This window comes from Glaciihabitans sp. dw_435, from assembly GCF_018449675.1.
In the GTDB taxonomy this organism is placed as follows: domain Bacteria; phylum Actinomycetota; class Actinomycetes; order Actinomycetales; family Microbacteriaceae; genus Glaciihabitans.
In genome coordinates this window covers 55541-286226 of record NZ_JAAVUZ010000002.1, presented here as the reverse complement: position 1 = coordinate 286226, position 230686 = coordinate 55541, and the positions used below count along the sequence as shown (strand labels likewise).

The following is a 230686-nucleotide window of genomic DNA, read 5'->3' as shown; positions in this document are numbered from 1 at the left end:
CGCCTTGCCACGGGTGCCCTTGTTGCGCTCGCCCTCGTCGGGGCTCCGTCCCTGGCCGCCACTGCGGGTGCCGCCACCGCTGCCGCGCAGGGTCACGTTGCAGGGACGGCCGCGGCTAACGCCCAGGTGGAGGTTGCCGCGGCTGCCGCGACGCCCACCGGCAAGCTCACCGTCCAGGTCACCAACGCCAAGGGCGGGGTCTGGAAGATCGCGGGGGTCGTGGTGTCCCTTCGCTCCTCGGTTGCACCGTTCTACTCCACCGCGGTGACCAACAAGCTCGGACTGGCGTCGTTCCCGAAGGCTCCCGCCGGGGTCAAGATCTCCGTGCAGGCGGAGACGTGGCGCAATCTCACGACCTACACGCGACCGACCAAATCGAACATCGTGGTGCCCGTGGGCAAGCTTGTCGCTGTTGCGCTTCCCGTTGTGCTGGGCGGGACCGTGTCCGGCAAAGTGTCCACTCCCGATGGGGCGTTCCGCTACGGACAGGTCGTTGCGGTTGACCCGGCCGGCGCGACCTACTCCGCCACGACGGATGGCAAGGGTAACTACACGATCCGAGGCATCCCGACCGGCACGTACGTGGTGCAGTTCAACAACCACAACTGGGCTGACTCCCATGTGAGCAACAGCCTCAGCTATGCCTGGAGCTACTTCGGACCGGCGCACGCGACGTTCCAGACCGCGAAGCGCATCGTCGTGCACATGGCAGGTGCGACGACGAAGCAGTCGACGGTGACCAAGATCAACGGTGTGGTCGCCCGCGGCGCGCTGGTCACCTTCGCGCTCGCGACACCCGCGCGGGGCGGACAGCTCAACATCGAGAAGATCGTGTCGGGTGCCGCACTACCCGCGGAGACGATCTACTCGCCGATGTACCCGGCAGGAACAAGCAACCCGGTGCGGCTCACCGGCGGCACCTACCGCCTCGCGGTGCAGTACCGCGACAGCAGCGGAGCGACCGCGCAGTACTTCTACACCGGCTCCGGAAAACCGCTGACGACCGATCGGACGAAGGCCGTGCTGGTATCCGTCGGAGGGTCCAATGCGACGGTAAAGGTTGGCGTGCGTCCCTAAGCGGATTACCGTGGAATCTTCACAACGAAGTGAGGAAGTAATGAAAAATCGCGTTATTGCCATTGTCATCGCCTCCGTCGTGGCTTTGGGACTCGGAGTAGCTCCCGCCGCGGCATCCACGTCAAAGTCCAGCACTGCCACCGGAACCGTGGTGGTCCAGCTTCTGACGCCGGCAGGAAACAAGTTCCTGCCCACCGACGACACTCAGATCTCGCTCTGGAAAAAGCAGGGCGGTGGTTACGGTGCGTTCGCATTCGCCTCGGCCGAGAAGCATTCCAAGGCCGACAGCACGACCGCGGGTGGCGGGCACAGGGTGGTGTCCATCGTCAACGGTCGGGCGGTGTTCAAAGTCCCGGCGGGACTTGCCTTCTACCCGAAGGCGTGGTCGTCGGAGCTGTACCTGCACGCCAACGCCTTCACGAAGCGCACGGTCGCGGCGGGGAAGACGCTCACGATCAACATCGTCATCCCCCGGGGTGGCTCCATCTCGGGCAAGCTCATGAACACGAGCGGGCGCGCGTTGGCTGGCGTGAAGGTTGTCGCCTACGACAGCAAGGGCCGCGTGCAGGACACCACCAAGACGGACGGCGCCGGGCACTACCTGCTCGCGGCGCTGCCGACTGACAACAAGTACCGGGTGCAGTTCAACCCGCGGGTCGTGGCGCATTCGCCGAAGTTCAACAGCGGGTACGTGACCGGCTTCTACAAGAACGCCCCGTACTGGGCGAAGGCGAAGGTCATCGCGGTGCACCAGCAGAGTGCGAAGCGCTCGGCATCCGTCATTCAGGGAGCTAATTCGATGCTGGCGGCGCGGCCCAAGTAGGGAGTTGCGCCGTCCCCCGGGGATCATCGAGAGCCCGTCGACATTGCTCGGCGGGCTCTCGATGTGTCCATAGCCAATTCATCGGCGGCTCCGAAAGTGGGGCGCGAAGCGCTCTGGTCGTCAGACCTGTCTACCCCCTAGGCTGAGCAAAAAGTGGGTGATTCTCACTACGGCGTCGTAGGTCGAGTAGCCCCGCTACCAGGGAGAAAAATGCACAAACGAATTCTCGCGGTCGTTTCGGGCGCGGTGATTGCGCTCGGGTTGATCGCGCTTCCCGGGACTGCCGAGGCAAGCGGTGTGGCAGCCAGTGGCGCAGGTTCGCGCGCGACCACGGGCTCTGTCGCGGTGCAGTTGGTGACCCCGTGGGGTACCCCTCTCGCGCTGAAAGGCATCTACGTCGGCGTGGGGGCCACGACAGTGGTCACCGATGCTCGAGGCGTCGCCGTGTTCAGCAAGCTCCGCGCTGGAAACGTCACCGTTGTCCCTCACGCGCCGCATGGTTCGGCCTACGTGTTCCCGTCTACGAGATCGGTGAAGGTAGTCGCGGGCAAGAAGGCGTCGGTCAAGCTCACGGGCGCCGTCGGTGCCGCCATTTCGGGAACGGTGAGCGCAGACTCATCCGCTGGCCGCCTTGTTGACAACGCCGTGGTGGCGGCGATTCCGGTGGGGAAGACCCCCGGTGGTGCCGGCGTTTACGCCGAAACGGCGCGGGACGGGAAGTACACGTTGCAGGGGCTCGCCAACGGGACCTACAAGGTGCTGTTCGAGCCGCCGGCTGCTGCTCCGGCGCTGAAGAACTACATCTACAACTACTGGAAGGGTGCCGCGAATTACGCGAGTGCGCAGACCATCACGGTGCGCAGCCAGACGGCGACAACGCCGCCGATCAGCGCACGGAACTTCAACGACGTCCTCGTGGTGGGCAAGCGGCTGACGGTGAGCATGAACGCGAGCGTCTTGACCACGGTCGGTCACGACTTCACGGCGATCATCGCGGGCACCCACGGCACGAGTGACGTGGACAGCGTGTCGGTGACACCGCCCACGGACACCACCGAGTTCAGCACGAAGCTCGTTCCCGGGAAGTTCACGCTGAGCTTCGTGGGCCGAACTGCCAACTGGTGGTACACCGGGCAGGGTCTGCCGCTGAGCCGCGATGCGTCCAAGGCGGCCGTCATCACGTTCGACGCCACTGCCGATGAGTCGGTGAACATCGGGGCATTCGAGTAATCGTTTCGCACGACCCCGGACCTCAGTGCGAGGTTCGGGGTCGTTTGGCGTCTGCGGGACTGACTACTGGCGCGCTCGGCCCGCGGTTCAGCGGACGGTTCAGCACACGGTTGAGTGCGCGGACCAGCCCGTGACGGGCGCACGGACGAGCCCGTGACGGGTGCACGGACGAGCCCGTGACGGGTGCACGGACGAGCCCGTGACGGGTGCACGGACGAGCACGCGACGAGCGCACGGACAAGCCCGCGGATCGGGCGCCCCGCGCGTTCGACTCAACTGCGGAGCAGGGCCAGGATGCGGGCGGTCTCGGCGGCGATTGCCTCGCGCCCGGCGGTCACGTACGTGCGAGGGTCAACCAGATCGGGCTTCGCGTCGAGGACTTCGCGGACGGCACGGGTGAAGAGGCCGTTCAGGTGCGTGGAGATGTTGATCTTGGTCATCCCGCTGGCGACGGCGGCTCGCAGCTCTTCGTCGGAGAGTCCGGATGACCCGTGCAGCACCAGGGGGACCGGCACTGTCTCACGCAGCCGCGCGATGAGGGCGTGATCCACCGCGGCGACCCGGGTCTTCATCGCATGGGAGGTGCCGACTGCAACGGCAAGAGCGTCCACGCCGGTGGCGGCCACAAACGCTGCCGCTTCGTCGGGATCCGTGCGGGCGCCGGGAGCGTGTAGGCCATCCTTCCCGCCCACCTCTCCCAGTTCGGCTTCAACCGAGACGCCGTTGGCGTGACAGAACTCGACGATCTCCGCGGTTGCCGCGACGTTCTGCTCGTAGGGCAGCTTTGACGCGTCAAACATGACGCTGTTGACGCCGAGACGCACGCCCTCGCGGATGAGATCTGCGTCTTCGATGTGGTCGAGATGAACGATCACCTCGACGGATGCGGCCCTGGCGATTGCGAGGGATGCGACCGTGATCGGCTCGAGCCCTCCGTGGTACTTGATGCAGTTCTCGCTGATCTGCAGTACGACCGGGCTGCCGTCGCGCTCGGCGCCCGCGACGATGGCTTCCGCGTGCTCGAGGAGGACAACGTTGAAGGCTCCGACGCCGGTTCGGCTGGCGCGGGCTGACGCCAGTACGGTGGCGAGTCCGGGGCGGTCGGTCTGGGAGGTCATGCTGGTGCTCATTCCGTCAGTGGGAGGGGCGAAGTGGATGCCGCGGGGCGGGGTGGGATTCGGGCGTCGAGGGGGAGTCTGGGGCAGAGCTGGACTCGGGTGTGGCGTTGGAGCCCGGGGCAGCGTAGGAGTCGTGGGCAGAGCTGGAGTCGGGGGTCGACGAGTGGGAGTCGGGGGCCGAGTGCGAGTCGGGGCTCGAGGTGCCGGGGCTCGTCGCGATCGGGGTGGGGCGAAGGAACCGGTGGAACGCGTCGATGTCGACCTCGCCCGCCACGGGGCGAAGCACCGCCGCGGCGCCGAGCGCGGCGGCCCAGCGGAGGGCATCCTCCAGCGACAGCCCATCGAGCAGAGCGGCGGCCAGTCCGGCGGTCGCCGCATCGCCCGCACCGGTCGGGTTTCCGTGGACGCCGGAGATCGCGGGAACGGCAAACGAGTGGGTACCCGGCTCGATGGCAGTGGTCACGGCGGCGGCAGTGACGGCGGCAGTGGCGCTGAATGCGGTGGCGCGGGCTGGGACAGTGGTAGCGATAGCTGCGGCGGGAGTTGCGGTGGCGCTGGCTGGGGCGGCGGCGGTGGCGGTGGCTAGGGCAGTGGCGGCTGGGACGGCGGTGGCGACGGTGGTCGTGGCAATGAGTCCATCGACTCCCCGCGAAACGACGACGGTGCGGGCGCCGGAGTCCAACAGCTGCGTGATCGCCTCGTCGGGAGAGCCGGCGTGCGTTGCCTCGAGCAGCTCCTGCTGGTTGGGCTTGACGACGTCGGCTCCGGCTGCGGCTGCTGCCAGGAGAGCGTCGCCCGAGGCATCCACCAGTACGGGCACTCCTGCGTCTCGCGCGCGGGCGACCAGTGTCGAGACGATCGTGGTGTCCGCGGCGGGCGGGAGCGATCCGGAAATGATGAGCATGCGGGCGCCAGTGAGGAGGCGCGCTGTGTCCGCGATCAGGGCGTCCCACTCGGATGCGGCGACGATCGGACCGGCTTCGGTGAAGACCGTCGGGTGGGACGCGTCGTCCGTTACCGTGACGGTGGTGCGAGTGAGCCCGTCGATGGCAGTGATGCTGTGGGCGAGGCCGAGATCGGTGAGGGCGTCGGAGATCCAGGCGCCGGATGCCCCGCCGAGGGGCAGCACGGACATGGTCGAGTGGCCGAGCGCTTCGAGACCACGGGCGACGTTGATCCCCTTGCCGCCGGGGCGGCGGGAGATCTCGCGGACGCGGTGCGTCTCGCCCGGCGTCTGGTCATCGACGCGGTAGGTGACGTCGATCGCGGGGTTGGGGGTGACTATGACGACGTCAGCCATGCGCCTCTCCTCATGACTCGGGCCACGTCGGTGCCGTGGAGGTGGACGAGGTCGGCGGGGGATCCGACGGTGAGATCGGCGGGGTCGAGGCCGAGCGCTCGTGCGGGGGTAGCGCTGGACGCCGCGATTGCGGCGGTGAGGTCGGTCGATCCTGGGGACGGGGGACCGGCCGAGGGAGCGGCCGGGGGAGCGGCAGGGGCGGGGCGCGCGCCGCCGGCCGCCAGCAACCCGCGGAAGCCGTCGGCCAGGGTCGCGGTGCTTCCCGCGAGCGACGAGCCGTCGGCCAGCCAGGCGACACCGCCGGTGACGCGCACCGCGGAGCCCGCGATGTCGTAGTCGCCGTCGCCGAGGCCGGTGGCCGACATCGCGTCCGACACCAGCGCGAGGCGACCTGGTGCGGTGCGGCGGACGATCTCGGCGGTCTCGGTGCTGACGTGATGTCCATCGAGAATGAGCTCGACGGTCACCCGATCGTCCACGAGGGCGACGCCAGCCAGGCCGGGTTCGCGGTGGTGGAGCGGTTTCATCCCGTTGAAGAGGTGGGTCACCACGGTGGCGCCCCACCCGATCGCGGAACGGGTGGTCGTGGCATCCGCGTCCGAATGTCCAAGGGCGACCGTGACGCCGTTCGCGACGAGCCAGCGAATGACGGGTTCGGCCCCGGGCAGTTCTGGCGCGATAGTGAGCATGCGCACGGTGCCGCCACCGATGGCGATCAGGCGTTTAACCTCGGCGAGGTCGGGCGTGCGCAACAGTGCGGGATTGTGGGCGCCGCGGCGGGCCGGGGACAAGTACGGACCCTCGAGGTGGATGCCGGCGAGCGTGCCGTCCTCAACGAGGGGTCGGAGCGTGGCGATGGCGCGGTGAAGCGTCTCGAGCGGCGCGGTCGCGACGGACGCCACAATCCGGGTCGTGCCGCGGGCGGCGTGAAAGTCAATGATGCGGTGGATGTCCCGCGTCGCTGCGGTTCCGAAGTCCGCGCCCAGCGCGCCGTGCGAGTGAATGTCCACGAACCCTGGCACGACGGTCGCGGGGACGTGTTCGTCGGGGTCGCGCGGTGGCCGTCCCTCGCCGCGGGCAGCGATGCGGCCGGACCGGATCTCGATCCACGCGGGTGCCCAGTCGATGTCGGCGGTGACGAGCCGGTCGACGGTGAGGAGGGTGTGTGTGCGGGTGTCGGTGTGAGTGTGGGTGTCGGTATCGGTATCGGTATCGGTATCGGTGTGAGCGTGGGTGTCGGAGTGAGCAGTCTCGGGGGTCGGCGCAAGTGACGGAGTAGCCGACGTGGCGGGCAGGTCGGTCACGGGCGGGATCCGAGCATCCGCTGGGCGAGATACACCGCGCCGATGACGCCGGCCGCTTCGCCGTGGGTGGCAGCGACCAGGCGTGGACGGCGGGCCAGACCGAGGCGGGCGACCAGAGCTTTCTCCAGGGGGTCGAACAGCAGCGCGCCGGATTCGGCCAGGCCTCCGCCGATCACGATGGTGGTCGGCGCGATGGTGGAACAGATTCCGGCGAGGGAGTCCGCCAGGACGTTGATGGTGTCCTGCCACGCAGTGGTGGCACGGACGTCGCCGTCGCGAACCAACGTTGCGGCCTCAAGGGCCGACGCAACACCCGCACGGCGGGCGACGCCACTTGCGGAGGCGATCTCTTCGACGCGGTGTCCGGCGAACGGGCCTTCCGCGATGACGATCTGGCCGATCTCGCCTGCCCATCCGCCCGAAACGAGCGGTTCGCCGTCGACGATGAACGCCGCGGCCAGGCCGGTACCGACGGGGATGAAAGCGACGGTCCCGTCGATGCCGGATGCGGCGCCGGAGACGCTCTCGGCGAGGGCGCCCGCTCGGACATCCTGTCCGAACGCGACGGGGATGCCGAAGGCAGCCCGTGCCAGGGCGGCGATGGGAAGCTCGACCCAGCCGAGGTTGACGGCGGCGATGACGACGCCGAGGTCCTCGTCCACGATTCCCGGAACCACGAGACCGACGGCTCCCACGGCGGCGATTGCCGACGCGTCTTCGATCAGCCCCGCGATGGTGGCGATGGTGGCAAAGCCGCTGGGGTCATCGCGCGGCGTTGGCTCGCGCCATCCACCCAGCACTTCGCCATCGACGCCGACGAGACGAGCCTTGATGCTCGTCCCGCCGACGTCAACGCCGAGGACCGTGGACAGTGTCACTAGGCCAGAATGACGGAACGCGTGAGCGAACGGGGGTGGTCCGGGTCAAGACCGCGCTGCAGGGCGAGCGCGACCGCGAAACGCTGGGCGACGACGAGGCCGGCCTGCGGGTCGAGGTCGTGCTGCACGAACGTGGCGCCGGTGAGGGCGACCTCGTCGGAGAGGCCCTCGGGGGCGGCGCCGAGCGACCAGACAAGTCGCCCGGGCTGGGCAACCGCGATCGGTCCGTGGCGGTAGTCCATGGCGGGGTACGACTCGGCCCAGAACTGGGCGGCTTCCCGGGTCTTGAGGGCGGCCTCGAAGGTGAGGCCGATGGCGAACCCGCGGCCAACGAAGCTGACCTGGTCTGCACCGGTGAGGTCATCGATGGAGATCTCGAGGGCGCGCTCGCCGTCCTGCGCGAGTGCTTCGATGTCGTGGCCGATATTGGCGCGCAGCAGCGTCAGTGCGGTCGTGGCGAAGCGCGTCTGCACAACAGAACGCTCATCCGCGAACGGAAGGGCGACCACATATGTCGCCTCGGGAGCCGCGGGGGAGTCGGCGACCGCCGTGATGAGAACGGTCGGCGTGCTCTTGAGCTGCTGCAGGAGGGTGATGATCTCGGTCGTGGTGCCCGAACGGGAGATCGCAACGACGCGGTCGTACTCGCGGTCGGCGGGGTACTCGGAGCCGGCGAAGGCGTCGGTCACGCCGTGTCCGGCCTGCTCGCGGAGGACCGCGTAGCTCATCGCGATGAACCAGCTGGTTCCGCAGCCGACGACCGCGACGCGCTCGCCCTTCTGGGGCAGCATGGCAGCGAAGGTCGGTGCCAGTGCGGCGGCTTCACGCCAGGTGGAGGGTTGTGACGCCAACTCGGCGGCAACAAAAGTGTCAGTCATGGGGCCCTTTCGGTTTCCGTCGCACGAGCAACGATTACATCGCTGAAGTATAGGCGAGCAGTTATGACTGATGCTAGCCCAAAACGTCAAACTCGCTCATTCATTGCGCGCATCGTGCCCTCTAGGATGGGCATAATCCTGCACCACACCATAGAAAAGCGAGTCACATCCGCCATGACGCAGCAACAGCGATTGAACGCACTGCTCGAATTGATCAGTGAGCGCGGCAATGTGAGCATCGCGGAGATCAGTGACTCGCTGGACATTTCCGCCGCGACGGCCAGGCGGGATCTGACGACGCTCGCCGAGCAGCGCCTCGTGACACGGACCCACGGTGGAGCCGCCGCACTCGGCACCGGATACGAACTTCCCCTCCAGTACAAGATCGCCCGCCAGGCGGAGGCCAAGGTCGCCATCGCCCGCGCTGCTGCCGAGCTCGTCGCGGTCGGTGACTCCGTTGGGCTGAACGGGGGCACCACGACCAGTGAGGTGGCCCGCGCGCTCGGTCGCACCGACCGTCTCGCCCGCACGGATGGAGACTTCGGCGTAACCATCGTGACGAACGCGCTCAACATCGCCTACGAGCTCTCCGTCCGTTCGCACGTGAAGATCGTCGTCACTGGCGGAATCGCCCGGCGCCAGTCTTACGAGCTGGTCGGGTCCCTGGTCTCCAACACCCTGTCGGAACTGGCTCTCGACATCGCCATCCTCGGAGTCGACGGCCTCAGCAGCCAGTTCGGGGCCACCACCCTGCACGAGGGGGAGGCCGATGTCAGCCAGCAATTCGGCAAGGTCGCCAAGAAAGTGGTCGTCGTTGCCGACTCGACCAAGATGGGCAAGACCACCTTCGCGCGCATCTGCCGACTGGACCAGATCGATATTTTGGTGACGGATGCCCCGGTGCCGGCGCCCCTCGATGAAGCACTCGCCGCGGCCGGCGTCCGGGTCATCGTCGCGAAATAGCCTGCGGGAACGCCCTCGCTTCGCCGGGTGATGGCAGAGCGCGTGGCGGCAGGGTTGCTGCTGCTGGGGCCAGATGGCGGCCGGCCCGCTGTTGGTGGGGCCGCGTGGCGGCAGGGTTGCTGCTGGTAGGGCTGGGTGGCGGCAAGGATGCTGCTGGTAGGGCTGGGTGGCGGCAAGGTCGCTGCTGGTAGGGCTGCGTGGCGGCAAGATCGCTGCTGGTGAGGCTGAGTGGCAGGAAGGCCGCTACTGGCAAGGCCGGGTGGCGGCAAGTCCAGATGAGGGCCAGGCCGACCGGAACGCTCTTCGCGTGGACAGCTGATGGGCCGACCGGAAACGGAGCTCGTGGGTCATCCCGGCGTGATCAGGTGTGTGGAGCGTGTGGCCGGCGCGGGGCAGTCGGGTAAGTGGAGAGCATGGCTGGTGCGGGTCAGGTCGAGCGTACGGCCGCAGCGGGGCGGTTGGCGGCAGGGCAAAACAGATGACGGCTCCGGAGGATGGTGGGGACGGACGAGCTGGACGGGCCGGGTGCTGAACTGGGGTTTTCCGGCGGCCATGTTACGTCCGTGTAAAAGATCGCTCATTTGGTTGCTCTCACTTTCGCTCACGAGCGGCTAGCCCCTATTGTCAATTCATGATCGATTTGGCACTATATAAGTCAAGTTCACGCAAGGAAGCGTTGGAGAGTTGATGACCATTCAGACTGGGCAGCCCACGGAACGCGATGCGTTGCGGGTAGCTGTCATTGGGACGGGCCAGCGGGCGGCGATTGCGCTGCACGTGGGTTCCGCGAGCGTCGGCGCATCCGTGGTGGCTGCCGCCGACGTTTCCGCGGAAGGCCGTCTGCGGGCTGAAGCACTGTTCGGTGAATCGATCACGTTCTTCACCTCCCACACCGACCTGATCGCCGCCGGCGGCATCGACGCCGCGATCGTGTCCACTCCCGACTGGACTCACGCCGAGATCGCCATCGATCTTCTTCGCGCAGGGATTGCCGTATATCTCGAGAAGCCGCTGGCGACCAGCATCGAAGACGCCGATGCCGTCCTGACCGTGGCTTACGAGACGAAGACCCCCCTCTACGTCGGGCATAACTTCCGTCACGCCGCGGTGGTGCGCCTCATGAGCGAGATCATCGAACGCGGCGAGATCGGCGAGGTCAAGGCCGTCTGGTGCCGCCACTTCGTGGGGAACGGTGGCGACTACTACTTCAAGGACTGGCACGCCGACCGTCGCAAGGTGAATTCACTGTTGCTGCAAAAGGCGAGCCACGATATCGACGTCATCCACATGCTGTCCGGCGGGTACACCCGCCGGGTCGTTGGCATGGGTGACCTCATGGTTTATGGCGACAACGATGACCGCCGGGACCGCTCGGGCGAGACGATGGCCGACTGGTTCTCGCTGGACAACTGGCCGCCCGAGTCGCAGACCGGGCTGAACCCCGTCGTCGATGTGGAAGACGTGTCGATGATGATGATGACGCTCGACAACGGCGTCATGGCCAGCTACGAACAGTGCCACTTCACTCCGGACTACTGGCGCAACTACACGGTCATCGGAACGCATGGCCGCCTCGAGAACTTTGGCGACACCGCCGGTGGCGTGGTGAAGGTGTGGAACACCCGACGCGAATGGCAAGCGGCCGGCGACGCCGAGTACCCGATCGATGGTGTGACCAGCGGCCACGTGGACGCGGACATCACCACGATGCACGAATTCCTCAACCATGTCGCCCTGGGGACGCCGACACAGCTGTCGCCCCTCTCCGCCAGGGAATCGGTCGCAGCCGCCGTGCTCGCGACCGCCTCGCTTCGATCGGGCTCCGTCCCCTTCGATGTTCCAACGCTCCACCCGTCAATCACGCAGTACTTCGCTTCTTCCACAGACGCTGCCGACCGGCTGCGCACCTTGAAAGGACACAGCAATGCTTAACTCTTCCTCCGGCAGCGGCGCCTTCCGGCGTCGAGGCCTGCTCGGACTCGTTGGGGCGATTGGCCTCGCGGCACTCGTCGCGGGTTGCAGCACGTCACCGTCGGCCGACACCGCCAGCGCTGGGTACACGGCTCCGGCCAAGGACCTGTCCGCCGAGATCACCTACGGGCTCTGGGACCAGACCCAGGTTGCGGCCATCGACGCGAACATCAAGGAATTCAACAAGGTCTACCCGGACATCAAGGTGAACGTCAACGTCACCCCGTGGGACAGCTACTGGCCGAAACTCCAGACACAGGCATCCAGCAACACCCTTCCCGACCTGTTCTGGATGAACGGTCCGAACTTCCAGACCTATGGCGGCGCGGGCAAGATCGAGCCCATCACCTCCGAGGTATCGGCTGGCGCCATTGACCCGGCGAACTACCCGCAGGCGCTTGATGACCTGTACACGATCGACGGTACCCAGTACGGAGTCCCCAAGGACTTCGACACCATCGGCCTCTGGTACAACAAGGCGATCTTCGAGAAGGCTGGCGTTGACCTGCCGACCGCGTCGTGGACGTGGGATGACTTCGACTCCGCGGCATCCGCTATCTCAAAGGCCCTGAAGAAGGACGGCATCTACGGTGCCGGCGGCGGAATGGATGGCCAGACCACCTACTACGACACGATCTTCCAGGCCGGCGGTTCGGTGATTTCGGGCGACGGCAAGACGTCGGGTTACGACAGCGCCGCCTCGCAGAAGGGCATCTCGTTCTGGACCGACCTCATCGCCAGCGGCGGTTCACCCACGATCCAGCAGCTGACCGACACTCCCGCCATTCAGTGGTTCACCTCCGGCAAGCTCGGCATGCTGTGGTCGGGTAGCTGGTCGCGGACCGCCGTGGCCGAGTCATCCATCGCCAAGGACGCCAACGTCGCACCTCTCCCCACCGGAGAAAAGCAGGCAACGGTCATCCACGGTGTTTCGAACGTCGTGGCCGCCAGCAGCAAGAACAAGGCCGCTGCCCAGGCGCTGCAGGTCTTCCTCGCCAGCAAGGAAGCACAGCAGCAGCAGGGCGACATGGGCGCGGTCATCCCCGCGTTCAACGGAACCCAGCAGACGTTCGTCGACTCGCAGCCCGGTGTAGACCTGCAGGTCTTCATCGACGCGACGAAGTACGCTCAGCCGTACCCCGTATCGAAGAACACCGCAGCATGGGCTGCGCTGGAAACCACGATTCTGCCCGACGCCTTCTCCGGTGCAACTCCGGTCGCTGATGCGACGAAGGACCTGGCAGACCAGATGAATGGGCTACTGGCTAAAGAATGACAAACAGCACCACCCGCACTCGTCTCGTCCCGCCGAACGCAGCAGCACCGCGCGTTCGGCGGGGCGGGGCGGCTGCCCGCCGGGACGGGTTCTGGCCTTGGTTATTTGTACTGCCTCTGCTGAGTGGCATCGGAGTGTTCTACCTCTGGCCCATCGCGCAGACCGCGTACTTCTCCTTCACCGAATGGGGAGTGTTCGGTGGGGCGACCTGGACCGGTATCGCCAACTACACCCGGCTGTTCGCCGACCCCCAGCTCTACTCGGCGCTCGGTAACACCCTCCTCTATACGGCCATCGTGCTGCTGGGGATCCCGATCGCGGTCTACATCGCCAGCCTCCTGAACATGCCGGGGCTGCGGTTCGCCTCCTTCTACCGGGTTCTGTTCTTCCTGCCGTACGTCGCGATGCCGACCGCGGTCGCGATGGTCTGGCGCATCATCTTCAACGGTGACTTCGGCATCCTCAACTACGTGCTCTCGTTCGTCGGCATCGACGGACCGTACTGGACCAGCACACCCGGCTTCGCAATGTTCGCCGTTGCCATCGTCGGGCTGTGGTCGTCGTTCGGATTCTCGATGATCATCCTCGGCGCCGGGCTCAAGAACATTCCGCCGGAACTGTACGAAGCGGCCGAGCTCGATGGGGCGACCCCGTGGCGACGCTTCCGTTCGGTGACGGTGCCTCTGCTTACCCCGAGCATTTTCTTCGTGATGATCATCACGATCATCTCGAGCTTCCAGCTTTTCGACCTGCTCTACGCCCTGCTCGGCAGCACCAACCCGATCCTGCCCAAGAGCATGTCGCTGGTCTACTTCTTCTACAGCCAGGGCTTCGTCAGTAACGACAAGGGCTACGCCGCCGCCATCGCCATGGTGATCTTCGTGATCATCGGCATCGTGACGCTCCTGCAGTTCCGCCTCCAGAAGCGATGGGTAAACAATGACTGACACCATCACCGCGCCACGGGGCACGACGACCCGCGCGACAGATTCCCGCGTCACCGCCCGCACCACGACGGTAAAGAAGCGCAAGAGCCCCCGCCGCGGCGGATCACACACCATCGCCCACATCGTGCTCGGTGTCGGCGGTCTGCTCATGGCGTTCCCCTTTATCTGGCAGATCCTGATGTCGCTGTCCACCAATGCGGAGGTGCAGAGCGTCGTCCCGACGTTCTGGCCGGCCGAGCTGCAGTGGCAGAACTTCGCCGAGGTATTCAACCGCATGCCGTTCCTGGCTCAGTTGAAGACATCCGTTCTCATCACGGTCATCCGTGGCGCAGCCCAGATCGTGCTCTGCACCATGGCGGGCTACGCGTTCGCGCGCATGCGCTTCCGGGGACGCGCCTTCCTGCTGGCGATCACGCTGTCGATCCTCATGGTTCCGTCGCAGGTCTACCTAATCTCGCAGTACCAGGTCGTGCAGGGTTTCGGCTGGCTCAACACCCTCGCCGGAATCGTCGCGCCCGGTCTGTTCTCGGCGTTCGGCACGTTCCTCATGCGCACCGCCTTCCTCAACATGCCGCAGGAGCTCGAGGAGGCCGCTCGCATCGACGGCGCGAACCCCTGGCAGATCTTCTGGAAGATCATGCTGCCGCTCGCCCGTCCGAGCATCAACGTGCTCGCGATCACCACGGTGCTCTGGTCGTGGAACGAACTGCTCTGGCCGCTGGTCGTCTCCACCTACTCCGACACGATGCCGCTGTCGGCGGGGCTCGCGACCCTCGTCGGCGACAAGACCACGGACTACCCGGTCGTGATGGCGGCGAGCCTGATGGCCATGGCGCCCGTGTTGATTCTCTTCATTGTGTTGCAGCGCAAGGTGATCGACGGGCTGGCGTCTTCGGGCCTCAAGTAGCGAGACCCGTTCCGTCTGGAACATGCGGGCAGTGGATGACCCGGGCACACCGATAAGTCGGCGGCCCGGGTCATCCGTCGTCCGCCCCATGGTGTTTACGGGGCTTGGTGATCCATCGACGCTGACGCGGTCTGCACGCTGACGTGCGCCGGTGGATGTGCCCGTATCCTGTGTTGTCGGCGGCCCGAGGTGTCGGCCGCCGAGGTGCCGGGTGCCCGAGTTGCCAGGTGCCCGGGGTGCCGGGTGCCCGAGTTGCCAGGTGCCGAGGTGTCGGCGGCCGAGGGTTCGGTGGCCCCAGCGGTCGGTGGCCCACGCCGTCCCGGCGCCGCCCGCGCGCCCCCGCACGCTAGCCGTCGAGCCGCGGCTGTCCCACGACCCCCCCAGCACGCAGAAGCGCCGGACGAGATCGCGTCCGGCGCTTCCACGTGCGTTGGTGCGGGTTACCCGCGGGTACTACAGCTTGGCCGCCGTGATGATGGCGGTGGACGCCTCCACCGAGCTGCCCGATCCGTTGAAGATCACCTGCAGGCTGGTGGCCGAGCCGAGCGTGGACGACGGCACCTCCCACTGGTAGAGCCCACCGGTCGAGGAGACGAGTGGCCCCGTGGTCAGGGTGATCGGTGTCCAGTCCCAGCCGGTGGTGCCGGCGACGTGGGAGAAGTAGGAGCCGCCCTGGATGAGGAAGTCCGCACCGATCCCACCGAACGCATAGCCGGTGGCAGCGTTGGCGTCCGCGTCGATGAACACGTTCTGGAAGTTGTACGTGAGGTTGAACTGCGCCTGGAAATGCGCGGTCGTCGCACCGAACGTGACCGCGGGGCTCGCGATCGGCGTCGGTGACGGGGTGGTGAGGCTCACGGTGTTGGATGACGCGGAGGCGGAGTTTGACGTCACGCGCGCCTTGACGGAGAACGTGTACGCCGTGCCGGGGGCGAGGTACCCGATGTGCGCCGTGTGCACGGTACCCGCCAGCGTGAGGCGTCGGACCCCGTTGATGTACACGTCATACGCGGCGATGGTGTCGTTGGTCGAGGTCGATGTCGTCCAGCTGAGCTGCACACCGTTCGCAGTGAGGTTGCTGCTCGTCACTGTCGGTGTCGTGGGGACTGCTCCCCAGGTGGAATCCGTGGTGACAGTGCGCACAGGGCTTGCCGCCGACGTGATGCCATTGAGTGAGCGCGCCTTGATCGTGAAGCTGTAGCTCGTCGACGGGGCGAGGCCCGGCACGGTGAACTCCGTGACGGCCGGGTAGTAGTTCGCCACCGACCCGATCTTCACGCTGGTCGTTCCGACCGTGCGGTACACGTCATAGCCCACGACCGACGTCGAGGACGAACTCGTCCACGACAGATCGACACCCGTCGAGTACACGTCCGCCGCGGTGGGCGCTGCCGGGGTAGCCGGCACCGTCGTACCGGTGGCGGTCGTGGCTGCGAGCTCGTTCGTCCAGTAGCTGCCGGTCGGCGCCGTGTCGTACGGGTTCGCTCCGGTGTCCGGGGTGGCATACACGTAACCCGCGTTGTTGGTCTTCGAGCGGTTCATCACGGTGGTGAGGTTCGCGGCGGTCACGTCGTAGACGATCTCCCAGAACTTGTTGGGGTCACCGTCGAGCTGCCACTGCTTGGGTGCAAGGTCAGCGGAGGGGTTCAGGTAGTTCGTCGAGTTGCCCTCGTACGTCACGATGATGTCGGCGGTGTCCTCGTAGCACTGTGGAACAGAGATGCCGGGGTTCACGACCGTCAGCGCGCCGACGTGGTTGCTGTGGATGTAGTCGTTGAGCTCGCTGTAGAGATCCGCGTACGTGTTGGTCGTGCCCGGTCCGCAGGTGTTCATGCCGTCGTCGATGAAGATTCCGTCGATGGATGTTCCGTAGAAGTCGTACCAACGATTGACGTCCAGTTGCGCCTGCACGGTCCACGAACCCGCGTCGCTGTCGCCCAGCACCGTCTTGCGGGCCGGAGTCGACGCCCCGAAGTAGCCGCTGTCCACGTACCCGAGCACCTTGATGCCGTGGGAGTGGGCCAGATCGATCTTGGCCTTCCAGTCTGCGTTGACCGCGGTGTCGGGCCCGTTGGCCACGTTCACCACGATGAATCCGAGCTGCGCTGCCGCCGGAGTCAGGCTCGCCCACGAGGCGGTATCCGACGTCGGGATGTACGCCGGAACGGCGACGTGCTGCGCAAGGTTGGGCACTGCTGCCATCGCCGGTGCCGCGGTGAACGTCACTGCCGCGGCACACAGGGCCACGACGGTGGCGAGAGCCACGGATGGTCGAACGGTCGATTTCATTCTCATGGAACTTCCCCTCAGATGAACGAACGGCCGCGCAGATGCGCGCCGGTATACCGCCGATCGCTGCGTTGTCGGGCTCAACCAGAGACTGGAACGAGTAATGCTCCACAAGGTAGCGTGACTGATAATGCTTAAACAAGCTTTAAATCGAAGATAATCAATCAAATAAGCGGATGACCCGGGGCGCCGTTTCGCCAGCATCGAGCAGCCTGCACCCACCCACGCGCGTCGCGCCCGCGCCCCCCCCGGACGTCACGGGTAATAACGACGCTCGCGCACGGGTGGGCTCGGTTCGTGGGCAGGCGCTAACTCCGTGTGGATGGACGGACATTGCGTCCCGCGCTAGTGCCCCAGCCGTCGCGTCCGCGCGTTCGTACCCCAGCCGTCGCGGCCGGGCTCTCCCGGATCGGGTCTGGCTAGTCGACGATGTTGAGGAGCAGGTGACCCGAAGACACCGTCGCGCCGACCGAGACGTTCATGCCGCCGATGGTGCCGTCCTTGTGGGCGGTGATGGGCTGCTCCATCTTCATGGCCTCGAGCACCAGAATCAGGTCGCCCTTCACAACGCGATCGCCATCGGCGACCGCGAGCTTGACGATCGTCGCCTGCATGGGCGCCTTGACGGAGTCGCCGGTGACAGTGCTGACGGCACCGCCCGCATGACGCTTGGGCGCTGCCGAGCGGGCAACGGCCCCGGACGATGCCGGAAGCAGCGTGGTGGGAAGGGAAACGGCAACGCGCTTGCCATCCACCTCGACGACGACGCTGTGGCGCGTGGCGGTCGGTGCGGCGTCCTCCAGAGATCCGCTCCACGGCTCGATGTCGTTGACGAAGTCGGTCTCGATCCAGCGGGTGTAGATGCTGAACGGTTCGCTCGTGAAGGCGGGATCGCGAACGATCTTGCGGTGGAAGGGAAGAACGGTGGGAAGGCCGGTCACCTCGAACTCGTCGAGCGCGCGGCGGGCACGCGCGAGGGCGTCCTCGCGGCTCGATCCGGTCACGATGAGCTTCGCCAGCAGGGAGTCGAACGCTCCGCTGATGACATCTCCGGTGGTGACGCCGCTGTCGACGCGCACGCCGGGTCCTCCGGGCAGGCGCAGCGAGCGCACCGGGCCGGGGGAGGGCATAAAGTTCAGTCCGGCGTCCTCGCCGTTGATGCGGAACTCGAACGAGTGTCCGCGGGGCTTCGGGTCCTCGTAGTCAAGAACGCCGCCTTCGGCGATGCGGAACTGCTCGCGGACGAGGTCGATGCCCGTGACCTCTTCGGACACGGGGTGCTCCACCTGCAGGCGGGTGTTGACCTCGAGGAAGGAGATGGTGCCGTCCTTCGCGACGAGGAACTCGCAGGTGCCGGCGCCGACGTAGCCGACCTCGCGCAGGATCGCCTTCGACGACGAGTAGAGCTGCTCGTTCTGCTCGTCCGTGAGGAAGGGAGCGGGCGCTTCTTCCACCAGCTTCTGGTGGCGGCGCTGCAGCGAGCAGTCGCGGGTGGAGATAACGACGACGTTGCCGTGCTCGTCCGCGAGGCACTGGGTCTCGACGTGGCGCGGTTCGTCGAGGTACTTCTCGACGAAGCACTCGCCACGGCCGAAGGCCGCGATGGCCTCACGCGTGGCGGACTCGAACAGCTCGGGGATCTCTTCACGGGTACGCGCGACCTTGAGGCCGCGTCCCCCGCCACCGAAGGCGGCCTTGATGGCGACGGGCAGACCGTGGATGTCGACAAAGTCCAGGACTTCGGATGCCCCGGAGACCGGGTTCAGCGTGCCGGGAGCCAGGGGCGCCCCGACCTTTTCGGCGATGTGTCGCGCGGAGACCTTATCGCCGAGCTTCTCGATCGCATCCGGCGACGGACCGATCCAGATGATGCCCGCGTCGATGACGGCGCGTGCAAAGGAGGCGTTCTCGGCGAGGAAGCCGTAGCCGGGGTGGATGGCGTTGGCGCCGGAGCGGCGGGCCACCGAGAGGATCTTCTCGATCACGAGGTAGGTGTCGGCGCTGGTCGAGCCCTCGAGGGCGTAGGCCTCATCGGCGAGCTTGACGTGGCGGGCGTCGCGATCCTGGTCGGCGTAGACGGCGACGGAAGCGATTCCGGCGTCCCGGGCAGCCCGGATCACCCGTACCGCAATCTCTCCGCGATTGGCGATCAGAACCTTCGAGATGCGAGCCATAGTCCCCTAGCTTATGGTGCCTCGAGGGGTCTCATTTTGGTAGAACCGCACAGAAAGGTCTGAAGGACGCTGGAGCATCCCTACAAAGGCGACTGTCGTGGCGCGCGTCGAGCGAGGCGTCAGACCCTGTTCCACAGGCTCGGCCAGCTCACGTCGAACCCGACGAGCAGCTGCCGCAGCTGTGCGAGCGAGAGCCCGACGACGGCGTGCGGGTCGCCGCGCACCTCTGAGATAAAGGCGGCCCCGAGGCTGTCGATGGTGAAGGCACCCGCGACCTCGAGGGGCTCGCCGGTCGCGATGTAGGCGTCGATCTCATCATCGGAGATGTTCTCGGCGAACCGCACTGTCGTGCTGGACACCTCTCCGGATGACTCTGCCGCCACGCCACCACGGTGGTCGATCAGCCAGTGCCCCGAGTGCAGCGTGCCCTCGCGCCCACGCTGGTCGAGCCAGCGCTGCCGGGCTACCTCGGGAAGGTGGGGCTTTCCGTAGATCTCGCCGTCCAGCTCGAACGCCGAGTCCCCACCGAGGATGAACCCGTCGATGGGCTCGCCGCCCACCGTGCGTCCCACGACCGCCTCGGCCTTGAGGCGGGCGAGCAGCAGCACCATCTCCGGTCCGGTGAGCTCGCCGGCGGCGGCAACGGCGGCCTCCTCGTCGACGTTCGAGGCGAGCAAAACCGGCTCGATTCCGGCCGCGCGCAGCGTCGCCAGTCGTGCAGGCGAGGTCGAGGCGAGGTACAACCGCATTCAGACTCCTATGCTCGGGGGATGGGTGAAATGCAAGGAAAACAGGTCGAGCTCGAGGTTACCAACGTTGCCCACGGCGGCATATCGGTAGCGCGACTCGACGGCAGGGTCGTTTTCGTCAGCGACGCGATCCCCGGCGAGAAGGTTCTCGCGGAGATCACCGAAGACAATAAGAAGTCGTTCTGGCGCGCCGAAACGGTGCGCGTCATCGAGCCGAGCGAGCACCGCCAGACCCACATCTGGGATGCCGCCAGCGTCGACCGCGCTCCCGCCGACCGCGCGGGCGGTGCCGAGTTCGGCCACATCGAGATCGGGCACCAGCGCGAACTGAAGCGCCAGGTGCTCGCAGACGCCCTCAAGCGCATGGCCGGAATTGAGACGGATGCCTCGGTCGAGGCGATCCCCGGAGCCGAGAACGGCACCGGCTGGCGCACCCGTATCAGTCTTCACGTGGATGAGGACGGGCGACCCGGGCCGTACGCGGCCCGCTCGCACCGGGTCATCCCCGTCGATTCCCTCCCTCTCGCCACCGAGGAGGTGGCCGAGGCAGCGCCGCTCTGGGACCGCTTCGTCGGCGAGGAGCGCATCGACGTGCTCCAGCCCTCGACCGGTGGCGCCCGCCTGATCATCGGTCGGCAGAAACCCGTGACCATCCGTGAGGTCGTCGGCACGCGCGAATTCCAGCTGGACGACGGCGGATTCTGGCAGGTGCATTCGGCCGCGGCGACGACGCTGACCGAGGCCGTGCAGTCCGCCATTGACGGTGAGCTTTTCGACCCCAAGGCCGACAACCTCGACCTCTACGGCGGCGTCGGCCTGCTCGCGGCCGCGGTCGGCGACAGGTTTGGCAGCGGCGTGCGGATCACGACGGTGGAATCGGATGCCTCGGCCACCGAGCATGCCGGATACAACCTGTCCGACTGGGTGGGAGCGTCCGCGGTCACCGCGCGCGTGGAGCGCTGGATAGCCCGGATCGCGGCCACCGCGAGCGACACCGAACGCGCCCGGCTGCGCTCGGCGACGGTCGTTCTCGACCCGCCACGCGCGGGCGCCGGCAAGCAGGTTGTCGAGGCGCTGACGGCCCTTGAGCCGGTCCAACTCGTCTACGTGGCGTGTGATCCAGTGGCCTTCGCGCGCGACGTTGCACTGTTTGGCGAACGTGGATATCGTCTGTCGGGCCTGCGCGCGTTCGACCTCTTCCCCAACACTCACCACGTTGAGGCAGTCGGCACGCTCGTGCGCGCCTAGGCACCGATACGATAGGGGCAGAATCCGAGCGAGCATCGCTTGGAAAGGCGGGATGAACGTGGTTGAGACACCGGTAAACGGGAGTGAAATCACTCCACCATCTGCGGCGTTACGCGTCGCGGTGGTCGACGATCACGAATCAGTACGACTGGGACTCAAGGCAGCTTTCGTCGACGAGGGCTACCAGTTTGTTCTCGCGGCGGCGACCGTGCAAGAACTCGTTGACGGCCTCGCCGGACGCGAGGTCGACGTGGTCGTTCTCGACCTGTCCCTCGGTGATGGCTCGACCGTGACCGACAACGTCAAGCGCGTCCAGGCAACGGGATCAGCCGTGCTCGTCCACAGCATTGCCGACCGTGTCGCCAGTGTGCGGGAAGCCCTGGCGGCGGGCGCCGCCGGAGTCATCCCGAAGTCGTCCGCGACCAAGACCGTGATTGCCGCCGCGGCCTCCGTGGCCCGGGGCGAAGTGCTCAACAACCTCGAGTGGGCGAGCGCCATCGACGCCGACCGCGACTTCTCCAAGGCGCAGCTCGGTCGTCGCGAGCGCGAAATTCTTCACCTGTACGCCTCCGGCCTGCCGCTGAAGCTCGCCGCGCAGCAGCTGGGCATCGGCTACTCGACGGCCCGCGAGTACCTCGACCGTATCCGGGTCAAGTACGTCGAAGTGGGGCGCCCGGCGCCCACCAAGGTGGATCTGCTGCGCCGTGCGGTAGAGGACGGCATCCTGCCCGGCCTCGACCCGGATGGCGGCGATGGCCGCTAACGCGGCGGACATCCGCACGCCTGCACCCCTACCCGCGCCGGGGAAGCAGCCCCGCAACCCGATCAGTCGCCGACAGGTCGAGGCCGTCATCTCGCGCTCCGTCGCGGTGTTCGGACTCGTTTTCGGCGTCCAGGCGGTTCCCACGCTGCTCTCGCAGCTGGATCAGTCCGAGCCGGCCTGGCTGTACCCCACCCTGATTGTCTTTGTCGTCACGTTGGTGGCCGCATTCCTGGCATCCATTTTCCGGCGCGCGGTGCGATTCAGCCACGGCGTCGTGTCGGTGGTCTACCTGGTCGCGCTGCTGACGTGGCCGTTCTTCATCTCCGATCTGTCGAAGGTGCACAACGAGAACCACTGGCTCTACCTGATGCTCACCGTTGCCACGGCGACGGCGGCCATTGGATTCTCGACCCGCGCGGCGGGGATCTACCTCTTCTCGGTGCCGATCATTTACGGAATCATCCGCACGCAGCCCGCCGGTGGTGGCGCGACCGTCCCGGCGGCCATCCTCGACGTCGTGTACTCGATCATCCTCGGAGGGGCGGTCATGGTGATCGTCACGATGCTGCGGCAGGCGGCGGCGTCGGTCGACCGTGCGCAGGCGACGGCGATCGACAGGTATGGCCATGCCGTACGCCAGCACGCCACGGAAATCGAGCGGGTGCAGGTCGACTCGATCGTGCACGACTCCGTTTTGACCACTCTGCTGTCGGCGGCCCGGGCATTCACGCCGGAGGCGAAGACGCTCGCGGCGACCATGGCCGGCAATGCGATCGCACAGCTCCACGACGCGGCGCTGGTGTCCCCGGACGACGGGACGACGGTGCGGTTGCGCGACGTCGCGGGGCGGATTCGGGATGCCGCTGCGGGCATGTCACCCCCTCTGGGACTGCTTACCCGTGACATCGGGCCCAAGTCGCTTCCCGTGCAGGCGGGAGAGGCCGTCTACGCCGCGGCTGTCCAGGCCATGGTCAACAGCCTGCAGCACGCCGGACGGCCGGATACGGTGCAACGTTGGCTCAGCATCCACGGGGTGGGCACCGCGGGAATCCAGGTCGAAGTCGGCGACACCGGCGAGGGCTTTGTGCTCGAAAACGTTCCCACCGAGCGGCTGGGTGTGCGGGTGTCCATCATTGAGCGGGTCTGGAACGCCGGCGGCTACGTCGACATCGACTCGGTTCCGGGTGAGGGCACGATCGTCACGATCCGGTGGCCGTTCGCGGAGGCACCGGATGGCTCTCCCCTGAGCGGCACCACCGAGCCCTCGCCCTCCGCTCCCAGTGATGCAACCCCCGACGACGGGCGCGGACGATGAACATTGGTGTTCCCCGCTATGTGATCGTCGCGATGGCGGCGCTCTTCTCCGCGTACCACCTGGTGCTCGCGGTCTACTCGATGACGCAGGGGATCCCCGCGTCCGACGGTCCGATTATCGCCGCGATGGCGTTGTACCTCGTCGCCACCGTGCTGAGCCTCGGCCCGTGGGGACCGGCGCGGATGCCGCCGTGGCTCGCGGCATTCAACCTGGCCGTTGTCGTCGCCCTGCCGCTGCTCGTCACCCACGAGCTCGACCCGAACCGCGAGGGGGGCAACGGCTACGCCACCTGGTACGTCGCGGCCGTCGGAACGCTCATGACGATCACGTCGACCCGTCGTCGCTACGCCGTGGCGTGGACGGGCGTCTCGTTCCTCGTGCTGCAGACCGTCCTATGGGCCGGCGTCGGCGGGATTGTCTCCATTGGTGTCATCGGCAGTGTGTCGTGGGTGGCGGTGGCTCACATCCTGAGCTCCGGCATGGCCAAGGCCTCCCGGGACGCGCAGCGGTTCGCGCTCGCCGAACGGGAGGCGACCGATTGGCAGGCCGCCCAGGAAGCCCACATTTTCGAGCGGCAGTTCCGCCTCAACCAGACAAGCGCGATGGCCCTGGTGATGCTTCGTACCATCCAGCGCAGCAACGGCAACCTCACCGACGAGGAACGCCTCGAGTGCCTGCACCTCGAGGGAGCCATCCGCGACGAGATCCGTGGACGCAAACTCCTCAACGACGCCGTGCGCGCCCAGGTAATGGCCGCGCGACGCCGTGGCGCGACGGTGACGCTCCTCGACGAGGGAGGCATCGACGACCTCAGCGACGAAGAACTCGACCGTGTGCTCAACCGCCTGGCCTCTGCCCTCGAAAGCACGGATGCCGACAAGGTCATCGCGCGCACGGTTCCGGAAGGCTCGGACACGGCCATCACCGTCGTCGGGCTGCGCACCGTGGGAGATGGCAGCGCGAGCGCCCTCGGACAGGAGTCCCTCGAGGACGACGAGGTCGACCTGTGGCTGGAGATCAAACGCACGGTCGGCTGACCTCACGGGCGGCTGTTTCGCGTCTGCGAGCTCGGCGACTCGGGCGGGTGATCCGCCGCTGCCAGCTGACTCTCGCGGGAGGCTGTTCGGCCTCGGCCGGCTGTCCGAGTCGCACTACGAAGCCCGCGCGGGCGCAACGGCCGTTAACTAACAACAGGACCAGAGGAAACCTCTGGCCCTGTTGTCAAGATTCGAGTCAGGGCAATAACCCGAATATTGCCCTGACTCGCCCCCAAGTCATTGGCCCGCTTACCCTAGTCGGCCAATGATCTGGTGGTGTAACTCGATGAGAGACACCTAGCAAGATCAATATTGGTAAAAAACAGAGTACCGCACAGTCGTCATTTTGGGGGACACGTGGGGGACATTTCTTGGCCCCTACCGGTCCCTGGGCCGCGGAGAACGCCGAGCGGAACGTCGAAAGCGGGGTACACCGTGTATTCTAGTGACCATATCAACAGCGACCGCCGCGCGGAACCCTCTATTTCGTCATTCTTCACCACGGAATCCGCAATTGTCCCCGCTGTACCCGTACGCGCGACGCTGGAGAGAAAGAAGGCGGCGAAGCGGGGAAAAGTGGTGGCGAACGCAGGGCCGAGAGCAGCGGCGACCGCGGTGGGAAAGCGGCAGGGCAATCCCCGGGAAAGCGGTCGCTAACGCCGGGGCGAAGCGATCACGCGACGGCGGCGTTAGCCGGCGAAGCCGCGCCAGTTGCCCGCTCCGGGCACCAGCGGCTTGCGGATGTCCCGCTGGCTCTTGTTCCACGCGGAGGGGCCGGCAGGCGTCGCTCGCCCGAGCTCGCCGGCGAGTTCCTCCAGCACGCCGGAGAGCACAGCGGTGACCGCGGCGATCTCGATGTCCGTGGGGTTGCCCGAGACGACCCGAATGGCGGACTCGACGGCGGTCGGATCCTCGGGGGGCGCGTTGGTGTCGCCGGGCGTGCCGGTGACGGTGGACGGGGCATCCACGTCCGCACCGTTTGTTGCGTCCGCGTCATCCACGCTGGGCGCCGCGTGCTTGCCGGCCATCACAGGGGGATGTTTCCGTGCTTCTTGGGCGGCAGCGTTGCGCGCTTCGTCTTGAGCGCGCGCAGGGCCTTGACGACGGCAACGCGGGTGGCGGCCGGCTCGATGATGCCGTCCAGTTCGCCACGCTCCGCCGCGAGGAAGGGGGATGCCACGTTGTAGGTGTACTCGTTGGCGAGACGGGTGCGCACGGCCGCGACATCCTCGCCCGCAGCCTCCGCCGCCTTGATCTCGTTGCGGTAGAGAATGTTGACGGCGCCCTGTCCACCCATAACCGCGATCTCGGCGGTGGGCCAGGCGTAGTTGAGGTCGGCACCGAGCTGCTTGGAGCCCATCACGATGTAAGCCCCGCCGTACGCCTTGCGGGTGATGACGGTGACGAGCGGCACGGTGGCCTCGGCGTACGCGTAGAGGAGCTTGGCTCCGCGGCGGATGACGCCCGTCCACTCCTGGTCGGTGCCGGGCAGGTAGCCGGGCACGTCGACGAGGGTGAGGATCGGGATGGAGAACGCGTCGCAGAAGCGAACGAAGCGCGAGGCCTTCTCGCCGGCGTCGATGTTGAGGGTTCCCGCCATGGCGTTCGGCTGGTTGGCGACGATTCCGACCGAGCGTCCCTCGACGCGGCCGAAACCGACCACGATGTTGGGTGCAAACAGCGGCTGCGTCTCGAGGAAGTCGCCGTTGTCGACAATGTGCTCGATGATCGTCTTCATGTCGTAGGGCTGGTTCGGGGAGTCCGGGATGATCGTGTTGAGGCGACGGTCTTCGTCGGTGATCTCGAGGTCGACCTGGCTGTCGAAGGTCGGCAGCTCGGCGAGGTTGTTGTCCGGCAGGAAGCTGAGCAGCGTGCGCGCGTAGTCGAGGGCGTCGTCCTCGTCGCTGGCGAGGTAGTGGGCGACACCGGAAATCTTGTTGTGCGTCAGAGCTCCACCGAGCTCCTCCATGCCGACGTCCTCGCCGGTGACGGTCTTAATGACGTCGGGGCCGGTCACGAACATCTGGCTGGTCTTGTCGACCATGATGACGAAGTCGGTCAGCGCGGGGGAGTACACGGCGCCACCGGCGGCCGGTCCCATGATGATGGAGATCTGGGGGATGACCCCGGAGGCCTGGGTGTTGCGGCGGAAGATCTCGCCGTACTTGCCGAGGGCGACAACGCCCTCCTGGATGCGCGCTCCGCCGGAGTCGAGCATCCCGATGATGGGGACGCCGGTCTTCAGCGCGAGGTCCATGACCTTGATGATCTTCTCGCCGGCGACCTCGCCGAGCGATCCGCCGAAGATGGTGAAGTCCTGGCTGTAGATGGCGACCTGGCGACCGTGGATCGTTCCGGTACCCGTGACGACGGCGTCACCGTAGGGGCGCTTGTTCTCCATGCCGAAGGCGTGCGTGCGGTGACGGACGAACTCGTCCAGCTCGACGAACGACCCGTGGTCGAGCAGCTGCTCGATACGCTCGCGGGCTGTCTTCTTGCCCTTGGAATGCTGCTTCTCGATGGCGGCTTCACCACTGGCGGTGACCGCCTCGTGGTAGCGAACCTTCAGGTCGGCAAGCCTGCCCGCCGTCGTCGCCAGGTCGGCTTTGGCCTGGTCCGCAGCGGCAGAGTCTGTGGTGGAGAGATCGGGGCGTGCAATGTCGTCAGTCACGCCCCCACTTTACTGGGCAGCCCCCACGCGGACCCTGTGGAGGGTTCCTACAGAGAAATCGTCTGATCTGAGGTGAAATCACCGCACACCCGTTGTTAACCTTCCGTCAACCGGTGCAACACCCTCTCGACATAGCGTTTCAGGATGCCGGCACCACGATGTGGCCACCGTCATCCGAGAGTCGTCCGTCGGACCAGAAGAGGGAACATCATGAGGAGCTCGCGCCAGGCACGCGTCGCGGCCATCATCCCCGTCCGCGGCGGATCCAAGGGCATTCCCGGCAAGAACCTCCGCGAGGTCGGAGGCGTGTCGTTGGTTGAGCGCGCGGTGAACGCGGCGCTCGCGACATCCACCATCGATGTCGTCTACGTCACCACCGACGACGCCGCCATCGCGCAGACCGCCGTCGGGGCCGGTGCGATCGTCATCGACCGTCCGGCAGAGCTTGCACACGACACCGCCAGCTCCGAATCGGCGCTGCTGCACGCCCTCGATGAGATCGACCGCACGGTGGGTGCCCCGGAGGTCACGGTCTTCATTCAGGCCACGAGCCCTTTTATTCGAGCGGATGACCTGGATGCCGCTGTCACCCGGGTGCTGCGCGGCGACGACGACGTGGTGTTTTCGGCCCTTGAGACCTATGCCTTCCTCTGGAAGAAGACACCGGCCGGAGCCGTCGGGGTCAACCACGATCACTCCTTCCGTCCCCGCCGTCAGGACCGCGAACCGCACTACCAGGAGACCGGCGCGTTTTACGTGATGCGCACCACGGGATTCCGGGCCGCGCGCTTCCGCTTCTTCGGAACCGTCGGCATTGCCGAGGTGGACGAGCGGGACGCGATCGAGATCGACACGATGGACCAGCTCACGCTCGCATCGCTGATGTCGGGCCTCAGCGGCTCGTCACGCTGATTCGCCCCCACTTTTCTGCCGCCCACGATTTTTCGGCCCCACTCCATTCACCACCTGATCAGGAAGCGAACACCCCATGACCGTAACGATCGGCGTGAACGATATCGGCACCACCAACCCCGTCTATGTGATCGCGGAGATCGGGCTGAACCACAACGGATCCGTTGACCTCGCCAAGCAGCTCATCGATGTCGCCGCCGACGCGGGTGCTCAGGCCGTCAAGTTCCAGAAGCGCACCCCCGACATCTCGACGCCCGAGCACATGAAGGCAGTGCCGCGGTCCACACCGTGGGGCGAAATGACCTACCTGGACTACCGCTACCGCGTCGAGTTCAACCGCGAGCAGTACATCGAGATCGGTGACTACGCCACGCTCCGCGGTCTCGACTGGTTCGCCTCGCCGTGGGACGAGCCGGCTGCCGAGTTCCTCGAGGAGCTCAACGTCGTTGCCCACAAGGTCGCCTCCGCGTCGGTCACCGACTCCGGCCTGCTGCGCCTACTCGCGGCAACGGGAAAGCCGGTCATCCTGTCGACGGGTATGTCGACGCTCGAGCAGATCGATGCCGCTGTCGACATCCTCAACCCCGACAAGCTGATCATCCTGCACGCGACCTCCACCTACCCGCTGCCGCCCGAGGAGGCGAACCTGCGCATGATCACGACGCTGCAGGAGCGCTACGTGGGCATCCCCATCGGGTACTCGGGACACGAGCGTGGCCTGCAGATCTCGCTGGCCGCCGTCGCGTTGGGTGCGGTTGCCGTTGAGCGTCACATCACCCTGGATCGCGCCTCGTGGGGCTCGGACCACGAGGCATCCCTCGAACCGCAGGGGCTGACCGAGCTGGTGCAGGACATCCGCATCCTGGAGCAGGCCATGGGTGACGGCGTCAAGCGCGTCTTCCCGGGCGAGCTCGCTCCGCTGGCGAAGCTCCGCCGCGTCACCGCGTGAGGGTAATCGCGGTCGTCGACTCCGACTCCTATGTGAAATGGGGAGCCGCGGTGTTGGCTGCATTGCCGAGGGAGTGGCTCAAGTCGCTCGTGCTGGTCGCGACGCCGATCGCGCCCAGCGACGCCCAGTTGCAGACGGCGCTGGCCGGAAGCGGTTTCGCGGCGTCCGACGCCCTGCGACTGGAGCTGCCGGCGATCGTCGACCTCGTGCGGGAGCAGCAGCCCGATGTGGTGCTGCTCTCGCTGCGGGGACCGGTGGCGTCGGTGGTTGCCCGCGACATTTACGACGTGACTGCGAAGCGACCCGTGATCGTCAGTGGCCTTCCCGGTATCTCGGTGCCGGCGACTCGGCCGGCGATCCGGTATCGCACGCAGGCCGACCTGTTCCTGCTGCACAGCAAGCGTGAGGTGCGCGAGTTCCGGCAGCTCGCCGTCGAACTCGAGGCCGCGCAGACCTTCGCGCTGGCCGAGCTGCCCTTCCTGCAGCGCTCCGTGCCGCGCGAGGTGAGCGGGCGCAGGGATGTCATCTTCGCCGCGCAATCGATCGTCCCGGCGGACCGGGTGGACCGGGTGCGGTTGCTCGGATGGCTGAGTGAGCTTGCCACGAGGCATCCCGAACTGCGTGTCGTTATCAAGGTGCGTGCCGTCGCCGGGGAGGTACAGACGCACGAAGAGCACGACAGCTACCCCGACCTGCTCGCCTCTCTCGGCACGACACCCGACAACCTGGTGGTGGCCTCCGGTCCCATGGGCGGGTACCTCGACCAGGCCGTCGGCTTCGTGACCGTGAGCTCGACGGCGGCGATCGAAGCGCTCGCGGCGGGGGTGCCGGTGATCGCGGTCGACGACTTCGGGGTCGGGCCCGAACTCATCAACGAGGTGTTCGTCGGCAGCAACCTGCTCGCCGGATCCGACGACCTGGTGAACGCCCGCTTCCGTACCGTCAGTGACGTGTGGCTCGACGACAACTACTTCCACGATCCCGCCGACAGCGACTGGCTGCGCGTGCTCGACGAGTTGCTCGAGGCGCGGGCCGCGGGCCGGCTGCCCCGGCACGAGCCCTGGCTGCTCGGGCGCGGTGGGGAATTCCGGCGGGCGTGGGAACGCAAGCGCGCCCTCGGCAAATACGACAGAAGCGCGTCTGGCAGGTTGGCGGGAGTTGTCTGGCTTCCGGTGCGTACTGGCGTGCGTGCGGCGCGGGGCGTTCTACGCTGGAGCGGTGTTCTGGCAAAAAAGCAGGTCTGAGTCCGCAAAGTTCGTCGCGCTCGATGAGATCGGGTCGACCAACGACTTTCTGGCCGGATCTGCGAGAGAAGCGGATGCCTCGGGCGCCCGCGACACCGACGAGCCTCACTTCTCCGTGGTGGTCACCACCAGTCAGACCGCCGGGCGCGGTCGGCTCGGACGCGTCTGGGTTGCCCCACCCGGCAAGACCCTCGCCGCCTCGGTGCTGCTGCGACCGCGTCTGGCGGACGGTTCCCCGCTCCCGCTCGAGCACTTCGGCTGGCTGCCCCTGATCGCCGGCCTCGCGATGACCCGCGCCGTGCGTCGCGTGCTCGCCGAGGCCAGCGAGATTGACGTTGCCCTCCCGGTGGACGGCGAAGCGATCCCGGACGCCCCGGTCGTGGGTCTCAAGTGGCCGAACGACGTGCAGATCGACGGGTTCAAGGTGTCTGGCCTGCTCGCCGAGCTGCTGCCCTCCGGCGATTCCGTGATCATCGGGTCTGGCCTCAACCTCACGATGACCGCGGACGAGCTGCCGGTCCCGACCGCGACGTCGCTGTTGCTCGCGGGAGCGCGGGGCGCATCCAGCACGATGGGCGACGACGCCCTCGCCTACTACCTCACCGAGCTGCGCACCCTCACCACGCGCTTCGTCACCTTCGACGGGGACGCCGACGCCAGTGGCATCCGCACCGCCATCTCCGACGAGTGCACGACACTCGGCCAGCCGGTGCGCGTGGAACTGCCCGGGGGAGACTTCCTTGTCGGAACCGCGACGGGCCTCGACTCCACCGGACGCCTCGAAGTGAGGGAATCACAGGATGGTCCCGTTACGTCTGTCGCCGCTGGTGACGTGACCCATCTGCGGTATGAATAAGGCATGTCAGAGCCAGCCCAGACCCCAGAAGCCGTCGTGGTGCGTGTGCGCCCGCACGGCAGGGCCATGTTCTGGCCCAGTCTGGCGCTGATCGCCGTGGCCGGTGCGACCGGCTACTTCTACGGCTGGTTTGACGAGCAGTGGCAGAACCTCGCCGTGCTGGGCGCTGCGGCGCTCGCCGTGCTGTTGCTGTGGCTGCTGCCGTTGCTCGGATGGCTTGGCCGCAACTACACGATTACGACGCGGCGGGTCATCCTGCGCAGCGGTTTTTTCGTTCGGGTGCGCCAGGAGTTGCTGCACAGCCGCGGCTACGACGTAACGGTGCGCAAGACGGCGCTGCAGAGCATGTTCCGCAGCGGTGACGTGCAGATCAACGCGGGTCTCGACCACCCGATCGTGTTGCGGGATGTCTCGAGCGCCGACCTTGTGCTGGCCGTGCTGCACGACCTGATGGAGACCAGCCAGAACAGCGTGTCCGTCCAACGGCAGCAGACCGAGGCGCACGCGTCCGACGAGACGACGGCCTGGGGCGTTCGCTAGACCGCCGCCATTCCCGCGACCGCGTTTTCCGGGTGGCGGGAGTCAACGCAGGGTTTGGCGGGAGATCGTGGCACGCGGCGGGGGTTATAGCTCCCGCCAGTCGCCAGTTTCTCCCTCCGGGTTGTCAGGCGGTGGGGATCTCCCCGGTGAACTGCGTGGCTCCGTGCTGCAGGGCGAGCTCGTCGCGGCGCTCCGCAGCGCGGGCGGCAGCTGCCGCGGTGCGTCGCGGGCTGAAGACCCAACTGCGGTAGAGCGCGAAGCGGAAGACAGTGCTGACGCCGAGCCCCACGATGTTGGAGATGTTGTCGGCGACCACCGAGGTGAACCCGAGCGCGTAGTGGGTGAACCACAGGATCGCGAGGCTGATGCCGAGCCCGACGAGGCTGACGGCGGCGAATTCGACGCCCTCGCGCACGGCCTTCGTGCTGCGTTCCTGGCCGAAGGTCCAGTAGCGGTTACCGATCCAGTTAACGAGGATGGCGACGCACGTCGAGATGATCTTTGCCCAGATGACGCCGGAGTGCAGGTTCTCCGGAGAGAACACGGTGGCCCGCAGCAGGTTGAATACCGCTGTGTCGACGATGAAGCCGACGGCCCCAACTGCGCCGAAGCGGATGAGCTGAGGTATGAGAGAACGCATGCATCCACCTGGACGATAGGGAAAGATAGGGATGTGGCGGTTGGCAGTCTAACCGCCCTGCTCAGTGGCTTCCTTTGAGAATGCCGCGCAACGTTACGGAGAACCGATGCCCTCGATCGTTGGCGTGATCGGCGGCGGACAGCTCGCCCGAATGATGATTCCTGCCGCTGTGGCTCTCGGCATCGAGATCCGCGTGCTGGCCGAAACCGAGGGAAGCCCCGCCGCGCTGGCCGCGACCCAGGTGGGCGACTACACCGACGCGGAGACCGTGCTCGCGTTCGCCCGTGGCGTCGACGTGGTGACCTTCGATCACGAACACGTACCGCAGTCCGTGCTGGCAGTGCTCCTGGAAAACGGCATCGCGGTTCATCCGTCTCCCACAGCCCTTGCGGTCGCCCAGGACAAGATCGTCATGCGCGAGCGCCTCGCGGCCCTCGGCCTCCCGGTGCCGGACTGGGCGCGCGTCGAGAACTCCGACGAGCTCGCGGTCTTCCTCGAGGCGCACGGGGGAGCGGCCGTGCTGAAGACCCCCACCGGCGGATACGACGGCAAGGGTGTGCGCGTCGTGCGCTCCGCCGCCGAGGCCGCGGACTGGTTTGCCGCGGGAGGGCCGCTGCTGGTGGAGGAGCTCGTCGAATTCCGTCGCGAGCTCGCCCAGCTCATCGCGCGCACGCCCTCCGGTGAGATCGGTGTCTGGCCCGTGGTCGAATCCGTGCAGCGTGATGGCGTCTGCGCCGAGGTCATTGCTCCGGCGCCGGGTGCCGCTGGTCGCATCGCCGACGTCGCCGCCGACATCGCCGTGACCGTCGCCCGCGAACTCGGTGTCACCGGCGTGCTCGCCGTCGAACTCTTTGAGACAACGGATGACCGTCTGCTGATCAATGAGCTGGCGATGAGGCCGCACAACACCGGGCACTGGAGCATCGACGGGTCGCGTACAAGCCAGTTCGAGCAGCACCTGCGTGCAGTGCTGGACCTGCCCCTCGGGGCGACGGGGTGCCACCGTGAATGGTCAGTGATGGTCAACATCCTCGGCGGTCCCGGGGCGGCCGATGAGAACTCGGGGCTCACGATGGTGGACCGCTACCCCGCGGCGTTCGCCGACCAGCCCACCGTGAAGGTGCACAGCTACAACAAGACACCCCGCCCGGGCCGCAAGGTCGGACACGTCACCGCGATCGGCGACGACCTCGACGAGGTCGTGTACCAGGCGCGGGCGTCGGCGGCCTTCTTCGAGTAGGCAGCCTGCCTCCGGGCCACCCTCCTCTGCCGCCGGACCGCAGACACGCAGCCCCGTCCGTCAGGAACCTCCATGGTGCTCGCCTACGATGGGGTGCATGTCCATCCCCCGCGTTGCCGTTGTCATGGGCTCCGACTCCGATTGGCCCGTCATGAGTGACGCGGCCTCCGCGCTCGCCGAGTTCGGGATCGAGGTGGAGGTCGAGGTGCTCTCGGCCCACCGCACCCCCGACAAGATGATCGCGTTCGGTCGGGCCGCAGCCTCCCGCGGCATCGGCGTCATCATCGCGGGAGCGGGCGGCGCCGCCCACCTGCCCGGCATGCTCGCCTCCGTCACCACCCTGCCCGTCATCGGCGTGCCCGTGCCGCTGTCCCGGCTCGACGGCCTCGACTCCCTCCTGTCCATCGTGCAGATGCCCGCGGGCGTGCCGGTCGCGACCGTGTCCATCGGTGGCGCACGTAACGCCGGGATCCTTGCCGTCCGCATTCTTTCGGTGACGGATGCCACGCTTGCCGCCAAACTCGCGGACTTCGCCAGCTCGCTGGAGGCCCTCGTCGCCGAGAAGAACGCGGCTCTCAAGTCGAGCCTGTGAGCGCTACACGCAGCGGCGCCCCGAACGCCGTCCGTAACCCGGACGTCAGTTCCCCGCGCCTGATGACCAAGCGGGCCTGGTGGCTCGTGGGACTCAACGTCCTCGCGCCCGGCTCCGCCCAGGTGCTCGCGGGCAACCGCAAGCTCGGCCGGTTCGGGCTGCGCACCACCTTCCTGCTCTGGTTCCTCATCATCGCGCTCGTGGTCGCCGCGATCCTCGCCCGGGTCGCCGTGCTGGGAGTGCTCACCAACTCGATCGCCCTCATCGTGGTGCAGGTGCTGCTCGTGCTCTACGCAGTGCTGTGGATCTGCCTCACCCTCGACACACTGCGCCTCGCGCGCCTCGGCCGGGCCAAGCCCGCCGCCCGCACCGGTATCGCCCTGTTCGCGGTGGTGCTCATGGTCGTCACCTCGGGCGTCGTCGCCTCCGGCGCGTACTACGCCGGTGTCACCCGCACCGCCATCGACAAGGTCTTCTCGGGCGGCACCTACGCCGACCCGATCGACGGGCGCTACAACATCCTGCTGCTGGGCGGCGACGCCGGCCCCGACCGCATGGGACTGCGTCCCGACAGCATCTCGGTCATCAGCATTGATGCCAACACCGGTGCCACCACGATCATCGGCATCCCGCGCAACATGCAGAAGGCTCCGTTTGTCGACGGATCGCCCCTGTACGGTCCGTACCCCAACGGCTACAACTGCGGCAACAATTGCCTGATCAGCTACCTGTATACCTATGGGCAGGAGCATCCGGATCTATATCCCAACGCCACCAGCGCAAGCAGCGACTCCCAGCCGGGAATCGAAGCGATGCGGGATGCCGCGGAGGGCGTGCTTGGCATCACGTTGCAGTACTACGTGCTGATTGACATGAAGGGCTTCTCCGACCTGATCGATGCCCTGGGTGGCATCACCATCACGTCGACGGAACGCCTGCCCATCAACGGTGGCGAGGACTCCAACGGACAGCCCATCAACGTAGACGGCTGGATCGAAAAGGGCACCCAGAAGATGGATGGCTACACCGCCCTCTGGTACGCCCGCGCCCGGCACGGCACGAGCGACTACGACCGCATGCGCCGCCAGCGCGACGTGCAGAGCGCGATCCTCACGCAGTTCGACCCGACCAACGTGCTCACCAAGTTCGAGGCAGTGGCCAAGGCGGGATCCAAGGTCGTCAAGACCGACATCCCGCAGGTCATGCTTGGCAAGTTCGTCGACCTCGGCACGAAGGCCAAGAACCAGAAGCTCACCAAGCTCGAGCTGTCGCCGCCGACGGTCAACATGATCACGCCGGACTTCGCGAACATCAAGACACTCGTAGCCAAGGCGATCGCGCCGATCAAGACGGGCGGCTAGACCCGGCTCATCAGTGTGCGAGACCGCCGCGAGCTGGCTGCCCCCTCGGCGCCGGGCGAGCCCCGCCGCGAGCTGGCTGCACCCCTGTCAGCGTCGGGCGAGTCCCGCCGCGAGCTGCAGCGCACCCACGAGCTCGGCCCGGATGCCCAGGCTCGCCGGCAGGATCTGCAGCGCCCGCGCCGTCGCCGGCTGCGAGTAGCGCTCGATCGACGCGGCGATGCCGCCGAGGAACTGAGGGCCCGTCGCCCCCAGCTCGCCGCCGATGATCACGGCCTCCGGGTTCAGCAGGTCGCACATGCTGGAGAGCACGCGTCCGACGATGCGGCCCGCCTCGATGAGAATGCGTGCCGTCACCTCGTCCGGTTCGCTCGCCAAATCGACATCACCGGGGTGGGCGTTCGGGTGGGTGTGCAGGACCTGGTCACGCACCGCCTGAATGGAAACGACGGCCTCGAGGCATCCACGATTCCCGCACCGGCAGGCCTCGGTGTGGCCCGACAGGTGGGTGTGACCGATCTCGCCCGCGATGCCCGACGTGCCGCGATAGGGGTGACCGCCGATGATGATCGCGGCGCCGATGCCGTGCGATGCCTTGACGTAGAGGAAGTTCGGGATGTCCCGGCCGGCTCCTGCCCGCAGCTCACCCACAGCCCCCAGAATCGCATCGTTCTCGATCTGTACCGGAACGCCGAGGCGGCGCTCAAGCTCGACGGCCGGTGCCAGGCCCACCCAGCTGGAGAGAATCGTCGAGGACTGCACAAGTCCCGAGCCGCGGTCGAGCGGGCCAGGGATTCCCGCGACGACGGAGGCGGGGCGGCCAAGCGAATGCTCGGCGATCAGGGTGATGGCGAGGTCCGCCGCGAGGTCCATCGCTTCGGACGCGAGAAGGTCCACGTCGACCTCCACATACCTCTCACCGAGGGGGCGCCCCAGCGCGTCGGCCACGGCGACCTGAATGTGGTTGTGCCCGAAGTCGATGCCGACGACGGGGTCACCGTTGGCCACCGCGATGAGGCTCGTCGCCGGACGTCCGCTTCCGGACCCTGGGCCCTTGTGCTTCTGCTCGGATTCCGCGACGCGGCCCTCGGCGACGAGACGACCGACGGCCTGGTTGACGGTGGTGCGGGACATCCCGGTGAGCACCACCAGCTCGGGGCGGGTGAGTTCGTTGCCCTCGGCGATGAGCTCGTAGAGATCATCGCGCGTGCGATCCCGCAAGGATACGCGGTCGAATGGGGCCTTCATGGGAAAACTATAGGTGTTTGCCTGATTGCGGCACATCCCGTCTCCGTTTTTTGCACCTAAAAAAGGCCGAAAGTGCCCCCCATTTGGGTGTGTATGGCCGTTGACAGTCCAATAGATGTGCAAATACGGTGAAGAGGCCTGCAGAGGCACGCATACTCGCGACAGTGACGTCCAGAGTGGGACGTTTTCGTGATCGCCCGTGTGCGTTGATCGTTGTCAGAGAGGACAACTCAATGCATGAAAATCCGCAACGCGGCAAACATGTCGTGTTCCGCTCCGCGGTAGCCCTGGGGGTCTCCGTGGCCCTCGCGGTATCCGGAGTCGCTGCCGCCCAGGCCGCAACCACCAATCCCAACCCCGGAGCTCTCGAGCTCGAGAACGGACAACTGTCGCGCACCGCGGCGACGCAGGGGATGGTGCTGCTCGAGAACCACGGGAGCGTGCTTCCGCTGGCCAAGACCGGCAACGTTGCCGTTTTCGGCGTTGGTTCCTACCAGACCGTCAAGGGCGGAACCGGGTCCGGCGCCGTCAACAACAGGTACGCGATCAACGTGCGCCAGGGCCTGACGAACGCTGGATATTCCATCACCACGAGTCCCGCGTATTACGACGCCATGAAGGCCGCGTACGACACGAAGTACCCGCCGACAACGGGTGGCAGCGGATTCGGGCCGACCGTCGACTACGCGTCGGTGGAGCAGGCACTCACCAGCACGACAGCCCAGCCCACGCAGCCCACGGACACGGCAGTCTTCGTGATCGCCCGTAACTCCGGTGAGGGCGCGGACCGCAGTTCCGGAAAGGGCGACTACCTCCTGACCGACATCGAGAAGGGTGACCTGCAAACCCTTGGCCAGACCTACAAGAAGGTCGTCGTTGTTCTCAACGTCGGCGGTGTTGTCGACACCGCGTTCTTTGACCAGATTAACGGTGCCGTCACCGACCCGGCCGGCGGGCAGGCGCTCGACTCGATGCTGCTCATGAGCCAGGCGGGTCAGGAGTCCGGCAACGCCGTCACCGACGTCCTCAATGGTTCTGTCACGCCGTCGGGAAAGCTCACGGACACGTGGGCATCGTCGTACAACTACTACCCGGCATCGGCCTCCTTCGCCACAAACGACGGATCCGCTCTGGAGGAGCAGTACAGCGAGGGCATTTATGTCGGCTACCGCTACTTCGACTCGCTCTACAAGAAGCTCAACCCGGCTGACCCGGCCAGTGTTGTCGACTACCCGTTCGGATACGGTCTCTCCTACACCGACTTCAAGCTCGACACCCAGAGCGTCACAGCGGACATGACGTCGGTCACCGCCAAGGTGAAGGTGACAAACGTCGGCACCACCTACAGCGGCAAGGACGTCGTTGAGGCGTACTTCTCTGCACCGCAGACCGGCCTGGACAAGCCGTACCAGGAGCTCGCGGGTTATGCGAAGACCGACGAACTCGCTCCCGGGGCGTCACAGACGGTGACCATCCGGTACAACACCGCGGACATGGCGTCGTACGACCAGTCCAAGGCGGCGTACACGCTGGAGGCGGGCGACTACCGCATCCGGATCGGGGAATCCTCGCGCAACACGCACGTGGAGTCGGTGCTGCACCTGGCGGCGACCACGATCACCGAACAGCTGGCCAACGAGGAGAACGACACCACCGTCGACACCGAGCTGACCAGTGACCCGGCCGATTTCTACGCCTACGACACCGAAAGTGCGGAGATCGCCGCTGCACCGGTCGTGACGCTGAACACCGCGGGCTACACCCCGGCGAACAACGCATCGGAGTTCGAACAGAACGTGTCCGTCGACTCGACGTCGCCGTACTACGCGCTGGACAAGGACAAGATCGGTTCGACGACGGCCTACGTGCCGGCGACGGGTGCCGACAACTGGGAGAACACCGGAGCGCCGTACGCGGCGAAGACCGGTGAGACCCTGAAGACGGTCACCACCGATCCGACGAAGACCCTGTTCGACGTGGCGAAGGGCACGACGACGCTGCAGCAGTTTGTTGCGGGTCTGAATGTCACGCAGCTGGCGAACATCGTCGAAGGCGCATCCGCTGCCGGTACGACGCTCACCGCAGTCGGCGCCGCCGGATACACCACCGCGAAGTACGAGTCGCTCGGCCTGCCGGGAATGACGCTCTCGGACGGTCCGGCCGGTCTGCGCATCACGCAGAAGATCGCAACCACCCCCGCCACGTACCAGTTCGGCACCGCGTGGCCGATCGGCACACTGCTCGCGCAGACGTGGGACCCGTCCCTCGTCAAGCAGGTGGCAACGGCCGTCGGTAAGGAAATGGCGGAGTACGGCGTTTCCCTCTGGCTCGCTCCGGGCATGAACATCCACCGCGACCCGCTCAACGGACGCAACTTCGAGTACTACTCGGAAGACCCGCTCATCGCGGGACTCACGGCAGCGGCCACCACCGCCGGCGTGCAGAGCGTTCCCGGCGAAGGCGTCACGATCAAGCACTTCTTCGCGAACAACCAGGAGACCCTGCGCACGACCACCAACGCGGTGATCAGTGAGCGGGCCGAACGGGAGATCTACCTGAAGGGCTTCGAGATCGCCGTCAAGAGCGCCCAGCCGATGGCGATCATGACCTCGTACAACAAGGTCAACGACACCTACACCTCGGGTTCCTACGACCTCAACACGGATATTCTCCGCGGTGAGTGGGGCTTCAAGGGTCTCGTGATGACGGACTGGGGCGCAGGCCCCCGCACCGGCGCCACCGGCGTGTACTACTCGGGTAACGACCTGATCGAGCCCGGCAACAACACGGCCGAGGTGATCAACGCGATCCGCAAGGTCGTACCGGCAATCGATTCCTCCGGTCTGCCCGTCTACAACAAGCTGACGACGCTGTCGAACAACCGCACGAGCTACACGTGGAGCTTCAACGGCCTCATCCCGTCGGCAACCGGCGCGGAGACCATCAGCACGCCGGTCACCGCGAGTACCGTCACTGCCGCGCCGAAGTCGGGTGCGACAATCCGCGACACCATCAACAACGAGACGTTCACGCCGAACGCCCCGTATGCCACGGTGGCGGATGCCTTTGCGGACGTGCAGTCCCTGCTCGCAGGAACCGCACTGAACGCCACCCAGAAGCCGGCGATCACGGTGACGGATGTCGTGCACCAGACCTCGGACCCCGGGTCGCCGGTCGTGTCGTACACCGTGAACGTTCGCGGCGACTACTCGGCAACCGGCTACAACCTGCGTCTCGGTGACCTGCAGCGCAGCGCGATGAACATCATGAACGTCGCGACGCAGACCGCCGGATTCGGACAGCTCGCCACCAACCAGGGCGTCTCGGGCATTACGGTTCGCCCGTACACCGGGCAGTTCACCAACCTGACGAGCTACCTGGATGTCACCAAGGGCAAGGTCATTCGCAACCAGACCGGCAACGGACCGACGGTAACCATTTCCGCCTCGGCTCCGGTTCCGGCCAGCGGCTGGTACAAGGCTCCTGTCACGATCACGGTGACGTCGAACGATGGCGACGCCCAGTCGTACATCGACGTCGACACCGGGGTGCTCACGAACTACACGGCTCCCGTCACCATCTCCACCGATGGGGAACACAAGGTTCGTGCGCTCGCCGTGAACGACGATGGTGCCTTCTCGGCCATCGCGTCCCTGAAGGTGAAGATCGACAGCATGGCTCCCGTCGCCACGGTGGTGTCGGCCGCCAATGGCAAGCTGTCGCTCGCCGCGACCGACGCCGGTTCCGGTGTCGCGTCGATCGAGTACTCGGTCGACGGCTTCACCTGGGCCACGTACACGGACCCGGTCACGATTCCCGGAACACCGCGTCTGGTGTCCTACCGGGCAACGGACGTGGCCGGCAATGTCAGCGCGGCGAACACCGTTGCCGTTGCCGCGGGTACGCCCACGGCGACAGCCCCGGTGATCACCACGCAGCCGAAGGCCGCAACCGTGGTCAACGCCGGTTCGAAGGTGACGCTCAGCGCGGCCGCCAAGGGCACGCCCAAGCCGACCGTCCAGTGGCAGGTCAGTGCCAACGGTGGCAAGACGTGGCTGAACCTCTCGAAGGCGACCAGCACGACGTTCACCATGACTGCCAACAGCAAGCTGTCCGGATACCTCTACCACGCGGTATTCACCAACAGCGCAGGCACGACGGTCTCGTCGAGCGCCAAGGTTACGGTCAAGGCCCTCACCAACGTCAGCATCGCGCTGACGAAGCCGAAGGTGAAGACTACGCAGCATGAGGTTGTGCGTGTGGTCGTTGCCCCGACGCTGTCGCGTCCCACCGGAACCGTCACCGTGCACTACGGTTCCAAGACCGCGACGATCGCCCTGACCTCGGCAAAGAAGGGGTACGTCTCCGTCACCCTTCCCACGCTGAAGAAGGGAACCTACAAGGTGTACGCGACGTACAACGGGAGCGCGACGTTCGCGCCGGACTCCTCGCGGACCGTCACACTCACCGTGGTGAAGTAACGCTTCACTAGAGCTGGCCCAGGGGGTGTTCCGCGAGAGCGGGGCACCCCCTGCGTCATGCGCGGGAGAGTGGATGCCCCGGGCGGCGCGCATCCCGTCCGCAACACCACACCCGCACCGACCTACAGGTCAGCGTGCAGCTGCCACACTTTTTCGGCGGAGGACCGCCAGCTGAACGCACCGGCGCGATCGATACCCAGGTACTTCAGTCGCTCCGCACGCTCCGGATCGCCCAGCACCGTCGCGATTCCCGCGGCGAGGCGTTCGGAATAGCCGGCGGTGTCGCCGGTGTCGCCGATCTGCACCGTGACGCCGGCATCCGCCGCCACTTCCATGACCGCGGGCACGTCGGAGTGCACGACCGGGGTTCCGAGGCTCATGGCCTCGAGCACCGGGAGACCGAAACCCTCGGCGAGGCTCGGGAAAACAAACACGGTGGCGCGGCTCAGGACGACGGCGAGGTCTTCGTCGGTGAGACGACCGAGTGGACGCACGCGGCCCTCGGCCAGACCGGCGGCCGCGGCCACGGACGCGACGTTCACGTCACCCCAGCCGGACGGACCGACCACGAGCAGCGGCAGCCCGTCGGTGTCCTCCGATGCCAACGCGCGGATGAGCGGGTCGAGGCCCTTGCGGGGTTCGAGCGTCCCGACGGTGAGAAGGTACCGCTCGGGCAGGTTCATGGCCGAGGCACGTTCGTCCGAGTCATCCGGCACCACAAGCTGTGTACTGACGGCCCCGCCGATCACGCGCACGCGCGAGCCCAGGTCGAGGATCTCGCCCAGCTCCGCGGCAACCGCGTGAGTCGGGACAACGATGGCGTCGGCGTACTTCGCGGCACGGGCGGCCATGGCGCGATGCCAGCTGACGCCACGCGGGGTGAGGGTTTCGGGATGCGTCCACGGCACGGCGTCGTGAATGGTGACCGCCGTCTGGTTGCCGGCGGCATTGCCCTTTTCGTGACGGTAGAGGGGAGCGAGCAGGCTCATGGCGTGCACCATGCCCTTGCCGGGAAGGAGAGTGAGGCCGAACTGCCAGGCGAGCGAGAGCTCGCGACGGCCGAGGGGAGACCGGTACACGCGCGAAAGTCCCGGGAGCACGGCATCGATGTGTGCGTACTCCGCCTCGGTGGCCGAGGAGACGATGCCTTCGACCGCGACGCCGGGGGGAGCCGTCAGGATGATCTGCCGGGTCAACTCTTCTGCGTAGCGACCCACACCACCGGGCACGGGAGCGATGATCTGATCGATGACCACGCGCAGGGTTGTCATTAAACTCCTACGGATTTACGTGACGATGAACCTCTGTGCACTCTAACAGGTACGACAATTCGTCTTCTTTGTGCGCGCTGGGCGTCCCACAACGGGGGCGCCGGCGCCCGCAATGCGGGCCACATCCCGCTCAGGCCCTAGGCTCGCTGTCATGAAGGGCATTATTCTCGCCGGCGGCTCAGGCACGCGGCTGCACCCCATTACCAAAGGCATTTCGAAGCAGCTCGTGCCCGTGTACGACAAGCCGATGATCTACTACCCCCTGTCCACGCTCATGGCGGCGGGCATCCGGGAGATCCTGATCATCACCACGCCCGACGACGCCTTCGGCTTCCGCCGGCTCCTCGGCGACGGCAGCGACATCGGAATCTCGATCTCGTACGCCACACAGGACACCCCGAACGGCCTCGCCCAGGCGTTCGTGATCGGTGCGGACTTCATCGGTGATGACCGCGTTGCTCTCGTGCTCGGCGACAACATCTTCCACGGCACAGAGCTGGGCACCAGTCTCGCCGCCCATAAGGAAATCGACGGAGCACTCGTCTTCGCCTACCAGGTGGCAAACCCGACCGCGTATGGCGTTGTCGACTTCGCCCCCGACGGTCGTGTGCTCAGCATCGAGGAGAAGCCGACCCACCCGAAGAGCAGCTTCGCGGTGCCCGGCCTCTACTTCTACGACAACTCCGTGGTCGAGATCGCCCGCAACATCAAGATGAGTGCGCGCGGCGAATACGAGATCAGCGACGTTAACGCCGCGTACCTCGAGCAGGGCAAGCTCCGCGTCGAGGTTCTCAGTCGCGGAACCGCGTGGCTCGACACCGGCACGATCGACTCGATGGCGCAGGCGACCGAGTACGTGCGTGTGATCGAAGCCCGCCAGGGCTACAAGATCGGCTGCATCGAGGAAGCCGCCTACGAGCAGGGCTGGATCAGCGACGACCAGCTGCGCGCGCTCGCCGACTCCCTCGCCAAGAGTGGGTACGGCGAATACCTGCGCGCCCTGCTCCCATAACGCGGACGGCGACCGAGGTATTGGGCCGATGAAGATCCCCTTCACCCACAAAGAAGTCAGTGTCGGGCAGCTGTTCAGCAAGTACCTGTTCCCGATGGTGGCGTCCACCTTCGTCGAGTTCACGGCGCTGACGCCGTGGCGCCGTGACAACGGCGCCATCGTGCTGTTCGGGCACGACCTCAACGGCAATCTTGCGGCCTTCGACACCTACCTTCGCGGGCTTCCGGATGCCCCGCGGGTGCTGTTTATGACTGACAGCGCGCAGACCTACCGCCGTGAGCGTGCCGCGGGCCGTGGCATCCTCTATTCCGCCCGCGTCGGCGACCTCTACCGGGCCGCGCGTGCCGACGTCATCGTCACCTCGCACGGGCCCATCAACCTGTTCCGCTGGCCGAAGCGTCGCCATCGCCCGCTGTTCGTCGACGTGTGGCACGGCGTCGGGTACAAGACCGATCCGAAGACTCTCGCCTCGATGACCGCGTACGACGGGCACTTCGTCGCCTCGCCCCTGCTGCGCGACCTGCACATCGGATTCGGGCTGCCCGCTGAGCTCAACACGATCACCGGCTACGCCCGTACCGACGAGCTGGCGACACTCGAGCTGACGCCGGCGCTGCGGTCGGGGATCCTCCGCGATTACGGCCTCGACCCGGCAGAGAAGCGCACCCTCGTGCTGTATGCCCCCACCTGGAATCACCTGGCCGCGCGGGATATTTTTCCATTCGGGATGACCCCCGAGCAGTTTCTTGCCCCGCTCGACGCCCTCGCGGCGGAGATCGGAGTGCTGTTCCTCGTGCGGCTGCACCTGAACACCGTGCTCGAGCTGGACGAGAGCGCGTACGCGAACGTGCGGTTTGTGTCGGCCCGGCTGTATCCGGCGACGGAGCCGCTGCTGAAGGTCGCGGACGTGCTGTTCACCGACTGGTCATCGATTGTCTCGGAGTACCTCGCGGTGCACCGCCCCATCATCTTCATCGACAAGCCCACCCCGTTCGACGGAGAGGTGCAGCCGCTGTCCCGGGAGGACCGACCCGGCGCGATCGTCGCGTCCTTCGAGGATCTGACGACTGCTCTGACGCTGGCGGCCACCGACCCTGCCGGGTATCTCGAGCAGTACGGCGACCTCATCGACGCCACCACGGAGCGCGCCTGGGGCGGAACGCTCGACGGCCACAGCGCAGAACGATACCTCCGACAGATCGAGACGCTGCGAGCCGCGAAATAGCGGTCGTCTCCCGCCCGCCGAAACACACTCGTAACGATTTGTTTACGGCGGTCGCCGAAAACACGTCTTTTTGCAAACGTTTGCACGACACAGTGGAGCCGTTCGTTCGACACCGCCTCCCTGTCCGTTCCACCATCCGATTGGAACCAAGTGCATTCTCTTGATTGGGTCGTCATCGGCCTCTACTTCCTCGTCATGGTCGCGATTGGATGGTGGGCAAAGCGCCGCGTCCACACCGCCGCCGACTTCTTCACCGCCGGCGGAAAGATGCCGTGGTGGCTTGCCGGTATCTCGCACCACATGTCCGGATACTCCGCAGCGGTGTTCGTCGGCTATGCCGCAATCGCCTACACGACGGGCTTCGCCGTGTATATCTGGTGGGCCATCAGCATCACCATCGCGTGCGTCATCGGCTCGTTCGTGTTCGCCCCGCGCTGGCCACGCCTGCGCCAGCGACTCGGCATCATCTCGCCGCTGGAATTCCTCAGCACGCGCTACAACGTGCCGACCCAGCAGGTGCTTGCGTGGTCGGGAACGGTCCTCAAGATCTTTGACGTCGCCGCTAAGTGGGCTGCCTCGGCGATTCTGCTGCAGGTGTTCGCGGGAGTGCCTCTCAGCGTCGGCATCCTGCTGGTCGGTGGCGTCACCCTGATCTACTCCACGATCGGTGGACTGTGGGCCGACGCCCTGACCGACATGGGACAGTTCATCATCCAGTTCGTCGCGGCGATCGCGCTGGTAATTGCGACGATGGCGAGCCTCGGTGGGGTCTCGTCCATCTCCACGATCTGGGAGCGCCTGCCTGCCTCGCACTCCAGCCCGTTCGCCGGCGACTACACGGTCTGGTTCTTCCTCGCGTACATCCTGATCAACACCGTCTCGTACAACGGTGGAACGTGGAACCTCGCACAGCGGTTCATCGCGGCTCCCACCGGGTCATCCGCCCGTAAATCCCTGCTCCTGTCGGCCGGCCTGTTCCTCGTCTGGCCGCTCGTGCTGTTCTTCCCGATGTGGGCGGCGCCGCTGATCTTGCCGGACCTCGCGGATCCCAGCCAGTCGTACGCGCTCCTGGCGAAGACCCTGCTGCCGGCCGGGCTGATCGGTCTCGTGCTCGCGGGAATGTTCTCGCACACCATGGCGATGACGTCCTCCGACGCCAACGCGATCTCGTCGGTTGTCGTGCGCGACATCATCCCCGCGCTGCGGGGATCGCGGGCGCCGCTGACCTCCCGTCGCGAGCTCTTCATCGGACGTCTCGCGACGTTCCTGTTTATCGGACTGTCGATGGCACTCGCCCTGAACGCGAGTTCGTTTGGCGGGGTGCTCGGGCTGCTCATTCTGTGGTTCGGTGCTCTCGTGGGCCCCATCGCCATCCCGATGCTGCTGGGAATGCTCAAGCCGTTCCGGCGCTCGGGTCCGTCGGCCGCGCTGTCGTCGTGGGTCGTCGGGCTGCTGGTGTTCGCCACCATCAAGTACGTCATCCCGACGCAGATCGCCGATCTCGGCACCGCGACGGCGCAGACCGTCAGCGTGGTCTCACCCATCCTCGCGTCGATCGTGGTGTACGTGGTCGTCGGGTGGGTCCACCCGTGGCGCAACGAGACATCCGATGCTCTCGTCGCTTCGCTGGATTCCGATCTTGTCGAACAGATCGCCGCACCCACGGCCTCGAAGCTCGCCTCAGAGCCGGTCGCGTGACCGTCACAACAGTGACCGCCAGGGGTGCGCTCTATCGGGAGGAACTTCTCGATCGGGTGCTCCCCTGGTGGGAGGCAAACGCGGTGGACCCGTCGGGTGGAGTGTTCACCTGCTTCTCCAACGATGGGCGCCTGGTGTCGAGGGACAAGTACACCTGGTCGCAGGGCCGGTGGGCATGGTTGTGCGCACAGCTGGGGGAGGGCGCCGACGCGGGCGTGCTCGCGCTCGACGCTCCGCTTTGGCGGGCTCGGGCGCGGGCCACGGCACGCCATCTCGGGCTCAGCCTGACCACTGACGGAACCGAGGTCGCCTTCCTCACTGACCAGTCGGGCGGGCATCTCGCGGCAAACGAGGAGGGCGAGGTCGCTGTCAGCGTGTACGCCGACCTGTTCGCCGCGCTGGGATTCGTTGCCGCGGCCGAGACGGCGGACGACGAGGACCGCGCCGCCTGGAGGGCCGCAGCCCATCGCTTGCTCGATTCGGCCGCCGTGCGGGTGCGGGACGGTTCGGCGCGATCGGAGCCCTATCCCGTGCCGACCGGATTTACCGACCTCGGCCGCACCATGCTGCTCATGAGTGTGGCAACGGAGGTCCACCGCTACACCGGTTCGGCGGAGAGCCTCGCAGTCGTCGAGGAAACGATGACGCGCATCGTCGCACCGGGCGGACAGTGGAGCGCGGAGCGTCGGTGGGAATTCAAACCGGATGACCCGGCAGGCGCCACTGCCGACAGCATGCTCGCCAACCACATCAATCCGGGGCACATCCTCGAACTCGCCTGGATGCTCCTCGACGCCGCAGACGTCAGTGCCACGACGGCGAACCTCCTTCCGGACTGGCTTCCCGCAGTGGTTCTCGAGACGCTCGACCGCGGCTGGGATCATGAGCGGGGCGGACTGTTCCGTTTCGTCGACCATCGTGGGGGTGCGCCGTCCGGGCGTCGCCTCGGCGGGAGCGCCTACGAACTGCTCGTGGACGAGACGTGGGACACCAAGCTGTGGTGGGTCCACATTGAGGCGCTGCTTGCCTGCGAGATCTTCGCTGCCCGCAGCGACGATCCCGCGTTCGCCGTCTGGGCCGACCGGCTCGCCACGTACACCTTCTCCACCTTTCCCGACCCGGCGGGCACCGAGTGGATCCAGATTCGCGATCGCGCGGGAGCCCCGCTCGACCGTGTGGTCGCCCTCCCGGTCAAAGACCCCTTCCATATTCCGCGTGCGCTGATCCGCATGATCGGGCTCCTCGAAAGGACCCCAGCACTATGACGACCACCACGTTCGCACCCGACCTTCTCGTCCACGCCGATGCCGAAGCGCTCGGCAGGGCCGCCGCCGCGGAAGCGGGAGCCGTCCTCCGCTCCGCGCTCGCCCGCGCACACGTGGTGCGGCTGATGCTGGCCGCGGCACCCAGCCAGGAACCCACCCTGCGCTGGCTGGCCGCCGAAGACGGGATCGACTGGAGCCGGATCGAGTCCTTCCACATGGACGACTACATTGGGCTGAACGCCGACGCTCCGCAGGGCTTCGGCAACTGGCTGCTGCGCAACTTCTTCCGGCGGCTGCCCGCCACCACCTTCCACCGCATCGACACAGCAAACGAACCCGAAAACGAGGCCACCCGATATGGACAGGTCATGGGTGACGCGCCATTTGATCTCGTTCTGCTCGGGCTCGGCGTCAACGGGCACCTCGCCTTCAACGATCCTCCCGCCGAGTTCGCCAGCATCGACAGAGCCCGGGTCGTGGAACTCGACATGGTGAGTCGCCAGCAGCAGGTCGACGAAGGCCACTTCCCGAGCGCGGCCGCCGTCCCGTCCACGGCGATCACTGTCACCATCAGTCGGCTGCTCAACGCACAGCGGATCATCGGATCGATTCCCGGCACCGCCAAGAAGCAGGCAGTGTGGAACACCCTCCACGAACCCATCGGCGCGATTCATCCCGGCACCGCACTGCGCACCCATCCCGCGGTCTCCCTCCACGTCGACCTCGCCTCCGCCCCGGAGAACGCGTGATGACTCCCGATGGCAAGACGACGCTGGAGGGAATGGATGCCTCGGGCGAGAGTCTTCTGGCGGTGACCTACCGTGACGGGGCGATCCTGTCGGTCACTTCGCGCGAGCGTCCGCCCGGATCCGCGGCATTCCCGGTGATTTCCGCTGGATTCATCGATGCCCAGGTCAACGGATTCGACGGCCTGGACGTCAACGCGTCCGAGCCCACCGCAGACACCATCATCCGCCTCACCCACCGTCTTGCGGGGATCGGGGTGACGACCTGGACACCGACGATCGTGACCGCGGACGAGGGTGCGATCATCGCCCGTCTTGTGGCCATCGCCGAGGCACGCCGACAGGATCCGGCAACCGCGCGAGCGATCCCGGATGTGCACCTCGAGGGGCCGTTCCTGTCCGACCAGGAAGGTGCGCGCGGCGTGCACGACGCGACCGTGATGCGGCCCATCGATGCAGCCGAGGTGGACCGATGGCTGGCCACCGGGGCGCCGGTCGGCATCATTACCGTCTCACCGCACACCGATGATGCGCCCGGCCAGATCGCCGGCATCGTCGCTCTCGGCGTTCGGGTCGCCATCGGACACACGCACGCGACGCCCGATCAGATCACGGCGGCCGTCGACGCGGGTGCCACCCTCTCCACGCATCTCGGGAACGGCATCGCGGGGGTGCTGCCGCGTCATCCGAACGCGCTGTGGACCCAGCTGGCGGATGACCGGCTGACCGCGGGTTTCATCGGAGATGGCCACCACCTCCCTCTTGACACCATCGAAGTGTTTTTACGGGCCAAGACCACCGCGCGGGCCTACCTCGTCTCCGACAGCACCGACATCGCCGGCCGGGCGGCCGGACGCTATGCCTCTAGCGTTGGCGGACACGTCGAGTTGAGCGCGGACGGTCGCCTCGCCTACCCCGGCACGGGGTATCTCGCCGGATCGGGGGTGGATCTGCCACGTGCCCTTCGCACCGTGCTCGGCGGCACCTCGCTGTCCCTTGCTGACGCGCTGACCCTGGTCACCACCACACCCGCCGGTGTGCTTCCCCACGCGCGTACCGGCCTCGGCTCCCTCGATGTCGGAGCTCCCGCTGATCTGGTGCTGCTTGACCCCGAGAGCGCTGCCGTGATCCGGGTCATCCAGGGAGGCCAGGTCGTGGGTCCGGCCGGATGAGGCGTCCCGACCCGTCCGGCCGCCCGACGATCGTCAAGATCGCCGCCGCGCTGGACATCTCCCCGTCGACGGTGTCGCGCGCGTTCACCCGGCCAGAGCTGCTTCACCCCGACACGGTAGCGGCGGTCAAAGCCCATGCCCTCGAGGTCGGCTATGTTCCCAACCAGCTGGCGCGCGGGCTGGTGTCCGGGCGGGCGAATGCCATTGGGATCGTCCTGCCCGACATCGCGAACCCGTTTTTCCCACCCCTGATCCGATCCATTCAGCACACCGCGCACGAGTCGGGGCTTTCGGTGTTTATCGCAGACTCCGCGGATGATGCGGGGCGCGAGCAGGAGTTGATCCATGATCTCGGGCCCCAGGTACACGGCATCATCAACATCTCATCGCGAATGGCCAGCCGCGATCTGCAGCGGCTCGCCGAATCCCACAACATCGTGCTGATCAACCGAGACATCGCCGACATGAGTCGTGTTCTCGTCGACACCGCGCCGGCGATCGCCCAGGCCGTCGAGCAGCTGACGGCCCTCGGGCACCATCATCTCGCGTATGTTGGCGGGCCGAAGGCGTCGTGGTCGAACGCGTCGCGCTCCAAGGCGGTGATCGACGCGGGTCGCCGTCACGGCGTCATCGTGGACACCTATGACACCCGTCTCGGAAGCTATGACGAAGCGTGGGAAGCAACCCACGCGTTGGTGGCGACCGGTGCGACAGCGGCAATCGCGTTCGACGATGTCATGGCGCACGGTCTGCTGAACGGCTTCGCGGCACGGGGCGTTCGCACGCCGGAGGACATCAGCATCGTCGGCTGCGACGACACCCTCGCGACCAAGACCCAGCCCGAGCTGACCACCATCGCGGCGAACCTCGACGAAACTGCCCGGACGGCGACCAACATCCTTCTCGCACACCGCGGCCGCAGCCGGGTTGCCGCTACTCGCGGAGTGCAGACTGCCCAGCTGCTGCCCGGCGGCAGCGTCGGACCCGCGACGGCAGTGGCGAGGTAGTTCCTCTCCGCGGCTGCGGCTGCGCGAGGGCGCCGGCTCAGGCCGGGCGCGACCGCTCGATCATGTCGGCAATGAAGACCGATTCGGCGGCGGTCAGTTTGTAGGTCTCGGTGTCGCCGCCAGCGATCATGGTGCTGAACTCGGCGATCTCGTAGCGCAGGCCGTCGCCGTCGAAGCGGTAGAAGTACTTCTTGTTGTCCGCGGGGTTCTCGTACCGCACCTCGAAGTACTCGGTCTTCCACCAGGGAGACGGCACGTAGATGTACCCGGACGTGCCCCCGATCACGAGGTCGCCCTCGGACTTCACGCCGAGTCCCACCCGCACGGACGCGAGGGCGTGTTCGAAGCGGAGGTTGATCTTGGTGAAGACGTCGACGTCGTAGCCGTCGGCGAACAGGGATTGGGCGGATACCTCGAGCGGGGCGGTGCCGAGGAGCTTGGCAACCGCGAGCAGCGGGTAGCTGGCGAGCTCGGTGACGCTGCCACCGTCGGAAGCGGCGTCCAGCTCGCGCAGCTCGCCACTGGACAGCTTGGTGAACGTCGCCTCGACGTTGCGGATGTTGCCGATGAGGCCGCTGCGCGCGATGGCCACGAGCCGAATGAATCCGGGGGAGTAGGCGGTCTTGATCGCCTCGAGCAGAACGAGGCCGTTGTCGCTGGCCAGCGCAGTCAGCTCGCGCACCTCGGCGGCGGTGAGTGACAGCGGCTTCTCCGCGAGAACGTGCTTGCCTGCCGTCAGCGCGCGGCGCACCTGGTCGGCATGGAACTGGTGCGGGCTGGCGATGTAGACCGCGTCGACGCGGGAGAGAAACTCGTCGTAGTCGGTGGTGGAGAACGACAACTCGTGACGCGCCGCGAAGGCCTCGACGGAGGCGGGGGTCACGCCGTATACGCCGGGGATGTCCACCCCGCTGACGAACTTCGACTCCGGAACGAACCGGTTGGCGATCCGCCCGGTGCCGACGACGCCGAGCCCGAGGATGCCCGCGCTCCTGGCGCGCAGCTCCGTGCTGGACACGCCGGTGGTGCGCTCGAGGTAGACGACCTCGCAGTAATCCTTAAGGAAGTCGAACTTGCCCAGCCAGTCGGACCCGATGGCGAAGATGTCGGCGCCATATTTCTGGATGTCCGTGACCTTTTGGCCCTCGTACTCCTCGATGATGATCTCGTCGACCAGGCCGCTGCCCCGCACGTTCTCGATGCGCTCCATCAGACTCTGGTGGATGTTGAGCTTGCCGCGGGAGTCGTCGTAGTTCTCCGTGGTGACACCGACGATCAACCTGTCACCGAGCTCCCGAGCCCGCTCGAGCAGGCGGCGGTGCCCCTCATGGAACAAATCGAAGGTGCCATACGTGATGACTGTCGCGTGGGTTGCCATAGGCAGCCCAGTGTACTTCGCACGGGGGTTTAGGGTTGAATCTGGTCTGCCCGCTCCCGGACGACCTGCAAGCAAGAGGATGCGCTACGTGAAACGGGTACTGAAGACTGGCGTGCCCATCGCCTTTTACGTATTGCTCATCGCATTCCTGGTCTACTACGTCAGCCAGATCGAGTGGAGCACGCTCGCGAACATCCAGTTCGACTGGTGGTTCTTCATCGTGGCCTGCGTGCTCGGCCTGACCTCGCGCTACTGGAGCGCATACATCTGGATCGTCATCCTCCGCAGCCTCGGCGCGAAGCAGGCCGTCTACCAACCCGTGCTGATCTACGTCTATGCCAAGTCCTGGCTCGGCCGGTACATCCCGGGCACCGCTCCCTGGATCCTCGGCAAGATCTTCTTCGCCTCGAAGCAGGGCATCTCCAAGAACAAGCTCGCCGTCAGCTCCCTGCTGGAGGCGGCACTGCAGATCGTGGTGCAGCTGGCGCTGTCCATCGCGTTGCTGCTCTTCGATCCCCGCATCGACCTGATTCCCGAGCAATACCGGTTCATAAAATGGTTGATGGTGTTGGTATTGATCGGATGCATCGTGGCGATCATTCCTCCCGTCTTCAACCGTCTCATGGGGCTCGCCTACAAGCTCCTGCGCCGTGGCACCTTTGAGCGCGAGCACCACGCCACCTGGCGCACGATCTCGTCCGGGGCGGGGCTGTACCTGGTCGGATCGATCATCAACGGGCTGTCACTGTTCTTCATCGCGAAGACCGTCGTGCCCGATCTGCCCTACTCCACCGTCTTCTACGTCATGGGCGTTGGCACCCTCGCCGGTGTCGCGGGCATGCTCATCGTGTTCGCACCGGGTGGACTCGGCGTGCGGGAGATCGTGCAGGCACCGCTGCTCGGAGCACTGATGCCCGCGGCAGTTGCGGCAGTGGTCGTCGTCATCTCGCGCCTCTGGAGCGTGCTGATGGACCTCCTGTTCTTCGCCGCCGCGTGGTCCGCCCTGCGAATCCGTGGCGAGAAGGAGCCCGAGCTCGTCGGCCCACCTGAGCCCCAGGCCGAGTAACCCGCGCGCCGACGGCCAGCCCGACGACGGTCGCCCGCCTCGCGCCCCGACGGCCAGCCCGACCGGAGCCCGCAACCTCCACTGGCATAATTGGCGCGTGCCTCGACCGACTCAAGTTTCTCCGCGCCCGTTTTCGGCACGCGGCTTTCTCGCGTCGACGCGAACCCAGTTCTGGATCCTCGTGGTTCTGTGGCTGGGTAGCTCCGCGGCGCTGATCTACGGCGCCTTCAAGCTGCGCTACTCGATGACCAACATCGACGGCATTTCCTACATGCGCATCGCCGAGCACTGGGCCGCCGGCCGCTTCGATGAGGCCGTCAACGCCTACTGGTCGCCCATGATCAGCTGGACGATGCTGCCCTTCATGGGACTCGGGGCAGACACCCAGCTCGCCTTCATGCTCGCCAGCGCGTCCTGGGCGAGCGTCGGGGTCGCCGCGGGCACCTACTTCGTCTTCCGGCAGACCAACCGCAACTTCTTCTCTGCCCTCGTCGTCGGCGTCACCGTCTGGGTGCTCTGTGCCGGCAACCTGATGAACCTCACGCCCGACCTGCTCGTCATCGCGTGGACCATGATCTTCGCCTGGGTGCTTACCGAGGTCAACGATCGCCTCGCGGTGGGCACCCGTCGCTCCCGCATCCTCGCCGGAGTGCTGCTGGGCCTCACCTGCGTGCTCGGCTACCTCATCAAGCAGTTCCTCATCCCCGTGTTCGTGGTCGTGCTCATCGGATGGCTCGCCGTCCGTTTCCTCGCCCTGCGTCGTTCGAAGCGTAGCGTTGGTACCGGACATGGCAGGCGGACGGCGGATGACCCGGGCTCCGGGACATCCGCCTCCGGCACCTATCGCCAGCGGGCGAAGCCGCTGCTCATCCTGCCCGCCGTCGCGCTGCTGACCATGATCGTGGTGGCCGCTCCCTGGGTGACGGCGCTTACGGTGAAGTACGGGTATCCGACGATCGGGTCATCGTTCTCGGTGAACACCGCCACCAAGCTCGACCCGACGGCCGGCACGACGACCGTGACGAATTCGCTCGAGCTGGCGCCCGCCGCGTCGAAGAACGCCATCTCCTACGGCGAGGACCGCACGTACCAGGTGCCGACCCCGACCAGTACGGGGACGACCGGGTCCAACGGCGCTACGACGTCCGACGCCGCCACCAAGAAGACGAGTCTCGTCGCCGGGCTCAAGTATTACGCCGGCCAGCGCGTGAAGGCCCTGCCGTTCTACCTCGACAAGATCCAGGCGATCGCGCCGTTTGCCGTGCCGATCATCGCGGCCTTCGTGATTCTGCTGGCGTTCGGCCTCATCTCACCGCGGCGCCACCGCGCGGCCGTCATCACTGCCACGATCTTCGTCGTCTACTTCACCGGCTACCTCGGGCTCACGTCCGCGGCGGGCAAGGGTGGCAACCTGCGGTACTACTGGCCGCTGCTCGCCCTGTCGACCGTGACGGCCGCCCTGCTCTGGCCGGCGCTGTGGCAGCGCGTGCGCGCGCAGGGCGGATGGTGGCGCAAGCTCGCCGCCATCGCGCTCATCGTGATCATTCCGGTGGCCGCCGTCAGCCAGCACGGCTACAACCGCGCCTATCCCTTCGCCACCGGGCAGACCTACGGCAGCTACGAGTACCTGCGGTCGACCGCGGTCAAGCCGGCCGATCAGGTCTTCGCCGAGAAGCTCGTGGCAGATGGCGTGATCAAGGAAGGCGACCGGATTGTCAGCAACCGGGTCATCCGCACCCTGATCTATTCCTGGTACATGCGCGCGCAGATCTGGGGCCGCGACATCCCGCACGACTTCACGGACCCCGCGTTCCAGAAGATCATCAAGGACGACAAGATCCAGTACTTCTTCCTCTACGAGCCGGAGTCCAGTACGACGATGGATGTCTCGGGCCTCGGTGTCGTCGAGCACACCTACACAATGCCGTACACCTGTGGAACCGAAGCGGGTAAGCCCGCCGAGGCCTGCCGCCTGTCGATCGTCAGGATCGATTACTAGACAGCTCGCCGGGTCAGCGGGTGGCGCGGTCGTCCATGATGCCGCGAATGACATCGCGGTACTGCGCGCCGATGTGGGACACCGAGTAGTCCTTGGCGCGTTGCGCGGCGGCGGCGCCGAGGCGTCCCCGCAGCGGGGCGCTCTGCAGCAGCGAATCGATCGCGGCGGCGAGGGCCTCGGCATCACCCTGCGGCACGAGCAGTGCGGTCTCACCGTGGCGCATCGCCTCGTTGATCCCCGGGATGTCGCTGGCGACGATTGCCGCTCCCATGGCGGCGGCCTCGAGAAGCACCACGGGCAGGCCCTCCTTGTCGCCCGAAGCCGCGGCAATGGACGGCACGACGAAGACCGAGCTTCTGCCCATCTCGCGCAGCACGTCGGGGCGGCCGAGCTGGCCGAGGAACGATACCCGCCACCCGCGTGACTGGCGCTCGAGCTGCTCGCGCAGCGGTCCGTCACCGATGATCGAGACCGTGCAGTCCTTCGTTGTCATGTGGCGGCGAAGGGCGTCGATCATGACGCCCATGCCCTTCTTCTCCACGAGGCGTCCCACCATCACGACGTGGTCGATCTGCGGTTCGGTCTCGGCGCGGGCGATCAGCACGTCGTCGAGCTGCACGCCCATGGGGAGCAGGTGGAGGTTCTTCGCCGGGACGCCCCAGCGGGTCAGCGTGCCGGCCATTTCGGCGTTGACGGTGGAAACACTGGCGGCGCGGCGCAGCACCCACTTCTTGACAAGGTTGATCAGCGGGTTGTTGAGCGCGTAGATGTCGCCGCCGTGCGTGGTGATGAGGGTCGGTACGCGCGGAGCCGCCACGGCGGCCACGATGCCCTGGGGGATCACCCAGTGGGCGTGGAGTGCGTCGGGGCGGGTGGAGCGCACCAGCGACCGCAGGGCGAGGCCCTGGGCAACAAGGAGGGGGAGCACCTGAAGCCAGCGCGACCGCCGGGCCTTGAGGTTGTCGAGAATGGCTCCGTCGGCCAGGTCTTCCCAGCGGGAGGGGAAGTAACGGAAACGCACGACGCGAACACCGTCGATTTCCTGGTGGAGGGGCGCCCCCGGCACACTGGGGGTGAGCACCGTGACGTCGAACTCCTCGGCTTCCTCCCGGGCGATATCCAGAACGAAGGCCGGAACACCGTCGGTCTGGGTGACCGGGAACGTGGAAGCCAGGACGATCAGGCGCTTGCGACGCTGGGGCGAATCGTTCACGATCTCGATCCGATTGACATAAGGGGAAGGCTATTTCCGCGGGAACCCACCGGGTTCCTAGTTGGGCTGCTGTTCACCTCGAGTACACCAAGACTTCTCTGCTCCTGTCGGACGTCCGGCAAGATATAGGGGAAAGAGAGAAATCACCCACATGCGCGTTTTGATTCACAATAGCGACTCTCCCGCCAACCGCGGAGATCGTGCCATCCTCGTCGGCGTCATCGAGCTCGTTCGTCGTACCTGGCCCGACGCCGAGATCTGGTCGCTGTCGCAGTACCCCGAGCGGGACGCCGAGTGGTTTGGCATTAAGTTCCTTCCGCAGTCGCCGTACAGCACCAACCCCGCGCAGTGGGTTGCCTTGTTCCGTCTCGCCCGCTCCAGCGACATCGTGCTCTGGGGCGGAGGAGAAATCCTGAAGGACTACACCAACAAACTAGGCCTGTTCTACTGGCTTATTAAGATGACACTCCTGTCAATTGCGAACCGCAACCTGGTGGGCGTCTTTCAGGGCATCGGGCCGACGACGGCCCGCATCAGCAAGTACGTCATCCGGCTCACGGTGAACCGCACGCGCGTCTTCCTGGTGCGCGACGACGAGTCCCGGCGCAAGCTCAAGGCGTGGCACGTGCGCACGCCGATCATCGCGTCCTTCGATCCCGCCGTGCTGGGTGTCCCGGTTCCCATGAACGAGTCCGTCGAGGCGCGCCTCGTAGAGTCCGGCGTCGACCCGGCGATGTTGCCCGGCGCGATCGGCTTCGGGCTGCGTCCCTGGTTCCACTACCGCCAGAGCGGCTGGCTGCCCCACCGTTTCCGTCGTGGTCGCAAGGGCGGCGTGGAACTGGATGACTCGAACGTGTCGCTCTACCGCGAACGCGCCGCGCAGCTCGCCGACGAGCTCATCGACCGCTACGACGCTCCCGTGGTCTTCTTCCCCATGCACCTCGACGAGACCGAGGGCGACGCCGCCTTCGCCGAGAGCGTCGTCCGGCTCATGCGGCATTCCGACCGCACCGCCATCGTGGCGAAGGACATCTTCTCGCCCACCGAGTACGCGGGGCTGCTCGCCGAGCTCCGCGTCTTCGTTGCCGCCCGCCTGCACTCGGCCATCGTGGCGACAACCGCCGCCGTTCCCTCCTTCGTCCTGTATTACGTGGACAAGGGGCGTCTCTACTTCGAGCAGATCGGGATGCAGCGGTACAGCGCCCCCATCGCGATGATCCTCGAGGATGGCGCGGTGGACCGGCTCGTGGCATCCGTCGACGACCTCGTGGACAACGCCGACGAGGTGCGTGCGCAGCTGAAGTCGAAGCTGGATGATATGTCACGGGGGCTGGAGAAGAACTTCGCCGAGGCCCTTGCCATACTTGGGAGACAATGACATGGCGACATCAACAATTCACTGACGCTTCTCTGAAGCGTCATGTACTTGTTGTCGCCTCCACCTTCCCATCGAGCCCGACCGATCCGGTTCCGGCGTTCGTCAAAGAATTGGTCGTCGCCACCCGTCTCGCCGACCCGGCCACGCGGATCTCGGTGCTCGCGCCGCACGACCCGCGCTCGGACACGCAGGACTTCACCCGCCACGAGTATTACGACGAGTACCGCTTTCGCTACATGTGGCCGCGCCGCTGGCAGGTGCTCGCCGGGCAGGGCGGAATTGGTCCGTCGCTGCGGCGCAACCGGTTTCTCTACCTCGTGGTGCCCTTCTTTCTCTTCTTCGAGTTCTTCGCGGTGCTGCGCCTCAACCGCATGCTGCGCCCCGATGTGATCAACGCGCACTGGATCATTCCGCAGGGGGTCGTCTGCGCGCTCGCCAACCTGTTCGCTCGCCGGAAGCTCGTGCTCACGGTGCACGGCGGCGACGTGTTCACGTTCAATCACCCGTTCGCCATCTGGCTGAAGCGCTGGGCCATGCGCCGCAGCGCCCGCATCGTCGTTAACAGCACTGTCACCCGTGACAAGGCCCGCAGCATCTATCCCGACGGCGACTACGAGGTCATCCCCATGGGCGTCGACCTCGCCGAGTTCGAGGGACGACAGACCACGGGAGACGCGCCTCTCCGGGTGCTTTTCGTCGGACGCCTCAGCGAGGAAAAGGGCGTCATCGATCTGCTCGACGCCCTCGCGATTCTGCAGGAGCGGGGCATCCCCTTCCAGGCCCGTATCGCCGGGACCGGACCCCAGGCGGCCGAGCTCGTGGCCATGGGCGACGCGACGGGTCTCGGCGACAGCGCGCAGTTCCTCGGCTGGGTGGCGCACGACCAGTTGGCAGACCATTACCACTGGGCTGACGTCTTCGTCGGACCATCCATCGCCTCCAGCACCGGATGGATCGAGGCGCTCGGTGTCGTCTTCATCGAGGCATCCGCGTCCGGTCTTCCCATTGTGACGACGGACACCGGCGGAATGCGCGACGTCGTGCTCGACCGGGAAACCGGGTTCATTGTGGAGGAGAAGTCGCCCGAGCAAATCGCCGACAGGCTCGCCCAGCTGTCCGAGGACCGTCAGTTGGGGCTGCGCCTCGGTGCCGCCGGGGTGCGGCGCGTGACGACCAACTTCTCGTGGCCGTCGATCGCCAGCCGCTACGCGGAGCTGTTCCGCGCGTAGGGAATGCGGGCTCTAGCGTCGGAAGAAGTCGCGGCGCACGAACAACGCAAACCGCAGGCCCACGCGCAGGGGAGCGAGGTACCACGCCGAGTACTTGCGCGACAGGTAACGCTCGGCGCTGCGGTGGTGCACTGCGCGCATCGCGGTTGCCTGGCGCTTGGTCGATTGACCACCGCTGTGCACGATCCGCGCGGCGGGAACGTAGATCGACTGCCACCCGCGCTTGGACAAGCGCCACCCGAGGTCGACGTCCTCGAAGTACATGAAGTAGCCCTCGTCGAAACCCGACACTTCGGCAAACGCCGCGGGACGCACGAGCACGCACGCGCCCGACAACCAGTCGACCTCGGTGTCGGTCGTCGCCGTCGCGTTGCCCTGGCGGTGGTACCGCAGCGTCCACGGATTGGTCGGCCAGATGTTGGCGAGCAGAGCGTGGCCGACGCCCGTGCGAATCGAGGGGAACGAGCGCGCCGAGGGGTAGAAAATACCGTCCTCGCCGACAATCTGGGGTCCAAACAGAGCGCCGAGCGGATGCCTCGCGGGCGCCGCCATCAGTTCGTCGAGGCTTCCCGGAGTGAACCGCACATCAGGGTTACAGATCAGGAGCCAGTCGTACTCGCGGGTCAGCGACGCGGCGAGGGCGTTCATGCCGGCGCCGTAGCCGAGATTTTCGGTGCTCGGGATGAAGGAAGCGAGTTCGGTCATCGCCGACAGGCGTTCGATCTCGCCCGCATCACGGCTGTTGTCGATGACGTGGATGTCCACGGTGTTGTCGAGGCTCGCGGCGGTCACCAGACTCTCGACGAGACCCGCGATCTCGGACGACGAGTGGTACGCGACCACCAGAATCGCCACGCTGGCCACTAGCTCACCGCACTTTCAGAGAAAACGGTCAGGTGAGCTGCGGCGGACGCGTCCCAGGTGAAGAGCCGGGCCCGCTCGATGCCGCGCTGTCCACGCTCGGCACGCTGCGGGGCATCGGCGAGAAGCGACTGAATGGCGACGGCAATGGACGGGGCGTCCGGCTCGGTGTAGACGGCGACGTCGCCTCCCACCTCGGGGAGCGCGAGCAACGCGGTGGTGATCACGGGTACCCCGCACGCCATCGCTTCGAGCACGGGGAGGCCGAATCCCTCGCCGAGGCTCGGGTAGGCGACAAGGTCGGCTCCGCCGAGGACACCCGCCAGCAGCGAGTCATCCACAAATCCCAGCATGCGCACCCGGTCGGCGACGGTCGATTCCTCGATGACCCGCGCGAGGTCGGCGTCCCATCCACGCCCACCGGCGAGGAGGAGGGAGAGGCCCGCCGTGCCCGCGGTATCCGCGGTGACGACGGTCTGGAAGGCACGCACCAGGTTGCTGACGTTTTTGCGCGGCTCGAGGGTGCCGAGGAACGCAATCCAGCGGGGGACGCCGGCGAGATACTCGTTCGCCTCCCGTGTTTCTGCGGCCGTCGGCGGGTGGAAGCGCTCGGAGTCGACGCCGTGATACGCGACGTGCATGGTGTCACGGGCGGGCTTTACCCACCGGAGGAGTTCGCTTTTCGTTGCCTCGCTCGGCACGATGCAAGCGGCTGCGCGCCTGAGCGACGTTGCACTCCACCAGCGGAAGAACAGGCGCTTCGCGCGGCTGTGCAGCTCCGGGTGGGAGAAGAAGGTTGCGTCGTGGAGGGTGACGACGGTGGGGATACTGCTGAGCAGCGGCATCGTATAGTGCGGCGAGAATACGACGTCCGCCTTCATGCGCCGGGCGGCACGCGGCAGACCGACCTGCTCCCAGAGCAGGCGGAGGGGACGCGAGCGGCCGGCTGCCGGTGACGGCACGACGCGGATCTCCGCCGATGACGCGCTCAGCCACCGCACGTCGCGGGGTTGACTGATGACGGTGATCCGTGCGTCCAGCCGGGCGAGCGCGGGGATCAGATGCTCGAGATACCGCCCGACACCGCCGCGATTGCCGGGAATGGCCGTGGCATCCACGAGGATGTGCGGCTGAGTTTTCACGGCTGAACTTTCGCTGTGGGAGGGTACGGGCGGGGCGACTTATAGAGGGTACCGTGTGCCGGTAAGCTATGTCCGACCCAAGTCGAGAGTTACGGGAGCAGATGACACGCGCTTTTATCACCGGTGTAACCGGCCAGGATGGCTACTACCTCAGCAAGCTGCTGTTGGAGAAGGGGTACGAGGTCTACGGACTCGTGCGCGGCCAGAACAACCCCAAGATCGAATTCCTCAAGGCGGAGCTGCCTGAGGTGAAGATCCTGACGGGTGACCTCATGGACACCTCGAGCCTTATCCGTGCTCTCAACGCGAGCCAGCCGGACGAGTTCTACAACCTGGGAGCTATCTCCTTCGTTGCATACTCGTGGGAGAACGCATCCCTCACCGCCGACGTCACGGGCAAGGGTGTTCTGAACGCCCTCGAGGCCACGCGTATCTACGCGGGTGACGACGCCGCCAAGGTGAAGTTCTACCAGGCATCCAGCTCGGAGATGTTCGGCAAGGTGCAGCACGTACCTCAGTCCGAGTCGACGCTGCTGTGGCCGCGCTCGCCCTACGGCGTTGCGAAGGTCTTCGGTCACTACATGACCATCAACTACCGCGAGTCCTACGGTATGCACGCATCCAGTGGTGTGCTCTTCAACCACGAGTCCCCGATGCGTGGACCGGAGTTCGTTACCCGCAAGATCTCCATGGCTGTCGCGCGCATCGCGCTCGGCCTCCAGGACAAGCTGGTGCTCGGCAACATCGACGCCAAGCGTGACTGGGGCTTCGCCGGAGACTACGTCGAGGCAATGTGGCGGATGCTCCAGCAGGAGGAAGCTGACGACTACGTCATCTCCACCGGCGAGACGCACCCCGTTCGCGAGTTCCTCGATGTCGCGTTCAACCACGCCGGAATCTCCGACTGGGAGAAGTACGTCGTTCAGGACCCCGAGTTCTACCGCCCGGCCGAGGTCGACCTTCTGGTCGGCGACGCCACCAAGGCGAAGGAGCAGCTCGGCTGGGTTCCGAAGGTCAGCTTCCCCGAGCTCGTGCGCATGATGGTTGACGCAGACCTCAAGCGCCAGCGCGACGCACAGAACTGAGTTACAACACCCTCATGAAGACCGCCTTAATCACAGGGATCACCGGCCAAACGGGCGGTTACCTCTGTGAGCAACTCGTGGATGCCGGCTGGGAAGTGCACGGCCTCGTCCGCGACGCCGACGACCTCGAGTCGGACTTCCGTGGACGCTTTCCCGGCGTGACGTTGCACAGTGGGGACCTCACCTCCGAGGCCTCACTGCGCAACGCCGTCATGGGCGTGCGACCGGGAGCGATCTTCAACCTCGGCGGCCTCAGCTCGGTCTCTAGTTCGTGGAAGGCACCCGTTCTCACGGGCCAGGTCAACGGCATGGCCGTCGGCATGCTTCTCGAGCTCGCCGCGGAACTGCGCCGCGAGACCGGGGAGCGTCTGTCGTTCGTGCAGGCCTCCAGCGCTGAGATCTTCGGTGTCGCCTCTCAGGTGCCGCAGAACGAAGACACCCCGGTGCGCCCGGTCAACCCGTACGGGGCGTCCAAGGCGTACGCGCACCACCTCGTGGGTGTCTACCGTCGCGCGGGCCTGTCGGCGTCGAGCTGCATTCTGTACAACCACGAGTCGCCCCGCCGTCCGGAGTCGTTCGTCACCCGCAAGATCACGCGTGGTGTCGCCCGTATCTCCGCCGGCCTCGACTCGACGCTGACGCTCGGAAGTCTCGACGTTAAGCGTGACTGGGGCTGGGCACCCGACTACGCGCGGGCCCTCGCCCTCGCCGCCGAGGCCGAGGCGGGCGACTACGTCATCGCCACCGGCACGGCACACACGGTCCGTGACTTCGTGAGCGCCGCGTTCGGCGCCGTCGGCATCACCGACTGGGAGCCCTTCGTCGAGCAGGATCCCGCCTTCATGCGCGCACAGGATGCGCCCAACCAGGTGGGGGATGCCTCGCGAGCACGCGAGGTTCTCGGCTGGGAGCCGAGTGTTGAGTTCGATGAACTCGTCCGCCGCATGGTGGACCACGACCTCGAACTCGTGCGCGCGGCGTCGTCCAACTAGCGACCGACGTGACTGACGTTCTGTACGCGGTCGTTGTCTACGCCGCGATCTTCCTCGTAGCCGGGGTTCCGCTGGCCCTGTGCCTGCGGAACACCGGTGGCGTGGACGACGCCCGTGTCATCGTTCGTGGTGCCTGGTCGACGCTGCTGATCGACGCCCTGCTGTACGGGTTGGTGCTGACCACTCTCGGCGTTGTCTTCTCCACCTGGATCGGGCCGATCGGTGTCGCGGCCGTCGTGGCGCTGTGGGTGGGCGCCCTCGTCGCCGCGATCCTCCGCGTCCGTCGCGCGGGCCTGCCGCCACTGTGGCGCCCGCGTGCACGCCAGTGGTGGCTGACGGCCGCGTGGGCCGTCGTGCTGATCGGTTCGCTGCTGTTGCGCCTGCGCCAGTCGAACTTCCTGCCCTGGGTGGGCGACATGGGTGCCTACGTCAACTGGGCGAACGAGTTCGTGCGCACCGGAACGCTGCAGGCGACCTGGCCGCCGTTCTTCTCCTCCTACCTCGCGATCGGTTCGTCACTGTTCGGGCCCGGACTCACTGCCGCCGCAGTTCCGCTCGGTGGAATCCTGCTGGTCCTGGTCATCGCTCGCGTGCTGCGCCAGATGGATGTCGGGCCGTGGGCGACCCTGACGACCGCCGCGTTGGTCGGTCTCTCGGTACACGCCATCTGGTACTCGTCGTTCCCCGCCAGCGAGGCGCTGAACGCACCCCTCTACATTGGCTGGGTCAGCACCATCATCGGCGTGCTGCGCAGCGACCGCGCGCGCCTGCCCTGGTGGCTTGCCGTCAACGGCATCCTCATGATGTCGCTCGGCCTGCTGCGCGGAACCGGCCCGCTGCTGTTGGTGCCGCTCATCATCGTCGGCGTCATCGTCGTGATCTTCCGGGACTGGCGCACGGTCTCCGTTCGCATCTGGCTCGCCATCTCCGCGTCCCTTTTCGGCGCGCTGGTCTCGTACTGGTACGGCATCCAGCGGATTCCGCACTACTACGTGCAGACGCAGATCGCCGACCTGCTGCCGGGCAGTGTCTTCCGGGTACTGGACAAGATCGGCCTGTTTGCGCCGTCGGTGCTCACGGCCCTCATCGTGCTGGTCGCCTCCGCCGTGCTCTGCGGTGCGGGGCTGTGGCTGGCCCGTCGGGGTGAGCGCGGCGCAGGGGCATCCCGCGCTCCATTCATTCTTGGCCTGGTGCTCGGTGGCGGCCTGATCGTGGGGATGGGCGTCACCCTCGTGCTCAACCTCGAGGTGCTGCACGTGCTGTTGCGAGCCGGCGCATGGCTGACGATCATCGCATTCCTGCTGGTGCTGCTCGTTGGCTGGCTGAAGCTGCCGCCGTACCTGTCGGCGCTCGTGCTGACGTTTGGCGTGACGGCCGTGATCTTCCTTACCCTGCAGACGTTCCGTCTCAAGGGTGCGCGCGGGCATTCGTTCTTCCTGTACTGGGATCGCTACATCTTCAGCGAGCTGATCCCGCTGTTCTTCGTGATGTTCGGGCTCGCGATTGGCGTCGCGTGGACACTGTGGCTCGGCCGTCGCGCCTCCGCGCTGCGGACGTCGCAGAGGCCGCTGTTCCGCGCCGTCCCGGCGGTTCTCGTTGTGGTGTTGCTGGCGGTGGCGATCGTGCCCTCGATCGGGCAGGTTCGACTGGCGACCAAGCACGCGTACTTTGATGGCGCATACGAGTTTGAGCAGTCGTTGATTGCGATGGTTCCGGATGACTCGACCCCCGTTCTCTGGGCGGCAACGAAGAACGGCCAGGTGCCCGGGTTCTTCTTCCCCAATACCTGGATGGCGTTCGCCAAGCCCATGGCACGCTCGTTCGGCTACAACGTGCTGAACATTGCGACGCGGGTCAACGACTTCGCGCCCGACGAGGTGATGACGTCGGCCCAGCTGTTGAGCGAGGCCGCGTGTGCGTCGACCGACGAGCTCGTCGTCTTCGAGACCGACCTCGGGGGACCGGCGCTCGACGCGCGTGTCTCTGCACCGGGGCTCACCATCACGCCGCTCGGGGAGTCCACGAGTGCACTGCAGTTGTTGAGCCAGCCGCCGACGAACGGCGACTGGGTCACCCTGGCCATCACGGTCCGCGGGTACTCCGTGCAGGTCGACCCCGCGGTGCGCGCGGCGACCGCCTGCACCCCGACGCCCGTCCAGTAGCCCGCCGCCCCTCCCGCGACTTGCACGAAAGTGCTCTATTTTCGCGCCGGGAACAGCAGTTTTATGCAAGTCGCGGATTGGGCGCGGACTCACGACAGCGGAGCGCGAGTCGCGGGAACGGGACCGGACGCACGAATGCCCGCACGGCGGACCGTGCGGGCATTCGTCGGGGGTGAGTACCGTGGGTGCTAGCTGATCACCGGGTATCGCACCTGCGCGCGGTGCACGTACTCGGTCGACCCGATGATCTGGGCGACGGCCGCGAAGTAGCCGGTGCTGACGATGCGGTTGGCCCAGGTGTTCTGCTGGGCCGGTGTCGCGCCGTGTCCGAGGTAGGTCACGAACGCCTCACTGGTGCGGTGCTTCGCGTTTTCCTTGCTGCGCCAGATGGACAGCGTGACGCCCTGACGGCCGCCGACCTGGATCTTGTAGACCCAGTTACGCAGGCCCGTGATCTCCGGCGTGCGGTTGAGAACGCGCTTGTACAGCTCCGTCACGTAGGCGGCGTTGGTGTTGCCGCTCTTGCGGAAGAACTCGTTCGAGCTCATGAACAGGCCCGGCAGGTCGTCCTGTTTGACGATGCCCTTCTGGAGCTTGTAGACCCAGTTCGCCAGACCCTGTTTGTCGGCGGGACGTCCGACGATGTCGAGGTACACGCTCTTGACGTACGCGGTGCGGTACTCGGTAGAGGTCAGGAACCCGGTGGCCAGCTTCGCGTTGGTCATCTTCTGCAGGGTGCGCGACTGGCTGTAGATCTCCGACTCGCGGGCGGGGCGTCCGAGAACGTCCTGGTAGAGCGCCTGAACGAAGGCCTGAGTAGCGTGCGGGATGACCGTGGAACCGAACCAGTCCGTGAAGTAGCGCCAGAAGTTGCGGTTGCCGTAGGAGGAGCACGCGTCGCCGGTGCCGTAGAGGTTGGCCAGCGCCGCCTTGTTGGGCGTGTACGGCGTGTAGTAGTACAGAGCCGCGGTTGCCTTGTTGGAGATGGTGACCGACTTGTAACCACACGTCGCCGCGGTGCTGGCGGCGGGATTGGCGGTCGACGTTGCCGTCGGCGTGGGTGTCGCGGTCGACAGGGTCGGCTCGCTGATGTCCGATCCTTCCGGCACCTCCTGGCCCGGAGTGACCGTGACGGGCGCGCTCGCGGAGACCGAACTCGGGTGGAGCTTGATCGCGGTCGTCTTGCCGACCGGGAACCAGTTGTAGATCGTGTTGTACGGCGTTCCCTTACCGGTGCCCGCGGGCATCGTGTAGCGCTGGTACGCCCAGGCTGCCTTGTAGACCTGGTTGAAGAACCCGTAGTAGTCGGAGTCGCAGACGGAGGTGTCGGGGCATCCGTATCCCATCGCCTTGCGGTAGATGAGGGCGCTCGGCGACGTGGCGGTCACCAGGCCCTGCTCCTTCTGGAGCGTCACGATCAGCACCTGCGGGTTGACGCCACAGGCCTGAGCGACCTTGTAGATGATCGTTGCGGCCGACTCGTTCTTGGCACCGGTGTACTTGCCGCACATCGGGTCCGCGGCCTTGGTCGTGGTGTTCATCCGGTAGCTCGCGAGACAGGTGAACCCTGCGGCGCACTTGCCACCCTTGTTCGAGATGAACGTCTGAATGGATGACGCGCTCATCGAGTCTTCGTAGTACATGACCTCATCGCTGATGATCTGACCCGATTTGAACGTGCTGCTGTCGAGCGCCTGTGCCGGCGCCGCGGAGAACGGGCTGACCAACGCGATCGAGCCGATTAGTGCACCCAGGGTGAGCGCGGCAACGGTCAGACTGCCCAGTTTGCGGAGCATGCGCCCCGTGTCATCCCGAATGGTGGAGTATTTCGCGGCCATAAATCGTCTCACTCATCGTGTCTGGTGGAGTCAGGAGGCGGACTGCTTCCCCCCCGGAAGTTGTCTCGCTCCAGCGAGAGCCCACAGTCAGACTAAGTGGTCTGCCCCGATCCGACCAGCATTTCGGGACCGGGGCGGTGAACATTCGGTGGTGCTGGTGTTGTTCGACTTCTCTGGATTACTGCGCCTGCGGGTAGGCCTTGACCGCCTTGTTCAGGTACTCGTCGGAGGCGATGATGCCGGCGACTGCCTTGTAGTAGCCGGTCTTGGCGATCTTCGTCGCCCACGCCTGCTGTTCGCTGTCCCGCGCGACGCGGTTCGCGCCGAGGTACTGCTGGTACACCAGATTGGTGCGGATCTTGCTGCTGGCGTTGCTGCGCCAGATGCCGAGCGCGACGTTAGCGCGTCCATTCGGAGCCTGCAGCTTTTCGATCCAGCGCTGGAGGCCGCCGGCGTCGGGCTTCTGGCCGTTGAGGATCGTGGCGTAGAGGGCGGTGACGTAGCCCTTGTCGGTTCCCCCGCCGACCTTCTTGTAGTACTCGTCCGCTGCCATGAATGTGGCGGGCAGGTCATCCTGGTTGGCGGTTCCGGCGGCCATGCGGGCCACCCAATTCTTCGCTTCCGTGGTCGACGCCGAGCGCCCGATGTACTTGATGTATGTCGCCTTCACAAATGACGTGCGGTACTCGGTGGACGACAGGAAGCTGAAGGCCAGGGTGTCGCGGGATGTCCCGTTCATGATCGAGCGCGTCTGGCGCGCTTCCTCCGACGTCGAGACCGTGCGACCCAGAACATCCTTGTATGCGGAGATTACGTAGGACTTGACGCTCGGCGTCAGGACAGGGTTGCCGAACCAACTCGTGAAGGTCTTCACGAAGTTGACGTTTCCGGCGATGGAACATCCGTCGGCCTTGCCGGCCAGGAGCGCGGGGTTGGCGGCGTACGGCGTGTAGGAGTACAGCGCGGCGGTCGAGGCGTTCTTCAGGGTCAGAGTGGCCCCGCCGCAGGATGTGTTGGGGTTATAGGCAATGGTCGTGGCGGTTCCAACGGGGTAGTTGGGGGTGAGGTGCAGCTGGCGCGCGGCTGCGTATACCTGCATGAAGAATCCCGCGTAGTGCGGGTCACAGGCCGATCGGTCGGGGCATCCATATCCGGTCGCAACGCTCAGCGCGGCAGCGGTGGGTGCGGTCGTGGTGACGAGTGACTGTTCCTTCTGCAGGATGGTGAGGAGCACCTGCGGGTTTGTCTTGCAGGCCTGCGACACCTTGTAGATGATCGCAGCAGCGCTCTCGTTGGCGACGGCCGTGTAGGGAGTGCACAGGGAGTCCAGCGGCTTTGACGGCGTGGTGACCTTGTAGTTCTTCAGGCAGAGTGCGCCCGAGCAGTTTGCGCCCTTGGCATTCAGGAGGCTTTGGATCGACGCCTGCGTCATCGTCGTCGTGTCGAAGATGACTTCGTCGCTGATGAGTTCGCTGGGGTTGTACCCGGTGACCGCGGCGGCGGTGACCGACGCCGTCGTGGCGACCGGGGTTGCTGCCTCCGCGGGAGTAGCGGTGACGGGAGCGACGAGCGAGAGCCCGGCGATGAGGGCGCCCGTTCCGACGGCGGCCGCGAGGAGCCGCACTGCGCCCCGCAACTTAGTGGTGGGGGAGGAGCTGAGATTCTGGTGGTGCACGCGCATCGGTTGTCGCCAATCGTTGTGTGGTCGCTTGGATGTCCCGCACAGAACGCGCGACGTCGGGGTCTACCCCTGTTCAGGGTATGTCGCGAACATGACAATCGTCAGCAACTGACGCCACATTTTATGATTAACGCTCGAATTGTAATCTTTGATGCACCCGCGAGACGGAACGCACAACGCCCCGGTCCGGGTGTCCGGATCGGGGCGTTGGGGTGTGGATGACTCGGTGCGGGGCCTCTACTGCGCCTGCGGGTACTTCTTCACCGCGTTGTTCAGGTACTCGGCGGAGGCGATGATGCCGGCGACTGCCTTGTAGTAGCCGGTCTTGGCAATCTTTGTTGCCCAGGCCTGCTGCTCGCTGTCGCGCGCGACGCGACCGGCGCCGAGGAACTGCGTGTACGCGGCAGCCGTGCGGATCTTGCTGCTCTCGTTGCTCCGCCAGATGCCGAGTGCGACCGAAGCGCGCCCGTCTTCGGTGGCCTGCACCTTGGCGACCCAGCGGCCGAGGCCACCGGCGTCCGGCGCGCGGTGCAGGATCGTGGAGTACAGCGCGGTGACGTATCCGACGTCCGTGCCGTGTCCCTCGTTCTTGTAGTACTCCGGTGTCGCGATGAACGTCGCCGTCAGGTCATCCTGGTTCGCGGTTCCCGCCGCCATCCTGGCGACCCAGTTGATGACACCCTGGGGCTCGGCCTCGCGTCCGAGGACGCTGCGGTAGGTCGCCTTGACGAACGCCGTGCGGAACTCGGTGGACGACAGAAAACTGAACGACAGGGTGTCGCGGGATGTACCGTTCATGATCGAGCGGGTCTGGCGCACGACCTCGGGGCTGGAGACAGTGCGGCCGAGAACATCGTTGTACGCCGCGTTCACGTACGACTTGATGCTCGGCGAGAGCACGGGGTTTCCGAACCAGCTGGTGAACGTCGAGACGAGGTTGACGTTGCCGGCAACGGAGCAGGTGTCGGCATTACCCGCCAGGAGCGCGGGGTTCGCGGCGTACGGCGTGTAGGAGTACAGCGCCGCGGTCGCCTTGTTCTTCAGCGTCAGGGTGATGCCGCCACAGGCGGGGCTGGGGTTGTAGGCGATGGTGGTCGCGGTCCCCACCGGGAAGGTGAAGGGCGAGGCGGTGGTGCTGTACATCGCCCGCGCCGCGGAGATGACCTGCATGAAGAATCCCGAGTAGTACGGGTCGCACACCGCGGTGTCCGAGCATGCGTAGCCGGTGGCCTTCGCATAGGTCGCGGCGGTCGGTGCCGTGGTCGTGACGAGCGACTGCTCCTTCTGCAGCACGGTCAGCAGCAGCTGCGGGTTGACGCCGCAGGCCTGGGCGACCTTGTAGATGATCGCCGATGCCTTCTCGTCCGTCACGCCGGTGTACTGCGCGCACAGGTCGTTCTTCACCTTGGTCGGCGTCGTCACCGTGAAGTTCTTCAGGCACAGGGCGCCGGTGCAGCTCGGGTTCTTGTCCTGCAGGAACTGCTGGATCGCGGCCTGCGTCATCGTGCCGGGGTAGAACATCACCTCGGCGCTCATCAGCTCGCTGGCGTCGTAGCCGGTAACCGCCGCGGCGGTGGTCGAGGCAACGGGAGTGGATGCCACTGCCGCCGGGGTGATCGCTGCGTCCGCGGGTGCGGCCGGGCTCACCAGGGACAGCCCGGCGACGAGGGCGCCGGCACCAATAGCCGTGGCGAGGAGCCGCAGTGCTCCCCGCATCGGGGTGGTGGGGTCGGAGCTGAAGGTCAGGGATTTCTCGCGCATCGGTTGTCGCCAATCGTTGTGTGGTGCCGGAGGTGTCCCGCACGGATCGTGCGACGCCGGGGAGCTACCCCTGCCGAGCGTAGGTGGTCAGGGTGTCCACGGTCATTGATCTCAGATGAAGTCTTGAAAAACTCTCGATTTACGCTCCCATATACTTTCCCAGTGACTGACAGAACCCGGAACGACGAAGCTCTCGACCAGTGGCTCACGGTCATCAACCGTCGCAACCGCCGCCGCCGCCTCGTGGAGAGCACCATCAAGGGTGACGCCGCCGGGTTCGCCAACGTTCCCCTGAGGTTTGTGCTGAAAATCGCCGAGGTCGGGCCCATGCGTGCCGGCAAGATGGCCGCCACCGTCGTCAGCCAGCGTCTGCGCGCGCGATGAGCGAGGCGACCACGAGTTCATCGGGCGCGTCCACGACGTTGCCGGATGCCACGCACCCCGCGTATCGCGCCCTGCTGCTGCAGCGCCTCCGCGCGGTTGCCCCCGTTCTTCGCACGGACGGCACGCCGCTGACCAACGACCCCGCCGTCAGCCCGCTGCTGCAGGATCTCTCCGAGCGGGTGGCCGCGCACCCGGGCGACGGCAGGCTGTGGCTGCTCTTCGTGGCAGTCGCCGGCGCGTACCCCACCACCGGCGAGCTCGAGTTCCTTCGCCGCCGCCTCGCGGTGACAGACCCCGCGGACGCGATGCGTGTCGTGCTCGAGGAGACCCAGGCCGCGGCGACCAAGTCCGGCGACTGGGACCGACCACTGCGCCTCGTGCAGGGCGGCATCGTCGTCGACGTCAACTTCTGCGCCAAGTACGTACACAACACCGGGATCCAGCGCGTGGTGCGTGAGCTGATGCCGCACCTCATCGCCCGGGCCGGCGACGCGAACGCCACCCTCGACCTGGTCGCGTGGACCCGCCAGTCCGGTATCACCCGCTCCCTGAGCGCGGTGGAGCGCCAGCGCGTCACCGACTGGAGGGCGCTCGCGGCCGGGACATCCGCTCTCCCCGACGAACAGCCCGACGAACTCGTCGTTCCCTGGAACTCGCAGCTGCTGCTGCCCGAGGTTCCCGAGCCCGAGCTGTGCGACCGGCTGGCCGCGCTCGCCGAACACTCGGGCAACACGATCTCGCTGGTCGGGTACGACACCATCCCGATCAGCAGTGCCGACCTCGTCACCCCGCGGGAGTCCGAGCGCTTCGCGCACTACCTCACCGTGGTCAAGCATTCGGCCCGCGTGCTCGCGATCAGCGAGTCGGTCGCCGAGGAGTTCCGCGGGTTCACCGCCACGCTGCCGTCGCAGGGCCTGGTCGGCCCGGCCGTCCACACCGTGTCGCTCGCGGCGGACGTGCCGAGTGCGGCGAACGAGGATGCGGCGGCCGAGCCATCCGCTCTCCCGCTGATTATCTGCGTCGGCAGCCACGAACCTCGCAAGAACCAGGACGCCGTGTTGTTTGCCGTCGAGACCCTGCTGGCCGAGGGGCTGAAGTTTCGGGCCGTGTTCATTGGTGGCGGCAGCAGGTCGGTGACCCTCTCGTTCGACAGGCACCTGATGAAGCTGCGCAACACTCGCGGCTGGGACATCGAGTCCGCCCGCGGGCTCAAGGACCGCGAGCTGTGGTCGCTCTACCGCCAGGCACGGTTCTCGGTGCTGACCTCGCTGCACGAGGGCTACGGCCTGCCCGTCGTCGAGTCCCTCGCACTCGGTACCCCCGTACTGACCAGCAATTACGGAAGCCTCGCCGAGATCGGCGTCCACGGTGGCTGCGTGCTGGTGAATCCCCGGGACGATGGCGAGATCATTGCCGCCATGCGCACAATGCTGACGGATGACTCTGAGCTGGCGACACTGCTGGCACAGATCGAAACCCTGCCCCCGAGAACGTGGCGGGACTACGCCGTCGATCTCTGGGATGCCGCCGAGCTGGAGGTCGCCCAGTGATCTCCTCCGCAACACTCGCCACGCGCCTGGGACAGGTGGCGGCCGCCCTGGATATTCCGGGCGCCGGCGACAGCACCCCACTCAGCCTCGAGGCGGCCACCGCGCTCCTCGTGCGCGCGAACCCGGCGGCCTCGGACGCCGCCACCTACCTCCTGCTCTCGGTGACGGCCGGGGCGATCCCGACCCCCGCCGAAATCGTGCGCCAGCGACGGTTGTGGCAACTGAACGGCCTGCCCGCCACCATCGCCGACGCCCTCGCCCGGGCGCGCAAGCTCAACCGCTGGGCTCGTACGGCCCCGCCTGCCGTGCTGATCGCCGGCGGCACCGTTGTCGACGTGCACGACACCGCGTCCACGCCCTTCACGACCGGAATCCAGCGCGTGGTGCGCTCGACCCTGCAACTGTGGGCCGAACGGCACGAGCTCCTGCTGGTCGGATGGGACGACGTCTTCGGTGCGCCCCGCACCCTGACCCCGGCGCAGCACGCGCTGGCGCTCGGTCGCCCGGCCGGGTCGGCACCCGAGGGCGCGCACGCGGCGGGGGAGCCGTCCGGCACCGCGCCGTCGCCGGCCTCGCCCACCACTCCGCAGATCGTCATCCCGTTCCGGGCGACCCTGGTGCTGCCCGAGATCGCGGTCGACGACCGCCGCTCGACCCGCCTGCAGGCGATCGCGCTGCACTCCGGGTCGCGCGCCGTGGCCATCGGCTACGACTGCATCCCCATCACCACGGCCGAGACCGCCGGCGCCGGCATGCCCGGCGGATTCGCCCGCTACCTCTCCGCGCTGTCCGCCTTCGACGTGGTCGCCCCGATCTCGCAGGCCTCCGGCACCGAGTTCTCCGGCTGGAAGCGGATGCTCGCTGGCTCCGGCGTCACCGGCCCGCGCGTCGACGTGGTCGACCTGCCCGGCATCCCCAGCGGCCACATCGTCGCCACGGGCGAGGCGGAGTTGCGCGCGACGCTCGAGCTCGCCCCGGACGAGACGGTGCTGCTCGCGGTCGGCAGTCACGAGCCGCGCAAGAACCACCTCGCGCTGCTGCAGGCCGCCGAAATCGCGTGGGAGGGCGGCGCCACCTTCACTCTCGTCATGGTCGGCGGCAACTCCTGGGACACGGCGTCCTTTGACCGCGCCCTCGCGTCGGCGCGCGCGCGGGGCCGTCGCATCCTCACGCTGACCGCGGCCAGCGACGAAACCGTGTGGGGCCTCTACTCCCTCGCCCGGTTCTCCCTCTTCCCCTCGCTCAACGAGGGCTTCGGCCTCCCGGTCGTGGAATCGCTCTCGTTCGGCACGCCCGTCATCACCTCGGACTTCGGCAGCATGCGCGAGCTCGCCGCCGGCCACGGTGGTGTGCTCGTCGACCCGCGTGACGAGCGCAGCATCGCCGAGGCGATGAATACACTGCTGCGGGATGACTCGCGCCTGGCGGAACTCGTCGCCGAGACATCCACTCTCCCGCAGCGCCACTGGAGTGACTACGCCGACGACCTCTGGAGCACGTTGCAGAGGGAAACATCGTAGGGTTATTACTCGTCGTGCCTCGTGCACGTTCGACAGGAGTGTTATGAAGGTTTTCGTTCAGGTCCCCTGCCTCAACGAGGAGCAGACGCTGCCCGATGTGCTCGCGGGCATCCCCACCCAGATTCCCGGGGTGGATGAGATCGTCATCCTCATCATCGACGACGGTTCGACGGACCGCACGCTCGAGGTCGCCCGGGAGTTCGGCGTCACCCACTTCGTGCACCACACCCGCAACATGGGCCTCGCCCGTTCGTTCCGCGACGGTGTGCACTACGCGCTCAGCCAGGGTGCCGACATCGTCGTCAACACCGATGGCGACAACCAGTACCCGCAGAACCGCATCGCCGACCTGGTGCAGCCGATCCTCAACGGTGAAGCCGACATCGTTATCGGTGACCGCCAGACCCACAAGATCGCCCACTTCTCGCGGGGCAAGAAGTTCCTGCAGAAGGTCGGAAGCCAGGTCGTCAACCTCGCGGCCAACACCGACCTGCCGGACGCGGCCAGCGGTTTCCGCGCGTACTCGCGCAAGTCGCTCATTCAGCTCAATGTCGTCACGCAGTTCAGCTACTGCATGGAGACGATCATCCAGGCGGGCAACAAGCGCCTGAAGATCGCCAGCGTCGAAATCGACACCAACCCGAAGACGCGGGAGTCACGGCTCTTTTCCTCCACCGGCCAGCACGTGTCGAAGTCGGCGCAGGCGATCCTGCGCAGCTACATCATGTTCAAGCCGTTCGTGTTGTTCGCGGGGCTCGGCCTGGTGTTCCTCGTCGCCGGGCTCATCCCGTTTGTGCGGTACGCGATACTCATCACGATGGCGGACCCCGGCAACCACATCCAGTCGCTCATCCTCGGTGTTGTGCTCATTGCCGGAGCGCTGATCTCGTTCACGCTCGGTGTGCTGGCGGACCTGCTGCGCACCAACCGCGTGCTGCTGGAGGAGACGCTCGAACGCCTCAAGGAAATGCAGTACACGCAGGCAACCAAGCCCACGAGCTTTACGGGATTCGACCGGTGATTCCGGGCCTGGACCCCGCGGTTGCCGAACGACTTCGAGCGACACGTGTCTGGGCGCGGGCAGGAAAGCAACGTCTCTACCGCCGCGAGGCAGGGCTGTCACGCGATGACGTCTTCTTCGCCGCGAAGCGGGTGTACCGCCGTGCGCAACGGGTGCCGGGTGTGGGCACCGTCATCACGACGGGCAGCGCGGTTCTGCGCCGCGTGATCTCCCGGGGTCGTGCCCGCTGATGCCCGCATCCACCGGGGTGGCCGTGCGCCGCACCCTCAACATCGACATTTCCGACCTGTACCGCACGCGCGGGCGCACGGGAATCCAGCGGGTGGTGCGCGAGATCGCATCGCGGGCCATCCGCGCGGCGACCGGGAAGTCCGCCGCCTCCGGCGCTGCGGCGTCCGACTCCGCGGCCGCCGACTCCGCGGGACTGCCCGCCGAATCGCCCTACGACGTACGGGTGCTCCGGTTTGACGCGGCGATCGACCGATACCTGGTGCTCGAGACATCCGCTTCCCTCTCCTTCCTCGTCGGCGACGGCGAGGAGCCCGCGATCGTGGGGCACCAGGAACTGACGGGCTTCGGTCCGGCCGACATCTTCTACGACATCGACTCGGCGTGGAACTCGCCGCTGAAGCGGCCGCGGCTGTACCCGCTGCTGAAGGCCGGCGGCGCCACCATCATCTCGACGGTCTATGACCTCGTGCCGCTCACCCACGCGCAGCTTGTGCACCCGGAGACGCTCGCCAACTGGGTGCCGTTCATCGCCGCGGTGTACGAGAACGCCGACCTGGTGCTGCTCGACTCGCGGTCGGCGGAGAACGACTTCCTCCGGTTCCTGCCGCAGTTCGCGGGGGAGCGGCACATCCCCACGGTGGTCACCCGCCTCGGCGCCGACTTTGCCGCGCCCGAACCTCCCACCCCCGACGAGCGTGTGGCCACCGAGCCGTTCCGCGACAGCGACTACCTGCTGTTCGTCGGCACGATCGAGCCGCGCAAGCTGCACCGGCTCGCGCTGACGGCCATGGACGACATCCACGCCGTGCGCCCCGACGTCCACCTCGTCTTCGCCGGCAAGGAGGGGTGGAATTCGGATGCCACGATGCAGGCGTTGCGCGAGCACCCCCTGTTTGGCGGCCGCATCCACTGGGTCAACACGCCCTCGGACGGACTCCTCGACGAGCTGTACGCGGGCGCCGCGCTCTCGCTCTACCTGTCGCACTCGGAGGGCTTCGGCCTGCCCGTCGCGGAGGCACTGTCGCGGGGCTTGATCACTATCGCCTCGAGCACCAGCTCGATCTACGAGGTCGGCGAGGGCTTTGCCGACTACGTGCACTACGCGACAGCAACGGAAGTCGCCGAGACGGCGCTGGCCTACCTCGGATCCGCGCAGCTCGCCGATCGCCGCCGTGCGCAGATCCGGGAGGGGTTCGTCGCCACCAGCTGGGACGCCGTCTTCGGCACCATCGACCGGATCGTCGCGAACCTCGGTGCCGCGGATGCTATCCGCGCCCTGCCGCAGCCCGCCGGGCTGCAGTGGGTTTTCATCAGCAACGTGATCTCGTCGCTGCGGCGCACCATCGCGCTGCTCGACGAGCGGGTCGCCTGGGCCCGCGAATACGTGATCGTGGCGCCCGACCGCCTCCGCGAGGAGGTGCTCTCGATTCCGTCACGCCGCCCCGTGCGCTTTATCGCCGAGGAGGGCATGCTCGGCGACGACATGGAGGCCTTCCGCGCCGCCGACCACCAGCGCAAGAACTGGATGCTGCGGTCGTCGCTCGTGCACCTCGATGAGCTCGACGCCGAGTTCATCATGCTCGACGACGACAACCAGCCGCTGGTGGATGTCCCGCTCGAAACCTTCATCGGACCCGACCGCACCTATCGCGGCTACTACTTCTACGAGAACCCGCGGTGGCCGCACCGCGCGACCGAGTACGACTTCGGCCAGCACGTCACCCACCAGGTGTTGCTGGCGGCGGGGCTCGAGATGCTCGCATACTCATCCCACCAGCCCCAGGTGATCAACAAGGCGCTGTTTGCCGAGGTCATCGCCTGGGTCACCGAGGTGGCTCCGGAGGCGAGTGTCGACGAGTGGAGTGTGTACTTCAATTTCGTGGCATCCCGGTATCCGACGCTGCTGACCAAGCGCGTCTTCCGTACGCTGCACTGGCCGTCGTCGCCGAGCGACTGGCAGCACCAGGTCAGCCCCGTCGACTACCTGTTCGAGAACTTCTACGAGCCACTGGACGACGACCCGAACCACCAGCCCACGGGACCGACGTCGCTGGAGCACCGCGCCGCCGTTGCCCTCCAGAACCGTGCTCCGTACGTGCGCAGCGCCGAGTTGTTTGCGGCCAGCGGGCCCGTGCTGACGGAGTTCGAACTCGCGCATGGCGCCATGGTATTTGCTGCCGGTGACACTCAGCTCGTCGTGTCGGGGGTGCCACACGTGATCACCGCGGGGGACAACGCTCCACTCCGGATGTCTCTGACGTTCGCGCGCTTGGGCGTCGGAACCTCCGACGACGAAGTGCAGCTCTGCTACCGCATCCTCGGCGAGTCCATCAGCTACGGTGTGTCGGTCGAGCACCGCGCGATGCCGACGGGGATCCCCGCCAACGGCACGCTCGAGCTGCCGGTACCCAGCGAGCCGCTGAAGCCCGGGGTCTACGACATCGAGTTCTTCGCCAAGATCGACGGAGCCTACGTCTTCACGGAGCGGGTCAGCTATCGGTCCAAGTTGGTCGTGTGCGCAGCGGATGAATCGGTGCCCGGGGTCTTCGCTACGCTCTGACGTTCCTCACCGCCGACCCTACGGCGGCGCGTGCCAGGTGATGTTTACGGCGCGGGAGTGGTCGGGTGCGCGGCGATGATCTTCTTCATCTCCGAGACGAGGTACGGCGCGATCGTCTTCGCATAGGTCGCGGTGAGGTGATTGTTGTCGCGGTACACGATGACGTTCCCGATAACGGTGGGGCACCAGGTTGCTGTGCAGTAGAACTTCCCGAGGTCGAGCAGCGCCGAACCCGGAGTGGTCTTGACGGCATCGACCAGCGGGTCGTTCCACTGGTATGCGACGTCACGGCTGACTCCACACGGTGCCGCGTCCTGCGGCGTCGTTGCGCGCACCGTGCACTCGATCGCTTCATCGGTCACGCGGGGGTTGTCGGCAACGGCGATGACGAGCGAGCCGCGGTCGATGGCCGGCTTCCACACCTTTTGGATGTCCGCGAGGCGAGAGTCGACGCCACCGGTGGGAACGCTGTTGCCGCGGTCGTAGCTGACGAGAATCACGTCGTAGGCGGGCCCGTCGAGGATGTGCTGCTGCACCTCGGGGAACTTCGTCGCGTCGGACCAGCGGGAGATGCCATCGCGACCGATGAAGGTGTCGACGGACCAGTTGTTCTCCTTGAGCGGAGTGCTCGCGAGCGCCTCAAGCATGACCTCGGCGTGCGAGTTGCCGACGAGCGCGATGCGCATGGCGTCGGGCGCGCGGGAACCGAGCTCGCAGATGGGTGTCGTCTCGCCCAACTTGCCCGCGCACTGGATGCGGGTAGGTACGTCGGTCAAGGCCTGTCCCGGTGCCGGGTACAGGGTGCCGGTGTCGTCGATGCCGTCGCAGCTGGGTGTGACCATGGCGGGGGCACCGAAGCACGCAGCGAGGGCCTTCGCGCCCTGCGACTGCTGAGTCTCGATCGACGGCTGGGCGACGGCGACGGTGAAGCCGGTACCGGCGATCGCCGTGATCACGAGCATCCCAACCGCCGAGAGCACGAGGCTGCGGCGAGGGCCGCGGCCGGCCAGGCGCGGCGCCTTCCGGGCAGGGTCCTCGACGTAACGCTTGGTTGCCCAGCCGAGGATGGGCGTGGCGACGAGGATTGCGACCTTGATGGTGGTGGTGAGGGGCGCCAGGGTGATGAAGGGAATGATGACGATGAGCGGCCAGTGCCACAGGTACATCGAGTACGACACATCTCCCGCGAACTGGATGGGGCGCCAGCTACTGAGTGCGGTGGGAGCCCAGGCCGTTCGCGGGTTTGCCGACCAGATGACGGCGGCGGTTCCGAGAACGGGGAGGACCGCGGTGTAACCCGGGAAGAACGTCGTGTCGTTAAACGTGACGAGAGTGACGGCGAGGGCCGCCCATCCCAGCCACGCCACGATGGTGCGGAGCTGTTCCGACCCGATGCGCGTGGCCTTCGATGCCGCGATGGAGAGCAGGGCGCCCGCGCCGAATTCCCAGACCCGGGCGGGGGTGACGAAGTAGGCAGCTTCGCGGGCGGTCGCTGTCTCATAGACGCAATACGCGAAACTGAGAACGCTGACAACGGTGAGGACGATGGCCAGCATGCGCGTGCGGCCCGCCCGGAAACGCCAGGCAAGCAGGATCAGAAGAGGCCAGACGATATAGAATTGTTCCTCCACCGACAGCGACCAGTAGTGCTGCACCGGCGAGGCGGCCGCGCCGATGGACCAGTAATCCGTTGAGCTGCCGTACAGGGCCCAGTTCTCCACGTAGAACGCGCTCGCGGCGATCTCGCTGAAGAACCGCGTCCAGTGCGCCATGGGAACGAAGGCGAAAATGCCGACGGCGGTGACGGCGAGCACCAACAGGGACGCGGGCAGCAGGCGCCGGGCGCGACGTGACCAGAAGGAGCCGAGGCGGATGGAGTTGGTGGTCGCCACCTCGCGCAGCAGATGCGCGGTGATGAGGAAACCGCTGATGACGAAGAAGACGTCGACACCGACGTAGCCGCCCGTGAGGCGCAGGGGCCACAGGTGGTAAATGACGATGGACAGGCAGGCCAGGGCGCGAAGGGCCTGGATGTCTGGGCGCAGCTCGCGTACGCGTGCTGGAGCCGTCACAGGCTCAGTAGTCACGACTCTCCGACCGAATATCAGTGCGCCCGGGGTGGCGCGCGCAACAGGCAATAGTAGCCGCAGGCATCCGATTGTAACTCCGGCGTCTGAACGGGGAAAATCGCTCAGGTATTCCCCTGCACACAACAAACGCCCGTGCCGACCGGACGAATCGGGCGGGCACGGGCGTAGGTGTGATGGTGTGCGTTACAGCTCCTGCGCGAAGTTTCCTTCGAGGCGGGCGAAGATGCGCTGCGCGACCCAGACCAACAGCAAACTCACCACGGCGCAGACGAGGAGTCGAAGCTCCAGGTTGGCGGGCCAGAACTGCTCGATCTTGGGATCGCCAGAGCCGGCTCGCCACATGCCCTTCTGGAACGAAATTACGGCAACCGTCATCGGGTTCCACAGGTAGATCTGCTCGAGGATATTTCCCTTCAGCGCGGTGTGAACCTGCGTGAAGGAGTAGATGATCGGTGAACCCCAGAACAACACGAGCAGTGCGACGTCGATGAGGTGCTTGATGTCGCGCAGGAAGACGTTGGCCGCGGAGAGCATCAGCCCAAGGGCGAGCGAAATCAGGAGCATATTGATGATCGCCATCGGGATGAGCCACCACTCGGGCCCAAAGAACGGTGCCGGCACAAGCGCGAAGATCGCGATCAGCAAGATCCCGAGCTGGATCAGGAAGTTGAAGATCGACGATCCCATGGCCGCGAGAGGGAAGAGTTCTCGGGGTATGTAGACCTTCTTAACAAGACCAGCGTTGGACACGATCGAGGACGTCGTAGTCCCAATCGTCTCGGAGAAGAGGGTCCAGATCGTCAGCCCGGAAAAGATGTAGATCGCATAGTCGGGAATGCGGTCGCTCGCACCGAGGAACTTACCGACGGCGATGAAGTAGATCAGCAGCTGCGTGAGCGGCCGGATCAGGCTCCATACGAAACCGAGGCTGCTGTCCTTGTAGCGGGACTTGAGCTCGCGCTTAACAAGGAGGTTCAGCAGTTCCCGGTGGGCCCATACGGCGCGGATGCTGAAACTCGTTCCGGCAATGAGTCCACGGGGAGGCCCTGCGGTCGTGAGAACTTCATCGGAAATTGCCATTCGGCATTCACCTGCACGCTTCTGGGGTTATTGGACAACGGAGTCAGCCTACGGCCAACGAATGATCCTAACTAATCTAGAATGATGCGAGCCCTAAACCTTGGGCCTTTCCTCAGTATCAGGAGACCCGATTAGTTCGTGAGCGAGTCAACGACAGTCATCCGCGTCCAGGACGTCTCCAAGCGTTTCATCATTCGCAAAGAGAAGTCAGTAAAAGAACGCCTGGTCAACTTCGGTCGATCCAACCACCACAAGCAAGACTTCTGGGCACTGCGCGACGTCAACATCGATGTTGAGTCCGGCACGACCATCGGTCTCATCGGAGCCAACGGCTCCGGCAAGAGCACCCTCCTCAAGGCGATCGGCGGAATCATCCAGCCGACCTCTGGCACGGTTCAGCGCCGGGGTCGTCTGGCCGCGTTGCTGGAACTCGGCGCCGGATTCCACCCCGACCTGACCGGTCGCGAAAACGTCTACCTGAACGCCTCGATCCTTGGACTGACGCGGAAGCAGACGGACAAGCACTTCGAAGCAATTGTTGATTTCTCGGGTATTGAGCCGTTCATCGACACCCAGGTGAAGTTCTACTCGTCGGGTATGTACGTGCGTCTGGCCTTCGCCGTTGCGGTGCACGTCGACCCCGAAATCCTCCTTGTCGACGAGGTTCTCGCCGTCGGTGATGAGCCGTTCCAGCGCAAGTGCATGGACCGCATCCGCTCGTTCCAGGCCGAGGGCCGCACCATCGTTCTCGTCAGCCACTCCCTCTCTACTGTCGGTGAGATCTGCGACCGTGGCGTCGTTCTGCGCGCGGGACAGGTGCAGTTCGATGGCGACACCGCCGAGGCTCTTCGCGTCCTGCGCGAGGGTTTCGAGCAGGATCGCGAGAAGGAAGAAGAGGCTCGCGCCGCCAAGGCAGTGCGCGCGGCCGAGGCCGCCCGCGCGGCCCGGGAAGCGCAGAAGGCCGAGGAAACCGAAGCTCAGAAAGCCGCAGAAGCAGCCGCGGCAGAGGCGGCGCGGCTGGATGCAGAAAACCCGAAGCATTTTGCCAGAGTCGACTCAGTTCGCCTGATCGACCCCTCCACCAACGACGACGCACACCTCATTCACGCCGGCGACCCCCTGCGTCTCGAGGTCTCAGTGAGCGCCGACCAGCCCCTCGACGAGTGGGTCGTTGGCATGGGCATCGAGACGCCGCTCGGACAGTCCGTCTTCGGTACGAACAGTGACCGCCTCGGATTCGTCAGCGAACCCTTCACCGGCACCCGCCGTTTCACCTTCGACCTGCCCCAGCTTCACCTCGGCGCCGGTCGCTACTTCGTTCACGCTTCACTTGGCACCATGGCCATGGGCTCGTTCACGCGCATCGAGCAGGCCGCAGCATTCGACGTCGAGGACGGCACCAACAATGTCGGCCTCTTGTCGGTCAAGGCAACGCTGGAGGAATCGGAGCCTGTTCTTCAGGAATCCGAACCTGCCGGCAGCGCCTCCTAACCGACCACCTACCGGAGGCACACCCATGCGCGTAGCCGTATTGAGCCATACCTTTTTTCCCATCGTGGGAGGCGCCGAAATCGGCATCCACGAGATCTACCGTCGCTTCGACGGCGACGACGTCACCATCGTTACCCCGATCTCGGCGACCTACAACGACGCGTTCTCCAGCAAGTCGTGGGAAGAACTGCCGTACTCGGTGCTGCGCTACAAGCGCCACGCGCCGAAGGCGAAGAACCGCACGCTGCACCGCCTGATCGCCATGTCGGGATGGCAGGAGTTCAAGATCCTGCGCGGCCTTCACCGCGAGAAGCGTCTCGACGCCATCAACATTCACTTCGTGCACCCCTTCGGCCTCGTCGCGCTGTGGAGCAAGATCTTCCTGCGCGTGCCCGTCACGATCTCGATGATCGGCCGCACCGACGTGTGGAACGACATGGGCGTCAACGAGCGCCGCTACGCCACTCTCGCCCTCAAGGCCGCCACGAACTACACCGAGATCACCGAGTACTGCCTTGCGGGGAGCCCGCTGGCAAAGAACGCCAAGCCGCTGCCCTACGGCGTTGACGGAAACGACTACAACCCGGTCAACCGCTCGGAGCCGCTCCGCGTCGAGCTTGGTATTGCCCCTGACAAGACCATGCTGCTCACCGCTTCGAGGCTCAGCCCCGTCAAGCGCGTGGATGTGCTGATGGATGTCGCGAAGGTGCTCGAAGCTCGTGCGCCCGGCCAGTTCCAGCTTGTGGTCGTCGGCCAGGGCAACCAGAAGCCCCTGCTGCTCGAGCGGATCGAGTCCGAGGGCATCACCAACGTCACGATGGCCGGATACGTGGAAGAGGCTGACCTTCCGTCGTACTACGCCTCCGCCGACGTGTTCGTCTCGCACTCCACCTCGGAGACCTTCGGCGTGATGTTCGCTGAGGCGATGGCCAGCGGACTGCCGATCGTTGCCGCCAACACCTCCAGCGTGCCCATGGTTGTCACTGACGGTGACAACGGATTCCTGGTGAAGCCCTTCGACGTCGAGGCGTTCGCCGACCGCATCATCGCGCTGCGGGAGAACCCGCCGCTGACCGCCGCCATCGTCGAGCGCAACATCACGAAGGCGAACACCGTGTACGACTGGGCCACCATCTCCCGCCGTATGCGCGAAATCCTCCGAGCAAAGGCCTAGAGCTTCCGTGCGCATTCTCGTTATCTCCAACTTCCTCCCCCCACGCATGATGGGTGGGTTCGAGCTGGCCTGCTACAACATTTCCAAGGGCCTGCGCGCCCGCGGCCACGAGGTGCTGATCCTCACGACGCCGACGGAAAAGGAACTCCCTGAACCCCAGCCGTTCGTCGACCGCTCGCTCGCCATGAGCTGGTTCCCGACCGTGCCGATCAAGAGCCCGACGATCCGCCGCTTCTTCCGCCACGAGGCCCTCGTTTCGCAGCAGTCGAACTCGCAGATCGTTCTGTCGCGCATCCGCTCGTTCCGCCCGGACCACATCCTCATGTTCAACCTCGTCGGTATCGGCGGGCTCGGAATCGTCGACCTCATCGAGTCCACCGGCATTCCGTGGACCATGAACCTGGGCGACCGCGTTCCCACCGCACTGGTCGAGGACGTGCCGGCCCCCATCCGCGCGATTTATGGGGCGGATGACTCGGGCAACCTGTTCGGACGTGGCCGCTACGCCGCCGTCAGCCAGACCCTCGTCGACGAGATCGAGCGCGAGGGAATCTCCATCGGCGACGACGTGACGATCATCCCGCGCGGAGTGGTCATCGCGGACGTGCCGCGCACCCGCCCGTACCAGGAGAACGGCGTGACCCGGTTTGTCTCCGCCGGCATCCTTCGCCCGCACAAGGGCATCGACCTCATCCTCGAGGCGGTCAAGGTCGTCGACGACCGTGACGAATTCGACTTCTTCGTCGACATCTACGGCGGTGGCCCGCGCGAGAAGTACGAGGCCGTGGCCGAGCAGCTCGGCATCATGCACCGTGTGACGTTCCACGGCCCGGTCACCCAGCGCGAGGTCATCGAGGCCAACGCCGGGGCGGACGCGTTCCTGTTCCCGACGTGGAACCGTGAGCCCGGGGCATCCGCTCCCGTCGAAGCGGGCGTTGCCGGTGCCGTGCCGATCATGACCGGCGACTGCGGTCCGGCCGAGCGCATGGTCGACGGTGTGCACTGCATTAAGATTGAGCGGTCGGTTTCGTCGCTGGCCTCCGCCATGTCGGCGGTGGGCCGTGGCGAGGTCGATCTCGAAGCGATCGGCCGTGCCGGGCGACGCCTCGCGGCGGGGGACCTGTCGTTCCCCGTATCGATCCGCAGGCTCGAGGGTGTTCTCGAGCGCGGCGGCGTTGCCGACTACACCAACATCGAAGACCGTCAGCTCGACCGAGACCTGGTCGCCAAAGACGAGCAGGCCACCGGCCTGCTCTACAACGAACTTGGAAGAAGATAGAACCCATGGCCGAGAGAATCTTTCACGAACCCGCGCCGGTCGGTAGCCGCTTCGGAAAACTCGTCACGATCCCGCGTCGCATCGTGTGGAAGCTCGTACGTCCGTACCTGACCGCGTTCTTCGCTGACCAGCAGGCACAGCTCGACGAGCAGCAGGCAGCTCTTGACTCCAAGGTCGCTTCGGTGAAGAAGGACCTCATGGCCACCAACCGTCGCATCGACTGGAACGAAGAGTCGGGCAAGGACGCCCTGTGAGGATTCTCGTCACGGGTGCTGCCGGATTTGTCGGCAGTAACCTCAGCAAGCGCCTGCTCTCCGAGGGTCACACCGTTGTCGGTGTCGACCTGATGACCGACTACTACGAGGTAGCGATCAAGCGTCGCAACCTCGCGGGGATCGAGTCCCCGAACTTCGAGTTCGTCGAGGGTGACCTCAATGAGCTCGACCTCGCCGAGCTGCTCGCCGGCGTCGAGATCATCTTCCACGAGGCAGGCCAGCCCGGCGTGCGCAAGTCGTGGGGCAAGAGCTTCAGCGAGTACACGCGTCAAAACATCGAGGCGACCCAGCGCCTGCTCGAGGCCGCCACGGTACTCGACACGCTGCAGCGCTTCGTGTACGCGTCGTCGTCGTCGATCTACGGCAATGCCGAACGCTACCCCACCATGGAGAGCGACCTCCCGAAGCCGGTGAGCCCATACGGCGTCACCAAGCTGGCGGGCGAGCACCTGGTCGGCCTGTACGCGAGCAACTTCGGACTGCCGACCGTCGCCCTGCGCTACTTCACGGTCTACGGCCCGGGACAGCGCACCGACATGGCCTTCACCCGCTTCATCAAGGCCGCCATCCACGGCGAGACCATCGGCATCTTCGGCGACGGAACCCAGATCCGCGACTTCACCTTCATCGATGACGTCGTCGGGGCCAACCTGGCCGTCGCATTCGGCGAGAACGTTCCCGCGGGCTCGGTCTTTAACGTCGCGGGCGGCAGCAACGTCTCCGTCAACGATGTGCTGGCTCTCCTCACCGAGATCCACGGGGCACCGCTGAACGTCGACTACCAGGAGCGCGTGAACGGCGACGTCTTCCGCACCGGTGGCGACACCACCGCCATCCACGCCGCAACCGGCTGGGTCGCGGGCGTGCCGCTGGCCGAGGGCCTGCGCCGCCAGTACGAGTGGGGCGTCGGAGTCCTCTAGAACCCCGTTCCGCCGGTCCCATTTGGGCCGGCGGGAGAAAAAAGCACGCGGCGGGAGTTGTTACTCCCGCCGCGTGCTTTTTTCTCTGTCCAAACCCTGCGCGTTCTCCCGCCGCCCGAACCAGCGGTAGGCGCGGGGGAGCGAAGACCGTGAGCGCGGGGCGGATGCCCCGGGGCGAAGGGCCCAGGGCGGATGCCCGAGGCGAAGGGCCGAGGAGCGGATGCCCCGGGCCGAGCTCTAGAGCTCGGCGAGACGCTCCTCGAGCGAGTCATCCGGACCGCACACGACCAGCTTGGCCAGGTACTTCGCCTTCGCGGGGACCACCTCATCCGCGCCGAGCTTCATGAAGAACTCGATGTCGTAGGTGCCGGCGCCCAGGTCGCCGTCGTAGATCGGGATCTCGAAGACACCGCTCTTGTCGCGCACGCTCGCCTCGTAGGGGAACTCGAGGCTGACGCCGGAGGCGAAGTTCTTGCCCGTGATGCGGTACCAGAACCCGACCTGCGCGTCGGTGGTCTTCGCCAGGATGTTGAACGTGGGGCGCAACCGGGCGGGAGCGCCGGCGCGGGTCGCGATGATCTGCGGAACACCGGCAACGAGCAGCTCGACGCCGGGTGCGCTGAACGTCAGGGTTCCGTGCGCGAGCCCGAGCTCGCCGATTACGTCGTGCAGCTCGGCGTTGAGGGACGCGGAGGCCGACGTGCGGAGCGCCGCGGGTTCCTTGCGTGCTGCCTTCTCGTCCAGGCCGTTCGCGGGCAGCAGCCCGGCGAACTCGCCACCATCCGCGTAGAGCTCCGGCTGGTAGTACTCGAAGGAGTGCGCGGGCGGCGCATACTGCAGCTCCCAGGAGGCGGCCGTTGCGGGCCATCCCATCGTCTCGTAGGCACGCTTGGTGAACAGCGTCGGGTAGCGGGTGGCGACGTAGTTGAAGTACAGGGCCCACTCGTCGACGTCGGACGCAACCGCACGACCGGCGAAGAACTCGACGGCCTCCTGCAGCAGAGCCTTGTTGACGACCTGCGGCTGGTGGGACGCGTACGAGAGCAGTTCGAGGCCGGAGCGGTCGAGCAGCTCACGCGTGAGGTGCTGGCGGCGGTCGAAGTCGTCGACGCGGTGCGGCCACTCGGTGAGCTCGTAGAAGAAGTACGCGTTGTAGCGGTGGTCCGGGCCAATGAACTTCGTGATGTTGATGTCCACCAGCGGGCGGTGCCGGTCGTTCATCGCGATGAACTCGGCGTCGACGATGTCGAGGCGGGAGACGGCCTTCCAGATGTCCCAGCCGACGTGCTGCCCGGGAGTCGACGCGACATCCGCGAGGCCGTGCAGCGCGTCGTCGCGGTCGATGATGGTGAGGGGACGGGATGACACGATCGAGGCCATCGCTTCGAGCTCGCTGCTCGGGGCGAGCACAACGTACTCACGCGCGAACGGCATGTGCGCGTCGAGCGACTCGATGGTCTGCCGCAGCATCTCGGCGTTCTCGCTGTTGATGACGACCTGCAGGGACTCGCTGCGCTCGCGCTTCGTGACGGCCTTGGCCCCGGCGAGGTTATCGAAGATCGCGCGGATGGTCGTGTAGACGAGGTCCCACGAGTACGGGTGGAATTCGCGCTGGATCTGCTTCGTGCGCGCGGTGAACGCGGTCTCGGAGTTGAGGTAGGCCAGCGCGGTCTCGGCGACCTCGGTCGCGGAGTTGAAGTGCACGTAATCGGCGTAGGCGTGCCCGACCTCGTAGATCGAGCTGTTGCGCGACGTGATGGTGATCTTGCCGTGGGAGAGCGACTCCGCGACGGGAAGCCCGAAGCCTTCGTAGTGGGAGTGGTAGACGGCGATCGTGCACCGGTCGTACAGCTCCTTGAGGAGCTCGTCGCTGGGGGTGTTGACCCAGTGGATCCGGCGCCCGTGCAGCGGGTCGGTGACGATGCGGTGGTTGACGGCGCCGCTGTTCCAGCCCATCTTTCCCGCGATGACGAGGTGCACGTCGGGTCGAACCTTGGAGATCAGCTTCATGGCGTCGAGGGCGAGCATCTGCATCTTGCGGGGCTCGATGCTGCCGACGAACAGGAGGTAGGGCTCGTTGATGAACTTGTCGACGATGACACGGTCGATCACGGCGGACCGCGTGGTCACCGGCGTGAAGTCGCCGCCGAGCTTGGTGACAACGGTCGGGATCTCGCGCGTGATGCCGAACTGCCTGCGGTAGTCGGCGAAGTCACGCTCGGTCGCGCGGGAGTCGACAAACACCAGGTCGGCGTACGCGAAGACGGCGGCGATGTAGGCGGGCCAGACACGCACGGTGTTGCGGAAGGCGAAGGCCGGGAACTTGATCGGCACGAAGTCGTAGACCGTCGCGAAGATCGTGACGCCCTGCGACTTGAGGCGCTTATAGAGGTATGCGCGCTTGAGCGGCGATCCCCACACGGCATCGATGTCGTAGAAGATGTCCTGCGGCCCGAAGTCCTCGATGCGGATGACCGCGGAGGCGGGAACAGAGTCGCTGTCGAAGAGGATGCGGAGCGCGTCATCCCGCGCAATCTCTTCGAAGTAGTGGAAGGCGTAGTTGAACCGCACGATGCGCACGGTGTATCCGGCCGGGGTGTCCGTCAGCAAGCGGGAGGCTACCTCGCGCAGGACGCGTTGGATGCCGGTCTTTCCCCGGGTGCGAACGAGATCGGAAACGTCAACGTTGATGGTGGGAGTCGTCATAGCGAGCCGAGCACCACGGCGCTCTGCAGCGCATTCTCGGTCATGCGGGCCATCAGCTGTTCGCGGCTGACGCCGGACTGCAGGTCTTCCAAGAGCACCAGTTTCTGAGGTTCGCCCATCAGGCGATCCCAAATCTTCGAGCCGCAGGCGATGACGAAGTTCTCGTCGCCCTCGATCGTGAGCAGTTCTTCGTACGGGACATCCATAAAGCAGTGGGCGGCGACGTTGGTCGGCTCGATCGTGACCGACTCGGGGAGGGCGCCCTGGCGTTCGACGTTGAACATGACCTCGGCGATCACGGCGTCGTAGATGCTGGCGAAATCGTCGCTGGAGTGGCTCACGGCGCTCACCGGATTCCCGCGCGGGCGTTGCGGAGACGGCTGACTGACTTCGTCATCATGCGTCCGATGATGGGCGTGCGCTGTAGGCGTGCGTACGCCTGCTTGAGCATGGCGATGATGCGAATGCGGGAGATGCCGATGCCCTTGGCGCGGTACAGGCTTCGCTTACCGTTGTGGGCCCATCGACCGGTCTTGACCAGCCGTCGGCGTGTCGCTGTATCCAGAACAACCATCATGATCCGTGGGCTGCAGCTTCCTTGTGTGAACGTGTAGCGCCGCTCCGCGGTGGGTGCGGACGCGTTTATGGCTCTTCAACCCTATCGCTGCCGCGTTATCACTGAGTCCACCGCTCGTTCTAGTCGGGAAGCGAGCGCCGCCAGCTAAGATTCTCCGCCGCCTTCACGGCGCAGATCACCAGGGTGAGCCAGCCGAAGTCGACGAGCAGCGAACTTTCGGCAAGGCCTGTGATGAGCAGGGTCACCAGCATGAGTGCCGGCCAGACGAAGACTCGGCTTCGCTGCTGGGAGGCGAGGATCCACGAGCGGCCGAGCGCGAGCAGCACCAACACCAGGAACGCGAGGAGCCCGACGACGCCCAGCTGGAACCACACGTCGATGTAGGCGTTGAGGGCGGAGGAATGGGCGTTGCCGCCGCGGGCATCGATGGCGAAGAACGGGGTGAGCTCTGTGCGCCACTCACCGATCCAGCCCCAGCCTTCGAGGGGGTTCAGGCGCACGAGCTCGCCGACCGCGCGCCACAGGCGCACCCGCACGGCGAAATCGTTGGAGGCGTCGAGCAGCGTGAGGATGGCGCCGCGGAAGACATAGGCGCAGCCGATTGCCACGGCGCCGGCGACCGCGAACGCCGTCTGCCAGATGCGTCGGCTGTCGGGGGTGAGGCGGCGAAGGCCAAGGAGGGCCACCGAGGCGAGCCCGAGCGCGACGGTGACGCCGAAGCTCACGGGGGACTGGGTGAGCATGAGCGTGAAGACCGCCGCTGTGACCGAACCAATGCCCACGCCCCGCCGCACGGACCGGGTCAGCAGTTCGGTGCCGAACGTGACGAGCGCGAGGAGCGCGACGAGCCCCAGCTGGTTGCGGGTTCCCATCAGCCCCTGGATGGGACCGAGAAACGCGATATTGCCGGCGACACCGATGAATCGGATGGGCACATCGATCAGGAGCCCGGACAGCACCTCGATCGCGAGGGAGAGGCCAAGGATCATCCGCAGCACATCGCCGAAGGCGCGCACGATCTGAATCGTGTCGCGCACGAGGGCCACGTAGATCGCGAGGGCGGCGAAGGCGTACTGGTAGGCGACTGAGCCGAGGGTGGCCCACTGGTAGTTGCTCCAGAAAACGGAGAGTGCAGACCATCCGAGAAAGGTCAGAAGCGAGATGGGCAGGACGCCTCGCCACTCGAGCGTCTCGCGGCGGCCGATCAGGGAGAGTGCCCCGAGGATGGCGAGGCCGATAAGGATGGCCACCACGCCGGGCGAGCCGATCAGGCTGTTGATCGTGTGGGTGAGAAACGCGACGGCGATGATGCAGAGGGTGAGCGCCCGCGTGAACCGGGCGTGCCCGGCGAACGCGAAGGTTGCGCCGAGTACGCGCTGCAGTTGTGGCTTCATCCTGCGCCCCAAGCTACGGCATGGGCTCGGGAGCGCGTCGGAACGAGAACCACTTGTGGCCGAAGTAGCTGATCAGGGTCGTGATGACGACGACTATTGCCTGGCCAACGAGAGGCGATAGGTGACCGAACTCCACCAGCAGCGGCAGCGCGAACGAATTGATAACGAGGGACACGACGTACACGCTCGCGAATCGCGCGAAGTCAAGGAAGACGTTGCCGGTGCCGGCCACCTTGAAGGTGAAGCGGCGGTGCAGGATGAACGCCACGGCGATGGCGATCACGTACGAGAGGTACAGGCTGCAGAGGTAGCCGACGGTGTCACCAAACGCGTCGGCGATGTTCTTGCCGAACGTGAGCTCGAACAGCACAAAGAGTCCGTACCCGAGAACGGTGTTGATCCCGCCGACGATGAGGAAGCGGACACGTTCGTCACCGAGCAAACGGGTGATCGTGGTGCGAATCATGAGCCTTCATCCGGTTGGACCGTGTGCATGTGCGGTCGCTGATAGTGTTTGACGATCATGGGCGACCAACAAAACAGTGCCATCCACTCGCTATCGGTGGTCATCCCGGTCTATCAGGGCGAGCGTACACTCGGCTCGATCTTGGCCGAAATCGCGGCGTTCACGACGGAGTCTCTGACCCCCGGCCTCGTGCCCTACCGCGTTACCGAAGCCATTCTCGTCTATGACAACGGCGGCGACGCATCCGACGTCGTGATCCGGGAGCTGGAAGAACAGTACGACTTCGTGCGCGCCGTGTGGCTCAGCCGCAACTTCGGCCAGCACGCGGCGACCCTCGCGGGCATCGCCTCGACCTCCGGCGACTGGGTGGTGACCCTCGACGAAGATGGTCAGCACAACCCGTTCGAAATGGCGGCCCTCCTCGACGCTGCGATCGCCGCGCGCGCCCAGGTCGTCTACGGCAAGCCGACCAACCCGCCGCCCCACGGTTCGCTGCGCAACGCGGCATCCAAGGGCGCCAAGTCGATCATCGACCGACTGTTCGTGGGTTCCAACGCGAGTGACTACAACAGCTACCGGCTCATTCTCGGGTCCGTGGCACGCGGTGTCGCTGCCTACTCGGGATCCGGTGTGTACCTCGATGTCGCACTCGGCTGGGTCGCGGGCAAGTACACGACGGCTCCCGTGACGCTGCGCTCGGAGTCGCGTGACTCCGGTTACTCGCTGCGCCGCCTCCTCAGCCACTTCTGGCGCCTGGTGATCTCCAGCGGAACGCGTGGCCTGCGCGTCGTGAGCGTGCTCGGCGGAATCTTCGGCCTCATCGGTGTGCTGCTGGCGATCTGGATCCTCATCGTGAAGCTCACCACCGGCATTGATGCCGAAGGCTGGGCCTCGACGGTCATCATCCTGCTCATCAGCTCCGGCTCGATCCTCTTCTCGCTCGGCGTCGTCGCTGAGTATGTCGGCGTCAACGTCAACATGGCGATGGGCAAGCCCGCGTACGTGATCACGAGCGATCCGGAAGACGGCCCGCTCGGATACCGGAAAACGCCGCGACGATGACCCGTCTCGCCTGGGTGGTCGGCTCACGCGGGCTTCTGGGCGCCGCGGTCGTGCGCTCCGTCACCCGGCGCTCCGATTGGCGTCTGTGGCCGGGGGAGTCGCTTCCCTGGACCGACGCCGACGGTTTCGCTACGGCGGTGCGCGACAACGCGCGGACATTGATTCGGGATGCCTCGGAGTCCGGTGAACCCTGGAGCGTTGTCTGGGCGGCCGGAGCCGCGTTCACCTCCAGCACCCAGGAGGCGCTGGACGCCGAGCTCGAGCAGTTCACGCTCTTCCTCGGGATCCTCGCGGAGGAAGCCGCCGGAGCGGCCCAGCCGGGAACCTTCTTCCTCGCCTCGTCGGGCGGCGGCATCTACGCCGGTGCCTCCAACCCGCCGTTTACCGAGCTCACCCCGCCTGCCCCGTTGGCGCCGTATGGCCACTTCAAGGTGCGGATGGAAGAGGCGGTCACGAGCTTTGCCGCGTCCTCCGGCATCCGCGTCCTTATCGGTCGCATCACCAACCTGTATGGCCCCGGCCAGCGTCTCGACAAGATGCAGGGTCTCATCACCCATCTCGCCCTCGCCCGGTACGGCACGAAGCCGGCGTTCATCTTCGTTCCGCTGGAGACCGTGCGGGACTACATCTACGTGGACGATTGCGCCATGCTGATCCTCGACGGGCTCGACCGACTGAGCACCGAGGCCCTGCCGGCGGACGCCGCGCCGGCCATCACCAAGATCCTCGGGTCGGGGCAGGGCGTGAGCATCAGCACGTTGCTCGGCTACTACCGGGGAATCACGAAGGCCGGCCCGCGCGTGGTGCACGGAACCTCGCCCTCGACGAAACACCAGGCCATCGACCTGCGCATGAAGTCGGTCGTCTGGCCCGAGCTCGACGCCCGGGACCAGATGCCCGTTGCCGCCGGGTTCAGTGCCGTCATGCAGGACGTCCTGCGGATGCTGCAGAAGTAGCACCCGAGGGCGGCCCGCAGGCCACCGGTGTTACTTGGTGGTGGTCTGCTCGGCCACCGGCACCGTCACCCGGGCGAGAAGCTCGCTCAGGCGGGTGTCCAGGGCCGTGACCGAGGTCACCTTCAGCGTTCCGCGGATCCCGTCGATGCGCTCGATGGGCTTGCCCGACGCGAGGGTGATCGGCAGGTACGTCTTGCCGGGACCCACCGTGACCGGGGTCGTCATCGTCGTGCCGTGGGCCACCGCCGTTCCGGCGAGGGCCGACCCGTCGGGGAAATTGAGTGTGAAGTTCGTCGGACCCTCACCGTCGGCGATCCTGAACGTCAGGTCGAGCGTGACGGACTTGTCGGTCGGGTTGTCCAGCTCGATGCCGACCTTGTACCCCGCGTTGATCGTCGACAGGAAGTTGTACCCGTCGCGGTCGAAGTTGGGCTCCGAGTAGGCGTAGACGGCCTGGGTCGTGCGGTTCTTTATCTCGGTCTGCTCGGCGGCCGAGTACAGCTTGGCGATGCCGGTGGTTGCTCGCTCGGTGCTGAAGAAGACACGGCGACCGTCATCGCTCACGACGAGGGGCTTGCCGAGCGAACGGGTCAGCTGCGCGACGATGAGGTCACCGTCGTCGGCGTACGGCTTGCGGTCGACGAGGATGCCCGAGAAGCCCGAGGCGGCGGTGGCCGCCACGAGGCGGGTCGTCGGCAGCGTTCCGAGGGTGCCCTGCCACTCGACGAGCGGGCGACCCTTGATGCCGCCGCCGGACCAGTGGGTGGTCGCCGAGTGGAGGTACGGCATCAGCTGGTCGGAGTCGCTGACGTCATTGACTCGGGTGGTCTCCGGGAAGCGCCGGTACGGCAACTGCAGCACGGATGCCCCGGTGGGGATGGTCTTGTCGATCTTCGCGATAAACGCCGCGTCTTCCTTGAATGAGGCGGCAGTGCCGGCGTAATCCTGCACCGCGATGCCCGGGGGAGTCTGGTCGTAGTATCCGATCGAGAAGATCACGACCGCCACCACGAAGGCGAGCACCGGCGCCAGCTTGCGACGGATGCCGGCCACGGCGAATCGCCGCAGCGTCGCGTCGACGAGCAGACCAACGATCGAGATGCAGAACAGCGCGAGCAGGATGCTCATCCGGTTCCATCCGCGCACATCGCTCGTGAACAGCGCGATCAGCACCGAGAAGCCACCCGCGGTGGAGATCAGCAAGCCCAGCAGCGTCAGCGCCGTCAGGTGTCCGACGGCCTGCTGCGTCGGACCAAGGGCGGGGCGGATGCCACGGGGCCGGGCGACCGCCGAGATCCGGTAGATCGCGAAGCCGATCGCCAGCAGCAGTCCCAGCCCGGCGACGACGCCGAGGACGGGCCGTTCGGAGGGACCGAATACGGTCTCGTACGCGGCACGGAGTTCAGCGAGCTCGGGGATGCGGTGGAACGGCACCGGAAGCAGCAGGTCCGACAGGCGCAGCGAGAACACATAGGAGCTGCCGGGAGTTCGGGCGACGGCCTGGGTGTTCGCGCCGTTCTCGTGCGCGTAGAGGATGTCCGGCAGCATGTTGAGCACCATCACCGCGAGCAGGAACAGACCGGCCAGAGCCGCGCCGATGAACCGTGTCCAGCGGCGGTAACGGACGAGGGCAATAAGTCCCGCGGCGGCGAAGAACATCAGCGTGTAGAACGAGTAATAGGTGCTCGCAGTGCCGGAGATGGCCAGGCACAGCAGGGTGGCGACGCCGCGGCCCGTGAGCACTCCCCAGACCACGTTGACGTTGGGTCGCCGGGACCACAGGGGCTGGCCCGAGATGATCCAGTACACGACCACCAGGGCCAGCGGCACTGAGTAGTAGGAAGCGAACCACATGTGGTTCTCGTTGCGGATGAAGTGGAATGGGGCGATGGCGTAGAGAGTGGCCATCACGATTGTCATCAGCCGGGACATCCCGACCGTCCTCATAAACCACGCCGCTGTCAGGCCCGCGAAGATGTAGCCGATGAAGTAGTAGACGTTCTCGGCGAGGAAGGGGTTTCCCAGCAGGTGTCCGAGCAGCCAGGCCCACATGAAGTGCAGGTTGTCGGCGACTTTCCAGTCGTAGTAAATCTGGCTGCTGGGTGCGCCGAGCAGGGGCTGCACCTCGTACCAGCCCGTCTCCAGGACAGTCTTGAAGTGCGCGGCGATCAGGCCGCCGTCGCCGCCGATGTAGGCGAAGGGCACCTTCCAGTTGGCTTTCCACGCCTCGAGCGCGACCCACGACGAGACCGCCGTCACCACTGCTACCGCCGCATACATCAGGAAGTCGGAACGGTAGAAGCGCAGAGCGGATCTCAGCACAGGGGAGGTCATATCGAAATACTCTCAGCTTTATCGGGCGAAATTGCCTCGTTCACAGTAACCCGCCGTGGAGGTTGCTTGCGGGAGGTCTCTGCTAGCGTCGCCGGGCAGGTTTGTTCGATTAGAATCCTGCGCGACACAAGCTGAGGATTTTCATGACTGCGCGGCACCACGGTAACGAACGCTCCGTAGTGCGACCCGAAATTCAGGCGCTGAGAGCTCTCGCGGTCATTCTGGTCGTGCTGTACCACCTCTGGCCCAAGCGCCTCACGGGTGGGTATATCGGTGTCGACGTGTTCTTCGTTATCTCCGGATTCCTCATTACCTCGCACCTGCTGCGTGAGGTGGTGCGCACTGGCACCATCACCCTGGCCGCCTTCTGGGCGCGCCGGGTGCGCCGTCTGCTGCCGGCGGCGATGCTCGTGCTTGTCGTCGTCGCGATCGCCACCATCCTCCTTGTGCCGGACGTCAACTGGCGGCAGTACATGACAGAAATCGGCGCGTCCAGCATCTATCTGCAGAACTGGCAGCTCGCGGGTGACTCGGTCAGCTACCTGGCGCAGAACAACTCCGGCTCGCCGGTGCAGCACTTCTGGTCGCTGTCTCTCGAGGAGCAGTTCTATCTGGTGTGGCCCGTGCTGCTTCTCATCGGACTGCTGGCGACCCGCTCCCGCTCCGCTCAGGCGCGGCACCGCGTGCTGCTGGGGATCGTCATCGGTCTCACCATCGTCTCGTTTGTTGTGTCCATCGTCTGGACCCAGCAGACCGCCGCCAGCGCCTACTTCGTCACGCCCACACGCATGTGGGAGTTCGGGGCGGGCGGGCTTCTCGCGTTCCTTCCCGCGCTCGCTGGGGGAGCCCGCGTGCGGTCCGCCCTCTCGTGGTTGGGTCTCGCGGCCATGGTCGTGAGTGCCATCGTGCTGAACGGCGCCACCGCGTTCCCGGGATACATCGCCGTGGTCCCGGTCCTGGGAGCGGTGGCCGTAATCCTGGCCGGCAACCCCGGCACGGCATGGAGTCCGCTGCGCATCGGCGGGCTGCGTCCCGTGCAGTTCGTCGGCGACATCTCCTACTCCCTGTACCTCTGGCACTGGCCGTTCATCGTGATCATCCCGTTCATCGTGGGCGGGCCACTCACGGCGGTCGGCAAGATTGGCGTCATCGCCGGCTCGGTGCTGATCGCCTACCTCACCAAGAAATTCGTTGAGGACCGATTCCGCACGGCACCGACCCGGGTCATCCGTCGCAATCGCTCGGCCTTCCTCTCGGCGGCGACGGCGATGCTCGTGCTCGTCGCGACCTGCGGTGTGACCCTGGGTGTCCTGGACGGTCGGGACGCGGCCGAGGCTCAGCGACTCGAGGTCGTTGACTCGAGCAAGTGCTTTGGCGCGGCCGCCATGGAACCCGCCAACAAGTGTGCCGACCCGTTCGCCACGACCGGCGTCATGACGCCCACCTTCGCGAAGACGGATCTCAACGAAATACCGGATTCGCGCGGGGGAACGACCTGCGAGGCGATTGCCGAATCGACCGACATCCGCACCTGCGAAATCGGGAGCTCGACCCAGCCCACGCGGACCATCGCCATGCTCGGCGACTCCCATGTCATGCACTACATGGAGGCAATGCGCGCAATCACCGAGCACCAGGACTGGAAGGTTCTCACCTTCGTCAAGAGCTCGTGTGGAGCCACCGGTGCGTCCGACGTTGTGCTCAACGACCTCGCCGCCGACCAGAGCGCGTGCGCCGAGTGGGGCACCGCCGTCGTGGACGAGATCATCGCCAATCCCGCCATCGACACGGTGATGTTCTCCAACTCGGCAAATCGGTACAGCCAGGACGACGGCGCGAACCCCATCACCGTCGCCCGCTACCAGGCCGTGTGGAACAAGCTGATCGCCGCGGGCAAGAAGGTGCTCGTCATCGCCGATGTCCCGCGTACCCAGGGCGTCAACATCCCCGATTGCCTCGTCGAAAACTCGGCGGACCCAACGCTGTGTGACACCACGTCAGACGTAGCCCTGACCCCGGACGTCATGGCACAGGCCGCAGCGACATACACGAGCGGCACGTCCCTAACCCTGCTGGACATGACGGACAAATATTGTGTGGATGCCACGTGCCACGTGCGCATCGGAGGCGTGATCGTGTACGCGGACCTCAGCCACATCACCAACACGTGGGCGCGCACCCTCGCGCCGTACATCGAGGCCGCGCTCGTCAGCCCGTAGCTGTCTCGTCGCCACCGGGCGGGCCGCCGTGACGCGCCACTGTGTCTGCTAGCGTCGGCGGGCGGGTCACAATCCCGCGTGAACTGAGTTGGGGGATTGATTGACTGCGCACCGGCCCGGTAACGAACGTGCCGGAGTGCGCATCGAGATTCAGGCGCTCCGCGCTCTCGCAGTCATCCTCGTGATCCTGTACCACCTGTGGCCCAAGCGACTCACCGGCGGCTACATCGGTGTCGATGTGTTCTTCGTCATTTCCGGGTTTCTGATCACCTCCCACCTCCTGCGGGAGGTTGCCCGCACTGGCCGCATCTCCCTCGCCGCCTTCTGGGCCCGTCGCGTTCGTCGCCTGCTTCCGGCGGCGATGCTCGTTCTCCTCGTCGTGGCCGTGGCGACAATCCTGCTGGTACCGGACGTCTACTGGCGTCAGTACATGACAGAGATCGGTGCCTCGAGCGTCTATCTGCAGAACTGGCAGCTCGCGAGTGACTCGGTGAGCTATCTGGCGCAGAATAACTCTGCCTCCCCGGTGCAGCACTTCTGGTCGCTGTCCCTCGAGGAGCAGTTCTACGTGGTGTGGCCTGTGCTGCTCGTCATCGGCCTATTTGCGACCCGCGCGCGCGCCGCCCGCATTCACACGCGAGTCCTGCTGGGCATTGTCGCGGTTGTGACCATCGCGTCGTTCGCCGTCTCGGTCATCTGGACGAGGGACGTCGCCGCAAGCGCGTACTTCGTCACCCCCACGCGTATGTGGGAATTCGGGGCGGGAGCCCTTCTTGCCTTCGCGCCGGTGATCGCTCGCGGTGCGCAGCTGCGCACTGCACTGTCCTGGGCCGGGTTGGTCACCATCGCGCTGTCGGCGATCACCCTCAGCGGCGCTACACCCTTCCCCGGGTCGCTCGCCCTTCTTCCCGTCCTCGGAACGGTGGCCGTGATCGCTGCCGGCAATCCCAGCACGGTATGGAGCCCGACACGACTTGGCGGGCTGCGACCCGTGCAATTTGTGGGGGACATTTCCTACTCGCTCTACCTCTGGCACTGGCCCTTCATCGTGATCGTTCCGTTCGTGCTCGGGAGCCCTCTGACAGCCGCGGGCAAGGTCTGCATCATTGTCGCGTCGCTGGTGATCGCTTTCCTCACCAAGAAGTTCGTAGAGGATCGCTTCCGCACCCGCCCAACTCCGGTTGTTCGACGCAGTCGCCGGGCGTTCGTATCCGCGGCAGCGGCGATGCTCGTGCTCGTCGCCCTGTGCGGCACGACGATCACCGTGCTCGACGGTCGTAATGCCGCCGAGGCCAAGCAGATCCTGGCCGCCGACAGTGGGTCGTGTTTCGGCGCCGCGGCGATGGAGCCCGCGAATCACTGTGCCGATCCGTTCGCCACGACGGGCGACATGACGCCGACCTTCGCTAAGACGGACCTGAACGAAATCCCGGATCCCCGCGGCGGAACCACCTGCGAGGCCATCCCCGGGTCCACGGAGATTCGCAGCTGCGACATCGGAACGTCCGCGCACCCCTCCCGCACCATCGCGATGCTCGGAGATTCCCATGTCATGCACTACATGGAAGCCATGCGCGCGATCACGTCGCACCAGAACTGGAACGTGGTGACCTACGTGAAGAGCGCGTGCGGTGCGACGGGAGCGCCGGATGTTCTTCTCCTCGAGCTCGCCCGCGACCAGAACGAGTGCGCTGCCTGGGGCACGGCCGTCGTCAACGAAATTATTGCCAATCCCGCCATCGACACGGTCATTTTCTCCAACTATGCCAACCGGTACAGTCAGGACAATGGCGCCAGACGCATCACGGAGGCCCGGTACCAGGCGGTGTGGAACAAGCTCATCGCCGGGGGAAAGCGGGTGCTCGTGATCGCCGACGTTCCCCGCACCCACGGCGACAGCGTCCCCGATTGCCTCGTCGCCAACGCGGCCGACCCGACCGCCTGCGATATCCCCACGGCGCAGGCTCTGACCCCGGACATCATGGCCAAGGCGGCAGCCACCTACAACGGAAAGTCCGTGACGCTGCTCGACATGACCGACAAATACTGCCGGGATGCCACGTGCCACGTGCGTATCGGAGGCGTCATCGTCTACGCCGACACGGGCCACATCACCAACACGTGGTCACGCACTCTCGCGCCGTACATCGAGGCCGCGCTCGTCGGCAAGTAGCGCGCGCCGGGAGAGTACCCCGGGGTTAGCGGCGGGGCAATGCCGTCGCTGGTGCGTCCGTCGCAACGGCGGTTCGCGTCGGCAGCTTTGTCGAGACGGCACAGACCGTGAGCAGCAGCAACCCGTACTCGACGAGCAGCCTGCTCTCTGCAAGGCTCTGCATGATCAGGGCGACCATGAGCAGCAGAGGCAGCAACGAGATCGCCGTGTAGCGTCCCGGCTGATTTACGGCGAACTGGGGGCGGTCGACCGCGAGCGACCAGCTGCGCACGAGCGTCGTGAGAACGAGAAGCCCGAATACGATCAGCCCAATGATGCCCAGCTGGAACCACACGTCGATCCACGCGTTGTGGGCGTGAAGCTGGCGGACTCCGCCCTTCACGACCAGGTTGTCGAACGGCGCGAGCCACGGAACCCAGTAGCTGATCCATCCCCATCCGAAGATGGGACGTTCCTGCGCGAGGTGGATCACCTTCTGCCAGATGTCGAGGCGCCCCGTGAGGTCATCGCTCTTGCCCATCAACGACAGCAGGTGATCGCGGAACGTGATGCCGGCGGCAATCGCCACGAGGGCGACGGCGACCAGTCCCCAGTACACCCCGGTGCGGGCGCGCGCGGTGGGCGCACGCCGCACCAGCAGCACGGCGGCCAGAACGAGGATCAGTGCCGCGATCGCGAGAGTGATCGTTGCTGAGCGGGTCATGAAGACAGTGGCCACCGCGACGAGGAACCAGAAGATGCCCCAGCCGCGCCGCACGCTGCCCGCGCCCAGCTGCACACCGAAGACAACGAGTCCGAGCAGTGCGACCATGGCGAGAAGACTCGAGTTACCCACGATGCCCTGGATCTTGCCGCCCTCGAGCAGCAGATCCCGCGACCAGTACAGCAGCTGCGGAACCTTGCCCGCGGGTGCGGCCGTCCAGAACGGCATCAGTGGCGCGCGCACGAAAAGGGACACGCAGAGTTCGAAGACGATCGACAGGCCCAGGATGATCCGGAGCGCGGTCCCGAGTGCACGCAGCAGTTCTTCGCGCGTGAAGCACACGGCTATCGCGACTCCCGACAACACCGTGAGAAGGGTTGCCGCCAGTCCGAGCGCGGTTCCGGAGGGGTAGTACGACCAGATCAGGGACACCGTGCACAGCACAAGGAAGGCGAGAAGCGGGTACGGCAGGCGTCCGATGCTCCAATAGTCACGGTTCCTGACGAGCAAGATGACGGAGACGGTACTGACGGCGACGACGATTGCGCTGAACCCCCACCAGGTAATGGAGTATCGCCAGGCGTCGCCAGCCAGCACCGTGAAGAGCGCCAGAACGGGGAACGCCGTGCGGAAGGCGCGGCTGTCAATCATGCAGTCAGCCTATCCGCGCGCGCTTTGCGTTTGTCCCGGGGGCTATGGCGGTGAAACGCGATTCTGAAGCGGTGTTATATGTCAGAATTCGGCAATGGGGAAACAGGACGCCGCCGTCGCGCCGCAAAGTGAACGATTCCGGGCATTAGACGGGCTGCGAGGGGTAGCGGCGGTCATGGTGGTCGCACATCACATAGCTTTGACGTCGCCAAAGTTCGAAGGCGTGTACATCGCAGGCTTCGACTCTCCCGCCCGTGGATTTACGTGGCTGATGACTTTCACCCCTCTCCACTTCTTTTGGGCTGGGACCGAAGCGGTGTTTCTGTTCTTCGTCCTCTCGGGGTTCGTGCTGGCACTGCCATTCCTCCGTCCTAATCGTCCGCGGTGGCTGTCGTATTATCCGAAGCGTCTAATCCGCTTGTATCTCCCCGTGTGGGCGTCTCTCGCTCTCGCCCTGCTTCTTGCCGGCCTGTGGCCGCGCGAGAGTGTCGCCGGCTTTACCTTTTGGGTGAACGACCATGCAGCGCCTCAGACTCTATGGCAGGACGCGTACCTTCTGGATGGCGCCAAATGGCTGAACTCGCCACTGTGGTCGCTCCGCTGGGAAGTGATGTTCTCGCTCCTCTTGCCTGCGTATGTCCTGCTTGCGGCAGAATTCAAGCGCTACTGGATCTTCGGGGTCGTCGGATCGCTCCTAATCATTCGCATGGGCCTCCAGACCGGCGACCTGTTCATGCAGTACCTTCCGATGTTCGGCATTGGCGTGTGTCTGGCGGCGGGCAAAGACACGCTGAAGGCGCTTGCCACGAAAATACCGACGGTGCTGTGGTCGATCTTGGTGCTCATCGGGATCGCTATCTTCCCGGCTTCCTGGTACATGCCGGGGTTTATCTACGCACCAATCATCGAGTTGCTGGGCTGCATCATCTTGATCTTTGCCTGCCTCTACTTCCGACCGGTGGTGGCGGTCGGGTCATCGCCGATATTTCATTGGCTAGGCACACGGTCCTTCAGCCTGTACCTGGTGCATGAGCCAATCATCCTGTCGATCGTCAACGGCACCCATTTGACCAACCCCCTGCAGGTCGCCGCTATCGCCATACCTACGAGTGGCATCGCGGCGGAGCTTTTCTATCGGTTTGTGGAGAAGCCCAGCCACCGGCTGGCGAATTTCGTCGGAAAACGCCTACAGCGGAGTCCTCGTCGTCGACTCGAACCGTCCCCCACCCCAGAGACGGTTAACTAGCGCGTGACTGGCCAGTTGCCACCGACAGCATCACGGATGAAGGAATCTCGTATGAACCGTTTCGCCTCACTGTTCCACGCGCGTGCGGCGGATGACGTGGTTGCCACTGACGCTGGGAGACTCTCGCGTTTACGCGTCGATCATGCCTGGCAGCAATGGCTGCTCCTCGCGGTTGGTTTCGCGACAGCCCTCGTGATGAGAAAAGTCCTCATCCCTGACTTCACTGGCGACTTCACGTACTACATGCTTCCGTGGTTTGAATTTCTGAAGTCGCACGGTTTCGCAGGCCTGGGCCAGGAATTTGCCAACTACAACCCGCCGTACCTCTACCTGTTGTACATCGGCACGCTTACCGGGTTCGATGCCTTGCACACGGTGAAAATCATTTCTGGATTCTTCGATGTCGTTCTCGCCGTCGGCGTGGCAGCAATCATTCATCACTTTCGCCGCAGCTGGATCGTTGCCGGTCTCATTGGCGTGCTGGTCCTGTTTGTCCCAGAGGTGTTCCTTAACTCGGGCATGTGGGGCCAGGTGGACTCCATCTATACGTCGTTCCTTGTGTGGACCGCATACTTCCTCGTCACCCGCCGAGAAGGTCTGGCTTGGATATTCTTTGCCCTGGCTTTCGCCTTCAAACTGCAGGCTTTGTTCTTTTTACCGTGGCTGCTTGTCGCCTTCATCGTGTATCGACAGCGCTGGATGGCAGTCGTCCTCGGTGTGGCCGCATTCCTCCTCGCCTATGTCCCATCGCTAATCGCGGGACGGTCGATCCAATCGCTGGCCAGCGTATATTTCAAGCAAGTGGAGTCGAACCACGAGCTGACAATGTTTTCGCCGAACCTGTACCAATGGGTTCCCAATCAGTTCTTTGACACCGTCCAGCCCGCTGGAATCTGCCTCGCCCTCGGAACCGTAGCGCTGCTCTCCCTGTTGTTCCTGCGCCGTTCAGCAATCGTGGCTCGATCGACACTGTGGCTGCTTCAGGTGGGGGCAGCGTACGCCGCCGTGGTGCCGTTCGTGCTTCCTCAAATGCACGATCGCTACTTCTACACCGCAGGCGTCCTGGCGGTCGTGTGTGCATTCCTTGATCGCAGATATATCGTGCCCGCTGTGATTCTTCAATTCACCGCGGTGATGGCATACACCTGGGTGCTGTTCCAAACGCAACCTGCCTTGGCTCTGCCGATTGCCGCCATTCTCCAGTTGGGTGCTGTCGGCTGGATCGTCTGGCTGGCGCTCACCGGGCCGCGAGCGACAGGGCAAACGTTTTTTCCGGCCGAACGTGGCATTGGTCGCCGCGCCGCTTAGACGAAGGCAGCCTTGCCGGTGATGGCACGCCCGACGATGAGGGTGTTCATCTCGCGGGTTCCCTCGTAGCTGTAGATGGCCTCGGCGTCGGCAAAGTGACGGATGACGTCGTTGTCGAGCACGATGCCGTTGCCTCCAAACAACTCCCGGCACCACGCGACGGTCTCGCGCATCCGGCTGGTGGTGAATGCCTTCGCCAGGGACGCGTGCTCGTCGCGCTGGGTGCCCTCGTCGAGCATCTGTGACACGCGCGTCACTACCCCGATCGACGAGGTGATGTTGCCGAGGCTCTTGACGAGGAGGTCCTGCACAAGCTGGTGGCTGCCGATCGACTTGCCAAACTGAATGCGCTCACCGGCGTAGGTGACCGCGGCGTCATAAGCACCGATGGAGTTTCCGACAGCTGCCCACGCGACTTCGGCCCGTGTCAGCCGGAGCACAGCAGCGGTCTCGCGGAACGAGTTCACGTTCTGCAGCCGGTTGGCCTCGGGCACCACGACGTTCTCCAACACGATGTCGGCGTTCTGCACGATGCGCAGTGCCTGCTTGTTCTCGATCTTGGTCGCGGTGAACCCGGGCGTGGTCGTCGGGACGATGAACCCCTTGACCTGGCCGTCTTCGGCGCTCTTCGCCCAGATGATGGCGATGTCGGCGATCGTTCCGTTGCCAATCCACCGCTTGGCGCCGTTGAGCACCCAGTTGTCGCCGTCGCGCGTTGCGACAGTGCGCAAACCCTGCGCCGAGTCGGAGCCCGACAGCGGCTCGGTGAGTCCAAAGCAGCCAAGCAGCTCGCCGGACGCCAGCTTCGGCAGCCACTCCTCGCGCTGCTGCTTGGAACCTCCGACACCAATCGACCCCATCACGAGGCCGTTCTGCATACCCACGAGGGTGGCGACACTGGCGTCGACGCGAGCCAGTTCAAGGGCGACCCACCCGCGGAAAACGGCGGAGTTCTCGAACGCGCGGGTCTCCTCCCACGGCATGCCATACAGGCCGAGGTCGGCGAGTCCCTTGACGATCTGACGAGGGAATTCCGCGCGCGCCCAATGATCGTTCACGATGGGACGGACTTCGGCTTCGAGGTACTCGCGCAGTCGGACGATGACGTCCTTCTCGCGGTCGGACAGGGAATTTTCGAAACCGTAGAAGTCGGCGGCGAGGGGCTCGAATGACATATAAACGCTCCATTGCAGTTGTCGTAAAAGCATGGCCAGCCTATGTAGTCGGTCGGGCGCGTCCTAAGCGATTGGTACTTTGGTCTAACCGACGCAGAAGGACAGGCTCGATGTTTGTAGGCATCACCAACACACCCCGCGACTACGCGTGGGGATCGACCACGGCGATTGCCGGGCTGCTGGGCTACCCGCCCACGGGGCATCCCGAAGCCGAACTCTGGTTGGGCACGCACCCCGGTTCGCCCAGCGTCGTGCTGGAGCCCGACAAGCTTGGCGGTGCCACGACCCTCGATAAAGCCACCACTCTGCCGTTCCTGCTGAAGATCCTTGCCGCCGCATCACCGTTGTCCTTACAGGCCCACCCGACTCTCGCCCAAGCAATTGAGGGTTTTGCGCGCGAGAATGCGGAAGGCATCCCGCTAGACGCTCCATTCCGGAACTACAAGGACGCGTTGCACAAGCCAGAGCTGATTTATGCGTTGAGCGACGAATATCACGCTCTGTGCGGGTTCCGAGAGGTCAGTGCGACGCGCCAGCTACTCGAGGCTCTGGGAGACGATTCGCTTGTGAGCGACCTGCTGTCGCGATTGGCGGACAACTCATCTCTGCCTGCCGTCTTTGACTGGCTTATTTCCCGGGGGTCCGGTGTCGATGCGCTCGTGGCGCGTATCGTCCAACTCTCGGCGGGCCGGCTAGAGCTGGAATTCCAAACGGTTGCAGACCTTTCCGCCGCGTACCCGGGCGACCCCGGAATCGTCATCTCCCTCCTTCTCAATCGCGTGGTGCTGGCGCCGGGGGAGGTGCTGTATCTGCCGGCCGGAAATATTCACGCGTATCTCGCGGGCCTCGGCATTGAGTTAATGGCGGCATCAGACAACGTGCTGCGAGGTGGGCTCACCCCCAAGTACATCGACATTCCCGAGTTGCTTCATGTACTCGACTTCACTCCGGTAGCGGTTCCGTACCTTGTGCCCGAGCGTCCCGCGCAGGGTGTTGAAATCTTCCGACCGGACGTCCCGGACTTCGTTCTGACGGTCGTCGACATCGGGCACGAGGAAATCGTTATCGACGTTACGGGGGAGTGCATCTTGCTGAGCCTCTCGTCTGGGGCCACGGTCGCCGGATCGGATAGCACCGCGACGATGGCAATGGGAACGAGCATGTATGTCAGGGACGAATCCCGACTGACGTTCTCGGGGTCCGGAACTGTCTTCATGGCTACCGCCGGTAACCGCAACTGAGGTCGCCCGTGGAGCCAGTAGTCTGGTCCAGCCCGAGCCAGGGTTCATTGAGACGTACCTAGACGGAAGGCGGTCGTGAAGATCCGCGAGCAATCACTCAGGACCCGCACGGCAACGCTCCTGTCCTCCGATGGCGCGCGCAGTCGCATGCGTGAGATTGCGATCGTTGCGGGCCTGCTCGTGCTGCTGGAGTCTCTGGTGTTCGGCTCGTACTTCACCGGGGCAGTGATTCCCCAATTCGACTTCATCGGCGGGTACAACGAAGAAGCATTTGCCTGGTGGCGGGATGGTGGGTTCTTTAACCCACCGCAGTGGATGTCGTACATGTGGGGTGGTTACCCGGCCGTGTCCAACCTCCAGAACAGCTCGTACTACCTTCCCGTTGGTCTCATGACCCTCTTCGGACCTTTCACGCTCCACGCATCGGCCATCTTGTCTGCACTTCATGTGGGGTTCGGTGCGGTAGGGGTGTACGTGTTCGCCCGCCGATGGAATGTGGGAATCGGTCCGGCGCTCGTGGGCCTTGCTGGCTGGTTCTTCGTCACGGGCTTCTATTCGAATGCCACGTATCTTGACATCACGCGAGGGTATGCGTGGATTCCCTGGGTGATGCTCCTAACAAGCGTGAAGTGGCCCTGGCGCAGTCTGTGGGCGCCAGCCATCGGCGCCCTCATCGCATGGCAAGCGATTCTTGCGATCTATCCGGGCATGCTCGTCGCGCTGGCCTACACGCTCCCCGTCTGGGTCATTGCAAATCAGATCGCGTTCCGACCGAGGATCACGCGGTACCTATTGCCCTTGGCCATCGTCGGTGTCGCGGCAATCTTGATGAGTCTGCTGCGGTTCCTGCCGGCGTTGCTCGCGCGAGGCCATTACCCGGCCGTTGCTCCTGACACATCCGCATTCACCATCGGCATCATTGGCACACTGTTGTTTCCCTACGACAATCCTGTGTTGCCGTCATATTCGACCATGCGGTCTTTTTTCATACCCGCCGTGTCCGTCGCCCTGCTTGCCTTCCTCCCGTGGAAGGACCGCTTGGTCAGGTCACTCATCGCGGTGTCACTTGTGGCCGTGCTCATCGGCTTGCCATTCTGGCCATGGCACGAATTCATTGGCGCCCACCTCCCAGGGCTCGACGCAAGTCGATTCCGGATGTCCGACTTCAAATTTGTTATCTTGTTCGGCTTCGTTGCCGCAGGCGTTGTTGCCCTGCAGTCGTTGCTGACTCTCCACTCGGAGCGGTCCGTCGCGTCCTCGCTCACGCAGGCGGACGGCGTAGACGAGGGTCGGGCGTCTAAGCGGCGGGAGTGGACAATTGGCCTGCTCGTCGCCTCGATGTTGGTGGGCTTCGCCCTGATCGGCTCGCGTTACGCCTTCGACCCCCGCTCAACTATTCCGCAGTGGGTGTTGCTGGCCGCCGCAGCCGCGCTGCTGTTCCTCGTGCTGCGGGGAACAGCTGTGCGCCAGCAAGTAGTTGTTGCGGGGCTGGTCGCAATCATCGTCGTGTCAGGGACCTTGTCTGCGTTCTCGGTTCCGGCGGACTGGAGAGCCGATCGTCAAGCCGTTGAGACGTCTTATCTGGGACAGAGCGTTGATTCGCTCATCGAGGAGCGGGCGGACAACCCCAGTGTCGAGAAGCAACGACCCGCCCGTGATCCGGCGCCGGCAAATATCACCGGTGTGGACGCGATAGCCAGCAAATATGGTGACGCCTTCTACACGGGGGATCCCAGTGTGTTCGGTTACGTGAACCTTCGCGGAACTGAGACGTACGAACTTGTCAAGCAACAGCTGTTCGCGCCAGAGGCTGTCGGTGTAGACACGCGGGCCTTCTGGACGGCTCCAGGAGTGGTGATCCAGACGCTGCCCGACGCGATCCCGTCGGCGGCCGCTACTGCCGTGTGTGCGACGCAGGGGGAGTGTGGGGAGTCCCTTAACGTTTCCCCGGTGTCGTATGACACCGAAGGTCACTTCGTATACAAACTCGATGCCGCAACTGACGTACCAGTCGCCCTCAACGAGGCCGACTACGAAGGGTGGAACGCGACTCTGTGCTCAACCGCCGGGTCCGATTGTTCTGCAGTGCCCACAGCTCGAGGAACTTCCGGGCAGATCACCCTGATGGTGCCGGCCGGACAATGGAACCTGACTCTTGATTACTCCCTCCCGGCGGAGGCGTTGTCATGGAGATTGTTCGGTGGCGGGGTCTTTATAGTGGCCCTGCTTACTGCCGGTATGGCCCTGGGTCGCCGGAGGCGGGACGCTCAGACGCGCGCGGGTCAGCGCAGATATCTAACCTGCCAAGAGCGAGCCGAAGGCGCGGCGGTAGGCGGTTGGAGTTGTCTGCAGCACCTTCACGAAGTGGTGACGCATCACCGCGGCCGTGCCGAATCCTGTTTCCTGGGCGACGGCCTCCAGGTCGCGGTCCGTCTTTTCGAGGATCTGCTGCGCACGGATGATCCGCTGCCGGTTGAGCCACGCCGCGGGGGTGGTACCGGTGTCCGCGCGGAAACGGCGGGCGAACGTGCGGGATGACATGAGTGCCTTGCGCGCGAGCTGGTCGACGGTGAGGTCCTGGCTCAGGTTGTCGAGCATCCACTGTGTCACCGACGCGAAGGAGTCGCTCTTGTAGGCGGGGATGGGGGTGTCGATGTACTGCGACTGGCCGCCGTCCCGCTGGGGTGGCACGACCATGCGGCGGGCGATGACGTTGGCGACGGACGCACCGAGTTCCTTGCGCACGAGGTGGAGGGCCGCGTCGATGCCGGAGGCGGTGCCGGCGCTGGTGATGACACGGCGGTCCTCCACGAACAGCACATCGGGATCGACAGTGGTGCCGGGGTACTCGGCGGCAAGCCGGTCGGCGTGCATCCAGTGGGTGGCGGCCCTGCGCCCCTCGAGAATGCCGGCCTGCGCGAGCACGAAAGCGCCGCTGCAGACACTGAGCACCCAGGCGCCGCGGGCCTCGGCATCGCGGATGACCTGCAGGAAGCGCTCGTCGACACCCGAGATGTTGTGCGCGGGAACCGCGATGAGGTCGGCATCGGCGGCGACCTCGAGGCCGTACGGAATCGTGATGTCGTAGCCGAGGCTGGTCGGCACGGGGCCGGGTTCGGCCGTGGCGATGGTGAAGTCAAAGGCTGCGCCACCCATGTCTGTGCGATCGATGCCGAAGACCTCGCAGATCACGCCGAACTCGAAGGGCGCGACCCCGGGAATGGCTAGCAGGACAACCTTTTTCAGCACGTGGACCTCCGTGGCAGGAAAGAAACGATTGATGGCAATGCTGCCACTGTCGGCAGGAATTGCCAAGTCATAGATTTTCTGCCATGACAACATTCCTCGTATTCATGGCCCTTCTGGGCGTCTGGGCAATCGTCTCCACGATCGTGGTGATCGGGCGAGACGGACACCGGCGCATCCCCACGGACCCCCGGCTCGTGGCATCCGCCCCCGCATCTTCCACCGACAATGATCGAGAAAAACTCGCGCGATCCGGTGCGCACAACCGCGGCGCTGCGCCGAAGCACACCATCCGCATAAGCCATCCCTAGATTCGGGCACTAGCGTTAGCTCCATGACGTGGTTGGTAACGGGTGGTGCGGGGTATATCGGAGCTCATGTAGTGCGGGCATTGACCTATGCCGGGCTGACGCCCGTCGTGGTGGATGACCTCTCGAGCGGGTTCGCGGCCTTCGTGGCGGAGGGCGTACCGTTCGTGCAGGGCTCGATCCTCGACAAGGACCTTCTCGTGGCGACGATGACCGAGCACAACGTGACGGGCGTCATCCACGTGGCTGGTTACAAGTACGCGGGAGTCTCCGTCACGCGGCCACTGCACACGTACGAGCAGAACGTCACGGGTACCGCGGTTCTGCTCGAAGCGATGCAGCTCTGCGGAGTCGACCGCATCGTGTTCTCGTCGAGTGCCGCCGTCTACGGAACTCCTCCCGGCGAGCTCGTCACCGAAGACACCCCCAAGAACCCCCAGTCGCCCTACGGCGAATCCAAGCTCATCGGCGAGTGGCTGCTGCGCGACCAGGCGATCGCCACCGGCTTGCGGCACACGAGTCTGCGCTACTTCAACGTGGTCGGCAGCGGAGACCCCAGCGTGTATGACACGAGCCCGCACAACCTCTTCCCGTTGGTGTTTGAAGCGCTGGTCGCCGGACGCACGCCCCGCATCAATGGAGATGACTACGAGACGCCGGACGGCACGAACGTGCGCGACTACATCCACGTAGCGGATCTCGCCGTCTCCCACGTCGAGGCAGCGCGCAAGCTTGACGCCCACGAAGACCTTGAGCCTGCCTACAACCTCGGTAGCGGAGAGGGAGTTTCGGTCGGCGAGATCATGGCGGCGATAGCGGATGTCACGGGCATCGCTTTCATCCCCGAGATTGCACCCCGCCGCCCCGGCGACCCCGCCCGCATCGTGGCGGAGGGAGAGCTCGCCGCGCGCGATCTCGACTGGCGCATGCGGCACACGCTCCGTGAGATGGTCGATTCCGCGTGGACAGCCAGAACGGCCGCGCTCTCCGCCTGACCCTGCCACGTTGCATCCGCCTCGCACGCCGTCTACCGTTTAACGGTGCGACGCGCCCGGTCGTACTCCGAGGGCGGAAACTCTCAGGACGCGTGATCGTCCCTGGCGAGCCGGCGCGACACGCCGAGGCATTCTGCCGGGGGAGGCGACGCAACCCCCAGAACACGGGGATTGCGGCCCGGAAGAACAGGGAAACTCAATTTTGTCTTCGAGCTAACCCTCGGATGTCGGTTGAAGGTTTTATGATTCGCGACTTGACTCTTGCGAACTACACCGGTGTAATTATCACTAACGCGCAAGCGTGACCGATAAGAAGCAACACTGAGGGGAGACATCGTCATGGTCAATAACGAATACCGCCCCTCCGTTCCCGACAACTGGTTTGTCGATCCGGTACGCCTCGGCGTTCCGGGAGTTCGTCAGGACGAAGAGGAAAACCCTCTCGCCTGGCAGTCGGATTCACTCTGTGCGCAGACCGATCCCGAGGCCTTCTTCCCCGAAAAGGGTGGGTCGACACGCGATGCCAAGAAAATTTGTGGTTCGTGTGAAGTTCGCAACCAATGCCTCGAATACGCGCTCGAAAACGACGAGCGATTCGGTATTTGGGGCGGACTGTCGGAGCGGGAGCGTCGCAAACTTCGTAAGCGCGCCTAGTCTCTTCTAGATGCAGCCGAGAGTTACCGCGATCCTGGTCGCCCGCGATGGGGCCGAGTTTCTGGATCGAACACTGGCCGCCGTCGCGTCTCAACTGAGATTGCCCGATGCGGTCGTCTATGTCGACGCCGGTTCATCGGATGCGACATCCGCTCTTCTGGCAGCGGCGGGTCCCACCCAGCTCGTCAGCACCACCCGTCGCAGTTTCGGCGGCGGCGTAACCGACGGCCTGCACGCCGCGAGCCCCGCCGAGTCGGAGGACGACTGGCTGTGGCTCCTCTCGCACGACAGCGCACCTCACCCCCGCGCCCTCTCCAATCTGCTGAGCGCCGTCGAGATCGCACCGTCGGTCGCGATCGCCGGCCCCAAGCTCATGCGCTGGGACCGCCCCGACACGATCGCCGAGTACGGCGAAACGATGACCCGCTTCGGTGCATCGATCGCCCTCGTCGAGAATGAACTCGACCAGGCACAACACGACCTGCAGAGCGACTTCCTCGCCGTGGGAAGTGCCGGCATGCTCGTGCGCCGCTCGGTGTGGCAGGCGCTCGGCGGATTCGACCCCGCCCTGCCGTCGGTAGACGCGGCCCTCGATTTCTCCGTGCGGGTGCGCCTGGCCGGCCACCGCGTGATCGGCGTTCCCACGGCCCGCGTTGCCACTGTCGGTGGCCCCGAGCTGTTCGACCGCCGCACCATCTCCTATGGCACCCGCGCACGCCTCGGCCGCGCCGCCCAGCTGCATCGCCGGCTCGTGTACTCCCGCGCCATCATGTTGCCGCTGCACTGGCTGTCGCTCGTGCCGCTGGCGATCGTGCGCGCCATCATTCACCTCATCCGCAAGGAGCCCGGCGCCGTCGGCGGGGAGTTCTCGACCGCGCTGCGAGCGGCGTTCAGTCGCGGAGTAGGCCCCGCCCGTCGCAATCTGCGGCGCAACCGAAAGCTCGGCTGGAAGGCGATCCGCCCCCTGCGGATGTCCACGGCAGAGGCCCGCGAACACCACGCGCAACAGCGCGAGACCGCGGCAGCGGCCGCCTCTCCGGCCGTGCCGCGCACCCGGGTCGGTTTCCTCTCCGGCGGTGGTGCCTGGACCGTGCTGCTGACGGCCATCATCGGCATCATCTCGTTCGGCCCCCTGCTGGGCGCATCCGCCGTCTCGGGTGGAGCGCTCGCCCCGCTGTCCGCGACCATCGGAACCCTCTGGTCGAGCGTCGGCTACGGCTGGCATCAGATCAACGTCGGATTTACCGGCCCGTCCGACCCCTTCACCGCGGTGCTCGCCGTCCTCGGATCCTTCACCTTCTGGTCTCCGTCACTCAGCATCGTCGTGCTGTACCTCGCCGCGCTGCCGCTTGCCGCGCTCGGGGCGTGGTGGTGCGCCGTGCGCTTCACCGAGCGCGCCTGGCCCGCGGCGGTCGCCGCAATCCTGTGGTCCCTCGCGCCGCCCTTCCTCAGCTCCCTCAACGGCGGACACCTCGGTGCCGTCATCGCGCACCTCCTGCTGCCGTGGCTCGTCATCGCCGTGCTGGCGGCGGCCCGTAACTGGTCGGCTTCGGCCGGAGCCGCACTGCTGTTTGCGGCGGTCGTGGCATCCGCCCCCAGCCTCATTCCTGCACTGCTCGTCGCACTCATCGCCTGGATGGTCACCCACCCGCGCCGCATCCACCGCCTGATCATGGTCGTGATTCCGGCCGCGGTGCTGTTCGCGCCCGTCGTCGTCGCGCAGGCGATGCGTGGCCACTGGCTCGCCATCCTCACCGACCCCGGCATCGCGGTCGTGCAGGACGCCCCCTCCGGCTGGCACCTTGTACTCGGCTCCCCGGCCGCAAGCTTCACCGGCTGGGAGAGCGTCGGCAGCATGCTCGGGATCGCGGATGCCACGGCGCCGGTCGTTGCCGCCGTGCTGTTCCTTCCCCTCGCCGTCGTCGCCCTCGCCGCGCTGTTCCTGCCGGGCTCCCGCCGCGCCGTTCCCGCGCTGGTGCTCGCGCTGCTGGGATTCCTCACGGCGGTCTTCTCCTCCCACCTGCAGCTGTCGCTGGTCGGATCGCAGGCCGCCGGTATCTGGCCGGCCGCGGGCCTCAGCCTCTACTGGCTCGGCCTCGTGGGAGCCGTGGTGATCGCGCTGGACGTCTTCAAGCGCGGAGTCATCGTTCCCGCGCTCGTTGTAGGCATCGCCTCGACCCTCGTCGTCATCCCGTTGCTCGCCGCACCCCTCGCGGGAACCTCCGCGATTCAGGCGAGCAGCCAGGCCCAGCTGCCGGCATTTGTCACGGCCGAGGCATCCACCAAACCCGGCCTCGGCACCCTCGAGCTCACCGCGCAGCCCGACGGCGGTCTCGCCGCCACCCTGCATCGCGGCACCGGTACGACTCTGGATGAGTACTCGACTCTCGTCACGACCTCCACCACCCTCACCGCAGCGCAAAAGGAACTCGCGACCCTCGCGGGCAACATCGCGTCGCGCAGCGGCCTCGATATCGCCGCGGAGCTCGATAAGCAGCACATTGGATTTGTGTTGTTGGCGGATGCCCCGGCGGGAGCAGCCCGCGAGACCCGCCAGCGCGCGGCCGATGCCCTCGACGGCAACGCGATTCTCGCTCCCATCGGCGACACCTCACAGGGCCTTCTGTGGCACTACGACAACCTGGCGCCCGGCACGGCGCCCACGGGGGACTCGACCCTTGGCACCCCGCTGGGGATCCTCATCCTTGGCGTGACAGCCCTCGTGTTCTTTGTAACGCTGCTTTTGGCGGTGCCGACCTCCCGTGGACGCCGCCGCTCGACCGTGGCCGAAACCACGGACGAGGGCCCGAGCTTTGACGAGGACGACAGTGTCTGATCCCACGAATGACAAGAACGTGCCCGACGAGGCCGTGACGAACGACGCCCCCGGCACGGACGTCGCCCGCGTGGACGCGATTCCGATCGAGGTCACGCCCGTTGAGCACGAGCGCGAGCCCGTGCCGACGACCACCGGCAGCGTCTACGCCGACTTCCCCGAGCAGAACGAGAACCTGACCGCCGAGCCCGAGGCTGCGGCCCCCAAGCGTCAGCCCACCCTGCGGGGAGCGGCCGTCGTCGGTGCCCGCGTCGCCGTCGGTATCGTCGGCGCCGTAGTCGCAGTCGTGGTTGTCGCCGGTGCGGGATTGATCTCGCTTCCCGATATCACCGCCAAGGCCGCGGGCGTCGTCGTCACCCCCGTCGCCACCGCGCAGCAGCTCGTCTGTCCGGGTGGCCTGCTGCGCCTCTCGAACGATTCCGGCCAGGGAGCGACCACCGCGTCCGCCCTCGGGGCGCCTGCCCTGAGCTTCGGTGCCTCCGCCGGCACTGTCAACATCGCCGCCTTCAGCGGGTCGGATGCCGCGACCGGCGGCACCCCCAGCGCACCGCAACTCATCAGCACCCCTCCCGTCACCGACGGCTCCACGGCACCCGTGCTCATCGGCGCCGCCCAGCAGCAGACCGTGGCGACGGGGGAGTTCGTGGGGCTCGCCTCCGCGAGCTGCACCGCGTCCTCCGGCGACATCTGGCTGTCCGGGGGATCCACGGCGACCGGCCGCACCACCCTCCTGACCATCAGCAACCCCAGCGAGGTCACCGCCACGGTGAACCTCGAGATCCTCACCGAGAAGGGTCCGGTCACCGCCCCCGGCATGACCGGCATCCTCATCGCCCCGCAGGGCCAGCGTGTTCTCTCCCTTGCCGGCTTCGCCCCCGGTGCTGAATCGCCCGTTGTGCACATCACCAGCCGCGGAGGCAAGGTCGTCGCGAACCTCCAGCAGTCCATCGTGCGCGGCCTCGAGGCCGGAGGCGTGGACATCGTCGGCCAGACGCAGGGTGCCAGCCTCACCAACGTCATCCCCGGCGTTGTCGTCGCCGGAGCCGGAACGATCGGCCAGCGGTCCGGGCGCGAGGGGTACGAAGACCTCGAGACGGTATTGCGCCTCTACGTTCCCGGCACCGTAGCCGCTAAGGCGGAGGTCACCGTGGTGCCCGAGAGCGGCACCACCACCGGCACGTCCTTCGAACTTGACGTCGAGGCCGGCAAGGTCACGGACTTCCCGATCGACGAGCTCGCCGACGGTGACTACTCCATCAGCGTCACCACCACCGTGCCCGCCGTCGCGTCCGCCCGGGTCTCGAACGCCGGATCGGTCGCCCACGGCAGCAAGACCGACTTCGCCTGGCTGGCGGCTGCTCCGCTCCTCACCTCCGACGCGATGGTCACGACGGTGGCGGCGCTCGTGGATGACCTCCACTTCACGAACCCGACGTCCGCCGATCAGACCGTGGTGATCAACACCCCGAGCGGCAAGACGCGCCCGGTGCCGGTGCCCGCCGGGGCATCCGTCACCATTGCTGTTCCCGCCAACGCCAGCTATCGCATCAACGGCTACACGGGCATCTACGCGTCCGTGACGGCACGCAACGATGGGGGAGCGTCCGGATACACGATTTCGGCGCCGGGACGCGAGTCCACCCCGATCCGCGTTTACCCCTAGTAGTTACGGAAGCGGTCGGGAGCTAAGTCCCACGGGTCCTTGCCCAGCAGCTCGGCAACGGCGCGGAACACGCAGCTCTCGATCATCATGCGCTTGTGCAGGTCGTCGTAGCGGTGCAGCCGTGACAGGCGTTCGATGGGGAGCCGGAAGAGGATGACCCGGTGCTCGGCAGACATCACCTGCCACCGGTCGAGTCCCGTGGTTCCGGTGATGGCGGCGGGCAGTACGGCGACCTCGAAGGACACCCGCGCCAGCTCGTCCGGCCACATGTCCCGCAGGTACTCGGCCGTCGACGCGACGGTCATGTCGAACAGATCGGCGCGCGACCGCAGCAGCGGAAGGTGCGGACCCGTGACGGCGGCGCGGATGCCACGACCGTGGCGATCCCGGGACGCGAGACGCGACGGGGCGGCTGCCGCGCGGCGGCGGGATGAAGGCATACCCCATTCTACGGCGGCGTGCCCGTGCGGGAGCGGACGTGGGGGTGATTAGACTGGGGCGACAATGACTGGCCGTCCATGTAGCAAAGTCGCTTGCAGCGAGGTAGCTGTATCGACACTCACCTACGTGTACGCGGATTCCATGGCGGTTCTCGGTCCGCTCAGCCAGAAGGCCGAGCCGCACAGCTACGACCTGTGTTCGCGGCATGCCGACCGATTGTCGGCCCCTCAGGGCTGGCAGATCGTCCGTCACGTGGTGCTTGGATGACGCCACCGATCTCTGGCACTGTATTACAGTGCCGTTACATGAGAACTACTCGCAAGGCGTTCGACGTCGAATCGCTCCCAGTGCGTTCTAAGGTAACATCGGTGAAGCAAGTTCAGTTGGCGTCCCAAAATTACATCGGGATCGGTGTCATGGGATGGGAGTCACGGCTCGTATGAAGGTTCTGGTTACAGGCGCGACAGGCGTCATTGGGATGGCAGTTCAGGAGAACCTGACTCGCAATGGCTACGAAGTCGTGGGGCTGCGCTCCACCGACTGCGACCTAAGAAACCAGGCTGACACGGTCGCTCTTCTCGAGCACATCAAGCCGGACTACGTGATTCACCTCGCTGCCCGTGTGCACGGCCTCATGGGCAATCTGCGGAGCCAGGGCTCGATGTACTTCGACAACGTGCAGATCAACACGAACCTCGTCGAGGCCGCGCGGTTGTCCGGTGTCAAGAAGATCGTGGCGATGGGATCCGTCGCCATGTACTCCGACACCGTGAGCCTGCCGATGCGCGAGACCGACATCTGGAACGGCCCGCCGCACGGATCCGAGTTCGGATACGCCAGCGCCAAGCGCGCAATGCTTGCGCAGCTCGAGTCCTACCGCGACCAGTACGAGCTTGAGTACGCGCTCGCGCTGTCGACAAACCTCTTCGGTCCGAACGACCGATTCGATGAGAAGAACGGGCACGTGCTGCCCAGCCTCATCTCCAAGACCTACCGCGGCAAGACCGAGGGCACAGGTCTCGTTGTCTGGGGCAGCGGACTCGCCACGCGCGACTTCCTCTACAGCCTCGACGCCGCCGAGGCGCTGCGCACGCTCCTCGAGAGCGGCAGCGGTACCTACAACATGGCATCCGGCAGCCACGTCTCCATTCGCGAGACCGTCGACGCGCTGGTCAAGATCAGCGGATTCACCGGCGACATCGAGTGGGACCGCTCGAAGCCCGACGGCCAGGTCGAGCGCTCCTACGACATCTCGCGCCTTACCGACCTGGGCTGGAGCCCGAAGGTAAAGTTCGAGGACGCACTGCACAAGACGTACGACTGGTACGCCGCGCACAGCGAGGATGCGAGAAGGTAGTCCGCATGCGGTTCACTTCGTACGCACAAAACTTCGAGGACGTGTTGCTCCACCGAGCACTCGGGCACGTCGAGCGAGGCCAGTACATCGACGTGGGCGCTGCTGACCCCGAGCTGGGGTCGATCACCAAGGCCTTTTACGACCGCGGATGGCACGGAACGAACGTCGAACCCGTCGCCGCGGCCCACAACCGACTCGTCGAGACGCGCCTGCGCGATATCTCGCTGCAGCTGGCGCTCGGAGAAGACGACCGTCCCGTCACCCTCTACTCCGTCGCGGAGTTCGCCGAGATGTCGACGGTCGACTCCCGCCTGCGCAGCCGCTACGCCGAGGCAGGCCGCACCATCGTGCAGGCAGTGGTCGCCGGTGACACCCTCGAAAACGTCTGGAACTCACACATCGACGAGGACGTGCACTTCCTCTCGGTCAACGTCGAGGGCGCCGAGCTCGCGGTTCTTCGCGGCGCCAACTTCGCCACCCAACGTCCCTGGGTCATCGTGCTGCGCGTTGTCGCCGACACGACCATGAACGAGACGGCGGAAGCCTCCGATCAGCTGCTGGTGGATGCCCGGTACACCCGGGTCTTCTTCGATGGGCTGAGCCGCTTCTACGTTGCCAACGAAAAGCTCGCGGAACTTGCCCCGGCCTTCGACCGCCCGGTGAACGTGAGCGACGACTTCCGCCTTCCGACGGAGTCGGTTGCCGAATCAACGCTTGCCCGAGTTGCCTCTGCCCTCGGGATGAGTGGCGATGAGCCTCCGCGCGCGGTCATCGAACGTGCGATTGCCCTGACCACGGATCATCCCGAAGTCGGCAGCAGCGCCGCCGTCGATGATCTCGCCACCGCGCTTGAGGTTGCGGAACGCCGTCACTCGGCCCTGCAGGTCGAGGTCGAGGCAGTGCGCCAGCAGAGTTTCGAGCGCGAACGCTATATTGCCGCGATGGTCAGCGACGTGGACCGCGCCCGTCGCGAAGTCGTTGCCGTGCGCGCCGCTGCCGCCCGATCTGCCGCAGAGGCCCGCGAGGTCGCCCGCGAATCGGCATCCGCCGCCGTCGAACGCAATATCGCCGGCATGCGTGCGAACGCCGAGGTCACCGCGCACGCCCTGCGCGCCGCGGAGGCCGAACTCGCCGCCGTCTACCGCAGTACGTCGTGGAAGTTCTCGATGCCCCTCCGGGCGCTGCGGCAGCCGGGGCTGTACCTGCGGAAACTCTTCCGTCGATGACCGCAACGGAGGCGAACAGCCCCCGTGCCGGCATCTGCGTGATGGGTCGCTCCGACCTCACCACGGATCTGGGGCGGGCAACGCTCGCGGCGCTGGACATCTTCTCCCGGTACTTTGACGTCTCCTACTACCCGGTGCGGGACACGACTCCGCACCCCGGCGCCGAGATCGCTCTGCCGAGCGGGCGGGTGGTTACCGTCGCCGACAGCCTCGCCGGGTTCGCGGTGTACTTCTACGCCGACGCTGTGCGCGAGGGGTTTGCCGACCTGTCCTTCCAGAACATCCCCACGGACGGCGGCTTCCGCGTCGCCCATGTCTCCTTCGACTCGACCGAGCTGCCGCAGGAGCGAGTCGCAATCCTCAACGACAGGTTCGACCTGGTGCTGGTGACCAGCAGTCACCTGGAAGCTGTGGCCGTGGCATCCGGTGTCCGCACCCCTATCGTGACGCTGCCCATCGGTCTCGATATCGAGGAACTCATCGCCCGGCGATACACGCCCCCCATGCCGCCGGTCACGCGCTTCGGAACGGTTGCGACGTTCCACGAACGCAAGCAGCTGGACGTGCTGATCGAGGCCTTCCGCGCGACCTACCCGGGGCGGGACGACGTCGAACTCGTCATCCACGCGGCCGACGTCGGCGGGGGATCCCACCAGCGCCTCGCCGCACTGATCGCCCGCGCCAACGACCCGCGCATCACCCTGAGCTACGGCGTCTTGTTGCCGCACGAGAACTCGGACCTGCTCGACTCGTTCGATGTGTTCGTGTCCGCGTCCAGTGGCGAGGGGTACGCTGTTGCGCCGCGCGAGGCTCTCGCTCTCGGCAAGCCTGTCGTGCTTTCGAACATCCCCGACCACGCGGGCCTCGCCCGTGCCGTCGGAGTTTTTCTGGTGGATGGCGCGGGGTTCATCCCCGCCCGCTACCCCGAGATCGACAACCGGGTCATCGGCTCCGGTGTCGCCATCGAGGCATCCGATCTGGGTGTGGCGATGGAGAAGGCCCGCGCCTATGTGCTCGCCGCTCCGCGGACCGACGCCCACGAGCGAAAGATGCTCGCGGCGGAATACTCGATCGTCGCGCTGGCTCCGTCGTACGCCCGCGTGGTGGATGCCGACTTCCCGAGTGAACTGCGCTCCGGGGCATCCCGGCCCCTCATCCAACTCCCGCCGGAGACCGACGACCTGATCCGCGCGACGGTGGGGCGCAACGCCCGCAAGCTGGGTGCCCGACCGCTGGTCGTGCCCGTGCGTGACGCCGGGTTCTTCTCGATCTTCAACGTCTTCATGCAGCACCTCACCTGGTCGCTGCAGGATGACCGCGTCTCGATGGTGTTGCCCGACTGGGACGCCGGACGGCTGATCGAACGGTCGACCGAACCGATCGTGAGCTACTGCTACAGCCAGCCCAACCAGGGCAACATGTGGCTGCAGCTGTTCCAGCCGCTGTACGGCCTGTCGGCGGACGACCTCAATGACACCGAGTTTCTCTACGCCGACTCGCTCGACCCCAACGATCCGCGCGCCGCTCGTCGGGAGCCGCTGCTCACCTACGTGAACGCGTTCCACCTGTACCGGGCGCCGTGGTTCGGGCGCTTCCGCAAGCAGTACAACGGGGCGATGAAGGAGTTCGTGCACCTGCGGCCCGAACTGCAGGCGGAGATCGACGGCATGCTCGACACCGGCTTCGGCGGGCGCTTCACCATCGCCGTGCACGTCAAGCACCCCAGCCACGCGGTCGAGCAGCCCGGCATGGTCATCGCCGGGCTCGAGCAATACCTCGGCGCCGTGCGCCGCGAGCTCGCGACCCGCGGCATCGCCGAGTCGTCCGACGACTGGCGCGTGTTCGTCGCGACCGACCAGGAGCGCGTGGTGCGGGCCTTCATCGAGCAGTTCGGCGACCACGTCGTGCGCTTCGACGACGTCAGCCGGGTGAGCCTCGAGGAGCAGGAGCGGTACGACCTGCTCGAGACCGAGGACCAGCTGCGCGACGGGCACCAGCTGCAGCACCTGATGTCGGCGGATGTGTCCCGATGGTCCTCGCGGCTGGCCTGGGAAGTCTGGCGCGACGCGGAGAGCATGGCGTCCAGCGACGTGCTCATCCACGGCGTCAGCAACGTCGCCACGGCGGCCTCCTACATGGGCCCGGACGTCAGCATGGTCTACCTCGACCCGTTCGCCACCGACTGACACCCGTTTCCCGCTCGGCGGGAGTTGTAGCTCCCGCCGCGAGCCAGTTTCTCCCGCCGACCCGCGAATCAGGCGCCGTAACGCCGGTCGGCCGCGGCGGCCCGCGCCCTCGCGGCGAAGAAATCGCGCGCCTCGGGGTTACGCGCACGGCGCGCGGCCCGCACACGGGTCATCCGCCCCTCGAATGACAACTCCACCGTAAATTCCTCACCCACCTCGTCTGCGATGCGCTGGGCGAGAACCCGTCCCGCCTCGAACAAAGCGAAGGGCATCCCGGGTGGGCTCTGATACGACGCCTGTTCGGCAGTGCCGTCAACACGCGCCCGCCACCAGCGGAGGTGGTCGATCAGCTCGGCGCTCAGGCCGCTGCCCTCGTCCTCAACGGGCGACTGGATGCGGTCGTCTTCGGGAGACCAGACCACGCCCGATCCCCAGTACTCCCGGAGGCCGATGACCCACGCGTCGTACTCGTCGTCGTCGCGCGTCTCGGCCATGGGGTGACTCTAGCGCCGTGATCGCGGAATACCGCGGTCGGGGTGCGTCGCGACCACGTCGTACCCCAGCAGCGGGTCATCCGCCACCCTGAGAGCCTTCGAAGGCGAACACTGGGATAATCGACACCATGCCTACCGCAACGTCCCTCCAGTACAAGGTCGCCGACCTCTCGCTCGCCGAGTCCGGCCGCCACCAGCTTCGCCTCGCGGAGCAGGAAATGCCCGGCCTCATGGCCCTCCGCGCGGAGTTCGGTGAGTCGAAGCCGCTCGCGGGCGCCCGCATCGCGGGCAGCCTGCACATGACGGTGCAGACCGCAGTGCTCATCGAAACTCTCACGGCCCTCGGCGCGCAGGTGCGCTGGGCGAGCTGCAACATCTTCTCCACCCAGAACGAGGCCGCCGCGGCCATCGTCGTCGGCCCCACGGGCACCGTCGACGAGCCTGCCGGCGTTCCCGTCTTCGCCTGGAAGGGCGAGACCCTTGAGGAGTACTGGTGGTGCACCGAGCAGATCTTCGACTGGTCGGCCGAGGACGCTGCCGGACCCAACCTCATCCTCGACGACGGCGGCGACGCCACCCTGCTCGTTCACCGCGGCCGCGAGTTCGAGCTCGCCGGTGTTGTGCCCGAGACGGCGGATGACGCGAGCCACGAGTACTCCGTCATCCTCAACGTGCTCCGCCGCTCCCTCGCGGCCAGCCCGGACCGGTGGACCAACATTGCCGCGGGCCTTCTCGGGGTGACCGAGGAGACCACGACCGGCGTCCACCGTCTGTACGAACTGGCCAAGGCCGGCGAGCTGCTGTTCCCCGCGATCAACGTCAACGACTCGGTGACCAAGTCCAAGTTCGACAACAAGTACGGCATCCGTCACTCGCTGCCCGACGGACTGAACCGCGCTACCGATGTGCTCATCGGCGGCAAGGTCGTCTTCGTTGCCGGCTACGGCGACGTGGGCAAGGGTGCGGCCGAGGCGCTGCGCGGCCAGGGCGCCCGCGTCATCGTGTCCGAGGTGGACCCGATCTGCGCGCTGCAGGCCGCGATGGACGGCTTCCAGGTCACCACGCTCGAGAGCGTCGTCGACCAGGTCGACATCTTCGTCTCCGGAACCGGCAACGAGAACGTCATCACCGTCGACCACATGCTCGGCATGAAGCACCTCGCGATCGTCTCGAACGTCGGCCACTTCGACAACGAGATCGACATCGCGGGCCTCGAGAGCCTTCCCGGCGCCGAGCGCATCGAGATCAAGCCGCAGGTGCACGAGTGGCGCCTGCCCACCGGACGCAGCATCCTGGTGCTGTCCGAGGGACGCCTGATGAACCTCGGCAATGCCACGGGTCATCCGTCGTTCGTCATGAGCAACTCCTTCACCAATCAGGTGCTCGCCCAGATCGAGCTGTACGTCTCGCCCGAGAAGTACCCGGTCGGCGTCTACGTGCTGCCGAAGTACCTCGACGAAAAGGTCGCGCGCCTGCACCTGGATGCCCTCGGCGTTGTGCTCACCGAGCTGTCGCCGCGCCAGGCCGACTACATCGGCGTGCCGGTCGAGGGTCCCTACAAGCCCGACCACTACCGCTACTAAACCCCCACGCTGGTCGGCCGCGCACCTCCGGGGGCGCGAGCCGATCAGCCGCGGTCGGGGAAGCCGTGCGGCAGCCCGCGCAGTGCCGGCTCGAGGTGCGTCAGCCGCTCCCGCTCGAGCGTCAGCGCGGTGAATTCGCGCTCGCGACGAATCGCCGCGAGGGCCGCGAGCATCAGCTCCGGTTCCGTGCGCGGTACGGGATAGACCGAGATGGATGCCTCGGCCGCCAGTTCCCCCGCGAGACGCCGCCGGGTCGCGGGCGTGAACTTGTCGGCCTGACGCAGGAACTGGGAAACCCGCCGCGCGAGCCGGTCGGGCATCCGCGCGACATCCGCCGTCTGCGCCCAGGGGACAAGTGACTGCGGCACCCCGTATACGGGCACGACTTCCTTCGACACCCGCTCGTACTGGCTGTAGGTGCCGGCGAGCAGGTCGCCCATCCGCTTGGATTTGCCGTTGAGCAGCGCGACCAGCACCGCGAGCCCGCCGAGCGTCAGGTAGATCTCGAGAATTCCGGTGAGGGAGCGCACGAAGGTGTGCCGGAATCCGACGGCCCCGCCGTCATCCCGCACAATCCGGGCGCCCACCGCCAGCCGGCCGAGCGACTTGCCGTGCGTGGCGAGCTCGACCGCGGTGGGCAGTACGACCGTGACCACGACCAGCAGCGCGACGGTCCATGCGGCCTGTGTCGCCTCGTCGGGACGCAGCCAGTCGGCCAGCAGCGGCAGAACGAACAGCAGCAGGAGAATGCCACCGCCGAGGTAGGTGACGAAGTCGATCGCGGCGCCGGCAACCCGCAGCGCGAAACCGGTCGGCCGCAGGTCGAGGGCGACAGCTTCCCCGGTGATCAGCTCATGCTCGTGACCGTCGCCGGTCTGCGGGAGAGCGGATGCCTGGGCCGCCGCCAGCGCGGACTGCAACGATGCCGCCCGGCGTGCCGCACGCTCCCCGGAGCGGGCTTTGCCGGTGCGCGGGCTCGTCATGACATCATTTAAGCAGATGGACCTCGACGCCTACTCTGCCGCCCACCGCGAAGAATGGGATCGCCTTGCCCGGTTGGGCAAGAAGGGCCGCTTCACCGGGGCAGAAGCGGACGAGCTGATCGAGCTGTACCAGTCGGGGGCGACGCAGCTGTCGGCCATCAAGACGACGGCGGGCCAGTCCATTCAGGGTGACAGGTTGTCGTTATCGCTGAGCCGCGCGCGATTGCGGTTCACCGGGGCATCCACCAATATTCTCAGCCAGATCCCGCGATTCTTTGCCCTCCAGCTGCCGGCCGCGCTGTACCGGGTGCGGTGGTTCACGCTCGGCGCTGTGGTCGCGTTCTTCATCGTTGCCACCGCCTACGGATTCTGGCTCAGTGCCAACCCCGAGCTGCTGCTCAACTTCGGAAGTCCCGACGACCTCAAGAAGTACGCGAACGAACAGTTTGTGGGGTACTACTCCAACTTCGCGGAGGGCAGCTTTGCCGGTCAGGTGTGGACGAACAACGCCTGGATCGCCGCGCAGTGTGTCGCGTTTGGCATCACCGCCGTGTGGGCGCCGTACATGGTCGTGCAGAACGCGGTGGGCATCGGGCAGGCCGGCGCCATCATGCACGAGTATGGTCGCCTCGACCACTTCTTCCTCTACCTGGCGCCGCACGGACAGCTGGAGCTCTACAGCATCTTCGTCGCGGCAGGCGCGGGCATGATGATCTCCTGGTCGTGGATCGCTCCGGGCGCCCGCACCCGCGGGCAGGCGCTCGCCGAGGACGGACGCGCGCTCTTCTCCATCGTGGTGGGACTGATCCTGTCGCTCCTCGTCTCGGGCATCATCGAGGGGTTCGTCACCCGGCAGGACTGGCCGTGGGTGGTGAAGATCGGTATTGGCACGGTTGCCCTTGCCGCGTTCGTCGTCTACCAGTGGGTCGTTGGCGGTCGCGCATTCCGCGCCGGCCAGACCGGGGACATCGACGAATTCGAGGCGGGAGCCCGTCAGGTCGTCGCGGGCTGAGTTCGTCCCTCGCTGCCCAAAGTTAGGGCACCCTTGTTTTGAGTCATTCACGATAAGGGCTAGCGTGAGGGCATGACCTCGACACCGGAAACGCAGTTGCGTGAGGCGGGTTTGCGGGTTACCGCGGGCCGCGTGGTGATCCTCGAGGCCCTCGACAGGTTGCCCCACGCCGATGCGGAGTCGTTGTTCCGCGCCGCGCAGGAGCAGCTGCCCGGGACATCCATTCAATCCGTGCACAACGTTCTCGCGAGCCTCACCGAATCCGGCCTTCTGCGGCGCATCGAGCCAGCCGGATCTCCCGCCCGCTACGAGCGTCGCATCGGCGATAACCACCACCACATCGTCTGCACGAACTGCGGCGCCATTGGCGACGTGGATTGCGTACATGGGGATGCCCCGTGCCTGACTCCCAGCAACACCAACGGGTTCACGGTCTCAACAGCGGAGATCACGTTCTGGGGTCTCTGCGCGGAGTGCTCGGCGCTCGCCTAAGTCTTTTCTGTCACCACTCTCATCACCACAACTAGGAGCAACTTGTCCGACTTGAATGCCACACCCCTTCCCGTCACTCCCGCCAACGTCACCACGACCAACAGCGGCGCCCCCGTCGCCAGTGACGAGCACTCGCAGAGCGTCGGCGCCAACGGCTCCATCGCGCTGACCGACCACTACCTCGTCGAGAAGCTCGCCCAGTTCAACCGCGAGCGTGTGCCGGAGCGTGTAGTTCACGCAAAGGGTGGCGGAGCGTTCGGAACGTTCGAGACCACGCACGATGTCAGCGCGTACACCCGCGCATCGCTGTTCCAGCCCGGCGCGAAGGTGGAGATGCTCGCGCGTTTCTCGTCCGTCGCCGGCGAGCAGGGAAGCCCCGACACCTGGCGCGACCCGCGTGGCTTCGCGCTGAAGTTCTACACCGAAGAGGGCAACTACGACCTCGTCGGCAACAACACCCCGGTGTTCTTCATCCGCGACGGCATCAAGTTCCCCGACTTCATCCACTCGCAGAAGCGCCTTCCGGGCAGCCACCTGCGCGACCACAACATGCAGTGGGACTTCTGGTCGCTCTCCCCGGAGAGCGCACACCAGGTCACCTGGCTCATGGGAGACCGCGGACTGCCGACATCCTGGCGCCACATGGACGGCTTCGGTTCGCACACCTACCAGTGGATCAACGCCGCCGGTGAGCGCTTCTGGGTGAAGTACCACTTCCGCACCCAGCAGGGCCACGAGACGTTCACGCAGGAGCAGGCCGACTCTGTTGCCGGGCAGGACGCCGACCTTCACATCCGCGACCTGTACGAGGCCATCGAGGCCGAGAACTTCCCGAAGTGGGACCTCTCGGTGCAGATCATGCCCTACGCGGATGCCGCCACGTACCGCTTCAACCCGTTCGACCTCACCAAGGTGTGGCCGAAGGGCGACTACCCGCTGATCCCGGTCGGCGTAATGACGCTGAACCGCAACCCCGCGAACTACTTCGCCGAGATCGAACAGGCGACGTTCGCGCCGTCCAACTTCGTTCCCGGAATTGCGGCCAGCCCCGACAAGATGCTGCAGGCCCGCATCTTCAGCTACGCGGACGCCCACCGCTACCGCGTCGGCACGAACCACGCGCAGCTTCCGGTGAACGCGCCGCACGCCGCCGAGGTGCACACGTACTCGAAGGACGGCGCCATGCGCCAGGACTTCAACGACCCGCACGTGCCTGTCTACGCCCCGAACTCGTTCGGTGGAGCAGCCGCGTCGCCCGAGGCCGTCGGCAACGACCGCGGCTGGGAAAGCGACGGAGACCTTGTGCGCTCGGCCGTCACCCTGCACGCCGAGGACGACGACTTCGGCCAGGCCGGGACCCTCGTCCGCGAGGTTCTTGACGACGCCGCACGCGACCGCCTGGTGTCGAACATCATCGGCCACGTGTCCGCCGTGACGATCGAGTCGCTGCGAGCCCGGGTCATCCAGTACTGGACGAACGTGGATGCCACGCTCGGCGCGCGTGTCGCCGCCGGACTCGCCCCGATCGAGACCCCGGTCGACGAGCTGGTACCGGCTCCGGTCTCCCGCTAGTCACCATCGCTGCCCGGCGGGACCCGCATCCGCGGTAACTCCCGCCGGGCGAATACGGGGCGCGGCCACTTCGGTGGCCGTGCCCTTTTTCGCGCCCGCGCCCCATCTCCGCGCCCGCACCTCTCTCCGCGCCCGCACCCCTTTCGCGCCGGCGCCCTTTTCGCCCATGCCCCCTTTCGCCTCTGCACTCCTCGCGTGCCGCACCCCGCTTTCGTGCCCCGTCCGCACCCGTGCCCACGCCTCGTCCGTCGAAAGGGTAAAAACATGAGCTGATTGGGCGAAAACCGTCCGTTTTTACCCTTTCGATGCCGTGCGAGCCGAGAGACCTCGTGTCTGGTCGCGTCGGAGTCATCGAAGGAGCAGAGATGGTCGTTTGCGGCCACGAATGGCGACAAAGTCTGCTCCTTCGATGGGGAAAAGCGCCCCGAGCGCGCTCGACGCCCCGCCGAGTGCGGCGAGGAACCCGCGCTACAGCTGCCCGGCGGCCTTCAGCGCGATGTAGGCGTCGGCGAGGGCGGGCGGCAGGTCTGCGGGCGTCCCGGTGACCACAACGCCACCGAGCTGGCGGATGGCCGCGGACACCCGCTCCCGGTCGAGCAGCGCGCGCTCGGCGGCGGCGGCCCGGTAAACCTCGGTGCGGTCGCCGCGGGCGAGGGTGGCGTCCACGACGCTGGGATCGGTGACGGATGACACGATCACCGTGTGACGCCGGGTCAGCTGCGGCAGCACGGCCAGCAGTCCCTCGGCGGCACCCGGCGCATCGACGGACGTGGCGAGCACCACGAGCGCGTGCTGCGACGTGACCGAGCGGACGAGCCCGGGAACGGCAGCCCAGTCCATCTCCAGCAGCTCGGGCTCGACGGGTGCCATGGTGTTGACGAGGCTGGCGAGCAAGTCGGCACCGGTGGCGCCCTGCACCCGACCACGCACCCGGCGATCGTAAATGACAAGATCCACGCGGTCCCCGGCGCGACTTGCCAACGCCGCCAGCAGCAGGGCGGACTCAAAGGCCGTGTCGATACGCGGCTCGTTGTCGATGCGCGCGGCCGACGTGCGCCCGCTGTCGACGACGATCACGACCCGGCGGTCGCGCTCCGGACGCCACGTGCGCACGACGAGGCTCGGCGCTCCGCTCGACGGGTCGCGCCGCCGCGCGGTGGCCCGCCAGTCGATCGACCGCACGTCGTCGCCGCGCACGTACTCGCGAAGGCTGTCGAACTCGGTGCCCTGCCCGCGGATCATCACGCTCGTGCGCCCGTCCAGCTCCCGCAGCCGGGCAAGCCTCGACGGCAGGTGCTTGCGTGAGGTGAACGGCGGCAGCACGCGAATGGACCCGGGCACCTCGATGGTCGCCTGGCGCGCGGCCAGCCGCAGCGGACCGAACGACCGCACGGTGACGTGAGCCGACCGCCGCTCGCCCCGCCGGAACGGCACGAGCGTGGTCGTGATCGTGCGGCGTTCGCCGGCGGGAATGGAGAGTGGATGCCTCGTGGCGACCGCTCCCGCGGACGGCTGCCACGCGTCCCGCACGATCCCGCTGACGCGGCGGCTCCCCGCATTGCTGATGAGCAGGCGGGACGCGACGCTTTCACCGAGACGGACGCGCGCCGGGAGCTCCCGGGTGAAGCGCAGTCCGCGCGGAGTTCCGGCGAGGACCAGGTCGAGCGTGGTCAACAGAATGACAAGAATGAGCCACGCGACGAGCACCACCGGCTGATCGAGCACGATCAACGGCACAACGCCGAGTGCGACCAGCGCGACGAACCACCCTGAGACAGCCATCGTTAGATCGGCACCTGCACCTGGCTGAGGATCGACCGCAGGATCGTGTCGGGGGAGACTCCCTCGAGCTCGGCCTCGGGCCGCAGCTGCAGTCGGTGCCGCAGCACGGGGAGCACCATCGCCTGCACGTGGTCGGGGGTGATCGCGTCGAAGCCGTTGAGCCACGCCCACGCCTTGGCGGCCGAGAGCAGCGCCGTCGTGCCGCGGGGGCTGACGCCGAGCTTCACCGAGGGGCTCTGGCGGGTGGCGCGCGCGAGGTCGACGGCGTATCCGATGACATCCTCGGACGCGCGCACCTGGCGCACCGCCTCCTGCGCCTCCGCGAGCTGCGTCGCATCGAGCACCGCGGTGACGCCGGCGGCGGCCAGATCCCGCGGGTTGAAGCCGGCAGAGTGACGGGTCAGCACCTGCACCTCGTCCTCCCGTCCGGGCAGATCGAGCACGAGCTTCATGAGGAACCGGTCCAGCTGCGCTTCCGGCAGTGTGTACGTGCCCTCGTACTCGACCGGGTTCATGGTGGCGGCAACCATGAAGGGGACGGGCAGCTGGCGGGACGTGCCATCCACCGACACCTGTCGTTCTTCCATGGCTTCGAGCAGCGCTGACTGCGTCTTCGGGGGTGTGCGGTTGATCTCATCGGCGAGCATGATGTTGGTGAAGACCGGTCCCTCACGGAACTCGAACTCGCCCGTCTTCGCGTCGTAGACCAGCGAACCGGTGACGTCGCCCGGCATGAGATCCGGCGTGAACTGCACCCGCTTCGTGTCGAGGTTGAGCGTCGCGCTGAGGGTGCGCACGAGCAGCGTCTTCGCGACTCCGGGCACGCCCTCGAGCAGCACGTGGCCGCCCGACAGCAGCGTGATCATCAGTCCGGTGACGGCGGCGTCCTGGCCGACAACGGCCTTCGCCACCTCGGCGCGCACACGGGAAAAGGCATCGCGCAGCTGGGGGTTCGTCATGGGCCAATTCTCCTGCATGGTGAGTGTCTCTCGGTGATGATCGATGGTGGCGGGTGGCGGGTGGCGGGTGGCGGGTGGCAGTGGCAGTGGGTCAGCGCTGGGCGGCGACGGCGGTCTCAAGCTCCAGCAGCGCGTCCGACAGTCGGATCAGTTCGCGGTCGCTGGTGGGGCGCGCATCCAGCAACAGCGTGCGCACCTGGTCGAGGGGACGACCGGAGATGGATGCCACGGCCTGCACGATCTCCTCGACTGACGCAGTCCGGGGCAGACCGCAGGCGGTGGCGAGCCTTCCGATGGCGCCGACCCGGAGCGCATCGAGCGCACGGGACCGGGCCGAGCTTCGCTGGTAAAGCCGCGCTCGCCCCTCCATGGTCTCGCTTGCCCGCACCACGACCGGCAGGTTTTCGATCACGAGCGGGCCGAAGCGCCGCCCGCGCCAGAACGCCGCGGCAATCGCGACGATAAACACGAGCAGCGCGGTCGGTACCACCCAGTCCGGGGACAGCTCCGCCAGCGTCGGGGGCGACACCGCCGCGACATCCGCCAGCGACGGTACGTACCAAATCAGCGAGGCGCGCTCACCCAGCACGCCGAGGGCCAGCGCCGCATTGCCCCGGGTCACGATCGTTTCGTTGGTGAGGGCGTCGGATGCCCCGAGCACAGTGACCGCGGATTCCCCGGTCACCACCCGCACGAGCGAGTACACGTCCCCGGTGCCGGCGGTTGCCCCGCCGGACTCCGACCCGGAGTCGCTGCCGGTGTCAGTGCCGCCGTCGGAACCGTCCCCGCTGGACAGGCACGCCGTAGTGATGGAGGTGGGCGTTTCCGACCCGGTGTCGGCACTGGCGGGAACCAGCCGGTAGCCGTGTCCGCCGCCCGAGACGGTGCCGGCGCGCTGCACCACGGGGAGTGCGCAGTCGGCGGACAGCACGACATCGGAGTCGAGCGACCCGGCCTGGGCGACGCCCGGAGCGAGGGTGTTCAGCTGGCGGAATCCCGGCTCAAGCAGGATCACGTTACTGCTGAGCCCGCCGAGGCTGCGCAACTGCGCACCGTCGAGAAGGGACTCGGTGTCGCGCACCAGGATGGTGGTGGATTCCGGCCCCGAGATTGCGGCGGCCGTTCGCGTCTCGGCGAGCGAGGACGTCACGGCCACCGTCACGCCCTGGCTCCGGAGCACCTGGACGACACCGCGCGCACCGGCGGGAGCGGGGCTGTCGGGGGAGAGCCGCACGGCGTCCTGGGACGTACCGGTCAGCCCGATCGTGATGAGCGCAATCGCGAGCGCGAACAGCGCGATGACCGCCCAGAAGACGAGACCGCGGGCACGCTTTCGCAGGGTCGGGGTGAGAACAGTCTGCTCCGGTGCGAGCGTCTCGGTCACGCGGGCACCGCGGTGTGCAGGTCGGGCTGCGTCGGGTCGTGCTGGGGCCGGGCGGCGCGCAGGCGCGCGTCGAGTTCCACAAGGTCGGTGTACTCCGCCTCGCGGCCGGGAAGACCGAGATAGCGCACCCCGTCGAAGGACTGGGCGGCACGGCCGAGGGAATCCGCCTCGGCGGGGAACTCGGCGGCCGCCTGTTGCGAGAAGCCGTGGGCGGTGGTGCCGGGAGTGGTCACGACCAGTCCCCGTTCCGACAGGCTCCGCGCAATCGCCCGGAAGCCCTCCGAGATGGCAAGGGCATAGTCGCCGGACGAGGCGGCGCTCGACGCGGCGAGACGCAGCGCCGAGGCATCCCGCGCATCGTCCTCACCGAAGAGCGACCCGGCCGCGCCACTGCGCTTGTTCAGCCTCGGCAGGCCGAAGATGAGGAAGGCCGCGATCACCGCCGCCGCGAGTATCGCGAGCAGGATGAACGGACCGATGACGTCGCCACCCCCGACGTTCGGCACGCTGAGGCCCGACAGCCAGTCGCCGATCGCACCGGAGATGCGGTCGAGCCAGGTCGGCTGGGCCGCCACGTACTCGGGCTTCGTGACCTCATCAAGCAGCAGGCGCCGCGCTTCGTCCGCGTCGGGGTCGACGGGAACGCTGGCGAGCACACCAGCGAGAGCGGCGACGAGCGTCATACCCAGGGAGAGTCCGACGGGGGAGTCGCGCCCTGGTCGGGGACACCGGTGGGCCCACCCGCGGTGGGGGACTGCATCCCCGCGGCCGCGCGGTCCACGTGGGCGAGGTAGGGATCCGGCTGCGTGCCGACGCCGCTCTGGCGTGCCTCGACGAATCGCGCGAGGTCGAGGTCGAGCCCCTCCTTGCGCATGCGCAGGTCGATATAGAGGAGCGCGGACGTTGCGGAGGTGATGATGGATGTCACGGCGCCGATCAACGTCGAGAAGACCGTCGTGATCACCAGCAGCACGAAGAACGATGAGTCCGATGCCGTCGGGTCGCCGTTGGGGTTGGACAGGTAGACCACGATGCCGCCGATCAGGGCGACCGGCGTCAGCACGATCTGGGACGCGACGGAGACCATCACGCTGACGAGCGCCTGGATGCCAAAGGTGCGCCAGAAGTATCCGGTGGTGAGGGTCCACGAGCGGATGACGGCCGCGCGCAGCGGGAGGCGCTCCAGCACCAGGATGCTCGGAACGAGGGAGACGCGCGTTCCAATCCACACGGCGACGACGGCGAGCCCGAGCAGGCCGCCGATGCCCAGCAGTACACCGACAGCGATCGACGTCGAGGAGCCGCCGGCGACAGCGATGGCAACGGAGACGAATACGAGCACAACGAGGGCGATCAGGGCGATGACGAAGAGCAGCAGCGACCATCCGATAAGCACACCGACGCGGCCGCGCGCGAGGCGCCACAGGCCGGGGAAGTTGAGCTTCTCGCCCAGGGTTCCGCGCGCCACCTCGAGGCTGATGATTCCCTGCAGCACTGCGGCCGCGATGAGACCGAGGACGAGTTCGATGCCCGACGCAAGCGTGTTCATTGAGACGGTGCCCGCGGTGATGTCGGGCACGTCTTCTGCAGCCGCGTTCAGTAACCGATCGAACGATCCCGCGAGCAGGATGCCGACGAGTGCGAGGCTCAGGACGCCGACGATTCCGTTGATGAGGAGGGATACCCCAAAGGTGGGGCGGGGGTTACGGCGCATGACCTGAAACGACGCCCCGAGGATCGTGCCGAGCGTCATCGGACGCAGCGGGATGAGTCCCGGCTTGGGCGGCGGGGTCCAGCCTGCCTGCGGCCCCGGGTACTGCTGGCCGTACTGGGGCGCCCCGTACTGGGGTGCTCCGTACTGCGGTGCGGCGGTTGGTGGCGGCGCAATTCCGCCCGCCGGGGCGCCCGTGGGCGGGGCAAACGGGGGAGAGGTCGGAGGGGCGGGCGGGGGCGTTACCGGGGGAACAGACCCTCCGGGAGCCTCCCACTGGTTGCTATCTGTCACCGGACGCCCCTCAATGGTCTGCTGGCAGCACACCTCATGGGATTATGCTTTCACACTCGACTACTGTTATGCGAAAGCTCCTCACGAGGAGCCAATGCACAGATGAGGCCCATGAACGCGCGCATTCTCGTAGTCGATGACGACACCGCTCTGGCGGAGATGATCGGCATCGTCCTACGCACCGAGGGGTTCGACCCGATTTTCAGCTCCGACGGGGCCGACGCCATCGACGCATTCCGTCGATCCAAACCGGACCTCGTGCTTCTCGACCTCATGCTTCCGGGCATGGACGGCATCGAGGTGTGCGCCCGCATCCGTGAGGAGTCAGGCGTCCCCATCATCATGCTGACGGCCAAGAGCGACACGGCAGACGTCGTCAAGGGCCTCGAGAGCGGTGCCGACGACTACGTCGTCAAGCCGTTCAACCCGAAAGAGCTTGTCGCGCGCATCAAGACCCGCCTGCGTCCCAGCCCCGAGACGTCCACGGAGACGCTGCAGGTCGGCGATCTGGTTCTGGATGTCGCGGGCCACGAGGTTCGTCGTGCCGACACCAAGATCAACCTCACGCCCCTCGAGTTCGAGCTGCTGCTCGCCCTCGCGCTCAAGCCCGCGCAGGTCTTCACACGCGAGATGCTGTTGGAACAGGTATGGGGTTACCACTACAAGGCCGACACGCGCCTGGTCAATGTGCACGTCCAGCGCCTGCGCGCCAAGGTGGAGCACGACCCGGACAACCCGCGCATCGTCATGACGGTTCGCGGCGTTGGCTACCGCGCCGGCACCATCTCCTAACGAAACATGCGTGATTTCTCCTGGCGGAGAATCGTCTCCCAGGTCACCCGCCTGTGGCGCGTCTCGCTGCAGCTGCGCACGGTGGCCATCACCGTGGCGCTCTCGGCCGTCGCGGTTGGCATCATCGCTGCATACATGTCGGTGAGCGTCGGGACGAACCTGTTTGAGTCCCGCAGGTCACAACTGCTCGAGGCATCCGAACGCGCAAATGTCACGGTACAGAGGTTCTTCGACACCACCGCGGAGCAGGGGTCGAGTGCCGACCTCGAGAGTTCGACCATTGATGCGTTCGACCTGGTCTCCCGCTCCAACGCCAGCACGAGCGGCACCCTGATCGCGATCCTGCGCACGCCCGGGCAAGCAGGCCCGCGGGTTCCGCAGGACGTGACGAGCCTCCCGGCGGCGGACACCGTCGCGCTGATCAGCCCAGCATTGCGCCAGCAGGTGGAGAACTCGTCGAACAACGCCCGCCGCGTCTATTGGCAATCGGTGTCGATGACGAACACGGACGGCTCGGTCAGCCCGGGCATCGTCATCGGGTCGAGCATCGAGATTCCCAACTCGGGGTCGTACGAGCTGTACCTGATCTACAACCTCTCTGACGCGCAGCAAACCCTCGACTCCGTGCAGCGCACGCTCTCGCTCGGTGGCGTTGCCCTGATCGTGCTCATCGGGGCCGTCACATACCTGGTGGTGCGGCTTGTCGTCGGCCCGGTGCGGCTCGCGGCCGAGACCGCCGAGAAGCTCGCCGCCGGACAGCTCGAGCAGCGCATTCCCGAACGGGGCGAAGACGTCATCGCGACGCTTGCCCGGTCGTTCAACGGCATGGCCGACAGCCTGCAAAAGCAGATCGTGCGGCTGGCCGCGCTCTCCCAGGTGCAACAGCGCTTTGTGTCGGATGTCTCGCACGAACTGCGCACGCCGCTGACGACCATCCGCCTGGCCGGCGACGTGCTGTACGACCAGCGTGATGGCTTCGACCCGGCGACAGCCCGCACCGCCGAGCTGTTGCACGCGCAGGTGCAGCGCTTCGAGATCCTGCTCGCCGACCTGCTCGAGATGAGCCGCTACGACGCCGGAGCCGTTGAGCTCGCCACCGAGCCCACGAACCTGGTGCGGCTCGTGGGGGATGCCATCGAGTCGGTGTCATCCCTGGCCGATTCCAAGGGATCGGAACTGCGGCTCGTCGCCCCGGGAGGCTATTTCGAAGCGGAGGTGGAGGGTCGGCGCATCCGCCGCATCCTGCAAAACCTGCTCTCGAACGCCATCGATCACGGCGAGGGCCGCCCCATCGTCGTCTACGTCGACAGCGACAAGACGGCGGTCGCCATCGCGGTGCGCGATTACGGCATCGGAATGGACGCCGTCGCACAGTCCCGGGTCTTCGACCGGTTCTGGCGCGCGGACCCGTCCCGGCAACGCGTCACCGGCGGCACGGGCCTCGGCCTCGCGATCGCCCTTGAGGATGCGGTGCTGCACGATGGATGGCTCGAGGTGTGGAGCGAGCCCGGGCTGGGATCTTGCTTCAGACTCACGCTTCCCCGACAACGGGGTGCGACACTGAAGTCGTCCCCGATCGCGCTGCCACCGGAGGACGACAGCGAGCGGGAGGATGACGGTGATTAACGCAGCACGCGCGCGGCGCGCGGTCTCCCGTCGCGGCACCCGCAGGCCCGGCGCTCGCCGGATCGCCACCGCGGCACTGGCCCTCATCACCGCGGTCATCCTCGCCGGGTGCGTCGGCATCCCGTCGTCCGGTCAGGTCAACGGTGGTGGCGTCATCACCGAGATCGATGACTTCCCGTTCGCCGTGCTCCCGTCGGGACCGCAGCAGGATGCCACGCAGCAGGAGATCCTCACCGACTTCATGCAGGCCGCCACCTCACCCGAGGGCAACTACGAAATCGCGAAGCAGTTCCTCACCGCGGACGCCGCAGAGAAGTGGAACCCCAACGCCCACCTCCTCATCCGTGAGGGCAGCGCGACCCTGGTGAGCCGCGGCGACGCCGTCGTGGACTACTCGGTGTCCACGCGTGCCCAGGTCGACTCGTTCGGCCAGTACACGGAGTTGCGCACAGCCGGGTCGACCCGGCTGTCGTTCCGGTTCGTCAAGGTCGCCGGCCAGTGGCGCATCAGTGAGCTCGCGCCCGGCACCGTGCTGTCCCGTGACAACTTCAACGCCGTGTTCGCCTCGCACGCCCTCTACTTCTTCGACCCGAGCTACCGCTACCTGATCCCGGACGTGCGCTGGTTCCCCGCGCGCTCGAGCATCGCCACGCGCATCGTCAGCGCCCTGCTTGGTGGGCAGGCGTCCTGGCTGCAGGGCGGTGGAACCCTCACCGCGTTCCCGCAGGGCACCGAGCTTGCCACCGTGCCCGTCGACGTACGGTCGGGCTTGGCCACCGTGGACCTCAGTAAAGAAGCCGGGGCTGCCTCCGCGGTCGAACGCGCCCGCATGCAGCAACAGCTGCTGGCGAGCCTCGGCACCGTCAGTGTCAGCACGCTCACCATGACCGTGCGCGGCGCACCCCTCACCGTCGCCAACCCGGGACTGAGCAACGCTGCGGTCACCCCCGACGTGGATTCGGCGCCCCTCGTGCGCAAGGACGACAAGTTTGGCTTCGCCACCGTCGACGGCATCGACTCGGTCAGCAAGCTGAGCTCCCAGATTGTGGCCGTCGGCGCCCGCGCCGTGACCATGGCCCGCGGCCAGACCACCGCGGCCGTGCTCGGCGCCGCCGGCGTCTACATCGTCAAGGTCGACATGGTCGATCCAAAGCTCCTTGACCCCCGTAAGGACCTGATCGCCCCGTCCCTCGATGTGTCCGGGTACGTGTGGTCGGTTCCCGCGGACAACCCTGCCGCCATCCACGCCACCGGCGCCGACGGCGTCGTGCACGAGATCACCTCGGGCCTGCCCGCGGCCGGCAAGATCGTATCGCTCGACGTCTCCAGCGACGGCGCGCGCCTGCTCGCCTACCTCCAGACGGACGCGGGCCCGCGCCTCCAGGTCGCTGCCATCCTGCGGCGTGACGGTGTGCCGACGGCACTGGGTGCGACATCGGTGGACCTGCCCGTCTCGGCCGAGACGCCGGTGGATGCCACGTGGGTCGACGATCGCACGGTCGCGACCCTGTCGACCTCGGCCAACGGACAGTCCGTCACCTCGTTCGCGATCGGCGGCCCGAGCGAATCCCTCGGGCGTGCCGACGGCGCCGTCTCCATCGTGGGCGGTGGCGGAACAGACCAGATCCGCGTGCTCACCAGCACCGGCACGGTCCTCCAGTCCCGCGCGAGCGGTTGGCAGAACACCTTCATCGCCGCCGACTTCCTCGCCACCCAGCAATAGGCGCCGGCGGGCCGGGCTTGCCCTCAAGCCGTCCCGCACTCAGGCCGTCCCGCCCTGAGGTCGTCCCACCCCTCACAGCCCGACGTTCTCCACCGATCGCGTCCGAGAGTCCCGCTGCGGGTGCGCGCCGATCACGCTGGGAGGGTGACGCCACAGCTGCTCCATCTCGCACGAGACGCCCTGCTCGACGCGCTCGCGGTGATCTCTCCCGTGGAGTGCGCCGGGTGCGGCGAGCCGGATCGCTCTCTCTGCGCCGCCTGCCGCCGGCAGCTCGTGCTGCGCCCGACGGAGTCCACCCTGCCGGGCGGACTGCTGGTGACGTCAGCCCTGCGGTACGAGGGCGCCGTGCGTCGCGTGATTCTCGCGTTCAAGGAGTCGAATCGAACGGATGTCGCGGGCGCGCTTGCCCGGACCCTTGAGGGCGTCGTGCGCGAGGCATCCGCTGGTCCCATCGACATCGTTCCCGTGCCCACGAGCCGGTCCGCGTGGCGCCGCCGGGGGTACGACCCCGTCGCCCTCATCTGCGACTGCGCGGGATTACGCCCGCTGCGCGCCCTCGTGCAGACCCGGTCCACCCGCAGCCAAAAGACCCTCGGGGCGACGGAGCGGGCGAGCAACCTCGCGGGCAGCATGGCGGCCCGGCGTCGCCTCACCGGCAGAAAAATTCTTCTCGTCGATGACGTGCTGACGACGGGCGCGACCCTCGCCGAGGCGGAGCGGGCCGCTCGCCAGGCGGGTGCTGAGATCGCCGGTGCCGTGACGCTGGCGTTTACTCCGCGGTATTACGGAGGTGAGAGAAAGTCCCCCGTAACTTCTGATGAACATTGAGTGACTTTGCCAGACAACGGGTCTACGGTTGGGCCAACAAGGCGCGTAAGGTCACCGCCTGATACTCAGGCGGCGCGCAAGTGAGCTGGAGGTCAGCGTGGAAATTTCCATCACAGGTCGCAACCTGGGAGTCACCGACAGGTTCCGCGAGTACGCAACAGAAAAGGCCGAAAAGGTCGCTCATCTCGCGGACAAGGCAATCGCATTTGAAGTTAAAGTGTGCCGCCATCACGAAAAATCAACCGGTTCTTCCGGCGATGATCGAGTGGAACTCACCCTCATCGGACCGGGACCGATTGTTCGTGCGGAATCCGCGGGAAGCGATAAGTACGTCGCCTTTGATCTGGCAATCGACAAACTCATCGAGCGGATACGCCAGGCAAAGGATCGGCGAAAAGTGCATCGTGGCCAGCACCGCCCGGTCTCGTTGCACGAGGCATCGGCGGGCGGATTCAGCGGCATCGATATCACGCCGGCGAGCCCTGCGGTGATCGCGAATGTCAGCACCGGCGCGGTGCCCATTCAGAACACGGAAGCATCGGAACTCGAGGACGAGATCTACAGCCCCGTCGTGATTCGCACCAAGGTGTTCCCGGCCGAACACATGACCACGGAGGAGGCGGTCGATCGCATGGAACTGGTCGGACACGACTTCTTCCTGTTCATCGACAGTGACACCGAGCGCGCGAGTGTCGTGTACCGCCGCAAGGGCTGGGACTACGGAGTGATCGGGCTTGATGACCAGCTCGACCGTGTTCCCGAGTCGATGTTGGCGGGCAGGTCTGCCGGCCGCTAACCGGCGGGCTCACCCCGCGTAGTGCCCGTACCGGCGCTGGAGAAGACCCATCGGGTCCGACTCAGCGCCGGTACACCTACGCTTGGTACGATAACGAGCCTGTAACGGGCGACCGCTCTAGCGGCAGTAGCCTGATCGTGAGTTCGCGACCGAAGGGCCGCGATTTTTGCACGATGGACGCCGCAGTGGCGCAGCACATTAACCCATGGGAGTAACCGGTGGCAAACCTTCTCGAACGCGCACTTCGCGTAGGAGAGGGACGACTTCTTCGTCGTCTCAAGCACTATGCAGAGGCAGTAAACCAGCTGGAAGCTGACTTCACGGACCTCACTGACGAGGAGCTGCGTAACGAGACCGTCGAGTTGCGCGAGCGCTACTCCAATGGTGAGTCGCTGGATGACCTGCTGCCCGAGGCCTTCGCCGCGGTGCGCGAGGCAGCCAAGCGCACGCTCGGCATGCGTCATTTCGACGTGCAGCTGATGGGTGGCGCCAACCTGCACCTTGGCAACATCTCCGAGATGAAGACCGGTGAGGGAAAGACGCTCGTCGCCACGCTCCCGGCCTACCTCAACGCGATCGCCTCGCGCGGTGTGCACATCGTCACTGTCAACGACTACCTGGCCAGCTACCAGTCCGAGCTGATGGGGCGCATCTTCCGCACCCTCGGCATGACGACCGGCGTGATCCTGTCGGGCCAGACCCCCGAGGAACGCCGCGTGCAGTACGCGGCCGACATCACCTACGGCACGAACAACGAGTTCGGCTTCGACTACCTCCGCGACAACATGGCGTGGCAGGCAAGCGACATGGTGCAGCGCGGTCACTTCTACGCGATCGTCGACGAGGTCGACTCGATCCTCATCGACGAGGCCCGCACCCCGCTCATCATCTCCGGTCCTGCGTCGGGCGAGGCGAACCGCTGGTTCACCGAATTCGCGAACCTTGCCAACAAGCTCGTTCCCGAGGTCGACTTCGAGGTCGACGAGAAGAAGCGCACGGTCGGCGTGCTCGAGCCCGGCATCGAAAAGGTCGAGGACTACCTCGGCATCGACAACCTGTACGAATCCGCGAACACCCCGCTGATCTCGTTCCTCAACAACTCCATCAAGGCCAAGGCCCTGTTCAAGAAGGACAAGGACTACGTCGTCATGAACGGCGAGGTGCTCATCGTCGATGAGCACACCGGCCGTATCCTCGTCGGACGCCGCTACAACGAGGGCATCCACCAGGCGATCGAGGCCAAGGAAGGCGTCTCCGTCAAGGCGGAGAACCAGACCCTCGCCACCGTCACGCTGCAGAACTACTTCCGCCTGTACGGCAAGCTCTCCGGCATGACCGGTACTGCTGAGACCGAAGCCGCGGAGTTCATGTCCACCTACAAGCTGGGCGTTGTGTCGATCCCGACCAACAAGCCCATGCTGCGCAAGGACCAGTCCGACCTCGTGTACAAGAACGAGGAGGCCAAGTTCGGCCAGGTCGTCGAGGACATCGTTGAACGCCACGCGACCGGCCAGCCCGTGCTGGTGGGAACCACGAGCGTCGAGAAGAGCGAGTACCTCTCGAAGATGCTCGCCAAGCGCGGCGTGAAGCACGAGGTGCTCAACGCGAAGAACCACGCACGCGAGGCATCCATCATTGCCCAGGCGGGCCGACTCGGAGCCGTCACCGTCGCGACCAACATGGCCGGACGTGGAACCGACGTCATGCTCGGGGGAAACACCGAGTTCCTCGCCGTCGCGCAGATGAACGCGAAGGGCCTCAGCCCCGCCGAGACGCCCGACGAGTACGAAGCCGAGTGGGACAAGGTCTACGGCGAGGTGAAGAAGGGCGTCAGCGAAGAGGCGGCGAAGGTCGTCGAGGCCGGCGGACTGTATGTGCTGGGAACCGAACGCCACGAGTCCCGCCGCATCGACAACCAGCTGCGCGGACGATCCGGACGACAGGGTGACCCCGGCGAGAGCCGCTTCTACCTGTCCCTCCAGGACGACCTGATGCGCCTGTTCAACAGCGGTGCTGCAGAAGCTGCGATGAGCCGGGGCAACGTTCCGGACGATATCGCGATCGAGTCGACGTGGGTCAGCCGAGCCATCCGCTCCGCACAGTCCCAGGTCGAAGGCCGCAACGCCGAGATCCGCAAGAACGTGCTGAAGTACGACGACGTTCTCAATCGCCAGCGCGAGGCCATCTACAGCGACCGCCGTCACATCCTTGAGGGCGACGACCTGCAGGACCGCACGCAGAAGTTCCTCGAAGACGTCATCACCGAGGTCATTGAGGCACACACCTCCGAGGGCCAGAGCGACGACTGGGATTACAACGCCCTGTGGTCCGAGCTGAAGACGCTGTACCCGATCTCGATCACCATCGACGAGGTCATGGCCGAGGCCGGCAGCCGCGGACGCCTCACGGACACCATGCTCAAGCAGGAGATCATCTCTGACGCGAAGCTGGCGTACGAGCGTCGCACCGAGCTGCTCGGTGAGCCCGCCATGCGCGAGCTCGAGCGTCGCGTCGTGCTCAGCGTGATCGACCGCCGCTGGCGCGATCACCTCTACGAGATGGACTACCTCAAGGACGGCATCGGCCTGCGCGCGATGGCCCAGCGCGACCCGCTGGTCGAGTACCAGCGCGAGGGCTTCGCCCTGTACCAGAACATGATGCAGCAGATTCGTGAAGAGTCCGTCGGCTTCCTGTTCAACCTCGAGGTCGAGGTCACCGGTGGCACGGCGAGCAACGAGCTCCCGACCGTCGCTGCCCGTGGACTCGAGGAAGCATCCGCTCCGGTCGAGCGCCTCAGCTACTCAGCTCCCAGCGAGGATGTCAGCGGCGAGGTTGAGGTTCGCAACGAGCGCGGACAGGTCGAGCGTGCCGCAACGGCGCTCGCCCAGCGCGCGCAGGCGAAGCAGGCTGCCGCTCTGACCCCAGATGCTCCGCAGGCCCCGGCCAAGACCGGTGCCTTCGGACAGAAGACGACGGCGGATGCCCCGGCTCCCGTCAACCGTGCGGACCGTCGCGCCCAGGGCAAGAAGAAGTAGCACCGACACTTTTCGCAACGGAGGGAGGGCGTCGAGACAGGAATGTCCCGGCGCCCTCCCGTCGTTTCACCGTTCCACCCGCACGACCCGAACTGCCCGCACCACCCGGCGACCCTCTACAGAACCGTAAGGAATCCCGTGACCACTGACCTGGCGACACAGCCACAGGTGACAACCGTCCTCACGGGATGTCACGTCTTCGACGGGATCAGCGGCGACATCGCGCGCGATCGGGCCATCGAGATCGGGGTGGACGGGCGCATCGTGGCGATCGGCGACGAGGCATCCATTCTGTCTGCGGCGCAGGCACGCGGCGACGGCAACGCGGAGGTGGCCGCGGTCAGCGTGCGCGTCATCGACCTTGGCGGTGCCTACCTCAGCCCGGGCCTCATCAACATGCACGTGCACTTTGGCCTTGCCCTGCCGGGCACGGCCGGTGACTTGGTGAACTCGGGAGCCGACGCCGACCTGCTGATGGTGATGGCCGACTCCGCGCGCAAGACGCTGCTGGCCGGAATCACCACCGCGCGGCTCGTGGGGGAGAGCAGGTACCTCGACTTCGCCCTGCGCCGCGGCATCGTCGCCGGTGCGATTGACGGGCCGCGCGTGTTCACGGCGGGCCACGCGCTGAGCTGCACGGGCGGTCACGGCTGGGACTCGGACGCGCTCGAGGGCGACGGCGCCGATGATTTCCGCCGGCTGACGCGGCTGCAGATCCGCGAGGGCGCCGACCTCATCAAGATGTGCATCTCGGGCGGTATTGCGGGCGAGCACGAGCAGATCCAGACGCCGCAGCTGCGGGATGACGAGATGGAAGCGATCATTCAGGTCGCGCACGACTGGGGTCGCATGGTCACGGCTCACGTCGGGCCCTCCGAAACGCTGGCACGTGCCATCCACCTCGGCCTCGACTGCGTCGAGCACGGGTATGAGCTCACCGACGAGGTCACCCGCCTGATGGCGAGCAAGGGCGTCTGGTACGTCCCGACGATCACCGTGAGCCGTTGCCGCGACTTCTTCATCGAGCAGGGCGTTCCGCAGTGGATGATGGAGCGCGCACTCGGCGCCGGCCCCCGCCACTGGGAGAGCCTGCAGCATGCGATCCGCAATGGCGTGAAGATCGCCATGGGAACCGACATGCCCCCGGCCGCCGGCTACGACGGCACGACCGCGACCGTGCGCGAGATGGAATTCATGGTCGAGGCGGGCATGAGCGACCTGGATGTGCTGCGCTCGGCAACCTCGGGCGCCGCCGAACTGCTCGGCGATCCCACCGTGGGCACCATCGCGGTCGGGCAGCACGCCGACTTCATTGCGATGGGGGATGACCCAACGACAGACATCTCGGCACTGCGCAGTATCGCGTGGGTGATGAAAGGTGGACGCGTGTATCGCGACGAACTCCCCGGATCGACCTCACCCGCCACGGGTGGACCGCGTTCCCTCGCGGAGGCGCGGGCATGAGCGGCGCGCACTCCTCGGACTCGCGCCGCAGCGAGGCATCCGCTTTCCTGACCGGCGCGGAGGCCGACGTCGCCGAGGCCATTGCGGACATGTATGGAAACCTCGGCAACCGTCCCGGGTTCGACGCTCACCTGCACGCGGACGTCACCGTGTGGGAGTCGGCGGATCCGCGACTGTTGCGCGGGCTCGGCCAGCTCGACGAGCTGCGCGGACCCGCTCCGGCGCCGGACGCCGCCCGGCACAAGGGTCCCGCTCCGTTTGTCGCGCCGACCGAGGTCGTGGTTGACGTCTGGGACGACACGGCCGTGGCACGATACGTGCTGGTGGTGGACTATGCGGATGACCCGGAGGCGCGTGAGCACGTGCGGGTGACCGATGTACTCCGGCTGATCGATGAGCAGTGGATCATCGTGCATCACCACGCCCAGGATCTCGCGGCCTGACTGTCGGTGGCGGACCATCCGTTCGCTACAGGACGTTGATCGCGGTCGCGCGCCAGCGGGAGTCGAGGCCCTCGAGACGGATGGCGACCGCGCGGGTGCGGGCGCGGCCGTTGACGATGATGACGGCCTCGACCACGCCGTCGCGGGGTTCGTAGACCGTGGTCGAACCGATGGTGAAGGTCGGGCGGCTGACCGGGTGGTTGCGGGCACGGCGTGCGCGGTTGGAGATGACGACGCGCTTGAGCAGGTGCTTGTAGACGTCGTCGGTGACCCACCGGGCGAGCTGCTCGAGGTCGCGGGCACCGGCGAGAATCTCGATCACGCAGCGGGTGAGATTCTCGAGAAGCGGCCGCGGATCGGGCAGGGCCTTGCGAGAGGCGGGCTGTTGGCCGAAAAAGTCATCGGAGTCGAATCGGGCCCGCGCGACACGGGGCACACCGTCGTCGTCGGGAATCGGCTGTGTCGCCGCAAGTGCAGCCATGCTGTGCACTCCAAACGCTCGAGGTCCGGGAGAATCTGAGGTCTACCCCCGTACAGGGGGCGTTTCAACACCTAAGCATTTCTCTGGTCGACGGGACAACGGGTAATCGTCAAATGTGGATAACTCCTGCTGCTGCGTGTGCCTGTGGATAGCGTTCCCACCATGCGCTGGGACAACTTGTTTGACGATCTCGAGAGTCAGCTCGAGAACGAGCTGACGGCAGAAGAGATCGATCTGCGCGCCGAGGAGGAACGGCTGAGGCTTGCCCGGCTCGGCATGCGCGACCGCCTGCTGTCCCTCCATCGCGGTGACGATGCGCTGCGAACCGTCCACCTCGTGCTGCGCGACGGGTCCCGCGCCACCGTGACCCCGTCAACCTTCGGGCGGGACTGGTTCGCGGGGGAGCTGAGCGAGGGCGGCAGACGACCCCCGGGATGCGTGGTGCCACTGGATGCGGTGGCGGGAGTCATCCTGAATCGCACGCAGGTGGAGGCGAGCCTGGACGGGCCGGCGCCCGAGGACCCCTCGCGCTCGCTGTCTGCCCGACTGAGTCTCAACTTCGTGCTGCGCGACCTGTGCCGGCGGCGCCAGCCCGTCGAACTGCGGACGGACGACGGACGGCTCTTCGGCACGCTCGATCGGGTGGGACGCGACCACGTCGATGTGGCCGTGCACGAGGCCGGTGGCCCGCGGAGGGAATCCGAGGTGACCGAGTACCGGATCGTGCGGCTCTCTCAGGTGTTGCTCGTGCGCTTGTGATGCAGTTCGTCCGGCAGCTCTACGTCGCCGAACGAGAGCTCGGCAATGTTGCCGTAATCGGCCTGATTCCACAGGCCCGCGCGACGCGAGACTTCGTAGGAGTCCTCGATGAACATCTCGAGCATGATGCGCTCGATTCGCCACTGGGAACCGATCTTCAGCGCCATGATCTCGCCGGATCGCACCAGTCCGTACGCCTGCCTCGCCGAAATGTTCAGCGTTTCGGCGAGGTCGGCGAGGGTGAGAAAGCGCCCGAGGCCGTCCGCGGCACCTGTCTGGTTCATCTTCCGATTATCGGTGCGGGGCCGTGGCCCAAACGGGGGTGTGGATAACTTTCGCGGACAAGTTCGACGCGGCGAACGATGGGTACAGCGGCGCGGATGGGAGCGGGATGACACAGCAGGGCACAGCCCGGATCGGCGATCGAGCCCGGCGCGGGTTCTGGTTTGACCCCCGGTTCGCGATAGGAATTGGACTGGTTGTGCTCTCCGTGGCGGGGGTCATTACACTCGTGGGCACCGCGGATTCGTCCGTCGAGGTAATGGCGGCCCGGGAGGATCTGGCACCGGGACAGCGGGTGTCGGCGGCGGACCTGCAGGTAACCCGGGCCCGGGTGTCCGACGCGGATTCCCTGTATCTGTCGCGGTCCGAGGTGCCGGCCGCCGGTCTCGTCGTCACCCGGCCGGTATCGCGGGGCGAGCTGCTGCCGCAGTCGGCAGTGGGCAGTGCCGACGGGCTCGAGCTCACCAGTGTCGTCGTGTCGACCACGTCACAGCTTCCCGAGTCGGTGGGGTCCGGGTCCCGCATCGATGTCTGGTCGGCGGCCCAGGAGCAAACGGGAACCTTTGCCGCTCCCACGGTGATCGTCTCCTCGGCGACTGTTGTGCGCTTGGTGCAGCAGGACGGCCTTGTCGTCGACAGTGCGGGCCCATCGGTCGAACTGCTCGTGCCCCGTTCGGCGGTCGCCCGTGTGCTGGAGGCGGTCGCGAATGGCGCGGCCATCTCCGTGGTTCCCGTCGACCTGCCGGTGAAGGGCTGAGCTGTGCGGATCGCGCTGGCACTGCCCTACGAGTTGGAGGACCGGATCGTCCCGGAGGCCGCCCACCACGGGCACGAGATCGTGTCGCGCAGCTCGTCGGCGGGCGAGCTTGCCTCGCGCATCGAGTCCGTCGGGGCCGACGTCGCGCTCGTCGAAGCCACCGAGCGCCATCTCACCGAGAACCTGCTGCGGGTCTGTGATGACGCCGCGGTGCGGGTGCTCGCGGTGGTGGCCGGCGAGATTGAGCGGCGGCACGCGGCATCCGTCGGCCTTCTCGAAACGGTGGACGCGACGGCGTCGTGGAGCGAGATCGAAGGGGCGCTCGTCGCCCTCGGCCGCGTGAGCGAGGTGGTCGACATCGCGCGGGAGCCGAGACACGGGCTGGTGATCGCGGTGTGGGGGCCGGCCGGGGCGCCCGGTCGCACGACGCTGGCGATCAACGTCGCGGCGGAGATCGCGGCCGCGGGATACGCCGTCGCACTCGGGGATGTTGATACCCACAGCGGATCGATCGCGCCGTCCCTCGGGTTGCTCGATGAAGCTCCGGGATTTGCCGCGGCCTGCCGGCTCGCCGGCGCAGAGAGCCTCACCCGCGCCGAGCTCGAGCGGATCGGGCAGCGGTACAGCTCCGGTCACTCAGGCTTCTGGGTGCTCACCGGTATCGGGCGGCCGAGCCGCTGGCCCGAACTGTCCGCATCGCGCGTGGAAGCAACCATCACCGAATGCCGCACCTGGGTCGATTACACGGTGCTCGATACCGGCTTCAGCCTCGAGCACGACGAGGAAATCAGCACGGACCTGTTCGCACCCCGGCGCAATGCGGCGACCCTTGCCGCGCTGCAGGAGGCCGACACCGTGATCGCGGTGGGGTCGGCGGACCCGGTGGGGATGTCCCGCTTCCTGCGGTCGCACGTCGACCTGATCGAGACAGTTGCCGCCGAGCGCGTGCTCGTCGCTATGAACAAGGTGCGGGCAAGCGCCGTGGGCGCGAATCCGGCCGGGCAGGTGCGGCAGACGCTCGCACGGTTCGGCGGCATCGACCACGCGACGCTGATTCCCTACGATCGCGCCGGCACCGATGCCGCGCAGCTCTCCGGCAAGACGTTGGCCGACGCGGCCCCGAAGTCATCCGCGCGCGCAGCGATCCGTGAGCTCGTGACCGATCGGCTGCTGCCGGCACCGGTGACCTCGCTGCGGCCACGGCGGCGGGGAATGCGGCGGTGGGCGGGGTGAGCCGCGGCCCGGGGCATCCACCGTCCGCATCCTGCCGGTCACCCCCACGTCGGCAATCACGACGGAAACAGCTAGCCTTGGAAACATGTCGACGCTCAGTGACCTGGTACTAGCGCAGGGGCGCTCGAATGAAGCGGATGTCGAGTGGTTGCACCTGCTCGTCGGTGACTGGCAGCTGCTGGCCGACCTCGCCTTTGCCGACATCGTGCTGTGGGTTCCGAGCAAGGACGACAGTTTTGTTGCTGTGGCGCACGCCCGCCCGTCGAGCTCCGCGACGCTGTTTTACCGCGACTTTGTCGGACAGGAGATCAAGCCCGAGTGGCGCGATCAGGTAACCGATGCGTTCAGGTCGGCGAAGATCATCGACTCGTCGGCGCCCGACTGGTACGAAGAGACGCCCACGCGCGTGCGTGCCGTTCCCGTGCTGCGGCGTCTGTCGCCGAGCGGCAACCAGACGACCGAGTTCCCCATCGCGGTGATTACCCGGCACACCAACCTCAGCGAGGCGCGCACGCCCAGCCGCCAGGAACTGACCTTCAACGAGTGTGCAAATGACCTGTTCGGCATGATCGCCTCCGGTGACTTCCCCGACCTCGCCGCCCCAACCGGCCCGCGTCGCGGAGCGCCTCGCGCCTCGGATGGCCTCATCCGCCTCGACGTGGACGGCACCGTCACCTTCGCCAGCCCGAACGGGTTGTCGGCGTTCAACCGCATGGGCTTCGTCGGCGAACTCGAGGGGGAGTCCCTCGCGGAGGTCACCACCGGCCTGCTCACCGGCAAGCAGCTCACGGTCGACGAGTCGCTTCCGCTCGTCGTCACCGGTCGCGCGCCGTGGCGAACGGACATCGAGGCGCGCGGCGTCACCGTCTCGCTGCGCGCGATCCCGATGCGCACCCGCGGCGAACGCGTCGGCGCCATCGTGCTCTGCCGCGACGTGACCGAGGTGCGTCACCAGGAGCGGGAATTGATAACGAAGGATGCCACGATCCGGGAGATTCACCACCGGGTGAAGAACAACCTGCAGACGGTGGCATCCCTGCTGCGCATCCAGGCCCGTCGCACGCACAACGACAGCGCCAAGGAAGCCCTGCAGCAGGCGATGCGTCGCGTCGCCGCCATCGCGGTGGTGCACGACACCCTCAGCGAGGGCCTCAGTCAGACCGTCGACTTCGACGCCGTGTTCGACCGGGTGCTGCTGCTGGTCGCGGAGGTGGCGTCCAGTCACAACACCACGGTGCATCCGAAGTCCAGCGGAAGCTTCGGCACGCTGCCGAGCGAGTACGCCACCCCGCTGGCGCTGGCCCTGACCGAGCTCGTCACCAACGCGGTCGAGCACGGACTCGCCGGTCGCGACGGCGAGGTCGAGATCATTGCCAAGCGCACCGACGATTACCTCAGCGTAAAGGTCCGCGACAACGGCGTTGGACTGCCCGAGGGAAAGGTCGGCTCCGGTCTCGGAACCCAGATCGTGCGCACCCTGATCCAGGGCGAGCTGGGTGGCACCATTGACTGGCACACCCTGATGGGCAGTGGCACCGAGGTCACCATCGACATTCCGCTGACCTGGCTCAATCCGCGCTAACGGTCGCCGGGGAGCTCGCGCCCCAGCCCCCGTGGCGTGCGATCGGTGGTGACGCCGGTCGGGGCATCCGCCTGTCCGTACCAACTATCGAAGGAATCACCATGCAGGTCGCCTACTGGATCGTCGCCGGACTACTCGCGTTCTTCTACCTCTACTCGGGCGGGACGAAGATCGTGCAGAGCAAGGAGAAGCTGCAACCAATGATGAAGTGGCTCGACGTCACTCCCATGGCCGCGGTGCGGGCGATCGGTATCGTCGAGGTTCTCGGTGCGATCGGTCTGATTTTGCCCCCGCTGACGAACATCGCGCCGGTGCTCGCCCTGGTCTCCGCCATCGGGTTCGTTCTCGTGCAGATCGGCGCGATCATCGTGCACCTCGCCCGCGGGGAGGCACGTCAGCTTGGCCTCAACATCGGGCTGCTGGTTCTTGCCGGTGTCGCGATCTGGCTCGCGACTATCTGGCTCTAGCTAGTCCGAGGGGCCGGATCTGCCGGCCTCGGCCCGCAGCTGAATGCTCATCTGCTCTTCGTACGACCCCGGCAGAGGCTCGGGTGTGTGCAGCACGTACTCGATCGCCTGGTCACGGTCGAGGTTGCTCGGCCGCTTCATCCAGTCGTAGCGTCCGGTCGTGTCGTAGCGATCGTGGGCAACCTCGGGCAATTGCACGCTGGACTCACGGAGAATCTGCGCGACGAGCTCACGATCTGCGTGCCCGAGTACCGGCAGCAATGGCGAGCGAAGACAGACCCTGGCGAGACGGCTGCCGGATGACCCGAACTCGAGAAATACGTCGAGACGCCCGCCGTCTCGCCACCCCTCGACAAGCGCGGTATCGATCTCGGAGAAGTCGGTAACCTGCCGGCCGACGCGCATTCGTTGCGCTGCCATCTTCACGAGGGGGTGACGGCCGGTACCTCCGCCCGACAGCCACACCGCTGCCGCGACTACGAGGGCACCAGCCAGCCCGAGCCCCAGGGCCGGGAGCACTCCGAGCGAGTCCGGCCCGGCGAACTCCGACAGCGTGGTGAAGACGATCCAGCTCAGCGCGGGTGCTCCGTATTGATAGGAGCGGGCGCGAAGGCGTTGCTCCCGGGTTATCTTCCCCAGGGGCATCCACTTGTCACTACCTTCGTGCACAAGCGGAGTCAACGCGAGGGATGCGGCGATGTCAATTCGCGGCGCTAGTAATGTCCTGGCGGCGCACCCCGAGAGTGCCGTTAGGCAGGCGTCGGTACCTGAGCTGCGGTGGGGCGCTCAAAACGTTCGCCGGGTGCGGGTGTGTGCAGCACGTACGCGATGGCCTCGTCGCGATCGAGGTAGTGGGATCGGTTGACCCAGTTCACGCGGTCCCAGTCGGTGGAATCGGGTCCCGGGCGCTCGGGAAGCCTTACGTTGGACTGGCGAAGGATCTCGGCGATGATGTTCCGGTCGTCGTCGCCGATCACCCGGCGCGAAGGCGATCGAAGCCTGACCTTCGCCAACTCTTTCCCGATCTTTCCGAACTGCATATAAACGTGCGCGGCACCGCCGTCGCGCCAGCCCTCCACCATGACCGTGTCAATGTCAGAAAATCTGGTGCGGAGACCCCTCACGCGGATGCGTCGCGTCGCCATTTTCACGAAGGGTGTTCGGCGCTGTTGAAAGAGAAATCCCGGGGTCAGCAACATCCAAACGATGGGCAATACCGTCCAAACCCACGACGTGTGTTGAGGACCGTGACCGTCGCTCCTGATGTCGAGTGTCAGAGGCCACACGAGGGATAGGAGAAGAGCCCAGGCGACTGCGGGAGCCCAATAGACGAAAACGCGTCGGGCAAGAGACATCCCACCGATCAGGATCCATCGGTCTTGCCGTTCCCCCATATGCAGAGCTAACTGCGTGAGCCAGCCTCATGTCAACTGAGCGCCGGATTGTGGGAGTCGGATCCATTGAGAGGTCCACCTCTCGTGCGCTTAACTCATCCCATGACCGACAAGCGGATCGCGCCCGGCACCGACTTCACCGTCAGGCCGCTCGACACGACGACATGGCCCGCGTTCGCGAACCTCGCCGAGAAGAACCATGGAGTGTGGGGCGGATGCTGGTGCATGGGGTTCCACGTCAAGGTCGGGCCAGGCCGAACCGCTGCACAGAATAAATCCGACAAGGAGAAGCTCGTTCACGAAGGTCGCACCCACAACGCACTGGTCTTTGACGGCGACGAGTGTGTGGGATGGTGCCAGTTCGGATCTCCGGCGGAGCTGCCCGAGATAAAGAGCAAGCGACTCTATATAAAGGAGTTGCGTGCACTGCCGGCCTGGCGCATCACCTGTTTCTTCACCGGCACGGGGCATCGCGGAAGGGGAGTGGCAAACGCAGCACTCGGAGGAGCGATCATCGAGATCGCCCGTCGCGGCGGGGGAGTGGTCGAGGGGTACCCCGAAGAGACGGATGACCGCAGGGTGTCCGGGTCATTCCTTCACACAGGCCCGATGGCGGCGTTCGAGAGCCACGGCTTCGCGCGCACACGCCAGATCTCACCGCATCGCTGGGTGGTCACCCGGGTCGTGCACCCTGCCTGAGGTCACAACCTGGGGCAGTAGTAACGCAGCAGATACGACAGAGGCCGTACACGCAACAAACCCGCCCGGACCTAAGTCCGGACGGGCTTGAGGGCGAAAGAATTAGGAAGCGCGGCGGGCGCGAGCAGCTCGACGCTTGAGTGCGCGGCGCTCGTCTTCGCTGAGGCCGCCCCAGACGCCTGAGTCCTGGCTGGTTTCGAGTGCGTACTGGAGGCACATCTCGGTGACGGAGCAACGTGCGCACACCGCTTTTGCCTTGTCGATCTGGTCGACGGCCGGTCCAGTGTTGCCAACCGGGAAGAAAAGCTCGGGATCTGCGGTGAGGCAGGCTGCTTTATCGCGCCAATCCATAGGGGGTACTCCTTTAAATGATGCATTTATTGCATAGGTCATCGACCTGAAAGTGGGGTAAGGAAAGAGTTCGGGACTCGCCACAACCTTGTGGACGTCAAATCAACCTCACCTAGGCTCTCATATTGGATAGTTCAAATCAATAGTTTTGTATGGGATGTAGCTGTGAGCGATGTACGCAAGCCACCACTGATCTACGCGCTTGCCGCGATTCTCTTCGCCGAGTGCGCCCTGCTGGTGATCGCGACGGTGTACCTCATCATCGAATTACTGGTCGCCACGCCGGCCTCCTACGCGAGCGCGTTCTTCCTCACCCTGCTCACCGCGATCGCTGCCGTATGGCTCGGCTTCATCGCCGTGCACACCCTGCGCGGCAGCTCCTGGATCCGCGGCGCAGCCATCACCTGGCAGATTTTGCAGATCGCAATCGGCTTCGCAGCCTTCCAGGGAATCTTTGGAACAGCGGATGTCGGGTGGCTGTTGGTCATCCCCTCCGTCATTGTCATCGTCCTGCTGTTCACCAAACCCGTGCTGAAGGCCACCACGCGCCCGGAGCGCTAACAGAAACGCCCCGCCACCCGTGAGGGCGGCGGGGCGTTTCTACGCGCTGTAGAGGATGACTACGCGTCGATCCCCAACTTCTTGCGCAGGCTCGCCACGTGGCCGGTTGCCTTCACGTTATACAGCGGAAGCGAGACCTTGCCGGTCTCGTCCACCGCAAACGTCGAGCGCAGCACGCCCGTGACGGTCTTGCCGTAGAGCGACTTTTCGCCCCACGCACCGTACGCGTCGTGAATGGCGTGCTCGGGGTCGCTCAGCAGGGGGAAGTTCAGCCCCTGCTCGCTCTGGAACTTCTTCAGCGCGGGTGCCTCATCCCGCGAAATCCCCAGCACCTGGTAACCGGCCGACTTCAGCGAATTAATGTTGTCGCGGAAATCGCAGGCTTCCGTGGTGCAACCTGGCGTCGAGGCGGCCGGGTAGAAGTACACAACTACCTTCTGGCCTGCATAATCAGCGAGCGAAACGGATGCACCGTCCTGATCGTTCAGCGTGAATGCCGGGGCGACATCTCCCGCTTCGAGTCGTGCATTAGTCAAGATTCGCTCCTTGCGTCGTTCGGGTGTCCTCAGTCATGCTAATGTTTCATCTCGGTCCTGCAGTTACGGATCACGCACCTCTAGCTCAATTGGCAGAGCAACTGACTCTTAATCAGTGGGTTCCCGGTTCAAGTCCGGGGGGGTGCACCACAAAGAAGCCCCTCATCAGCAGTCCTGCTGGCGACGGGCTTCTTTCTTTTCCGCTTACTCGCCCAATTGCTCGCAGGTCACGGCTCAAGCGCTTTCTTGCGTCGCGCACCTCACGCCGGACGGTGTGGGCGGATGCGAGCACAGGGTCTTGACACCGCACTTCCATTTTGGAAGTGTGATTCGCATGAGCCTATTCATCACTTGCCCGGTCGACAGCGTTGAGCGCGCGACCGCTTTCTACACGGCTCTCGGTTGGACCCTCAACGCCGAGATGTCGGATCACAACGTGTCGTGCTTCGCGATCGCGTCTGAGCAGTACGTCATGCTCGGCAGCCGGGAGATGTACGCGAGCGTCGGCGGCACCGAGGAGTTGATCGGAGGCCCCGACACCCCCTCGAAGGTCACAGTCTCGTTCGACCTCGGCAGCCGCGAAGCGGTCGACGAACTCGTCGAGCGCGCTGGGGTCGCCGGCGGTCGGATCGGCGACACCGACGACTATCCCTTTATGTACCAGCGTCAGTTCGACGACCTCGACGGCTACCACTATTCGCCGTTCTGGATGAAACCGGACGCTGATCCGGCCACGTGAGTGACCTGGCTGCGGCCCTCGACATCGTCGGCGCACGGTGGGCCCTCCTCATAGTGGAGCAGCTGCTTGACGGGCCGCAACGATACGGCGATCTGCAACGAAACCTCGGAATGGGTACGAACATGCTCGCGACCCGCTTGAGAGAACTCGAAGCGGCTGGCGTCCTCTACCGCTTACCCCTGCGCCACAACACTCGGGCCTATGCGTTGACGCCGCGCGGGCTAGCCCTACGTGCGACGATCGACGCCCTGGGACGCTGGGGTGAGAATGGTTCGGAGCATGAAGCCAGCGATGAGCCGTAGCTCGTGGTCAGCGCGGAAGTACCGCGAAGAGCGAGTGAATGTTGCCCTCCGGGTCGGCGAAAAAAACCGTGAAATGACCCCAGCCCGTCTCGGCGGGTGAGGCGATCGGCGCGCCACCGTGGTCCACGACCCTGCGGAATGCCAGCTCGACATCCGACCGGTTGGCGCACTCGAAGTTGAGCTCAAACGCCTGGTTTCCGCGGGGCGCCCTGAACGACGGGTGATCCGACGTGTTCCCGCTCATGAGACTGCGGCGGAATATGGCCAGCCGAATCCCGGGTGCGTCGAAGGCGACGTAGTATCGGACGAATTACACGAGGCTCGCCCAGGTGAAAGCGAAGTATGACCTCGACAACTTCTTCCACGTGGACCAGAACATCGCGCCCGACTCGAGCCGTCGGCAGCCGACAGGGTAGCTTTCTGCCGAACCCGTGGTCGTGGCCGTTATACGTCGCTGCGGGACCACCCCAACAGCGGTCCAAGAACGCCCGCGATATCGGTGAGGATTTGCGTGTAGTCGTCCGCTTCGAACGAGAACGGCAGCGCGAACACCACCTCGTCGACGGCCTGATATCCAGCGTGAGCGCGGAGGGCGTCGGCGATGTGTTCGGACGTGCCGACCAGGTCGGGAGCGAACAGCATGCCGGCCGGTCCCTGTGGCGATGTGGTCCGGGGAAAGCGCGCCTCGGCGTACGCCTGGTACTTCGCGATCTGCTCGGGTGTTGCGCTGTCGGTGGGAATGACAACAAGTCCCTGTGATGCTCGAGCGGCTTCGCCGAGGGGATGGCTCTGGCGGAACAGATCAATCTGTCCACGCTGGATGCGGGCGAAGTCAAAGTCAACGTCGTCTTCGGCGCGTACGACGCTGCTGCTGAGCAGGTTGAGGCCCTGCTCACCGGCCCACTTCGCCGAGGACAGACCGGCTGCGCCGTACCAGACACGGTCGATGAGCCCGGGGGAGCGCGGCTGAATTCGCGTGGAAAAGACCTCGATGCCCTCCTTGCCTTCAAACGTGCTGACGGGCTTGCCGCGCAGGTTGTCCAAGAGGCGGATGACACGGTCGTAGCCGAAGTCCTCGGTCTCCCAGGAGTTCGGGTACAGAGCTTCCTTGATGTCGTCGAAATGCGTCGGCTTCCCAACACTGAAGCCGGGGTTCAGCCGGCCGTGGCTCAACACGTCGACCGTCGCGAGATCCTCCGCTAGGCGGAACGGGTTCTCCAAGCCGAGCGGGATCACGGCCGTGCCGAGTTCGATGCGCGTCGTTCGCTGGCTCGCGGCGGCGAGCACCGCCACCGGGGAAGAAATGCCGTGCTGCAGGTGTCGATCGCGCAGCCAGGCGCTGTCGAAGCCGAGCTGCTCACCGAGCTCGATGACGCGCAGCGTGGTGTCATGGCCGCCGAACGGATCACTCTCGTCGAAGGACCCGATCGTTAGGAATCCAAGCTTTGCGAGGGGGCGATCGGCGTAGTCCATGGTGTCCATTATTGTGCCAACAACAATTCGTGCGTCGCGGTGTGACGCCGTGAGGCAAAGCGATGAGCGGTCACATCGGTTCGACGACGGATCCCTCGCCTGGGATGCCTGATTCTTTGATGAGTGGATGCCTCGCGCCGGCGGGCCACTCGCGATAGCTGCGGAACTGCAGCGGGAGTCCCCGCGCGATCGAGATGTCTGCGGAGTCCATGGCCTGCACGTGCACGTGGGGCTGCGTCGGGCAGGGCCAGCACCACGTAGTTGCCCGCGACGACCGTGGCATCCGCTGGGGAAGGAATGGGGTGGACGAGAGCTCGTCTGAGTGCCCGGAACCGGGCGGCTACTCGGAGCGGGGGAGGATGATCCAGACTTCGGCACCACCGAGGGGTGAGTCGCCGATGCCGATGGTGCCGCCGTGTGCCTCGACGATGCGGCGGCAGGTCGAGGGGCCGATGCCCAGGCCCGGGGCGTCCTCTTCGTCGCCGCGCTCCATCAGGCCGAAGACCCGCTCGCGCTGGGCGACGGGTACCCCCGGGCCGTTGTCATCGACCGTGATGCGCCAGGTTGCGTCCAGCGGGACGGCGTGAATGTCGACCTGGGGCGTCACTCCGGCAGCATGGCCGAACTTCACCGCGTTGGCGATGAGGTTCTGGAACAGCGCCCGCAGAAGTGTGGGATCGCCGGTGAGCTGGATGTCGGCGTCAACGGTCACGGTCGCCCCGGTTAACGTGAGTCCCGGGGTGAGGTCGTCGGTCACCGTGTCAATGATGTCGGCGAGCACCAACGCCTGGCGGCGGGGGTGTGCGCCGCCGATGCGGGCGAAGCTGAGGAGGTCACCGATCATGGTGTCCATACGGGTTGCGGCGGCGTCTGCGCGAGCAAGGGCGTCAGCGACATCCGGTGCCGCAACAACTTCAGGGCTGTCGGCGGCGATCTCGATGAATCCTGCGACAGCCGTCAGCGGGTTACGCAGGTCGTGGCTGATCTGGCCGGCGAATCGCTCGAGCTGGTGGTTGGACTCCTCGAGCTCACGGCTGGTGCGGCGCAGCTCGAGCACGTCAACGATCTGATGGGCGATGAGGTCCAGGCCGTGCCGGAGCTCGTCGGTCAGGTCACGCACGTGGGTGTCGAAGATGCAGATGGTTCCGATGGGGATACCTGCGGGCGTGATCAGCGGGCTCGACGCGTAAAACCGCACGTTTCCGATGACACCGGTGACGAAGGGGTTACTGGCGAATCGAGGGTCCTGCGAGGCATCGGGAACGACAAGAAGACCGGGCGAGCGAAGAGCCACCGCACACATGGAATCCTCGATGGCGCAAATTTCGGCGTTAACGCCGGTCGCGGCGATTTGGTACTGCTTCTCATCGTCGATGATGTTGATCACCGCGGTGCTGACACCGCTGAGGGTCGCAGCCAATTCAACAAGGCCCTGGAGATCCTCCTGCTGCGGAGCGTCGATCACCCGGTACGAAGCAATCGCGTCGCGCCGTGTCTCGGCCTGTAGAGCTGTCACTGGTTCCCCCTTGTGCACTCCCTATTGTGACAGTCCGTCCTGTACGGCGGTTGTCTCTGGCGATGTGGGGTCCGAAATCCGACTAGGGTCGTTCTCCGCCCACGCCACGAAAGCAGGAGAGACGATGCGCCCGAACGCTGTGATCTTCGACGTCGACGGCACCCTGTGTGACGTGCGGAGCGTTCTGCACCACGTCGTTGCGCCCGTGGGGGAGACGCGGTTCACGAAGAACTTCCACAAGTTCCACGCCGACTCGATCGACTGCCCGCCGAACGCGGCCGTCGTTCAGGCATTGCGACGCGCGGCCGCGGCCGGGTTCACGATCCTGATCGTCACGGCGCGGGAAGACAAGTGGTCGTTCCTGACCACCCTGTGGCTTGCGGACAACGGCATCGAGTTCGACGAGCTGTTCATGCGGAGAAAGGGCGACTTTCGCCCCGATGCCGAGATCAAGCGGGAGATCGAACGCACCATCCGGAAGCGCTTCAGCGTTCGCCTGGCCGTCGACGATCGCGCGGACATCATCGAGGTCTGGCATGCGGCAGGCATACCGACGGCGAGGGTCACGGTGCGGGGAACGGTTCGCCCCACTGAATGGCCAGCGGATGCCCCGGCCGACCGATCCCTCGAGCAGACCCTCTCCGGTCTGATCAACGCCTGACGAAGCTCGCCGGATGCGGAGCGCTAGCGATCGCGCGGGGAAAGGCAAACACCGACTGTGGTTGCACGCAATAAAAACTAAATAGACGTGAGCTGTTCGACGCCGCAAGCTTCGAGCATGACTTCTTCACGGGTGCTGGCCGCGGGACTCGGCGTCGTCGTCCTCTGGGCGAGCGCCTTTCCCGCGATCAGCGTGGCCGCGCCTGACATGGGCGTCATCGGACTGTCGTTTGTGCGGCTGGTCGTTGCGTCGGCGGTACTGGTGTTTGCGGCGCCGTTCCTCGGGGTGCGGTTCCCGGCGCGCCGTGACCTCGCCCTGGTCGTGGCATGCGGCTTCTTCGGGATGACCGCGTACCAGTTGCTGCTCAACTCGGGCGAGCTGTACGTTCCGGCCGGGACATCCAGCATCATCGTCGCGGCAGCGCCGCTCGTGTCGGTGGGAATCGCCGCCATCGCGTTCAAAGAACGACTCAGTGTCATCCGCATCCTCGGCAGTCTGGTTGCCATCGCCGGCGTGCTTCTTGTCTGCCTTGCCCGCGCCGGTATCAGCCTGAGCGGCGCGGTCTGGATCATCGTCGCGGCCATGGTGGTGCAGGGCGTGTACCACCCACTGTCGCGCCTGCTGCTGCGCACGTACAGCGCCATCGAAGTCGCGACCTACGCAATGGTCGCCGGGACGATCATGACTCTGCCGGTGGTCCCGTCCGGCTGGACCGAGATTGTGTCGTCCGGTCCCGAGGCATGGGTCGCGGGAATCTATCTGGGGTTGCTGCCGTCCGCCCTCGGTTTCGTGTTGTGGGGCTATGCCGTCGCGAGACTTCCGGTCGTGGCATCCACCTCTCTGCTCTATCTCGTGCCTGCCGTCGCGGTACTCATCTCGTTCCTGTGGCTCGGAGAGATTCCCGTGCCCAGCGAATTACTGGGCGGCGCCGTGATCATCGCGGGTGTCGTGTTCATCAGTCAGGGTGATCGGTTGATCGGGCGGCTTCGACGGCGGCCCACTCCCGCATCCCCCACCCCTATCTCCGAAAGGTTGCACTCGTGAGCACGTTCTTGATTCTTGGAGGCACCGGCAAGGTCGGAAGCCGCACTGTTCGGCAGCTTCGGGCCGGTGGGCACACCGCGCGCGTGGCGAGCAGGACGGCGGGCGACGTTGTCTTCGACTGGCGAGATGAGTCCACGTACGAACCTGCGGTCCGCGGAATCGACGGCATCTTCATCGTCGGGCCGGGCTCCGCAAAGGACTGGTCGGCATCGCTGACGCTGCTGCTGCAGATCGCGTCGGCGGCGGGTGTCTCGAAGGTCGTTTTCCTGTCGGCCCGGGGCGTCGAGTTCCTTCCCGATGGCGCCGTCGCCCGCGCCGAGCGTGCCCTCACGGCGGGAGCTGTGCCGTGGGTGATTCTGCGGCCGACCCACTTCGCCCAGAACTTCACCGAGGCAATGTTCGTTCCGGTCGGCGGTGTTATCGCCGCTCCGGTGGCGGACGGTGCCGAGCCGTTCATTGATGTCGAGGACATTGCCCAGGTTGCTGCGCGCCTCCTGACGGTCGATGAGTGGATGAACCGGACGGTCGAGATCTCGGGTCCGGCCGCGATCACTTTTGCCGAGGCTGCGCGGGTGCTCAGTGCCCGGTCGGGAGCGAACGTTTCGTTCGTTGACGAGGAGCCTGAGAGGCACGCGGATCGCCTTCGCGCGGCGGGCACACCGGAGGGATACGTCGAGTGGCGGATGGCCATGCTCCGGGGCATCCGCTCGGGAAATGATTCCTACCTCAGCGACGGAGTGCAGGACGTGCTCGGCCGGCCGGCCGGGTCGTTTGACGAGTGGGCAGTGCGGGAAGCGAGCGCCTTGTCGGACGGAAGCCTGGGCTAACGGGTCATGCAGTCCTCTCGGGCCTGGGTAGCGCTGCCGCTGCTGCCGTGGCGATGGCGTTCGAGATGATGCGGAGTCCGGCGTCGGATTCCGATGCGCGACGCGACACCAGCATGATGTTGCGGTAGATCGGTACCGCGAGATCGAACAGGGCAACGCCGGCGGGAAGGTCGATGGTGCCGAGCTGCGGAATCAGGGCGACGCCCATCCCTGCGGCGACGAGTTCGAGCTGGACCCGATAGTTGGTGGCCTCCGCGACGGTGCGTGGTTCGAAGCCCGCGAGGTCGGTGGCGCGGTGAACCATGTCGAAACAGGTCCACTCGCGGCTGGGGACGATCCAGTTGTGCTCGGCAAAATCGGAGAGATTGACGACGGTGCCGGAGGTGCGGGACCAGTCTGTTTCGTTGACCGCGAGCCGGACCGTCTCCGTGGCGATCTGCTCCACCACAAGGCCGGCACCCCCGATCGGCGGCATGTTGGAGTACGAGTGCGCGACGGCCAGCTCGATCTCGCCCGCGACGAGCGCCGGAATGCAATTGCTGGGCTCGAGTTCGATCAGCCGCAGTTCGATTCCGGCGGTGTCGGACGCGGTGATGGCTTTCCAGGCGGCGGGGATAATTGCCCGGGCAGCGGTGGGGAATGCTCCCACCCGATAGGTGCCGACGGCCCCCTCGCGAAGCGTGGCTGCTTCCATCTCGGCGACGGAGAGCATGTCGACGATGCTGCTGCCGTGTCGGGCAAGAACGTGGCCGGCGGGGGTGACCACCACGCGGCGCCCCTGCTTTTCGGTGAGCTTGACGCCGATTTCGCGCTCGAGGGTGGCCAGCTGCATCGAGATTCCAGGTGCTGTGAGGTTCAGCGATCGGGCGACGGCGGCGATTGTCCCGAGACGGTCGAGTTCGGACAGCATGTTGAGCTTGCGGATGTCTAACACAAAGTTCTGTTTAGCGTGGATGGGATGAGAAGTAAACCGAGATCGTTGTTATCGGTAGAACAAGGAGATGACGCCGTAGATGCCGAGGGCGAGGGGAGCGGCGATCGAGAGGATGCTGCCGGCAGTGAGCCGCACGCGCAGGCGGCGACCTTCTTCAGCGAGCTGGGCTCCGGGAAGCGCCCTGTCGTCGCTGTAGCGCCGGGTCTGGCGGGTGGCCTTGGCGCCGAGCGCATCCGTGAGCGTGAGCATCGCGGCGAACCGGCGCGGTTTCCAGAGGCGCCACGGGTGACCGACGTACAGGATCAGGGAGCCGTCGACGAGTTCGATCTCGCAGTCGGCAGCAACGTCGATCATCAGGGCCATGAGGTCGGGCGTGAAGATGTACAGCGCGTCACGCTCGTATCCTTCGGGGCAATACAGGGTGAAGTGCCGGTCGAAGTCGCCCTCGAGACTCAGGCGTTGGTTGTGACGGAATCGCGATCCGCTTGAGCGGAGTACCCGCGACCGGCGGTTCTCCAGAACGATGTGCGGCGTTGTACGTTCCAGCCGAATCTGGACAAATCCGGCGCGGCGGGGAGTGAGCCCGGCGCTCAGCGCGAATGTAGCCGCGGCGAAATCCAGGTCGGAGCCGACGTCAGTGGTGACAACGTCGGTGGCGAACTGGCGCCCGGGCCGCTGGAGCACGGTGCCAGCGAAGCGAGACACGGCTTCGCGCTCGGAATAGAGGAGTCCGCTGGCGGACGCGAGACGGTCAACCCGCACCTGCCTGGCGATATTGCGCCAGATGAGCCATCCGAGAAATCCCGTGTACAGGGCAGTTGCCACGCAGAACCACGCGAACACCTGGCGTTGGGTCGCCGCGTCTAGGCCAGAGGCGGGAAGAATCACGCGGATAAAGATGACCTGTGCCACGAGGTAGACGAGAACGATCAGCGTCGTCGCCGACCAGCGGCGGGAAGGCGTGGTGGAGTGGCGGCGGTAGTAGGCGGCTACGTCCCGCAGCGAGACGGCTGGGCTCGAGGCATCCGCAATGCTCCCGTGTGCGGGGGCCGGGTGACGGGCGGTCGTCATGCGTCGAGCCTAGAACCCCGAGCCCCGAGCGTCCTCCCGCCGGGTGGGAAAGTTCAGCTCCGGCGGGAGGTGGGCGGTCAGACGGCGGCGGGCGTCGACTCGGTCGCGATCGCGTCGAGCTCGGCCACGATCTCGGCGGAAAGCTCGAGGCTTGCACCGGCGATGTTGTCGCGCAGGTGCGCGGCCGACGAAGTACCCGGGATCAGCAGGATGTTGGGTGAGTGCTGCAGCAACCACGCGAGGGCCACGGCCATCGGGGTCGCGTTCAGTCGGGACGCGACGGCTCCGAGAGTCGTGGACTGCAGTGGGGAGAAGCCACCGAGTGGAAAGTAGGGCACGTACGCGATGCCCTGCGCGGCGAGGGACTCGATGAGCGAGTCATCCGCCCTGTTGGCAATGTTGTAGAAGTTCTGCACGGACACGATCGGGGCAATCGCCTGGGCCTCGGCGATCTGCTCGGCGTTGGCGGTGCTGATTCCGAGGTGGCGGATGAGTCCCTCCTTCTGCAGGCCGGCGAGCACCGCAAACGGTTCGCCGATGGACCCGGGAATGGGACTGTCGAATCCGCCGACCCGCAGGTTGACGAGGTCAAGGGCATCCACGCCGAGGTGGGTGATGTTGCCGAGCACCTGCTCGCGCAGCGAGGTGGCCTCGACGTTGTGCACCCAGGCGCCAGCGTCGTCCCGAACGGAACCGACCTTGGTCACGATGCGCAGGTCGGACGGGTACGGGTGCAGCGCCTCCTTGATCAGCTGGTTCGTGACGAACGGGCCGTAAAAGTCGGCGGTATCGATGTGGGTGATGCCGGCATTGATCACGGCGCGCAGCACGTCGAGCGCTCCGTCGTGGTCAGCGGGCGGGCCGAAAACGTTGGGACCTGCCAGCTGCATGGCGCCGTAGCCCATGCGGGTGACGGTCAGGTCATCGGCGAGGGTGAAGGTGCCGCCGGGAAGTGTGGGGGAAGTCATGTGAATCCTTTCGTTGCGTGACTCCACTCTGCGCTCGCCGCCGGAATCTAGCGAGTGCCCCGGTGTTCCTGTGAGTGCGAGGGACACGCACGGGCGGTGGGCGAGTGGATGTCGCGGCGAGGGGTGCCCTGACAGGCACTGTTTCCCGGGCCCACGCGGACCTACCGTTGATAACGACGGCGGACCGATCCGGGTTCCGCACATCGACCGCGCACGACCCGTCCGGTCCGCGCGCGGGGACGAATGACAGAAGGAAGCAACAGATGGATTACCGCCTCTTGGGACGCACGGGCGTGAAGGTCAGCCCGCTTGCGCTCGGCACCATGATGTTCGGCGAGTGGGGCAATAAGGACGTGGATGACTCGGTCCGGGTCATCCATCACGCACTGGATGCCGGCATCAACTTCGTCGACACGGCCGACGTGTATTCGGGCGGCGGGTCCGAAGAAATCGTTGGCAGGGCGCTCAAGGGCCGCCGCGACGGTGTCGTGCTCGCCACCAAGTTCTTCATGCCGATGGACGACCAGCCAAACCACGGCGGCGGCTCGCGCCGGTGGATCATGCAGGAGGTCGAAAACTCACTGCGCCGCCTGGGCACCGACTACATCGACCTGTACCAGGTGCATCGTCCGAGCGACACGATGGATGTCGAGGAGACCCTCGGCGCGCTCACCGACCTCGTGCATCAGGGCAAGGTTCGCTACATCGGATCATCGTCGTACGCCGGCAGTCAGATCGTCGAGGCGCAGGTCGTCTCCCGTGACCGCAACCTCTCGCGGTTCGTCACCGAACAGCCGCCATACTCGATCCTGGTGCGCGGGATCGAGCAGGACGTGCTGCCCACGACCCAGCGCTACGGCATGGGAACCCTCACCTACAGTCCGCTCGCTGGCGGCTGGCTCTCGGGCAAGTGGCGCAAAGACACCCCGCCCGTCCCCGTCTCGGGCGCGCGCCCGAACGCGCGGTTCGACATGTCGACGGTCGCCAACCAGCAGAAGCTCGAGATCGTCGACGCGCTCGCCCAGGTGGCGGACGAGGCCGGAATCACCATGATCGAGCTCGCCATCGCGTTCGTGATCAATCACCCGGGCGTGACCTCGGCAATCATCGGTCCGCGCACGATGGAGCAACTGGAGTCGCAGCTCACCGCCGCCGATGTCACGCTGTCCACCGAGATCCTCGACCGCATCGACGAGCTCGTCGCTCCCGGCGTCACGCTCAACCCGGATGACAACAGCTACGGCGCGACCGAGCTGGCCCCGGAGGCCCGGCGCCGTTAAACAGCAGGGGGTGGATGCCTCGGCGCCGCGGTTACCCGCGCCCCGGGGCATCCACCCTCCCGCATTAATTCGTGGTTAGCGCTGCCAGTCCGGACGGTTGGCCGCCACGAAGTCGTAGTACTCGCGCAGGGTGAGCTCGGAGGCCGCCTCCTCGTCGAGGAGCAGGATCGCATCGGGGTGCAGCTGCAGCGCCGAGCCGGGGCACATGCTGCTGACCGGGCCCTCGACCGAACGCGCGATGGCGTTCGCCTTCTGCGTGCCCTGCGCCACGAGCACAACCTTGCGGGCGTCGAGGATCGTGCCGAGCCCCTGCGTCATGCAGTGCATGGGCACGTCGTCGATGCTCGGGAAGAAGCGGGCGTTGTCCTCGCGGGTCGCGGGGGTCAGCGTCTTGATGCGGGTGCGCGATGCCAGCGACGACGTCGGCTCGTTGAAGCCGATGTGGCCGGAGCCACCGATCCCCAGGATCTGCAGGTCGACGCCTCCCGCCGCGGTGATCTGCTTTTCGTAGTCGAGCGCAGCCTGCTCGAGATCGGCCGCGTTGCCATCGGGCACGTGGACGTTCGCCGGGTCGAGGCGCAGGCGTTCGGTGACCTCGCGGTGGATAACTGCGTGGTAGCTCTCGGGGTGCTCGTAGGGCAGGCCGACGTACTCGTCGAGCGCGAACGCCGACAGGCCCGACAGCGCGGGAACCCAGCGGCGCTCGAGGGCCGCGTACACGGGAAGGGGGGAGGATCCCGTCGCGACACCGAGCACGTTGAGGGATCCGCGTGCGACGTCGCGCAGGATGATGTCCGCCGCGTAGTCGCCGATCTCCTCCGCCGACTTCAGGATGATGACCTGCATGATCAGTCCTCCACGATCGTGACGGTGCCGCCGGTGGACGCCGACTCCTGGGCGGCCAGGACGATCCGCAGGGTGCGAAGCCCGACGGCTCCATCGGGCTGCGGCGGGATGCCACTGCGCACGCCATCGAGGAAGGTGCCGACCAACGACGCGTCGAAGTTCGGACCGTAGGGCAGCTCGATGGGACGACCGGACGCCGTGTCTAGGCCGCGGGCGCGGGGGCCGAAGAAGTCGAGATCGACGGTGCCGTTGGTGCCGGCGACGGTCATCTTCACCCCTCCCCAGGTGGGCGCGCTCTCGGGGCGGCTCCACGAACAATCGATCGCGGCGATTACGCCGTTGTCGTAGGTGATCGTGACGAGGCCCGCGGTCTCGGCCTGTGCGCGGTCGGCGTGCAGCTTCTGGTTGGTGATCGCCGTCACGGAGACGGGTGCGGCACCCATGAGGCCCTCAAGCAGGTCCGCGATGTGCACGACGTGGTCGACGAGCGCTCCGCCGCCGGACAGCGCCGGGTCGGTGAACCATGACCGTGCGACCGGAAGCTTGCCGTTGTTGCTGCCGCGCACGGTGATGACCTGGCCGAGCAGCCCGTTGTCGTAGTCGGCCTTGAGCTTGAGGAACGTGCTCGCGAACCGCACGGGGAACGCGACCATCAGCATCACGCCGGCGGCCTCCGTCGCCGCGAGCATGGCCTTGCCGTCCTCGAGCGTGGTCGCAAGCGGCTTCTCGCACAGCACGTGCGCGCCGGCAGCGGCGGCGAGCTCGACGTGTTCGCGGTGGTGGGCATTCTCGCTGGTGACGATCACCGCGTCCGGCTTCCAGGCCAGGAGCTCCTCGTAGCTGTCGACGTACCCGACGCCGAGGGCGTCCGCGAAGGCGCGGCCGCGCAGCTCCCCCTCGGGGTGGGTTCCGGGGTCGGATGCCAGCAGGGTCACCGTGGGGTCCGCGAGCAGAAGCTCGACGTAGCCGCCCGCATGCGTGTGGGCGAAGGACATGATGGCTACCTTCATCGGATTCACTTTCCCGTCTCGGTCAGGTCGACCGGCTGGCCGGTTTCGAGGGAGGTCAACGCCGCGTTGGCGAGGCGAACGGCTTCCGCGCCATCGCGATCGGTCACCCGTGGCGCCGGTCCACCGGCGAAGGCAGCGGTGAACTCGCGGATTTCGACGAAGTAGGGATTCTCGGCCGGGTCGACATCGGGCAGCAGCCCGCCCTGCGCGGTCGTCGCCGCGAGGTTGGCGACGTAGTTCTTCTCCGCGGCGGAGGAGTGCTCGAGGCTGCCGAGCGTGCCGGTCACCGAGTACTCGGTGGTGAACACGACGTGCGCCGGACCCCAGAGCCCGGCGATGTGGCTGATCGCGCCGGAGGCGTGGGTCAGCAGCACGTGGGCGGCCTCGACGGGAGCCTCGGGAGTTCCGGCCCGGGTGGAGATGGCGGAGACCCGCGTGACCTCACCGGCGACCCAGCGGGCGATGTCGATGTCGTGGATCATCTGGTCCATGATGATGCCGCCGGACAGCGCGCGATCGGCGAACCACGGCGTGCGGGTCGGGAACGCACCCGACCGCGAGAAGCGCAGCACCGCGAGGTCGCCGAGCACGCCGGATTTCACTGCCTCGTACAGGCGCACGTACTCGGGGAAGAACCGCACGACGTGTGCGGGGTACAGGCTGCGACCAGTGGATGCCGCGAGGGCGACGAGCTCCGACGCCTCCGCGTCCGTGCGGGCAAGCGGCTTCTCGGAGATGACGTCCTTGCCCGCTTCCAGGGCGCGCTTGACGAGCCCGAAGTGGGTGAAGGTCGGGGTGGCAACATCGACGTAGTCGACGAGGTCGAGCAGCTCTTCGAGCGTGTCGACGACGGTGCCGCCGTAGCGCGCAACGAGATCGGGCGCGCCTTCTTCGGAGTAGACGTACACCTCTGCCCCGAGGGCCAGGAGGTGGGGGAGATGGGAATTGCTGATGCCACCGGCGCCGATGAGGCCGATCTTGAGCGGGGAGGTTGTCATGGTGTGTCTTTCCATCACTGGGTGGTTAGCGGACAGTGGTCTGTCGACGTTCGGAGAGAACGTCGCGGATTCGGGGAACATGAACACCGAGGGTCTTCATGTGGGCACGGGTGCGGCCGCGCTCGCGCAGCAGGCCGATGATGCCGATCGCCCAGATGGGGAACTGCACCAGGAACGCGAGCTTGAACGCGTCCAGCGTGTAGGTCGCGGGGGTTCCCGCTCCCTGCAGGTCCATCGCCAGACCGATGAGGAAGATCGCGATGACACCGGCAAGAAAACCGCCGCCGTTCACGATTCCCGTGGCGGTGCCGAGGCGACTCGCCGGGTTATGCGCTCGGGTGAAGTCGAAGGCGATCATCGACCCAGGGCCGCCTGCGCAGAGCGCGAGCCCCAGTAGCACGAGCACGGCGAACGGTGCCCGTCCCGGCCACAGGATGACGAGCAACCACGCCGCCGCCTGCCCTCCGACGACGAGCAGCACGAGCCATGAACGACGCAGCGGATGGCGGGCCGAGAGGGTGCCGATGATGGGACCGGCGATCGCGCCGAACACGACGTACAGCGTGAAGATGGTCGAGGCAGCGGCGGCGGACAGCCCCTCGCCCTGCATGAGGAACGGATAGCCCCAGAGAATCGCGAACGCGGTGCCGGCGAACGGTGTTGAGAAGTGCGACCAGAAGGCGAGGCGGGTGCCGGGATGCCTCCAGGCCTCGGTGAACCCGCGGCGAAGGTCGTGTCTTGCCGTCACGACCGTGATGGCCCCGGTGACCGCAGGAGCATTGCGGATGACGGCAAACGCGAGGATGGCGGCGAGCACGCCGAGCGCACTGAGTGAGGCGAACGCGGTCGGCCACGTGGTCGCATGCAGCAGGGCGGCGAGCGGGATGACGCTGATGATCTGCCCGAATTGCCCGAGCAACCCGGTGATCTGGGTGATGATCGGGGTTCTGCGCGGGGTGAACCAGGCGCCGATCACCCGGAGGATCGCCGGGAAGATCGCGGCGTCTCCCGCGCCGAGCAGCACGCGGGCCCCGATAGCGAGATTGACGTCGAGCGTGAACGCCATCAACAGCTGGCCGGCAGCCATGACGACGAGACCGACGGCCATGACCTTGCGGGAGCCCCACCGGTCGAGCAGCAGCCCCACGGGGATCTGCAGGGCGCCGTAGACGAGGAGCTGGAGCACTGCGAACAGCGCGAGCGTCGAGGCATCCGCATGGAACCGCGCAGCGGCATCGGTGCCCACCGCGGAGAGCGAGGTGCGGTTGGTGATGGAGATGACGTAGGCGAGTACTCCGGCGATCCAGACCAGGAGGGCGCGGTTGCGGCTAGCCACCGATGACTCCGATCGCCCGGTCGGCACGGGAGTCCGAACCGATCAGCTCGCGGTGAAGGCTCAGGGCGAAGTCATTGTCGAGGGGTGTACCGCTCCACCCGAGCACCGCGGCGCCCACCAGCCCTGCCTCGGAGTCCAGGGCGGACTGCAGGATGCGGGGCACGGTGCGCCAGGTGAGACGTCGCCCGACGAGGCTCCGCAGGGGATCGAGCAGGAGGTCCCCGGCGCGGGACAGCCCGCCACCCACGACCACGGCGGAGGGATCGAGCACCGCCGACAGCGACACGATGCCGATCGCGAGGGCGTCGACCGCGTCCGCCCACACCCGCGCGGCGATGGGATCCGTCGCGATGGAGGCCGCGATATCGGGCGTCGAGGTTGCGCTGGTTCCGCCCAGCTTTCCGTACCGGGCGAGGATGTTGCTCGCCGAGGCATACACCTCGATGCAGCCGTGCTGTCCACAGGTACACAGTTCGCCGCCGGGAATCACCGGCATGTGGCCAAATTCGCCTGCCGCGCCAGTCGCGCCGACGACCAGCATGCCGGAGGTGACGACCGCGGCCGAGACACCCGTGCCGATGGGGATGAAGATGAAGTCGCGGAATGCTGCGTGATCGTCGGCATGGGCGGCGCGTTCCGCGATGGCGCCGGCGCGGGCGTCGTGCTCGACGTGCACGGGGACGCCGAACTCCTGCTCGAGCAGGCTCTTCAGCGGCAGCGTATTCCACCCGAGGTTCGCGGCAAAGACGATGGTGCCGGTGGCCGCGTCCACGAGACCCGGTGAGGCGATTCCGATGCCGGCGGGGGCGTGTCCGAGGTCTTCCGCTTCCGTGTGGAGCAACCGGAGAAGCGCGCGAACCCCGGCGAACGCGTTGTCGCCCACCGCAAACGTCCCGACAGTGCTCTCGGTCACGACCCGGCCATCCCGATCAACGGCGGCGCCCTTGAGGGTGGTGCCGCCGATGTCGATCGCCAGCGCAACGGGCAGTCGCTCTGGCTGGTGCGGGTGGGTCACAAAAAGCTCGCAGTTCTCTTGGCCGGTGGTGAGGGGCGGATGGCAGTCAGGCAGTGCGCCGTCAGGCGCTCTGTCTCGTCGTCGCATCGTCGAGGTCGCGCGCACGTCTCTCGATTCGGGCGGGCGCGAGCACCTCTTCGAGGATGAGCTGAGATGCACCCCGCACACCGGCGTCTCCCGGACGTCGTGCCGCGCGAACCTCGAGGTCATTGGCAACGAGAGGGAGGCAGCGCTGGAAGAGTTCCGCCCGGATGGCCGCAACGAGGGGAGCAGACGCAGACATCGCACCTCCCAGTACGACATCACGGGGATTGAAGAAGTTGACGATCGAGGACAGCACGCCGCCGATCGACGTGCCCGCGCTGCGGAGGATGTCGAGCACACGGGCATCCCCGTTCCTGCCCAGCTCCACTACCTCGCTGGCGGTGCGCACGTCGTACCCGAGCAGGCGCAGGCGTGCCACGATGGCGCCACCACTGGCGACGGATTCGAGGCAGTTGGCTGTTCCGCACACGCAGGGGATCGTGGATTCGCCGATGACCGCCGTGTGGCTGATCTCTCCGGCGGCTCCCCCGACACCGCGGTGCAGGCGTCCGGCCGAGACGATGCCGCAGCCGATGCGGGTTCCGAGCTTGATCGCGAGCAGCTGGTCGAGTTCCGGGTGGTCCTCGGAGCGTTCGGCCAGCGCGATGAGGTTTGCGTCGTTCTCCACGAGAACGGGGATGTCGGTGTGCGCGGCGAACAGGGTGGGCAGGTCGGCGTTGTGCCAGCTGGGCATAAAGGACGGCAGGATGACCCGTCCGCTCGGGTACTCGATGGGCGCGGGCAATCCGATGGCCACACCGAGAAGCAGGTCGGCATCCAGGTCGTTGCGCTCGATGAGGGAGGTGAGTCCCTGCCAGAGAGTTTCGACCGCGGCATCCGGTCCCTCATCAATGGCAACGGGGAGGTCCTCGACCACGATCAGGTTCCCGGCGAGATCGGCGAGGGCCACCTGCACGTGGTTGGCGCCGACGTCCATGGCGCCCACGTATCCCGAGGAGGCACCGATTTCGAGGGAGCGTGCCCGGCGTCCGCCGCGCGACTGCTCGTCGCCGCCCTCTGACACGAGACCGAGACGCACGAGGGCGTCCACGCGCAACGACACGGTGGACGGAGCAAGTCCCGACAACCGGGCGAGCGCCGATCGCGATGTTGCCTCACCGGCACGGATCAGGCGGAAGATGTCGCCGACCGAACCCGGTGCGTAGTCGAGGTCCCGAAAGAGGGTGGTACTGGTCATGGCTCCACACTAGATGCATAAATCGAACGAAGATGCCCGATTCATGAATTACTTCAGCTTGCAATCAAACGGTAACTCGTCTGAAACATACGAACCATAGCTTTTATGACACACAGAACTTTCCCGCACCACAAAGGAGTCAGCATGAGCAGGAAGATCAAGACTTGGACGGGCACCCTCGCGGTGACCGTCGCCGTAGCGCTCTCGTTGAGCGCGTGCGCGCCGGGCGGAAGCACCTCCCCGACGGCCTCCGCCGGACCCGTCTCCGATGACGTCGCGGGTGCAGGCAACGTCACACTGACGGTCTGGGACCAGAACACCGACCCCGGAATCAACGAGGCGCAGGAAGCGCTGAACGCGGGCTTCTCGAAGAAGTACCCGAACGTGAAGATCAACCGGGTGACCCAGTCGTTCGCCGATCTGAAGACGACGCTGAAGCTTGCTCTCTCCGGCGACAACCCCCCGGACGTCATCCAGGCCAACCAGGGATACCCCGACATGGGCGCGTTCGTCGAGGCCGGCCTCATCCGCCCGCTCAACGCGTACGACGAGCTCTACAAGTGGAGCAGCTACTACCCGGAATCGCTGCTGAAGATCAACTCTTTCAGCGCGGATGGCTCGACCTGGCAGGGCGATAACCTCTACGGTGTCTCGCAGACCGGTGAAGTTGTGGGCATCTACTACAACAAGAAGATCCTGTCGCAGCTCGGTGTTGAGGCGCCGACCTCCCTCGCCGACTTCGACGCCGACATGGCAAAGGCAAAGACCGCGGGCATCCAGCCCATGTCCTACGGCGACATCGAGAAGAGCCCCGGAATCCACCTCTTTGGTGTGGTGCAGGCGGCTCTCGCCGGTGCAGACACCGTCAACTCCCTCGTGACGGGCGCTTCGGGCGCCTGGACCGACGACGTGTCGGTCAAGGCTGCGGAGACCATCCAGGGATGGTCTGACAAGGGTTACATCGCCAAGGGCGCCAACGGCGTCTCCCGCGATGACGCTCTCGCCGACTTCACCGCCGGCAAGTCGGCCTTCTACATCGTCGGAACGTGGAAGCAGGCGGCGATCTCCGAGGCACTCGGTGCCGACGCCGGCTTCACCACGCTCAACCCCGAAGGCTCGGACACCCCGGTCACTACCGGTGGAGAGGGCCTTGCCTGGGCAGTCACCACGGGAACGAAGAACCCCGACGTCGCCGCTGCATACCTCGACTACATCAACGACGCCGCGTCCGCGCAGACGTTCATCGATGAGAAGAGCCTGCCGTCGGTCATCCCTGCGGACTTCACGCCCGCAGCGGGACTCGAGTCGGATGTCTTCAACACCTACAAGACGGTGACGGAGTCGGGTGGATTGGTTCCGTACCTCGACTACGCGACGCCGACGTTCTACGACACCCTCACGGCCGCCGTGCAGCAGCTGACGGATGACCAGGTCACCCCGAAGGCGTTCACGGAAATCCTCCAGAAGGACTACTCGGCCTTCCTGGCAAGCAAGTAAGTAAGGCGGCATTCTTCGAATGACAGTCACCACTCGGGTTCGATCGAGTGAGACACGCAAGACGGGTGCGGTCAAGAGCCGCACCCGTCGGCGTCGTCTCGAATCGTGGAAGGCGTTCCTCTACGTCGTCCCAGCGCTCGCTTTCTCCCTCACCTTCCTGATCGTTCCCACCCTGCAAACGGCGTGGTACTCGCTCTACGACTGGAATGGGCTGAGCGCTGCCACCTGGGTGGGATTCCAGAACTACCTCGACATCGTGCAAGACGAGCAGTTGCGTGATTCGTTCCTGCACGTGGGCGTTCTCGTGGTCTTCTACTCGTTCATCCCGATCGCGATCGCCCTGTTGCTGACCATGGTCATCTCCCGGGCTCACTCGCTGCGGGGAATGTCGTTCTTCCGCACGGTGCTCTTCCTCCCGCAGGTCATCGCCTCGGTGGTGGTTGCCACCACCTGGCTCTCCATCTACTCACCGAACGGTCTGCTCAATACCGCGTTGCGCGCGGTCGGCCTCGACTCGGTCACCCGCGTCTGGCTCGGTGACTTCAACACCGCGCTCGTCTCGGTGGGCTTCGTCGGCACCTGGCTGAACGTGGGCCTCTGCCTCGTTCTGTTCCTCAGCGGCGTCGGCAATGTGCAGCCCGAGCTCTTCGAGGCGGCGCGCCTCGATGGTGCGAGCAGCTTCCAGGAGTTCTTCGGCATCACGTTCCCCGCCCTGCGCGGCCAGATCGTGGTGGCGCTGACTCTCACCGTCGTGTCGTCGCTCAAGACCTTCGACCTCGTGTACATCACCACCCGAGGCGGTCCCGGCAACAGCACCTCGGTGCCGGCTTACGAGGCATACAGCAGGGCGTTCAACTCCGGACAGGTTGGATCGGCGGCGAGTGTTGCCGTCGTGCTGACCCTCGGGATCCTGATCATCACGGCCCTCATCGGTCGGCTGCAACCGAAAGAAACAGAATGAAGATCTCGATCGGCGAGAAGCTCGTCAGCTACGTGGTGCTTGGTCTGTTCGCGGCCATCGCGCTCATCCCACTGCTCGGTGTCATCATCACCGCCATCACGCCCTCCGGGGGAAGCGGTGGATTCCACATTCCGAACACCATTGACCTGGGCAATTTTGTCGAGGCATGGAACCGTGGGCACTTCGCGAACTACCTGTTCTCCAGTTTTCTCGTGACGGTCTCCGTGGTCATCGTCACCACGGTGCTGAGTGTGCTCGCCGGATTCGCCTTCGCCCGGCTCAAGTTCTTCGGATCGAACATCGTGTTCTTCGTGATCCTCGCGGGGCTGTTGCTTCCCGCAGAGGCCTTCATCATTCCGCTGTACTACAACCTTCGGTCGGCGCACATCACCGACACCTACTGGGCGCTGATCCTGCCGCAGATTGCGCAGTCGCTCGCCTTTGGCATCTTCTGGATGCGCAACCAGTTCATGTCGTTCCCCGGCGAGGTCATCGAGGCAGCCCGCCTGGATGGCGCCAGTGACATGCGCACGTTGTGGGGAATCGTGGTTCCTCCGTCGACGCCGTCGATCATGACCATGTGCCTGCTCGTCTCGATGTGGACGTGGAACGAGTTCCTCATTCCGCTCGTCATGGTCAGCAGGGACGAGCTGCGCACCGCGCCCCTCGGACTCGCGTTCTTCCAGGGCCAGCACGCGACGGACTACTCGTTGCTCGCGTCCGCGGGCATCATCATCGCGGCGCCCATCGTTATCCTGTACTTCTTCCTGCAGCGCCGTTTCATCAGCGGAATGCTTGGCGGAATCTCCAGCCGATGATCCCGGCGTAATCGAAGGACACCATGACGAGTCTGGACACAATGAGCACGGAGGATGTCCTCGACATCCTGGGCATCGACGCGGCTGACCGCGACGGCTGCCGCACGCTCCTGGCAGAGCGATCGGACGACCCGGCAGTGCTGGAGGCCATCGCCAGCATCCAGCGCAGCTTCGGCAGCTTCAACGAGATTCCCGTGCGGGAGACCACGCAGGAGGAGCTGGTGTGGCTGACTGCCTACCTCCTGCTCACGCCCACCGTCGTCGCGTGGCATCGCGAGAATGACATCCCCGAGCGGGTGATGCGCGACACGCTCGCCGACGTTGGCCGCCACGTCGCGATCAGCCGCAGGGTCACCGGCGAGTTCAGCCTGCAGACCTGGCGCTGGCTGCTGCACCACTTCACGGTGCGCATCTTCGCCCTCGGACGGCTGCAGTTCGCACTCCAGCGGGCGACGCTGTCGGTGCCCGATGTGTTCGCCGCCGGTGACTGGGTGCTCGCCGTCCACATCCCTGAGTCCGGACCGCTCACGCCGGCCGTCGTCGACGCGAGCCTCGCCGAAGCGAAGCGATTCTTCCCCGAGCACTTCCCGGAACGACCCGTGCGCGTGGTCACCTGCGACTCGTGGATGCTCGACCCGTTCCTGCTCGAGCGCACGACCCCGACGAGCAACATCGGTGCGTTCATCCGCCGCTTCACTCCCATCGGCCACTTCTCCGTCGGCCACACCGACGCGCTCTACTTCGTGTTCCGTACGCGCGACCTCGACCTCGTTCCCTCGCTGCCCCGCGAGACGTCGCTGCAGCGCGCCGTCATCGAGCGCCTCGAGCTCGGCCAGTCGTGGGAAGTGCACTGGGGATACCTGGTTCTCTGAGCCGCCTTCCTGTGAGTAGCGGGGACAGCCACTCCGGTGCGTCGCGGGGTTATCGTTCAGGCATGGACGATCTCAACGACCTCGGCGACTACCTCAAGGCCCGCCGCGAACGGGTGCAGCCCGAAGACGTCGGAATCCGCGTCGGGGGACTGCGCCGCGTGGCCGGCCTGCGCCGCGAAGAAGTGGCGATGCTCGCGGGCATTAGTTCCGACTACTACCTGCGCCTCGAGCAGGGACGCGACCGCAACCCGTCGCTGCAGGTGCTGGAGGCGCTCGCGCGCGTTTTACAGTTGGATGCCCCGGCCGCCGCCTACCTCGTCTCGCTTGCCGCTCCGCGCACGCCCCGGGCGCAGCCTTCCGCGCGTCACGAGGTCGTGCCGGACGGAATTCTGCAGCTGCTGGAAACCCTCGACCTGCCGGCGTTCGTGGAGGGGCGATACTTCGACGTGCTGGCCTCGAACGCGCTCGCCGTGGCGATCTCGCCGAACCTGCGGGTGGGCAAGAACCGCATCCGCGCCGTGTTTCTCGACCCCGACGAGCAGGCCCTGTATCCCGACCTGGAGACCGCGATGGCGGGAGTCGTCGCGGGATTCCGGGCATCGGTCGGAACCGACACGAAGGACCCGGGCTTCATTCAGTTGGTGGGGGAGCTGTCGCTGGAGAGCGAGGACTTCCGCGAGATCTGGGCACGGCACGACGTGCAGATGCTGGAGGGTGCCGCGACCCTCATCCGGCACCCCGCGGTCGGCGACCTCACGCTGCGCCGGGAGAAGCTGCGGCTCACCGACGGGCAGATCCTGGTGATCTATCACGCCGAGAAGGGGTCGGAAACGGCGGGCCTCCTGGCGCTGCTTGCCACCTCGGCGACATCCGAGGACGCGGAGCTCACCGATCGCCCCATTGGCGGGAGTTAACGCTCGCAACCGGGTAGGTTCGTGGGCACCATGACTCTTCGCCGCGCTGTCCACCGCCCCCTCCGCCTCGGAGCGATCGCCTTCGCCGTGGCTCTCGCGGGCACCGTTCTCGTTCCGACCACGGCGATGGCCGCGCCGGGGACTACGGGTGCCTCGGTGCAGGCGAGCACGACCGCCGCAGCGGTCCCCGCACCAATCGTGAAGAAGCTGTCAATCACGACCGGGTCGACAGCAGGCACCCGGCGTATCACGCTGACCGGAACCAACCTCGGCTCCGTGCGGGCCATCAGCTTCGGCAAGGTCGTGCCCACCGAGATCCGCATCGTCAATTCCATGACTATCACGCTATTGCTGGGGCCGGCGAAATTCTTTCAGCCCGCGAAGGTCTTCGTCTCGGTGGCACAGCGTGGCGTCGCAAAGCCGGTCACGACCAAGGTGGCCTTCACCTACAAGGTGCTCACCGCCGTCGACCGCGAGATGAACTACGCGTTCGACAACTGGAACGCCCACGGCACCAAGAAGTACGTCTACATCTCTGCGAACGACTGCGTGAACTTCGCCAGTCAGGTGCTGCGTGCCCGCGGGTGGACTGACACTGCCAACTGGTTCAACCACGGCGGGTGGGATGTCGGGACCGCCTGGGTGTCCTCGACGGCGCTGAAGAACTTCATCGCGGCACGTCCGGCCCGGGCGACGGCCCTGACCGATGCACAACGCGCGAGCGTGAAGATCGGCGACGTGGTGCAGTTCGACTGGGACAAGTCCGGCGACCGCGACCACACCGCGATCATCTCGAAGAAGACCGTGGACGCCGACGGCCACGTCAACCTCTACTACGTTGCCCACACTGACCACGTGCAGTTCCGCAGCGTCGACTGGGCGATCACCACCCAGCACCCGGGCGCAAAGGTCTACTACTGGAGCGTCAAGTAGTCTGATCGCTGACCGGGTGGCCCGCACGGTACCCGCGCGAGAGGACCGCAATGAGCCTGATCAGGCTGCACGACGTCAGTGTCTACTTCGAGAAGACGCAGGTTCTGCGCGAGGCGTTTTTCCGCCTCGAACCGCGTGACCGGGTGGGTCTGATCGGAAAGAACGGGTCGGGAAAATCCACGATCCTCAAGCTCGTGCTCGATCAGGTCACGCCAGACTCCGGCACCGTCACCCTCGAGCCCGGCATGAAGATCGGGTACTTCTCCCAGTTCTCGGAGCTCAACGGGACATCCACCATTCTCGAAGTCCTCGACGAGCTGTTCGGCGAGATCAAGGCGATCGAGGCGGAGCTCGCGTCCATCGACGCGGCGATCGCGGCCGACACCTCCGGCGATCTCGATGCGTTGATTACCCGCCAGTCCGAGCTGTTTGAAGACATGGACCGACTGGATGGCTGGGACTACGGTCGCCGCATCGACAAGGCGCTCACGACCCTCGGGTTCAACGACGTGCACCGGGTGACCCCGATCGACGCGCTGTCCGGTGGGTGGCGCAACCGTGCGGCGCTCGCCAAGATCCTGCTCGAAAACCCCGATGTGCTGCTGCTGGACGAGCCGACCAACTACCTCGACGTCGCCGGTGTCGAGTGGCTCGAGTCGTGGTTCCGCGACTTCCGCGGCGCGGCGATGATCGTGTCGCACGATCGCAAGTTCCTCGATTCCGTCGTGACGCGCATCATCGAGGTGGAGAACTTCCACCTGCACGAGTACCCCGGCAACTTCGGCGAGTACATCGTGCAGAAGCAGTTCCGCTTGAAGACGCTCGAAGCCCAGTACGTGCACGAGTCGGAGCTTCTCGCGTTCGAGGCAGAAGGCATTTCCGACCGGCGTGAGGCGGCCAAGGCGGCGAGCGGCAAGCTCGGCAGTCAACTCGCCGGCATCAAGAAGTCGCGTACCCCGCGCCCGGTCGACCAGATCATCACCGAGATCTACGGTGGCCTGCACGTCAAGGACGTGCTGTGCCGGGTCGAGGGCCTCAGCAAGTCCTACGGCGACAAGCTGCTCTTCGACGACCTGACCTTCGAGATCCGTCGCGGCAACCGCATCGTTGTGCTTGGTTCCAACGGCAGCGGCAAGAGCACCCTGCTGCGCGTGCTCACCGGCGAGGAGAAGGCCGACCACGGGGAAGCCGCCTGGGCCAGCGGCACGCAGGTGATCTCGTACAACACGGTGCTCGACGAGCTCGACCTGGACGACACCGTCAGCCACGCGGTCAATGCCATGCAGGGGAGTCTCGCGCTCACCGCCACGAAGAAATCCGTCAACCGCTTCCTGACCATGTTCCAGTTCTCCGAGGCCGACCTCAAGCAGAAGATCGGCAACCTGTCGGGCGGGCAGCGAGCTCGCGTTGCGATGGCGCAGTGCCTACTCTCCGGTGCATCCGTTCTCCTGCTGGATGAGCCGACGAACCACCTGGACATGTCCAGCACCCAGGTGATGGAGCGCGCGCTCATTCACTTCCCGGGTGCTGTGGTGGTCGTCAGCCACGACAGGTTCTTCAGCGAGAAGATCGCCAACCGTCTGCTGATTTTTGGGGCGGATGCCTCGCAGCCGGGTGAGATCGAGGTCCGCGCGGCGTAGCCCGATCCACCGTCGTCGCGAGACGTAGCACGACGCGGCGGCCACGGTAGCCGGGCTGTGGCGCGCCGTAGGCTGAGGTCATGGCCTCCGAAGATGACAGCACCACAACAACCGTCGAGTTTTGGTTTGACCCGTCCTGCCCGTGGGCATGGATGACGTCCCGTTGGGTGGACGAGGTGGCCAGGTACCGCGACCTCGACATCACATGGAACATCATGAGCCTCGCCGTTCTCAACGAGGACAAGGATGTCTCGGACGACTACAAGGCGTTCTTCCCGCGCGCGCTGCGCTACACCCGCCTCGTCGCTGCCGTGAAGGAGCTGCACGGGCAGGACAAGGTCAAGCCGCTCTATGACGCGCTGGGCACTCGCATCCACCCCGGGGCATCCACCGATCCCGACCAGGTCATCGCCGAGGCGCTACAGGAGGTCGACCTGCCGGCCGACCTCATCGCCTACAGCCTCAGTGACGAGTACGACGAACAGATGCGCGCGAGTCACTTCGATGGCATCACCCGTGCGGGACAGGATGTCGGAACCCCCGTCATCGCCGTCGACGGTGTCGCGTTCTTCGGCCCTGTCATCTCCCCGGCGCCGAAGGGTGTGCAGGCGGTATCGCTGTGGGATGGCGTCGTCGCCGTCGCGTCCTATCCTGGCTTCTTCGAGATCAAGCGAAGCCGCACCGTTGGCCCCATCTTCGATTAAGGGCTACGGCCGCCAGCTCTGTCAGCAGCGCCGTTCTATCGCGCCCCACGGGCGCCCGGCGGTACGCTTCCAGCAAGACGAGCGACCGCACGGAATGCCTCGGCACCGGTCGCGGCTCGGTTGCTCGGGGCTGGAAGCGAACCGATGAATGACACCACCACGAAGATGATGGACATGCGCTCGCAGGAGATGCAGCAGATGCCCGAGACGTCCGGTATGGACACGATGATGATGCAGGAATGCATCGAGGCGTGTTCCGCCATGGAGCAGGCCTGCACCATGTGTGCCGACTCGATGATGGGTGCGGACATGTCGATGTGCCGCAGCATGTGCGCAAACGCGGCGGACGTGGCATCCGCCATGATGCGCATGATGATGCGCCCGAACGGCATGACCCGCGACACAATGATGGCGATGCTGCAGGCGACAACGATGATGGCGACCATGTGCGCGGACGAGTGCATGTCGATGGCCGACATGAGCGAAGAATGTCGCATGTGCGCGGAGGTCTGCCGTCAGTGCGCGATGGCCTGCCAGAAGATGATGGACTCGATGTCGATGGCCTGAGTCGGGCCGATAGTGCGGGCCAGCGTCAGAGCTGGGCCGCAACCAGAACGTTGACGCGCTCGGATCCGAGCGCGAGCACATGGTACAGCGCGTGCAGGGCCACCGGCTGGCCAACGGTCAGTGATCCCGTGCGGTCGGCGTGGTTCCAGACCCACTCCGTGTCGCCGGACTCGATGAGGTCAATGGCGATCCATCCGCCGGCCGACACGTCGCGCACGATTCCGTCGCGCCACTTGGTCGGCGTCGCCGCGGTGACCCGCTCCTGAATGGCGAGGATGGCGTGGCCTGCACCGCCGTGGGTGCAGGACGTGCAGTCGGACGAGGTCTCGCACAGCATCACGTTGCGCACTCCTGGCGTGAGATGGGTCATCCCGTCCTCCTGTTCCTCACTTGATGGGTCTCGTGCTTGTCTGGCGAGTTTAGATTTGGATGCCTCGGGCGTCACCTGTGACCGTCACAGAGCGAAACATTCGGCCGCTCTTGACGGTTTCACGGGTCGGGTCTTTACTGGATGGAATGCCCTGAGGGCTACGACAAGGACCAGACGCAGGTCCCGCGAGCGGGTGTCCCCGCCGCCACACGATGCGACGCCAGACGATCGCATTCATACAATCACGCATCCGCACCAGCAATGACGCTGAGGAGGAACACCCGTGTCATCATCACTAACGCCCACCAACGCCAGGCCCGCACCGCGGTTCCGGCGCCTCATTGCCGCCACGATCGCCCTCGCGGTCGGCATCGCCATCGCCGTCACCTCCGGCGCACCCGCATCCGCCGCCTGGGAAGACTCGGGAACGGCACAAGCCCGTGCCCAGGCGCTCCTCGCCCGCATGACGCTCGACGAAAAGATCGACATGCTGCACGGCGAGATCAACGGTCTCTACGGGTTCTACAACGCGCCGATTCCGCGACTCGGGATCCCGGCGCTGACCATGGCCGACGGCCCGGCCGGCACCCGCGTGGCCAACCAGGACGTCAACGACGGTGAATCGACGGCGCTCCCGGCCCCGATCGCCCTCGCCGCGACCTGGAACGGTTCGCTCGCCAAGCGATTCGGCAGCCTCGCCGGGTCGGAGGCGTTCCGCACCGGGCACAACGTGCTGTTGTCTCCCGCGGCGGACATCTTCCGTGACCCGCGCGCAGGGCGTGGATTCGAGGCCTTCGGCGAAGACCCGCTGCTGTCGGGAACCATGGCGGCCCAGCAGATCCTGGGTATCCAGTCCAACCCGGTGCTCGCGGACATCAAACACCTCGCCGCGTACAACCAGGAGACCAATCGCCTCCTCGGCGGCAACGCGGTGGTGTCGGAGCGGGCCTACCAGGAGGTGTATCTGCGTCCGATCGGGCAGGCGGTGGCGCAGGGTCATCCCGCCTCCGCCATGTGCGCGTTCAACAAGATCAACGGTGTCTGGGCCTGCGAGAACAAGGAGCTGCTCACCACGATCCTGCGCGACCAGATGCACTTCGCGGGATTCGTGATGAGTGACTACAACGCGACCCACACGACGCAGCTGGCCTTCGATGCCGGACTCGACCAGGAGCAGCCGGAGAACTTCCACTTCGGCCAGGCCCTGCTCGACCTCGTGAATGACGGAACCATTCCGGTGAGCGAGATCGGCGCCCGCGTGCTGCGCATCCTGACTCCGATGTACGCGCTTGGGCTCTTCGACAAGCCGGTCGTCACGACGGGCTTCAATGAAGCTGCCAACGCCCGGGTCGCCCAATCGATCGCCGAGCAGTCAATGGTGCTGCTCAAGAACGATGGTGCCCTCCCGCTGTCGGTGCGGAACATCGACGATATCGCGGTGATCGGAGCGGACGCGGACACGGATGTCGCGGGCGGCGGTTCATCGCTGGTCAAGGGCACCCGGGTGGTGTCGCCCCTCGAGGGCATCCAGGCCCGTGTTGGCCCCTCCGTCGACGTCGACTACAGCCAGGGCACCGACCCGATCGGCAATGGAGGAGCCCTGCTTCCCGGGCCAGAGCCGGTTCCGTCGGACGTTCTGACGACGGCGGACGGCAGCGAGTCCGGCCTCACCGCCCAGTACTGGACCAACAACACCCGGACGGGCGACCCGGGCATCACGCGGGTGGAGCCGTTCGCGGCGCAGTTCCTCGGCTTCGTCGGGTTCGAAGCGTTCAACGCCTCGTCCCCGAAACTGCCGGAGACCCCACGGGACTACTTCGGCAGCATGTCGGCCACGTGGAACGGAACGCTGACGGTGCCCACCACCGGAAAGTACACGTTCTCGATCGGGGCAGAGGGGAGCGGAACGCTCTACTTCGACGACCAGCCGGTCGCCACGGTCGACAAGGCAACGAGTTACTCGACAAAGACCTGGGACGTCAACCTCACGGCCGGAGACACCCACACCGTGCGGATCGAGTACGCGCACGACATCCCCACCCAGCAGGACGCCGGCCCGCAGGTCAAGTTTGGCTGGATCCCTCCCCGCGGATTCGTCGCGGAGAAGGCGCGGGCAGCCGCGACGCTCGCGGCGCAGTCCGACGTGGCGGTCGTGTTTGTTCGTGATCTCTCCAGCGAGGGCCCCGACAAGCCATCGTTGAACCTGCCGCAGGGCCAGGCAGCCCTGGTGCGTGCAGTTACCCGGGCCAACCCCAACACCATCGTCGTAGCGACGACGGGTGGGGCCATGGAAATGGATTCGTGGGACAACGATGTGGCCGGCGTGCTGCAGGCCTGGTACGGCGGTCAACGCCAGGGTTCCGCGATCGCGCGCATCCTGTTCGGTGACGTGAACCCGTCCGGCCACCTTCCGGTGACCTTCCCGTTCAGTGAGGACGAGACGCCCACCTCGACGGAGGCGCAGTTCCCGGGCATTGGGCTGGACGCGCAGTACTCCGAGGGCATCAACGTTGGGTACAAGGGATACATCGATCAGGACATCGATGTGAAGTATCCCTTCGGCTACGGCCTGTCGTACACGAAGTTCCGTACGACTGTCACCGGCCTGCCGACGTCACCGCGGGTGACGTCATCCGGTCAGATCGATCCGGGGCAGCTTGAGGTCAAGGTGCGGGTGGCAAACACCGGCAAGCGCGCCGGGGCCGAAGTCGTGCAGGTGTACGCGGGCAAGCTCCCGGGAGCCGTCGAGACGCCGCAACGCGAGCTCGCCGGCTGGGCGAAGGTCTCGGTCGCCCGGGGTGACACCGAAACTGCCACCATCACGCTCGATCCGAAGTCCCTCGCCTACTGGAACACGGCGACGAACAAGTGGACAACGCCGAAGGGTGTGGTCAAGCTCTACGTCGGCAACTCGGTCGAGTCGGCAAAGGAGGCGGGCAGCATCACGGTCCGCTAGGAGGGCCGCCACAGAACGGGGGAGAGGTAAGAGGGGTGGATGTCCCGGAGTTCGGGTCTCCGGGACATCCGCCCCTCATCCCTGTCCGCCGTTACTCGGGGATCTTCGCCGAGAGGTCGCTCAGCTGGATGAGCTCCTCGGGGGTGAGGGTGAGCTCGGCAGACGCGAGGAGGTCGCCGAGCTGCTCCACGACGCGGGCGCTCGCGATCGGCGCAACGACGGTGGGCTGCTCGCGGAGCCAGGCCAGGGCGACGGTGGAGATCGCGGTGTTGTGTGCCTGGGCGATGGCGTCGAGCCCGTCGATGACGGCGAGTGCCTCGGTGTTGAGGTTGCCGGCGAGGCCCTGGCCGCGAACCGAGACGCTGAGGTCGGCCTGCGTGCGGTACTTGCCGGTGAGGAATCCGCTGGCGAGCGCGTAGTACGGCATCACCGAGAGGTTGAACTCCGCGGCGACCGGTGCGAGCTCGCGCTCGAAGGGCTGGCGCTTGACGAGGTTGTAGTGCGGCTGCAGGGCTACGGGGAGAGCGAACCCCTTCTCGCTGGCGATGCCGACCCACTCGCGAATGCGGTCGGCGCTGTAGTTGGAGATGCCGACGTAGCGGATCTTTCCCGCGATGACGAGGTCGTTGAACGCGGTCACGGTCTCCTCGAGCGGAACGGATGCGTCGTCGAAGTGCGCGTAGTACAGGTCGATGTGATCGGTACCGAGGCGGGCAAGCGAGGCATCCGCGGCCGCGGCGACGTTTGCGGCGGCGAGGCCAGTGAAGTCGGGGTGCTGGCTGACCTTTGTCGCGATGACGAGCGAGTCGCGATTGGCGCGCTGGGACATCCACGACCCGATGATCGTCTCGGATTCGCCGCCGGAGTTGCCGGGTACCCATGCCGAATAGCCGTCGGCGGTGTCGATGAAGTTACCGCCACCGGCGGCGAACGCATCGAGCACCGTGTGCGAGGTGGCCTCGTCAGAGGTCCACCCGAAGGTGTTTCCGCCGAGCGCGAGGGGGAATACGGAGAGGTCGGATGATCCGATAGTAGGCAGGTTCATGGGGAAGGAAACCGACACCTGTCGTTGAATATTTCCCGAACGGGAAGGTGTGGAGGCAGTTAACGGCTGGGGATCGCCGCGGCGAGTACGGCAGCGAGGGAGTCCACGACATCCTGCTCGGTCATCGCATCGGGATCGGCGGCCAGCTCGACCGAGAGTCCGTTGATCGTGGCAAGCAGTACCGTCGCGAAGACCAGGTAGGTGGCCGGATCATCCGATCCGCCGAAGCTCGAGACGCGCGAGGCGATGCCGGCGGCAAGGATGGCGCGGCGATTGACCCGCTCGGTGCGATAGGTCTCGCCGACCTCGGCATCGCGCGCGGCCTGGAGGGTGAACTCGACCACGAGGGCGTGCCAGGCGCGCTCGGTGATGATGTCGTTGGCGAGACGGCGGGCGGTGTACTGCACGAGGTCGTCGACCGAGGTGAATGCGGCCGACCCCGCGAGCACATCCGTCGAGATGTCGGCGAGGCGGTCGGCGAGGAGGGTGGCGAACAGCTCCTGCTTGGACCCGAAGTTGGAGTAGACGGCGCCCTTGGTAAACCCGGCGCGGTCGGCGATCACATCCAGCCGGGCTGCGACGTATCCCACATCCTCGAACACGGACAGGGCAGACTCGAGGAGCGCGGCGCGAACGTCTTCTCGGCGGGGTCGCCGACGGGCACCCGTGGGTGCTGACGGGGGCATCGTCGCGGAAGTCATGGCTTCGACGATAGTCGAAATCACTCCATTTCGGTACCGTCGGTATTCAGTACCGAAGGTATTCAAACTGTGACATGATTAGTGGTCGTCAATTCGAAGGAGTCCTTCCGTGGTCACTCAGCCTGATGGGCAGGGCACACAGCTCGCGATTCGCGCGCGGTCGCTGAAACTGGTCGACCGCCGCACAACTGTCTTCGACGGCATCGACATCGCCCTGCCGGTCGGCGAGATGCTCGTACTCACCGGCGTGGGCGGCGCGGGCAAGACCTCGCTGTTGCTCGCGCTCGCCGGACGCCTGAAGCCCACCGCCGGTCAGCTCACGGTTCTCGGCCTCGATCTTCCCGCCAAGGCCGGCGCGGTACGCCGCCGCGTGGCCTTCACCGGCAACGCCACGGTCGCGGCCCTCGACGACAATCTCACCGTCCGCCAGCACATCGCCGAGGCGATCGTGCTGAGCGGCCCGTGGTGGAAGACGTGGACGACCAGGCGCGAAGTGGCCGACGTCATCGACCGCGCCAACGCGATCATTTCCGAGATGTCGGCGGTCGGGGCATCCACCGAATCCACTCCCGGGCAGCGGTCCCGACTCGAGCCGCTCAATCGCGACCAGTTCGTCGCCGTGGTTGGTCCGCTGCCGCGCCTCGTGCTCAGCGTCGTCCTCGCGCTCATCTCGGTGCCCGACATGCTCGTCATCGATGACGTTGACGCGCTGCGCGACCTCCGCGACCGAAAACTCGCCTGGACGAGCCTTGCCACCATTCGCACACCCAAGACCCAGAACCTCACCATCGTCGCCACCTGCCAGGATGCGGGCGAACTGCCCTCCGCCCTGATGGAGGCGCACGACTCGACGCCGCCGGGGGAGCCCGGCACCTTCGTGCGGCGGGTCAGCCTGCTTCCCGTCGGCGATGCTCCCCGGTCGCTCCACGGCGCCGCGAGCAACGGCACCCTGCACGTGGGATCCTCCGACATCTCCACTCCCGACACCACCGATCGTGCGGCACTCGCCGCGGAGGCCAACTAATGGGACTGTTTTCCCTGCCGAGCACCGAACTCGCCCGTTTCGGCGTCACCACCAAGACGAAGGCCGCGCTCGTCATCATGGCGATCATCCCCGCGCTCTACGGTGGCCTGTACCTCGCCTCGAACTGGAACCCCACCGGTCACCTCGATCGTCTGACGGCCGCGGTCGTCGACGAGGACGTGCCGGCGACGGTCACGGCGACGGATGGCTCGTCCAGCACGATCTCCGCGGGTGCCGACCTGACAAAGGAACTGCTCAAGGCCGACAGCGGCTTCACCTGGGTGAAGGTCTCCGCCGCCACCGCGCGCGCGGGCCTCGACGACGGAAAGTACGCGGCAACCCTTGTTGTGCCCGCGAGCTTCTCGACCACGCTGGGTTCGGTGAGCGGGGATGACCCGGCCCAGGCCAAGATCTCCGTGACGACCAATGACGCCACGAGCTACCTCACCGGCACCATCACCAACACGGTCTCCAACACGATCCAGAAGAACCTGGCGTCCTCGACGACCTCCAGCTACCTCGACAAGATCTACGTCGGTTTCACCTCGGTGCACGACGAACTCGCCAAGGCCAGCGACGGTGCGAACCAGCTGACCGACGGCGCGACGACCGCGAGCAACGGATCGGACGACCTCGTCACCGGCCTCGGCACCCTCTCCACCGGCGCCACCAAGCTCGCCTCCGGCAGCGCAACGCTCGCGACCGGCGCGAAGTCGCTTGCCACCGGTGCCGCGTCGCTCGACTCGGGGCTGAGCAAGCTCCAGTCAGCCACGAAGTCACTCCCCGCACAGACGCAGCAGCTGGCGGATGGAACTGCGTCTGCCGCGAGTGGGAGCGGCACGCTGCTCACCGGAACGAAGTCGCTCGCCGCGGGCGCGAAGTCTGCCAAGTCCGGGGCTGCCTCGCTGGCGACGGGCGCCTCGTCGGTCAGTTCCGGCGCGGCGCAGGTCTCTTCGGGACTCGCGGGCCTGCTGGCGAACTATGACTCGCTCACCGATGCCCAGCGCAAGGGACTCCTCCAGCAGCTCGCCGGTGGTGCATCGCAGACCGCGTCCGGAGCTGCCAGTGTGTCGTCGGGTGCAAGCTCGCTCTCCGACGGAGTCGACAAGCTCGCAACCGGGTCGTCGTCACTGGTGACCGGCGCCACGTCCCTCAACTCGGGCCTCGGCACACTCGCCTCCGGCACCGCCAAGCTCGCGGCCGCAGCGCCGACCCTGTACTCCGGCATCAGCCAGAGCGCAGCGGGTGCCGGGAAGCTGTCGGACGGGGCATCCAGCCTGTCCACCGGCGCCGCCTCCGCGTCGACCGGAGCGGCATCGCTCGCCGACGGTGCTGCCTCGGCACTCGCCGGAGGACAGAAGCTGTCCACGGGGCTGCACACGCTCAGCTCGGGCGCCACCGACCTCTCCGACGGACTCGCCGACGGCGTCGCCGATGTACCGAGCTATACCGACAGCCAGCGTGCTTCGCTGACCGCCGTGGCATCCGATCCCGTCACGCTCGACCGCACGCACGACAACGCCGTGTCGACCTACGGTGATGGACTGGCTCCCTACTTCATTCCGCTGGCGCTCTGGGTCGGTGGCATCGTAACGTTCACCATCTTCCGTGCGCTCTCTCCCCGCGCCGTTGCCTCCGGTGCACGCTCGTGGCGGGTTGCCCTCGCGGGCTTCGCGCCGGGCGCGCTGTTCGGTGCCATTCAGGCCCTCGTGCTGATGGGCGTGCTCATCTTCGGTGTCGGTCTCACGTCGCCGCACATCGTGGCAGCCGTCGCGTTTGCGGTGCTCGTCGGGGTCTCCTTCACCGCGGTGCACGACGCGCTGGCTGCGCTGTTCGGCGGTGGAATCGGCCGCCTGATCGCGCTCATTCTCCTCATGCTGCAGCTGACGAGCGCCGGCGGTACGTACCCGTTGATTTTGTCGCCCGGATTCTTCCAGGCGATCAGCCCCTACCTGCCCATGAGCTACGCGGTGACAGGCATGCGTCACCTCATCGCCGGGGGAGACATGGCTGTCGTATGGAGCTCCGTTGCGCACCTTGTGCTGTTCATGGTGATCGCCCTTGCCCTCGCCGCCGTCGCCGCGCACCGCAACCGCGTCTGGACCGTCGGGCGCCTGCACCCGTCCCTGTCGATCTAACCTGTGGATAAATAAAGACGTAAAGTCTCTATTTCTATAGTCTCTTTTCTCGTACGGCGCACAGGGCGCCGGCCGAGAAAAGGAGACATGGTGAAACTTCCGATTCGAACAGTCGTGGGCGCGGCCGCGGGCCTCGCGCTCGCGCTGGGTGCGCTCCAGCCGGCAACAGCGGCGGAGCCAGACCCCGGTGGTGTGCCGCCCGCGGCGCAGGCCTGGCTTCAGCAGGAGACATCGCTGACGGTTCCGCTGGTCGACAAGACGCAACCGCTGTCGCCCGATGCCACGATCCGAAAGGTACCCCGGCCCGGGGGAGCGCGGCTGACCCATTACCGCGGCTCGTTTCTGATGTGGACCGAGAACGACCTCGAGTGGTACTGGAGCGCCACGAAGATCACGTCGAGCACGGGGTGGCAGCAGGTCGGCTACATCTTCCCGAACACGGCACGCAAGGGCGGCATCCAGCGCACCTACAAGGGGGTGACCCAGCACAACTGGCGTGGAACCAACTACGCCGGTGCGGGCATCGTGACTCCCTGGGGCGACGTCAACGTCTATCAGGCCGCGAAGACCGACTACTACGCCCTAAAGCGTGGTGGCGGCGCGACCGTCAACTGAGGCGGCCGTGATTCGCCTTGATGGGGTGTCGGTCACCCTGCACGGAACAACCATTTGCGACCGGGTGAGCGCGACGATTCCCTCGAACGCGATCACCTACCTGGCGGGAGCTAACGGTTCGGGCAAGACCACCCTCATCAGGGCGATCGCGGGCCTCCAGCGCTTCAGCGGGTCGATTCGCCTCGATGCCGCGTCAGCGTCACGCGCCCGGGCACCGCGGCGGGTGCGGCACACCGGCCGCACCCCCGGACCTGCCCTGTACGTCTGCTTCGACGACGCGCCCCTGTTTCCCTCGCTGTCCGGTTACGCCAACATCGAGATGCTGCTGGGCCGCCGACTCCCGCGCGACGAGGTCGCCGCAATCGCTCCCGAAATCGCGCCACACGCCCTGCTCGCCGCGCGAGCCCGGGCGCTCAGTCATGGTGAACGCAAGCGCGTCCACGTGCTCGCGGCGCTGCTGTCGGGAGCACAGCACCTGATCTTCGACGAGGCGTTCAATGGGGTGGATGCCCCGGGGCTGGTGCGCATCGCCGCCCTCCTCGATCGCCTCACCGACACGACAATCCTGCTCACCGGGCACCACGGAGACCCGGCGACGGCGCTGGCCACCCACCGCCTCCTTCTGCGGAATGGAACCGTCGTGCCGGGCAGGGCACATGGGGTACCCGCATGATCCGGCAGACGCGTCTCGAGATGTGGCTGCTCTGGCGCTCCTGGGTGCTGCCCGTCGCGCTTCTGCTCACGGCGATCGTCGCCACCGCAACCGTGGTCAACGGCGCGCACGCCGTCCGGGCGAACCACGCGATGCTCGAACACACCAAGCGTGAGTACGCGGCCAACGGGCTGGACTTCGCGGCCGATCTGCGCCGCCCCGTCACCGTCGAAACCGATGGCCTCGCGCCGGGGGAGGCGAGCGTGGGCAACCTTGCCCGCTACGACTACGACCGGCTCGCGGCATCCGTCTCCGCCATGTCGCCCACCAGCGCGCTTTCGGAGACGCTCAAGGGGTTCGGCTTGCTGGTGCTCCCGCTCGTTGCGTTCATGCTGGGGCTCTGGTCGGCCACGGTCTGGCGCCGGCACGGTCTCGAGAAGGTGACGCTCGTGCGCGCCGGTCCCGTCGCCACGGTGGCGGGACGCCAGGTGGCCGTGGTGGTAGCGTCGGCGCTCGTGGTCGCGACGGCCGTGATGGTGGATGCCACGGGCAGGGCAATAGCGCGCGCCACCCTGTCCCGGGACCTGCCGTTGGGTGACTTTGCGCCGCTCACTGCCGCGCCACCAGCTCACCCGTTAGCGCAGGTCGGTGCGATCGTGCTGGTCATTCTGTTCTTCGGCGGAGCCGGAGTGGCGACCGGTGCGGTGGTGGGGAGTTTCGCCCTCCCCGCCCTCCTCTTCCTGGCCTGGGACTACGTGCTGCCGATTCTCGTCGTGCACGATCCGCGCAATTGGTTCGCGGCGCTCGGGCACGAGGTCTTCACCTACTCGTCCGCGTTCGAGCTGGCGCAACCGCTGCCCATCGAACCCGTGCTTGCCGGGGCGTGCGCGCTGGCATCGACGATCCTTCTCGGAGGGGTGGCGCAGTTTGCCAGTTCGCGGCGAAATCCAAGGGCAACGTGATCGGATGGAGTATTACGCGTCCACGAGTCCGGCCGTCGGCCGGGGCGACTTCGGGTGTCGCCTCGGCCGTCGGTCGGACTCGTGGAATTCGCCCGTCGTGGCCCGGCAGTTACTGGTCGCGGCCGTCCGAGACATCCGCTTCCGTCGTCCCGTACTCCGCGGGGTCGACGTCCGGCCTGGCGTCATCCATGTTGCCGCCGCCGAGGGATGTTCCGGACCCGCTCGCGGTCGAGCCGAGGCCGACCATGCCGTCGTCGGACTGCTCGGGGGATTCGGCCTCGCTGTCGGAGTCGCCGGTGACCGCGTCGTCCGGATCGCTCGGGGTGGTGGTGCTGTCAGTCATGGTGATCCTCTCCGTCGTGAGGGCATCCACGCTACGGCGCGCCCGCCGCCCGTGCCGAGGCTTGCGTCGTTCGCGATGCCTTCGTACTATCCCGGTCGCGTACTTGCCCGGTTCGTCAACGACGAACAGCGCGGACCGGATGACCCGGGCCGCGCTGTTCGCGTGAGTGCTGGTGATGCTCGGTGTTAGTGCGCCATCACCGGGGCGAGGTCGTCCTCGTCCGAGGACGCGGCCGGCGCGTGGGAGAGCGAGAGGCCCTGTCCACGACGACGGAACAGTAGGGCCGCGAGCACCGCGCCGAAGGCGAAGAACGCGGCTCCCCAGCCGTAGGCGACGGCGTAGCTGTGCACCGCTGCCTCGGCCGCGACGGCGGTCGTCGTCGGGAGGTGATCGGCGATGTAGCCGGTCGCTGCGGTGGCAGCGAACGTGTTGAGCAGAGCCGTTCCGATGGAGCCACCGACCTGCTGGCTGGTGTTGACCATCGCGGAGGCGACGCCGGCGAACTGGCGATCGATTCCGAGAGTTGCGGTCTGCATCGAGGCGGGCATGATCGAGCCCATGGCGAAGCCCATGATCATCAGCGCCGGCAGGACGTTCGCGGCGTAGGTGCTTCCGAGGTCGAGGCGGGTGAGCATCAACATGGCGACCACACCAAGAGCCATTCCGAACGGAACCATGATCTTCGGTCCGAAACGCGGCACGAAGATGTTGGTCGACAGCTGCGCGGCGAGCACCAGCATTCCGATCATCGGCAGGAATGACAGTCCGGTCTGAATCGGAGTGAATCCGAGCGATTCCTGCAGGTAGTAGGTCACGAACAGGAAGATCCCGAACATTCCGGCGCCCGCGATGAGCACCGACGCGTAGGCCGCGCCACGGTTGCGGTCGAGGATGACCGACAGGGGGAGGAGCGGATGCGTCGCCTTGCGCTGCCACAGCACGAATGCAACGAGCAGCACGACAGCGGCGGCAAGGAAGCCCCACGTCAGGGGCGAGTCCCAGCCATCGGTCTCGGCGTTGGAGAAGCCGTAGACCAGGCCGAAGAGCGCGCCGGAGACGAGGATCGTGCCGGGAACGTCGAGCTTCGGACGGGGACCCGTGCGGTCAACCGAGGAGACGAAGATGACGGCGCCAATGACGGCGATGATGGCGATGAAGACGTTGATGTAGAGGTTCCAGCGCCAGTCGAACTTCTCGGTGAGGAATCCGCCGAGGAGGAGGCCGATGGCGCCACCGGCGCCGGCGATCGCACCGAAGACACCGAACGCGCGGGCGCGTTCCTTCGGGATGGTGAACGTCGTGGTCAGCACGGCAAGGGCGGTCGGCGCGAGCATCGCGGCGAATGCACCCTGCAGGGCGCGGGCCGCGACCAGCAGGCCGAAGTCACCCGCCGCTCCACCGAGTGCGGAGGCGATGGCGAAACCGATGAGGCCGATGATGAAGGTGCGCTTGCGACCGATCAAGTCGGAGAGGCGGCCACCCAGCAGCAGAAGGCTGCCGAAGGCGAGGGAGTACGCGGTGACAACCCACTGGCGGTCACCGTTCGAGAATCCAAGGTCAGCCTGCGCGGCGGGGAGGGCGATGTTAACGACGGTGGAGTCAAGAACCACCATGAGTTGGGCGAGCGCCACGACGGTGAGGGTCCACCAGCGTCGTGAGTCCGCGGGAGCGTCGAGGGCGCCCGGCGAAACGGAAGAAGTCTGTGTCATGCAGATCACTATATACGGAACTACACAGTTTCGGATATAGAAAGTTTCGGATCTGACGGGTTCCTTAATTATGGCGTATTATGCAAGGACATGGAAGAGATGGAGTTAGTTGCAATGACGCAGCTCGACGTGACCCCGGTAACGGACGCTCCTGTGAAACTCGGACGCAAGCGCGATCATTCCCGCGATCCCGAGATCATGGACGCCGCGCTCGACGTTCTGGCCGAAACCGGCTACGACGGCATGACCATCGACATGGTCGCAGCCCGCGCGAAGGCCGGCAAGGCAACGGTATATCGTCGCTGGTCATCGAAGGCCGACCTCGTCATTGATGCGGTTGCCTGCATGAAAAAGGGCGCGAACGACCTCGACAACCTTCCCGACACCGGCACCCTGCGCGGAGACCTGATCGGCATGATCAAGCCCCACGCCATTCACGACAACGGCCGCAAACTACAGATCATGGCGGGTGTGGCCGCGATGGTTGCCCGCTCTCCGGAGCTTGCAGATGCCGTCAACGACGCCATCGTCGAACCGCGGGCAGCGGTCAATCGTGTGCTCATGCGCCGGGCCATCGATCGCGGCGAGATTCCGGCCGATGCCGACATCGAGACGCTGTCGCTCATCGGCCCCTCGATGACCGCGTACCGCACTCTGGTGCAGCGCAAGCCGGTCGACCGCGAGTTTCTCATCTCGATGATCGACACCATCCTGTTGCCGGCACTCGGACTTCGTCCTCCTGCCGACGCCGCAGCCGACGCCTAGCGTCCGACCTACGCGGCCGGCTACTCCGCGAGGAACGCGTCGACGGTCGTGGTGATCTGCCGGCGCACGTCCGCATCGCCCGCGGTGGCCGTCCCGTCACCGGGTTGGCGTCCGTAGTCACCGAAGCTCGCGTGGTTGGCACCGGCGATTTCGACGAAGGTGGCGTCCGCCGGCAGAAGGTGGGCGGCGTCCCGGATCTTCGCGGGCGTGCTGAGTCCGTCCCGCGAGCCGCCGATGCTCAGCACGCGGGTGTCACCGGCGGAGATATCGGCGGCACAGTACGACCCGAAGAAGACGAGGCCGACCACCTCCGGGTCATCCGCCGCATATTGGCATGCCCGCACGCCGCCGAGCGAGTGTCCGCCCACGAACCACCGGGATACGCCGGGAGCCATTCGGGTGAAAGTCGACAGGGGGCGCCAGTCGAGGATGGCAAAGTTCAGAATGGGCTGCACGATGACGACCGTGGTGCCGTTCGCGGCGATGCCGGACAGCGTGGAGACGTAGGCGGCCGGGTCCACGCGCGCGCCGGCGATGAACACGAGTCCCGTGGACGGGGTCGACGCCGTTCCCGTCGTCGTCGGTGTGAGCACGATACCGTCGGAGACCTCGGTGACGGTGATGGCCGGGTCGCGTTCGGCCGCGGCCAGCGGCGCGGCCTCGGCGGGAAACGGAAAACTCGCGTACGTGACGAACCCGAGAACAACGAGAAGGAGTACCGCGGCCACCGCGAGCAGGATGCGGCGGCGCACCCGGGACGAACGGGTCGGAGTTCTGGGCACGCGGAAGACTTACCTGGCTGTGGCTGTGGCGGTTGCGCGGGGTGTCAGGCGGAGAGGCGGGTGGGGACGGTGATCGGCGCCGTGGTCGGCAGGATTATGTGCGTTGGCGTCGCTGCCGTGTGCAGGGTGAGATTGGATGCCACGGCCCACGCGATCGTTTCGGCCAGGGTCTCGCTGAAGAACGCGTCGTCGTCGTCCTTCTTGCGCATGGTGATGGTGAACGACCCGTCGGGACCGAGGTTGTGCAGGAATTTCTCGCGCACCAGGTCGTAGACCATTGCCTGTACTGCTTCGTCGGTGGGCCGGGTGACGGCGGGACGGAGGAACCGGGGAAGTTTAACCACTGAATTGGCCTTTCGTGGCGAGTTGCGCTAATTCTCTGCCCGCTCCGGCACAACAGAAGGGCGACACGCCGGACAACGGTCCGGGCGTGTCGCCCTTCTGGGGGTCGCGTTACTTGGTCTCGAAGACCTCGGATTCCATGGCGTCGTATCCCTCCGTCTGTGGGTCACCGTGGAGGCCGCCGCTGAGCGCATATTCCTCCTCCGGCGAGAGGATGAGACGGTGCCGGCCCACCAGCGCGAAGATCACGATGCCCACGACGAAGATGACAACGAAGGTGACCACCGCGAGCGTGAAGGTGGGAGCGAGCAGGATTCCCAGGAATGACGCAAACGCGATGATTCCGGCGACGACGGCCCCGGTGATTCCGGTGGGGCTCGTGTAGGGACGCTTGGCGTTGGGGAACTTCTTGCGCAGCACAATGTACGAGACCATCTGCATCATGTACGAGATGACGGCCCCGAACACGGCGATGAACAGGATGATCCCGGTCGCGGCCGCTCCGATGTCTTCGTTCGCCGACCCGATGGCGGTGACGGCGATGAGAATGACAAAACCGATCGCGCCGCCGACCACGAGGGCGACCCACGGGGTCTGGTGCTTGCGGCCGGTGAGCGAGAGGAACTTCGGGTAATACCCGGCGCGGGACAGCGAGTACATGTTGCGTCCGTAGGCGTACATGATTCCCTGCAGGGACGCGAGCAGGCCGATGAGTGCGAACAGCGCCAGCACCGCCGCGACGCTGTCGGGAAGGAAGGCGCGGAACCCAGCGAGAAGGGGCTCGTCGCCGTCGCCCGGCGAGACCGTCAGCGCCTTGGATCCGGTCACTGCCGGGTTGAGGAAGAGCACGAGCAGGCCGAAGAACGCCAGGGTGATGATTCCCCAGACGCCGGCCTTGGGGATGTCCTTTGTCGGGTTCGTGGCTTCCTCGGCCGCGAGCGGCAGCTCCTCGATTCCGAGGAAGAACCAGATGGCAAACGGCAGGGCGAAGAAGATGCCCATCACGCCGAACGGAAGAAAGTCGGTGTTGCCCTCGGTGGGGGCGATGTCGAACACGCGCGAGAAGTCGAGCGCGCCGTTGACGACGGCCAGCACCGCAAAGAGCAGCAGAACTGCCATGGAGATGATGGCCACGACGAGGGCGAACTTGAAGCCGACCGAGGCGCCGAGCGAGTTGAGGCCGATGAAGATGGCGTACAGCACGAGCCACCAGATCCACATGAGGTTCGGGCCCGCGAGGTCGAAGTTGAAGAGGATGGTCGTGATGCTGTTGAGGTAGGAGGCCGAGAACAGCACGACGACCGCGGTCGTCACGACATACTCGATGGTCTCCGCGAGTCCCGTGATGAATCCACCCCATGGGCCCATGGCAGCACGGGAGAACGAGTAGGCGCCGCCGGTATGGGGCATGGCCGCCGACATCTCACCGATCGAGAAGATCATGGTGAAGAACATGACGATGATGACGAGGGTGGCGATGAGAAGGCCGCCCCACCCCGCCTGGCCGAGACCCGGGTTCCATCCGGAGAAGTCTCCGGAGATGACCGCGGCGATGCCGATGCCCCACAGGCCCCACACTCCCGCGGTGCGTTTCAGGCTGCGCTTGTCGAAGTAGCCGGCCTCGGCCTTCGTGTACGTAACCCCGGATGACGCCCTTGTGTCCTGTGTCGCAGCCATTCATTCCTCCAGCGGAACATAGTTGTGAATTATCCGAGAGCTTGGCGTCTATTGGTACGGGTGTCTACCTTTGGATGTAAACAGCTCGTTACAAACCAAGGATTTGCCGGTCGACGGCTGTGGTGTAATGGTCGGACAAACGGCTCGATGAGGAGAAATGCGCCATGACTAGCCTTGCTGCAACATCCCGATCCGGAAACCTCACCATCGATGAGCTCGGCGCGCTGGTGAGCGCCAAGGAGATCGACACCGTCATCATCGCCTTCACCGACATGCAGGGACGGCTGGTCGGTAAGCGTGCCTCGGCCCGCCTGTTCATGGAGGAGTTGGCGGAGCACGGCGCCGAATGCTGCAACTACCTTCTGGCTGTCGACGTGGAGATGAACACCGTCGACGGCTACAAGATCTCCTCGTGGGAAAAGGGCTACGGCGACATGGCGATGATGCCGGATCTCGACACGCTCCGGGTCATCCCCTGGCTGCCGGGCACGGCCCTCGTGATGGCCGACCTCACCTGGCTGGACGAGAAGCCCGTCGACCCGAGCCCCCGCGAGATCCTCAAGAAGCAGATCGCCCGCCTGGCGGAACGCGGCCTCGTGCCGTTCGTCGGCACCGAGCTCGAGTTCATTGTGTTCGATGACACCTATCGCTCGGCGTGGGCGAAGAACTACACCGGGCTCACCCCCGCCACGGACTACAACATCGACTACGCACTGCTGGCCTCGACCCGCATGGAGCCCCTGCTCCGGGACATCCGCAATGGAATGGATGGCGCGGGGATGTATTGCGAGGGAGTGAAGGGCGAGTGCAACCTCGGTCAGCAGGAGATCGCCTTCCGCTACGCGCCGGCGCTGGCGACCTGCGACAACCACTCGATCTACAAGAACGGGGCGAAGGAAATCGCCGACCAGCACGGAAAGTCGCTGACGTTCATGGCCAAGTTCAACGAGCGCGAGGGCAACAGCTGCCACATCCACCTCAGCGTGCGCGGCGTCGACGGGTCCCCGGTGATGGCGGGCGACGGCCCCTACGGGTTCTCCAAGCTCATGGAGCACTGGCTTGCCGGACTCATCAAGACGACGCGTGAACTCAGCCTGTTTTTCGCCCCCAATATCAACTCCTACAAGCGCTACGTCGAGGGCAGCTTCGCCCCGACCGCGATCGCCTGGGGCCTGGACAACCGCACCTGCGCGTTGCGGGTCGTCGGCCACGGGCAGAGCCTGCGGGTCGAAAACCGGGTGCCCGGAGGAGACGTGAACCAGTACCTCGCCGTCGCGGCACTCATCGCCGGTGGTCTCTACGGCATCGAGAACGAGCTGGAACTGGAGCCGCTCTTCGAGGGAAACGCCTACGGATCGGATGCCCCGCGGGTGCCGACCTCGCTGCGGGATGCCGCCGCGCTCTTCGCCACCTCCGAGGTCGCGCTCGAGGCCTTCGGCGCCGACGTGGTGGAGCACTACCTCAACAACGCGCGGATCGAACAGCAGGCGTACGACGCCGCGATTACCGACTGGGAGAGGGTCCGTGGGTTCGAGCGTTTCTGACACCCGGCCCCGGGCGGACGCCCGTGCCCGGCGTCCAATCATCGGCCTCACCACCTACCTCGAGCAGGCGTCAACGGGCGTGTGGAACGTGCCTGCATCGTTCCTGCCCGCGGTGTACCTGGACGCGGTGACGCGCGCGGGCGGCATCGCCGTACTGCTGCCACCGCAGCCGGTCTCCGACGAGATAGCCAGCGCGGTGCTCGACGGACTGGACGGGCTCATCATCACGGGAGGCAAGGACGTCGACCCGGCCCGGTACGGCCAGGAGCCGCACCCCACCACCGACACGCCCCGGCTCGACCGGGACGCGTGGGAGGACACGCTGCTGCGGGCTGCGATCGACCGCGAACTTCCCTTCCTCGGTATCTGCCGGGGCGCCCAGGTGCTCAACGTCTCGCTGGGCGGCACGCTCACGCAGCACCTTCCCGACGTGGTCGGCAGCACCAAGTACAACCTTGGTGGTGGCCAGTTCAACTCGATCACCGTCGCGGTGGAGGAGGACACCCAGCTGGGTGAACTCGTCGGCGCCAGCGTCGAGGCGAAGGTCTACCACCACCAGGCGGTCGATCGTTTGGCGGACGGGCTGCGGGTCACCGCGCACTCCGACGACGGCATCATCCAGGCCGTCGAACTACCGTCCGTGCCCTTCGGCGTCGCCGTGCAATGGCACCCCGAGGAGACCGGGGACGACCTGCGTCTGTTCGCCGGTCTCGTCGCAGCAGCAAAGGAATACCGTGCCTGACATCACCCTCATCAACCCCGCCGACGAAACCACGTTGCGCACGATCACGCACACCACCGTGGAGGAGGTGGATGACGCGGTCCGCCACGCGATGTCCGCCCAGCGCGCGTGGGCCGCGCTCGCCCCGGCAGACCGTGCCGCTGCGCTGCGCCAGTTCGCGCTGACCGTCGGCGACGCGATCGAGGAACTCGCCTGGCTGGAAGTGCGCAATTCGGGTCATCCCATCTCCCAGGCGCGGTGGGAAGCCGGACACGTTCGCGACGTGCTCAACTACTACTCGGCGGCCCCGGAACGGATGATCGGCAAGACCATCCCCGTGGCAGGCGGAATCGACGTCACCTTCCTCGAGCCGCTCGGGGTCGTCGGGGTGATCGTGCCGTGGAACTTCCCGATGACGATCGCCGCGTGGGGATTCGCCCCCGCGCTTGCCGCTGGCAACGCCGTGCTGCTGAAGCCCGCCGAATGGACGCCGCTCACCGCACTACGCCTCGGCCAGCTCGCGCTCGATGCCGGGCTGCCGGAGGGGCTATTCCAGGTACTGCCGGGCCGCGGCGATGTGGTGGGGGAACGCTTTGTCGCCCATCCCGGCGTGCGCAAGGTCGTCTTCACCGGATCGACCGCGGTCGGCAAGCGCGTGATGGCCGGCTGCGCCGAGCAGGTGAAGGCCGTCACGCTCGAGCTCGGCGGCAAGAGTGCCAACGTGATCTTCGCCGACTCCGATCTTGAGAAGGCCGCGGCCACGGCGCCCTACGCCGTGTTCGAGAACGCGGGCCAGGACTGCTGCGCCCGCAGCCGCATCCTCGTCGAGCGCAGTGTGTACGACCGGTTCCTCGAGCTCCTCGAACCCGCGGTGCAGGGGGTGCGCGTCGGCTCGCCCGGCGACGACGGTACCGAGATGGGTCCCCTGGTCTCGAAGACCCATATCGACCGGGTGTCATCTTTTGTGACGGATGACTCGCGCGTGGCATTCCGCGGCAGCGCGCCATCCGGACCGGGCTTCTGGTTTCCTCCCACCGTGCTCCTGCCCGAATCGCGCACCGACCGGGCCGTGACCGATGAGATCTTCGGCCCCGTCGTGACGGTGCAGCCCTTCGACGACGAGGCCGACGCCATCGCGCAGGCCAATGACAGCGTTTACGGGCTGTCGGGATCGATCTGGACGCGCGATATCGGACGCGCGCTGCGGGTATCCCGGGGTGTCGAGAGCGGCAACCTGTCGGTCAACTCGCACTCGTCCGTGCGGTACTCCACCCCGTTTGGTGGGTTCAAGCAGAGCGGCCTGGGGCGCGAGCTCGGGCCCGACGCGGCATCCGCTTTCACCGAAACCAAAAATGTTTTCATCAGCACCGACTAGCGCACCCCACAGCAAGGAGCACCACGAATGAGCATCGCGAGAATTGACCTTACCCAGCGACTGGCGGGCAAGGTCGCCGTCATCACGGGAGGCGCGAGCGGCATTGGGCTTGCGACGGCCAAGCGGTTCGCGGCGGAGGGAGCGACGGTCGTCATCGGCGACTTCAACCCCGAGACCGGGCAGGCCGCTGGCGACCTGGTGGAGGGCATGTTCATTCAGGTCGACGTCACCGACGAGGCCCAGGTGAATAACCTGTTCGACCTCACGAAGTCGACCTATGGTTCCGTCGACATCGCGTTCAACAACGCCGGCATCTCCCCGCCCGACGACGACTCGATCGAGACGACCGAGCTGCCGGCCTGGGAGCGCGTGCAGGACGTCAACCTGAAGTCGGTCTACCTGTGCTCGCGGGCAGCCCTGCGTCACATGGTGGAGCAGCAGTCTGGCTCCATCATCAACACCGCGTCGTTCGTCGCCGTCATGGGGTCGGCGACGAGCCAGATCTCCTACACGGCGTCCAAGGGCGGTGTACTGGCGATGACCAAGGAGCTCGGTGTGCAGTTCGCACGTCAGGGCATCCGGGTCAACGCGCTGTGCCCCGGGCCGGTGAACACGCCCCTGTTGCAGGAGCTGTTCGCCGCCGACCAGGAGCGCGCCCAGCGCCGGCTCGTGCACATCCCCGTCGGTCGTTTCGCCGAGCCCGAGGAGCTGGCGGCCGCCGTCGCGTTCCTCGCCAGCGATGATGCAAGCTTCATCACGGCGTCCACGTTCCTGGTCGATGGAGGCATCAGCTCGGCCTACGTCACCCCGCTGTAAGCGTTCCCATGACACCCACCACAGACCCGTTCCCGGTCGAGGAGACCACGGCGAGCGACCATGTCGCGGACGCGCTCTTCCGGCCCGTGCGCAGCGGAAACGCGTTCGAAGATACAGTGGCGCGCCTGCTGCAAACCATCCGGCTCGGCATCGTGGCACCGGGGGAGGCACTCCCGCCCGAGCGTGATCTTGCCGCGAAGTTCTCGGTGAGCCGCGACACCGTACGGGAGGCCATCGCCGAGCTCGCCAAGGCCGGCTACCTGGTGAGCAAGCGCGGTCGCTATGGCGGCACCTTCGTCACCGACGTGCTTCCCGAGGTGGCCGCGACTGACGAACCCCTTGACGCGGACGAGATCGAGGACGTGCTTGGCCTGCGCGAGATCCTCGAGATCGGCGCGGTGCGCGCTGTCGCGGGCAAGAGCCTGTCGGCCGCCGACAGGGATCTACTGTGGCGCCGCCTGGGGGAGACCGCCGCCGCGTCCGCCGCCGACTACCGCCGTCTCGACTCCCGCCTGCACCTGACGATTGGCGAGCTGGCCGGAACGCCATCGCTTGTGCCGCTGCTGGCGGACAACCGCACGCGCGTCAACGAACTGCTCGGCAGCATCCCGTTGCTCGGGCCGAACATCGACCACTCCAACGAGCAGCACGAGGCCATCGTCGTCGCGATCCTCACGGGGGATTCCGCCCGGGCGATCGAGGCAATGCGCGAGCACCTCGAGGGATCGGCGGCGTTGCTCCGCGGCTTCCTGTCGTAGCGGGAGTCGGGTCCCCACCCTGCCGCCGCATGCGGAGAGCGGATGACCCGTGCCGGCGTTACTCGACGGGTGACGCCGGCGGTGCGGGGGGAGTGCGCGGCGTCCGCGGCTTCGTGGCCGGCTTGGTCGTGGCGGGCTTTGCGGCGGGGGACCGGGTGGCCCGGGGTGCGGGCGTGCTGGGTGCCGCAGGTGCTTCGGGGTCCGGAATCGCGGGCATCGTCGCGGGTCCGCCGGCGTCGGGGAACACCGCGCCCCACGCCGGGGCGTCATCGCCAGCACCGGGAGTCGCTGCGTCGGACGGGCCATCCGCCGCCGGTGTCGTGGCAGGGGTCGCCGCGGGAGGGGTGGACGCGGGAGTAGCCGACGAGGTGGCTGCGCCCGGGCTCGCCGGGGAGACCGTCGCTGTCGGAGCCGCAGCGGTCGGTGCGGACGGCGCGTGCGGGGTCGGCGCGGGATGCGTCGCCGAGCCTCCGGGCGGGGTCGGCGTCGCGGCAGGCCGATTCTTGGCCACGTAGATCTGCGCCGCGGTCGTCGCTACCAGGAGGAAACGAACGAGAAGGATCACCAGCCCGATGAGGACCGCGAGGACGAACAGGGCGAATGCCCCGTACAGCACCGTCGCAATGACGTGCCCGAACCCAAACCCCATCGAGTGGCTGAACATGGTTAGTCGTCCAGCTCGTTCTGGTCGTTGGCCTCGATGATGACGGAGCCGATGGCGATCGCCAGCGTGGAGATCCAGCTGACCCACATGAGGATGGTGCGCCAGTCGCGCGGACCCTTGCGGGTGGCTTGAATCGTGCTGAAGCCTCCGAAGATTGCACTGATGATGCTGCCGCTAAAGATGAATTTGCGCACGAAGTCTCCTCGGGATTGTCGTATTAACGCTACCCCCGCGGCGCTGGTGCGCGCGACTCGGCCGCCGGGCCTGTACCGCGTCGCGGCCGGGTGGTAGTGATCGGGTGGCGGGTGTCAGGAGCCGGAGAGGTCGGTGACGACCTTCTCCACGCGACGCTGCCGGGTCTCCACCGTCTTCGCCGCCTCGATCGGCTCCACGTATCCACGCTGCTTCGAGTAGGACAGCCCGAGAAAGGTATCCAGCAACCCGGCCTCGGTGAGGGAGCTCATCAGGTCGTGTGGGGTCTCGATGGTGCGGGGCTGATCATCGAGCTCGAGGGTGACGTCGATCTCGTCGCCGGCCTTCAACCCCGTGGCATCCCGCGACGCAGAACTGAACGAGATGAGGAACTGCCCGCCCATCGATGCGACGGTGCTGCGGTAGACGAAGGACTCGGCCATGGACGCTCCGCGCACGGTGATGGTCACCGCGGGCTTCTTACCGGCGCCGAGCTCGTCGATCGCCGACTCGGGAACGGGTACGCCGGTGACGGAGCGGCCCTCTGGCTGGTACAGGGAGGTCACGAAACTCGTTTTCATGCGCCGATTCTAGGGTGCGGGTGACCTAACTTGACCCGGATCGGCCGGGGGCACACAATTCGAGGGAGCAATTACGCTCGCACGCCATCGATGCCACCGTGTCGACTCGCGATGACACCCGGAACGACGTCCGGCGAAGGGATGGCCGTGCGCTCTGCACTCCTCGGTGTTGCCCTCTTGGTGCTCGGATTCGTCGCCATCGCCGTGCGGATTTTGCCGGTGGATGACGCGCTGGCAGTGGCGGACCGCGTCTGGCCAATCCTGCTGTTTGTTGTCGCCATCACCGTGGTGACCGAGCTGGCGGCCGAGGCCGGGCTGTTCACGGTGATCGCCGAGCGCCTCGCCGTGTGGGGTCTGGATCGCGCGTGGCTGCTGTGGATTCTCGTGGTGCTGCTCGCGTCCGCCAGCACCATCTTCCTGTCGCTGGATACCACCGCCGTGCTCCTCACTCCCGTTGTGGTGTTGCTGGCGCGACACGTCGGTCTTCCGCCCATCCCGTTCGCCCTGACGACGGTGTGGCTTGCCAACAGCGCGTCGCTGCTGCTGCCCGTCTCGAACCTCACCAACCTGCTGGCCGAACGCGAGCTCGACCTCGGCGGCCCCGCGCAGTTCGCCGCCCTGATGGCGGTTCCGGCGATCGTGGCGATCGTCATTCCCTCTGTCGTCCTCTTCCTCGTGTACCGCAAAGACCTGCTGCGCAGGTACGAACCCGGCGATGGCGACCGTCCCGACGACCGTGTGCTGCTCATCGTGAGCGGCATCGTCGTCGCCCTGCTGGTGCCCGCGCTCGTATCCGGAGTTGAGGTGTGGATCCCCGCGGTCATCGCGGCGGTGGTCCTCGGGGGATTCTTTCTGGCACGCCGGCCGGCTGTGCTGAAGTTTGGCCTGCTTCCGTGGCAACTCGTGCTCCTGGCATCCGGTCTCTTCCTCGTCATCGAGGCCGCCCACTCGCTGGGCCTCACCGACTTCCTGCTGTCGATCGCGGGGCAGGGCACGGGCGTGGCCGATCTGCTGCGGCTGACGGGGCTGGGTGTCGCCGGGGCCAACGTCGTCAACAACCTGCCGGCCTATCTCGCCCTCGAGCCGGTGGCGGGCGATCCGCTCCGGCTGGCGGCGCTGCTGATCGGCGTCAACGCCGGACCGCTCATCACCCCCTGGGCATCGCTGGCGACGCTGCTGTGGCACGACCGGCTGAAGTCGCTGGACGTCACGATCTCGTGGTGGCGGTACGCGGCGCTCGGCCTGCTGGTGGTGCCGCTGACGGTGATCCCGGCGACGCTGCTGCTCGCGCTGGTGCACTGACCCCCGCCTGGGTAGCGCACGACCCGGGCCGGAGCGCCGGACGGGGCTGGCAATCCGCTGTTAACTGACCGATCGGTCAGAAACTGTCCGATCGGTCAGTTAGCGTAATTCCCATGTCGAGTCACGATGATCTGCGCGCCATTGCGCTGTCCGAATTCGCTCGCGCCGGGTACGGCGCGACGTCGCTGCAACGCATCGCCGAGGTAGCGGGACTGTCGAAGTCGAGTGTGCTGTACCACTTTGCGTCCAAGGAGGCGCTGCTCGAGGCCGGGATCTCGCCGGCACTCGACCGCATGGAGGTGATCCTCGACTCGATCGAGGGGGCGCCCCTGAACGACCAGACCCGCCGTGCCTTCATCACCGACTTCGTCGACTTCCTGCTTGCCTACCGCCTCGAGGTGCATTTGTTCATCAACCAGGCACGTTCGCTCGAAGACGTACCGGTGATCGACCGGGCGAACCTCATCGTGGTTCGGCTGGCGAGCTACTTCCACTCGAACGTCGACTCGCCCGTCGATCGCCTCCGGTTCGGCATCGCCCTCGGAGGTGCCGCCTACGTCCTGGCCACTGAAGAGAATTTCGGTCCCGAGACCGAGCCGCTCGCCGACATCCGCCCCGCCCTCATCACCGTTCTCACCGAACTGCTCGCCCCCGTACCCGTCCGCCCCGCCGCAATCCAGGAGCTCATCTGATGGCCACCCTTCTCTACCGCCTCGGGCGTTTCTCCTACAACCGGCCGTGGCCGGTCATCATCGTGTGGATCCTCCTGATGATCGGAATCCTCGGCGGTGGCGCGGCCCTCGGCGGCAAGACGCAGGAGTCCTTCGCGATCCCCGGCACCGAATCGCAGACCGCGATCGACCGCCTTGCAGCGGTCTTCCCGCAGACGGCGGGCGCCAGCGCCCAGATCGTCGTGCAGACGAAGGATGGCGCGAAGCTCGAGGAGCCGAAGTACACGGCCGCGATCGACTCGATCGTCGACAAACTTGACGACATCAAGGGCGTCTCGCAGGGTGTCTCGCCCTTCAGCGAGTACGCAACCGATGCCGTGTCCGAGGACGGCACCACCGGCATCATCAATGTGCAATTCACCGGTCAGACGGCGGATGTCACGGACGCAACCCTCTCGGACGTGCAAGGCCTCGGATCCATCGCCACCGATGCGGGCATGACCGTCGGGTTCGGCGGCCAGGTGTTCCAGGACACCACGTACGGGATCACCCCGACGGAGATCATCGGCGTCGTCTTCGCCGGAGTCGTGCTGTTCATCACCTTCGGATCGCTGCTCGCGGCTGGCCTTCCCCTCATCACGGCGATCACCGGAATCGGCGTCTCGCTCGGCGGGGTCATCGCCGTCTCTGCCTTCGCCACCATCTCCAGCGCAACCCCACTGCTTGCCCTGATGATCGGGCTCGCGGTCGGTATCGACTACGCCCTGTTCATCCTGTCCCGGCACCGAAACCAGATGGCCAACGGAATGGAACCGGAGGACTCCGCCGCTACAGCGGTGGCGACCGCCGGCAGCTCGGTCGTCTTCGCGGGTGTGACGGTAATCATCGCGCTCCTCGGCCTGCTCGTGGTGCAGATCCCGTTCCTCAGTGCCATGGGGGTCTCCGCGGCGGCCGCGGTGTTCGTGGCGATCCTGGTGTCGCTGACACTCCTGCCCGCGATCATGGGACTGGCGAAGGGACGCCTGGCAGCCAAGCCGGGTTCACGCGCGTACCGCCGGGCTACGACGGACGGGACATCCCGTGTCTCCTTCGGTGAGCGCTGGGTGAAGCTCGTGCTCAAGGCGCCGATCGTCGCCGTGGTTGCTGTCGTCGTGATCCTGGGGACGCTCGCGATCCCCGCGTTCAGCCTCACGCTCGCGCTGCCGGACGGCGGCTCCGAGCCGAAGGGCTCTGTAGCCCGCGAGTCCTACGACACCATTTCCGATGCCTTCGGCCCCGGCCACAACGGTCCGCTGATCGTTCTCGTCGACATCACGCAGAGCACCACGTTCATCGATGACCTGAAGTCCGTCGGTGACCAGTTGCGCGAGCTCCCTGACGTCTCCTACGTGAGCCAGGGGTTGCCGAACGCGACGCTCGACACCGCCATCATCCAGGTCATCCCGAAGAGCGGGCCGGACTCGCCCCAGACCACCACCCTCGTCAACGCCATCCGCGACATCGCCCCGGACATCGACAAGAAGTACGACATGTCCATCGCCGTCACGGGCGCAACGGCCGTGCAGATCGATATCTCGACGCGGCTGAACAACGCGCTCGTGCCGTTCGGCATCATCGTGGTCGGACTCTCGATCATCCTGCTCATGATGGTGTTCAGGTCGGTCTTCGTGCCGATCAAGGCGGCCGTCGGGTTCCTGCTGTCGGTGTTCACTTCGTTCGGTGTCGTGGTCGCGATCTTCCAATGGGGCTGGTTCGCCGACGCGCTGGGGGCCGTGCCCGGCCCGATCCTCAGCTTCATGCCCATCCTGCTGATGGCCGTGCTCTTCGGTCTCGCGATGGACTACGAGGTGTTCCTCGTCTCCGGAATGCGAGAAACCTACGTGCACACGGGTAACCCGCGGCAGGCGATCGTGAAGGGCTTCTCGAACGCCGCCCGCGTGGTCACCGCCGCTGCCCTCATCATGTTCTTCGTCTTCGCCGCGTTTGTGCCCGAGGGCGCCGGCGTGATCAAGGTCATCGCGCTCGGCCTTGCCGTCGGCATCCTCGCGGACGCGTTCCTCGTGCGCATGACCCTCGTTCCCGCCGTGATGGCGCTGCTCGGCCACGCGGCCTGGTGGATGCCGAAGTGGTTGTCGCGCATCCTGCCCAACGTCGACATCGAGGGGGAGAACCTCCGCGCCCACCGCGAAGAAGTCGAGTGGGCAGACCAGCACCGCGCCGATGCGATCACGGCCGACTACCTCGTCGCCGGGGCACGCGACTCCACGGTCGGTCCGATCAGCTTCGGCATCGCCGCGGGAACGATCGTGCGCGTCGCCGGGGATGCCGCAGACCGCGCGGTCCTCGCCGCGACGGTGGCCGGGCGTCTGAAACCGTTGAGCGGACACGTGCAGGTGCTGGGTCACCCGCTGCCGTCCGAGTCATCCGCCGTCCTGCGTCTCGTCGCCCTCGAAGACATCGGGGCGTCCGAGAGATCGGACGTGCGCGGCCGGTTCGGCGATCTTCTGCAGGAGCGGATGCGCCTGACGGGCTCGCGAAACCGGGGTGGCTCACTGCGCCGCCGGGCCGATGAGTGGGTCGACAGGGTCAACTCCGCGCTGGCGACCACCGGTAACACGATGCGCCTGTCGGCGGAGACCGAGGTTGAGCAATTGCCGCAGCTCGAGCGTGCGGTCGCCCTCGCCGTGATCTCCCTGTCGGAGCGCACGCCCGTGGTCATGCTCGACCAGCTCGACGCGTTTGCCGACGTCAACGACGAGATCGCCTTCCTGCTGATTCTCGACCGGCTCGCCCCGGACACCACGACCATCGCGGTTGGCACGCCGCTGCCGCCGCGGGCGCTCGAACGCGTCACGACGACGCGCACCATCACCACCATCGACCTGTACAGCCTGAACCGAGAGGTGGCATCCGTATGAGCCAGTCAACCGATTCCACGCCGCGCGGCAAGCGTCGCCGCAACGCCGCGCTCGCGGTGGTCGTGCTCGTTCCCCTCGCGTTCGCGGGACTCGTGGTGGGCGCGCTGTCGCAGGTCAAGTCGGGTGTCGACGCGATTCCCGCGGCCATCGTCAACAACGACAAGCTGATCACCACCACCGCGGCCGATGGCACCAAGAGCACGATCCTCGCCGGTCGCCAGCTGGTGACCGAGCTCACGGGCAAGGACTCCCCGGGATTCGACTGGACCATCACCAACGACAAGGACGCCAAGAAGCTCCTCGCCGACGGCAAGGTCTACGCGATCCTCGAGGTGCCGGAAGACTTCTCGAAGTCGATCACGTCTCTGTCGGGGGATGACCCGCAGCAGGCGAACATCACCATCAGCACGGATGACTCGCACAACTACCTCACGGGCGCCGTCGCGCAGACCGTGGGCGACGGCCTGGTGGCAACGTTCGGCACCGCCATCACGCAGCAGTACATCGCGGGCATCTATTCCAGCATCGGGACTGTCGGCGGCTCGCTGTCGGACGCTGCCGATGGAGCGGCCAAGCTCTCCGATGGCGCGACGAGTCTCTCGTCGGGCCTCGATAAGGTGACCGACGGTGTGGGGTCGGCCCAGTCCGGCGCCGCCAAGCTCGGCGACGGGGCACGGTCCGCCGCCACGGGAGCCAGCAAGCTCGCGAGTGGAGCGGGTACCGCCGGAGCGGGAGCGACCAAGTTCGCCAGTGGTGTCGGTAGCTACGTCGGGGGAGTGGGGTCGCTGGCCAGCGGACTGCACACGCTCGCGTCATCCATCTCGAAAATCGATGCGAGCACGTTCGGCCTGCCGGACTACACGGGAGGCGTGTCGGCGATTTCGGCCCAGCTGACCCGCGCGGCGGCCACCCTCAAGGCCAACCCGACAGACCCGACCGCGCAGGCGACGGTGCAGGCGCTGTCGTCCGCGCTCGCCAAGGCGGCGAGTAACGGCCCGGCCATCGTGGGCGGCGTCAACACGACGTTCGACAAGCTTGCGGCGGGGGCAAGCAAAAGCGCCGCCGGTGCCGACACACTTGCCTCCAGTGGTTCGAGCCTGAAGTCGGGAGCGAAGGGTCTCGCGTCCGGCTTCACGAGCCTGCAGTCCGGGGCGAGCTCGCTGGCGAGCGGGCTCACCACGCTTGGTTCCGGCGGAACGAGCCTCGCGTCCGGGCTCGGCACGCTGAAGGACGGCGTGGCGAAGTCCGCGGACGGCGCGTCATCGCTGGCCACCGGAGCGGGCACCCTCGCTGACGGACTGAAGTCCGGGGCCACGCAGGTGCCCTCGTTCACGGAGGCGCAGACCAAGACGGCCTCGACGATCGCGGCGTCCCCGGTGGGGCTGACGGTCGACCGCAACAACGAGGTGTCGTCCATCGGGCAGATCATCGCCACGCTGTTCGTGCCGCTTGGCCTCTGGATCGGTGCCCTGGCCATCTTCCTCGTGCTGCGCCCGACGACCCGCAGTGTGCTGTCGTCGACCGCGTCCAACGGACGCATCACCCGGTCGGTTGTCGGTCGCGCGAGCATCATCGCGGCAGCGCAGGCGGTGCTGCTCGTCGCGCTCCTGCACATCTCGCTCGACGTCTCGTGGGCCCTGCTGCCAGCGACCCTGCTGTTCTCGCTGGTGATGGCTGTCGCCTTTACCGCCTTCCACTACTTCCTCAGTGTCTGGCTCGGACGGTTCGGACTGGTGGTCTCGATCGTGCTGCTTGCCATCCAGATCACCGCGACCGGCGGGTTGTACCCGATCCAGCTGCTCGCGGGGCCGTTCCAGGTGATCAGTCCCTTCCTGCCGCTCACCTACGGGGTCGCGGGAATGCAGGCGATCATCTCCGGCGGCAGCGTCGGTGCCGTGGTGCTGCCGGCCCTCGGTCTTCTGGTCTTCGGTGCGCTCAGCGTTCTCGTGTCGTTCGCAGCCCTCGGTCGCATGCGGCGGGCGCGGGCACTGGGGCTCGTGCCGGCAGCGGCCTGAGCGATGCGGTGATCTGACACGTGGTCGATCAGGACAGCTATGCCGGCGACGGGCCCGATCTTCTCGGGCTCGCCGACCGGTTCTGGCGGTGGCAGGACGTGCTCGCGGGGGTCACCCCGCCGGCGCGTCCGGGTTCGAGCGCTGCGGTCGACACCGACACCGCCCTCGACGTCGGCGACGAACTCGATGCCGTGCTGGCGACGTCCGACCGCGACGACCTGCTGCTGGCGATCATCCAGGCGCGGGGCAACGACACGACCGACCTGGAGGCGCTCGGCGCCGGAGTCGTCGACGACATAATCCACGGGGGAGATCCCGATGTGCTCGCCCGGATGCGCCACTACGGCGTGGCTGGACCCGTCGTCGCGGCGATCGCCCGGGCCGCGAGCGACTGACTGACGGCGCCATACATCATCACGGTGCGTGGGAAAAGACCCAGCGTTGTATTTGACGAAGAATCATGTTCACCCCTAGGCTTCCGCTGTGACTGACCCCCGGATAGCTCGCACGCGTGATCATGTTCTGCAGACGGCCATCGGCATGCTGGCTGTTCCATCCGGCGAGCCGCTCACCTTCAGCACTCTGGCCGCCGAGGCGCAGGTATCCCGACGCACGCTCTATGTGCACTGGGGAACCATGCAGCAGATCCTGAGCGACATCATCGGGGTGCGCCGAACTCGGATCGTCGTCGATCCGTCCGAGAATGCGTCGCCCCGGGACATCCTCAAGGAGTTCCTCACGGCCCTCCGCAACGACCTGCACGAACCCGTCACCGCGCTGGCGCTGACGGCGCTGCTCAGCCAGGCCGCGCAGGACGAGCGCGCCGCCGACATCGTGCTCGCCTCCAGCGTCGGGGGCACCGACGAGATCAGCTCGCTGCTCGGGCCCGTCACCCAGCTGCAGCTGTCCCTCCTCATCGGGCCGCTGTTCTACTCCGAGTTCTTCCTGCGCACGCCTGCATCGAACGCCATCGTCGACGATCTCGTCGACACGGGCATGCGCACCCTTGGGCTGCAGGAACTCACCACCTCCGACTAGGCGCTGGCGCCCGGCAATCCCCGCGGTAGCGCGGCGGCCCGGCAGTGCTCAGGGCTTTCCGAGGCGGATGCCACGGGGCCGCTGTCATACTTAGGTAATGCTTACCTCGCGGGATTCCTCGGTCGTTCTCGATGACCGACCCGCCTACCGTCCATATGTGGCGCGGGTGTCGGCGCTTCGGTCGCTGTCCCCGCACTTCACCCGGGTCACCTTCACCGGGGATGATTTCGCGACGTTCGGCACCGCCGGGCTCGATCAGCGGATCAAACTGCTGCTGCCCCTGCCGGGAATCGGACTGAGCGACATCGGCGCGAGCGACGAAAAGTCGCTGGCCGAGGGCGACTGGTATGCGCGCTGGCGTGCCCTGCCCGAGCACCTGCAGAACCCCTTCCGCACCTACACCGTGCGAGCGATCCGTCCCGCGCAGCGCGAACTGGACGTCGACTTCGTCTCCCACGGCGACGGGGGACCGGCGGCCCGTTGGCTGCTCGGCGCGACGGTCGGGGACGAGCTCGTGATTGTCGGTCCGGATTCCCGCAGCACCGGCTGGGCGATCGGCCTCGACTGGCACCCGGGCGATGCCACGCACCTGCTGCTCGCCGGCGACGAAACGGCGGCTCCCGCCATCTGCTCCATTCTTGAATCCCTGCCGTCCGGAACCCACGCCACCGCGTTCATTGAGGTGCCGACGGAAGAGGACTTCCTGCCCCTGACGGTTGCCGAGGGGTGCCGGGTCGTCTGGCTGGGGCGGGGCGACCAGGCGCACGGCAGCAGGCTGGATCCTGCGGTTCGGGCCTGGGTGGACGAGCACCACGCCCTCATCATGCCGACGCTCGAGCACGCTCCCCAGGACCTCGCCGATGTCGATGTCGACACGGAACTGCTCTGGGATTCACCCGAGGTTCAGGCCAACGCCCCCGTCGCCGCGGGGCACGACTTTTACGCGTGGCTCGCCGGAGAGGCGGGCGTCATCAAACTGCTGCGCCGGTTCCTTGTCGCCGAGACGGGCATCGACCGATCCCGTGTGGCGTTCATGGGCTACTGGCGCCTCGGCAAGGCCGAGACCCAGTAACACGGGAGCCGGGGCTAGTTGGCCTGGGGCTTCTCGACGGTGTTGGGCGCCGCGTCCGTGCCCGCCGGCGGAGCAGCCGGCTCGGGCTGTGCGGGAGCGATGGGCGTGAGCTTGTCCCGGGCGAACGCCAGGGTCTCGACGAGCAGTTCCAGGCGGTCCTGCTCGGTCTTCGCCTTGCGGGTGTTCACCTCGGCGACGACGGAACCGTTCCAGTTCTCGCGCACCAGGTACTCGAGCACCTCGGCAACGGGTTCGCTTCCGCGACCCGGCAGCAGGTGCTCGTCGAAGATCTTTCCCTCGTCCATCGAGCCGGAGCCGTCGCAGAGATGCACGTGGCGCAGCTTGGTGCCCATGGCCATGGCGAGCTCAAGCGAGTCGCGACCCGACAGGGACGCGTGCGAGAAGTCGAGGGTCATCGAGTCGACGTCCATCTTGGTGGGGTCAGAGCTGGGGGAGTACGCCTTCAGGCTTCGTCCGCCGGCACCCCAGGGAAACATGTTCTCGACGGCGATCTCGACGTCGTACTTGTTCGCGGTGACGCGCACGATTCGCTCGAAGTCCCGGGCGTAGGAGGCCTGCCAGCGGAACGGCGGGTGCACAACGACGCTGTCGGCGCCGACAGCGCGCGCGAGTTCGGCGGACTTGTCCAGCTTGATCTGGGGATCGCGTCCCCAGACGAAGTGGGTGAGGAGCAGAACGGGGGCGTGAATGGACAGCACCGGAAGGTTGTACTTCTTCGACAGCGCCTTCAGCGCTTCGGGGTCCTGCGTGGCGGTGTCGTTGGTCACCATCACTTCGACGCCGTCGTATCCCGCCAGGTGGGCAAGCCGGAAGGCGTGCTCGGGTGGCAGGGGATAAACGCATGTGGTGCTCATACCGACGCGGATCATTGAACACATCCTAGGTGGACACCCTGAACGTGGGGTGTCCAGCGGAACAATCGTGGAGTGTCGGGCACAAATCCTCGACTAAAGCTCGGCTGGTATCCTTGGGTGGGCTTACCGGGCAGGGTGCGCAGAGCAGTCCACACGGAACAGGCAAATAATGACGAACGACAATCCCGAACAGTACGACTTTGTCGTGCTCTCCAACCGACTCCCCGTCGACCGCGTCGTTGCGGCAGACGGAACCGCCACCTGGGAGCATTCCCCGGGTGGCCTCGTCACGGCGCTCGAGCCGGTGATGCGTGCCGCCGACGGTGCGTGGGTCGGATGGGCCGGCCAGGCCGACCTCGAATTCGATCCCTTCTACAGCGATGGCATTCACATCATCCCCGTCACCCTCACCGCGGACGAGGTCGAGAACTACTACGAGGGCTTCAGCAACGACACCCTGTGGCCGCTCTACCACGACGTGATCTCCTCGCCGAGCTACCACCGCGAGTGGTGGGAGTCCTACGTTCTGGTCAACCAGCGGTTCGCCGACGCCGCGGCCGCCAGCGCGGCTCCGGGCGCGGTCGTCTGGGTGCAGGACTACCAACTGCAGCTCGTGCCCAAGATGCTCCGTGCCGCCCGCCCCGACCTCACCATCGGGTTCTTCAACCACATTCCGTTCCCTCCCTACGGCATCTACTCGCAGCTTCCGTGGCGCAAGCAGATCATCGAGGGTCTTCTCGGTGCCGACGTCATCGGCTTCCAGCGGGTCGCCGACGCGGGCAACTTCGCCCGCGCCGTTCGTCGCCTCATGGGCTACGTCACCAAGACGCCGCTGATCGAGGTTCCCGGTGAAGAGCCGCGCACGGTGCTCGCCAAGGCCTTCCCGATCTCGATCGACTCCTCGAGTTTCGAAGAACTGGCGCGTCGCCCCGACGTGCAGGCCCGGGCGAAGGAGATCCGCGAGGGTCTCGGCAATCCGAAGACGATCATGCTCGGCGTTGACCGTCTCGACTACACCAAGGGGATCGGTCACCGCCTCAAGGCATACGGCGAGCTCCTCTCGGAGGGTCGCCTCGAGGTCGAGGACGTCACCCTCGTGCAGGTCGCCAGCCCGAGCCGCGAGCGCGTGCAGGCCTACATGCAGCTCCGGGACGAAATCGAGCTCACGGTCGGCCGCATCAACGGTGACTTCGCCACGATCAGCCACACCGCCATCAGCTACCACCACCACGGTTACCCCCGTGAAGAAATGGTTGCCCTGTACCTCGCGGCCGACGTCATGCTCGTCACCGCCCTCCGCGACGGAATGAACCTCGTCGCCAAGGAGTACGTGGCAAGCCGCTTCGACGAGACCGGCGTGCTGGTGCTCAGCGAGTTCACCGGAGCCTCCGACGAACTCAAGCGCGCGCTGCGCATCAACCCGCACGACATCGATGGCCTCAAGGACGCGATTGTCCACGCGATCGAGATGCCGCGCGAGCAGCAGGCAAAGCGCATGCGATCCATGCGCAAGCAGGTGCTGCGGTTCGATGTCTCCCGCTGGTCGGTCGACTTCCTCACCGCGTTGCGCCAGTCCCGCGTCGTCCCCGCCGTCATCGAAGACGACGACGACCCGCTGGGCGAACTCGAATCAACAATTGATCGGATCCGCAGGCCGTGAGTGTCAGTGAAAAGGGGCTCTCCCGCGAACTCGTGGGAGCGCTCAACGAATTAGCGCGGGTGAAGCGACTCCTCGTCGCTCTCGACTTTGACGGCACGCTGGCGCCGGAAGTGGATGACCCGGAGAAGGCCCGCGCGATTCCCGAGGCCCACGCGGCTGTACTCGGGCTCCTCGCTCTTCCCAACACCCGCGTCGCCCTAGTCTCGGGACGTGCCCTCGCCAGCCTCGAGGCAGTGACCGATCTTCCCGACGAGACGCTGCTCGTCGGATCTCACGGCATCGAGATTCGTCTCGATTCGCCGGATGACTCGATGGCGCTGAACTCCACGGAGATCGAGCGCGTGGGAGTCCTCAACGAGGTGCTCGGCGAGGTCGCCGACTCGTTCGACCAGGTCTGGCTCGAGTCCAAGCCCGCCGGCTTTGCCCTGCACACCCGGCTTGCCACCGAGCACAACTCCCGCGTCGCGCACCTCGTGGCGCTGAGCGAGGCCCAGGCCGAGCTCGACGACCTCAAGATCCGCGAGGGAAAGAACGTCCTCGAATTCTCGGTGCGCTCCACCACCAAGGGGGAGGCCCTCGAACATCTGCGGGGCTACACCCACGCGGACGCGGTTCTCTACGCCGGCGACGACGTCACCGACGAGGACGCCTTCGCCACCCTCCAGCCGCACGACGTCGGGCTCAAGAGCGGCAGCGGTGACACGATCGCCGACCACCGTGTGCCCGGTCCGCTCCAGGTGGCGCAGGTGCTCGCGCTGCTCGCCGAATACCGTGGCGGCAACCGGCACGAGCAGTAGCCGTTCGCGGCCGTGGGTGTCCCTGGTGAGGGTCACTCATTCCGGCACGGGCCCACGGCATTCCGGCGCAGCCAAAAGTCCTAGACTTTGAAACATGCCGGACACATCCCTGCCTACACCCGATATCAAGCCACGCTCTCGCACCGTCACCGACGGAATCGAAGCACTTACCTCCCGCGGAATGCTTCGTGCGGTAGGTATGGGCGATGCTGACTGGGACAAGCCGCAGATTGGTATTGCGAGCTCCTGGAATGAGATCACCCCCTGCAACCTCTCCCTTGCCCGTCTCGCGCAGGCCGCCAAAGAAGGCGTCCACGGCGGTGGCGGATACCCCCTGCAGTTCGGCACCGTCTCTGTCTCCGACGGAATCTCGATGGGCCACGAGGGAATGCACTTCTCCCTGGTCAGCCGTGAGGTCATCGCCGACTCCGTCGAGGTCGTTATGCAGGCAGAGCGCCTCGACGGCTCCGTGCTGCTCGCCGGCTGCGACAAGTCGATCCCCGGCATGCTGATGGCTGCCGCCCGCCTCAACCTGTCGTCGGTGTTCCTCTACGCGGGCTCGATCGCTCCGGGCTGGGTCAAGCTCAGCGATGGGACCGAGAAGGACATCACGATCATTGACTCCTTCGAGGCTGTCGGCGCGGTGAAGGCCGGGCGGATGTCCGAGGCCGACGCCAAGCGAATCGAGTGCGCATTCGCTCCCGGCGAGGGTGCCTGCGGAGGCATGTACACCGCGAACACAATGGCCGCCGTGGCCGAGGCCCTCGGCCTCAGCCTTCCCGGATCCGCGTCGCCCGCGTCCGCCGACCGACGTCGTGACTACTACGCGCACCGCTCGGGCGAGGCAGTGGTCAACCTGCTCCGTCTTGGCATCACCGCACGGGACATCCTGACCAAGGACGCCTTCGAAAACGCAATCGCCGTCGCCATGGCTCTCGGCGGATCGACCAACGTGATCCTCCACCTGCTGGCCATCGCCTACGAGGCCGAGGTCGAGCTGACGCTTGATGACTTCAACCGCATCGGTGACACGGTTCCCCACCTCGGGGACCTCAAGCCCTTCGGCAAGTACGTGATGAACGATGTCGACCGTCACGGCGGAATCCCCGTGCTGATGAAGGCACTGCTCGACGCCGGACTCATGCACGGAGACGCGCTCACCGTGACCGGCAAGACGCTCGCCGAGAACCTCGCCGACATGGAGATCGAGGCGCTCGACGGCAAAGTGCTGCGCACCCTCGACAACCCGATCCACGCGACCGGCGGACTCACCGTGCTGCGCGGCTCGATGGCTCCCGAGGGCGCCGTCGTCAAGACCGCCGGATTCGACGCCGACATCTTCGAGGGACCCGCCCGGGTCTTCGAGCGTGAGCGCGAAGCACTGGATGCACTCACCGAGGGATCGATCAACGCCGGTGAGGTGGTGGTCATTCGCTACGAGGGTCCCAAGGGCGGACCCGGCATGCGCGAGATGCTGGCCATTACGGCCGCCATCAAGGGCGCAGGCCTCGGTAAAGATGTACTACTGTTGACGGACGGACGATTCTCAGGCGGCACAACCGGCCTCTGCATCGGCCACATAGCTCCCGAAGCAGTCGACGCAGGTCCGATTGCCTTCGTGCGCGATGGTGATCTCATACGGGTCGATATCGCAGCTCGCTCGCTTGACCTACTGGTCGATCCAGCAGAGCTGGAAGCTCGCCGAATTGGCTGGGCTCCCCTTCCTCCTCGCTACACCCGTGGCGTCCTCGCGAAGTACTCCAAGCTTGTGCACTCGGCCGCCGAGGGCGCAGTCACCGGATAGCTTCGTGCTCGAGACATCCATCAGAAAGAACTGATTTCCCCATGACCACGGAACACGTTCCCGTGCCTACCGCATCGGCACGCCTGCCCAAGGCTCCAGTGACGCACGAGCCGGAGATTCTCACCGGTTCTGGCGCCATCCTCCGGACTCTCGAGCACCTCGGAATCACCGATGTGTTCGGGCTGCCCGGTGGCGCCATCATCCCCTTCTACGACGAATTGATGGTCTCGACGGCCATTCGTCACATCCTTGTCCGTCACGAGCAGGGCGCGGGCCACGCGGCAGAGGGCTACGCGTCCTCGTCCAACCGTGTCGGCGTCGCCATCGCGACGTCGGGTCCCGGCGCGACCAACCTCGTGACGGCGATCGCGGACGCCCACATGGACTCGGTGCCGCTGCTGGCCATCACCGGCCAGGTGTTCTCGACGTTCATGGGTACCGATGCGTTCCAGGAGGTCGACATCGTGGGAATCACGATGCCGATCACCAAGCACTCGTTCCTCGTCACGCGTCCGGAAGATGTGCCCGCGACGCTCGCGGCCGCCTACCAGATCGCCACGACGGGCCGTCCCGGCCCGGTGCTCGTGGACATCACCAAGGACGCGCAACAGAACTCCGCGCCGTTCATCTGGCCGCCCAAGATCGACCTGCCCGGCTACCGCCCGGTGACCAAGGCTCACGGAAAGCAGATCCAGGCAGCGGCCCAGCTGCTCGCCGAGGCCAAGCGTCCCGTGCTGTACGTCGGCGGCGGGGTCATCCGCGCCCAGGCATCCGAGGTCCTGCTTGCCCTCGCCGAGCTCACGGGTGCCCCGGTGGTGACCACGCTCATGGCGCGCGGTGCGTTCCCGGACTCGCACGACCAGCACCTGGGCATGCCCGGAATGCACGGCACTGTGCCGGCGGTGCTCGCCCTCCAGGAGAGCGACCTGCTCATCTCGCTGGGTGCTCGCTTCGACGACCGCGTGACGGGCAAGGCGAGTGACTTCGCGCCCGGCGCCAAGGTGGTCCACGTCGACATCGACCCGGCCGAGATCTCCAAGATCCGTTTCGCCGATGTGCCGATCGTCGGCGACGCGAAGGACGTCATCGCGGACCTGATCGTCGCGTACACCGAGGCGATCAAGACAGCAACGCCCGACCTCGCCGAGTGGTGGACACGTCTGAATGGGCTGCGCGAGCAGTACCCGCTCGGCTACGACCTGCCCGACGACGGACTGTTGTCGCCGCAGATGGTCATCGAGCGCATTGGGCAGATGACCGGGCCGGAGGGCGTGTACGCCGCCGGTGTCGGCCAGCACCAGATGTGGGCAGCGCAGTTCATCAAGTACGAGCGTCCGAACTCGTGGCTGAACTCGGGCGGCGCCGGAACCATGGGATACGGCGTACCGGCAGCAATGGGTGCAAAGGTCGCCAACCCCGACCGCGTGGTCTGGGCGATCGACGGTGACGGATGCTTCCAGATGACCAACCAGGAGTTGGCCACCTGCACCATCAACAACATCCCGATCAAGGTCGCGATCATCAACAACTCGTCGCTCGGTATGGTGCGCCAGTGGCAGTCGCTGTTCTACGACGGACGTCATTCCTTCACCGACCTCAACACCGGCCACATCAGCGGTGACGAGGTCACGCGAATGGTGCCGGACTTCGTCAAGATGGCCGACGCCTACGGTGCCCTCGGTATCCGGGTGACCCGCGCCGAGGATATCGACGCTGCCATCCAGCTGGCTCTCGACACCAACGACCGCCCCGTCGTTATCGACTTCATCGTGAGCCGTGACGCCATGGTGTGGCCGATGGTGCCGCAGGGCGTCAGCAACTCCGCCGTGCAGTACGCCAAGGAACACGCCCCCGAGTGGGAAGAGGAGTAACCCCATGAGTCACGTACTCTCCCTCCTCGTCGAGGACAAACCCGGCCTGCTGACTCGCGTCGCGGGGCTGTTCGCCCGCCGCGGCTTCAACATCGAATCTCTCGCCGTGGGTAAGAGTGAGATCGAGGGGCTCTCCCGCATCACCGTCGTGGTCGATGTCGAGGAACTGCCGCTGGAGCAGGTCACCAAGCAGCTCAACAAGCTCATCAACGTCATCAAGATCGTCGAGCTTGAGCCTGCACAGTCCGTCACCCGTGAGCACCTGCTCATCAAGGTGCGCGTGGACAACAGCACGCGGTCGCAGATTCTTGAGGCCGTCAACCTGTTCCGCGCCCACGTGGTGGACGTCGCCACCGACGCCCTCGTGATCGAGGCGACCGGTGACAGCGGAAAGGTGCAGGCGCTGTTGCGCGTGCTCGAGCCCTACGGCATCAAGGAGATCGCGCAGAGCGGGCTCCTCGCCATCGGCCGCGGTTCCAAGAGCATCACGGAACGCGTCTTCAAGAACTGATGAACTTCATCCCCGTATTTACGCAATCCAACGAAACAAGGAGAACCACGAAGTGACCGAAATCTTCTACGACAAAGACGCCGACCTGTCTCTCATCCAGGCCAAGAAGGTAGCCGTCATTGGGTACGGCTCGCAGGGTCACGCCCACGCGCTGAACCTGCGCGACTCCGGCGTTGAGGTCGTCATCGGCCTGAAGCCCGACTCGAAGTCGCGTGCGAAGGCCGAAGAAGCTGGCTTCACCGTTCTGACCGCTGCCGAGGCATCCGCGTGGGGCGACGTCATCGTCATCCTGGCGCCGGACCAGTACCAGCGTCACATCTACAAGGACGACATCCAGCCGAACCTGGCCGAGGGCAAGACGATCCTCTTCGGCCACGGATTCAACATCCGCTTCGGCTACATCGAGGCTCCCGAGGGCGTCGATGTCATCATGGTCGCCCCCAAGGGACCGGGTCACACCGTGCGTCGCGAGTTCGAGGCCGGCCGTGGCGTTCCCGTCATCGTCGCCGTTGAGGAAGACGCAACCGGCTCCGCCTGGGCGCTGGCGTGGAGCTACGCCAAGGGCATCGGCGGACTGCGTGCCGGTGGCATCAAGACCACCTTCACCGAAGAGACCGAAACCGACCTGTTCGGTGAGCAGGCAGTGCTCTGTGGTGGCGTTTCGCAGCTCGTGCAGTACGGCTTCGAGACCCTGACCGAAGCCGGCTACCAGCCGCAGATCGCCTACTTCGAGGTTCTTCACGAGCTGAAGCTCATCGTTGACCTCATGTGGGAGGGTGGCATCGCCAAGCAGCGCTGGAGCGTCTCCGACACCGCCGAGTACGGCGACTACGTGTCCGGCCCGCGCGTCATCGACCCGCACGTGAAGGACAACATGAAGGCCGTCCTCGACGACATTCAGTCCGGCGCGTTCGCCAAGCGTTTCATCGACGACCAGGACGCCGGAGCTCCCGAGTTCCTCGCGCTCCGTGCCAAGGGTGCAGCGCACCCGATCGAGGCGACGGGCAAGGAGCTTCGCGCCCTGTTCGCCTGGAAGCAGGTCGACGAGGACTACACGGACGGCTCCGCCGCGCGCTAGTCAGTCGCCTCCACGATCCGGGAGGGTCGGCCCACAAGGCCGGCCCTCCTTTTCGCGTTCTCGGGGGCTGTCCGGTCGCTGGCGCGCAGGCACATATCTCCAGTCACCTTCTGACGATTTAAGCCCTCCACGCTGGCTGTGCGAGGCTGGGCGGATGACCCTGCGCCCCGCCTCGCCCGCCAGCGATCCCGACCGGCTCCGGCGCCGCCTGGCCACGGCGACCCTCATCGGAGTGGCGATCTACATCCTCGTCGACGTGGTGCTGCAGGGCCTGCCGCCCTACTACAGCCCGATCTCCGAGGCGGAGAGCAACCTCGCGGTGGGTCCGTACGGCTGGGTCATGGATCTCAACTTTTTGCTGCGCGGCGTGCTGACCGTGTGCCTGGTGATCGCCCTGTCCCGGGTGGGGCCGCCCCGGCTCACCCGCACCATTGGTCTCACGCTCACCGCGATCGGAGGGGTGAGTTCTGCTGTTCTTGCGGGGTTCCCGACAGACGTCGTGCGCCCGGGCGGTCCCGGGGAAATGTCGATGCTCGTGGCGACCTCGGCGGTCGGAGACATCCACATCGTCCTCGCGACCATCGGATTCATTGCGGCGCTCTCCGGCTTCGCCGTGCTCACGGTCTGGATGGGCGGGTCGCCGCTGGGCATCCGCCGGGGCGACGGCCGCCGGCCGCGCACGTTTACGGCCGCCATCGTCTGCGTCATCGTGGGGTTCATCGGCCTGCTCTGGATCGTGCAGACCTCGCAGCCTGCCTCGCTCTCGCAGGTCGCGGGTCTGGCGGAGCGGCTGGCCCTCGCCGGCATCCTCGGGTGGGTCGCCGTCGTCTGCGTCGGGGTGCTGGGGTTGCCGCGCGTTTCGAGGTGACCTCATATCCGCGTACGCTTGCGCCGAGGCACGGAGGTGGATGTGACGGGCGATGAGCACGAGACGCGGCTGCGCACCCTCCTGAAAGTGACGCAGACTGTCAGCCAGGAACTCGACCTCGGAATCGTGCTGCAGCGCATCGTCGAGGCCGCGGTCGAACTCGTCGGCGCGCGCTACGGTGCGCTGGGAGTCATCGCCCCCGACGGTCACCTCGAACAGTTCATTCACGTCGGCATGTCCGACGGTGATATCGCGCGGCTCGGTCACCTTCCCGAGGGCCACGGCCTGCTCGGCGCCCTCATCGAAGACCCGCACCCGATCCGCGTCGACCACCTCGCCCGGGAGTCCCGCTCGGTCGGCTTTCCCGCCAACCACCCGCCCATGGAGAGCTTTCTCGGCGTCCCCGTGCGCGTGCGTGACGAGATCTTCGGCAACCTGTACCTCACGAACCAGCACGACGGCCACTTCTCCGCCGAGGACGAGGAACTCGTCACCACACTGGCAGCGTCCGCCGGCTTCGCGATCAATAACGCGCGCAACTACGCGGAGACCCGCCGCCGCCAGGCCTGGGCTGACGCCTCCGCCGAGATCACCGCGACGATCCTCTCCGACGACGACATCGACCCGGTATCGATCATCGCTGCCCGGGTGGGCGAGCTTGCGGGTGCCGAGTCGGTGCGATTCATTGTGCGGGCGGATGACACGGCGCGCGTCACCCCACAGCCGAGTGCACCCGGACACGCCCGCGCCCCGTACAACGAGACCGAGGACGATCACCGCGCCCCCACCATGATCGTGCCGTTGCGTCTCGCCACCGGCGAACGCGGAGTGCTGGTGGTCACCCGTGCCGTCGGCGCGGAGCGGTTCACCGACGCCGACCTCGACATGGCGGTGGACTTCGCCGCCCGCGGCAGCGTGGCCAAGGAGCTGCGTGCGTCCCGGGCAGAGGCGCAGCGGCTGATGATCCTCGAGGACCGCGGCCGCATCGCGGAAGACCTGCACGATCATGTCATCCAGGGCCTGTATGCGACGGGGTTGCAGCTGCAGAGTGTTGCGGGCACGCTCGGCCCGGGCCGCGCGGCCGACCGGGTCGAGGCATCCATCGACAATATCGACGCCGCGATCACCCAGATCCGTACGGCGATCTTCGCGCTGTCGAGTTCGCGAACCGAGAGCGAACCCGCCCTGCGCAACCGTGTCATCGACGTCGTGCGGGACCTCGCGCCGGGGCTCGCGCAGACGCCGCACATCTCGTTTGCCGGCCCCATCGACATGTCCGTCACCGGGAGCCTCGCCGATGACGTTGTCGCGGTGGTGCGGGAGACCCTGACCAACGTGTCGAAGCACGCCGCCGCCGATCAGACCTCGGTCGCGCTGTCGGTGAGTGACGGTCGCGTGACCCTGTCCGTCGAGGATGACGGGGTAGGGATTCCCGCCGACCGTCCCACCGGCAACGGCCTCGGCAATCTCGCCGCACGGGCAACGCGGCGCGGGGGAGAGTTCACCTTCGACTCCCGTCCCGGCCAGACCCGCGCCGTATGGTCGGCGCCCATGACCGGCAGCGCGCCCGCGGACATCACCACTGACACCAGCACCGCAGACGACAGCACCGCACGTGACAACACGGGAGACGCAGCATGACCGAACCCATCCGGGTGTTCCTCGTCGACGATCACGAGGTGGTGCGCCGCGGTGTCGCCGACCTGCTGCAGTCGCAGCCCGACATCGTCATCGTGGGCGAGGCGGGGACCGTCGCGCAGGCACGATCCCGTATCGCGGCGACGAAGCCCGATGTGGCGCTGCTCGACGTGCGTCTGCCCGACGGCAGCGGCGTGGACGTGTGCCGCAGTGTCCGCCTGTCGGCGCCGGATGTGCGGTGCCTCATGCTGACGTCGTACGACGATGACGCCGCCATGTACGCGGCGGTTCTCGCCGGGGCATCCGGTTATGTGCTCAAAGACGTGCGCGGCAGCGGTCTCATCGACAGCGTCCGCCGGGTCGCCTCGGGGCAGTCGCTGCTGGATCCCGCGCTGGTGGCACGGGTAACGAAGCGCCTGCAGAGTGAGGGCGATGGTGACCCGCTGCTCGCGGGGCTGAGCATTCGCGAGCGCGAGGTGCTCGCCTACATTGCGGACGGCCTGACCAACCGCCAGATTGGCGAGAAGCTGTCGCTCGCCGAAAAGACCGTGAAGAACTACGTGTCGACAATGCTGGGCAAGCTCGGGCTGCAGCGCAGGACCCAGGCCGTCGCCCTGCAACTGTCGACAAGAGCGGCGAACGCCCCGACGGACCTGTCCCGCAGCTGGGAGAACCACCCGAGGTGATCCTCCCGGCCCGGGTTCAGGGTGCCCGGGCTAGCTTGCCTGGGGCAGATCCAGCAGGTTGTTGTGATCGGTCGAGTCGCTGTCGGCACGCAGGTACAGGCCGTGGGGCTCGTGGGCATCCACGACCTGCGTCCGTCCTTCGGGACCGTTCACGTAGTAGGTGCACTGGCCAAGCTCGATGTCGAGGATGGCGTCCACGGCGGACCGCGGCGACCAGCTCTCGGCGTCGTTCATCACGTGGGTGATGTACCCCTGCGCGTTCGTCTGAACCGCCGTGACGTGTCGTTCGTCGCGCACTGTTACTTGCCCTTCGTGGCGGGATCGCCGTCGGCGGACTGGGTCGCACCGGCCGCGTTGTCATCGCCCGTGGAGTCGACACGCACGTCGGCACCCTCGAACGGGAGACCGAGAACGCCGGCAACGTCCGCACTATCCTCGCCGTGCGCCCGCGTGTACGCGCGGTGGGCGATGCGCTCGTCGTCCATCCGCTGCGAGAGCGGTGCGTAGTTGACCTCGAGGGCCGGCACGCGGCGGATGACGTCCATGACCAGACGGAACCGGTCGAGATCGTTGAGCATCAGCATGTCGAACGGAGTCGTTGTGGTGCCGCGCTCCTTGTAGCCGCGCACGTGAATGTTGGCGTGGTTGTGGCGACGGTACGTGAGCTGGTGCACCAGCGACGGGTAGCCGTGGAACGCGAAGATCACGGGCTTGGTGCGGGTGAACAGCGCGTCGAACTCGTCGTCGGTGAGCCCGTGCGGGTGCTCGGTGCTGGTCTGCAGGCGCATGAGGTCGACGACGTTGATGAAGCGCACGCGCAGCTGCGGGATCTCCTTCTTGAGGATCTGCACGGCGGCCATCGCTTCGACCGTCGGCACGTCCCCGGCGCAGGCAACGACGACGTCGGGCTCTTCGCCCTCGACCTCGGTGCCGGCCCAATCCCAGATGCCGAGTCCGCGCGCACCGTGCGCGCGGGCCTCATCGAGGCTCAGCAGGCTCGCGGTCGGCTGCTTGCCGGCGACGATCACGTTGACGTAGTTGCGGGATGCCAGGCAGTGCTCGGCCGTGACCAGCAGCTGGTTCGCGTCGGCGGGCAGGTAGACCCGCACGATCGAGGCCTGCTTGTTGACGACGTGGTCGAGGAAGCCGGGGTCCTGGTGCGAGAAGCCGTTGTGGTCCTGGCGCCAGACGTGCGACGAGAGGAGGTAGGTGAAGGATGCCACGGGGCGGCGCCATTCCACCTTCTCGCTCGATTCCAGCCACTTGGCGTACTGGTTGAACATCGAGTCCACCACGTGGATGAACGCCTCGTAGGAGGTGAAGACCCCGTGACGCCCGGTGAGGAGGTATCCCTCGAGCAGTCCCTGGGTGAGGTTCTCGCTGAGGATCTCGATCACGCGGCCGGTGTGGGCCAGGTGCTCGTCGGTCGGCAGCACCTCGCCCTGCCACGCCTTGTCGGTGACCTCGTACACGTCATCGAGGCGGTTGGAGGCTGTCTCGTCGGGTCCGAAGATGCGGAAGTTGTCGGGGTTCTTCTCGATGAGGTCGCGCAGCCACTTGCCCATCACCCGGGTGGGCTCGGCGAGGACGCCGCGGCCGTCCGAGAGGTCGATGGCGCGTGCTTCCAGCGGAGGCAACACGAGCGACTTCATGAGCAGCCCACCGTTGGCGTGCGGGTTGGCGCTCATCCGGCGGTCGCCGAGCGGACGGTTGGCGCCCAGCTCGCCGCTGGGTCGTCCCGCCTCGTCGAACAGTTCCTCGGGGCGGTAGCTGCGCATCCACTCCTCGAGCTGCGCGAGGTGTTCCGGGTTGTCGCGGACGCCCGAGAGGGGAACCTGGTGGGCACGCCACGTGTTCTCCACCGGCAGGCCGTCGACGAAACGCGGTCCCGTCCAGCCCTTGGGGGTCTTGAGGATGAGCATCGGCCACGCCGGGCGAACCGTTGCGCCGTCGTTGCGGGCGGCCGACTGGATGGCGGCGATGTCGGCGAGGGCCTTCTCGAGCGCTGTGGAGAAGCGCTCGTGCATGATCGCGGTGTCTTCCCCGTCAAAGCCACCGGAGACGATGACAGGCGCGTAGCCGTAGCCGCGGAACAGCGACAGCAGCTCCTCCTCGGGGATGCGCGCAAGCACCGTGGGGTTGGCGATCTTGTATCCGTTGAGGTTGAGGATCGGCAGCACGGCACCGTCGGAGACGGGGCTGAGGAACTTGTTGAGGTGCCAGCTCGTCGCGAGGGTCGCCGTCTCCGCTTCACCATCGCCGACGACGCAGGCGACCACGAGGTCGGGGTTATCGAGGGCTGCACCGTAGGCGTGCACCACCGAGTATCCGAGCTCGCCACCCTCGTGGATGGACCCCGGGGTTTCGGGGGAGGCGTGCGATGGGATGCCACCGGGGAACGAGAACTGGCGGAACAGGCGACGGATGCCGTCGCGGTCGAAAGAGATGCTGCTGAATAGTTCCGAGTACGTCTCGTCGAGCCAGGCGTTCGCCACCATGCCGGGGCCACCGTGTCCGGGGCCGGCGATGTAGATGGCGCTGAGGTCGTGCTCGATGATCGTGCGGTTCAGGTGCGCGTAGATGAAGTTGAGCGCCGGGGTCGTGCCCCAGTGGCCGAGCAGGCGCGGCTTGATGTCGGCAACCTCGAGCGGTCGTTCCAGCAGCGGGTTATCGAGCAGGTAGATCTGGCCAACGGAGAGGTAGTTCGCCGCACGCCACCAGCGATCGACAGTCGTCAGGTCCGGGGTCGGGCGGGGATCCACGAGCAGGTCCTTGCGGGTGCCGGTGGCGGGGAGCGTATCGATGAGAGAAGCCTCAGTGTCCATGTCCCCAGTTTGCTGATTAATCCTCCCTATGAACAGGGCACAAAGTCCCGCCCGGAGAACAGCCGAGGTTCGGGACTTTGTGCTCTGCCCGGCGGCGCGGGGGAGCGCTGTACTGAGAGCAGCTGCACCGACCGGTGCACCAATGAAAGGCCATCCCATGACCGCAACACTGTCCCACCCCGCTACCCCCGCTCCGGCGATCGCACTCGGTGGCCGCAAGGCCACGGTCATCCGCTCCATCGGACTCCTCGGCATCATCGGTGGTCTGCTGCTCATCCTCGTCGGAGGCAGCGTGTGGGTGATGGTCAGCTCCCAACTCAGCGCCGAGAAGATCACGGTCAGCGAAGACTCCTCGTTCCTCGCCGGGGCGAAGGTCGACGGGCCGTTCACCGCCTACGCGCAGGCGACGATCATCAACCACCACGCGCTCACCATGGCCGAGGGAAAGACCTACGCCGAGCTGGCAAAGGATGACCCGATCCGCACCACCGTCATGGACGCGTCGTTCCTGCGGGCATCGCTCTTCACCTCCGTGGTCTCCTACGGAGTTGCGGTCTTCGCGATCGGCATCGGCGTTCTCGTCGGAGCATTCGGCTGGGTCATCCGCACCCTCGTGCCGTCACGCAAGACGATCGCGTAACCCGAACGGGCGCCACTGGGCGCCCGGGATGGCGTGCGGCTTAGAGCGCCACGTGCAGGCCGCTGATGCCCTGCAGGTCGAGCCACGCGCCATCCGCGGTCCGCACCACCGTGAGCAGCATGCTGTCGCACAGGTGGCAGCGGGCAACGAAGCCCATCTCATCCTCGTAGACCATGGCGCGGGCGAGCACCGTCACGTCGCCGCAGCCAACGCAGCGGCCGGAGGCGCATGTCACGTCGAAGGCGAACAGGTCGGACAGCGGTCCGGCCAGGGCGTTTCCATCGACGTGACGTGGCATCATTTGCCGCCGAACCGCTCGGTCTTCACGGATGTCGGCTCGTGTCCGAGCGCGACGAGAATGTTGGCGACGCTCTCCACGAACCCGGTGGGACCGCAGACGAACACCGCGGGGGAGATGCTCGCGGGGTACGTCGAAGCTTCGAGGATCTCCCGCGAGATGCGGCCGGGTTTCGACGGCCAGTTGGCCGGCACCGCCCGCGTGTAGACGAAGTTGAGGTCGAAGTACGGGGAACTCTCGGCGAGGGCGCGCAGTTCGTCGGCGAAAAAGACGTCCTGCGGGGTGCGTACCGAATAGAGCAGGCGGAACGGGGCTGTGCTGCCGGATGCCGCGTGCGAGCGCACCATCGCGATGAGGGGCACAACGCCCGAGCCGCCGCCGATGAGTTGCACGGACTCGGTCTGTTCTGGCTTCCAGACGAACCAGCCGCCGAGGGGACCGCGGAGCTCGAGTTCGTCGCCCTTCTGGATGTCATCGACAAGGTAGGGCGAGACTTCGCCGTCGGGGAACTTGTCGACGGCCAGCTCGACGCGGTCGCCGGGGCCGGCGGAGGCGATCGAGTAGGACCGCACGGCGGTGTAGCCGTCGGGTGCCGTCAGGCGCAGGTCGAGGTGCTGGCCCGCGAGGTTGCCTCCCCATCCGGGAACGTCAACCATGATGCTGCGCGCGGAAGGTGTCTCGGTGCGAGTTGATGCCACGACGCCCACCTTCCAGCTATCTACCAATACCGCTGCTCGAGCCAGGGGTCACCGTAGAGGTGGTACCCGTTTTGCTCCCAGAATCCCGGGTCATCCGTTTCCATCATGCGCAGGCCGTTGACCCATTTCGCACTCTTCCAGAAATACAGGTGGGGAACCAGCAGTCGCGCGGGGCCGCCGTGTTCGGGGTCGAGCGGTTCGCCGTCGTACTCGGTGGCGATCCAGGCCTTGCCGTCGAGCAGGTCTTCCAACGGGACGTTAGTGGTGTAGCCGCCGTACGAGTGCGCCATGACGTAGGCGTTCTCGGTTTCGATGCCGGCGAAGATCTTGTCCAGCGAGATTCCGCGCCACGAGGTGCCGAGCTTCGACCAGCGCGTTACGCAGTGGATGTCGGTGTGAATCTCTTCCAGGCCGAGGGCCTGCATTTCGTCCCAGCTCCAGGTGTACTGCTTGCCGGATTCGGTCTGGACGCGGAAGCTCCAGTCAGCGGTGTCGATGTCGGGGGTGGGGCCCGCCGACAGCACCGGAAAGTCTTCGGCCAGGTACTGGCCGGGGGGTAGATCCGGGTTGTGCTCACGGGAGCGGCCGGAAAAACCGCGAGAGATGATTCCCATTCGAACTCCTTCGGTTGGCAACACCCTACTGAAGAATTGAGTCGTTGTCGTGGCCACGGCCAGCACGTGCACGAATGAACACATAGGGTTAACGAATGACGCGTCTCGAGCTGGGCTTACCGGGTATTCGGCGGGATCCCGCACGCATGCCATCCACGCTGGGACGCCCCGATACGCCTGCGCTGATTGACAAGTTCGGTCGCGTCGCGCGCGACCTCCGGGTGTCCATCACCGAGAAGTGTTCGCTGCGCTGTACGTACTGCATGCCGGAGCAGGGTCTGCCCGCCATCCCGCGGGACAACTTGCTCACCGCGACCGAAATTGCCCGCCTCGTTGGTATCGGTGTTCGCGACCTCGGCATGCACGATGTGCGCTTCACCGGTGGTGAGCCGCTCATGCGGGTCGACCTCGTCGAGATCATCGCGCGCAGCGCGGAGGTCGCCCAGGGCGCCTCTATCTCGATGACCACGAATGCCATCGGACTCGACAAGCGCGTCGACGCGCTCGTCGCGGCTGGACTCAACCGCGTGAACATCTCCCTCGACACCGTCGACCGCGACCACTTCGCGCGGCTCACGCGCCGCGATCGCCTGCCGTCCGTGCTCGCCGGAATCAAGGCGGCGCAGGCTGCGGGCGTGAAGCCCCTCAAGATCAATGCCGTGCTCATGCGCGACACCCTCGGTGGTGCCGTCGACCTGCTCGAGTGGTCGCTCGAGAACGGGTGCCGCCTGCGGTTCATCGAGCAGATGCCGCTGGATGCCGACGAATCATGGGCGCGGGACAACATGGTGGATGCCGCGGAGTTGCTCGCTGTCCTCGGTGAACGTTTCGAGCTGACTGCGCCGACCCGCGAAGACCCGTCCGCGCCGGCCGAGGAATGGCTCGTCAACGGCGGACCCGGCACCGTGGGAATCATCGCTTCGGTCACCCGTTCGTTCTGTGCCGACTGTGACCGCACCCGGCTCACGGCCGAGGGCACCATCCGGTCGTGCCTCTTCGGTGACGACGAGACGGACCTGCGCGGTCTCATGCGCGGGGGCGCCGACGATCACACCATCGCCGAGTGGTGGAGAGCGGCCATGTGGGGCAAGCAGGCCGGACACAACATCAATGCGGACGACTTCATCCGTCCCCTCCGCAGCATGGGCGCTATCGGTGGTTAGGGTTCGGTACTTCGCGGCGGCGGCAGAGGCTGCCGGATGCGAAGAGCAGGTTCTGCCCGAGGCATCCACTTCTCTCGCCGGTGCAGTTCTCACGGTCGGCGACGTGCGTCGCGCGCTTATCGAGCTGTACGGCGATCCCATGGCGCGGGTGCTCGCGTCGGGTTCGTTTCTCGTCGATGGTGTGGTGAGTCGGGATGACTCGCGGCCGGTCGGTTCCACCGTCGATGTACTCCCGCCCTTCGCCGGTGGTTAGAGGCTTCCGGCTCGTCTCCCGCACGGCTCACGACGCATCGCCCCCGCACGGCTCTCCCTCTCGGGTCCCGAGGCATCGCCCCGCTCGGGCTCTCCCACTCGGGTAGGCGTCTTCTCCTCCACAGGGCGCGATTTTCTCCCCAACTCCACCGATGTCTCGAACACCCGTTCCGGGCCACTGGGTCGGCGTTGAATTGTTCTATGACGTTCACCTCCGACCCCGGCGGGCCCCGTGAGCCCGGCGACCCTGGCCAGCCCGGTCAGCCGGGTCAGTCCGGCGACCCTGGCGACGGCGCGCGCATGACTCGCGTCGAGGAGATCAACCAGGAGGTCGGCTCACTGGTCGATCAGATGGTCACCGACGAGCGTCTCGCGCGAGGGCTCGCGGCCCGTCGTGCTTCCCACATTGATCGCATCCGGCGCCTCACCCTCGAGCGCAACCGCCTCACCGTTCCGGCGATCCGACGCGACGGGTGGGACTTCGCCAACACCGCCATTCGGGAAACCGCGACAGAGATTGCACACGCACTCCTGATCTCCGAAAAAGTGGCGAAGAAGCTCATCGTGGAATCCGAGACCCTCGTCTACGACCTGCCCGACACCCACACCGCACTGTTCAGCGGAGAACTCAGCTACCAGCACGCCGCGGTGATTGCCAAGGAGTCCTGGTTCCTTCCCGATGAATGCCTGCCGGCGTTTGAGCAGTCGGTCATACCGGAGGCGGCCACCAAGACGGTGCCCCGGTTCCGGGAACGGGTGAAAATCATTCGGGAGCGCATCCATCCGGTGTCGTTGGAGGTGCGGCACGAACGGGCTCTCCGCGAGCGTGCGGTCTTCGTCGACAACGGGCCCGACGGAATGGCCACACTGACCTATACCGATAGCGCGGAGAAGGTCATCCCGATCTACAACCGAATCGACAAGACTGCGCGCGCTCTTCGGGGGCCGAACGAGCAACGCACTCTCCCGGAGCTGCGTGCCGATGCTCTCGGCGATCTGGGACTCAACGGCACTCCGAGCCCGGAGTACGACAAGGGTGTGACGCCGACCGTGTTGATTGCCGTTCCCGTTCTGACCGCCATGGGCGAGGGTTCCGAGCCGGCCATGATGGAGGGCTACGGCCCCATCGACCCCGAGACAGCCCGGAGGTTAGCGGCGAGAGCGCCGTCCTTCTACCGAATCCTGACCCATCCGGAGACGGGAGCGATCCTGTCGCTCGGGCGCACCACCTACCGGGTGCCGGCGGACCTGCGCCGGTTCGTGCGGCTGCGGGACGGAACGTGCCGAGGCGGGGTGGGGTGTCCTACTCCGGCGGAGCAGTGCGACATCGACCACACCGAAGAATGGCAGGACGGCGGGGAGACCGACGCCGAGAATCTCGCTCACCTGTGTCGCAGCCATCACAGTTTCAAGTCTTACTCGGCCTGGACCGTCGTCCAGATTGGCGGGGGCAGGTTGGAGTGGACCTCACCCAGTGGCAAGAAGTACATCACCGAACCCAGCAGCTTTATCGGTCCGAT

Annotated in this window: 202 protein-coding genes, 1 tRNA gene and 2 pseudogenes (2 of these 205 cut by a window edge); 130 read left to right on the top strand and 75 right to left on the bottom strand. The window is 66.2% G+C overall.

The features are described 5' to 3' along the window. The 3 genes from HB677_RS04140 to HB677_RS04130 form a co-directional block, all read left to right on the top strand. Positions 1 to 1077, top strand: the 3' portion of a protein-coding gene (locus tag HB677_RS04140; protein ID WP_213814404.1) for a carboxypeptidase regulatory-like domain-containing protein. 15 nt of this gene lie to the left of the window's left edge; 1077 of the gene's 1092 nt are visible here — the last part of the coding sequence; the start codon falls outside the window, past its left edge; it ends in the stop codon at positions 1075 to 1077. Positions 1078 to 1117: 40 nt separating this feature from the next. Then, positions 1118 to 1900 (top strand): carboxypeptidase-like regulatory domain-containing protein, encoded by a 783-nt coding sequence (locus tag HB677_RS04135; RefSeq protein ID WP_213814403.1) that lies wholly within the window; start codon positions 1118 to 1120, stop codon positions 1898 to 1900. A gap of 210 nt (positions 1901 to 2110) precedes the next feature. Beyond that, a complete protein-coding gene (locus HB677_RS04130; protein WP_213814402.1) occupies positions 2111 to 3130 on the top strand; it encodes a hypothetical protein in 1020 nt (339 codons plus the stop codon). Positions 3131 to 3402: 272 nt separating this feature from the next. Here HB677_RS04130 and HB677_RS04125 read toward each other — a convergent pair whose 3' ends face one another. Genes HB677_RS04125 through HB677_RS04105 form a run of 5 tightly spaced genes read right to left on the bottom strand, consistent with a single transcriptional unit; the run spans position 3403 to position 8608 of the window. Then, the gene (locus HB677_RS04125; RefSeq protein WP_213814401.1) at positions 3403 to 4248 is read right to left on the bottom strand and encodes a class II fructose-bisphosphate aldolase; all 846 of its coding nucleotides are present in this window, start codon (positions 4246 to 4248) and stop codon (positions 3403 to 3405) included. A gap of 16 nt (positions 4249 to 4264) precedes the next feature. Next, entirely contained in the window at positions 4265 to 5548 is a 1284-nt protein-coding gene (locus HB677_RS04120; RefSeq protein WP_213814400.1) for a 1-phosphofructokinase family hexose kinase, read from the bottom strand. After that, a complete protein-coding gene (locus HB677_RS04115) occupies positions 5530 to 6852 on the bottom strand; it encodes an N-acetylglucosamine-6-phosphate deacetylase (RefSeq protein WP_213814399.1) in 1323 nt (440 codons plus the stop codon). The genes HB677_RS04120 and HB677_RS04115 overlap by 19 nt, the downstream gene beginning before the upstream one ends. Further along, entirely contained in the window at positions 6849 to 7730 is an 882-nt protein-coding gene (locus tag HB677_RS04110) for an ROK family protein (protein ID WP_213814398.1), read from the bottom strand. Before HB677_RS04110 ends, HB677_RS04115 begins: the two co-directional genes overlap by 4 nt. Beyond that, positions 7730 to 8608, bottom strand: coding sequence for an SIS domain-containing protein (locus tag HB677_RS04105; RefSeq protein WP_213814397.1), 879 nt, complete (start codon positions 8606 to 8608; stop codon positions 7730 to 7732). Before HB677_RS04105 ends, HB677_RS04110 begins: the two co-directional genes overlap by 1 nt. A 174-nt stretch (positions 8609 to 8782) precedes the next feature. Between HB677_RS04105 and HB677_RS04100 the strand changes: the two genes are divergently transcribed. The 5 genes from HB677_RS04100 to HB677_RS04080 all read left to right on the top strand — a co-directional run bounded on the left by HB677_RS04100 (position 8783) and on the right by HB677_RS04080 (position 14672). Continuing rightward, the gene (locus HB677_RS04100; RefSeq protein ID WP_213814396.1) at positions 8783 to 9571 is read left to right on the top strand and encodes a DeoR/GlpR family DNA-binding transcription regulator; all 789 of its coding nucleotides are present in this window, start codon (positions 8783 to 8785) and stop codon (positions 9569 to 9571) included. 687 nt (positions 9572 to 10258) lie between these two features. Further along, positions 10259 to 11503 carry a Gfo/Idh/MocA family protein gene (locus HB677_RS04095; protein WP_213814395.1) on the top strand — a complete coding sequence of 415 codons (1245 nt, stop codon included), beginning with the start codon at positions 10259 to 10261 and terminating at the stop codon, positions 11501 to 11503. Then, complete coding sequence (locus HB677_RS04090; protein WP_213814394.1) at positions 11496 to 12818, top strand: sugar ABC transporter substrate-binding protein; 1323 nt, start codon at positions 11496 to 11498, stop codon at positions 12816 to 12818. The genes HB677_RS04095 and HB677_RS04090 overlap by 8 nt, the downstream gene beginning before the upstream one ends. Next, on the top strand, positions 12815 to 13765 hold the full coding sequence (locus HB677_RS04085; protein ID WP_213814393.1) for a carbohydrate ABC transporter permease: 951 nt from the start codon (positions 12815 to 12817) through the stop codon (positions 13763 to 13765). Before HB677_RS04090 ends, HB677_RS04085 begins: the two co-directional genes overlap by 4 nt. Further along, positions 13758 to 14672 carry a carbohydrate ABC transporter permease gene (locus tag HB677_RS04080; protein ID WP_213814392.1) on the top strand — a complete coding sequence of 305 codons (915 nt, stop codon included), beginning with the start codon at positions 13758 to 13760 and terminating at the stop codon, positions 14670 to 14672. Before HB677_RS04085 ends, HB677_RS04080 begins: the two co-directional genes overlap by 8 nt. 453 nt (positions 14673 to 15125) lie before the next feature. Here the strand turns inward: HB677_RS04080 and HB677_RS04075 are convergent, their stop codons facing one another. From HB677_RS04075 to HB677_RS04065, 3 genes are all read right to left on the bottom strand, one after another. After that, positions 15126 to 16967 carry a spherulation-specific family 4 protein gene (locus HB677_RS04075; protein WP_213814391.1) on the bottom strand — a complete coding sequence of 614 codons (1842 nt, stop codon included), beginning with the start codon at positions 16965 to 16967 and terminating at the stop codon, positions 15126 to 15128. Between the two features lie 413 nt (positions 16968 to 17380). After that, entirely contained in the window at positions 17381 to 19135 is a 1755-nt protein-coding gene (locus tag HB677_RS04070) for a biotin carboxylase N-terminal domain-containing protein (RefSeq protein WP_213814390.1), read from the bottom strand. Between the two features lie 119 nt (positions 19136 to 19254). Next, on the bottom strand, positions 19255 to 19884 hold the full coding sequence (locus HB677_RS04065) for a nucleoside triphosphate pyrophosphatase (RefSeq protein WP_213814389.1): 630 nt from the start codon (positions 19882 to 19884) through the stop codon (positions 19255 to 19257). A 21-nt stretch (positions 19885 to 19905) separates the two neighbouring features. Between HB677_RS04065 and HB677_RS04060 the strand changes: the two genes are divergently transcribed. The 4 genes from HB677_RS04060 to HB677_RS04045 are packed head-to-tail and all read left to right on the top strand — an operon-like array spanning position 19906 to position 24247. Continuing rightward, a complete protein-coding gene (locus HB677_RS04060) occupies positions 19906 to 21132 on the top strand; it encodes a class I SAM-dependent RNA methyltransferase (RefSeq protein WP_213814388.1) in 1227 nt (408 codons plus the stop codon). 52 nt (positions 21133 to 21184) lie between these two features. After that, a complete protein-coding gene (locus HB677_RS04055) occupies positions 21185 to 21895 on the top strand; it encodes a response regulator transcription factor (protein ID WP_213814387.1) in 711 nt (236 codons plus the stop codon). Further along, positions 21885 to 23210, top strand: a complete 1326-nt coding sequence (locus HB677_RS04050) for a sensor histidine kinase (RefSeq protein WP_213814386.1) — start codon at positions 21885 to 21887, stop codon at positions 23208 to 23210. The genes HB677_RS04055 and HB677_RS04050 overlap by 11 nt, the downstream gene beginning before the upstream one ends. After that, positions 23207 to 24247 (top strand): hypothetical protein, encoded by a 1041-nt coding sequence (locus tag HB677_RS04045; RefSeq protein ID WP_213814385.1) that lies wholly within the window; start codon positions 23207 to 23209, stop codon positions 24245 to 24247. The genes HB677_RS04050 and HB677_RS04045 overlap by 4 nt, the downstream gene beginning before the upstream one ends. A gap of 689 nt (positions 24248 to 24936) precedes the next feature. On the opposite strand, the gene HB677_RS04040 is transcribed toward HB677_RS04045, so the two are convergent. Both HB677_RS04040 and HB677_RS04035 read right to left on the bottom strand, forming a co-directional pair. Beyond that, positions 24937 to 25275 (bottom strand): acyl-CoA carboxylase subunit epsilon, encoded by a 339-nt coding sequence (locus HB677_RS04040; protein WP_213814565.1) that lies wholly within the window; start codon positions 25273 to 25275, stop codon positions 24937 to 24939. Further along, complete coding sequence (locus tag HB677_RS04035; protein ID WP_213814564.1) at positions 25275 to 26906, bottom strand: acyl-CoA carboxylase subunit beta; 1632 nt, start codon at positions 26904 to 26906, stop codon at positions 25275 to 25277. Before HB677_RS04035 ends, HB677_RS04040 begins: the two co-directional genes overlap by 1 nt. Before the next feature lie 222 nt (positions 26907 to 27128). On the opposite strand from HB677_RS04035, the gene HB677_RS04030 reads away from it, so the two are divergent. The 5 genes from HB677_RS04030 (at position 27129) to HB677_RS04010 (ending at position 31419) form a co-directional block, all read left to right on the top strand. Continuing rightward, positions 27129 to 27830, top strand: coding sequence for a cytidylyltransferase domain-containing protein (locus tag HB677_RS04030; RefSeq protein WP_213814384.1), 702 nt, complete (start codon positions 27129 to 27131; stop codon positions 27828 to 27830). Between the two features lie 76 nt (positions 27831 to 27906). Further along, positions 27907 to 28779: an N-acetylneuraminate synthase family protein gene (locus HB677_RS04025; protein ID WP_213814383.1), complete on the top strand. Its 873-nt coding sequence runs from the start codon at positions 27907 to 27909 to the stop codon at positions 28777 to 28779. Then, positions 28776 to 30023 (top strand): DUF6716 putative glycosyltransferase, encoded by a 1248-nt coding sequence (locus HB677_RS04020; protein WP_213814382.1) that lies wholly within the window; start codon positions 28776 to 28778, stop codon positions 30021 to 30023. The genes HB677_RS04025 and HB677_RS04020 overlap by 4 nt, the downstream gene beginning before the upstream one ends. Further along, complete coding sequence (locus HB677_RS04015) at positions 29998 to 30879, top strand: biotin--[acetyl-CoA-carboxylase] ligase (RefSeq protein WP_213814381.1); 882 nt, start codon at positions 29998 to 30000, stop codon at positions 30877 to 30879. Before HB677_RS04020 ends, HB677_RS04015 begins: the two co-directional genes overlap by 26 nt. Positions 30880 to 30882: 3 nt before the next feature. Further along, positions 30883 to 31419 (top strand): PH domain-containing protein, encoded by a 537-nt coding sequence (locus HB677_RS04010; protein ID WP_218624469.1) that lies wholly within the window; start codon positions 30883 to 30885, stop codon positions 31417 to 31419. A 124-nt stretch (positions 31420 to 31543) separates the two neighbouring features. Here HB677_RS04010 and HB677_RS04005 read toward each other — a convergent pair whose 3' ends face one another. Further along, a complete protein-coding gene (locus HB677_RS04005; protein WP_213814380.1) occupies positions 31544 to 32059 on the bottom strand; it encodes a GtrA family protein in 516 nt (171 codons plus the stop codon). A 106-nt stretch (positions 32060 to 32165) separates the two neighbouring features. Between HB677_RS04005 and HB677_RS04000 the strand changes: the two genes are divergently transcribed. From HB677_RS04000 to HB677_RS03990, 3 genes are all read left to right on the top strand, one after another. Continuing rightward, positions 32166 to 33299: a 5-(carboxyamino)imidazole ribonucleotide synthase gene (locus tag HB677_RS04000; protein ID WP_213814379.1), complete on the top strand. Its 1134-nt coding sequence runs from the start codon at positions 32166 to 32168 to the stop codon at positions 33297 to 33299. An 88-nt stretch (positions 33300 to 33387) separates the two neighbouring features. Continuing rightward, complete coding sequence (gene purE, locus HB677_RS03995; protein WP_213814378.1) at positions 33388 to 33891, top strand: 5-(carboxyamino)imidazole ribonucleotide mutase; 504 nt, start codon at positions 33388 to 33390, stop codon at positions 33889 to 33891. After that, positions 33888 to 35252 carry an LCP family protein gene (locus HB677_RS03990; protein ID WP_307852469.1) on the top strand — a complete coding sequence of 455 codons (1365 nt, stop codon included), beginning with the start codon at positions 33888 to 33890 and terminating at the stop codon, positions 35250 to 35252. The genes purE and HB677_RS03990 overlap by 4 nt, the downstream gene beginning before the upstream one ends. Before the next feature lie 87 nt (positions 35253 to 35339). Here HB677_RS03990 and HB677_RS03985 read toward each other — a convergent pair whose 3' ends face one another. Continuing rightward, complete coding sequence (locus tag HB677_RS03985; RefSeq protein WP_213814377.1) at positions 35340 to 36497, bottom strand: ROK family transcriptional regulator; 1158 nt, start codon at positions 36495 to 36497, stop codon at positions 35340 to 35342. Positions 36498 to 36730: 233 nt separating this feature from the next. On the opposite strand from HB677_RS03985, the gene HB677_RS03980 reads away from it, so the two are divergent. Next, complete coding sequence (locus HB677_RS03980; protein WP_213814376.1) at positions 36731 to 40978, top strand: glycoside hydrolase family 3 C-terminal domain-containing protein; 4248 nt, start codon at positions 36731 to 36733, stop codon at positions 40976 to 40978. Between the two features lie 122 nt (positions 40979 to 41100). Here the strand turns inward: HB677_RS03980 and HB677_RS03975 are convergent, their stop codons facing one another. Then, positions 41101 to 42249 (bottom strand): glycosyltransferase family 1 protein, encoded by a 1149-nt coding sequence (locus HB677_RS03975; protein ID WP_213814375.1) that lies wholly within the window; start codon positions 42247 to 42249, stop codon positions 41101 to 41103. 151 nt (positions 42250 to 42400) lie between these two features. On the opposite strand from HB677_RS03975, the gene rfbA reads away from it, so the two are divergent. The 7 genes from rfbA to HB677_RS03940 all read left to right on the top strand — a co-directional run bounded on the left by rfbA (position 42401) and on the right by HB677_RS03940 (position 50374). Next, positions 42401 to 43261 carry a glucose-1-phosphate thymidylyltransferase RfbA gene (gene rfbA, locus HB677_RS03970; protein WP_213814374.1) on the top strand — a complete coding sequence of 287 codons (861 nt, stop codon included), beginning with the start codon at positions 42401 to 42403 and terminating at the stop codon, positions 43259 to 43261. Positions 43262 to 43289: 28 nt separating this feature from the next. Next, on the top strand, positions 43290 to 44486 hold the full coding sequence (locus HB677_RS03965) for a CDP-glycerol glycerophosphotransferase family protein (RefSeq protein WP_213814373.1): 1197 nt from the start codon (positions 43290 to 43292) through the stop codon (positions 44484 to 44486). Positions 44487 to 44636: 150 nt separating this feature from the next. Next, positions 44637 to 46184 carry a sodium:solute symporter family protein gene (locus tag HB677_RS03960; RefSeq protein WP_213814372.1) on the top strand — a complete coding sequence of 516 codons (1548 nt, stop codon included), beginning with the start codon at positions 44637 to 44639 and terminating at the stop codon, positions 46182 to 46184. After that, positions 46181 to 47449, top strand: coding sequence for an AGE family epimerase/isomerase (locus HB677_RS03955; protein WP_213814371.1), 1269 nt, complete (start codon positions 46181 to 46183; stop codon positions 47447 to 47449). Before HB677_RS03960 ends, HB677_RS03955 begins: the two co-directional genes overlap by 4 nt. After that, positions 47446 to 48198 (top strand): 6-phosphogluconolactonase, encoded by a 753-nt coding sequence (locus tag HB677_RS03950; RefSeq protein ID WP_213814370.1) that lies wholly within the window; start codon positions 47446 to 47448, stop codon positions 48196 to 48198. The genes HB677_RS03955 and HB677_RS03950 overlap by 4 nt, the downstream gene beginning before the upstream one ends. Beyond that, positions 48198 to 49367 carry an N-acetylglucosamine-6-phosphate deacetylase gene (locus HB677_RS03945; protein ID WP_255546206.1) on the top strand — a complete coding sequence of 390 codons (1170 nt, stop codon included), beginning with the start codon at positions 48198 to 48200 and terminating at the stop codon, positions 49365 to 49367. The genes HB677_RS03950 and HB677_RS03945 overlap by 1 nt, the downstream gene beginning before the upstream one ends. Then, positions 49364 to 50374 (top strand): LacI family DNA-binding transcriptional regulator, encoded by a 1011-nt coding sequence (locus tag HB677_RS03940; RefSeq protein ID WP_213814368.1) that lies wholly within the window; start codon positions 49364 to 49366, stop codon positions 50372 to 50374. The genes HB677_RS03945 and HB677_RS03940 overlap by 4 nt, the downstream gene beginning before the upstream one ends. 37 nt (positions 50375 to 50411) lie before the next feature. On the opposite strand, the gene HB677_RS03935 is transcribed toward HB677_RS03940, so the two are convergent. Then, positions 50412 to 51752, bottom strand: coding sequence for a Gfo/Idh/MocA family oxidoreductase (locus HB677_RS03935; protein WP_213814367.1), 1341 nt, complete (start codon positions 51750 to 51752; stop codon positions 50412 to 50414). Between the two features lie 88 nt (positions 51753 to 51840). Here HB677_RS03935 and HB677_RS03930 point away from each other — a divergent pair, with 88 nt between their 5' ends. After that, positions 51841 to 52818 (top strand): lysylphosphatidylglycerol synthase transmembrane domain-containing protein, encoded by a 978-nt coding sequence (locus tag HB677_RS03930; RefSeq protein WP_213814366.1) that lies wholly within the window; start codon positions 51841 to 51843, stop codon positions 52816 to 52818. Positions 52819 to 52915: 97 nt separating this feature from the next. Then, entirely contained in the window at positions 52916 to 54817 is a 1902-nt protein-coding gene (locus HB677_RS03925) for a hypothetical protein (RefSeq protein ID WP_213814365.1), read from the top strand. Positions 54818 to 54830: 13 nt separating this feature from the next. Here HB677_RS03925 and HB677_RS03920 read toward each other — a convergent pair whose 3' ends face one another. After that, entirely contained in the window at positions 54831 to 56030 is a 1200-nt protein-coding gene (locus HB677_RS03920; RefSeq protein WP_213814364.1) for a glycosyltransferase, read from the bottom strand. 151 nt (positions 56031 to 56181) lie between these two features. On the opposite strand from HB677_RS03920, the gene HB677_RS03915 reads away from it, so the two are divergent. Both HB677_RS03915 and HB677_RS03910 read left to right on the top strand, forming a co-directional pair. After that, on the top strand, positions 56182 to 57408 hold the full coding sequence (locus tag HB677_RS03915) for a polysaccharide pyruvyl transferase family protein (RefSeq protein ID WP_213814363.1): 1227 nt from the start codon (positions 56182 to 56184) through the stop codon (positions 57406 to 57408). Next, a complete protein-coding gene (locus tag HB677_RS03910; protein WP_213814362.1) occupies positions 57405 to 58637 on the top strand; it encodes a glycosyltransferase in 1233 nt (410 codons plus the stop codon). Before HB677_RS03915 ends, HB677_RS03910 begins: the two co-directional genes overlap by 4 nt. Before the next feature lie 12 nt (positions 58638 to 58649). On the opposite strand, the gene HB677_RS03905 is transcribed toward HB677_RS03910, so the two are convergent. Both HB677_RS03905 and HB677_RS18740 read right to left on the bottom strand, forming a co-directional pair. Further along, positions 58650 to 59492: a glycosyltransferase family 2 protein gene (locus HB677_RS03905; RefSeq protein WP_213814361.1), complete on the bottom strand. Its 843-nt coding sequence runs from the start codon at positions 59490 to 59492 to the stop codon at positions 58650 to 58652. 8 nt (positions 59493 to 59500) lie between these two features. Next, complete coding sequence (locus tag HB677_RS18740) at positions 59501 to 60640, bottom strand: glycosyltransferase family 1 protein (protein WP_213814360.1); 1140 nt, start codon at positions 60638 to 60640, stop codon at positions 59501 to 59503. A 101-nt stretch (positions 60641 to 60741) separates the two neighbouring features. Between HB677_RS18740 and HB677_RS03895 the strand changes: the two genes are divergently transcribed. From HB677_RS03895 to HB677_RS03885, 3 genes are read left to right on the top strand one after another with little or no spacing between them, the layout of a single operon-like run. Beyond that, positions 60742 to 61725 (top strand): GDP-mannose 4,6-dehydratase, encoded by a 984-nt coding sequence (locus HB677_RS03895; RefSeq protein WP_213814359.1) that lies wholly within the window; start codon positions 60742 to 60744, stop codon positions 61723 to 61725. Positions 61726 to 61739: 14 nt separating this feature from the next. Beyond that, a complete protein-coding gene (locus tag HB677_RS03890) occupies positions 61740 to 62717 on the top strand; it encodes a GDP-mannose 4,6-dehydratase (protein WP_213814358.1) in 978 nt (325 codons plus the stop codon). Positions 62718 to 62725: 8 nt separating this feature from the next. After that, complete coding sequence (locus HB677_RS03885; protein ID WP_213814357.1) at positions 62726 to 64879, top strand: hypothetical protein; 2154 nt, start codon at positions 62726 to 62728, stop codon at positions 64877 to 64879. A gap of 188 nt (positions 64880 to 65067) precedes the next feature. Here the strand turns inward: HB677_RS03885 and HB677_RS03880 are convergent, their stop codons facing one another. The 3 genes from HB677_RS03880 to HB677_RS03870 all read right to left on the bottom strand — a co-directional run bounded on the left by HB677_RS03880 (position 65068) and on the right by HB677_RS03870 (position 70159). Continuing rightward, on the bottom strand, positions 65068 to 66717 hold the full coding sequence (locus HB677_RS03880) for a DUF4214 domain-containing protein (protein ID WP_213814356.1): 1650 nt from the start codon (positions 66715 to 66717) through the stop codon (positions 65068 to 65070). Between the two features lie 178 nt (positions 66718 to 66895). Then, positions 66896 to 68398, bottom strand: coding sequence for a DUF4214 domain-containing protein (locus HB677_RS03875; protein WP_213814355.1), 1503 nt, complete (start codon positions 68396 to 68398; stop codon positions 66896 to 66898). A gap of 237 nt (positions 68399 to 68635) precedes the next feature. Further along, positions 68636 to 70159 carry a DUF4214 domain-containing protein gene (locus HB677_RS03870; RefSeq protein ID WP_213814354.1) on the bottom strand — a complete coding sequence of 508 codons (1524 nt, stop codon included), beginning with the start codon at positions 70157 to 70159 and terminating at the stop codon, positions 68636 to 68638. Positions 70160 to 70321: 162 nt separating this feature from the next. Here HB677_RS03870 and HB677_RS03865 point away from each other — a divergent pair, with 162 nt between their 5' ends. The 6 genes from HB677_RS03865 to HB677_RS03840 are packed head-to-tail and all read left to right on the top strand — an operon-like array spanning position 70322 to position 77425. Then, positions 70322 to 70543 carry a hypothetical protein gene (locus HB677_RS03865; RefSeq protein ID WP_213814353.1) on the top strand — a complete coding sequence of 74 codons (222 nt, stop codon included), beginning with the start codon at positions 70322 to 70324 and terminating at the stop codon, positions 70541 to 70543. Next, positions 70540 to 72093 (top strand): glycosyltransferase, encoded by a 1554-nt coding sequence (locus HB677_RS03860; protein ID WP_213814352.1) that lies wholly within the window; start codon positions 70540 to 70542, stop codon positions 72091 to 72093. Before HB677_RS03865 ends, HB677_RS03860 begins: the two co-directional genes overlap by 4 nt. Then, positions 72090 to 73613 (top strand): glycosyltransferase, encoded by a 1524-nt coding sequence (locus HB677_RS18735; protein WP_213814351.1) that lies wholly within the window; start codon positions 72090 to 72092, stop codon positions 73611 to 73613. Before HB677_RS03860 ends, HB677_RS18735 begins: the two co-directional genes overlap by 4 nt. A gap of 43 nt (positions 73614 to 73656) precedes the next feature. Continuing rightward, a complete protein-coding gene (locus HB677_RS03850; RefSeq protein WP_213814350.1) occupies positions 73657 to 74634 on the top strand; it encodes a glycosyltransferase in 978 nt (325 codons plus the stop codon). Continuing rightward, the gene (locus HB677_RS03845) at positions 74631 to 74864 is read left to right on the top strand and encodes a hypothetical protein (protein WP_213814349.1); all 234 of its coding nucleotides are present in this window, start codon (positions 74631 to 74633) and stop codon (positions 74862 to 74864) included. The genes HB677_RS03850 and HB677_RS03845 overlap by 4 nt, the downstream gene beginning before the upstream one ends. Further along, positions 74864 to 77425 carry a glycosyltransferase family 1 protein gene (locus HB677_RS03840; protein ID WP_213814348.1) on the top strand — a complete coding sequence of 854 codons (2562 nt, stop codon included), beginning with the start codon at positions 74864 to 74866 and terminating at the stop codon, positions 77423 to 77425. The genes HB677_RS03845 and HB677_RS03840 overlap by 1 nt, the downstream gene beginning before the upstream one ends. 44 nt (positions 77426 to 77469) lie before the next feature. On the opposite strand, the gene HB677_RS03835 is transcribed toward HB677_RS03840, so the two are convergent. Both HB677_RS03835 and HB677_RS03830 read right to left on the bottom strand, forming a co-directional pair. Then, a complete protein-coding gene (locus tag HB677_RS03835; RefSeq protein ID WP_213814347.1) occupies positions 77470 to 79512 on the bottom strand; it encodes an acyltransferase family protein in 2043 nt (680 codons plus the stop codon). A 186-nt stretch (positions 79513 to 79698) separates the two neighbouring features. Beyond that, positions 79699 to 80595: an ABC transporter permease gene (locus HB677_RS03830; protein WP_255546160.1), complete on the bottom strand. Its 897-nt coding sequence runs from the start codon at positions 80593 to 80595 to the stop codon at positions 79699 to 79701. A gap of 138 nt (positions 80596 to 80733) precedes the next feature. Between HB677_RS03830 and HB677_RS03825 the strand changes: the two genes are divergently transcribed. The 5 genes from HB677_RS03825 to HB677_RS03805 are packed head-to-tail and all read left to right on the top strand — an operon-like array spanning position 80734 to position 85734. Continuing rightward, complete coding sequence (locus HB677_RS03825) at positions 80734 to 82086, top strand: ABC transporter ATP-binding protein (RefSeq protein ID WP_213814346.1); 1353 nt, start codon at positions 80734 to 80736, stop codon at positions 82084 to 82086. A 25-nt stretch (positions 82087 to 82111) separates the two neighbouring features. Further along, positions 82112 to 83260, top strand: a complete 1149-nt coding sequence (locus HB677_RS03820; protein WP_213814345.1) for a glycosyltransferase family 4 protein — start codon at positions 82112 to 82114, stop codon at positions 83258 to 83260. A 7-nt stretch (positions 83261 to 83267) separates the two neighbouring features. Then, complete coding sequence (locus HB677_RS03815) at positions 83268 to 84539, top strand: glycosyltransferase family 4 protein (protein WP_213814344.1); 1272 nt, start codon at positions 83268 to 83270, stop codon at positions 84537 to 84539. A gap of 5 nt (positions 84540 to 84544) precedes the next feature. Beyond that, positions 84545 to 84793, top strand: coding sequence for a hypothetical protein (locus HB677_RS03810; RefSeq protein WP_213814343.1), 249 nt, complete (start codon positions 84545 to 84547; stop codon positions 84791 to 84793). Then, on the top strand, positions 84790 to 85734 hold the full coding sequence (locus tag HB677_RS03805) for an NAD-dependent epimerase/dehydratase family protein (protein WP_213814342.1): 945 nt from the start codon (positions 84790 to 84792) through the stop codon (positions 85732 to 85734). Before HB677_RS03810 ends, HB677_RS03805 begins: the two co-directional genes overlap by 4 nt. 237 nt (positions 85735 to 85971) lie before the next feature. Here HB677_RS03805 and HB677_RS03800 read toward each other — a convergent pair whose 3' ends face one another. The 5 genes from HB677_RS03800 to HB677_RS03780 form a co-directional block, all read right to left on the bottom strand. Continuing rightward, positions 85972 to 88440: a glycosyltransferase family 1 protein gene (locus tag HB677_RS03800; RefSeq protein WP_213814341.1), complete on the bottom strand. Its 2469-nt coding sequence runs from the start codon at positions 88438 to 88440 to the stop codon at positions 85972 to 85974. Then, positions 88437 to 88781 (bottom strand): hypothetical protein, encoded by a 345-nt coding sequence (locus HB677_RS03795; protein WP_213814340.1) that lies wholly within the window; start codon positions 88779 to 88781, stop codon positions 88437 to 88439. Before HB677_RS03795 ends, HB677_RS03800 begins: the two co-directional genes overlap by 4 nt. Before the next feature lie 5 nt (positions 88782 to 88786). Continuing rightward, positions 88787 to 89017 (bottom strand): hypothetical protein, encoded by a 231-nt coding sequence (locus HB677_RS03790; protein WP_213814339.1) that lies wholly within the window; start codon positions 89015 to 89017, stop codon positions 88787 to 88789. A gap of 119 nt (positions 89018 to 89136) precedes the next feature. Next, positions 89137 to 90411 (bottom strand): O-antigen ligase family protein, encoded by a 1275-nt coding sequence (locus tag HB677_RS03785; protein WP_213814338.1) that lies wholly within the window; start codon positions 90409 to 90411, stop codon positions 89137 to 89139. 13 nt (positions 90412 to 90424) lie between these two features. Next, the gene (locus HB677_RS03780; RefSeq protein ID WP_213814337.1) at positions 90425 to 90877 is read right to left on the bottom strand and encodes a GtrA family protein; all 453 of its coding nucleotides are present in this window, start codon (positions 90875 to 90877) and stop codon (positions 90425 to 90427) included. A gap of 57 nt (positions 90878 to 90934) precedes the next feature. Between HB677_RS03780 and HB677_RS03775 the strand changes: the two genes are divergently transcribed. Both HB677_RS03775 and HB677_RS03770 read left to right on the top strand, forming a co-directional pair. Next, positions 90935 to 91939, top strand: a complete 1005-nt coding sequence (locus HB677_RS03775; RefSeq protein ID WP_213814336.1) for a glycosyltransferase — start codon at positions 90935 to 90937, stop codon at positions 91937 to 91939. Continuing rightward, positions 91936 to 92895 carry an NAD-dependent epimerase/dehydratase family protein gene (locus HB677_RS03770; RefSeq protein WP_213814335.1) on the top strand — a complete coding sequence of 320 codons (960 nt, stop codon included), beginning with the start codon at positions 91936 to 91938 and terminating at the stop codon, positions 92893 to 92895. The genes HB677_RS03775 and HB677_RS03770 overlap by 4 nt, the downstream gene beginning before the upstream one ends. A 30-nt stretch (positions 92896 to 92925) precedes the next feature. Here HB677_RS03770 and HB677_RS03765 read toward each other — a convergent pair whose 3' ends face one another. After that, positions 92926 to 95229, bottom strand: coding sequence for a hypothetical protein (locus tag HB677_RS03765; protein ID WP_213814334.1), 2304 nt, complete (start codon positions 95227 to 95229; stop codon positions 92926 to 92928). Positions 95230 to 95372: 143 nt separating this feature from the next. Between HB677_RS03765 and HB677_RS03760 the strand changes: the two genes are divergently transcribed. Both HB677_RS03760 and HB677_RS03755 read left to right on the top strand, forming a co-directional pair. Beyond that, positions 95373 to 97448 carry an acyltransferase family protein gene (locus tag HB677_RS03760; protein ID WP_213814333.1) on the top strand — a complete coding sequence of 692 codons (2076 nt, stop codon included), beginning with the start codon at positions 95373 to 95375 and terminating at the stop codon, positions 97446 to 97448. Positions 97449 to 97584: 136 nt separating this feature from the next. Then, a complete protein-coding gene (locus HB677_RS03755; RefSeq protein ID WP_213814332.1) occupies positions 97585 to 99621 on the top strand; it encodes an acyltransferase family protein in 2037 nt (678 codons plus the stop codon). A 25-nt stretch (positions 99622 to 99646) separates the two neighbouring features. On the opposite strand, the gene HB677_RS03750 is transcribed toward HB677_RS03755, so the two are convergent. Beyond that, a complete protein-coding gene (locus HB677_RS03750; protein WP_213814331.1) occupies positions 99647 to 100975 on the bottom strand; it encodes an O-antigen ligase in 1329 nt (442 codons plus the stop codon). A gap of 94 nt (positions 100976 to 101069) precedes the next feature. On the opposite strand from HB677_RS03750, the gene HB677_RS03745 reads away from it, so the two are divergent. Together HB677_RS03745 and HB677_RS03740 are read left to right on the top strand one after the other, a co-directional pair. Next, the gene (locus HB677_RS03745) at positions 101070 to 102221 is read left to right on the top strand and encodes an acyltransferase (RefSeq protein WP_213814330.1); all 1152 of its coding nucleotides are present in this window, start codon (positions 101070 to 101072) and stop codon (positions 102219 to 102221) included. 51 nt (positions 102222 to 102272) lie between these two features. Then, positions 102273 to 103529, top strand: a complete 1257-nt coding sequence (locus HB677_RS03740; protein ID WP_213814329.1) for a hypothetical protein — start codon at positions 102273 to 102275, stop codon at positions 103527 to 103529. On the opposite strand, the gene HB677_RS03735 is transcribed toward HB677_RS03740, so the two are convergent. Next, the gene (locus HB677_RS03735) at positions 103526 to 104704 is read right to left on the bottom strand and encodes an acyl-CoA dehydrogenase family protein (protein ID WP_213814328.1); all 1179 of its coding nucleotides are present in this window, start codon (positions 104702 to 104704) and stop codon (positions 103526 to 103528) included. The genes HB677_RS03740 and HB677_RS03735 overlap by 4 nt on opposite strands. A gap of 110 nt (positions 104705 to 104814) precedes the next feature. Here HB677_RS03735 and manA point away from each other — a divergent pair, with 110 nt between their 5' ends. Then, the gene (gene manA, locus HB677_RS03730; RefSeq protein ID WP_213814327.1) at positions 104815 to 105945 is read left to right on the top strand and encodes a mannose-6-phosphate isomerase, class I; all 1131 of its coding nucleotides are present in this window, start codon (positions 104815 to 104817) and stop codon (positions 105943 to 105945) included. 2295 nt (positions 105946 to 108240) lie between these two features. Here manA and HB677_RS03725 read toward each other — a convergent pair. Then, positions 108241 to 109194 carry a helix-turn-helix domain-containing protein gene (locus HB677_RS03725; RefSeq protein WP_307852481.1) on the bottom strand — a complete coding sequence of 318 codons (954 nt, stop codon included), beginning with the start codon at positions 109192 to 109194 and terminating at the stop codon, positions 108241 to 108243. A gap of 83 nt (positions 109195 to 109277) precedes the next feature. Between HB677_RS03725 and HB677_RS03720 the strand changes: the two genes are divergently transcribed. The 5 genes from HB677_RS03720 (at position 109278) to HB677_RS03700 (ending at position 115647) form a co-directional block, all read left to right on the top strand. Next, positions 109278 to 109502: a hypothetical protein gene (locus HB677_RS03720; protein WP_213814325.1), complete on the top strand. Its 225-nt coding sequence runs from the start codon at positions 109278 to 109280 to the stop codon at positions 109500 to 109502. Between the two features lie 23 nt (positions 109503 to 109525). Continuing rightward, on the top strand, positions 109526 to 110494 hold the full coding sequence (galE, locus tag HB677_RS03715) for a UDP-glucose 4-epimerase GalE (RefSeq protein WP_213814324.1): 969 nt from the start codon (positions 109526 to 109528) through the stop codon (positions 110492 to 110494). A gap of 339 nt (positions 110495 to 110833) precedes the next feature. Next, the gene (locus HB677_RS03710) at positions 110834 to 111148 is read left to right on the top strand and encodes a WhiB family transcriptional regulator (protein WP_213814323.1); all 315 of its coding nucleotides are present in this window, start codon (positions 110834 to 110836) and stop codon (positions 111146 to 111148) included. Between the two features lie 10 nt (positions 111149 to 111158). Beyond that, on the top strand, positions 111159 to 113984 hold the full coding sequence (locus HB677_RS03705; RefSeq protein WP_213814322.1) for a glycosyltransferase family 2 protein: 2826 nt from the start codon (positions 111159 to 111161) through the stop codon (positions 113982 to 113984). Then, on the top strand, positions 113977 to 115647 hold the full coding sequence (locus HB677_RS03700) for a DUF5719 family protein (protein WP_213814321.1): 1671 nt from the start codon (positions 113977 to 113979) through the stop codon (positions 115645 to 115647). Before HB677_RS03705 ends, HB677_RS03700 begins: the two co-directional genes overlap by 8 nt. Here the strand turns inward: HB677_RS03700 and HB677_RS03695 are convergent. Then, positions 115644 to 116087 (bottom strand): metallopeptidase family protein, encoded by a 444-nt coding sequence (locus HB677_RS03695; protein WP_213814320.1) that lies wholly within the window; start codon positions 116085 to 116087, stop codon positions 115644 to 115646. The two genes, HB677_RS03700 and HB677_RS03695, sit on opposite strands and share 4 nt — an antisense overlap. 64 nt (positions 116088 to 116151) lie before the next feature. Between HB677_RS03695 and HB677_RS03690 the strand changes: the two genes are divergently transcribed. The 4 genes from HB677_RS03690 (at position 116152) to HB677_RS03675 (ending at position 120857) form a co-directional block, all read left to right on the top strand. Further along, on the top strand, positions 116152 to 116355 hold the full coding sequence (locus HB677_RS03690; RefSeq protein ID WP_213814319.1) for a DUF3499 family protein: 204 nt from the start codon (positions 116152 to 116154) through the stop codon (positions 116353 to 116355). Between the two features lie 154 nt (positions 116356 to 116509). After that, positions 116510 to 117445, top strand: a complete 936-nt coding sequence (locus tag HB677_RS03685; protein WP_307852468.1) for a GDP-L-fucose synthase — start codon at positions 116510 to 116512, stop codon at positions 117443 to 117445. A gap of 5 nt (positions 117446 to 117450) precedes the next feature. Then, positions 117451 to 118671, top strand: coding sequence for an FkbM family methyltransferase (locus HB677_RS03680; protein ID WP_213814317.1), 1221 nt, complete (start codon positions 117451 to 117453; stop codon positions 118669 to 118671). Next, entirely contained in the window at positions 118668 to 120857 is a 2190-nt protein-coding gene (locus HB677_RS03675; protein ID WP_213814316.1) for a glycosyltransferase, read from the top strand. Before HB677_RS03680 ends, HB677_RS03675 begins: the two co-directional genes overlap by 4 nt. A gap of 68 nt (positions 120858 to 120925) precedes the next feature. Here the strand turns inward: HB677_RS03675 and HB677_RS03670 are convergent, their stop codons facing one another. Further along, on the bottom strand, positions 120926 to 121351 hold the full coding sequence (locus tag HB677_RS03670) for a hypothetical protein (RefSeq protein WP_213814315.1): 426 nt from the start codon (positions 121349 to 121351) through the stop codon (positions 120926 to 120928). A gap of 128 nt (positions 121352 to 121479) precedes the next feature. Between HB677_RS03670 and ahcY the strand changes: the two genes are divergently transcribed. Continuing rightward, positions 121480 to 122934: an adenosylhomocysteinase gene (gene ahcY, locus HB677_RS03665; protein ID WP_213814314.1), complete on the top strand. Its 1455-nt coding sequence runs from the start codon at positions 121480 to 121482 to the stop codon at positions 122932 to 122934. Between the two features lie 44 nt (positions 122935 to 122978). Here the strand turns inward: ahcY and HB677_RS03660 are convergent, their stop codons facing one another. Continuing rightward, on the bottom strand, positions 122979 to 123917 hold the full coding sequence (locus HB677_RS03660; RefSeq protein WP_213814313.1) for an RDD family protein: 939 nt from the start codon (positions 123915 to 123917) through the stop codon (positions 122979 to 122981). 16 nt (positions 123918 to 123933) lie between these two features. Between HB677_RS03660 and HB677_RS03655 the strand changes: the two genes are divergently transcribed. The 3 genes from HB677_RS03655 (at position 123934) to HB677_RS03645 (ending at position 126993) form a co-directional block, all read left to right on the top strand. Further along, on the top strand, positions 123934 to 124929 hold the full coding sequence (locus HB677_RS03655; RefSeq protein ID WP_213814560.1) for a stage II sporulation protein M: 996 nt from the start codon (positions 123934 to 123936) through the stop codon (positions 124927 to 124929). Between the two features lie 72 nt (positions 124930 to 125001). Next, positions 125002 to 125421 (top strand): Fur family transcriptional regulator, encoded by a 420-nt coding sequence (locus tag HB677_RS03650; protein WP_213814312.1) that lies wholly within the window; start codon positions 125002 to 125004, stop codon positions 125419 to 125421. 42 nt (positions 125422 to 125463) lie between these two features. Then, entirely contained in the window at positions 125464 to 126993 is a 1530-nt protein-coding gene (locus HB677_RS03645; RefSeq protein WP_275950880.1) for a catalase, read from the top strand. 468 nt (positions 126994 to 127461) lie between these two features. On the opposite strand, the gene HB677_RS03640 is transcribed toward HB677_RS03645, so the two are convergent. From HB677_RS03640 to HB677_RS03620, 5 genes are all read right to left on the bottom strand, one after another. Continuing rightward, entirely contained in the window at positions 127462 to 128775 is a 1314-nt protein-coding gene (locus tag HB677_RS03640; protein WP_213814311.1) for a DUF58 domain-containing protein, read from the bottom strand. Positions 128776 to 128777: 2 nt separating this feature from the next. Beyond that, a complete protein-coding gene (locus tag HB677_RS03635; protein ID WP_213814310.1) occupies positions 128778 to 129734 on the bottom strand; it encodes a MoxR family ATPase in 957 nt (318 codons plus the stop codon). Between the two features lie 91 nt (positions 129735 to 129825). Next, positions 129826 to 131118 carry a DUF4350 domain-containing protein gene (locus HB677_RS03630; protein WP_213814309.1) on the bottom strand — a complete coding sequence of 431 codons (1293 nt, stop codon included), beginning with the start codon at positions 131116 to 131118 and terminating at the stop codon, positions 129826 to 129828. After that, the gene (locus tag HB677_RS03625; protein ID WP_213814308.1) at positions 131115 to 131801 is read right to left on the bottom strand and encodes a DUF4129 domain-containing protein; all 687 of its coding nucleotides are present in this window, start codon (positions 131799 to 131801) and stop codon (positions 131115 to 131117) included. Before HB677_RS03625 ends, HB677_RS03630 begins: the two co-directional genes overlap by 4 nt. Next, positions 131798 to 133123, bottom strand: a complete 1326-nt coding sequence (locus HB677_RS03620; RefSeq protein WP_213814307.1) for a hypothetical protein — start codon at positions 133121 to 133123, stop codon at positions 131798 to 131800. Before HB677_RS03620 ends, HB677_RS03625 begins: the two co-directional genes overlap by 4 nt. A 111-nt stretch (positions 133124 to 133234) precedes the next feature. Between HB677_RS03620 and mtrA the strand changes: the two genes are divergently transcribed. From mtrA to HB677_RS03580, 8 genes are all read left to right on the top strand, one after another. Further along, positions 133235 to 133915: an MtrAB system response regulator MtrA gene (gene mtrA, locus HB677_RS03615; RefSeq protein WP_213814306.1), complete on the top strand. Its 681-nt coding sequence runs from the start codon at positions 133235 to 133237 to the stop codon at positions 133913 to 133915. A gap of 6 nt (positions 133916 to 133921) precedes the next feature. Continuing rightward, positions 133922 to 135541 (top strand): MtrAB system histidine kinase MtrB, encoded by a 1620-nt coding sequence (gene mtrB, locus HB677_RS03610; protein ID WP_213814305.1) that lies wholly within the window; start codon positions 133922 to 133924, stop codon positions 135539 to 135541. Further along, positions 135534 to 137264, top strand: coding sequence for an LpqB family beta-propeller domain-containing protein (locus HB677_RS03605; RefSeq protein WP_213814304.1), 1731 nt, complete (start codon positions 135534 to 135536; stop codon positions 137262 to 137264). Before mtrB ends, HB677_RS03605 begins: the two co-directional genes overlap by 8 nt. 144 nt (positions 137265 to 137408) lie before the next feature. After that, a complete protein-coding gene (locus tag HB677_RS03600; protein WP_213814303.1) occupies positions 137409 to 138092 on the top strand; it encodes a ComF family protein in 684 nt (227 codons plus the stop codon). Between the two features lie 97 nt (positions 138093 to 138189). Then, positions 138190 to 138888: a ribosome hibernation-promoting factor, HPF/YfiA family gene (hpf, locus tag HB677_RS03595; protein WP_213814302.1), complete on the top strand. Its 699-nt coding sequence runs from the start codon at positions 138190 to 138192 to the stop codon at positions 138886 to 138888. Positions 138889 to 139106: 218 nt separating this feature from the next. After that, entirely contained in the window at positions 139107 to 141923 is a 2817-nt protein-coding gene (gene secA, locus HB677_RS03590) for a preprotein translocase subunit SecA (RefSeq protein WP_213814301.1), read from the top strand. A 138-nt stretch (positions 141924 to 142061) separates the two neighbouring features. Further along, positions 142062 to 143387, top strand: a complete 1326-nt coding sequence (locus HB677_RS03585) for an amidohydrolase family protein (protein ID WP_307852467.1) — start codon at positions 142062 to 142064, stop codon at positions 143385 to 143387. After that, entirely contained in the window at positions 143384 to 143830 is a 447-nt protein-coding gene (locus tag HB677_RS03580) for a nuclear transport factor 2 family protein (protein ID WP_213814299.1), read from the top strand. Before HB677_RS03585 ends, HB677_RS03580 begins: the two co-directional genes overlap by 4 nt. Positions 143831 to 143855: 25 nt before the next feature. Here HB677_RS03580 and HB677_RS03575 read toward each other — a convergent pair whose 3' ends face one another. After that, the gene (locus HB677_RS03575; RefSeq protein WP_255546155.1) at positions 143856 to 144311 is read right to left on the bottom strand and encodes an Rv3235 family protein; all 456 of its coding nucleotides are present in this window, start codon (positions 144309 to 144311) and stop codon (positions 143856 to 143858) included. Positions 144312 to 144473: 162 nt separating this feature from the next. Here HB677_RS03575 and HB677_RS03570 point away from each other — a divergent pair, with 162 nt between their 5' ends. After that, entirely contained in the window at positions 144474 to 145070 is a 597-nt protein-coding gene (locus HB677_RS03570; protein ID WP_213814298.1) for a hypothetical protein, read from the top strand. Here HB677_RS03570 and HB677_RS03565 read toward each other — a convergent pair. After that, positions 145046 to 145354 (bottom strand): helix-turn-helix domain-containing protein, encoded by a 309-nt coding sequence (locus HB677_RS03565; RefSeq protein ID WP_213814297.1) that lies wholly within the window; start codon positions 145352 to 145354, stop codon positions 145046 to 145048. The two genes, HB677_RS03570 and HB677_RS03565, sit on opposite strands and share 25 nt — an antisense overlap. A 107-nt stretch (positions 145355 to 145461) precedes the next feature. Here HB677_RS03565 and HB677_RS03560 point away from each other — a divergent pair, with 107 nt between their 5' ends. The 4 genes from HB677_RS03560 (at position 145462) to HB677_RS03545 (ending at position 149391) form a co-directional block, all read left to right on the top strand. After that, positions 145462 to 146109, top strand: coding sequence for an SAF domain-containing protein (locus tag HB677_RS03560; protein ID WP_213814296.1), 648 nt, complete (start codon positions 145462 to 145464; stop codon positions 146107 to 146109). A 3-nt stretch (positions 146110 to 146112) separates the two neighbouring features. Continuing rightward, positions 146113 to 147342 (top strand): regulator, encoded by a 1230-nt coding sequence (locus HB677_RS03555; RefSeq protein ID WP_213814295.1) that lies wholly within the window; start codon positions 146113 to 146115, stop codon positions 147340 to 147342. Between the two features lie 85 nt (positions 147343 to 147427). Further along, positions 147428 to 148924 (top strand): sensor histidine kinase, encoded by a 1497-nt coding sequence (locus tag HB677_RS03550; RefSeq protein ID WP_213814294.1) that lies wholly within the window; start codon positions 147428 to 147430, stop codon positions 148922 to 148924. Positions 148925 to 149025: 101 nt separating this feature from the next. Then, positions 149026 to 149391: a DoxX family protein gene (locus HB677_RS03545; protein ID WP_213814293.1), complete on the top strand. Its 366-nt coding sequence runs from the start codon at positions 149026 to 149028 to the stop codon at positions 149389 to 149391. On the opposite strand, the gene HB677_RS03540 is transcribed toward HB677_RS03545, so the two are convergent. Both HB677_RS03540 and HB677_RS03535 read right to left on the bottom strand, forming a co-directional pair. Beyond that, positions 149392 to 150060: a hypothetical protein gene (locus HB677_RS03540; protein WP_213814292.1), complete on the bottom strand. Its 669-nt coding sequence runs from the start codon at positions 150058 to 150060 to the stop codon at positions 149392 to 149394. Positions 150061 to 150140: 80 nt separating this feature from the next. Continuing rightward, a complete protein-coding gene (locus HB677_RS03535; RefSeq protein WP_213814291.1) occupies positions 150141 to 150536 on the bottom strand; it encodes a hypothetical protein in 396 nt (131 codons plus the stop codon). A gap of 351 nt (positions 150537 to 150887) precedes the next feature. Here HB677_RS03535 and HB677_RS03530 point away from each other — a divergent pair, with 351 nt between their 5' ends. Continuing rightward, positions 150888 to 151484, top strand: a complete 597-nt coding sequence (locus HB677_RS03530; protein ID WP_213814290.1) for a GNAT family N-acetyltransferase — start codon at positions 150888 to 150890, stop codon at positions 151482 to 151484. A gap of 102 nt (positions 151485 to 151586) precedes the next feature. Here HB677_RS03530 and HB677_RS03525 read toward each other — a convergent pair whose 3' ends face one another. Beyond that, positions 151587 to 151835, bottom strand: coding sequence for a WhiB family transcriptional regulator (locus HB677_RS03525; RefSeq protein WP_147784762.1), 249 nt, complete (start codon positions 151833 to 151835; stop codon positions 151587 to 151589). A gap of 165 nt (positions 151836 to 152000) precedes the next feature. Between HB677_RS03525 and HB677_RS03520 the strand changes: the two genes are divergently transcribed. Next, entirely contained in the window at positions 152001 to 152396 is a 396-nt protein-coding gene (locus tag HB677_RS03520; RefSeq protein ID WP_213814289.1) for a hypothetical protein, read from the top strand. 59 nt (positions 152397 to 152455) lie between these two features. Here the strand turns inward: HB677_RS03520 and bcp are convergent, their stop codons facing one another. Then, positions 152456 to 152932 (bottom strand): thioredoxin-dependent thiol peroxidase, encoded by a 477-nt coding sequence (gene bcp, locus HB677_RS03515; protein ID WP_213814288.1) that lies wholly within the window; start codon positions 152930 to 152932, stop codon positions 152456 to 152458. A 74-nt stretch (positions 152933 to 153006) separates the two neighbouring features. On the opposite strand from bcp, the gene HB677_RS03510 reads away from it, so the two are divergent. The 3 genes from HB677_RS03510 to HB677_RS03500 all read left to right on the top strand — a co-directional run bounded on the left by HB677_RS03510 (position 153007) and on the right by HB677_RS03500 (position 153973). Then, positions 153007 to 153082 (top strand) — tRNA-Lys (locus HB677_RS03510). Positions 153083 to 153266: 184 nt separating this feature from the next. Then, complete coding sequence (locus HB677_RS03505; RefSeq protein WP_213814287.1) at positions 153267 to 153671, top strand: VOC family protein; 405 nt, start codon at positions 153267 to 153269, stop codon at positions 153669 to 153671. Next, positions 153668 to 153973 carry a helix-turn-helix domain-containing protein gene (locus HB677_RS03500; protein WP_213814286.1) on the top strand — a complete coding sequence of 102 codons (306 nt, stop codon included), beginning with the start codon at positions 153668 to 153670 and terminating at the stop codon, positions 153971 to 153973. The genes HB677_RS03505 and HB677_RS03500 overlap by 4 nt, the downstream gene beginning before the upstream one ends. A 7-nt stretch (positions 153974 to 153980) precedes the next feature. On the opposite strand, the pseudogene HB677_RS03495 reads toward HB677_RS03500, so the two are convergent. Next, a pseudogene (locus HB677_RS03495) lies at positions 153981 to 154256 on the bottom strand (VOC family protein); the annotation flags it as partial. A gap of 28 nt (positions 154257 to 154284) precedes the next feature. On the opposite strand from HB677_RS03495, the pseudogene HB677_RS18730 reads away from it, so the two are divergent. Beyond that, positions 154285 to 154389, top strand: a pseudogene (locus HB677_RS18730) (BBE domain-containing protein); the annotation flags it as partial. 28 nt (positions 154390 to 154417) lie between these two features. Here HB677_RS18730 and HB677_RS03485 read toward each other — a convergent pair. The 3 genes from HB677_RS03485 to HB677_RS03475 form a co-directional block, all read right to left on the bottom strand. Beyond that, a complete protein-coding gene (locus HB677_RS03485; RefSeq protein WP_213814284.1) occupies positions 154418 to 155446 on the bottom strand; it encodes an LLM class flavin-dependent oxidoreductase in 1029 nt (342 codons plus the stop codon). A gap of 70 nt (positions 155447 to 155516) precedes the next feature. Beyond that, positions 155517 to 155657 (bottom strand): hypothetical protein, encoded by a 141-nt coding sequence (locus HB677_RS03480; RefSeq protein WP_213814283.1) that lies wholly within the window; start codon positions 155655 to 155657, stop codon positions 155517 to 155519. Between the two features lie 129 nt (positions 155658 to 155786). After that, positions 155787 to 156962: an ATP-binding protein gene (locus HB677_RS03475; RefSeq protein ID WP_213814282.1), complete on the bottom strand. Its 1176-nt coding sequence runs from the start codon at positions 156960 to 156962 to the stop codon at positions 155787 to 155789. 64 nt (positions 156963 to 157026) lie between these two features. Between HB677_RS03475 and HB677_RS03470 the strand changes: the two genes are divergently transcribed. From HB677_RS03470 to HB677_RS03460, 3 genes are all read left to right on the top strand, one after another. Further along, positions 157027 to 157623, top strand: coding sequence for an HAD family acid phosphatase (locus HB677_RS03470; protein ID WP_307852466.1), 597 nt, complete (start codon positions 157027 to 157029; stop codon positions 157621 to 157623). Positions 157624 to 157740: 117 nt separating this feature from the next. Then, the gene (locus HB677_RS03465; protein ID WP_213814280.1) at positions 157741 to 158667 is read left to right on the top strand and encodes a DMT family transporter; all 927 of its coding nucleotides are present in this window, start codon (positions 157741 to 157743) and stop codon (positions 158665 to 158667) included. Next, on the top strand, positions 158664 to 159494 hold the full coding sequence (locus HB677_RS03460) for an NAD(P)H-binding protein (protein WP_213814279.1): 831 nt from the start codon (positions 158664 to 158666) through the stop codon (positions 159492 to 159494). The genes HB677_RS03465 and HB677_RS03460 overlap by 4 nt, the downstream gene beginning before the upstream one ends. 4 nt (positions 159495 to 159498) lie before the next feature. On the opposite strand, the gene HB677_RS03455 is transcribed toward HB677_RS03460, so the two are convergent. The 3 genes from HB677_RS03455 to HB677_RS03445 all read right to left on the bottom strand — a co-directional run bounded on the left by HB677_RS03455 (position 159499) and on the right by HB677_RS03445 (position 162467). Then, positions 159499 to 160428: a LysR family transcriptional regulator gene (locus HB677_RS03455; protein ID WP_213814278.1), complete on the bottom strand. Its 930-nt coding sequence runs from the start codon at positions 160426 to 160428 to the stop codon at positions 159499 to 159501. A gap of 48 nt (positions 160429 to 160476) precedes the next feature. Beyond that, positions 160477 to 161499, bottom strand: coding sequence for a hypothetical protein (locus HB677_RS03450; RefSeq protein ID WP_213814277.1), 1023 nt, complete (start codon positions 161497 to 161499; stop codon positions 160477 to 160479). A gap of 77 nt (positions 161500 to 161576) precedes the next feature. After that, positions 161577 to 162467: an oxidoreductase gene (locus HB677_RS03445; RefSeq protein WP_213814276.1), complete on the bottom strand. Its 891-nt coding sequence runs from the start codon at positions 162465 to 162467 to the stop codon at positions 161577 to 161579. Positions 162468 to 162730: 263 nt separating this feature from the next. Here HB677_RS03445 and HB677_RS03440 point away from each other — a divergent pair, with 263 nt between their 5' ends. Further along, entirely contained in the window at positions 162731 to 163747 is a 1017-nt protein-coding gene (locus tag HB677_RS03440) for an aldo/keto reductase (protein WP_213814275.1), read from the top strand. Between the two features lie 75 nt (positions 163748 to 163822). Here the strand turns inward: HB677_RS03440 and nagB are convergent, their stop codons facing one another. The 6 genes from nagB to HB677_RS03410 form a co-directional block, all read right to left on the bottom strand. Then, complete coding sequence (nagB, locus tag HB677_RS03435; RefSeq protein ID WP_213814274.1) at positions 163823 to 164593, bottom strand: glucosamine-6-phosphate deaminase; 771 nt, start codon at positions 164591 to 164593, stop codon at positions 163823 to 163825. Between the two features lie 2 nt (positions 164594 to 164595). Then, a complete protein-coding gene (locus tag HB677_RS03430; RefSeq protein ID WP_213814273.1) occupies positions 164596 to 165603 on the bottom strand; it encodes a Gfo/Idh/MocA family protein in 1008 nt (335 codons plus the stop codon). A gap of 5 nt (positions 165604 to 165608) precedes the next feature. Further along, positions 165609 to 166601 (bottom strand): Gfo/Idh/MocA family protein, encoded by a 993-nt coding sequence (locus HB677_RS03425; protein ID WP_213814272.1) that lies wholly within the window; start codon positions 166599 to 166601, stop codon positions 165609 to 165611. 25 nt (positions 166602 to 166626) lie between these two features. After that, positions 166627 to 167937: an MFS transporter gene (locus HB677_RS03420; RefSeq protein WP_307852465.1), complete on the bottom strand. Its 1311-nt coding sequence runs from the start codon at positions 167935 to 167937 to the stop codon at positions 166627 to 166629. Beyond that, positions 167930 to 168952, bottom strand: a complete 1023-nt coding sequence (locus HB677_RS03415) for an ROK family protein (protein ID WP_213814271.1) — start codon at positions 168950 to 168952, stop codon at positions 167930 to 167932. Before HB677_RS03415 ends, HB677_RS03420 begins: the two co-directional genes overlap by 8 nt. Before the next feature lie 61 nt (positions 168953 to 169013). Next, complete coding sequence (locus HB677_RS03410; protein WP_213814270.1) at positions 169014 to 170234, bottom strand: ROK family transcriptional regulator; 1221 nt, start codon at positions 170232 to 170234, stop codon at positions 169014 to 169016. A gap of 144 nt (positions 170235 to 170378) precedes the next feature. Between HB677_RS03410 and HB677_RS03405 the strand changes: the two genes are divergently transcribed. The 9 genes from HB677_RS03405 to HB677_RS03365 all read left to right on the top strand — a co-directional run bounded on the left by HB677_RS03405 (position 170379) and on the right by HB677_RS03365 (position 179140). Next, positions 170379 to 171731: an ABC transporter substrate-binding protein gene (locus HB677_RS03405; protein WP_213814269.1), complete on the top strand. Its 1353-nt coding sequence runs from the start codon at positions 170379 to 170381 to the stop codon at positions 171729 to 171731. Positions 171732 to 171750: 19 nt separating this feature from the next. Next, complete coding sequence (locus tag HB677_RS03400) at positions 171751 to 172692, top strand: carbohydrate ABC transporter permease (protein ID WP_213814268.1); 942 nt, start codon at positions 171751 to 171753, stop codon at positions 172690 to 172692. Next, complete coding sequence (locus HB677_RS03395; protein WP_213814267.1) at positions 172689 to 173510, top strand: carbohydrate ABC transporter permease; 822 nt, start codon at positions 172689 to 172691, stop codon at positions 173508 to 173510. The genes HB677_RS03400 and HB677_RS03395 overlap by 4 nt, the downstream gene beginning before the upstream one ends. Positions 173511 to 173551: 41 nt before the next feature. Next, positions 173552 to 174382 (top strand): acyltransferase domain-containing protein, encoded by an 831-nt coding sequence (locus tag HB677_RS03390; RefSeq protein WP_213814266.1) that lies wholly within the window; start codon positions 173552 to 173554, stop codon positions 174380 to 174382. A gap of 62 nt (positions 174383 to 174444) precedes the next feature. Further along, the gene (locus tag HB677_RS03385) at positions 174445 to 175296 is read left to right on the top strand and encodes a helix-turn-helix domain-containing protein (RefSeq protein WP_213814265.1); all 852 of its coding nucleotides are present in this window, start codon (positions 174445 to 174447) and stop codon (positions 175294 to 175296) included. Positions 175297 to 175326: 30 nt separating this feature from the next. Next, the gene (locus tag HB677_RS03380) at positions 175327 to 176229 is read left to right on the top strand and encodes an amidase domain-containing protein (protein WP_213814264.1); all 903 of its coding nucleotides are present in this window, start codon (positions 175327 to 175329) and stop codon (positions 176227 to 176229) included. A 50-nt stretch (positions 176230 to 176279) separates the two neighbouring features. Next, positions 176280 to 177869, top strand: a complete 1590-nt coding sequence (locus HB677_RS03375) for an ABC-F family ATP-binding cassette domain-containing protein (protein ID WP_213814263.1) — start codon at positions 176280 to 176282, stop codon at positions 177867 to 177869. A gap of 80 nt (positions 177870 to 177949) precedes the next feature. Continuing rightward, on the top strand, positions 177950 to 178573 hold the full coding sequence (locus tag HB677_RS03370) for a DsbA family protein (protein ID WP_213814262.1): 624 nt from the start codon (positions 177950 to 177952) through the stop codon (positions 178571 to 178573). Between the two features lie 144 nt (positions 178574 to 178717). Then, a complete protein-coding gene (locus tag HB677_RS03365; protein ID WP_255546150.1) occupies positions 178718 to 179140 on the top strand; it encodes a hypothetical protein in 423 nt (140 codons plus the stop codon). Positions 179141 to 179165: 25 nt separating this feature from the next. Here the strand turns inward: HB677_RS03365 and HB677_RS03360 are convergent, their stop codons facing one another. Continuing rightward, positions 179166 to 179510, bottom strand: coding sequence for a hypothetical protein (locus HB677_RS03360; protein ID WP_213814261.1), 345 nt, complete (start codon positions 179508 to 179510; stop codon positions 179166 to 179168). Between the two features lie 283 nt (positions 179511 to 179793). Here HB677_RS03360 and HB677_RS03355 point away from each other — a divergent pair, with 283 nt between their 5' ends. After that, positions 179794 to 182466 carry a glycoside hydrolase family 3 protein gene (locus HB677_RS03355; RefSeq protein ID WP_213814260.1) on the top strand — a complete coding sequence of 891 codons (2673 nt, stop codon included), beginning with the start codon at positions 179794 to 179796 and terminating at the stop codon, positions 182464 to 182466. 91 nt (positions 182467 to 182557) lie between these two features. On the opposite strand, the gene HB677_RS03350 is transcribed toward HB677_RS03355, so the two are convergent. Both HB677_RS03350 and HB677_RS03345 read right to left on the bottom strand, forming a co-directional pair. Then, positions 182558 to 183505 carry an aldo/keto reductase gene (locus HB677_RS03350; RefSeq protein ID WP_374193776.1) on the bottom strand — a complete coding sequence of 316 codons (948 nt, stop codon included), beginning with the start codon at positions 183503 to 183505 and terminating at the stop codon, positions 182558 to 182560. Between the two features lie 65 nt (positions 183506 to 183570). Further along, positions 183571 to 184212, bottom strand: coding sequence for a TetR/AcrR family transcriptional regulator (locus HB677_RS03345; RefSeq protein ID WP_213814258.1), 642 nt, complete (start codon positions 184210 to 184212; stop codon positions 183571 to 183573). A 109-nt stretch (positions 184213 to 184321) separates the two neighbouring features. Between HB677_RS03345 and HB677_RS03340 the strand changes: the two genes are divergently transcribed. The 5 genes from HB677_RS03340 (at position 184322) to HB677_RS03320 (ending at position 189603) form a co-directional block, all read left to right on the top strand. Further along, the gene (locus HB677_RS03340; RefSeq protein WP_213814257.1) at positions 184322 to 185236 is read left to right on the top strand and encodes an ATP-binding cassette domain-containing protein; all 915 of its coding nucleotides are present in this window, start codon (positions 184322 to 184324) and stop codon (positions 185234 to 185236) included. After that, entirely contained in the window at positions 185236 to 187374 is a 2139-nt protein-coding gene (locus HB677_RS03335) for a YhgE/Pip domain-containing protein (protein ID WP_213814256.1), read from the top strand. The genes HB677_RS03340 and HB677_RS03335 overlap by 1 nt, the downstream gene beginning before the upstream one ends. 87 nt (positions 187375 to 187461) lie before the next feature. Further along, on the top strand, positions 187462 to 187989 hold the full coding sequence (locus tag HB677_RS03330) for a hypothetical protein (RefSeq protein WP_213814255.1): 528 nt from the start codon (positions 187462 to 187464) through the stop codon (positions 187987 to 187989). A gap of 7 nt (positions 187990 to 187996) precedes the next feature. Then, the gene (locus tag HB677_RS03325; protein WP_213814254.1) at positions 187997 to 188662 is read left to right on the top strand and encodes an ATP-binding cassette domain-containing protein; all 666 of its coding nucleotides are present in this window, start codon (positions 187997 to 187999) and stop codon (positions 188660 to 188662) included. After that, complete coding sequence (locus HB677_RS03320) at positions 188659 to 189603, top strand: hypothetical protein (protein ID WP_213814253.1); 945 nt, start codon at positions 188659 to 188661, stop codon at positions 189601 to 189603. Before HB677_RS03325 ends, HB677_RS03320 begins: the two co-directional genes overlap by 4 nt. Before the next feature lie 109 nt (positions 189604 to 189712). On the opposite strand, the gene HB677_RS03315 is transcribed toward HB677_RS03320, so the two are convergent. Both HB677_RS03315 and HB677_RS03310 read right to left on the bottom strand, forming a co-directional pair. Further along, positions 189713 to 189946: a hypothetical protein gene (locus tag HB677_RS03315; protein ID WP_213814252.1), complete on the bottom strand. Its 234-nt coding sequence runs from the start codon at positions 189944 to 189946 to the stop codon at positions 189713 to 189715. A 185-nt stretch (positions 189947 to 190131) separates the two neighbouring features. Beyond that, positions 190132 to 191655 (bottom strand): MFS transporter, encoded by a 1524-nt coding sequence (locus HB677_RS03310; protein WP_213814251.1) that lies wholly within the window; start codon positions 191653 to 191655, stop codon positions 190132 to 190134. 114 nt (positions 191656 to 191769) lie between these two features. Between HB677_RS03310 and HB677_RS03305 the strand changes: the two genes are divergently transcribed. After that, a complete protein-coding gene (locus HB677_RS03305) occupies positions 191770 to 192420 on the top strand; it encodes a TetR/AcrR family transcriptional regulator (RefSeq protein ID WP_213814250.1) in 651 nt (216 codons plus the stop codon). A gap of 20 nt (positions 192421 to 192440) precedes the next feature. Here the strand turns inward: HB677_RS03305 and HB677_RS03300 are convergent, their stop codons facing one another. The 3 genes from HB677_RS03300 to HB677_RS03290 all read right to left on the bottom strand — a co-directional run bounded on the left by HB677_RS03300 (position 192441) and on the right by HB677_RS03290 (position 195221). Continuing rightward, positions 192441 to 193202, bottom strand: coding sequence for an alpha/beta hydrolase (locus HB677_RS03300; RefSeq protein ID WP_213814249.1), 762 nt, complete (start codon positions 193200 to 193202; stop codon positions 192441 to 192443). A gap of 44 nt (positions 193203 to 193246) precedes the next feature. Then, on the bottom strand, positions 193247 to 193546 hold the full coding sequence (locus HB677_RS03295; protein ID WP_213814248.1) for a hypothetical protein: 300 nt from the start codon (positions 193544 to 193546) through the stop codon (positions 193247 to 193249). 109 nt (positions 193547 to 193655) lie between these two features. Next, a complete protein-coding gene (locus HB677_RS03290; RefSeq protein ID WP_213814247.1) occupies positions 193656 to 195221 on the bottom strand; it encodes an amino acid permease in 1566 nt (521 codons plus the stop codon). A gap of 164 nt (positions 195222 to 195385) precedes the next feature. On the opposite strand from HB677_RS03290, the gene HB677_RS18265 reads away from it, so the two are divergent. From HB677_RS18265 to HB677_RS03270, 5 genes are read left to right on the top strand one after another with little or no spacing between them, the layout of a single operon-like run. Continuing rightward, positions 195386 to 196765 (top strand): glutamine synthetase family protein, encoded by a 1380-nt coding sequence (locus HB677_RS18265; RefSeq protein WP_255546149.1) that lies wholly within the window; start codon positions 195386 to 195388, stop codon positions 196763 to 196765. Continuing rightward, complete coding sequence (locus HB677_RS03285) at positions 196746 to 197507, top strand: gamma-glutamyl-gamma-aminobutyrate hydrolase family protein (RefSeq protein WP_307852464.1); 762 nt, start codon at positions 196746 to 196748, stop codon at positions 197505 to 197507. The genes HB677_RS18265 and HB677_RS03285 overlap by 20 nt, the downstream gene beginning before the upstream one ends. Beyond that, positions 197500 to 198861, top strand: coding sequence for an aldehyde dehydrogenase family protein (locus HB677_RS03280; RefSeq protein WP_213814245.1), 1362 nt, complete (start codon positions 197500 to 197502; stop codon positions 198859 to 198861). Before HB677_RS03285 ends, HB677_RS03280 begins: the two co-directional genes overlap by 8 nt. 27 nt (positions 198862 to 198888) lie before the next feature. After that, a complete protein-coding gene (locus tag HB677_RS03275) occupies positions 198889 to 199677 on the top strand; it encodes a 3-oxoacyl-ACP reductase (protein WP_213814244.1) in 789 nt (262 codons plus the stop codon). Between the two features lie 8 nt (positions 199678 to 199685). Then, positions 199686 to 200435 (top strand): FadR/GntR family transcriptional regulator, encoded by a 750-nt coding sequence (locus HB677_RS03270; protein WP_213814243.1) that lies wholly within the window; start codon positions 199686 to 199688, stop codon positions 200433 to 200435. A 58-nt stretch (positions 200436 to 200493) separates the two neighbouring features. Here the strand turns inward: HB677_RS03270 and HB677_RS03265 are convergent, their stop codons facing one another. From HB677_RS03265 to HB677_RS03255, 3 genes are all read right to left on the bottom strand, one after another. Continuing rightward, positions 200494 to 201099, bottom strand: coding sequence for a hypothetical protein (locus HB677_RS03265; protein ID WP_213814242.1), 606 nt, complete (start codon positions 201097 to 201099; stop codon positions 200494 to 200496). Between the two features lie 2 nt (positions 201100 to 201101). Beyond that, entirely contained in the window at positions 201102 to 201293 is a 192-nt protein-coding gene (locus tag HB677_RS03260) for a hypothetical protein (RefSeq protein ID WP_213814241.1), read from the bottom strand. A gap of 114 nt (positions 201294 to 201407) precedes the next feature. Then, positions 201408 to 201872 carry a YdeI/OmpD-associated family protein gene (locus HB677_RS03255; protein ID WP_213814240.1) on the bottom strand — a complete coding sequence of 155 codons (465 nt, stop codon included), beginning with the start codon at positions 201870 to 201872 and terminating at the stop codon, positions 201408 to 201410. A 147-nt stretch (positions 201873 to 202019) separates the two neighbouring features. Between HB677_RS03255 and HB677_RS03250 the strand changes: the two genes are divergently transcribed. The 7 genes from HB677_RS03250 (at position 202020) to HB677_RS03220 (ending at position 210888) form a co-directional block, all read left to right on the top strand. Beyond that, entirely contained in the window at positions 202020 to 203174 is a 1155-nt protein-coding gene (locus HB677_RS03250; protein WP_213814239.1) for an SLC13 family permease, read from the top strand. Positions 203175 to 203287: 113 nt separating this feature from the next. After that, entirely contained in the window at positions 203288 to 203866 is a 579-nt protein-coding gene (locus HB677_RS03245) for a TetR/AcrR family transcriptional regulator (RefSeq protein WP_213814238.1), read from the top strand. Beyond that, a complete protein-coding gene (locus HB677_RS03240; RefSeq protein WP_213814237.1) occupies positions 203866 to 206763 on the top strand; it encodes an MMPL family transporter in 2898 nt (965 codons plus the stop codon). The genes HB677_RS03245 and HB677_RS03240 overlap by 1 nt, the downstream gene beginning before the upstream one ends. Continuing rightward, entirely contained in the window at positions 206760 to 208778 is a 2019-nt protein-coding gene (locus HB677_RS03235) for a YhgE/Pip domain-containing protein (RefSeq protein WP_213814236.1), read from the top strand. The genes HB677_RS03240 and HB677_RS03235 overlap by 4 nt, the downstream gene beginning before the upstream one ends. Positions 208779 to 208798: 20 nt before the next feature. After that, a complete protein-coding gene (locus HB677_RS03230) occupies positions 208799 to 209173 on the top strand; it encodes a hypothetical protein (protein ID WP_213814235.1) in 375 nt (124 codons plus the stop codon). 88 nt (positions 209174 to 209261) lie between these two features. Continuing rightward, complete coding sequence (locus tag HB677_RS03225; protein ID WP_213814234.1) at positions 209262 to 209816, top strand: TetR/AcrR family transcriptional regulator; 555 nt, start codon at positions 209262 to 209264, stop codon at positions 209814 to 209816. A 97-nt stretch (positions 209817 to 209913) separates the two neighbouring features. Then, positions 209914 to 210888 carry a siderophore-interacting protein gene (locus HB677_RS03220; RefSeq protein WP_213814233.1) on the top strand — a complete coding sequence of 325 codons (975 nt, stop codon included), beginning with the start codon at positions 209914 to 209916 and terminating at the stop codon, positions 210886 to 210888. 14 nt (positions 210889 to 210902) lie between these two features. Here the strand turns inward: HB677_RS03220 and HB677_RS03215 are convergent, their stop codons facing one another. Further along, positions 210903 to 211763, bottom strand: coding sequence for a sugar phosphate isomerase/epimerase family protein (locus tag HB677_RS03215; RefSeq protein WP_374193761.1), 861 nt, complete (start codon positions 211761 to 211763; stop codon positions 210903 to 210905). A gap of 169 nt (positions 211764 to 211932) precedes the next feature. Here HB677_RS03215 and HB677_RS03210 point away from each other — a divergent pair, with 169 nt between their 5' ends. From HB677_RS03210 to HB677_RS03170, 9 genes are all read left to right on the top strand, one after another. Continuing rightward, entirely contained in the window at positions 211933 to 213423 is a 1491-nt protein-coding gene (locus tag HB677_RS03210; protein WP_213814231.1) for a trehalose-6-phosphate synthase, read from the top strand. After that, positions 213420 to 214220 carry a trehalose-phosphatase gene (gene otsB, locus HB677_RS03205; RefSeq protein WP_213814230.1) on the top strand — a complete coding sequence of 267 codons (801 nt, stop codon included), beginning with the start codon at positions 213420 to 213422 and terminating at the stop codon, positions 214218 to 214220. Before HB677_RS03210 ends, otsB begins: the two co-directional genes overlap by 4 nt. A gap of 94 nt (positions 214221 to 214314) precedes the next feature. Beyond that, positions 214315 to 216024 (top strand): dihydroxy-acid dehydratase, encoded by a 1710-nt coding sequence (gene ilvD / locus HB677_RS03200; protein WP_213814229.1) that lies wholly within the window; start codon positions 214315 to 214317, stop codon positions 216022 to 216024. A gap of 41 nt (positions 216025 to 216065) precedes the next feature. Next, complete coding sequence (locus HB677_RS03195; RefSeq protein WP_213814228.1) at positions 216066 to 217895, top strand: acetolactate synthase large subunit; 1830 nt, start codon at positions 216066 to 216068, stop codon at positions 217893 to 217895. Positions 217896 to 217899: 4 nt separating this feature from the next. Beyond that, positions 217900 to 218406, top strand: coding sequence for an acetolactate synthase small subunit (gene ilvN, locus HB677_RS03190; protein WP_213814227.1), 507 nt, complete (start codon positions 217900 to 217902; stop codon positions 218404 to 218406). Positions 218407 to 218458: 52 nt separating this feature from the next. After that, on the top strand, positions 218459 to 219484 hold the full coding sequence (ilvC, locus tag HB677_RS03185; RefSeq protein ID WP_213814226.1) for a ketol-acid reductoisomerase: 1026 nt from the start codon (positions 218459 to 218461) through the stop codon (positions 219482 to 219484). A gap of 154 nt (positions 219485 to 219638) precedes the next feature. Continuing rightward, positions 219639 to 220352 carry a DUF998 domain-containing protein gene (locus HB677_RS03180; RefSeq protein ID WP_213814225.1) on the top strand — a complete coding sequence of 238 codons (714 nt, stop codon included), beginning with the start codon at positions 219639 to 219641 and terminating at the stop codon, positions 220350 to 220352. Positions 220353 to 220394: 42 nt separating this feature from the next. Next, complete coding sequence (locus tag HB677_RS03175; protein ID WP_213814224.1) at positions 220395 to 221993, top strand: GAF domain-containing sensor histidine kinase; 1599 nt, start codon at positions 220395 to 220397, stop codon at positions 221991 to 221993. Next, positions 221990 to 222676 carry a response regulator transcription factor gene (locus tag HB677_RS03170; protein WP_213814223.1) on the top strand — a complete coding sequence of 229 codons (687 nt, stop codon included), beginning with the start codon at positions 221990 to 221992 and terminating at the stop codon, positions 222674 to 222676. The genes HB677_RS03175 and HB677_RS03170 overlap by 4 nt, the downstream gene beginning before the upstream one ends. Before the next feature lie 30 nt (positions 222677 to 222706). On the opposite strand, the gene HB677_RS03165 is transcribed toward HB677_RS03170, so the two are convergent. Together HB677_RS03165 and HB677_RS03160 are read right to left on the bottom strand one after the other, a co-directional pair. Beyond that, the gene (locus tag HB677_RS03165; RefSeq protein WP_213814222.1) at positions 222707 to 222973 is read right to left on the bottom strand and encodes a DUF3892 domain-containing protein; all 267 of its coding nucleotides are present in this window, start codon (positions 222971 to 222973) and stop codon (positions 222707 to 222709) included. 2 nt (positions 222974 to 222975) lie between these two features. Beyond that, positions 222976 to 225501: a phosphoketolase gene (locus HB677_RS03160; protein WP_213814221.1), complete on the bottom strand. Its 2526-nt coding sequence runs from the start codon at positions 225499 to 225501 to the stop codon at positions 222976 to 222978. Between the two features lie 157 nt (positions 225502 to 225658). On the opposite strand from HB677_RS03160, the gene HB677_RS03155 reads away from it, so the two are divergent. Then, positions 225659 to 226141, top strand: a complete 483-nt coding sequence (locus HB677_RS03155; protein ID WP_255546147.1) for an aromatic ring-opening dioxygenase LigA — start codon at positions 225659 to 225661, stop codon at positions 226139 to 226141. A 40-nt stretch (positions 226142 to 226181) separates the two neighbouring features. Here the strand turns inward: HB677_RS03155 and HB677_RS03150 are convergent, their stop codons facing one another. From HB677_RS03150 to HB677_RS03140, 3 genes are read right to left on the bottom strand one after another with little or no spacing between them, the layout of a single operon-like run. Continuing rightward, positions 226182 to 226442: a DUF6510 family protein gene (locus HB677_RS03150; protein WP_255546146.1), complete on the bottom strand. Its 261-nt coding sequence runs from the start codon at positions 226440 to 226442 to the stop codon at positions 226182 to 226184. Next, positions 226439 to 227137 (bottom strand): ferredoxin reductase, encoded by a 699-nt coding sequence (locus HB677_RS03145; RefSeq protein ID WP_307852463.1) that lies wholly within the window; start codon positions 227135 to 227137, stop codon positions 226439 to 226441. Before HB677_RS03145 ends, HB677_RS03150 begins: the two co-directional genes overlap by 4 nt. 20 nt (positions 227138 to 227157) lie before the next feature. Further along, positions 227158 to 227751 (bottom strand): sulfite oxidase-like oxidoreductase, encoded by a 594-nt coding sequence (locus HB677_RS03140; RefSeq protein WP_213814220.1) that lies wholly within the window; start codon positions 227749 to 227751, stop codon positions 227158 to 227160. 95 nt (positions 227752 to 227846) lie between these two features. Between HB677_RS03140 and moaA the strand changes: the two genes are divergently transcribed. The 3 genes from moaA to HB677_RS03125 all read left to right on the top strand — a co-directional run. Then, positions 227847 to 228914 carry a GTP 3',8-cyclase MoaA gene (gene moaA / locus HB677_RS03135; RefSeq protein ID WP_213814219.1) on the top strand — a complete coding sequence of 356 codons (1068 nt, stop codon included), beginning with the start codon at positions 227847 to 227849 and terminating at the stop codon, positions 228912 to 228914. Further along, positions 228907 to 229167 carry a MoaD/ThiS family protein gene (locus HB677_RS03130; RefSeq protein WP_307852462.1) on the top strand — a complete coding sequence of 87 codons (261 nt, stop codon included), beginning with the start codon at positions 228907 to 228909 and terminating at the stop codon, positions 229165 to 229167. Before moaA ends, HB677_RS03130 begins: the two co-directional genes overlap by 8 nt. A gap of 200 nt (positions 229168 to 229367) precedes the next feature. Then, positions 229368 to 230686 carry the 5' portion of an HNH endonuclease signature motif containing protein gene (locus HB677_RS03125; protein WP_213814217.1) on the top strand. The gene runs 436 nt beyond the window's last position, so the window shows 1319 of its 1755 coding nt (coding positions 1–1319); its start codon is at positions 229368 to 229370; the stop codon falls past the right edge of the window.

Bases quoted from the DNA above. Each gene is read 5' to 3' on its own strand.
- HB677_RS03745 (WP_213814330.1), top strand. From the start codon at position 101,070: ATGGGGAAACAGGACGCCGCCGTCGCGCCGCAAAGTGAACGATTCCGG.
- HB677_RS03170 (WP_213814223.1), top strand. From the start codon at position 221,990: ATGACCGAACCCATCCGGGTGTTCCTCGTCGACGATCACGAGGTGGTG.
- HB677_RS03440 (WP_213814275.1), top strand. From the start codon at position 162,731: ATGGATTACCGCCTCTTGGGACGCACGGGCGTGAAGGTCAGCCCGCTT.
- HB677_RS03550 (WP_213814294.1), top strand. From the start codon at position 147,428: ATGTCGACGCTCAGTGACCTGGTACTAGCGCAGGGGCGCTCGAATGAA.
- mtrA (WP_213814306.1), top strand. From the start codon at position 133,235: ATGAACGCGCGCATTCTCGTAGTCGATGACGACACCGCTCTGGCGGAG.
- HB677_RS03760 (WP_213814333.1), top strand. From the start codon at position 95,373: ATGACTGCGCGGCACCACGGTAACGAACGCTCCGTAGTGCGACCCGAA.
- HB677_RS03545 (WP_213814293.1), top strand. From the start codon at position 149,026: ATGCAGGTCGCCTACTGGATCGTCGCCGGACTACTCGCGTTCTTCTAC.
- HB677_RS03775 (WP_213814336.1), top strand. From the start codon at position 90,935: ATGGGCGACCAACAAAACAGTGCCATCCACTCGCTATCGGTGGTCATC.
- HB677_RS04045 (WP_213814385.1), top strand. From the start codon at position 23,207: ATGAACATTGGTGTTCCCCGCTATGTGATCGTCGCGATGGCGGCGCTC.
- purE (WP_213814378.1), top strand. From the start codon at position 33,388: ATGGGGTGCATGTCCATCCCCCGCGTTGCCGTTGTCATGGGCTCCGAC.
- HB677_RS03890 (WP_213814358.1), top strand. From the start codon at position 61,740: ATGAAGACCGCCTTAATCACAGGGATCACCGGCCAAACGGGCGGTTAC.
- HB677_RS03140 (WP_213814220.1), bottom strand. From the start codon at position 227,751: ATGGGAATCATCTCTCGCGGTTTTTCCGGCCGCTCCCGTGAGCACAAC.
- HB677_RS03690 (WP_213814319.1), top strand. From the start codon at position 116,152: ATGACTGGCCGTCCATGTAGCAAAGTCGCTTGCAGCGAGGTAGCTGTA.
- HB677_RS03370 (WP_213814262.1), top strand. From the start codon at position 177,950: ATGGCCTCCGAAGATGACAGCACCACAACAACCGTCGAGTTTTGGTTT.
- HB677_RS04085 (WP_213814393.1), top strand. From the start codon at position 12,815: ATGACAAACAGCACCACCCGCACTCGTCTCGTCCCGCCGAACGCAGCA.
- HB677_RS03565 (WP_213814297.1), bottom strand. From the start codon at position 145,354: ATGAACCAGACAGGTGCCGCGGACGGCCTCGGGCGCTTTCTCACCCTC.
- HB677_RS03660 (WP_213814313.1), bottom strand. From the start codon at position 123,917: ATGACGAGCCCGCGCACCGGCAAAGCCCGCTCCGGGGAGCGTGCGGCA.
- HB677_RS03405 (WP_213814269.1), top strand. From the start codon at position 170,379: ATGAGCAGGAAGATCAAGACTTGGACGGGCACCCTCGCGGTGACCGTC.
- HB677_RS03740 (WP_213814329.1), top strand. From the start codon at position 102,273: ATGAACCGTTTCGCCTCACTGTTCCACGCGCGTGCGGCGGATGACGTG.
- HB677_RS03335 (WP_213814256.1), top strand. From the start codon at position 185,236: ATGGGACTGTTTTCCCTGCCGAGCACCGAACTCGCCCGTTTCGGCGTC.
- HB677_RS03915 (WP_213814363.1), top strand. From the start codon at position 56,182: ATGCGCGTTTTGATTCACAATAGCGACTCTCCCGCCAACCGCGGAGAT.
- HB677_RS03670 (WP_213814315.1), bottom strand. From the start codon at position 121,351: ATGGCCGAGACGCGCGACGACGACGAGTACGACGCGTGGGTCATCGGC.
- HB677_RS03240 (WP_213814237.1), top strand. From the start codon at position 203,866: ATGGCCACCCTTCTCTACCGCCTCGGGCGTTTCTCCTACAACCGGCCG.
- HB677_RS18265 (WP_255546149.1), top strand. From the start codon at position 195,386: ATGACTAGCCTTGCTGCAACATCCCGATCCGGAAACCTCACCATCGAT.
- HB677_RS03315 (WP_213814252.1), bottom strand. From the start codon at position 189,946: ATGACTGACAGCACCACCACCCCGAGCGATCCGGACGACGCGGTCACC.
- HB677_RS03790 (WP_213814339.1), bottom strand. From the start codon at position 89,017: ATGATGGTTGTTCTGGATACAGCGACACGCCGACGGCTGGTCAAGACC.
- HB677_RS03975 (WP_213814375.1), bottom strand. From the start codon at position 42,249: ATGACAACCCTGCGCGTGGTCATCGATCAGATCATCGCTCCCGTGCCC.
- HB677_RS03450 (WP_213814277.1), bottom strand. From the start codon at position 161,499: ATGACGACCGCCCGTCACCCGGCCCCCGCACACGGGAGCATTGCGGAT.
- HB677_RS03870 (WP_213814354.1), bottom strand. From the start codon at position 70,159: ATGCGCGAGAAATCCCTGACCTTCAGCTCCGACCCCACCACCCCGATG.
- HB677_RS03580 (WP_213814299.1), top strand. From the start codon at position 143,384: ATGAGCGGCGCGCACTCCTCGGACTCGCGCCGCAGCGAGGCATCCGCT.
- HB677_RS03235 (WP_213814236.1), top strand. From the start codon at position 206,760: ATGAGCCAGTCAACCGATTCCACGCCGCGCGGCAAGCGTCGCCGCAAC.
- HB677_RS03950 (WP_213814370.1), top strand. From the start codon at position 47,446: ATGACGACCACCACGTTCGCACCCGACCTTCTCGTCCACGCCGATGCC.
- HB677_RS03445 (WP_213814276.1), bottom strand. From the start codon at position 162,467: ATGACTTCCCCCACACTTCCCGGCGGCACCTTCACCCTCGCCGATGAC.
- moaA (WP_213814219.1), top strand. From the start codon at position 227,847: ATGACGCGTCTCGAGCTGGGCTTACCGGGTATTCGGCGGGATCCCGCA.
- HB677_RS03400 (WP_213814268.1), top strand. From the start codon at position 171,751: ATGACAGTCACCACTCGGGTTCGATCGAGTGAGACACGCAAGACGGGT.
- HB677_RS04040 (WP_213814565.1), bottom strand. From the start codon at position 25,275: ATGGCCGGCAAGCACGCGGCGCCCAGCGTGGATGACGCGGACGCAACA.
- HB677_RS03810 (WP_213814343.1), top strand. From the start codon at position 84,545: ATGGCCGAGAGAATCTTTCACGAACCCGCGCCGGTCGGTAGCCGCTTC.
- HB677_RS04120 (WP_213814400.1), bottom strand. From the start codon at position 5,548: ATGGCTGACGTCGTCATAGTCACCCCCAACCCCGCGATCGACGTCACC.
- HB677_RS04135 (WP_213814403.1), top strand. From the start codon at position 1,118: ATGAAAAATCGCGTTATTGCCATTGTCATCGCCTCCGTCGTGGCTTTG.
- HB677_RS03210 (WP_213814231.1), top strand. From the start codon at position 211,933: ATGACGAACGACAATCCCGAACAGTACGACTTTGTCGTGCTCTCCAAC.
- HB677_RS03410 (WP_213814270.1), bottom strand. From the start codon at position 170,234: ATGACCAGTACCACCCTCTTTCGGGACCTCGACTACGCACCGGGTTCG.
- HB677_RS04070 (WP_213814390.1), bottom strand. From the start codon at position 19,135: ATGGCTCGCATCTCGAAGGTTCTGATCGCCAATCGCGGAGAGATTGCG.
- HB677_RS03695 (WP_213814320.1), bottom strand. From the start codon at position 116,087: ATGCCTTCATCCCGCCGCCGCGCGGCAGCCGCCCCGTCGCGTCTCGCG.
- HB677_RS04025 (WP_213814383.1), top strand. From the start codon at position 27,907: ATGACCGTAACGATCGGCGTGAACGATATCGGCACCACCAACCCCGTC.
- HB677_RS03385 (WP_213814265.1), top strand. From the start codon at position 174,445: ATGGACGATCTCAACGACCTCGGCGACTACCTCAAGGCCCGCCGCGAA.
- mtrB (WP_213814305.1), top strand. From the start codon at position 133,922: ATGCGTGATTTCTCCTGGCGGAGAATCGTCTCCCAGGTCACCCGCCTG.
- HB677_RS03830 (WP_255546160.1), bottom strand. From the start codon at position 80,595: ATGGCAATTTCCGATGAAGTTCTCACGACCGCAGGGCCTCCCCGTGGA.
- galE (WP_213814324.1), top strand. From the start codon at position 109,526: ATGACGTGGTTGGTAACGGGTGGTGCGGGGTATATCGGAGCTCATGTA.
- ilvD (WP_213814229.1), top strand. From the start codon at position 214,315: ATGCCGGACACATCCCTGCCTACACCCGATATCAAGCCACGCTCTCGC.
- HB677_RS04090 (WP_213814394.1), top strand. From the start codon at position 11,496: ATGCTTAACTCTTCCTCCGGCAGCGGCGCCTTCCGGCGTCGAGGCCTG.
- HB677_RS03265 (WP_213814242.1), bottom strand. From the start codon at position 201,099: ATGTTCAGCCACTCGATGGGGTTTGGGTTCGGGCACGTCATTGCGACG.
- HB677_RS03635 (WP_213814310.1), bottom strand. From the start codon at position 129,734: ATGACGAACCCCCAGCTGCGCGATGCCTTTTCCCGTGTGCGCGCCGAG.
- HB677_RS03800 (WP_213814341.1), bottom strand. From the start codon at position 88,440: ATGACGACTCCCACCATCAACGTTGACGTTTCCGATCTCGTTCGCACC.
- HB677_RS03710 (WP_213814323.1), top strand. From the start codon at position 110,834: ATGGTCAATAACGAATACCGCCCCTCCGTTCCCGACAACTGGTTTGTC.
- HB677_RS03765 (WP_213814334.1), bottom strand. From the start codon at position 95,229: ATGACCTCCCCTGTGCTGAGATCCGCTCTGCGCTTCTACCGTTCCGAC.
- HB677_RS03650 (WP_213814312.1), top strand. From the start codon at position 125,002: ATGACCTCGACACCGGAAACGCAGTTGCGTGAGGCGGGTTTGCGGGTT.
- HB677_RS03705 (WP_213814322.1), top strand. From the start codon at position 111,159: ATGCAGCCGAGAGTTACCGCGATCCTGGTCGCCCGCGATGGGGCCGAG.
- HB677_RS04100 (WP_213814396.1), top strand. From the start codon at position 8,783: ATGACGCAGCAACAGCGATTGAACGCACTGCTCGAATTGATCAGTGAG.
- HB677_RS03895 (WP_213814359.1), top strand. From the start codon at position 60,742: ATGACACGCGCTTTTATCACCGGTGTAACCGGCCAGGATGGCTACTAC.
- HB677_RS03880 (WP_213814356.1), bottom strand. From the start codon at position 66,717: ATGGCCGCGAAATACTCCACCATTCGGGATGACACGGGGCGCATGCTC.
- HB677_RS03465 (WP_213814280.1), top strand. From the start codon at position 157,741: ATGACTTCTTCACGGGTGCTGGCCGCGGGACTCGGCGTCGTCGTCCTC.
- HB677_RS04095 (WP_213814395.1), top strand. From the start codon at position 10,259: ATGACCATTCAGACTGGGCAGCCCACGGAACGCGATGCGTTGCGGGTA.
- HB677_RS03380 (WP_213814264.1), top strand. From the start codon at position 175,327: ATGACTCTTCGCCGCGCTGTCCACCGCCCCCTCCGCCTCGGAGCGATC.
- HB677_RS03430 (WP_213814273.1), bottom strand. From the start codon at position 165,603: ATGAAGGTAGCCATCATGTCCTTCGCCCACACGCATGCGGGCGGCTAC.
- HB677_RS03525 (WP_147784762.1), bottom strand. From the start codon at position 151,835: ATGGATTGGCGCGATAAAGCAGCCTGCCTCACCGCAGATCCCGAGCTT.
- HB677_RS03680 (WP_213814317.1), top strand. From the start codon at position 117,451: ATGCGGTTCACTTCGTACGCACAAAACTTCGAGGACGTGTTGCTCCAC.
- HB677_RS04080 (WP_213814392.1), top strand. From the start codon at position 13,758: ATGACTGACACCATCACCGCGCCACGGGGCACGACGACCCGCGCGACA.
- HB677_RS03750 (WP_213814331.1), bottom strand. From the start codon at position 100,975: ATGATTGACAGCCGCGCCTTCCGCACGGCGTTCCCCGTTCTGGCGCTC.
- HB677_RS03980 (WP_213814376.1), top strand. From the start codon at position 36,731: ATGCATGAAAATCCGCAACGCGGCAAACATGTCGTGTTCCGCTCCGCG.
- HB677_RS04105 (WP_213814397.1), bottom strand. From the start codon at position 8,608: ATGACTGACACTTTTGTTGCCGCCGAGTTGGCGTCACAACCCTCCACC.
- HB677_RS03985 (WP_213814377.1), bottom strand. From the start codon at position 36,497: ATGAAGGCCCCATTCGACCGCGTATCCTTGCGGGATCGCACGCGCGAT.
- HB677_RS03530 (WP_213814290.1), top strand. From the start codon at position 150,888: ATGACCGACAAGCGGATCGCGCCCGGCACCGACTTCACCGTCAGGCCG.
- HB677_RS04055 (WP_213814387.1), top strand. From the start codon at position 21,185: ATGAACGTGGTTGAGACACCGGTAAACGGGAGTGAAATCACTCCACCA.
- HB677_RS03390 (WP_213814266.1), top strand. From the start codon at position 173,552: ATGAGCACGGAGGATGTCCTCGACATCCTGGGCATCGACGCGGCTGAC.
- HB677_RS03675 (WP_213814316.1), top strand. From the start codon at position 118,668: ATGACCGCAACGGAGGCGAACAGCCCCCGTGCCGGCATCTGCGTGATG.
- HB677_RS03875 (WP_213814355.1), bottom strand. From the start codon at position 68,398: ATGCGCGTGCACCACCAGAATCTCAGCTCCTCCCCCACCACTAAGTTG.
- HB677_RS03220 (WP_213814233.1), top strand. From the start codon at position 209,914: ATGCTTACCTCGCGGGATTCCTCGGTCGTTCTCGATGACCGACCCGCC.
- HB677_RS03245 (WP_213814238.1), top strand. From the start codon at position 203,288: ATGTCGAGTCACGATGATCTGCGCGCCATTGCGCTGTCCGAATTCGCT.
- HB677_RS03395 (WP_213814267.1), top strand. From the start codon at position 172,689: ATGAAGATCTCGATCGGCGAGAAGCTCGTCAGCTACGTGGTGCTTGGT.
- HB677_RS03270 (WP_213814243.1), top strand. From the start codon at position 199,686: ATGACACCCACCACAGACCCGTTCCCGGTCGAGGAGACCACGGCGAGC.
- HB677_RS04130 (WP_213814402.1), top strand. From the start codon at position 2,111: ATGCACAAACGAATTCTCGCGGTCGTTTCGGGCGCGGTGATTGCGCTC.
- HB677_RS03780 (WP_213814337.1), bottom strand. From the start codon at position 90,877: ATGATTCGCACCACGATCACCCGTTTGCTCGGTGACGAACGTGTCCGC.
- HB677_RS03785 (WP_213814338.1), bottom strand. From the start codon at position 90,411: ATGAAGCCACAACTGCAGCGCGTACTCGGCGCAACCTTCGCGTTCGCC.
- HB677_RS03720 (WP_213814325.1), top strand. From the start codon at position 109,278: ATGACAACATTCCTCGTATTCATGGCCCTTCTGGGCGTCTGGGCAATC.
- HB677_RS03160 (WP_213814221.1), bottom strand. From the start codon at position 225,501: ATGGACACTGAGGCTTCTCTCATCGATACGCTCCCCGCCACCGGCACC.
- HB677_RS03910 (WP_213814362.1), top strand. From the start codon at position 57,405: ATGACATGGCGACATCAACAATTCACTGACGCTTCTCTGAAGCGTCAT.
- HB677_RS03255 (WP_213814240.1), bottom strand. From the start codon at position 201,872: ATGAAAACGAGTTTCGTGACCTCCCTGTACCAGCCAGAGGGCCGCTCC.
- HB677_RS03150 (WP_255546146.1), bottom strand. From the start codon at position 226,442: ATGATGCCACGTCACGTCGATGGAAACGCCCTGGCCGGACCGCTGTCC.
- HB677_RS03425 (WP_213814272.1), bottom strand. From the start codon at position 166,601: ATGACAACCTCCCCGCTCAAGATCGGCCTCATCGGCGCCGGTGGCATC.
- HB677_RS04075 (WP_213814391.1), bottom strand. From the start codon at position 16,967: ATGAGAATGAAATCGACCGTTCGACCATCCGTGGCTCTCGCCACCGTC.
- HB677_RS03320 (WP_213814253.1), top strand. From the start codon at position 188,659: ATGATCCGGCAGACGCGTCTCGAGATGTGGCTGCTCTGGCGCTCCTGG.
- HB677_RS03375 (WP_213814263.1), top strand. From the start codon at position 176,280: ATGAGCCTGATCAGGCTGCACGACGTCAGTGTCTACTTCGAGAAGACG.
- HB677_RS03215 (WP_374193761.1), bottom strand. From the start codon at position 211,763: ATGAGCACCACATGCGTTTATCCCCTGCCACCCGAGCACGCCTTCCGG.
- HB677_RS03535 (WP_213814291.1), bottom strand. From the start codon at position 150,536: ATGGCGACGCGACGCATCCGCGTGAGGGGTCTCCGCACCAGATTTTCT.
- HB677_RS03735 (WP_213814328.1), bottom strand. From the start codon at position 104,704: ATGTCATTCGAGCCCCTCGCCGCCGACTTCTACGGTTTCGAAAATTCC.
- HB677_RS04060 (WP_213814388.1), top strand. From the start codon at position 19,906: ATGGGTGAAATGCAAGGAAAACAGGTCGAGCTCGAGGTTACCAACGTT.
- HB677_RS04000 (WP_213814379.1), top strand. From the start codon at position 32,166: ATGCCCTCGATCGTTGGCGTGATCGGCGGCGGACAGCTCGCCCGAATG.
- rfbA (WP_213814374.1), top strand. From the start codon at position 42,401: ATGAAGGGCATTATTCTCGCCGGCGGCTCAGGCACGCGGCTGCACCCC.
- manA (WP_213814327.1), top strand. From the start codon at position 104,815: ATGTTTGTAGGCATCACCAACACACCCCGCGACTACGCGTGGGGATCG.
- ilvN (WP_213814227.1), top strand. From the start codon at position 217,900: ATGAGTCACGTACTCTCCCTCCTCGTCGAGGACAAACCCGGCCTGCTG.
- HB677_RS03305 (WP_213814250.1), top strand. From the start codon at position 191,770: ATGACGCAGCTCGACGTGACCCCGGTAACGGACGCTCCTGTGAAACTC.
- HB677_RS03685 (WP_307852468.1), top strand. From the start codon at position 116,510: ATGGGAGTCACGGCTCGTATGAAGGTTCTGGTTACAGGCGCGACAGGC.
- HB677_RS03770 (WP_213814335.1), top strand. From the start codon at position 91,936: ATGACCCGTCTCGCCTGGGTGGTCGGCTCACGCGGGCTTCTGGGCGCC.
- HB677_RS04050 (WP_213814386.1), top strand. From the start codon at position 21,885: ATGGCCGCTAACGCGGCGGACATCCGCACGCCTGCACCCCTACCCGCG.
- HB677_RS03820 (WP_213814345.1), top strand. From the start codon at position 82,112: ATGCGCGTAGCCGTATTGAGCCATACCTTTTTTCCCATCGTGGGAGGC.
- HB677_RS04030 (WP_213814384.1), top strand. From the start codon at position 27,129: ATGAGGAGCTCGCGCCAGGCACGCGTCGCGGCCATCATCCCCGTCCGC.
- HB677_RS03275 (WP_213814244.1), top strand. From the start codon at position 198,889: ATGAGCATCGCGAGAATTGACCTTACCCAGCGACTGGCGGGCAAGGTC.
- HB677_RS03570 (WP_213814298.1), top strand. From the start codon at position 144,474: ATGCGCTGGGACAACTTGTTTGACGATCTCGAGAGTCAGCTCGAGAAC.
- HB677_RS04125 (WP_213814401.1), bottom strand. From the start codon at position 4,248: ATGACCTCCCAGACCGACCGCCCCGGACTCGCCACCGTACTGGCGTCA.
- HB677_RS03575 (WP_255546155.1), bottom strand. From the start codon at position 144,311: ATGGCTGCACTTGCGGCGACACAGCCGATTCCCGACGACGACGGTGTG.
- HB677_RS03155 (WP_255546147.1), top strand. From the start codon at position 225,659: ATGACCGCAACACTGTCCCACCCCGCTACCCCCGCTCCGGCGATCGCA.
- HB677_RS03485 (WP_213814284.1), bottom strand. From the start codon at position 155,446: ATGGACTACGCCGATCGCCCCCTCGCAAAGCTTGGATTCCTAACGATC.
- HB677_RS04010 (WP_218624469.1), top strand. From the start codon at position 30,883: ATGTCAGAGCCAGCCCAGACCCCAGAAGCCGTCGTGGTGCGTGTGCGC.
- HB677_RS03945 (WP_255546206.1), top strand. From the start codon at position 48,198: ATGACTCCCGATGGCAAGACGACGCTGGAGGGAATGGATGCCTCGGGC.
- HB677_RS03360 (WP_213814261.1), bottom strand. From the start codon at position 179,510: ATGACCCATCTCACGCCAGGAGTGCGCAACGTGATGCTGTGCGAGACC.
- HB677_RS03310 (WP_213814251.1), bottom strand. From the start codon at position 191,655: ATGACACAGACTTCTTCCGTTTCGCCGGGCGCCCTCGACGCTCCCGCG.
- HB677_RS03965 (WP_213814373.1), top strand. From the start codon at position 43,290: ATGAAGATCCCCTTCACCCACAAAGAAGTCAGTGTCGGGCAGCTGTTC.
- HB677_RS03560 (WP_213814296.1), top strand. From the start codon at position 145,462: ATGACACAGCAGGGCACAGCCCGGATCGGCGATCGAGCCCGGCGCGGG.
- HB677_RS03940 (WP_213814368.1), top strand. From the start codon at position 49,364: ATGAGGCGTCCCGACCCGTCCGGCCGCCCGACGATCGTCAAGATCGCC.
- HB677_RS03935 (WP_213814367.1), bottom strand. From the start codon at position 51,752: ATGGCAACCCACGCGACAGTCATCACGTATGGCACCTTCGATTTGTTC.
- HB677_RS03640 (WP_213814311.1), bottom strand. From the start codon at position 128,775: ATGGCTGTCTCAGGGTGGTTCGTCGCGCTGGTCGCACTCGGCGTTGTG.
- HB677_RS03655 (WP_213814560.1), top strand. From the start codon at position 123,934: ATGGACCTCGACGCCTACTCTGCCGCCCACCGCGAAGAATGGGATCGC.
- HB677_RS03180 (WP_213814225.1), top strand. From the start codon at position 219,639: ATGACCCTGCGCCCCGCCTCGCCCGCCAGCGATCCCGACCGGCTCCGG.
- nagB (WP_213814274.1), bottom strand. From the start codon at position 164,593: ATGCAGGTCATCATCCTGAAGTCGGCGGAGGAGATCGGCGACTACGCG.
- HB677_RS03625 (WP_213814308.1), bottom strand. From the start codon at position 131,801: ATGACGCTCGTCGCCGCTCTCGCTGGTGTGCTCGCCAGCGTTCCCGTC.
- ahcY (WP_213814314.1), top strand. From the start codon at position 121,480: ATGCCTACCGCAACGTCCCTCCAGTACAAGGTCGCCGACCTCTCGCTC.
- HB677_RS03840 (WP_213814348.1), top strand. From the start codon at position 74,864: ATGCCCGCATCCACCGGGGTGGCCGTGCGCCGCACCCTCAACATCGAC.
- HB677_RS04005 (WP_213814380.1), bottom strand. From the start codon at position 32,059: ATGCGTTCTCTCATACCTCAGCTCATCCGCTTCGGCGCAGTTGGGGCC.
- HB677_RS03850 (WP_213814350.1), top strand. From the start codon at position 73,657: ATGAAGGTTTTCGTTCAGGTCCCCTGCCTCAACGAGGAGCAGACGCTG.
- HB677_RS03365 (WP_255546150.1), top strand. From the start codon at position 178,718: ATGAATGACACCACCACGAAGATGATGGACATGCGCTCGCAGGAGATG.
- HB677_RS03330 (WP_213814255.1), top strand. From the start codon at position 187,462: ATGGTGAAACTTCCGATTCGAACAGTCGTGGGCGCGGCCGCGGGCCTC.
- HB677_RS03345 (WP_213814258.1), bottom strand. From the start codon at position 184,212: ATGACTTCCGCGACGATGCCCCCGTCAGCACCCACGGGTGCCCGTCGG.
- HB677_RS03480 (WP_213814283.1), bottom strand. From the start codon at position 155,657: ATGGACTCCGCAGACATCTCGATCGCGCGGGGACTCCCGCTGCAGTTC.
- HB677_RS03290 (WP_213814247.1), bottom strand. From the start codon at position 195,221: ATGGCTGCGACACAGGACACAAGGGCGTCATCCGGGGTTACGTACACG.
- HB677_RS03195 (WP_213814228.1), top strand. From the start codon at position 216,066: ATGACCACGGAACACGTTCCCGTGCCTACCGCATCGGCACGCCTGCCC.
- HB677_RS03505 (WP_213814287.1), top strand. From the start codon at position 153,267: ATGAGCCTATTCATCACTTGCCCGGTCGACAGCGTTGAGCGCGCGACC.
- HB677_RS04065 (WP_213814389.1), bottom strand. From the start codon at position 19,884: ATGCGGTTGTACCTCGCCTCGACCTCGCCTGCACGACTGGCGACGCTG.
- HB677_RS03860 (WP_213814352.1), top strand. From the start codon at position 70,540: ATGAGCGAGGCGACCACGAGTTCATCGGGCGCGTCCACGACGTTGCCG.